Source organism: Streptomyces sp. P1-3 (genome assembly GCF_050613155.1).
In the GTDB taxonomy this organism is placed as follows: domain Bacteria; phylum Actinomycetota; class Actinomycetes; order Streptomycetales; family Streptomycetaceae; genus Streptomyces.
In genome coordinates this window covers 5,294,523-5,525,208 of the sequence record NZ_CP192512.1, presented here as the reverse complement: position 1 = coordinate 5,525,208, position 230,686 = coordinate 5,294,523, and the positions used below count along the sequence as shown (strand labels likewise).

The 230,686-nt window shown below is 71.8% G+C and carries 195 protein-coding genes and 5 tRNA genes (2 of these 200 only partly in view); 75 read left to right on the top strand and 125 right to left on the bottom strand.

Translation table 11 applies throughout. The features are described 5' to 3' along the window. Together ppdK and dusB are read right to left on the bottom strand one after the other, a co-directional pair. On the bottom strand, positions 1–2,750 hold the 5' portion of the coding sequence (gene ppdK / locus ACQUSR_RS23395; protein WP_431047790.1) for a pyruvate, phosphate dikinase. 10 nt of this gene lie to the left of the window's left edge; only the first 2,750 of its 2,760 coding nucleotides appear in the window; the start codon lies at positions 2,748–2,750; the stop codon falls past the left edge of the window. A 399-nt stretch (positions 2,751–3,149) separates the two neighbouring features. Beyond that, entirely contained in the window at positions 3,150–4,283 is a 1,134-nt protein-coding gene (dusB, locus tag ACQUSR_RS23390; protein WP_431044563.1) for a tRNA dihydrouridine synthase DusB, read from the bottom strand. Positions 4,284–4,433: 150 nt separating this feature from the next. Here dusB and ACQUSR_RS23385 point away from each other — a divergent pair, with 150 nt between their 5' ends. After that, a complete protein-coding gene (locus ACQUSR_RS23385; protein ID WP_431044562.1) occupies positions 4,434–5,903 on the top strand; it encodes an MFS transporter in 1,470 nt (489 codons plus the stop codon). Here ACQUSR_RS23385 and ACQUSR_RS23380 read toward each other — a convergent pair. After that, entirely contained in the window at positions 5,876–6,766 is an 891-nt protein-coding gene (locus tag ACQUSR_RS23380) for a helix-turn-helix domain-containing protein (RefSeq protein ID WP_431044561.1), read from the bottom strand. The two genes, ACQUSR_RS23385 and ACQUSR_RS23380, sit on opposite strands and share 28 nt — an antisense overlap. 101 nt (positions 6,767–6,867) lie before the next feature. On the opposite strand from ACQUSR_RS23380, the gene ACQUSR_RS23375 reads away from it, so the two are divergent. The 3 genes from ACQUSR_RS23375 (at position 6,868) to ACQUSR_RS23365 (ending at position 10,085) form a co-directional block, all read left to right on the top strand. Beyond that, positions 6,868–8,367 carry an MFS transporter gene (locus ACQUSR_RS23375; protein ID WP_431044560.1) on the top strand — a complete coding sequence of 500 codons (1,500 nt, stop codon included), beginning with the start codon at positions 6,868–6,870 and terminating at the stop codon, positions 8,365–8,367. 121 nt (positions 8,368–8,488) lie between these two features. Next, on the top strand, positions 8,489–9,496 hold the full coding sequence (locus ACQUSR_RS23370) for an aldo/keto reductase (protein WP_431044559.1): 1,008 nt from the start codon (positions 8,489–8,491) through the stop codon (positions 9,494–9,496). Between the two features lie 7 nt (positions 9,497–9,503). Beyond that, complete coding sequence (locus tag ACQUSR_RS23365) at positions 9,504–10,085, top strand: TetR family transcriptional regulator (RefSeq protein WP_431044558.1); 582 nt, start codon at positions 9,504–9,506, stop codon at positions 10,083–10,085. Between the two features lie 56 nt (positions 10,086–10,141). Here ACQUSR_RS23365 and ACQUSR_RS23360 read toward each other — a convergent pair whose 3' ends face one another. Together ACQUSR_RS23360 and ACQUSR_RS23355 are read right to left on the bottom strand one after the other, a co-directional pair. Continuing rightward, entirely contained in the window at positions 10,142–10,786 is a 645-nt protein-coding gene (locus tag ACQUSR_RS23360; RefSeq protein WP_431044557.1) for a response regulator transcription factor, read from the bottom strand. Then, entirely contained in the window at positions 10,774–12,003 is a 1,230-nt protein-coding gene (locus ACQUSR_RS23355) for a sensor histidine kinase (RefSeq protein ID WP_431044556.1), read from the bottom strand. The genes ACQUSR_RS23360 and ACQUSR_RS23355 overlap by 13 nt, the downstream gene beginning before the upstream one ends. Positions 12,004–12,280: 277 nt before the next feature. Between ACQUSR_RS23355 and ACQUSR_RS23350 the strand changes: the two genes are divergently transcribed. Further along, a complete protein-coding gene (locus ACQUSR_RS23350; RefSeq protein WP_431044555.1) occupies positions 12,281–12,652 on the top strand; it encodes a hypothetical protein in 372 nt (123 codons plus the stop codon). On the opposite strand, the gene ACQUSR_RS23345 is transcribed toward ACQUSR_RS23350, so the two are convergent. Next, on the bottom strand, positions 12,639–14,021 hold the full coding sequence (locus ACQUSR_RS23345) for a glycine--tRNA ligase (protein WP_431044554.1): 1,383 nt from the start codon (positions 14,019–14,021) through the stop codon (positions 12,639–12,641). The two genes, ACQUSR_RS23350 and ACQUSR_RS23345, sit on opposite strands and share 14 nt — an antisense overlap. A 141-nt stretch (positions 14,022–14,162) precedes the next feature. Between ACQUSR_RS23345 and ACQUSR_RS23340 the strand changes: the two genes are divergently transcribed. From ACQUSR_RS23340 to ACQUSR_RS23325, 4 genes are all read left to right on the top strand, one after another. Then, positions 14,163–15,167, top strand: a complete 1,005-nt coding sequence (locus tag ACQUSR_RS23340; protein WP_431044553.1) for a metal ABC transporter substrate-binding protein — start codon at positions 14,163–14,165, stop codon at positions 15,165–15,167. A gap of 84 nt (positions 15,168–15,251) precedes the next feature. Beyond that, the gene (locus ACQUSR_RS23335) at positions 15,252–16,019 is read left to right on the top strand and encodes a metal ABC transporter ATP-binding protein (RefSeq protein ID WP_431044552.1); all 768 of its coding nucleotides are present in this window, start codon (positions 15,252–15,254) and stop codon (positions 16,017–16,019) included. Next, entirely contained in the window at positions 16,019–16,921 is a 903-nt protein-coding gene (locus tag ACQUSR_RS23330; protein ID WP_431044551.1) for a metal ABC transporter permease, read from the top strand. The genes ACQUSR_RS23335 and ACQUSR_RS23330 overlap by 1 nt, the downstream gene beginning before the upstream one ends. Before the next feature lie 216 nt (positions 16,922–17,137). Further along, positions 17,138–17,557: a Fur family transcriptional regulator gene (locus tag ACQUSR_RS23325; protein ID WP_304461630.1), complete on the top strand. Its 420-nt coding sequence runs from the start codon at positions 17,138–17,140 to the stop codon at positions 17,555–17,557. 80 nt (positions 17,558–17,637) lie between these two features. Here ACQUSR_RS23325 and ACQUSR_RS23320 read toward each other — a convergent pair whose 3' ends face one another. The 6 genes from ACQUSR_RS23320 to ACQUSR_RS23295 all read right to left on the bottom strand — a co-directional run bounded on the left by ACQUSR_RS23320 (position 17,638) and on the right by ACQUSR_RS23295 (position 22,009). Continuing rightward, the gene (locus ACQUSR_RS23320) at positions 17,638–18,480 is read right to left on the bottom strand and encodes an isoprenyl transferase (RefSeq protein WP_431044550.1); all 843 of its coding nucleotides are present in this window, start codon (positions 18,478–18,480) and stop codon (positions 17,638–17,640) included. 101 nt (positions 18,481–18,581) lie between these two features. Beyond that, the gene (recO, locus tag ACQUSR_RS23315) at positions 18,582–19,328 is read right to left on the bottom strand and encodes a DNA repair protein RecO (RefSeq protein ID WP_431044549.1); all 747 of its coding nucleotides are present in this window, start codon (positions 19,326–19,328) and stop codon (positions 18,582–18,584) included. 86 nt (positions 19,329–19,414) lie between these two features. Next, entirely contained in the window at positions 19,415–20,116 is a 702-nt protein-coding gene (locus ACQUSR_RS23310) for a bleomycin resistance protein (protein WP_431044548.1), read from the bottom strand. Between the two features lie 77 nt (positions 20,117–20,193). After that, positions 20,194–20,757, bottom strand: coding sequence for a hypothetical protein (locus tag ACQUSR_RS23305; RefSeq protein WP_431044547.1), 564 nt, complete (start codon positions 20,755–20,757; stop codon positions 20,194–20,196). A 117-nt stretch (positions 20,758–20,874) separates the two neighbouring features. Further along, complete coding sequence (locus ACQUSR_RS23300; protein WP_431044546.1) at positions 20,875–21,147, bottom strand: DUF397 domain-containing protein; 273 nt, start codon at positions 21,145–21,147, stop codon at positions 20,875–20,877. Positions 21,148–21,157: 10 nt separating this feature from the next. Next, positions 21,158–22,009: a helix-turn-helix domain-containing protein gene (locus tag ACQUSR_RS23295; RefSeq protein WP_431044545.1), complete on the bottom strand. Its 852-nt coding sequence runs from the start codon at positions 22,007–22,009 to the stop codon at positions 21,158–21,160. Positions 22,010–22,175: 166 nt separating this feature from the next. Between ACQUSR_RS23295 and ACQUSR_RS23290 the strand changes: the two genes are divergently transcribed. Further along, the gene (locus ACQUSR_RS23290) at positions 22,176–22,628 is read left to right on the top strand and encodes an ATP-binding protein (protein WP_431044544.1); all 453 of its coding nucleotides are present in this window, start codon (positions 22,176–22,178) and stop codon (positions 22,626–22,628) included. On the opposite strand, the gene ACQUSR_RS23285 is transcribed toward ACQUSR_RS23290, so the two are convergent. Next, positions 22,629–25,610, bottom strand: a complete 2,982-nt coding sequence (locus tag ACQUSR_RS23285; protein ID WP_431044543.1) for an NACHT domain-containing protein — start codon at positions 25,608–25,610, stop codon at positions 22,629–22,631. Positions 25,611–25,738: 128 nt separating this feature from the next. Here ACQUSR_RS23285 and ACQUSR_RS23280 point away from each other — a divergent pair, with 128 nt between their 5' ends. After that, complete coding sequence (locus ACQUSR_RS23280; protein ID WP_431044542.1) at positions 25,739–26,083, top strand: hypothetical protein; 345 nt, start codon at positions 25,739–25,741, stop codon at positions 26,081–26,083. Positions 26,084–26,106: 23 nt separating this feature from the next. Here ACQUSR_RS23280 and ACQUSR_RS23275 read toward each other — a convergent pair whose 3' ends face one another. The 8 genes from ACQUSR_RS23275 to leuA form a co-directional block, all read right to left on the bottom strand. Next, complete coding sequence (locus ACQUSR_RS23275) at positions 26,107–27,795, bottom strand: hypothetical protein (protein WP_431044541.1); 1,689 nt, start codon at positions 27,793–27,795, stop codon at positions 26,107–26,109. 59 nt (positions 27,796–27,854) lie between these two features. Beyond that, on the bottom strand, positions 27,855–28,679 hold the full coding sequence (locus ACQUSR_RS23270; protein WP_431044540.1) for a class I SAM-dependent methyltransferase: 825 nt from the start codon (positions 28,677–28,679) through the stop codon (positions 27,855–27,857). 17 nt (positions 28,680–28,696) lie between these two features. Continuing rightward, the gene (locus tag ACQUSR_RS23265; RefSeq protein WP_431044539.1) at positions 28,697–30,376 is read right to left on the bottom strand and encodes an NAD(P)/FAD-dependent oxidoreductase; all 1,680 of its coding nucleotides are present in this window, start codon (positions 30,374–30,376) and stop codon (positions 28,697–28,699) included. Positions 30,377–30,700: 324 nt separating this feature from the next. Further along, complete coding sequence (locus ACQUSR_RS23260) at positions 30,701–31,450, bottom strand: response regulator (protein ID WP_431044538.1); 750 nt, start codon at positions 31,448–31,450, stop codon at positions 30,701–30,703. After that, the gene (locus ACQUSR_RS23255) at positions 31,447–32,742 is read right to left on the bottom strand and encodes a sensor histidine kinase (protein ID WP_431044537.1); all 1,296 of its coding nucleotides are present in this window, start codon (positions 32,740–32,742) and stop codon (positions 31,447–31,449) included. The genes ACQUSR_RS23260 and ACQUSR_RS23255 overlap by 4 nt, the downstream gene beginning before the upstream one ends. A gap of 182 nt (positions 32,743–32,924) precedes the next feature. Then, entirely contained in the window at positions 32,925–35,153 is a 2,229-nt protein-coding gene (locus ACQUSR_RS23250; protein ID WP_431044536.1) for an MMPL family transporter, read from the bottom strand. Positions 35,154–35,373: 220 nt separating this feature from the next. Continuing rightward, the gene (locus ACQUSR_RS23245; RefSeq protein WP_431044535.1) at positions 35,374–36,099 is read right to left on the bottom strand and encodes a TerB family tellurite resistance protein; all 726 of its coding nucleotides are present in this window, start codon (positions 36,097–36,099) and stop codon (positions 35,374–35,376) included. A 207-nt stretch (positions 36,100–36,306) separates the two neighbouring features. Further along, a complete protein-coding gene (leuA, locus tag ACQUSR_RS23240; protein WP_431044534.1) occupies positions 36,307–38,085 on the bottom strand; it encodes a 2-isopropylmalate synthase in 1,779 nt (592 codons plus the stop codon). 291 nt (positions 38,086–38,376) lie between these two features. Here leuA and ACQUSR_RS23235 point away from each other — a divergent pair, with 291 nt between their 5' ends. Further along, complete coding sequence (locus ACQUSR_RS23235) at positions 38,377–39,441, top strand: M4 family metallopeptidase (protein WP_431044533.1); 1,065 nt, start codon at positions 38,377–38,379, stop codon at positions 39,439–39,441. Positions 39,442–39,487: 46 nt separating this feature from the next. Beyond that, the gene (locus ACQUSR_RS23230; protein WP_431044532.1) at positions 39,488–39,754 is read left to right on the top strand and encodes a protealysin inhibitor emfourin; all 267 of its coding nucleotides are present in this window, start codon (positions 39,488–39,490) and stop codon (positions 39,752–39,754) included. 31 nt (positions 39,755–39,785) lie between these two features. Here ACQUSR_RS23230 and era read toward each other — a convergent pair whose 3' ends face one another. The 3 genes from era to ACQUSR_RS23215 form a co-directional block, all read right to left on the bottom strand. Continuing rightward, complete coding sequence (gene era, locus ACQUSR_RS23225) at positions 39,786–40,763, bottom strand: GTPase Era (RefSeq protein ID WP_431044531.1); 978 nt, start codon at positions 40,761–40,763, stop codon at positions 39,786–39,788. Positions 40,764–40,892: 129 nt separating this feature from the next. Next, positions 40,893–41,243 (bottom strand): cytidine deaminase, encoded by a 351-nt coding sequence (locus ACQUSR_RS23220; RefSeq protein WP_431044530.1) that lies wholly within the window; start codon positions 41,241–41,243, stop codon positions 40,893–40,895. Positions 41,244–41,285: 42 nt separating this feature from the next. Then, positions 41,286–42,107, bottom strand: coding sequence for a helix-turn-helix transcriptional regulator (locus ACQUSR_RS23215; protein ID WP_431047788.1), 822 nt, complete (start codon positions 42,105–42,107; stop codon positions 41,286–41,288). Positions 42,108–42,262: 155 nt separating this feature from the next. Between ACQUSR_RS23215 and ACQUSR_RS23210 the strand changes: the two genes are divergently transcribed. Next, the gene (locus tag ACQUSR_RS23210; RefSeq protein ID WP_431044529.1) at positions 42,263–43,702 is read left to right on the top strand and encodes an MFS transporter; all 1,440 of its coding nucleotides are present in this window, start codon (positions 42,263–42,265) and stop codon (positions 43,700–43,702) included. Between the two features lie 41 nt (positions 43,703–43,743). On the opposite strand, the gene ACQUSR_RS23205 is transcribed toward ACQUSR_RS23210, so the two are convergent. From ACQUSR_RS23205 to ACQUSR_RS23185, 5 genes are all read right to left on the bottom strand, one after another. Continuing rightward, positions 43,744–44,106: an MmcQ/YjbR family DNA-binding protein gene (locus tag ACQUSR_RS23205; protein ID WP_431044528.1), complete on the bottom strand. Its 363-nt coding sequence runs from the start codon at positions 44,104–44,106 to the stop codon at positions 43,744–43,746. Between the two features lie 19 nt (positions 44,107–44,125). Next, on the bottom strand, positions 44,126–45,445 hold the full coding sequence (locus tag ACQUSR_RS23200; protein WP_431044527.1) for a hemolysin family protein: 1,320 nt from the start codon (positions 45,443–45,445) through the stop codon (positions 44,126–44,128). Next, complete coding sequence (ybeY, locus tag ACQUSR_RS23195; protein WP_431044526.1) at positions 45,442–45,939, bottom strand: rRNA maturation RNase YbeY; 498 nt, start codon at positions 45,937–45,939, stop codon at positions 45,442–45,444. Before ybeY ends, ACQUSR_RS23200 begins: the two co-directional genes overlap by 4 nt. Positions 45,940–45,948: 9 nt before the next feature. Further along, positions 45,949–46,956, bottom strand: coding sequence for a PhoH family protein (locus ACQUSR_RS23190; protein ID WP_431044525.1), 1,008 nt, complete (start codon positions 46,954–46,956; stop codon positions 45,949–45,951). A 117-nt stretch (positions 46,957–47,073) separates the two neighbouring features. Next, positions 47,074–48,225 (bottom strand): PfkB family carbohydrate kinase, encoded by a 1,152-nt coding sequence (locus ACQUSR_RS23185; protein ID WP_431044524.1) that lies wholly within the window; start codon positions 48,223–48,225, stop codon positions 47,074–47,076. Positions 48,226–48,388: 163 nt separating this feature from the next. Between ACQUSR_RS23185 and ACQUSR_RS23180 the strand changes: the two genes are divergently transcribed. Continuing rightward, entirely contained in the window at positions 48,389–48,844 is a 456-nt protein-coding gene (locus ACQUSR_RS23180) for an ATP-binding protein (protein ID WP_431044523.1), read from the top strand. On the opposite strand, the gene ACQUSR_RS23175 is transcribed toward ACQUSR_RS23180, so the two are convergent. The 7 genes from ACQUSR_RS23175 to hrcA all read right to left on the bottom strand — a co-directional run bounded on the left by ACQUSR_RS23175 (position 48,789) and on the right by hrcA (position 55,015). Beyond that, a complete protein-coding gene (locus ACQUSR_RS23175) occupies positions 48,789–49,730 on the bottom strand; it encodes a ribonuclease Z (protein WP_431044522.1) in 942 nt (313 codons plus the stop codon). The two genes, ACQUSR_RS23180 and ACQUSR_RS23175, sit on opposite strands and share 56 nt — an antisense overlap. 5 nt (positions 49,731–49,735) lie before the next feature. Beyond that, complete coding sequence (locus ACQUSR_RS23170; RefSeq protein ID WP_431044521.1) at positions 49,736–50,095, bottom strand: histidine triad nucleotide-binding protein; 360 nt, start codon at positions 50,093–50,095, stop codon at positions 49,736–49,738. A gap of 181 nt (positions 50,096–50,276) precedes the next feature. Continuing rightward, complete coding sequence (locus ACQUSR_RS23165; RefSeq protein ID WP_431044520.1) at positions 50,277–50,780, bottom strand: hypothetical protein; 504 nt, start codon at positions 50,778–50,780, stop codon at positions 50,277–50,279. Positions 50,781–50,885: 105 nt separating this feature from the next. Further along, positions 50,886–51,629: a 16S rRNA (uracil(1498)-N(3))-methyltransferase gene (locus ACQUSR_RS23160; protein WP_431044519.1), complete on the bottom strand. Its 744-nt coding sequence runs from the start codon at positions 51,627–51,629 to the stop codon at positions 50,886–50,888. Then, a complete protein-coding gene (locus ACQUSR_RS23155; RefSeq protein WP_431044518.1) occupies positions 51,626–52,714 on the bottom strand; it encodes a nitronate monooxygenase in 1,089 nt (362 codons plus the stop codon). The genes ACQUSR_RS23160 and ACQUSR_RS23155 overlap by 4 nt, the downstream gene beginning before the upstream one ends. A 144-nt stretch (positions 52,715–52,858) precedes the next feature. Further along, entirely contained in the window at positions 52,859–53,998 is a 1,140-nt protein-coding gene (dnaJ, locus tag ACQUSR_RS23150) for a molecular chaperone DnaJ (RefSeq protein WP_304461661.1), read from the bottom strand. After that, positions 53,999–55,015 (bottom strand): heat-inducible transcriptional repressor HrcA, encoded by a 1,017-nt coding sequence (gene hrcA, locus ACQUSR_RS23145; protein ID WP_304465540.1) that lies wholly within the window; start codon positions 55,013–55,015, stop codon positions 53,999–54,001. A gap of 225 nt (positions 55,016–55,240) precedes the next feature. On the opposite strand from hrcA, the gene ACQUSR_RS23140 reads away from it, so the two are divergent. Then, on the top strand, positions 55,241–55,963 hold the full coding sequence (locus ACQUSR_RS23140; RefSeq protein WP_431044517.1) for an MBL fold metallo-hydrolase: 723 nt from the start codon (positions 55,241–55,243) through the stop codon (positions 55,961–55,963). Between the two features lie 46 nt (positions 55,964–56,009). After that, positions 56,010–56,834 carry a DUF3097 domain-containing protein gene (locus ACQUSR_RS23135; RefSeq protein ID WP_431044516.1) on the top strand — a complete coding sequence of 275 codons (825 nt, stop codon included), beginning with the start codon at positions 56,010–56,012 and terminating at the stop codon, positions 56,832–56,834. A gap of 127 nt (positions 56,835–56,961) precedes the next feature. Here ACQUSR_RS23135 and hemW read toward each other — a convergent pair whose 3' ends face one another. The 3 genes from hemW to lepA form a co-directional block, all read right to left on the bottom strand. After that, positions 56,962–58,194, bottom strand: a complete 1,233-nt coding sequence (hemW, locus tag ACQUSR_RS23130; protein ID WP_431044515.1) for a radical SAM family heme chaperone HemW — start codon at positions 58,192–58,194, stop codon at positions 56,962–56,964. Positions 58,195–58,292: 98 nt separating this feature from the next. Further along, positions 58,293–60,215 carry an AMP-dependent synthetase/ligase gene (locus ACQUSR_RS23125; protein WP_431044514.1) on the bottom strand — a complete coding sequence of 641 codons (1,923 nt, stop codon included), beginning with the start codon at positions 60,213–60,215 and terminating at the stop codon, positions 58,293–58,295. A 213-nt stretch (positions 60,216–60,428) separates the two neighbouring features. Further along, positions 60,429–62,303, bottom strand: a complete 1,875-nt coding sequence (gene lepA / locus ACQUSR_RS23120) for a translation elongation factor 4 (RefSeq protein ID WP_431044513.1) — start codon at positions 62,301–62,303, stop codon at positions 60,429–60,431. Between the two features lie 198 nt (positions 62,304–62,501). On the opposite strand from lepA, the gene rpsT reads away from it, so the two are divergent. Continuing rightward, a complete protein-coding gene (gene rpsT / locus ACQUSR_RS23115; RefSeq protein WP_431044512.1) occupies positions 62,502–62,768 on the top strand; it encodes a 30S ribosomal protein S20 in 267 nt (88 codons plus the stop codon). A gap of 233 nt (positions 62,769–63,001) precedes the next feature. Then, positions 63,002–63,925, top strand: coding sequence for a hypothetical protein (locus ACQUSR_RS23110; RefSeq protein WP_431044511.1), 924 nt, complete (start codon positions 63,002–63,004; stop codon positions 63,923–63,925). A gap of 82 nt (positions 63,926–64,007) precedes the next feature. On the opposite strand, the gene holA is transcribed toward ACQUSR_RS23110, so the two are convergent. After that, positions 64,008–65,000, bottom strand: a complete 993-nt coding sequence (gene holA / locus ACQUSR_RS23105) for a DNA polymerase III subunit delta (protein WP_431044510.1) — start codon at positions 64,998–65,000, stop codon at positions 64,008–64,010. A gap of 55 nt (positions 65,001–65,055) precedes the next feature. Here holA and ACQUSR_RS23100 point away from each other — a divergent pair, with 55 nt between their 5' ends. Together ACQUSR_RS23100 and ACQUSR_RS23095 are read left to right on the top strand one after the other, a co-directional pair. After that, complete coding sequence (locus tag ACQUSR_RS23100; RefSeq protein ID WP_431044509.1) at positions 65,056–65,304, top strand: hypothetical protein; 249 nt, start codon at positions 65,056–65,058, stop codon at positions 65,302–65,304. A 264-nt stretch (positions 65,305–65,568) separates the two neighbouring features. Further along, on the top strand, positions 65,569–67,059 hold the full coding sequence (locus ACQUSR_RS23095; RefSeq protein ID WP_431044508.1) for a substrate-binding domain-containing protein: 1,491 nt from the start codon (positions 65,569–65,571) through the stop codon (positions 67,057–67,059). On the opposite strand, the gene ACQUSR_RS23090 is transcribed toward ACQUSR_RS23095, so the two are convergent. Both ACQUSR_RS23090 and ACQUSR_RS23085 read right to left on the bottom strand, forming a co-directional pair. Beyond that, on the bottom strand, positions 66,962–69,592 hold the full coding sequence (locus ACQUSR_RS23090) for a ComEC/Rec2 family competence protein (RefSeq protein ID WP_431044507.1): 2,631 nt from the start codon (positions 69,590–69,592) through the stop codon (positions 66,962–66,964). The genes ACQUSR_RS23095 and ACQUSR_RS23090 overlap by 98 nt on opposite strands. A 338-nt stretch (positions 69,593–69,930) precedes the next feature. Next, positions 69,931–70,707 (bottom strand): helix-hairpin-helix domain-containing protein, encoded by a 777-nt coding sequence (locus ACQUSR_RS23085; RefSeq protein WP_431044506.1) that lies wholly within the window; start codon positions 70,705–70,707, stop codon positions 69,931–69,933. 508 nt (positions 70,708–71,215) lie between these two features. On the opposite strand from ACQUSR_RS23085, the gene ACQUSR_RS23080 reads away from it, so the two are divergent. From ACQUSR_RS23080 to ACQUSR_RS23050, 7 genes are all read left to right on the top strand, one after another. Next, positions 71,216–72,844: an MFS transporter gene (locus ACQUSR_RS23080; RefSeq protein ID WP_431044505.1), complete on the top strand. Its 1,629-nt coding sequence runs from the start codon at positions 71,216–71,218 to the stop codon at positions 72,842–72,844. A gap of 106 nt (positions 72,845–72,950) precedes the next feature. Beyond that, complete coding sequence (locus ACQUSR_RS23075) at positions 72,951–73,442, top strand: MarR family winged helix-turn-helix transcriptional regulator (RefSeq protein WP_431044504.1); 492 nt, start codon at positions 72,951–72,953, stop codon at positions 73,440–73,442. Between the two features lie 253 nt (positions 73,443–73,695). After that, positions 73,696–74,754, top strand: coding sequence for an AvrD family protein (locus ACQUSR_RS23070; RefSeq protein ID WP_431044503.1), 1,059 nt, complete (start codon positions 73,696–73,698; stop codon positions 74,752–74,754). Between the two features lie 301 nt (positions 74,755–75,055). Continuing rightward, the gene (locus ACQUSR_RS23065; protein WP_431044502.1) at positions 75,056–75,745 is read left to right on the top strand and encodes a hypothetical protein; all 690 of its coding nucleotides are present in this window, start codon (positions 75,056–75,058) and stop codon (positions 75,743–75,745) included. Next, positions 75,742–75,999 carry a hypothetical protein gene (locus ACQUSR_RS23060; protein WP_431044501.1) on the top strand — a complete coding sequence of 86 codons (258 nt, stop codon included), beginning with the start codon at positions 75,742–75,744 and terminating at the stop codon, positions 75,997–75,999. Before ACQUSR_RS23065 ends, ACQUSR_RS23060 begins: the two co-directional genes overlap by 4 nt. Beyond that, complete coding sequence (gene fabG, locus ACQUSR_RS23055) at positions 75,996–76,706, top strand: 3-oxoacyl-ACP reductase FabG (protein ID WP_431044500.1); 711 nt, start codon at positions 75,996–75,998, stop codon at positions 76,704–76,706. The genes ACQUSR_RS23060 and fabG overlap by 4 nt, the downstream gene beginning before the upstream one ends. 131 nt (positions 76,707–76,837) lie before the next feature. Next, positions 76,838–77,677, top strand: coding sequence for an AAA family ATPase (locus tag ACQUSR_RS23050; RefSeq protein ID WP_431044499.1), 840 nt, complete (start codon positions 76,838–76,840; stop codon positions 77,675–77,677). Between the two features lie 70 nt (positions 77,678–77,747). On the opposite strand, the gene ACQUSR_RS23045 is transcribed toward ACQUSR_RS23050, so the two are convergent. From ACQUSR_RS23045 to ACQUSR_RS22990, 12 genes are all read right to left on the bottom strand, one after another. Next, positions 77,748–78,593: a DegV family protein gene (locus tag ACQUSR_RS23045; protein WP_431044498.1), complete on the bottom strand. Its 846-nt coding sequence runs from the start codon at positions 78,591–78,593 to the stop codon at positions 77,748–77,750. 154 nt (positions 78,594–78,747) lie between these two features. After that, a complete protein-coding gene (locus ACQUSR_RS23040) occupies positions 78,748–79,533 on the bottom strand; it encodes a hypothetical protein (protein ID WP_431044497.1) in 786 nt (261 codons plus the stop codon). A gap of 143 nt (positions 79,534–79,676) precedes the next feature. Then, positions 79,677–82,556: a leucine--tRNA ligase gene (gene leuS / locus ACQUSR_RS23035; protein ID WP_431044496.1), complete on the bottom strand. Its 2,880-nt coding sequence runs from the start codon at positions 82,554–82,556 to the stop codon at positions 79,677–79,679. A gap of 257 nt (positions 82,557–82,813) precedes the next feature. After that, a tRNA-Ala gene (locus tag ACQUSR_RS23030) sits at positions 82,814–82,886 on the bottom strand. 117 nt (positions 82,887–83,003) lie between these two features. After that, positions 83,004–83,237 carry a hypothetical protein gene (locus tag ACQUSR_RS23025; protein ID WP_304461684.1) on the bottom strand — a complete coding sequence of 78 codons (234 nt, stop codon included), beginning with the start codon at positions 83,235–83,237 and terminating at the stop codon, positions 83,004–83,006. Positions 83,238–83,435: 198 nt separating this feature from the next. Then, a tRNA-Ala gene (locus ACQUSR_RS23020) sits at positions 83,436–83,508 on the bottom strand. 87 nt (positions 83,509–83,595) lie between these two features. After that, positions 83,596–84,210 carry a histidine phosphatase family protein gene (locus tag ACQUSR_RS23015; RefSeq protein WP_431044495.1) on the bottom strand — a complete coding sequence of 205 codons (615 nt, stop codon included), beginning with the start codon at positions 84,208–84,210 and terminating at the stop codon, positions 83,596–83,598. Between the two features lie 35 nt (positions 84,211–84,245). Beyond that, positions 84,246–84,680 carry a ribosome silencing factor gene (rsfS, locus tag ACQUSR_RS23010; protein ID WP_431044494.1) on the bottom strand — a complete coding sequence of 145 codons (435 nt, stop codon included), beginning with the start codon at positions 84,678–84,680 and terminating at the stop codon, positions 84,246–84,248. A 151-nt stretch (positions 84,681–84,831) separates the two neighbouring features. Beyond that, a complete protein-coding gene (locus tag ACQUSR_RS23005) occupies positions 84,832–86,643 on the bottom strand; it encodes an LCP family protein (RefSeq protein ID WP_431044493.1) in 1,812 nt (603 codons plus the stop codon). 9 nt (positions 86,644–86,652) lie between these two features. Next, positions 86,653–87,264: a nicotinate-nucleotide adenylyltransferase gene (nadD, locus tag ACQUSR_RS23000; protein ID WP_431044492.1), complete on the bottom strand. Its 612-nt coding sequence runs from the start codon at positions 87,262–87,264 to the stop codon at positions 86,653–86,655. Between the two features lie 67 nt (positions 87,265–87,331). Next, a complete protein-coding gene (locus ACQUSR_RS22995) occupies positions 87,332–87,496 on the bottom strand; it encodes a hypothetical protein (protein ID WP_431044491.1) in 165 nt (54 codons plus the stop codon). Positions 87,497–87,671: 175 nt separating this feature from the next. Next, complete coding sequence (locus tag ACQUSR_RS22990; protein WP_431044490.1) at positions 87,672–87,827, bottom strand: hypothetical protein; 156 nt, start codon at positions 87,825–87,827, stop codon at positions 87,672–87,674. Positions 87,828–87,913: 86 nt separating this feature from the next. Between ACQUSR_RS22990 and ACQUSR_RS22985 the strand changes: the two genes are divergently transcribed. Continuing rightward, positions 87,914–89,095: a M48 family metalloprotease gene (locus ACQUSR_RS22985; RefSeq protein WP_431044489.1), complete on the top strand. Its 1,182-nt coding sequence runs from the start codon at positions 87,914–87,916 to the stop codon at positions 89,093–89,095. A gap of 4 nt (positions 89,096–89,099) precedes the next feature. Here the strand turns inward: ACQUSR_RS22985 and ACQUSR_RS22980 are convergent, their stop codons facing one another. The 5 genes from ACQUSR_RS22980 to proB all read right to left on the bottom strand — a co-directional run bounded on the left by ACQUSR_RS22980 (position 89,100) and on the right by proB (position 94,232). Then, positions 89,100–90,176 carry a hypothetical protein gene (locus ACQUSR_RS22980; protein WP_431044488.1) on the bottom strand — a complete coding sequence of 359 codons (1,077 nt, stop codon included), beginning with the start codon at positions 90,174–90,176 and terminating at the stop codon, positions 89,100–89,102. An 83-nt stretch (positions 90,177–90,259) separates the two neighbouring features. Then, the gene (locus tag ACQUSR_RS22975) at positions 90,260–90,883 is read right to left on the bottom strand and encodes a hypothetical protein (protein ID WP_431044487.1); all 624 of its coding nucleotides are present in this window, start codon (positions 90,881–90,883) and stop codon (positions 90,260–90,262) included. 59 nt (positions 90,884–90,942) lie between these two features. Beyond that, entirely contained in the window at positions 90,943–92,241 is a 1,299-nt protein-coding gene (locus ACQUSR_RS22970; protein WP_431044486.1) for a glutamate-5-semialdehyde dehydrogenase, read from the bottom strand. Positions 92,242–92,381: 140 nt separating this feature from the next. Next, positions 92,382–92,858, bottom strand: coding sequence for a hypothetical protein (locus tag ACQUSR_RS22965; RefSeq protein ID WP_431044485.1), 477 nt, complete (start codon positions 92,856–92,858; stop codon positions 92,382–92,384). 267 nt (positions 92,859–93,125) lie between these two features. Then, positions 93,126–94,232 carry a glutamate 5-kinase gene (proB, locus tag ACQUSR_RS22960; protein WP_431047786.1) on the bottom strand — a complete coding sequence of 369 codons (1,107 nt, stop codon included), beginning with the start codon at positions 94,230–94,232 and terminating at the stop codon, positions 93,126–93,128. Between the two features lie 355 nt (positions 94,233–94,587). Between proB and ACQUSR_RS22955 the strand changes: the two genes are divergently transcribed. Then, complete coding sequence (locus ACQUSR_RS22955; RefSeq protein ID WP_431044484.1) at positions 94,588–96,666, top strand: hypothetical protein; 2,079 nt, start codon at positions 94,588–94,590, stop codon at positions 96,664–96,666. 79 nt (positions 96,667–96,745) lie between these two features. On the opposite strand, the gene obgE is transcribed toward ACQUSR_RS22955, so the two are convergent. The 17 genes from obgE to ACQUSR_RS22870 all read right to left on the bottom strand — a co-directional run bounded on the left by obgE (position 96,746) and on the right by ACQUSR_RS22870 (position 120,892). Continuing rightward, a complete protein-coding gene (gene obgE / locus ACQUSR_RS22950) occupies positions 96,746–98,182 on the bottom strand; it encodes a GTPase ObgE (protein WP_431044483.1) in 1,437 nt (478 codons plus the stop codon). 141 nt (positions 98,183–98,323) lie between these two features. Further along, positions 98,324–98,578, bottom strand: coding sequence for a 50S ribosomal protein L27 (gene rpmA, locus ACQUSR_RS22945; RefSeq protein WP_135337820.1), 255 nt, complete (start codon positions 98,576–98,578; stop codon positions 98,324–98,326). Positions 98,579–98,592: 14 nt separating this feature from the next. Beyond that, positions 98,593–98,913 (bottom strand): 50S ribosomal protein L21, encoded by a 321-nt coding sequence (gene rplU, locus ACQUSR_RS22940; RefSeq protein WP_431044482.1) that lies wholly within the window; start codon positions 98,911–98,913, stop codon positions 98,593–98,595. A gap of 354 nt (positions 98,914–99,267) precedes the next feature. Continuing rightward, complete coding sequence (locus tag ACQUSR_RS22935; RefSeq protein ID WP_431044481.1) at positions 99,268–103,407, bottom strand: Rne/Rng family ribonuclease; 4,140 nt, start codon at positions 103,405–103,407, stop codon at positions 99,268–99,270. Positions 103,408–103,627: 220 nt separating this feature from the next. Next, on the bottom strand, positions 103,628–104,428 hold the full coding sequence (locus ACQUSR_RS22930) for a TIGR03936 family radical SAM-associated protein (protein WP_431044480.1): 801 nt from the start codon (positions 104,426–104,428) through the stop codon (positions 103,628–103,630). Positions 104,429–104,504: 76 nt separating this feature from the next. Further along, positions 104,505–105,377, bottom strand: a complete 873-nt coding sequence (locus ACQUSR_RS22925; protein ID WP_431044479.1) for a hypothetical protein — start codon at positions 105,375–105,377, stop codon at positions 104,505–104,507. Positions 105,378–105,471: 94 nt separating this feature from the next. Further along, entirely contained in the window at positions 105,472–107,394 is a 1,923-nt protein-coding gene (locus ACQUSR_RS22920) for a TIGR03960 family B12-binding radical SAM protein (RefSeq protein ID WP_431044478.1), read from the bottom strand. Between the two features lie 80 nt (positions 107,395–107,474). Next, positions 107,475–109,106 (bottom strand): CHAD domain-containing protein, encoded by a 1,632-nt coding sequence (locus ACQUSR_RS22915; protein ID WP_431044477.1) that lies wholly within the window; start codon positions 109,104–109,106, stop codon positions 107,475–107,477. A 70-nt stretch (positions 109,107–109,176) separates the two neighbouring features. Continuing rightward, positions 109,177–110,376: a rod shape-determining protein RodA gene (gene rodA / locus ACQUSR_RS22910; protein WP_431044476.1), complete on the bottom strand. Its 1,200-nt coding sequence runs from the start codon at positions 110,374–110,376 to the stop codon at positions 109,177–109,179. Next, a complete protein-coding gene (gene mrdA, locus ACQUSR_RS22905) occupies positions 110,373–112,514 on the bottom strand; it encodes a penicillin-binding protein 2 (RefSeq protein ID WP_431044475.1) in 2,142 nt (713 codons plus the stop codon). The genes rodA and mrdA overlap by 4 nt, the downstream gene beginning before the upstream one ends. Then, positions 112,511–113,200 carry a rod shape-determining protein MreD gene (gene mreD / locus ACQUSR_RS22900; RefSeq protein WP_431047784.1) on the bottom strand — a complete coding sequence of 230 codons (690 nt, stop codon included), beginning with the start codon at positions 113,198–113,200 and terminating at the stop codon, positions 112,511–112,513. Before mreD ends, mrdA begins: the two co-directional genes overlap by 4 nt. Positions 113,201–113,206: 6 nt before the next feature. Beyond that, a complete protein-coding gene (gene mreC / locus ACQUSR_RS22895) occupies positions 113,207–114,151 on the bottom strand; it encodes a rod shape-determining protein MreC (protein WP_431044474.1) in 945 nt (314 codons plus the stop codon). Positions 114,152–114,316: 165 nt separating this feature from the next. Next, complete coding sequence (locus ACQUSR_RS22890) at positions 114,317–115,336, bottom strand: rod shape-determining protein (RefSeq protein WP_304465545.1); 1,020 nt, start codon at positions 115,334–115,336, stop codon at positions 114,317–114,319. A 379-nt stretch (positions 115,337–115,715) separates the two neighbouring features. Continuing rightward, a complete protein-coding gene (gene ndk / locus ACQUSR_RS22885) occupies positions 115,716–116,129 on the bottom strand; it encodes a nucleoside-diphosphate kinase (RefSeq protein WP_304461706.1) in 414 nt (137 codons plus the stop codon). A gap of 166 nt (positions 116,130–116,295) precedes the next feature. Further along, positions 116,296–116,634: a DUF4233 domain-containing protein gene (locus ACQUSR_RS22880; RefSeq protein ID WP_431044473.1), complete on the bottom strand. Its 339-nt coding sequence runs from the start codon at positions 116,632–116,634 to the stop codon at positions 116,296–116,298. A 1-nt stretch (position 116,635) separates the two neighbouring features. Further along, a complete protein-coding gene (gene folC, locus ACQUSR_RS22875) occupies positions 116,636–118,150 on the bottom strand; it encodes a bifunctional tetrahydrofolate synthase/dihydrofolate synthase (RefSeq protein WP_431044472.1) in 1,515 nt (504 codons plus the stop codon). Positions 118,151–118,258: 108 nt separating this feature from the next. Then, positions 118,259–120,892: a valine--tRNA ligase gene (locus ACQUSR_RS22870; RefSeq protein ID WP_431044471.1), complete on the bottom strand. Its 2,634-nt coding sequence runs from the start codon at positions 120,890–120,892 to the stop codon at positions 118,259–118,261. Between the two features lie 132 nt (positions 120,893–121,024). On the opposite strand from ACQUSR_RS22870, the gene ACQUSR_RS22865 reads away from it, so the two are divergent. From ACQUSR_RS22865 to ACQUSR_RS22855, 3 genes are read left to right on the top strand one after another with little or no spacing between them, the layout of a single operon-like run. Beyond that, entirely contained in the window at positions 121,025–121,921 is an 897-nt protein-coding gene (locus ACQUSR_RS22865) for a hypothetical protein (protein ID WP_431044470.1), read from the top strand. A 34-nt stretch (positions 121,922–121,955) separates the two neighbouring features. Further along, complete coding sequence (locus ACQUSR_RS22860) at positions 121,956–122,945, top strand: hypothetical protein (protein ID WP_431044469.1); 990 nt, start codon at positions 121,956–121,958, stop codon at positions 122,943–122,945. A gap of 58 nt (positions 122,946–123,003) precedes the next feature. Continuing rightward, positions 123,004–123,888: a hypothetical protein gene (locus ACQUSR_RS22855; protein WP_431044468.1), complete on the top strand. Its 885-nt coding sequence runs from the start codon at positions 123,004–123,006 to the stop codon at positions 123,886–123,888. A gap of 93 nt (positions 123,889–123,981) precedes the next feature. On the opposite strand, the gene clpX is transcribed toward ACQUSR_RS22855, so the two are convergent. The 5 genes from clpX to ACQUSR_RS22830 form a co-directional block, all read right to left on the bottom strand. Beyond that, positions 123,982–125,268, bottom strand: a complete 1,287-nt coding sequence (gene clpX, locus ACQUSR_RS22850) for an ATP-dependent Clp protease ATP-binding subunit ClpX (RefSeq protein WP_431044467.1) — start codon at positions 125,266–125,268, stop codon at positions 123,982–123,984. A gap of 165 nt (positions 125,269–125,433) precedes the next feature. Then, positions 125,434–126,102 carry an ATP-dependent Clp protease proteolytic subunit gene (locus ACQUSR_RS22845; RefSeq protein ID WP_431047782.1) on the bottom strand — a complete coding sequence of 223 codons (669 nt, stop codon included), beginning with the start codon at positions 126,100–126,102 and terminating at the stop codon, positions 125,434–125,436. Positions 126,103–126,161: 59 nt separating this feature from the next. Further along, on the bottom strand, positions 126,162–126,764 hold the full coding sequence (locus ACQUSR_RS22840) for an ATP-dependent Clp protease proteolytic subunit (RefSeq protein ID WP_431047780.1): 603 nt from the start codon (positions 126,762–126,764) through the stop codon (positions 126,162–126,164). A 339-nt stretch (positions 126,765–127,103) separates the two neighbouring features. After that, complete coding sequence (gene tig / locus ACQUSR_RS22835) at positions 127,104–128,495, bottom strand: trigger factor (RefSeq protein WP_431044466.1); 1,392 nt, start codon at positions 128,493–128,495, stop codon at positions 127,104–127,106. A gap of 151 nt (positions 128,496–128,646) precedes the next feature. Then, positions 128,647–128,723 (bottom strand) — tRNA-Pro (locus ACQUSR_RS22830). Between the two features lie 147 nt (positions 128,724–128,870). Here ACQUSR_RS22830 and ACQUSR_RS22825 point away from each other — a divergent pair. Continuing rightward, positions 128,871–128,944, top strand: a tRNA-Gly gene (locus tag ACQUSR_RS22825). A 104-nt stretch (positions 128,945–129,048) separates the two neighbouring features. On the opposite strand, the gene ACQUSR_RS22820 is transcribed toward ACQUSR_RS22825, so the two are convergent. After that, positions 129,049–129,231 (bottom strand): hypothetical protein, encoded by a 183-nt coding sequence (locus tag ACQUSR_RS22820; protein WP_431044465.1) that lies wholly within the window; start codon positions 129,229–129,231, stop codon positions 129,049–129,051. Positions 129,232–129,632: 401 nt separating this feature from the next. Here ACQUSR_RS22820 and ACQUSR_RS22815 point away from each other — a divergent pair, with 401 nt between their 5' ends. Continuing rightward, positions 129,633–130,814 (top strand): acyltransferase family protein, encoded by a 1,182-nt coding sequence (locus tag ACQUSR_RS22815; protein WP_431044464.1) that lies wholly within the window; start codon positions 129,633–129,635, stop codon positions 130,812–130,814. Positions 130,815–130,982: 168 nt separating this feature from the next. Here the strand turns inward: ACQUSR_RS22815 and ACQUSR_RS22810 are convergent, their stop codons facing one another. Beyond that, positions 130,983–132,128 carry a PP2C family protein-serine/threonine phosphatase gene (locus tag ACQUSR_RS22810; RefSeq protein ID WP_431044463.1) on the bottom strand — a complete coding sequence of 382 codons (1,146 nt, stop codon included), beginning with the start codon at positions 132,126–132,128 and terminating at the stop codon, positions 130,983–130,985. A gap of 128 nt (positions 132,129–132,256) precedes the next feature. Here ACQUSR_RS22810 and ACQUSR_RS22805 point away from each other — a divergent pair, with 128 nt between their 5' ends. Continuing rightward, the gene (locus tag ACQUSR_RS22805) at positions 132,257–133,504 is read left to right on the top strand and encodes a GNAT family N-acetyltransferase (RefSeq protein WP_431044462.1); all 1,248 of its coding nucleotides are present in this window, start codon (positions 132,257–132,259) and stop codon (positions 133,502–133,504) included. Here the strand turns inward: ACQUSR_RS22805 and ACQUSR_RS22800 are convergent, their stop codons facing one another. Further along, positions 133,505–134,179 (bottom strand): TetR family transcriptional regulator, encoded by a 675-nt coding sequence (locus ACQUSR_RS22800; protein ID WP_431044461.1) that lies wholly within the window; start codon positions 134,177–134,179, stop codon positions 133,505–133,507. It abuts the gene before it with no gap. A gap of 124 nt (positions 134,180–134,303) precedes the next feature. On the opposite strand from ACQUSR_RS22800, the gene ACQUSR_RS22795 reads away from it, so the two are divergent. After that, complete coding sequence (locus tag ACQUSR_RS22795; RefSeq protein ID WP_431044460.1) at positions 134,304–135,233, top strand: zinc-binding dehydrogenase; 930 nt, start codon at positions 134,304–134,306, stop codon at positions 135,231–135,233. A gap of 25 nt (positions 135,234–135,258) precedes the next feature. Here the strand turns inward: ACQUSR_RS22795 and ACQUSR_RS22790 are convergent, their stop codons facing one another. Together ACQUSR_RS22790 and ACQUSR_RS22785 are read right to left on the bottom strand one after the other, a co-directional pair. Beyond that, the gene (locus tag ACQUSR_RS22790; protein WP_431044459.1) at positions 135,259–136,068 is read right to left on the bottom strand and encodes an Fpg/Nei family DNA glycosylase; all 810 of its coding nucleotides are present in this window, start codon (positions 136,066–136,068) and stop codon (positions 135,259–135,261) included. Further along, the gene (locus ACQUSR_RS22785) at positions 136,068–136,556 is read right to left on the bottom strand and encodes a ribose-5-phosphate isomerase (RefSeq protein WP_431044458.1); all 489 of its coding nucleotides are present in this window, start codon (positions 136,554–136,556) and stop codon (positions 136,068–136,070) included. Before ACQUSR_RS22785 ends, ACQUSR_RS22790 begins: the two co-directional genes overlap by 1 nt. A 229-nt stretch (positions 136,557–136,785) precedes the next feature. Between ACQUSR_RS22785 and ACQUSR_RS22780 the strand changes: the two genes are divergently transcribed. Then, positions 136,786–138,213 (top strand): amino acid permease, encoded by a 1,428-nt coding sequence (locus ACQUSR_RS22780; protein WP_431044457.1) that lies wholly within the window; start codon positions 136,786–136,788, stop codon positions 138,211–138,213. 101 nt (positions 138,214–138,314) lie between these two features. Here the strand turns inward: ACQUSR_RS22780 and ACQUSR_RS22775 are convergent, their stop codons facing one another. Next, entirely contained in the window at positions 138,315–138,914 is a 600-nt protein-coding gene (locus ACQUSR_RS22775; RefSeq protein ID WP_431044456.1) for a biotin transporter BioY, read from the bottom strand. A gap of 284 nt (positions 138,915–139,198) precedes the next feature. On the opposite strand from ACQUSR_RS22775, the gene ACQUSR_RS22770 reads away from it, so the two are divergent. The 3 genes from ACQUSR_RS22770 (at position 139,199) to ACQUSR_RS22760 (ending at position 142,999) form a co-directional block, all read left to right on the top strand. Beyond that, positions 139,199–140,605, top strand: coding sequence for an amino acid permease (locus tag ACQUSR_RS22770; RefSeq protein WP_431044455.1), 1,407 nt, complete (start codon positions 139,199–139,201; stop codon positions 140,603–140,605). A 163-nt stretch (positions 140,606–140,768) separates the two neighbouring features. Next, a complete protein-coding gene (locus ACQUSR_RS22765) occupies positions 140,769–142,193 on the top strand; it encodes an amino acid permease (RefSeq protein WP_431044454.1) in 1,425 nt (474 codons plus the stop codon). 164 nt (positions 142,194–142,357) lie between these two features. Next, a complete protein-coding gene (locus ACQUSR_RS22760; protein WP_431044453.1) occupies positions 142,358–142,999 on the top strand; it encodes a superoxide dismutase in 642 nt (213 codons plus the stop codon). 148 nt (positions 143,000–143,147) lie between these two features. Here the strand turns inward: ACQUSR_RS22760 and ACQUSR_RS22755 are convergent, their stop codons facing one another. Next, a complete protein-coding gene (locus ACQUSR_RS22755; RefSeq protein ID WP_431044452.1) occupies positions 143,148–143,804 on the bottom strand; it encodes a DsbA family protein in 657 nt (218 codons plus the stop codon). A 156-nt stretch (positions 143,805–143,960) separates the two neighbouring features. Between ACQUSR_RS22755 and pepN (ACQUSR_RS22750) the strand changes: the two genes are divergently transcribed. Together pepN (ACQUSR_RS22750) and ACQUSR_RS22745 are read left to right on the top strand one after the other, a co-directional pair. Beyond that, entirely contained in the window at positions 143,961–146,564 is a 2,604-nt protein-coding gene (gene pepN, locus ACQUSR_RS22750; RefSeq protein WP_431044451.1) for an aminopeptidase N, read from the top strand. A 156-nt stretch (positions 146,565–146,720) separates the two neighbouring features. Beyond that, complete coding sequence (locus tag ACQUSR_RS22745; RefSeq protein WP_431044450.1) at positions 146,721–147,767, top strand: hypothetical protein; 1,047 nt, start codon at positions 146,721–146,723, stop codon at positions 147,765–147,767. A 54-nt stretch (positions 147,768–147,821) separates the two neighbouring features. Here ACQUSR_RS22745 and ACQUSR_RS22740 read toward each other — a convergent pair whose 3' ends face one another. Then, positions 147,822–149,561: a TIGR03767 family metallophosphoesterase gene (locus ACQUSR_RS22740; RefSeq protein WP_431044449.1), complete on the bottom strand. Its 1,740-nt coding sequence runs from the start codon at positions 149,559–149,561 to the stop codon at positions 147,822–147,824. Positions 149,562–149,949: 388 nt separating this feature from the next. Here ACQUSR_RS22740 and ACQUSR_RS22735 point away from each other — a divergent pair, with 388 nt between their 5' ends. From ACQUSR_RS22735 to pepN (ACQUSR_RS22725), 3 genes are all read left to right on the top strand, one after another. Beyond that, entirely contained in the window at positions 149,950–153,270 is a 3,321-nt protein-coding gene (locus ACQUSR_RS22735) for a S8 family serine peptidase (RefSeq protein ID WP_431044448.1), read from the top strand. A gap of 156 nt (positions 153,271–153,426) precedes the next feature. Then, the gene (locus ACQUSR_RS22730) at positions 153,427–154,440 is read left to right on the top strand and encodes an aspartate-semialdehyde dehydrogenase (RefSeq protein ID WP_431044447.1); all 1,014 of its coding nucleotides are present in this window, start codon (positions 153,427–153,429) and stop codon (positions 154,438–154,440) included. A 152-nt stretch (positions 154,441–154,592) separates the two neighbouring features. After that, positions 154,593–157,175 (top strand): aminopeptidase N, encoded by a 2,583-nt coding sequence (gene pepN, locus ACQUSR_RS22725; protein WP_431044446.1) that lies wholly within the window; start codon positions 154,593–154,595, stop codon positions 157,173–157,175. Positions 157,176–157,432: 257 nt separating this feature from the next. Here the strand turns inward: pepN (ACQUSR_RS22725) and ACQUSR_RS22720 are convergent, their stop codons facing one another. From ACQUSR_RS22720 to ACQUSR_RS22695, 6 genes are all read right to left on the bottom strand, one after another. Continuing rightward, positions 157,433–158,407 (bottom strand): acyl-ACP desaturase, encoded by a 975-nt coding sequence (locus tag ACQUSR_RS22720; RefSeq protein WP_431044445.1) that lies wholly within the window; start codon positions 158,405–158,407, stop codon positions 157,433–157,435. A 147-nt stretch (positions 158,408–158,554) separates the two neighbouring features. Next, complete coding sequence (gene alc, locus ACQUSR_RS22715) at positions 158,555–159,697, bottom strand: allantoicase (protein WP_431044444.1); 1,143 nt, start codon at positions 159,695–159,697, stop codon at positions 158,555–158,557. A 99-nt stretch (positions 159,698–159,796) separates the two neighbouring features. Further along, positions 159,797–160,744 carry a LysR family transcriptional regulator gene (locus ACQUSR_RS22710; RefSeq protein WP_431044443.1) on the bottom strand — a complete coding sequence of 316 codons (948 nt, stop codon included), beginning with the start codon at positions 160,742–160,744 and terminating at the stop codon, positions 159,797–159,799. A 133-nt stretch (positions 160,745–160,877) separates the two neighbouring features. Next, positions 160,878–161,111: a hypothetical protein gene (locus ACQUSR_RS22705; protein ID WP_431044442.1), complete on the bottom strand. Its 234-nt coding sequence runs from the start codon at positions 161,109–161,111 to the stop codon at positions 160,878–160,880. Positions 161,112–161,293: 182 nt separating this feature from the next. After that, positions 161,294–163,663 (bottom strand): 4-alpha-glucanotransferase, encoded by a 2,370-nt coding sequence (gene malQ / locus ACQUSR_RS22700; protein WP_431044441.1) that lies wholly within the window; start codon positions 163,661–163,663, stop codon positions 161,294–161,296. Between the two features lie 75 nt (positions 163,664–163,738). Further along, positions 163,739–164,059 carry a hypothetical protein gene (locus ACQUSR_RS22695; RefSeq protein WP_431044440.1) on the bottom strand — a complete coding sequence of 107 codons (321 nt, stop codon included), beginning with the start codon at positions 164,057–164,059 and terminating at the stop codon, positions 163,739–163,741. A gap of 362 nt (positions 164,060–164,421) precedes the next feature. Between ACQUSR_RS22695 and ACQUSR_RS22690 the strand changes: the two genes are divergently transcribed. Continuing rightward, complete coding sequence (locus ACQUSR_RS22690; protein WP_431044439.1) at positions 164,422–167,559, top strand: beta-N-acetylglucosaminidase domain-containing protein; 3,138 nt, start codon at positions 164,422–164,424, stop codon at positions 167,557–167,559. Positions 167,560–167,637: 78 nt separating this feature from the next. Here ACQUSR_RS22690 and ACQUSR_RS22685 read toward each other — a convergent pair whose 3' ends face one another. Further along, entirely contained in the window at positions 167,638–168,174 is a 537-nt protein-coding gene (locus ACQUSR_RS22685; RefSeq protein WP_431044438.1) for an HNH endonuclease, read from the bottom strand. A 257-nt stretch (positions 168,175–168,431) separates the two neighbouring features. Here ACQUSR_RS22685 and ACQUSR_RS22680 point away from each other — a divergent pair, with 257 nt between their 5' ends. From ACQUSR_RS22680 to ACQUSR_RS22665, 4 genes are all read left to right on the top strand, one after another. Beyond that, positions 168,432–169,511, top strand: coding sequence for a mechanosensitive ion channel family protein (locus ACQUSR_RS22680; RefSeq protein ID WP_431044437.1), 1,080 nt, complete (start codon positions 168,432–168,434; stop codon positions 169,509–169,511). Between the two features lie 216 nt (positions 169,512–169,727). After that, positions 169,728–170,930: an ROK family transcriptional regulator gene (locus tag ACQUSR_RS22675; RefSeq protein WP_431044436.1), complete on the top strand. Its 1,203-nt coding sequence runs from the start codon at positions 169,728–169,730 to the stop codon at positions 170,928–170,930. A 101-nt stretch (positions 170,931–171,031) separates the two neighbouring features. Next, complete coding sequence (locus ACQUSR_RS22670) at positions 171,032–172,294, top strand: 6-phospho-beta-glucosidase (protein ID WP_431044435.1); 1,263 nt, start codon at positions 171,032–171,034, stop codon at positions 172,292–172,294. Continuing rightward, complete coding sequence (locus ACQUSR_RS22665) at positions 172,285–173,292, top strand: N-acetylglucosamine kinase (RefSeq protein WP_431044434.1); 1,008 nt, start codon at positions 172,285–172,287, stop codon at positions 173,290–173,292. The genes ACQUSR_RS22670 and ACQUSR_RS22665 overlap by 10 nt, the downstream gene beginning before the upstream one ends. 106 nt (positions 173,293–173,398) lie before the next feature. Here the strand turns inward: ACQUSR_RS22665 and ACQUSR_RS22660 are convergent, their stop codons facing one another. The 3 genes from ACQUSR_RS22660 to ACQUSR_RS22650 are packed head-to-tail and all read right to left on the bottom strand — an operon-like array spanning position 173,399 to position 173,951. Beyond that, a complete protein-coding gene (locus ACQUSR_RS22660) occupies positions 173,399–173,572 on the bottom strand; it encodes a hypothetical protein (protein ID WP_431044433.1) in 174 nt (57 codons plus the stop codon). Continuing rightward, positions 173,569–173,811 (bottom strand): hypothetical protein, encoded by a 243-nt coding sequence (locus ACQUSR_RS22655; RefSeq protein ID WP_431044432.1) that lies wholly within the window; start codon positions 173,809–173,811, stop codon positions 173,569–173,571. Before ACQUSR_RS22655 ends, ACQUSR_RS22660 begins: the two co-directional genes overlap by 4 nt. Next, on the bottom strand, positions 173,808–173,951 hold the full coding sequence (locus ACQUSR_RS22650) for a hypothetical protein (RefSeq protein ID WP_431044431.1): 144 nt from the start codon (positions 173,949–173,951) through the stop codon (positions 173,808–173,810). Before ACQUSR_RS22650 ends, ACQUSR_RS22655 begins: the two co-directional genes overlap by 4 nt. Positions 173,952–174,122: 171 nt before the next feature. Here ACQUSR_RS22650 and ACQUSR_RS22645 point away from each other — a divergent pair, with 171 nt between their 5' ends. The 6 genes from ACQUSR_RS22645 (at position 174,123) to ACQUSR_RS22620 (ending at position 178,662) form a co-directional block, all read left to right on the top strand. Continuing rightward, positions 174,123–174,407: a GntR family transcriptional regulator gene (locus tag ACQUSR_RS22645; protein ID WP_431044430.1), complete on the top strand. Its 285-nt coding sequence runs from the start codon at positions 174,123–174,125 to the stop codon at positions 174,405–174,407. A gap of 242 nt (positions 174,408–174,649) precedes the next feature. Further along, complete coding sequence (locus ACQUSR_RS22640; RefSeq protein WP_431044429.1) at positions 174,650–175,879, top strand: helix-turn-helix domain-containing protein; 1,230 nt, start codon at positions 174,650–174,652, stop codon at positions 175,877–175,879. A gap of 55 nt (positions 175,880–175,934) precedes the next feature. Beyond that, positions 175,935–176,390: a hypothetical protein gene (locus ACQUSR_RS22635; protein WP_431044428.1), complete on the top strand. Its 456-nt coding sequence runs from the start codon at positions 175,935–175,937 to the stop codon at positions 176,388–176,390. After that, complete coding sequence (locus tag ACQUSR_RS22630) at positions 176,387–176,887, top strand: hypothetical protein (protein ID WP_431044427.1); 501 nt, start codon at positions 176,387–176,389, stop codon at positions 176,885–176,887. The genes ACQUSR_RS22635 and ACQUSR_RS22630 overlap by 4 nt, the downstream gene beginning before the upstream one ends. A 91-nt stretch (positions 176,888–176,978) precedes the next feature. Then, positions 176,979–178,100: an adenosylhomocysteinase gene (locus tag ACQUSR_RS22625; RefSeq protein ID WP_431044426.1), complete on the top strand. Its 1,122-nt coding sequence runs from the start codon at positions 176,979–176,981 to the stop codon at positions 178,098–178,100. 13 nt (positions 178,101–178,113) lie between these two features. Next, on the top strand, positions 178,114–178,662 hold the full coding sequence (locus ACQUSR_RS22620; RefSeq protein WP_431044425.1) for an NUDIX hydrolase: 549 nt from the start codon (positions 178,114–178,116) through the stop codon (positions 178,660–178,662). Positions 178,663–178,741: 79 nt separating this feature from the next. Here the strand turns inward: ACQUSR_RS22620 and ACQUSR_RS22615 are convergent, their stop codons facing one another. Next, on the bottom strand, positions 178,742–179,146 hold the full coding sequence (locus tag ACQUSR_RS22615) for a hypothetical protein (RefSeq protein ID WP_431044424.1): 405 nt from the start codon (positions 179,144–179,146) through the stop codon (positions 178,742–178,744). A gap of 450 nt (positions 179,147–179,596) precedes the next feature. Here ACQUSR_RS22615 and ACQUSR_RS22610 point away from each other — a divergent pair, with 450 nt between their 5' ends. The 8 genes from ACQUSR_RS22610 to ACQUSR_RS22575 all read left to right on the top strand — a co-directional run bounded on the left by ACQUSR_RS22610 (position 179,597) and on the right by ACQUSR_RS22575 (position 191,440). Continuing rightward, positions 179,597–181,006, top strand: coding sequence for a hypothetical protein (locus tag ACQUSR_RS22610; RefSeq protein ID WP_431044423.1), 1,410 nt, complete (start codon positions 179,597–179,599; stop codon positions 181,004–181,006). Further along, the gene (locus tag ACQUSR_RS22605; protein ID WP_431044422.1) at positions 181,006–182,010 is read left to right on the top strand and encodes a glutamate ABC transporter substrate-binding protein; all 1,005 of its coding nucleotides are present in this window, start codon (positions 181,006–181,008) and stop codon (positions 182,008–182,010) included. Before ACQUSR_RS22610 ends, ACQUSR_RS22605 begins: the two co-directional genes overlap by 1 nt. A 104-nt stretch (positions 182,011–182,114) precedes the next feature. Further along, positions 182,115–183,440 carry a hypothetical protein gene (locus ACQUSR_RS22600; protein ID WP_431044421.1) on the top strand — a complete coding sequence of 442 codons (1,326 nt, stop codon included), beginning with the start codon at positions 182,115–182,117 and terminating at the stop codon, positions 183,438–183,440. Beyond that, positions 183,437–186,328 carry a tetratricopeptide repeat protein gene (locus ACQUSR_RS22595; RefSeq protein WP_431044420.1) on the top strand — a complete coding sequence of 964 codons (2,892 nt, stop codon included), beginning with the start codon at positions 183,437–183,439 and terminating at the stop codon, positions 186,326–186,328. The genes ACQUSR_RS22600 and ACQUSR_RS22595 overlap by 4 nt, the downstream gene beginning before the upstream one ends. A gap of 3 nt (positions 186,329–186,331) precedes the next feature. After that, a complete protein-coding gene (locus ACQUSR_RS22590; RefSeq protein WP_431044419.1) occupies positions 186,332–188,128 on the top strand; it encodes a PP2C family serine/threonine-protein phosphatase in 1,797 nt (598 codons plus the stop codon). A gap of 112 nt (positions 188,129–188,240) precedes the next feature. Continuing rightward, complete coding sequence (locus ACQUSR_RS22585) at positions 188,241–189,557, top strand: vWA domain-containing protein (RefSeq protein WP_431044418.1); 1,317 nt, start codon at positions 188,241–188,243, stop codon at positions 189,555–189,557. Positions 189,558–189,630: 73 nt separating this feature from the next. Further along, positions 189,631–190,890, top strand: a complete 1,260-nt coding sequence (locus ACQUSR_RS22580; protein WP_431044417.1) for an FHA domain-containing protein — start codon at positions 189,631–189,633, stop codon at positions 190,888–190,890. A gap of 145 nt (positions 190,891–191,035) precedes the next feature. Continuing rightward, complete coding sequence (locus ACQUSR_RS22575; protein ID WP_431044416.1) at positions 191,036–191,440, top strand: globin; 405 nt, start codon at positions 191,036–191,038, stop codon at positions 191,438–191,440. Between the two features lie 147 nt (positions 191,441–191,587). On the opposite strand, the gene ACQUSR_RS22570 is transcribed toward ACQUSR_RS22575, so the two are convergent. The 7 genes from ACQUSR_RS22570 to ACQUSR_RS22540 form a co-directional block, all read right to left on the bottom strand. Then, complete coding sequence (locus tag ACQUSR_RS22570) at positions 191,588–192,361, bottom strand: hypothetical protein (protein ID WP_431044415.1); 774 nt, start codon at positions 192,359–192,361, stop codon at positions 191,588–191,590. After that, positions 192,358–192,843 carry an acyl-CoA thioesterase gene (locus ACQUSR_RS22565; RefSeq protein WP_431044414.1) on the bottom strand — a complete coding sequence of 162 codons (486 nt, stop codon included), beginning with the start codon at positions 192,841–192,843 and terminating at the stop codon, positions 192,358–192,360. The genes ACQUSR_RS22570 and ACQUSR_RS22565 overlap by 4 nt, the downstream gene beginning before the upstream one ends. 1 nt (position 192,844) lies before the next feature. Further along, on the bottom strand, positions 192,845–194,509 hold the full coding sequence (gene ettA / locus ACQUSR_RS22560) for an energy-dependent translational throttle protein EttA (RefSeq protein ID WP_431044413.1): 1,665 nt from the start codon (positions 194,507–194,509) through the stop codon (positions 192,845–192,847). 231 nt (positions 194,510–194,740) lie between these two features. Continuing rightward, positions 194,741–196,135, bottom strand: coding sequence for an LAETG motif-containing sortase-dependent surface protein (locus ACQUSR_RS22555; protein ID WP_431044412.1), 1,395 nt, complete (start codon positions 196,133–196,135; stop codon positions 194,741–194,743). Positions 196,136–196,336: 201 nt separating this feature from the next. Continuing rightward, complete coding sequence (locus tag ACQUSR_RS22550; RefSeq protein WP_431044411.1) at positions 196,337–196,891, bottom strand: single-stranded DNA-binding protein; 555 nt, start codon at positions 196,889–196,891, stop codon at positions 196,337–196,339. Between the two features lie 237 nt (positions 196,892–197,128). Further along, entirely contained in the window at positions 197,129–199,237 is a 2,109-nt protein-coding gene (locus ACQUSR_RS22545; protein WP_431044410.1) for a GTPase, read from the bottom strand. 5 nt (positions 199,238–199,242) lie between these two features. Further along, positions 199,243–200,853: a dynamin family protein gene (locus ACQUSR_RS22540; protein ID WP_431047778.1), complete on the bottom strand. Its 1,611-nt coding sequence runs from the start codon at positions 200,851–200,853 to the stop codon at positions 199,243–199,245. 391 nt (positions 200,854–201,244) lie between these two features. On the opposite strand from ACQUSR_RS22540, the gene ACQUSR_RS22535 reads away from it, so the two are divergent. Next, positions 201,245–201,317: transfer RNA gene (locus ACQUSR_RS22535), tRNA-Arg, on the top strand. A 136-nt stretch (positions 201,318–201,453) separates the two neighbouring features. Here ACQUSR_RS22535 and ACQUSR_RS22530 read toward each other — a convergent pair. The 7 genes from ACQUSR_RS22530 to ACQUSR_RS22500 all read right to left on the bottom strand — a co-directional run bounded on the left by ACQUSR_RS22530 (position 201,454) and on the right by ACQUSR_RS22500 (position 207,197). Beyond that, positions 201,454–202,455, bottom strand: a complete 1,002-nt coding sequence (locus tag ACQUSR_RS22530; protein ID WP_431044409.1) for an aldo/keto reductase — start codon at positions 202,453–202,455, stop codon at positions 201,454–201,456. After that, positions 202,452–203,726, bottom strand: coding sequence for an MAB_1171c family putative transporter (locus ACQUSR_RS22525; RefSeq protein ID WP_431044408.1), 1,275 nt, complete (start codon positions 203,724–203,726; stop codon positions 202,452–202,454). The genes ACQUSR_RS22530 and ACQUSR_RS22525 overlap by 4 nt, the downstream gene beginning before the upstream one ends. Before the next feature lie 63 nt (positions 203,727–203,789). Continuing rightward, a complete protein-coding gene (locus ACQUSR_RS22520) occupies positions 203,790–204,410 on the bottom strand; it encodes a toxin (RefSeq protein WP_431044407.1) in 621 nt (206 codons plus the stop codon). Between the two features lie 141 nt (positions 204,411–204,551). Beyond that, positions 204,552–204,965, bottom strand: coding sequence for a lasso peptide biosynthesis B2 protein (locus tag ACQUSR_RS22515; protein WP_431044406.1), 414 nt, complete (start codon positions 204,963–204,965; stop codon positions 204,552–204,554). Further along, positions 204,962–205,246 carry a lasso peptide biosynthesis PqqD family chaperone gene (locus ACQUSR_RS22510; protein ID WP_431044405.1) on the bottom strand — a complete coding sequence of 95 codons (285 nt, stop codon included), beginning with the start codon at positions 205,244–205,246 and terminating at the stop codon, positions 204,962–204,964. The genes ACQUSR_RS22515 and ACQUSR_RS22510 overlap by 4 nt, the downstream gene beginning before the upstream one ends. Next, positions 205,246–207,045: a lasso peptide isopeptide bond-forming cyclase gene (locus ACQUSR_RS22505; RefSeq protein ID WP_431044404.1), complete on the bottom strand. Its 1,800-nt coding sequence runs from the start codon at positions 207,043–207,045 to the stop codon at positions 205,246–205,248. The genes ACQUSR_RS22510 and ACQUSR_RS22505 overlap by 1 nt, the downstream gene beginning before the upstream one ends. A 5-nt stretch (positions 207,046–207,050) precedes the next feature. Beyond that, positions 207,051–207,197 carry a lasso RiPP family leader peptide-containing protein gene (locus ACQUSR_RS22500; RefSeq protein ID WP_431044403.1) on the bottom strand — a complete coding sequence of 49 codons (147 nt, stop codon included), beginning with the start codon at positions 207,195–207,197 and terminating at the stop codon, positions 207,051–207,053. Between the two features lie 547 nt (positions 207,198–207,744). On the opposite strand from ACQUSR_RS22500, the gene ACQUSR_RS22495 reads away from it, so the two are divergent. The 5 genes from ACQUSR_RS22495 (at position 207,745) to crcB (ACQUSR_RS22475) (ending at position 211,304) form a co-directional block, all read left to right on the top strand. Beyond that, entirely contained in the window at positions 207,745–208,590 is an 846-nt protein-coding gene (locus tag ACQUSR_RS22495; RefSeq protein ID WP_431044402.1) for a polyprenyl synthetase family protein, read from the top strand. Positions 208,591–208,859: 269 nt separating this feature from the next. Continuing rightward, on the top strand, positions 208,860–209,930 hold the full coding sequence (locus ACQUSR_RS22490; protein WP_431044401.1) for a polyprenyl synthetase family protein: 1,071 nt from the start codon (positions 208,860–208,862) through the stop codon (positions 209,928–209,930). A 245-nt stretch (positions 209,931–210,175) separates the two neighbouring features. Continuing rightward, a complete protein-coding gene (gene crcB, locus ACQUSR_RS22485; protein ID WP_431044400.1) occupies positions 210,176–210,580 on the top strand; it encodes a fluoride efflux transporter CrcB in 405 nt (134 codons plus the stop codon). Next, a complete protein-coding gene (locus tag ACQUSR_RS22480) occupies positions 210,577–210,933 on the top strand; it encodes a DUF190 domain-containing protein (RefSeq protein WP_431044399.1) in 357 nt (118 codons plus the stop codon). Before crcB (ACQUSR_RS22485) ends, ACQUSR_RS22480 begins: the two co-directional genes overlap by 4 nt. Then, entirely contained in the window at positions 210,930–211,304 is a 375-nt protein-coding gene (crcB, locus tag ACQUSR_RS22475; RefSeq protein WP_431044398.1) for a fluoride efflux transporter CrcB, read from the top strand. Before ACQUSR_RS22480 ends, crcB (ACQUSR_RS22475) begins: the two co-directional genes overlap by 4 nt. 10 nt (positions 211,305–211,314) lie before the next feature. Here the strand turns inward: crcB (ACQUSR_RS22475) and ACQUSR_RS22470 are convergent, their stop codons facing one another. Beyond that, positions 211,315–212,205: a LysR family transcriptional regulator gene (locus ACQUSR_RS22470; protein WP_431044397.1), complete on the bottom strand. Its 891-nt coding sequence runs from the start codon at positions 212,203–212,205 to the stop codon at positions 211,315–211,317. Positions 212,206–212,288: 83 nt separating this feature from the next. On the opposite strand from ACQUSR_RS22470, the gene ACQUSR_RS22465 reads away from it, so the two are divergent. From ACQUSR_RS22465 to ACQUSR_RS22455, 3 genes are read left to right on the top strand one after another with little or no spacing between them, the layout of a single operon-like run. Then, positions 212,289–212,993: a succinate dehydrogenase cytochrome b subunit gene (locus tag ACQUSR_RS22465; RefSeq protein WP_431044396.1), complete on the top strand. Its 705-nt coding sequence runs from the start codon at positions 212,289–212,291 to the stop codon at positions 212,991–212,993. Position 212,994: 1 nt separating this feature from the next. Further along, positions 212,995–214,968, top strand: a complete 1,974-nt coding sequence (locus tag ACQUSR_RS22460) for a fumarate reductase/succinate dehydrogenase flavoprotein subunit (protein WP_431044395.1) — start codon at positions 212,995–212,997, stop codon at positions 214,966–214,968. After that, positions 214,965–215,714, top strand: a complete 750-nt coding sequence (locus tag ACQUSR_RS22455) for a succinate dehydrogenase/fumarate reductase iron-sulfur subunit (protein ID WP_431044394.1) — start codon at positions 214,965–214,967, stop codon at positions 215,712–215,714. Before ACQUSR_RS22460 ends, ACQUSR_RS22455 begins: the two co-directional genes overlap by 4 nt. Before the next feature lie 122 nt (positions 215,715–215,836). On the opposite strand, the gene ACQUSR_RS22450 is transcribed toward ACQUSR_RS22455, so the two are convergent. The 10 genes from ACQUSR_RS22450 to iolC all read right to left on the bottom strand — a co-directional run bounded on the left by ACQUSR_RS22450 (position 215,837) and on the right by iolC (position 229,642). Continuing rightward, entirely contained in the window at positions 215,837–217,903 is a 2,067-nt protein-coding gene (locus tag ACQUSR_RS22450) for an FUSC family protein (RefSeq protein WP_431044393.1), read from the bottom strand. A 102-nt stretch (positions 217,904–218,005) separates the two neighbouring features. After that, a complete protein-coding gene (locus ACQUSR_RS22445) occupies positions 218,006–220,810 on the bottom strand; it encodes an ABC transporter substrate-binding protein (RefSeq protein WP_431044392.1) in 2,805 nt (934 codons plus the stop codon). 226 nt (positions 220,811–221,036) lie between these two features. Next, on the bottom strand, positions 221,037–221,606 hold the full coding sequence (locus ACQUSR_RS22440) for a DinB family protein (RefSeq protein ID WP_431044391.1): 570 nt from the start codon (positions 221,604–221,606) through the stop codon (positions 221,037–221,039). A 226-nt stretch (positions 221,607–221,832) separates the two neighbouring features. Next, the gene (locus ACQUSR_RS22435) at positions 221,833–222,261 is read right to left on the bottom strand and encodes a VOC family protein (RefSeq protein ID WP_431044390.1); all 429 of its coding nucleotides are present in this window, start codon (positions 222,259–222,261) and stop codon (positions 221,833–221,835) included. A 253-nt stretch (positions 222,262–222,514) separates the two neighbouring features. Next, positions 222,515–222,769: a hypothetical protein gene (locus ACQUSR_RS22430; protein WP_431044389.1), complete on the bottom strand. Its 255-nt coding sequence runs from the start codon at positions 222,767–222,769 to the stop codon at positions 222,515–222,517. Between the two features lie 242 nt (positions 222,770–223,011). Next, positions 223,012–224,505 (bottom strand): CoA-acylating methylmalonate-semialdehyde dehydrogenase, encoded by a 1,494-nt coding sequence (locus ACQUSR_RS22425; protein ID WP_431044388.1) that lies wholly within the window; start codon positions 224,503–224,505, stop codon positions 223,012–223,014. A gap of 59 nt (positions 224,506–224,564) precedes the next feature. Beyond that, positions 224,565–226,442, bottom strand: a complete 1,878-nt coding sequence (iolD, locus tag ACQUSR_RS22420) for a 3D-(3,5/4)-trihydroxycyclohexane-1,2-dione acylhydrolase (decyclizing) (RefSeq protein WP_431044387.1) — start codon at positions 226,440–226,442, stop codon at positions 224,565–224,567. After that, a complete protein-coding gene (locus ACQUSR_RS22415) occupies positions 226,439–227,437 on the bottom strand; it encodes a 5-deoxy-glucuronate isomerase (RefSeq protein WP_431047776.1) in 999 nt (332 codons plus the stop codon). The genes iolD and ACQUSR_RS22415 overlap by 4 nt, the downstream gene beginning before the upstream one ends. A gap of 182 nt (positions 227,438–227,619) precedes the next feature. Next, positions 227,620–228,498, bottom strand: coding sequence for a Cgl0159 family (beta/alpha)8-fold protein (locus tag ACQUSR_RS22410; protein WP_431044386.1), 879 nt, complete (start codon positions 228,496–228,498; stop codon positions 227,620–227,622). Between the two features lie 193 nt (positions 228,499–228,691). Beyond that, on the bottom strand, positions 228,692–229,642 hold the full coding sequence (iolC, locus tag ACQUSR_RS22405; RefSeq protein ID WP_431044385.1) for a 5-dehydro-2-deoxygluconokinase: 951 nt from the start codon (positions 229,640–229,642) through the stop codon (positions 228,692–228,694). 283 nt (positions 229,643–229,925) lie between these two features. On the opposite strand from iolC, the gene ACQUSR_RS22400 reads away from it, so the two are divergent. Beyond that, positions 229,926–230,686, top strand: the 5' portion of a protein-coding gene (locus tag ACQUSR_RS22400) for a substrate-binding domain-containing protein (RefSeq protein WP_431044384.1). Its footprint extends 256 nt past the window's final position; 761 of the gene's 1,017 nt are visible here — the first part of the coding sequence; it begins with the start codon at positions 229,926–229,928; the stop codon falls past the right edge of the window.

Below are 230,686 nucleotides of genomic sequence, written 5' to 3'. Positions count from 1 at the left end.
TCGCTGCCCTTGCTCTCGGCCGCCGCCCGGCCCGCCTCCAGCCGCGCCACCGGGATCCGGAACGGCGAGCAGGAGACGTAGTCCAGACCCACCTCGTGGAAGAAGTGGACCGACTCCGGGTCACCGCCGTGCTCGCCGCACACGCCGAGCTTGAGGTCCGGGCGGGTGGCGCGGCCGGCCTGGGCGGCGGAGCGCACCAGCGAGCCGACGCCGTCCCGGTCGATGGTCTCGAACGGGCTGACCCCGAAGATGCCCTTCTCCAGGTAGGCGGTGAAGAAGCTCGCCTCGACGTCGTCGCGGGAGAAGCCCCACACGGTCTGGGTGAGGTCGTTGGTGCCGAAGGAGAAGAAGTCGGCGGACTCGGCGATCTGACCGGCGGTCAGTGCGGCGCGCGGCAGCTCGATCATGGTGCCGAGGGTCAGCTTGAGGCTGACCCCGCGGGCGGCCTCGACCTCGGCGATGACCTGCTCGGCCTCCTCGCGGACGATCTCGAGCTCCTGCACCGTGCCGACGAGCGGGATCATGATCTCCGCGCGGGGGTCGCCCTTGGCGTCCAGCCGATCGGCCGCGGCCTCGGCGATGGCCCGTACCTGCATGGTGAACAGGCCGGGGATGACCAGGCCGAGCCGGACGCCGCGCAGACCCAGCATCGGGTTCTGCTCGTGCAGCCGGTGCACGGCCTGGAGCAGCCGCAGCTCGTTCTCGTGCGACTCGTGGCGGGCCTCGGCGAGCGCCACCCGCACCGAGAGCTCGGTGATGTCGGGCAGGAACTCGTGCAGCGGCGGGTCCAGCAGCCGCACGGTGACCGGCAGCCCGTCCATGGCCTCGAAGAGCTCGACGAAGTCGCCCTTCTGGAGCGGCAGCAGGGCGTCCAGCGCCTCGCCGCGCTCGTCGTCGGTGTGGGCCAGGATGAGCCGCTCGACCAGCTCGCGCCGCTCGCCGAGGAACATGTGCTCGGTGCGGCACAGGCCGATGCCCTGGGCGCCGAAGCGGCGGGCGCGGGCGGCGTCCTCGGCGTTGTCGGCGTTGGCCCGTACTCGCAGCCGGCGGACCCGGTCCGCGTAGGCCATGACCCGGTGCACGGCCTTGACCAGCTCGTCGGCGTCGTCGGCGCCGGCGTGCATCCGGCCTTCGAAGTACTCCACGACGGGGGAGGGCACGACCGGCACCTCGCCGCGGTAGACCTTGCCGGAGGAGCCGTCGATGGAGACGACGTCGCCCTCTTCGATGACCGTGCCGTCGGCGGTGGTCATCCGGCGGCGCTTGGTGTCGACCTCCAGCTCCTCGGCGCCGCAGACACAGGTCTTGCCCATGCCGCGGGCGACGACGGCCGCGTGCGAGGTCTTGCCGCCGCGCGAGGTGAGGATGCCCTCGGCCGCGATCATGCCGTCGAGGTCGTCGGGGTTGGTCTCGCGGCGGATGAGGATGACCCTCTCCCCCGAGCGCGACCACTTCACGGCGGTGTACGAGTCGAAGACGGCCTTGCCGACCGCGGCACCCGGCGAGGCGGCGATGCCGCGGCCGATCTTCTCCGTGGTCGCGTTCTCGTCGAAGCGCGGGAACATCAGCTGCGCGAGCTGGGCGCCGGTGACGCGCTGGAGCGCCTCCGCCTCGTCGATCAGACCCTGGTCGACCAGCTGGGTGGCGATCCGGAAGGCGGCGCCGGCGGTGCGCTTGCCGACCCGGGTCTGGAGCATCCACAGCTTGCCGCGCTCGATCGTGAACTCGATGTCGCACAGGTCCTTGTAGTGCGTCTCCAGCGTCTCCATGATCTCCATGAGCTGGTCGTACGACGCCTTGTCGATGCCCTCCAGGTCGGCGAGCGGGACGGTGTTGCGGATGCCCGCCACCACGTCCTCGCCCTGTGCGTTCTGCAGGTAGTCGCCATACACGCCCTGGTGGCCGCTGGCCGGGTCGCGGGTGAAGGCGACGCCGGTGCCGGAGTCGGGGCCGAGGTTGCCGAAGACCATGGAGCAGATGTTGACCGCGGTGCCCAGGTCGCCGGGGATGCGCTCCTGGCGGCGGTAGAGCTTGGCGCGGTCGCCGTTCCACGAGTCGAAGACGGCCCGGACGGCGAGGTCCATCTGCTCGCGCGGAGCCTGCGGGAAGTCCCGGCCGGTCTCCTTGGCGACGATGTCCTTGAAGCGGGACACGAGCTGCTGGAGGTCGGTGGCGTCGAGGTCGACGTCCACGGTGACGCCCTTGGCGCGCTTGGCCTCCTCCAGGGCGTCCTCGAAGAGTTCGCCGTCGACGCCGAGCACGGTCTTGCCGAACATCTGGATGAGGCGGCGGTAGGAGTCCCAGGCGAAGCGATCGTCGCCGGCCTGCGCGGCGAGCCCCGTGACGGACTCGTCGGAGAGCCCGATGTTGAGGACGGTGTCCATCATGCCGGGCATGGAGAACTTCGCGCCGGAGCGGACGGACACCAGCAGCGGGTCGTCGGCCTGGCCGAGCTTCTTGCCCATCTTCGCTTCGAGGGCCTCGAGGTGCGCGGTCACCTCGTCACGGAGTGCCGCGGGCTCCTCACCGCTGTCCAGGTAGACCCGGCACGCGTCGGTGGTGATGGTGAAGCCCGGAGGGACGGGAAGGCCCAGATTGGTCATTTCGGCGAGGTTGGCACCCTTCCCGCCGAGCAGGTCCTTCAGGTCCTTGTTGCCCTCGGTGAAGTCGTAAACGAACTTCTGCTGACTTTGTGTTTCCGACACGGGAATCGAACTCCTCCGGACGGCTGCCCTGACGGCGAGGAACATACCCAGATCGAAGGTGTCTGGGTACGTCCACTCGGCCGTCATACGGGCGTAACCACTCGTCCGCCGCTAGATCGAAAGTCCTCTACCCCTACGCAGGAATCAGGCCAGTTCTTCAAGAGTCGAACGGACAGGCACATTATGTCACCTCGGAGTCGGAAAATCTATACGGAGAGTGACAAGCGGATGGGTGATTCGAAAGACGTAAGGGTGGCACGCAGTGCCACCCTTACGAAAGATGCACCCGCCCTCGAAGCGCTCATATGAGCCGCCCATGCATCAGGCGTGGCGAGAATCACGCGGCGCGGGATGGCCGGATCCCAGCATCCGGACCCGAAACGGCCACGTAACGGAGCCGTCATCCACCCGAGCCGTCCGGCTCGGCCGCCTGAGCTGCCCGACTCAGCCGCCCGAGGTGTCCAGCTCCGCGTCCGCGCCGACCACAGCGCAGTCGTACGGATCGGCCAGCCAGCCGTCCGGCAGGACGACGCGGTTCCTGCCGGAGGTGCGGCCCCGCGGGCCGTCCGCGCCGACCGGCCATTTCTGGTCGAGTTCGAGCTCGCTCATCAGAGCGTCCAATTCATCCAGAGATGAGGCGATCGCGAGGCGTTTGCGCATCTCGGAGCCGACCGAGAAGCCCTTGGTGTACCAGGCGACGTGCTTGCGGAAGTCGATGACGCCCCGCTCCTCGTCCTCCAGCCATTCGGCGAGCAGCTCCGCGTGGCGCCGCATCACCGCGGTGACCTCCCGCAGGGTGGGCGCCGCGGCCGGACCCGTGCCCTCGAACGCGGCGACCAGGTCGCCGAAGAGCCAGGGCCGCCCCAGGCAGCCGCGCCCGACGACCACCCCGTCGCAGCCGGTCTCGCGCATCATCCGCACCGCGTCGTCGGCCGACCAGATGTCGCCGTTCCCCAGCACCGGGACCTCCGGCACGGCCTCCTTCAGCCTCGCGATGGCCTCCCAGTCGGCCGTGCCCCCGTAGTGCTGCGCCGCCGTACGCCCGTGCAGGGCGATGGCGGTCACCCCCTCCTCGACCGCGATCCGGCCCGCGTCGAGGTACGTGAGGTGGTCGTCGTCGATGCCCTTGCGCATCTTCATCGTCACCGGCAGCTCCCCCGCCCCGGTCACGGCCTCGCGCAGGATCGCCCGCAGCAGGTTCCGCTTGTACGGCAGCGCGGAGCCGCCGCCCTTGCGGGTCACCTTGGGCACCGGGCAGCCGAAGTTCAGATCGATGTGGTCGGCCAGGTCCTCGTCCACGATCATGCGGACCGCCTTGCCGACGGTGCCCGGGTCCACCCCGTACAGCTGGATGGACCGCGGCTTCTCCGACCCGTCGAAGTGGATCAGCCGCATGGTCTTGGCGTCCCGCTCGACCAGAGCCCGCGTGGTGATCATCTCGCTGACGAACAGCCCCTTCCCGCCACTGAACTCACGGCAAAGGGTGCGGAACGGCGCGTTCGTGATCCCGGCCATCGGCGCGAGCACGACCGGTGGCTGGACCGTGTGCGGTCCGATCTGCAGCGGCGTCAGGGTCATGGAGTCGGCTTCCTCGGGTGCGTACCGGCTACGTACGGACGTGTCCGCGTGTACGTGGCGGATGGACGGCGGGCGGACCTCCCATTGTCCCGCACCCGGCGCCGGGCCCGCCCCGGGCCGGGGCGGGCGGGATCGCTGTAGCGTTCAGCCATGCCGGAACCGAGCCGTCGGCGGCGCCTGCTGGTGCTCGCCATCTGCTGTACGAGCCTGCTGCTGGTCAGCCTCGACAACACCGTGCTCAACATCGCGCTGCCGACCATGCGACGGGACCTGGACACCTCCGTCTCCGGCATGCAGTGGACCATCGACGCCTACACGCTGGTGCTCGCCTCCCTGCTGATGCTCGCGGGCTCCACCGCCGACCGGATCGGGCGGCGGCGCACCTTCCAGGCGGGCCTGGTGGTCTTCACCCTCGGCTCCGCGCTGTGCAGCATGGCGCCGAGCCTGGAGGCCCTGGTCGCCTTCCGGATGGTGCAGGCGGTCGGCGGTTCGATGCTCAACCCGGTGGCGATGTCGATCATCGCCAACACCTTCACCGACCCGCGCGAGCGGGCCCGTGCCATCGGTGTGTGGGGCGGGGTCGTCGGCATCAGCATGGCGGCCGGACCGCTGATCGGCGGGCTGCTGGTGGAGTCGGTCGGCTGGCGCGCGATCTTCTGGATCAACCTGCCGGTGGGTCTCGCGGCGCTGGCGCTCACCGCGCGGTACGTGCCCGAGTCGCGCGCCCCGCGCCCGCGCCGTCCCGACCCGGTCGGTCAACTGCTGGTGATCGCGCTGCTGGGCTCGGTGACGTACGCGATCATCGAGGCCCCGGGCGCGGGCGGGGGCTCGTCGGTGCTCCCGGTGTGCGCGGGTGTCGCCGTGGCCGCCTTCCTCGGGCTGCTCCGGTACGAGCGCCGTCGGCCGGAACCGCTGATCGAGCTGCGGTTCTTCCGCTCGGCTCCGTTCAGCGGGGCCACGGTCGCGGCGGTGTGCGCCTTCGCCGCGCTCGGCGGCTTCCTGTTCGTCAACGCCCTGTATCTGCAGGACGTACGGGGGCTGTCCGCGCTGCGCGCCGGGCTGTGGATGCTGCCGATGGCGGCGATGTGCCTGGTCTTCGCCCCGCTGTCCGGGCGGCTGGTGGCCGCGCGGGGCCCCCGGCTGCCGCTGCTGGCGGCCGGGGCGGCGATGGGGGCGAGCGGGGTGCTGTTCGCCGGGTTCGACGCCCAGTCCCACGATGGACGGCTGATCGCCGGGTATGTGCTCTTCGGCATCGGCTTCGGGCTGGTCAACGCCCCCATCACCGACACGGCCGTGTCGGGGATGCCGCGCGCCCAGGCCGGGGTGGCGGCGGCGATCTCCTCCACCAGCCGCCAGGTCGGCACGTCGCTGGGCGTCGCGGTCATCGGCGCGGTGCTGGCCGCCGGGGTCTCCGTCGGCGGCGCCGACGGCGGCGGGACCTCGGCGAGCGCCTTCGCGGACGCCGCCCGCCCCGCGTGGTGGATCATCGCCGGCTGCGGCGCCACGGTGACCGTGCTCGGCGCGCTGACCACGGGCACGTGGGCGGAGGCCACCGCACGGCGCACCGCCGCCCGACTCGCGACCGAGCGGCCTCAGCCCTCCGCGAGTGCCAGGGCCTGAAGCCTCTCGAGGCGCAGCCGCGACTCGTCGTCCATCGGGACGTACGTCACCAGTCGCGGACCGGCGGCCGGGCCGAGCCACAGGTTGGTGTGCTCCACATACAGCAGCCCCACCTGCGCGTTGCGGATGTACTTCGTCCGTGCGACATGGGACACCACCTCATGGCGTGCCCACACCTCGCGGAACTCCTCGGACGCCGCTTCGAGGCGGGTCAGCAGCGCCTTCCACGCGGGCTCGGCGAGATGCTCCGCCATCGACGCGCGGAACTTCGCCGCGATCGTGCGGTGCACCTCCGGCAGATCCACCGCGGCCGCCCGCCAGTCGGCGTTGGTGAAGGCCAGCCACATGGCGTTGTGGTCCTCGGGGGGCAGGGCGTCGAGGTCGCACAGCAGCCGCCCGTAGGTGCGGTTGTAGGCGAGGATGTCGTACCGGCTGTTCTGAATGTAGGCGGGCACCGGCTCCAGCTGCTCCAGCAGCGCCCGCAGCGCGGGCGTCGCCGCCGGGCACTGCGTCTCGGGGGCCGGGTCGGCCGTCCCCGCGAGCGCGAACAGATGGGCGCGTTCGCTGGGATCGAGCAGCAGGGCGCGGGCGAGCGCGTCGAGGACCTGCGCGGAGACATGGATGTCCCTGCCCTGCTCCAGCCACGTGTACCAGGTGACGCCGACGGCGGAGAGCTGGGCGACCTCCTCGCGCCGCAGGCCGGGCGTACGGCGCCGTCTGCCACGCGGCAGGCCGACCTGCTCGGGGGTGATGCGCTCACGGCGGCTGCGGAGAAAGGCGGCGAGTTCGGCGCGCCGTACGTCGACGGCGGCGCGCCGTACGTCGACCGCGTCGGGGCGGGCCGGGCGGACTGCGGTGGTCATGATGCCAGCGTGCCGGAGCACTCAGCCTGTTGCCAGGTATTCCTACTACCAGGATAAGGAGACTCTGGTACCCGTTTGAACGGTCCGGGATCGTCAATGCCGTGAGTGATACCCGAGTGCCTACCCGATCCGTGCCATCCGTTCCGTCCGCTCCGTCCGTTGGATCCGCTACCGCTGGATCCGCTGCCACTCGATCTGGTCCGCCGGTCTCCGCGGCGGCGGGGGGACTCACCCCGCTGGGGCTGGCCACCGTGCTGCTCGGCGCCGCCCTCCCCATGATCGACTTCTTCATCGTCAATGTCGCGCTGCCCGCCATGGGCCGGGACCTGCATGCGAGCCCGGCCGTGCTGGAGCTGGTCGTGGCCGGGTACGGCGTCGCGTACGCCGTACTGCTGGTGCTGGGCGGCCGGCTGGGCGACACCTTCGGCCGCCGCCGGCTGTTCCTCGTGGGCATGGCGGCCTTCGGGATCACCTCGCTGGCCTGCGGGCTCGCCCCCGACGCGTGGACTCTGGTGGCGGCGCGGGTGGCGCAGGGGGCGGCGGCCGCGCTGCTGCTGCCCCAGGTGCTGGCCACCATCCAGGCCACGACGAGCGGACCGGGCCGGGCGCGAGCGCTGAGCATGTACGGCGCGACCGCCGGTCTGGCCATGGTCGTCGGGCAGATCCTGGGCGGGCTGCTGGTCGCCGCGGACCTGGCCGGGACCGGCTGGCGCGCGGTCTTCCTGGTGAACGTTCCGGTGGCGCTGCTCGGGTTGGTGCTGGCGGCGCGTACGGTCCCGGAGACCCGGTCGGAGCGGCCGGCGCCGGTCGACATCCCCGGCACGCTGCTGCTGGCGGTGTCCCTGGTCGCGCTGCTGCTGCCGCTGACCGAGGGGCGGGCGGCGGGCTGGCCGGTGTGGACGTGGGTGTCGCTGGGAGCCTTCCCGCTCGCGGCGGCGGCGTTCTTCGCCGTGGAGCGGCGGGCGGACCGGGCGGGCAGGATCCCGCTGGTGCCGCCGAGCCTGTTCGCCCTGCCGGGGCTGCGGCGCGGTCTGGCGCTGGTGGTGCCGTTCTCCACCGGCTTCGGCGGCTTCATGTTCGTCGTGGCGGTGGCGCTCCAGCAGGGGCTGCGGTTCGGTCCGGTCGCGGCAGGGCTGGCGCTGGTTCCGATGGCGCTGGCGTTCTTCGTGGTGTCGCTGGCGGGGCCGCGGCTGGTGAACCGGTTCGGCAGCTCGGTGGTCACCGTCGGCGGGCTGATCCAGGGCGCCGGTCTGGCGCTGCTGGCCGTGACGGTGCTGCGCGACTGGCCCGACCTGGGGTTCTGGGAGCTGCTGCCGGGGCTGGCGATCGCCGGGCTCGGGCAGGGGCTTCAGCTTCCGGTGCTGTTCCGGATCGTGCTGGCGGACGTGCCTGCCGAGCGGGCCGGCGTGGGCAGCGGGGTGATGGTGACCACCCAGCAGTCGTCGCTGGCGCTGGGGGTGGCGACGCTCGGCACGCTCTTCCTGGCACTGGAGTCGTCGGTGGGGATGCGGAACGCGCTGGTGACCACGCTGGCCGTGCAGGTGGCGGCGGTCGTGGTGACGGTGGGGCTGAGCCTGCGGCTGCCGCGTGGCGTGGCGTAGTTCCGTCACCGCCCGACACCCATGGACTGACAGATATTGAAATCTGTCAGTCCATGGGTCATTCTGGAGGAGCCCGACGAAGGGCACCTCCCTGTCCCACACCCTTTTGCGAGGAGCTCCCGTGCTGCACCGCACACTCGGCACCACCGGCCCCCAGGTCTCCGCCCTCGGCCTCGGCTGCATGGGCATGTCCGCCCTGTACGGCGACGCCGACCGGGCCGAGTCCATCGCCACCCTCCACGCCGCCCTCGACGCGGGCGTCACACTGCTGGACACCGGCGACTTCTACGGCATGGGCCACAACGAGATCCTCATCGGCGAGGCCCTGCGCAGCGCCCCCGCGCACGCCCGCGAACAGGCGCTGACCAGCGTGAAGTTCGGCGCCCTGCGCGACCCGGACGGCGGCTGGTCCGGCTACGACGGCCGCCCGGCGGCGGTGAAGAACTTCGCGGCCTACTCCCTCCAGCGGCTCGGCACCGACCACATCGACGTCTACCGCATCGCCCGGGTTGACCCGGACGTGCCCATCGAGGAGACCGTGGGCGCCATCGCCGAGCTGGTCGAGGCCGGGCATGTGCGGCACATCGGCCTGTCCGAGGTGAGCGCCGAAACCCTCCGCCGTGCCGCCGCCGTCGCCCCCATCACCGACCTCCAGATCGAGTACTCGCTGATCTCGCGCGGCATCGAGGACGAGATCCTGCCCGCCGCCCGCGAACTGGGCATCGCCACCACGGCGTACGGCGTGCTGTCCCGCGGCCTGATCAGCGGCCACTGGAGCCGGGACCGCAAGCCCGGCGCGAACGACTTCCGCGGCTTGAGCCCGCGGTTCAACGGCGACAACCTCGCGCGCAATCTCGCCCTCGTCGACGCCCTGCGCAAGGTCGCCGACGGCAAGGGCGTCTCCGTCGCGCAGATCGCCATCGCCTGGGTGCTGGCCCAGGGCGCGGACATCATCCCGCTGGTCGGCGCCCGCCGCCGGGACCGGCTGGCCGAAGCGCTCGGCGCGCTTGAGGTTACTCTCGACGCGGACGATCTGACCGCCATCGAGGAGGCCGTACCGGCGGGCGCCGCCGCGGGCGAGCGCTACCCGGCCGCGCAGATGGCACACCTCGACAGCGAGAGGAAGTAACGACCCGATGCCGCCCGAGGCCCTGACCCCTGAACGCGTCCTCGAAGCCACCGAGGAGGTGCTGCGCCGCTACGGCCCGGCGAAGGCCACCGTGGTGGACGTGGCACGGGCGCTGGGGGTCAGCCACGGCAGCGTCTACCGCCACTTCCGCACCAAGGCCGCGCTGCGCGAGGCGGTCACCGAACGCTGGCTGGACCAGGCACACGACGAGCTGTCCGGCATAGCGGCCGCCGAGGGACCGGCGCCGGAGCGCCTCCGGCGCTGGCTGGCCGCCCTGTTCGCGGCCAAGCGCCGCAAGGCGGGCGACGACCCGGAGCTGTTCGCCACGTATATGGCCCTGGTCGGCGAGAACAGCGGCACGGTGGCCCGCCACATCGACACGATGGTCGACCAGATCGCGGCGATCGTGGAGAGCGGCGTCGCCCGGGGCGAGTTCGCGGCGTCGGATCCGGCACGGGCGGCCCGCGCCATCTGGGACGCGACGGGCCGGTTCCACGACCCGGTGTACGCGGCGGAGTGGTCGGCGCCGGGCATCGACACCGCGTTCACATCGGTCTGCGACCTGATCCTGCGGGGGCTCCGCGGCTGAGCCGGAGCCCGCGTACGCAGACCCCAACCACGGCCATCTAGGTCTACCCCCCGGGGCTAACCCACCCCCAGGAAGCGCAGCACGGCCAGCACCCGCCGGTGATCGGCTTCGGCCGTCGGCAGATCGAGTTTGGTGAAGATACTGCTGATGTGCTTGGCGACCGCGCTCTCGCTCACCACCAGCGCCTCTGCGATCCCCGCATTGGACCTCCCCTCCGCCATCAGTTTCAGAACGTCTCTCTCGCGTGCCGTCAGCCGGTCGAGCGGATCGCTGTGGCGACGCACGAGCAACTGCGCCACCACCTGCGGATCCAGAGCCGTGCCACCGCCCGCCACCCGGTGCAGCGCGCCTATGAACTCCTCAACGTCCGCCACGCGTTGCTTGAGCAGATAGCCGATCCCGCTGGTGTTGGCGGACAGCAGATCCGCCGCGTACCGCTCCTCCACGTACTGCGAAAGCAGCAGCACCGCCGTCTTGGGCCACTGCTGCCGGATGAGCAGCGCGGCACGCACCCCCTCGTCGGCGAAGCCCGGCGGCATCCGCACGTCTGCCAGCGCGAGGTCCGGTTGATGCTCCTCCACCGCCGCCAGCAGACCGTCGGCGTCGCCGGTCTCCGCCATCACCTCGAAGCCCGCGGTCTGCAGGACCTTGACCAGACCGATCCGCAGCAGGACCGAGTCCTCGGCGATCACAGCACGCACGGCAACTCCACAGCAATCACGGTCGGGCCCCCGACTGGGCTGCTGACCTCGAATGTCCCATCCACGGACCCCACTCGTCCCGCAAGGCCGATCAAGCCGCTGCCCTCGCCCAGGTCAGCACCGCCCACCCCGTCGTCGGAGACGGTCACCCGCAGGGTGTCTCCCGTCCGCACGACCGTCACGTCCGCCTTCGTCGCCCGCGCATGCTTGGCGATGTTGGCCAGGGCCTCACAGACGACGAAGTAGGCGACGGCCTCCACGGTGGGCGCGGCCCGCTCCGGTGTATGGACGTGCAGGCGCACCGGCACTGTGGCACGTGCGGCGACACCGGACAGCGCGGCGTCCAGACCGCGCTCATCCAAGACGGCCGGGTGCAGCCCGCGCACCAGATTACTCAACTCATCGATGGCTTCCTTGGCCTCCCGGTGTGCCTCGTCGATCACCTTGCGGGCATCGTCCGGCAGGTCCTTGAGCGTGGCCTTGGCGAGCCCCAGGTTGACCGCCATGGACACCAGCCGCTGCTGGGCGCCGTCGTGGAGATCGCGCTCGATCCGTCGGCGCTCGGCGTCGGCCGCCTCCACCGCGCCCGCGCGGCTGTCGAGCAGATTCTCCACCCGACGTTCCAAGGCCGTGGCCGGGTCGGGGCCCAGGAACATGGTGGCGGCACGAGTGTCGAGACGGACGAGGGTGCCCAGGAGCCAGACGGCGAGCGCTGTCAGCGCCAGCCCGCCGGCAGTGACATATGCGGCCTGCGTCGAGTAACCGTAGTGCTCCACGCGCCAGGTCACCGGCAGAGCCCAAATCCATATGTACACGGTCGCGGCCACCAGCCCGACCGCTCCCAGGACGAAGGCCAGCGCCGCACCGAAGGCCGCGGCCGGTCCCGTCAACAGGTGATAGAGCAACTGACGCCGCCAGGGGCCGCCCAGCGGTATGTCCACGTCCAGCAGCGCCTTGAACCTGCGTCGCTGCACGACCGTGAGCACGGGCGCGGCGATGGCCGGGACGACCAGCGGGAGCATGACGTTGAGCAGGATGCCCGGCACGGCGTTCGCGTTGTACACCAGCCAGGGCATCGCCAGCGCCAGCAGCAGCGGGAACTGCACGGTTATGGCAGCAGCGCCCACCAGCGCGTTTCGCCGCGCTCGAGCGAGCTCCGGTGAACGCCGGGCGTGGCCGAGCGCACGCCACAGGAAGGCGGGGAGTTGCGATTGCATGCGATGAGCGTAGATCTTCGCGAGTCGGCGGCACGCTGGAGCCAGTATCCGGATCGGGGGTGCAATTAACTCCACCCCAAGACGGCAACAGGCACTAACGACTGGGGCCTTCGCGGCGAGGAGGCTGATGGACGTGCCCGATCAGCCGACTCGGAAGGATGTCAGCACCATGACCACGCTTCTCCCGCCTGCCCGTTGTTCCTACTCCCGCCCGCGCCGCACACGTACACGCGGATCCCGGACGGGCTGGCGGCGCGCGCTTCCCCGCCCTGACACGGTGCTTCTCGCGTCCGGCGCGGCGCTCGTCCCGTGGATGTTCGTGCTGGCGACGACCTTGCCCGCCACCACCGAGGTCGTCCACTGGAACATAGCGTGGGTGGGCCTGGACGCCCTGCTCTCCCTCGGCCTGCTCTCCACCGGGCTGCTGCGCCGCCGCCGTGATGACCGCTGGCGCCTCACCGCGGCGGCCACCGCCGCACTCCTGGTCGTCGACGCCTGGTTCGACACGACGACGGCCGCGACCAGCGAAGAGCTGGCCACGGCCGTCGTGATGGCGCTCTGTGCGGAGCTGCCGCTGGCGGCGGCGTGCGCGGGGCTCGCGCTCCGCGCCTCGCGGCCGCCGCGAATAGGCGACGTCAGCAGCCGATGAGGCGGCCGCCCAGGTACGCCTGGATCTGGTCCAGGGACACGCGCTCCTGCTTCATCGTGTCGCGCTCGCGCACCGTGACCGCGTTGTCCTCAAGCGTGTCGAAGTCGACGGTGACGCAGAACGGCGTGCCGATCTCGTCCTGGCGGCGGTAGCGGCGGCCGATGGCGCCCGCGTCGTCGAACTCGATGTTCCACAGCTTGCGCAGGTCCGTGGCGAGCCCCTTGGCCTTCGGGGACAGCTCGGGGTTACGGGACAGCGGCAGCACCGCGACCTTGACCGGGGCCAGTCGGGGGTCGAGGCGCATCACGGTGCGCTTCTCCATCTTGCCCTTGGCGTTCGGCGCCTCGTCCTCGACGTACGCGTCGAGCATGAAGGCGAGCATCGCCCGGCCCACACCGGCCGCCGGCTCGATGACGTACGGCGTCCAGCGCTCGCCGGCCTCCTGGTCGAAGTACGACAGGTCCTGGCCGGACGCGGCGGAGTGCGCCTTGAGGTCGTAGTCGGTGCGGTTGGCCACACCCTCCAGCTCGCCCCACTCCGAGCCGCCGAAGCTGAAGCGGTACTCGATGTCGGCGGTGCGCTTGGAGTAGTGGGACAGCTTCTCCTTCGGGTGCTCGTACCAGCGGATGTTCTCCTCCCGCAGGCCGAGGTCCCGGTACCAGTTCCAGCGCTGGTCCATCCAGTACTGCTGCCAGTGCTCGTCCTCACCCGGCTTGCAGAAGAACTCCATCTCCATCTGCTCGAACTCACGGGTACGGAAAATGAAGTTGCCCGGCGTGATCTCGTTCCGGAAGGACTTGCCGATCTGGGCGATACCGAACGGCGGCTTGCGGCGCGAGGTCTGCTGGACCTGCATGAAGTTGGTGAAGATGCCCTGGGCCGTCTCCGGGCGCAGGTAGGCGACCGAACCGGAGTCCTGGGTCGGGCCGAGGTGCGTGGAGAGCAGACCGGAGAACTGCTTGGGCTCGGTGAAACCGCCCTTGTTGCCGCAGTTCGGGCAGTTGACGTCGGCGAGACCGTTGGCCGGGGCCTTGCCGTGCTTGGCCTCGTACGCCTCCTCAAGGTGGTCCGCGCGGAACCGCTTGTGGCAAGAGGTGCACTCGGTCAGCGGGTCGGTGAAGGTGGCCACGTGGCCGGAGGCCTCCCAGACCTCGCGGGCCAGGATCACCGAGGAGTCGAGGCCGACGACATCGTCACGCGAGGTGACCATGGAGCGCCACCACTGCCGCTTGATGTTCTCCTTCAGCTCCACACCGAGCGGGCCGTAGTCCCAGGCGGCACGCTGTCCACCGTAGATCTCGCTGCAGGGGTAGACGAAGCCACGGCGCTTGCTCAGGCTGACGATGGTGTCGATCTTGTCGGCGGCCACGGTGCTCTCTTCATTGATGACGACGAAGCGAATGCTTCAGGTTACCGGCGCGGCCACCCCTCGGATCAAATCGAATGGAGAGAACAAGCCCGGCGACCCCCTTGTTGACAATGGTTTCCAGTTTTGTTGAAAATGGGAGTCATGAACGTACGCCGCCTCATACCCGCCGCCGCTGTCACCGGAGCCATAGCCCTCGGCCTAACCACCCTCACCGCCTGCTCCGACGCCGGCTCGGGGAAGACCAAAGACGGCAAGCTCAAGGTCATGGCGTCGTTCTACCCCATGCAGTTCCTGGCCGAGCGGATCGGCGGCGACCACGTCTCCGTCACCGGTCTGACCAAGCCGGGCGTCGAGCCGCACGACCTGGAGATCAGCCCCAAGCAGGCTGCGGCGCTGACCGAGGCCGGGCTCGTCGTCTACCTCAAGGGCGTCCAGCCCTCCGTCGACGAGGCCATCGACCAGGCGGACCCGAAGAATGTGGCCGAAGCCACCTCGTTCACCACGCTGGAGAACCACGGCACCGCCGTCCACGGCCATGACCACGGCGGCAAGGAAGAGCACGGCGAGGAAGAGCACGGCCACGACGAGCACGGCCACGAGGAAGCTGGCCACGACGAGGATGCCGCCGCCGACCCGCACGTCTGGCTGGACCCGGTGAGGTACGCCGAGGTCGCCAAGGGCGTCGCCAAGGCTCTGGAGAAGGCCGACCCCGACCACGCCGCCGACTACAAGAAGAACGCCACGGCCCTGGTCAAGGAGCTCGGCTCACTCGACAAGGACTTCAAGGACGGGCTGAAGAAGCGCACGTCGGACACCTTCATCACCACTCACGCGGCCTTCGGCTACCTCGCCGAGCGGTACGGCCTGGAGCAGGAGGCCATTTCGGGCCTCGACCCCGAGGCCGAGCCCAGCCCGGCCCGGATCCGGGAACTGCACGACGTCGCGAAGAAGGACAAGGTCGACACCGTCTTCTTCGAGACGCTGGCCAGCGACAAGACCGCCAAGACCCTGGCGGGCGACCTCCATCTGAAGACTGATGTACTCGATCCCATCGAGGGCATCAGCGACAAGTCCAAGGGCGACGACTACTTCGGCGTCCAGCGGGCGAACCTGAAGGCCCTGCAGCAGGCGCTCGGCGCGAAGTAGCGGGGGAAGCGCCGGGCACACCAGGCGCCAGGCAGCGCCGGAAGCGGCGACCAGCGACACCGGAAGACGACGGAGGCGGCAAGCATGAAGGAGCCGGTCATATCCCTGAGCGGGGCGACGGCCTCGCTGGGATCACGGCCCGTGCTGCGAGGAGTTGATCTCACCGTTCGGAAGGGCGAGGTGGTCGCGCTGCTCGGAGCGAACGGCTCCGGGAAGTCCACCGCCGTCCGCGCGGTCGTCGGCCGGGTCCCGCTCACCAGCGGCACGCTGGAACTGTTCGGCGTCCCGCGCCGCCGCTTCCGGGACTGGTCCCGTATCGGGTACGTACCGCAGCGCACCACCGCCGCCAGCGGCGTGCCCGCGACCGTCCGCGAGGTGGTCTCCGCGGGCCGGCTGGCCCGCACCAGGCTGGGGCTGCCCCGCAAGCCGGACCGGGCCGCGGTCGACCGTGCTCTGGAGCTGGTCGGCATGACCGACCGCGCCAAGGACTCGGTCAACGCGCTCTCCGGCGGCCAGCACCAGCGCGTGCTGATCGCCCGCGCGCTGGCCGTCGAACCCGAGCTGCTGATCATGGACGAGCCGATGGCGGGCGTGGACCACGAGAGCCAGCAGGTGCTCGCGGACACTCTGCGCGCCCAGGTCGCGGGCGGCTCCACGGTGCTGCTGGTGCTGCACGAACTCGGCCCGCTGGAGCCACTGATCGACCGCGCCGTGGTGCTGCGCGAGGGCTGCGTCGTGCATGACGGCCCGCCGCCGAAGGCGGTCGGCCAGCACGCCCTGCCCGGCCACGACCACGTACACCCGCACGAGGGCCTCGACGCCCACCCGATCCGGACAGGGCTGCTGAGCTGATGGAGATCCTCAACTACGCCTTCATGCAGCGGGCCCTGATCGCCGCCGTCCTGGTCGGCATCACCGCCCCCGCCGTCGGCATCTACCTCGTCCAGCGCCGCCAGGCGATCATGGGCGACGGAATCGGCCATGTCGCGCTGACCGGTGTCGCGCTCGGCTTCCTCACCGGCACCAATCCGGTGTGGACCGCCGTCGCCGTCGCCTCCCTCGGCGCGATCGTGATGGAGCTGATCCGCTCCTACGGCAAGACCCGCGGCGACCTCGCCCTGGCGATGCTCTTCTACGGCGGCATGGCCGGCGGCGTGCTGCTGATCAATCTCTCGCCGACCGGTTCCAACGCCAACCTCACCACCTATCTCTTCGGCTCGATCACCACCGTCTCGCCGGAGGACGTCACCGCGATCAGCATCCTCGCGGGCTTCGTGATGCTGATCACCTTGGGGCTGCGGCGGCAGCTGTTCGCCGTCTGCCAGGACGAGGAGTTCGCCCGGGTCACCGGCCTGCCGGTGCTGCTGCTCAACCTGCTGCTGGCCGTCACCGCCGCCGTCACCGTCACCGTCGCCATGCGCGTCGTCGGCCTGCTGCTGGTCAGCGCCCTGATGGTGGTCCCGGTCGCTGCCGCCCAGCAGGTCACCCGGGGCTTCGCGATGACCCTGGTGCTGTCGATCGCCATCGGCGTCACCGTCGCCCTCTCCGGGACGGTGTTCTCCTTCTACGAGGACGTCCCGCCCGGCGCCAGCATCGTCGTCCTGGCCATCGGCGTCTTCGCGGTGCTCACCGCGATCGCCACGCCCCTGGCCAGAAAACGCGCGCGAAAGACCGCCGCGCCCGACGCGTCGTGCACCCTGGACTCGGTGGCCCTTCCCGGCAGCCGGTCCACCGAGGACGACGTAAAGGTCTAGCCGGGCCCACGGGTCGGCCCCGGCCCACGGGTCCGGTCCCTGCCCACGGGTCGGCCCCTGTGCCCACAGGTCGGTCCCGGGCCCCGAGTCCATCGGTCCCGGGCCCCGAGTCCAACCGTGTGCGCCCGCGCCTCAAGTGCCACCTGGCACAATGGCCGGGCAAACCGGAACGGTGACGGGACGGTTACCGAGCGGGCGAGCTTTAAGGAGGCAACTGTGGCGACCGCGAATCCCCCAGTACGCGGCCGGTCCACCAGGCAGCGCGCGGCAGTATCCGCCGCGCTGGACGAGGTGGACGAGTTCCGCAGTGCGCAAGAGCTCCACGACATGCTCAAACACCGAGGTGACTCGGTCGGTCTGACCACGGTCTACCGCACCCTCCAGTCGCTGGCGGACGCGGGCGAGGTCGACGTCCTGCGCACCACCGACGGCGAGGCCGTCTACCGCCGGTGCAGCAGCGGCGACCACCACCATCACCTCGTCTGCCGGTCCTGCGGCAAGGCCGTCGAGGTCGAGGGCCCGGCCGTGGAGCGGTGGGCCGACTCGATCGCCGCCGATCACGGCTTCGTGGACGTGGCGCACACCATTGAGATCTTCGGTACGTGTGGCGACTGCGCGGCGGCGGACAAGGCATAGCCGGACCACGTACGTGACGGGCCGCGACCGTCCGCGCCTCGGGGGCGTGGCGGCCGCGGCCCGTGACTCTTTGCGCGCGCTCAGCCCGACGTGGCGGGCGTGCCGTCCTTCTTCAGCAGTTCCTCGTTCGGGATCGCGCCGCCGAAGCGGCGGTCACGCGAGGCGTATTCCAGACACGCCCGCCACAGGTCCCGGCGGTCGAAATCCGGCCACAGCACGTCCTGGAAGACCATCTCGGCGTAGGCGCTCTGCCATATCAGGTAGTTCGAGGTGCGCTGCTCCCCCGACGGCCGCACGAACAGGTCCACGTCCGGCATGTCGGGGTAGTACAGGTACTTGGCCAGGGTCTTCTCGTTGACCTTCGACGGGTCCAGCCGGCCCGCGGCCACGTCCCGCGCCACCGCCTGCGCCGCGTCCGCGATCTCCGCCCGGCCGCCGTAGTTCACGCAGAAGTACAGCGTCATGGCGTCGTTGCCCTTGGTCTGCTCCTGCGCCACCTGGAGCTCCTGCACCACGGACTTCCACAGCTTGGGCATGCGGCCCGTCCACCGGATGCGGATGCCCAGTTCGTCCATCTCGTCGCGGCGGCGGCGGATGACGTCACGGTTGAAGTTCATCAGGAAGCGGACCTCTTCCGGGGACCGCTTCCAGTTCTCGGTGGAGAAGGCGTAGAGGGACAGGTTCTTGACGCCCATCTCCAGGCAGCCCTTGAGCACGTCGAGGACGACGCCCTCGCCGACCCTGTGCCCCTCGGTGCGCGGCAGCCCGCGCTGCTTCGCCCAGCGGCCGTTTCCGTCCATGACGATCGCCACGTGCTTGGGGACCAGCTCGCCGGGGATCTTCGGCGGCTGGGCACCGGACGGGTGCGGGTCAGGGGTCCGGTACTCGCGGCGCTGACGGCCCAGTATTCCGCGTACTGCCATGCGGGTGTCTCGTCTCCTTGATCGGTGACGTCGCGATCGGTCACGCCGTGATCAGTGCGATCGGTGCGATCGGTGTGATCCGTGACGTCTCCACGTCGTCGTTACTTCTCTACGTACCGGAGGGACCGCAGTCCCCGCTCCAGGTGCCAGTGCAGATACGCGGTCACGAGCCCACTGCCCTCCCGGGCGTGCCGGGGCTCGCACGCGTCCGCCGTCTCCCAGTCCCCGGTGAGCAGCGCGCCGAGCAGCGTCAGCGACTCCGCCGAGGGTACGACGCTACCGGGCACCCGGCACTCCCCGCAGACCACACCGCCCGCTCCGACCGAGAAGAATCGGTTCGGACCAGGCATGCCGCACTTCGCGCAGTCGCGGAAACTCGGCGCGTAGCCGTTGACGGCGAGGGAGCGGAGGAGGAACGCGTCCAGCACGAGGTGCGGCTCGTGCTCCCCGGCGGCGAGCGTGCGCAGCCCCCCGACGAGGAGCAGATACTGCTGCACCGCGGGCTCGCCCTCGTGGTCGGTGAACCGCTCGGCCGTCTCCAGCATGGCGGTGCCGGCGGTGTAGCGGGCGTAGTCGGCGACGATGCGGCTGCCGTACGGAGCGATGGTCTCGCTCTGCGTGCACAGCGGCAGACCGCGCCCGACGAGGTCGCTGCCGCGGGCGAAGAACTGCACGTCGACGTGGCTGAAGGGTTCGAGCCGGGCCCCGAACTTCGACTTGGTGCGCCGCACCCCGCGGGCCACGGCGCGGACGCGGCCGTGGCCGCGGGTGAGCATCGTGATGATCCGGTCCGCCTCGCCGAGCTTCTGGGTGCGCAGCACGATGCCGTCGTCGCGGAACAGGGTCATGGGGACATTGTCCCGTACGGCTCCCGTGTCTCTCGCGCCGCGTGCCCGTGCCCGTGCCCCTCCCCTCGTCGACGACCCGCCGATCCCTAGCCCCGCAGCTCCTCAAGACGCTCAAGGTCGTCGCGTACGGACTCCCGCTCCGCCGAGGTGAGGTGGACCGCGGCGGCCTTGGCGAGCGCGGACGTCGCGGTCCCCTCGTCATCGAGGCGCCCGGCGACATCCGCCCGCAGCACGAGGAGGCGAAGCAGTTGCACAGGCGTGGGCCGCTCGTCCGGAAGGCGCAGCACCCGGTCGATGATCTTCGCAGCCCCCGCCAGGTCCTCCTTGGAGTCCGCGAGAAGGGAGGCGTGGTGCAGGGCCCGGGAGAAGGTCTCTTCGGGCGCGGGCCGGTGGCGCTGGTCGTCGCTCGTCTGCTGTCCGATGCGGATGCAGTTGCCGCCAGGATCGGTCATGAGGAACTGCCGCATGCCGTATGACGTGTCCTTCAGCGGCCCGATGCGCGGCAGTCCGCGGGTCGGGATCCTCCCGTACGCCGCCTTGAGCCGGGCCCGAAATGCCTCGTGCAACGCATCGACGTCATCGGTCACGACATAGCACGTACTGAACGATTCAGCCGGCTCGTAGTGCTTCATCCCGAAGAACTGGAGCTGTATGCCGCCGCGCTGGACGGCCGCGTAGGGGTTGGGACTCTTCTGCTGGAAGGTCACCTCGAACCCGAGGGCCGTGTAGAAGTCGAGAACGGGCTGGATGGTCCGGCACGGCAGGATCGGAATCGTCTTCTCAGCCATAGCGCCACCCTAGCCCAGGGTAGTCAAAGTTGACTACCCGCTGAGAGGCATGGCGCAGATGGCCCGTCGGACAGTCCTTAGGCGTCCTGACGGCCGTAGCGCGCTCTGTTCCATGCCACTGACTCGGCACTCACCGATGAAGAGATGGCATACACGTCACCGACACGTTCATCGCCGCGCCGACGCTCGCCCCACTCATGGGCCCGGAACGCCATGACGGACACGTGGGAAGCAGGCTGCCAGTGCAGGCTGAAGGCCGGAGCGTTGGCGTCCGGGACGTCCTCCATGCGCACGCCGCGCTTCGCCAGCAGCCGCTCCAGTTTGTCGAAGCGGAGATGGCGGTCGAAGCGGCCGTACCGGTCGCGAATCGCCCTGTTGACAATGCTCCCGCCCCAGCAGGCGAGGCGATGCACCTGCAAGGTGAAGTGGTGGCCCTCCCACGGGTGGTCCGGCGATGTCCGGCCCCAGAAGAACTCGACCATTCCGTAGTCGCGCCACATGCTGTGGTCGTCAAAGGAGTTCTCGGCGAAGTCGGAGCCCAGGATGGCGGTGACCCGGTCGGGACCGTCCGCCGGCTTGGCGCCGAGCACCGTTCCGGACGCGACCACGTCCACGTAGAACGCGAGGGAATGCGGAGTCAACGGGTCTTTCCTTGAGTGGGCTGAGGTGGCCGGAGTGGCCGCCTCAGCATAGGTGGCCGGGACGCCGCGAAGCTCCGGCGGACAGGCCCTTGGGGGCGCCCCCGTTGGGCGGCTCCGTCACGGGTGCCGGGCGACGGCGTCGAAGGCCCCGGCCTTGGCGGCCCGGAGGAAGCCGCGCAGGGGGGCGGGGCCGGTGGCGATGATCTGCTGCGGGTCGTCGCTCTCGCGGAGGAGCACGGCGGGGCCCGCGGTGCGGGCGAGCTCCACGCAGTGGTTGTCCTCGCCGTCCGCCGAGTACGACGACTTCTGCCACCCGCAGGCGAGCTCTATGCAGTGGTTGTCCTCCCCCCCCTCCGAGTAGGAAGACTTCCGCCAGCGCATCTCGTCCATGTCTCAGCCCTCACAGGTGTTTGGCGATGGCGCGAATGAAATCGCGCGTCTTCTCTGGCGTGAGGCACTTCGCCTCGGTCCGCTCCAGGACTCGCCGATAGTTGGCGAGATGCACCTCGGCGTCCAGGAGAGTTGAGCCCGTCGAGCCATCGAGCTGCACGGTGTCCAGCTGCGAGACTTGGCCATACAGGTACAGAGTGGAGTTCCCCGCGTTCGGGAACCCGCCAGCGGAGAACGGGATGACCCGGACAGTTACGTTATCCCGCTCGGTCGCGTCCACGACGTGTTCGAGCTGCTCCCGAGCCACCTCCGGGCCGCCGAACTCCATCCTCAGCGCGGCCTCGTGGACGAGGAACGTGCACTGCGGCGGGTCATTCCGGTCCAACACGTCGCGGCGCTTCAACCGGTAGGACAGACGGCGTCGAAGCTGGGCGGGCGTGGGTTCGGGCTCGGTGCCAGCGAACAGCGCCTTCGCGTATGCCTCCGTCTGAAGAAGCCCCGGAATGTGCATGATCTGCACGGCCCGCATGGCCACCGCGTGATGCTCAAGCTCGGCCAGATCCAGCGCCCCGACCGCGACCTGCCCCCGATACTCCTCCCACCAGCCGCGCGTTCGCTGGGCAGCCATGGCTGCGAGTGCGTCGATATAGGAGTGATCCACACACGAGTAGATGTCGGCGAGCGTCCGGATGCGCTCTTCGCTGACACCGAGGCGCCCGGCCTCGATGTTGCTGATGTGCGTTCGATCGACGCCCAAATGCTCGCCAGCCAACGCCACACCCATGCCCGCGCGCTCGCGCATCTTCCGCAGCTCCACACCCAGGCGCCGTTGCCGGGCGCTCGGAGCCGGCTTCGATGACATGTGCCCCCTCCTCGTTCCGTAGCACAGTGTCGCGGCGACACTACACAGGCGTCCAATCAACGCACTCGTTAGAGGGAACCGACTGCACATGTGCAGTCAGCTGTCCTATCGTCGGAGACGCACAGCGCAGCGAACCCACTACGCACCGCGTTGGAGAGGCACAGCCATGCCCGAAACCGAAACCGCCAACATCCCCCCGCTCTTCCGATTCAGCGCCCCCAACCACCCCACCAGCCCCCGCGTCTGTCGTGACGCGATCGCCGCCCTGCTCCATGCCAAAGGCGAGGCAGAGGAGTTGACGGAGACGGCGCGGCTCCTCGTGTCCGAGGCCGTGAGCAATGTGCACCGGCACGCCACCGCGACCCGCATGATCCACATCACCGTGCTCGCGCAGGCGGGCGCCGCCCTGATCACCGTCAAGGACAACGAGCCGAGCCGGCATCCGTTGCCGCGCCAGGCGACGGCCGGCGACGAGGCAGGGCGCGGCCTGGTCCTCATGCAGAGGCTTGCCTACAAGTGGGGCGTCCGTTTACTCGGCAGCCCTGAGCCCACCCGTAAGCAGATCTGGTTCGAGGTGCGCGCGCCGCAGGCGGACCTGGCCCCGGAGAAGGACGAGTGATCACGCGCGGACCAGCACGATCATCTCCGGCTTCGGCATCGTGCCGTCGGCGCGCCCGCACCGCACCACGACGCCTCTGGCGGTCTGCCGGTACCCATAGCCCGCTTCGGGGACGTTCAGCAAGTGATCCGCCACCGCGGCCAACGTCAGTGCGGTGAGGCGGAGGTACGGGGCCTCGGCCGGATCCGGCGCCTCGGGCGGCATCAGCGCCTCGACAAGGCGGTCGGCCAACTGGCCCACGGCACCAGGGAGGTTGGGCGAGATATCGGCCAGGTCCGGCAGCGCGCGGCCGTCGCGCCAGAGGAATACCGTCGCCCATTTCGCCATGTCACCCACATCTGCGGGGTCAGGGTCGATGACGCCTCGGTCCGAGAACGAGACCGCCCGCAGGACGCCCGCCAAGGTCCAGTCCTTACGTGCGGCGACGATGCGGAGGAGAGCGACCAGTCTGGTCGCCTCCGCGAGTTGGTCGACGCGCTCATCGACGTCCGGAGGAAGGCGGAGATCGACGTCGCGGCCGAAGTCGAGAACGCCGACCAGGTTCATGAGGCGGTGGAGACCAGGCGACGGGTCGGCCGCACCCGCGCGTTCTCTGGCGCGCTCAGGGTCGGGGACGATGTCACGCACCAGGTCCGCGTCGAGGGCCATGCTCAGGACGCGGGCAGCGGCACGGGAGGCCTGGGCGTCACGACGCGCCTGAGATGCGACGGTGACGCCGGTCCCGCGAGTGGCGACGACACGTCCGGGAGGTGGAGAGGCGGCGAGGCCCGAGCTGTAGGCGAAGTCGCGTACGAGAGCCAGGCCGCGGCTCCCCAGTTCCAGGACGCGCTCATCCCCGTCATCACGGCCCAGCCAGTCCTGGGACTCCGGGTCCATGGGGACCGACCACGGGTGTTCCGCCCCCTCCGGCACCCACAGCCGGGTCTGCGCGTCCGGGGCGTACCAGACCGGGCTATCCGCTGCCACCATGCGGAACCCCTCGTCCGCGACCTCCGCCTCCGTGGGCAGCCGGTAGCGCGGGCCGTCGGGCAGCAGCTCGTTCACCCATTGGGTGAACGCCGCCGCTTCGCGTCCGGTCATGCCCGTCGCGGTCCCGTGGCCCGCTCGCGGCTCCCCGGTGAAGAGCCCGTACAGCTCCTCAGAGACCGGGCTCGCGCAGACCAGTGTGTCCTGCCCCAGTCGCACCGTCTGCCGCAGCGCACGCGTCACCGTCACCGCCGTCATCAGCCGCCCCATCGGCATGTCCGGCCCCGTCCGCAGCGCGTCGGTGCGCAGGCCCTCCAGTAGCCTCCTCGTCTCCGGGGCGAACTCCGCCGCCTCCTCCTCGCAGTCGAAGGCGAGGGCGATGGCCGTGACGGTGCCGGAGTCGACGCACGCCTCGACGATCGGCGCCGGGTCCACCCGCGCCGCGTACAGCAGCGTCGTCTCGCGCCACCAGTCGTCCTGGACACCGGCGACGAGGGTCTCCGCCAGGCCCCGGTGCTGGATGTGCAGCGCCGCCAGATGTTCCTGGAGCGTGAGGTGGGCGAACGCGTACAGCCCGCGCTCCCGTTCCACCAGCATCCCGCTGGCGACGATCCCGGCCAGGAAGTCCTCCACCGGGACCGTCGCCGCGCCGACGCGGAACAGGACCGGGCCCAGGATCTCCGCCGCGCGGACGGAGTCGATGTCGCGCTGCCGGTCGCACATCATCACGTACGCCAGCTCCCGCAGCACCGCCTCCTTCTTCGCGCCGGTCAGCTCGTCCGGCAGCGCCGCCACGTTCCCCTTCGCCTCCTGGCGGCGCCACAGCAGCACCTCGCAGATCTCGGCGTACAGCCCGGCGCGGCTGCCCGGCAGGGCGCCCCGGTAGCGGTGGACGTTGGCGATCATGGTCAGCAGGAGCGGGTTCGCCGCGAGGTCGTAGAGGACCGGACGGGCGCGGAGGCGGCTCAGGAGGTCCTCCGCCTCTTCCGCCGCCCGGTCCGCGACCGCCGTGTCGTCCGCGCCCGTGCTCAGCCGCTCGATCGCCCGGTACCAGCCCTGTACGAAACGGGTGATCTGCTCCCCCGTGAAGCGACGCGCCTGGAGCACGCGGGCGCGGTTGACCGGTGCGGTCCGGTAGCCGTGGGGGCGGGAGGTGAGCACGAAGTCGTTGGTCTCGTAGCTCTCGATCTGCTCCTCGACCCACTTCGAGACGTTGCGCCGGTCTTCCTCCCTCGCCACCTCGTCCAGGCCGTCCAGCAGCACCACGCAGCGCCCCGCCTGGAGTTGCCGGTCGAACCAGCCGGGCGGCTCGTCCTCGCGCAGGCGCCGCAGGGACGCGCCGATGGCCTCCGGGAGGGTGATCCCGGGGTTCTCCGCGATCGCCGCCGCGTGGTCGCGGAGGAAGAGCAGGATCGGGAGGTCGCGGGAGCCGCGCTTTCCCGGCTCGCGCGCCAGCCGCAGCGCCAGGTGCTTGAGCAGGGTCGTCTTGCCGGTGCCCGGGGCGCCGATGACCGCGAGCGCCGTGCCGTCGGATCCGCCCAGGAAGTCGTGGATCGACTGGCGTACGGAGGCGTCGGCCACGGGGACCGTACCGGCGAGGGACTCCTGCGACGCCGCGTGCGGGGGCCTCGGCACCAGGCTGACGTCGACGAACACCTCTTCAAGACCGGGGGTGAAGTCGCCACGGGTGGCCAGGCCCTTGAGGTCGATGAAGCGGTGGTGGCTCAGGACGTACGCCCGGTAGCCCCGCTCGAAGCGGGAGATCCGCCAGCGCAGCCTTCGGTCGACCCCGTCGGCCGCCCGCTTGACCCAGCGGTCCGCGACGTTCGCGTACACCTTCACGCAGAAGCCGACCGCGGCGATCAGGACCGCGTAGGCGAGGAGCAACAGCAGGGCGCCGACCGGGTGTTCGCGCACCGACGGCCAGAACCGGGCGCCGAGCACCGCCGGGGGCACCACGCTCACCGCCGCGAGGCCGACCCTGGCCAGTAACTCCCCGCTTTTGCCGTCCGCCACCGCTGCCCTCCGACTCCCCTCGCGGGCGTCCTGTATAGCGGAATCGGGGGCGGTTGTAAGGTCCGCGCATGACCGGAACCCACCGAAGATTCAGAGCCCTTGGGCCTCTCATAGGCCCCGGAGCGGGCGTGGCCGTGGCCACGACCGCCGTCGCCGCTCTGGTGCTCACCGCCTGCGCCGGCGAAAGCTCACCGGATACCGCCGACCGCCCCGGCACCACGACCGCAAGCCCCAGCCCGGCCGTCTCCAGCCCGGCCGTGGTGATTCCCAGCTCCCGCTTCACCTTTCACGGAACCATCGGCCCCGGCGACGTCGCGGAAGGCGAGTCCTGCGACTTCGAGGGCGGCATTCATGTGGACCACGACAAAGCCGTCACGTATGTCTGCGAGAACGGGCGCTGGACGTTTCTGATCAACGGCGACGGTCGCTCGGGCCCACCCGCGTCCCCACACGTCCCGCCGACGCCGGGGTAACTCAGACCGCGGGGCGCGGGGCCTCACACCGGCTCGGCGGTCAGCCCCTCGCCGGCGAGTGCGTCGAGCAGTCGGGTCGCGCGGTGTACCGCCGTGCCGGGGTCCGCTCCGGTGGCCGCGATCATTCCCCAGCGTTCCGGTACGCAGGCGACGGCCCGCATCAGACCGCCGGCCGGGGACAGGGCGCCCGCGACGTCCTCCAAGCGCCGCAGGGTGGCCCGGGCGGCGGGGCGGAACACCCGGGTGGTCGCATAGCGTTCGCGGATGCCGAGGCGGGACGCCTCGTCCTGGAAGGTCCGTACGTACTCGGCGCCGTGCGAGGAGAGGTTGAAGTCGATGGCGCCGACGACGAGCCGGTCGCCGAAGCGGCCGCCGAGCCGGCCGACGGCGAAGTCGACTCCCCCGGTGGCCAGGCCCTGATAGCTGCCGTCCCGCCGGGCCTGCGGGCTGAGGAAGGCGGCGCGAATGGCGTCGAGTGACGCACGGATCGTCCGGTAGGCGTCGTCCGGCAGGCCTAGCCCTGTCCAGGCGGCCTCGTCGAGGTAGGTGTTCCCGATCCACGAATAGCCGTTGAGGGCCTGGAGGGTGACGCCGTCGGCCACCTGCCCGTAACGGAAGTGACCGGACGGCACCACCGGAAGGGCGCTTCCGTCCAGCGGCACCGACAGGAAGGTGGTCCAGGCTTCCAGCAGATAGTCGTCGCCCATCGGGTAGGCGTCCTCGGCCGCCGCCACGAGACGGTCGGCGTCGGCGAGGTCGAGGTTTCCGACGATCCGGGCTCCGTCGCCCGCCTCGCTCGGCTTCAGCGCGGCGGTGGTGAGGCCGTAGCGGGTCCGCAGCAGCTCCGCGGCGTGCAGCACGTCGGCGACGAAGGCGTCCCGTCCGGTGTTGGCCCGCGGCACCAGGTACCCGGGGAGCACCGGGATGGTCAGGCCCAGCCGCTCGTGTGCCTCGCTGAGCCGTTGCTCGGCGGCGAGGAGTTCGTCCACGGACAGTGCGTCCGCGTCCAGCCGCGCGGCGGCGGCGACGGCGGGGTGGACATGGCGCTTGCGGTTCCACCTGGTGGCCACGGCAGGGCTGTTCGCGTCCGTGACCAGCCGGAGCGGGCCCGCTACCCGGCGCAGCCACAGCAGGAAGATCTGCGTCTCCAGGTCCAGGGCGTACAGCCGGATCACGGCGTCGGGGCGGTCGCGCAGCCAGTCGATGATCCGGCCCAGCGGTGTCTTCTTGCCCCGCTCGTGCTCGTCGGCCATGACCAGCAGCGCATGGCTCAGGTAGTAGTGCTCGCGGTCCCCGATGTCGACGGCGGGCACTCCCCTGACCTCGACGGCCTCGGCCCACGGCGCGGTACGGCCGACCGACAGGTCCGCCGCGGTGCCGAGGAAGGCCGAGCGCGCCTCCACGTAGGTGGCCACGTCATGGGGGCTCCGGCCGGCCACCAGGTCGGCGACATCGCCGTCGAAGGCGCGCAGGGTCGACGTGGTCGAGTGCAGCAGCAGCGCGGGCGGGTGGTCGCCGGGGCCCGCGTAATAGGGCGACAGTTCACGCTCGGCCGCGGCGGGCACGAGGGAGCAGTCGATGCCGAGCAGTCGGTCGGCGAAAGCGGCCACCTCCCGCTCGTCGAGGACCCGGTGCCCGGTGAAGAAGCCCGCCCAGCGGACCTCTCCGCCGCTCGGCAGCCGGACGTCGGACGGAGGGACGGGAACGAGCACGGCGGCCCCTTTTCTGAGCTCTGAGCGGGGTGGTGCGACCGGCGTGCCGGGGCCGGAGACTACTCCGCCCTGACCGACCGGAATACGACTGTTACATAGGGTAGTTGAAATTCCTCTCGACCCGCCAGATCGGGGTGGGTCGCGGCGAGTTTCCGGATCTGCTCCTCCAGCTCGGCCTGCCTCTCCGGGCCGGCCGTCAGATAATACGATCGCGATGCGATGAGTTCGGTGAGTGTTTCTACGGTATGGGTCGCCGAATTCGGAAAGAATTCGCGCTCAATGGCACCGAACCGCGGTCCGAACGAGGGGTTCTTCAGCCATCCGGACAGCTGGCTTCCGGCATCTCCGCGCAGCGCGGCCAGTGCGCCGTGGAGCATGATCGCGGCAGGCGTCCGCGGGTCCGTCCCGGTGTCCTCGTCGCGGAGGATGCGGGACAGCTCCGCCGACCAGGGTACGTCCTCGTCGCGGAGGTTCCACAGGGCGGCGAGCACCCCGCCGGGCCGCAGCACCCTGGCCATCTCGGCATGGGCCGGCTCGGGGTCGAACCAGTGGTACGCCTGGCCCACCAGGACCGCGTCGACGCTCGCGTCGGGCAGCGGGATGGACTCGGCGCCGCCGGCGAGCACGGTGGCGGCGGGCGCGACCTCCGCGATCCGGGCGCGCATGGCGTCGTCCGGCTCCACGGCGGTGACGCGATGGCCGCAGGCGAGGAGGGTGCGGGCGAGGATCCCGGTGCCGGCGCCGAGGTCGAGCACCGAAAGCGGCCGGTCTCCCAATATCCACTCGACGCTCTGCGGGCGGTAGCCGGGCCGGGTGCGGTCATAACTCTCGACCCCACGCCCGAACGACGTTCCGCGCTGCTGCCAGGACTGTGCTCGTGTCATGCGGAATTACCTCGCATTCATCGATGCCGATAGAACAGGCGAAGGCGGTCGGGGTGATAGCGGACATGCATCGGATGAGCCTGACCGGCCAGGGCGTCGGCCACCGCCTGGGCGACCGCCGGAGCCTGCGCGAAGCCGCCGGTGTTGTGCCCTCCGGTCACGACGAGGAGTCCGCCGGCGGCGTTCGCTATTTCCAGGACGGGCAGACTCGATGCCGTCCACGGCCGGACGCAGTGCTTTCTGTTCTCCTTTGCCAGCCCCGCGTCGCGGGCTTCCTCGAAGGGGCCCGGAAAGAATCTCGCCGCGGTGTCCTCGATCGCGCCGTAGAGGGCGTCGAGCTCACCGGGGTCGATGTTCTCCGGATCAGATCCGGTCCAGCCGTAACCGGACCCGACCACCAGGCGGGACTCCCCGTTCGGAGCGGTCACCACGGTGACGTTGGCGTCCTCGGCGATGTGCCCGGAAAAGCTGATCTTCAGGGAGTTCTCGAGTCGCGGAGCCGGATTCGGCAGGCTGAGCCACGCCCCCAACACCCCGTGGATCAGTCCCTGGGAGACGGTGCCGCGCAGCAACTGCCCTCCGTATGCCCCGGGGGACAGCACGTAATGGTCGGCGCGCACTCTTCCGCCGGCGCGGATCAGCCCGTCGGGCAGGCCGTGCGCATCCCTGCTCAGCCCGGTGACCGGGCAGTCCCAGTGCAGCCGCGCACCGGCCTGCTCCAGCAGATCGGCCAGGGCCGCGAGGAACCTGTGCACCTGGACCGTGAAACCGACGACCTCGATGCCTCCGGCCAAGGCACGCGCCGCGCAGGCATCGCGGAGAGCCGGGTAGCGCTCGGCCACCTCATCCGGGGACAGCACCGCCCGCGCGGCCCCCAGCCGGCGCTGCCGGGCGACCTGGGCCCGCAGCCTGTTCGGGTCGGTGTAGAGCCGCAGTATTCCCTCGCGCAGCCCGACGTCGTCGAAGAGCGCCGGTTCACGCCACGCCAGTTCTCGCCACAGGTCGCGCGCCACCTGATTGAAGAGCAGGACGTCCTCGGTATAGGACCGGGCGAGCCAGGGCGGGATGCCCGCGCTGTCCTCCGCCCAGTCCAGATCCTGTGCGGACAGCGTGGCGGGAGTCGCGATCCGCCAGCCGGACTCCTTCACCGGCCTGTGAAAGGGAACGGGCCCCGATCCCGGCGGCCAGTGGTAGCCGTCGGCCTCGGTGAGGGTGAACATCCGCGCGTCGCCGCCGCCCCTGCTGCAACCGTAGGCCGTCCAGGGGGCGGCGTTCCGCGGATCCGGCGAAGCGTCGTAGACGGCCACCTCGTAGCCGTCCCGCAGCAGCCGGAGGGCGGTGATCAGGTTGACCACGCCCGCGCCGACCAGCGCGACCGACCTGCCCCGGGCGCGGACCCCGGCCAGCCGCCCGGCCAGTGCCGGACCGGCCACGGCCGTCAACCACGTGCGCTCCGCCAGGGCCAGCGCGCTCTGGTACAGCTCGCGGTCGGGTTCGGCGCCGGCCACGACCCGGCGGTAGACCAGGCCCGTATCGGCGGTCGCGGCGGCGGTGGACTCGGCGCCTGGGGATGCGCAGGATTCCCCGGCGCGGTCGGCCTTCCGCGTCCCGATCACGATGACCACCAGCGGCCCGCTGCCCGCCGACGAACGCCATTTCCGCGCCTCGTTGTGATCGAGTTCCGATCGGGTGATCAAGACGTCCGGGCGGTACCGGGCCAGCGCGACCCCGCGTTCGCTCCCCGCCGACCCGGACAATTCGCGCCGATATCTGATGCCGGGAACGGAAACCAGGGACTGAGTATCAGCCGGAACCGGGTGGTCCAGCAAGATCAGCACTTGTGTCCCTGTCGATTCGCGGGCACCGCGGCCCACTCGTCCAAGGCGTTCCGCCATGAACTGGTAATCGCCCACACCTCCCCGGAATCGTCAACCCGCGGAATGCTCTGGAGAAACGATCCAGATCAAATTGGTTCAGCGACAGAGACTTTCAAGCCAGGAATGCCCGCCCGGCAACACATGTCACGAAATGGACGACTGGTCTTCCGTCGGCCCCGCCGACGCCGGGGTCACCAGTCCCGACTCGTAGGCCGCCACCACCAGTTGGGCGCGGTCCCGGGCGGCGAGCTTGCCCATGATGCGGCTGACGTGCGTCTTCGCGGTCAGCGGGCTCAGGCTCAGCGCCTCGCCGATCTCCGCGTTGTTCAGGCCGCGGCCGACCAGGGTGAGGACCTGACGTTCGCGTTCGGACAGGGTGGCGAGGGCGGTGGCCGGCGGGGCCGACAGGGGTGGGGCGGCGGGCAGGCGCAGAACGCGGGCGATGAGGCGGGCGGTGGGGCCGGGGGACAGCAGGGCCTCGCCGGCTGCCACGGTGCGGATGGCGTCCAGGAGTTCGGCCGGGCGGGTGTCCTTGACCAGGAAGCCGGAGGCGCCCGCGCGCAGCGCCTCCACGATGTGTTCGTCGGTGTCGTACGTGGTCAGGGCCAGGACCCGGACGTCCGCGAGGTCGGGGTCCCGGGCTATGCGGCGGGTGGCCTCGATGCCGTCCAGGTCGGGCATACGGATGTCCATGATGACGAGGTCGGGGCGGGTGGCACGCGTCTGTGCCACGGCCTCGCGCCCCGTGCCCGCCTCGGCCACCACCGTCATGTCCTTGGCCGAGTCCACGAGCATGGCGAACGCGGCGCGGACGAGGGTCTGGTCGTCCGCCAGCAGGACCTTGATCGGTGCGCCCTCCGGCCGCGTGTGCCGCGTGAGCCCCGTGGTGGTCATGGCTTCTCCTCGTGATGCGAGCCGGCGTCCAGTGGGAGCAGCGCGGTGACCTGGAAGCCTCCGGTCTCGTGCGGCCCGGCGTCCAGGGTGCCACCCACGCTGCGGGCGCGCTCCCGCATCCCCGCGATGCCGAAGCCGCCGCCGGTGGGCTGCTCGGCCGGTCCGTGGCCCGGGCCGGTGTCGGTGACCGTGACGCGCAAGGCGCCGGGCGGCAGGGTCCGTTCGACCCGCACCCGTATCCGTACGTCGGGGCCCGCGTGCCGTACCGCGTTGGTGAGGGACTCCTGGACGATGCGGTACGTGGCGGCGCCGACCGCGGCGGGTACGGGGGCGGGCTCCGGGTCGCCGGGGAGGACCGCCAGGTCGACCTCCGCGCCGGCCGCCCGCGCGGTGGTGGCCAGGTCCGGCAGGCCGTCGAGGTGGGGCAGCGGGTCCCGGCCGTCGCCGCCGGGGGCGTCCCCGGCTCTCAGCACCCGCAGGGTCGTGCGCAGTTCGGCGCGCGCGTCGCGGCAGGTGTCGGCGATGCCGTCGAGTGCCGTGGCGAGCGCGGCGCGGTCGAGCCGCTCCGGATCGGCGATCAGCACGTGGGCGGCGACGGAGGTCTGGACGCCGATGAGGGTGATGCTGTGCGCGAGCAGGTCGTGCAGGTCGCGCGCGATCCGCAGCCGTTCCTCGGCGACCCGCCGGGCCGCCTCCTCCTCGCGGGTGCGCTCGGCGCGCTCGGCGCGCTCCACGATGGCGGCGATGTACCGGCGGTGGATACGGACCGCGTCCCCGAGGACCACCACCGCCAGTACCCAGCCGGAGCTGCGCAGCATGTCCACGCCCGCGTGCGGTGTCTCACCCGTCGCCATGGTCGTGACCATGATCCCGATGACGGTGCCGACGGTGAGGTACGCGCGCAGCGGCGGCCCGATGACGGCGAGGGTGAAGACGGCGACCATCCCGGCGGGGACGACGGCGAGGTGCACGTTGTCCATGGCGTGGTACGGGCCGACGAGCAGGACGACGGCGACGGTGACGAGCATGGGACTGCGGCGGCGTTCGACCAGCGCCGTGGCGCTGGCCACGAGCAGCAGCCAGCCCAGGATTCCGGGGCGGTGCCCCTCACTCTCCGGGAGGACCGACGCCAGGACGCACTGGAGGGTGAGCACGGCGGCGGCGAGCACGGCGTCGGTCCGCGTACGCGCGTGCGCGCCGCCGCGGGAGCTGCCGTGCAGGACCCGGAGGGCCCTGTCCAGCGCCCCGCGCGGCCAGGACGGTGCGGATTCGGTCGTGGGCTGGGCGGTCACCGCCCCATCCTCCGCGACGGCACCGGGCCCGCGCCATGCGCCCCTACGCCCGTCAGCCTCCGGTCCCGCCCCTGTACACGCGTCAGTCCGCGTGTGCCCATCGGCCCGCGTGCGCGCACCGCCGCCCGTACGCGCACCGGAGCCGGTGAGCGTACGGGTCGGCGGGGCGTCAGGACGGTCCCTCACCGGGCTCCGGTCCGGTCGGCCACCGGGCGCGGGCCGGTCGCGGTCGCGGGTTCGCCCGGGGCCGCGGTCGCGGCTTCGCCAGGCGCCGCATCAACCTCGGTCGCGGGTTCGCCCGGCGCCGCGTCAGCCTCGGCCGCGCGGACCCCCGTACCGCGCGCACCGGCGCCGCGGAACAGCGCGCCCGGCCACCACACCCACCGCCGCAGCAGCAGGCTCGCCGACGTCACCAGATAGGTCCGTACGAGGAACGTGTCCAGCAGCACGCCCACCGCGATGACGAAGCCCATCTCGACCATCATCACCAGCGGCAGCGTCCCCAGGACCGCGAAGGTCGCGGCCAGCACCACGCCCGCGGAGGCGATGACCCCGCCGGTGGTGCGCAGCGCGGTGACCGCCGCCTCCGGGACGTCGGCGCCGCGCAGCGACTCCTCGCGCATCCGGTGCATCAGGAAGATGCCGTAGTCGACGCCGAGCGCGACCAGGAAGACGAAGGCCAGCAGCGGCAGCCCGGAGTCCATGCCGGGGAAGCCGAAGACCGGTTCGAACACCATGCCGCCCAGCCCCAGCGCCGCGCCCCACACGGCGACGACGGCGGCGACCAGCATCAGCGGGGCGACCAGAGAGCGCAGCAGCAGGACGAGGATGAGCAGGACGGCGGCCAGCACGAGGGGGACGACCACGGCCCGGTCGCGGGAGTTGGTCTCCGCCAGGTCGAGCTTCTGCGCGCTGGGGCCGCCGACCAGCGCCTCGGCCCCGTCGATCCGGTCGAGTCCGGTGCGCAGCCTGCGGATCGTGTCCAGTTCGGCCGCCGTCTCGGGGGCGTCCGCGGCGACCACGGAGATCTCGGTCCAGCCGCCGCCGCTTCGGCCGCGCTCCGCCCCCGCGACCCCGTCCGTCGTACGGGCCCGTCGCAGCGCCTCGTCGGCGTGGTCGGTGCGGGCGAGTACGTCGATCGGCTGGCTGCCGCGCTCGGGGTAGGCGTCGGCGAGGGTCTCCATCGCGGACACGGACTCGGGCTTCTTGGTGAAGGTGTCCTCGTCCTTCAGGTCGCCCGGCAGGTTGAGGACGCCGAGCGAGAGGGCGCCCAGGAGCACCGCGCCGCCGGCCAGGACCGCGCCCGGCCGCCGCCCGGCGGAGTTCCCCATGGCGGCGAACAGGCTGCGCCGGGTGCGCGGTTCGCTGCCGTACGCGGGGATCAGCGGCCAGAACACGCGTCGGCCGCACAGCACCAGCACGGCGGGCAGCAGCGTCGTCATGGCGGCGAGCGCGCAGACGACGCCCACCGCGCCTACCGGCCCGAGTCCGGCGCTGCTGTTGAGGTCGGCGGCCAGCAGGCACAGCAGACCGGCGGTCACGGTGCCCGCGGAGGCGAGAACGGCGGGGCCGCAGCCGCGCACGGCGGCGCTCATCGCGTCGTACGGGCGCGGGTGGCGGCGCAGTTCCTCGCGGTACCGGGCGACGAGCAGCAGCGCGTAGTCGGTGCCCGCGCCGAAGACCAGGACGGTCATGATCGACGCGCTCTGGGTGGTGACGGTGAGGTCGAAGCCCTGGACGAGGGCGTAGACGACGGCCCGCGCGGTGAGGGCGGCCACGCCGACGACCAGCAGCGGAACGAGCCACAGGAACGGGCTGCGGTAGGTGAGGATGAGCAGCACCGCGACGACGGCGACGGTGGCGATCATGAGCGTGCCGTCTATGGACTCGAAGACCTCCTTGGCGTCCGAGCCGAGCGCGCCGGGGCCGCCGACCTCGACGCTCAGCCCGTCCGGGTGCCGGTCGACCGCGGCCCGGATGTCGTCGACGGCCTCGGTGCGCTGGTCCTCCTCGGGCAGCCCGGTCAGCGACAGCGGGTACATCAGCGTCGCGCCGTCCTTGGCCGGGATGCCGCGCGGACGGCCGTCTCCGGCCGGGCCGGCCAGCTCGTAGGTGCCGGCGATGCGGTCGGTCTGCTCGCGGGCGGTCTGCCGGTCGGCGGCGGTCAGCCCGCCGTCGCGGTGGTAGACGATGACCAGGTCGGTGGACTCGCCACCGGGCAGGGCCTCCTGGACCTTCGCGACCTGGGTGGAGTCGGCACCGGCCGGGAGGTAGTCGACGGCCTTGTCGCGCTGGACATCGGCGAGCTTTCCGGCGAAGGGCAGGGCGAGGGCCAGCACGGCGATCCACAGGGCGAGGAACGCCCAGGGCACGGTGGTGGCCCGTCTGCTGGGCGCGCTGGGTGTCTTCATGCGCACCAGACTTCCGGGCGGCGGGACGCGGATCGTCGGGCCGGCGAGGGAGATCGCCGCTACTGCCCCGGATGCCCGGCGGGACCGGTTACTCCCCGGGGAGTACGCCCGGCCGCGGGCGCGGCACGGTCGCGGGCGGCCGCGACCGGTCCACGCGTCCCGCGCGGCCGACCGCCGTCCCGTGACCCCGTGGCCCCGTCGCCCCGTGGCCTCCTGGTCCTTACGACGGCGTGCGGATGGCCGCCAGCAGCCGTTCCGTGTCGTCGGGGCAGATCGACAGCGCCCGGCCCACCGTCTCCAGCACCGCGCGCTCGGCGGGCCGGTACGGTCCGTCGGCGACGGCGATCCGCGCGCCCTGGAGCAGGATGCTCTCCCGCCCGGCCGGGGCCAGATGCGGCGCCAGCGGCTCCAGGGCCTCGTGGAGCTCTATGGCCAGCGCGGTGCCGCACGGGTCGAGGGGCCCGGCTCCGACCCCGGGGTTCTGGGCGCACATACCGGGCAGCCGGCCGGTGTCGGCGGCGAGCGCCTCGATGAGGGCGAGCAGCTGCTCCTCGCTGCAGTCGGCGAAGCCCGCGGCGCGCACCGCGCCGACGGCGGCCTGCCGCACCGGGCGGGCGTCGGTGCCGCCCGCGGCGAGCACGGCGAGCGCCACGGTGTGCACGGCGTCCCGCAGCATCGCGGAGAACCGGGTGGTGGTGGGGTGGTCGAGGGCCTCGGTGCCGAACCGGCTCCGGCACGAGGTGCACTCCACGACCGGCGCGACCTGGCCGCGCGGCAGCAGCGGGATGCCGAGGACCACGATGCGGCGGCGGCCGGTCCGGCGGCGGTAGTTGCGGTCACCACCGCATCCGGTGCAGAAGAACTCGCCGTCGCCGACGGTCCTCCAGAGCGTGCGGACACCCACGACGCACAGGTCGCGGGTGTGCCGGCTTTCCGCGTGCACCACGTCGCACCTCCATCACGATTCGGCAACGTCGCCGCGTTGACGTGATGTTAGCCACATCGTTGTTGTGCCGTCAGTACCCCGTACGGAGACAACAGGCCAAACGCCGGGCCCCTGCTCGCCGGACGCGGCGGGCAGGAGCCCCGTACGAGTGAACGCCGGTCGGCGCACCGGGTTAACGGAGCGGACCCTCGGCCGGCGTCGCGGGCGTCAGCGCTCCGACCGGTTGACCGCCGACACGACGGCCTTGAGCGAGGCGCGCGTGGTGTTGGCGTCGATGCCCATGCCCCACAGCACCTTGCCGTCGATCGCGCACTCGATGTACGAGGCGGCCTGGGCGCTGGCGCCCTCGCTCATCGTGTGCTCCTGGTAGTCCAGCAGCCGGGCGTCGACGCCGATGGCGGCCAGCGCGTCGAAGAACGCGGAGATCGGACCGTTGCCGGAGCCGGTCAGCACCGTCGGGACGCCGTCCACGACGGCCTCGACGGTCAGCGTGTCCGTGCCGTCGGTGTCCGTGGTGGTCTGCCCGGTCCGCAGCTGGATGCGGCCCCATCGGGCCTCGGCGTTGTCCGGGTTCGGCAGGTACTCGTCCTGGAAGATGTCCCAGATCTGGGCCGGGGTGATCTCGCCGCCCTCGGCGTCGGTCTTGGCCTGAATCGTCTTGGAGAACTCGATCTGCATCCGGCGCGGCAGGTCCAGCTTGTGGTCGTTCTTCAGGACGTAGGCGATACCGCCCTTGCCGGACTGCGAGTTGACCCGGATGACCGCCTCGTAGGACCGGCCCACGTCCTTGGGGTCGATCGGCAGATAGGGGACGGCCCACTCGATCTCGTCGACCGTCCTGCCCTGCTTCTTCGCCGAGGCCTCCATGGCCTCGAAGCCCTTCTTGATGGCGTCCTGGTGGGAGCCGGAGAAGGCGGTGTAGACCAGGTCGCCCGCGTAGGGGTGGCGCGGGTGGATCTCCATCTGGTTGCAGTACTCGGCGGTACGGCGGATCTCGTCGATCTGCGAGAAGTCGATCTGCGGGTCGACGCCCTGGCTGAACAGGTTCATGCCCAGGGTGACCAGGTCGACGTTGCCGGTCCGCTCGCCCTGCCCGAACAGGCAGCCCTCGATCCGGTCGGCGCCCGCCATGACGGCCAGCTCGGCGGCGGCGACGGCCGTGCCCCGGTCGTTGTGCGGGTGGACCGACAGGCAGATGTGCTCGCGCCGCGACAGGCGGCGCGACATCCACTCGAAGCGGTCGGCGTGCGTCGACGGGGTGGAGCGCTCCACGGTGGCGGGCAGGTTGAGGATGATCTCGCGCCCCTCCTCCGGCTGCCAGACGTCCATGACGCCCTCGCAGACCTCCAGCGCGAAGTCCAGCTCGGTGTCGGTGAAGATCTCCGGGCTGTACTGGTAGCCGAAGGCGGTCTCGTCACCCAGCAGCTTGTCGGCGTACTCCATGACCAGCCGGGTGCCGTCGACCGCGATCTGCTTGACCTGCTCGCGGGAGCCGCGGAAGACCACGCGGCGGAAGACCGGGGCGGTGGCGTTGTACAGGTGGACCGTCGCCCGGTGCGCACCGCGCAGGGATTCGACGGTCCGCTCGATCAGTTCCTCGCGCGCCTGGGTCAGGACGGAGATCGTCACGTCCTCGGGGATCGCGCCCTCTTCGATGATCGACCGTACGAAGTCGAAGTCGGTCTGGCCCGATGAGGGGAAGCCGACCTCGATCTCCTTGTAGCCCATCCGTACGAGCAGGTCGAACATCTCGCGCTTGCGGGCCGGGGACATCGGGTCGATCAGCGCCTGGTTGCCGTCGCGCAGGTCGGTGGAGAGCCAGCGGGGGGCGGCGGTGATGCGCTTGTCCGGCCAGGTGCGGTCGGGGATGTCGACGGCCTCGTACCGGCCGTACTTGTGGATCGGCATCCCGGACGGCCGCTGAGTGACGGTCACGGCGGTGACGGGCGTGGGGCGGCCGACGGTGTTCTCAGGCGTGGAGGTCATGATCTGCGCGGGCTCCTGTCGAAAGGGCTTCGACGGCCGACGGTGGGCAACACCGGACTCCGCGGGGAGGGGGTCGGCCTCTGACTACAGGCCCTCGCCGCGGCAGCTAAGGAGAAGCAGCCCGAAACGCATGATGTGCAGCACGATAGCCGAGTGCGCCGAGGGATGGTCATCGCGTTTCAGTATGCGGGATGGCTGTCGGTTACGGCTCAAAAGTGATGGACCACTCGAATTCAGGAATCCCTGATGTGAGCAGTGACACTCCGGTCACGCGATGCCACATTGCGTCGTATGGATGACACCGACGCCACATGCAATCCGGTCTTCTGCACGATCGTCCCGCCGCACGTGCTGGACAAGCTGTCGCAGGCCGACGACCCCGTCCTGCACGAGCCCGCCCGCCGCACCCTGGAGCGGGACGCGGTGCACCGCACCCGCCGCCGTACCACCGTGCTCGCCGACCACGGGCCCTTCGCGACCGCGCCCGCCGACGGGCCGAAGCGCACCGTCTACGACGCCCAGCACACCGAGAACCTGCCCGGGAAGAAGGTGCGCGGCGAGGGCGACGACGCCTCCGGCGACGAGACCGTCAACCGCGCGTACACCGGGCTGGGCGCCACGTTCGAACTGTTCCTGTCCGGGTACGGGCGCCACTCCATCGACAACGCCGGGCTGCCGCTGGACGCCACCGTCCACTACGGCGAGAACTACGGCAACGCCTTCTGGGACGGCCAGCAGATGGTCTTCGGCGACGGTGACGGGGAGATCTTCCTCGACTTCACCATCCCGGTCGACGTCATCGGCCACGAGCTGACGCACGGCGTCACCCAGCACACCGCCAACCTGGAGTACTCCGGCCAGTCCGGCGCGCTCAACGAGTCGATGTCCGATGTCTTCGGCTCGCTGGTCAAGCAGCACGCGCTCGGCCAGACCGCCGCCGAGGCGGACTGGCTGATCGGGGCCGGGCTGCTCGCCCCGCGCGTCAACGGCAAGGCCCTGCGGTCGATGAAGGAGCCGGGCACGGCGTACGACGACGACGTGCTGGGCAAGGACCCGCAGCCCGGCCACATGGACGACTTCGTGGACACGAGCGAGGACAACGGCGGGGTGCACATCAACTCCGGCATCCCCAACCACGCCTTCTACCTGCTCGCCGACGCCCTCGGCGGCCACGCGTGGGAGCGCGCCGGACAGATCTGGTACGACGTGCTGACCGGCGGCGAGCTGGCCGCGAACGCCGAGTTCACCGACTTCGCCCAGCTCACGGTGGCCGCCGCCGCGGCCCGCTACGGCGAGGGCGACGAGCAGCGGGCGGTGCTCGAGGCGTGGCGCGCGGTGGGCGTTCCGGCCGAGTAGGCACGTACGAGCGGCGGGGGCGCCGGGACGGAGTGAGGATGGAGCCATGCGAATCACCGTGATCCGTTCCGGCGGCTTCGCCGGCATCACGCGCCGGGCCGAGCTGGACACCACCGGCCGGCCCGACGCCCGCCATGTGGAGGCCCTGGCGCACCAGGCCCTGGAGACCGACCAGGGCGCGTCGCCGCGCGGCGTTCCCGACGGCTTCCGTTACGAGATCACCGTGGACGGCCGTACGGCGCACTGCGCCGACCCGCGCCTGAGCGAGGCCCAGCGCGAGCTGGTCCGTACGGTGCTCAAGGAAGGCGCGTGACCCCGGGCCGGAACGCGGGCCGGAACGCGGGCTAGAAGCCCAGCTTGCGCAGCTGCTTGGGGTCGCGCTGCCAGTCCTTGGCGACCTTCACGTGCAGGTCGAGGAAGACGGGGGTGCCCAGCAGCGCCTCAATGTGCTTGCGCGACTTGGTCCCGACCTCCTTCAGGCGCCGGCCCTTGGGGCCGATGATGATGCCCTTCTGGCTGGGGCGCTCGATGTACACGTTCGCGTGGATGTCGAGCAGCGGGCGGTCGGCGGGGCGGTCCTCGCGCGGCAGCATCTCCTCGACCACCACGGCGATGGAGTGCGGGAGCTCGTCCCGTACGCCCTCCAGCGCCGCCTCCCGGATCAGTTCGGCCACCATGACCTGCTCGGGCTCGTCGGTCAGGTCGCCCTCGGGGTAGAGCGCCGGGCTCTCCGGCAGCATCGGGACCAGGAGGTCGGCCAGCAGGCCCACCTGGTTGTCGCCGACCGCCGAGACCGGGACGATCTGCGCCCACTCGATGCCCAGCTCCTGGCCGAGCCGGTCGATGGCGATCAGCTGCTCGGCGAGCCGCTTGGAGTCCACCAGGTCGGTCTTGGTGACGATCGCGACCTTCGGGGTCTTCTTGATCCCGGCCAGCTCGGTGGCGATGTAGCGGTCGCCGGGACCGAGCTTCTGGTCGGCGGGCAGGCAGAAGCCGATCACGTCGACCTCGGCCCACGTGGTCCGCACGACGTCGTTGAGGCGCTCGCCGAGCAGCGTGCGGGGCTTGTGCAGCCCGGGGGTGTCGACCAGGACGAGCTGGGCGTCGGGGCGGTGCACGATGCCGCGCACGGTGTGCCGGGTGGTCTGCGGCCGGTTGGAGGTGATGGCGACCTTGGTGCCGACCAGAGCGTTCGTGAGGGTGGACTTGCCCGCGTTGGGGCGGCCCACGAAGCAGGCGAATCCCGCGCGGTGCGGGGCGTCGGTGCCACCGGGTGCGGCGGACTCGGAGGATTGCGGGGTACGAGCGCTCATGGCGCCCATTGTCCCTGATCCACGGCGGGCTCCCTCCCCCATGGCCTGAACGGCATGGGAGGTGCCCCCACGCTCGCGCCCGGGCGGGGTCCGCTCACGCCCGGGCAGTGCCCCCACCCGTGCCCGGGCGGGGTCCGCTCACGCCTGGACGGTGCCGCGCAGCGCGCCGTCCGGGCCCGCCAGCAGCACGGGCGTGCCGGGGCCGCCCAGGTCCCGTACGGCGGCGCGGTCCTCGTCGGAGACGGACTCGGCGGCGGAGACCACGGCGGCGGCCTCCAGGGAGGTGGCCCCGCTGGCGACGGCCATCGCGACGGCGGTGCGCAGGGCGCTCAGCCGCAGCGAGTCCAGCGCGACGGTGCCGGCGACGTAGGTGCGTCCGGTCTCGTCGCGCACCGCCGCGCCCTCGGGGACGCCGTTGCGGGCGCGCGTGGCACGGGCGAGCGTGATGATCTTGAGGTCTTCCGCGTCCAGCGGGGCAGCTTCGCTCATGGGGATGAGGATATGCGGGCGCGCCGACGGCCGCGGAGGCGGTCAGCCCGCCACCGAGTACATGCGGTCGCGCCGCCCTTCGGGCGAGGTGAGCCGCTCCAGCTTGGCCGCGGTGTCCGTGTCCGGCATGGGGTTGTGCAGCACGATCGTCAGGTCCGGGCGGGCCGGGACGCGCAACTGCGTGCTCTCGAAGAACATCGCGCCGACCCTGGGGTGCTCCAGCTCCTTGGGCAGCTGGCCACCGGCCTGTACGTCTCCGCGCGCCCACAGCACGGCGAACTCCTCGCTCAGCTCGGCGGCTTCGGCGATCACCGCCGCGAAGCCCTCGTCGTCCGGGTGCTCGGAGCAGGCGGCGCGGAACTGGGCGACGACCACCGGCGCGATCCGCTCCCAGGTCTTGGCACGCGCCCGGTAGACGGGGTCCGCGAAGAAGGTGACCAGGCAGTTCTGCGGCATCTCGGGCCGGAAGCCGAGGACCAGCGTCGCCGCCTCGTTGTACGCGACCACGTTCCAGTACCGGTCCATGATGTGCGCCGGGAACGGCATCCAGCCGTCGATCAGCCGGTGCAGCCCGTCGCACAGGTAGTCGGTGTCGTACTCGGACTCCGGCTGCGGCGGGTTCAGCCCGGCCAGGACGTACAGATGGCGGCGCTCGGTGCCGTCGAGCCGCAGGACGCGGGCCACGGCGTCCAGCACCTGCGGCGAGACCGTGATGTCCCGGCCCTGCTCCAACCACTGGTACCAGGAGGCGCCGACACCGGCGAGGACGGCGACCTCCTCACGGCGCAGGCCCGGGGTGCGGCGCCGGGCCCCGCCGTCGGGCAGGCCCGCGTCGGTGGGGCTGACCCGTGCGCGGCGGCTCATGAGGAACTCCCGCAGTTCCTGCCTGCGCCGTGACTTCGCGCTCGTGGCGACGGTCTCTGCCACTCTCTCCCCTTCTTCCGCGCTGACTGGTGGTGCGGCCACCAGGATAAGTTCCCGCTCCCCACACCCTTTTCGGTCGTCAGAACCTGTGGAGCATGGCGATCGATTCCCCTGCTGTTCCCGACACGGGCCCCGCACCGGCCCCTTCCCCCTCCGACTCCCCCGCCCCCGTGCGGATGTCCGCGCGGGCCAAGCTGATCCTGATGGTGCTGTGCGCCGCGCAGTTCATCGTCGCGCTGGACTTCTCGATCCTGAACGTGGCGCTGCCCGCGCTCGGCGCCGACCTGGGCATGGGGCAGACCGACCTCCAGTGGGCCGTCACCGCGTTCGCGCTCCCGTCCGGCGGCTTCCTGCTGCTGTTCGGCCGGATCGGCGACCTGTACGGGCGGCGCAAGCTGTTCCTCGCCGGGCTGGCGCTGTTCGCGCTGTCCTCGGTGCTGGCCACGTTCGCCTGGAACCCGGCGGCATTCCTGGCCGGGCGGGCGCTCCAGGGGCTGGGCGCGGCAGTGATCGTGCCGACCGGCATGTCGCTGCTGACCACGACGTTCGCCGAAGGCCCGGAGCGCGAGCGGGCGCTGGGCATCAGCGGCACGCTCATGTCCCTGGGCTTCACCGTCGGCATGGTGCTGGGCGGCGGGATGACCGACACCCTCGGCTGGCGCTCCACGATGGGGCTGCTGGCGGTGGCCGCCGTGCTCATACTGGCGCTGGCGCCGGGTCTGCTGCCGGAGTCCCGGACCCCGGACCGGCCGCGGCTGGACCTGCCCGGCGCGGTCACCGTCACCGGCGGTCTGCTCGCCCTGATCTACGCCCTGTCGACAGCGGGCGAACGCGGCTTCGGCGACGCCGACGTGCTGGTGACGCTGGTGCTGGGCATCGCGCTGCTGGTCGCGTTCGTGATCGTGGAGTCCCGTACGGAGCAGCCGCTGGTCTCGCTGCCCATGCTGCGGCGGCGCACGGTGGCGTGGGGCAACGTCGGCGGCCTGGTGACCATCTCGATGATGACCACGGTGGTCTTCGTGCTGACGCTGTACCTCCAGGAGGTGCTGGAGCTGTCGTCGTTCGAGACCGGTCTGGTCTTCGGTGTGCAGGGGGTGGCCTCGGCCGTGGCGGGCTCGTACGCGCCGAAGGTGATCGGCCGCTTCGGCGCCCACCGCACCCTGGTCGGCGGGCTGCTGGGCCAGGGCCTGTTCGGGGCGGCGCTGCTGGGCGCGGGCTCCGCGAGCTGGTCGGTGTGGCCGGCGACGGCCGCGCTGTCGCTGGCGAGCATGTTCCATCTGTGCGCGATCGTCGCCTACGGGGTGACCGTCACCTCCGGTGTCCGGAACGAGGAGCAGGGGCTGGCGACAGGGCTGGTCACCAGTACGCAGCAGGTGGGCATCACCATCGGCATCCCGCTGCTGGGCGTGCTCGCGACCACGGGCGACAGCCTGCTGTCGGGCGTGCGTCTGGTGCTGGGGGTGGACGCGGCGATCGTGGTGGTCGCGGCGCTGCTGATCGGCGCGGGCCTGCGCCGCCGCTCCGACTCCGCGTGACCGCCCGTACGGGGGCGTCCGGACGCCCCCGTACGGCTCGCCTACGCGCGGTCCAGGCGCAGCCGTTCCGCCTTCGGCAGGCCCGCCACCACCAGGTCGTACGAGTCCTCGATCAGCTCGCGCACCATCCGGTCCGGCAGGGTGCCGTCCACCGTCACCGTGTTCCAGTGCCGCTTGTTGAGGTGGTAGCCCGGGGCGATCGCCGCGTGCGCCGCGCGCAGCCGGATCGCCTCGTCCGGGTCGCACTTCAGGGCCACCCGCAGGGGTTCCTCGTCCAGCGCGCAGAAGGCGAAGATCTTGCCGCCGACCTTGAAGGTCGACAGCTCGGGCGCGCCCGGGAACGGGAAGTCCTCGACGGCGCCGTTCTGGTCGAGGCAGTACGCCTTCAGTTCCTGCGGTGTCACGCTCGCCCCTCCTGCCGTGTCACGCTGCCGAGTCCTCCCCCTGCTCGACGGCGTGCGGCACCGGCTCCACCAGCACCGTGACGATCTTGTTGCGGCGGCCCGCCGGGGACTCCGCGGTCAGCCGGAGCGCCGCCAGCTCCGGGTGCGGGTTCTCCTCGGTCAGCGGGACCTCGGCGGTGGCGCCCGCGATCGGCACCCGGCCGAGGAACTTGGCCAGCAGTCCGCCGACGGTCTCCACGTCCTCGTCGTCCAGCTCCAGCCCGTACAGCTCGCCGAGGTCGCCGACGTCCAGCCGGGCCGTCACCCGGTACCGGTCCTCGCCCAGTTCCTCCACCGGCGGCAGCTCCCTGTCGTACTCGTCGGTGATCTCGCCGACGATCTCCTCCAGGATGTCCTCGATGGTGACGATGCCCGCCGTGCCGCCGTACTCGTCGATGACGACGGCGACGTGGTTGCGCTCCTGCTGCATCTCGCGCAGCAGGTCGCCCGCGTTCTTGGTGTCGGGGACGAAGGTCGCCGGCCGCATCGCCGTGGAGACCAGCTCCGCCTCGGCGTCCCGGCTGATGTGGGTCTTGCGGACCAGGTCCTTGAGGTAGACGACGCCGACCACGTCGTCCTCGTTCTCGCCGGTCACCGGTATCCGGGAGAAGCCGGAGCGCAGCGCGAGGGTGAGGGCCTGGCGGATGGTCTTGTAGCGCTCGATGACCACCAGGTCGGTGCGCGGCACCATCACCTCGCGCACGAGCGTGTCGCCGAGTTCGAAGACCGAGTGCACCATCCGGCGCTCCTCGTCCTCGATCAGCGACTCCTTCTCCGCGAGGTCGACCAGCGCGCGCAGCTCCGCCTCGGAGGCGAACGGCCCCTTGCGGAAGCCCTTTCCGGGGGTGAACGCGTTGCCGAGGAGGATCAGCAGCTGCGGAATCGGGCCCATGATGCGGGCCAGCGGCAGCAGGACGTACGCGGCGGCGGTCGCGGTGTTCAGCGGGTGCTGGGCGCCGATGGTGCGCGGGGAGACCCCGACGGCGACATAGCTGACCAGCACCATCACGCCGATCGCGATGGCCAGCGCCTCCCAGGTCACGTCGAAGGCGCGGACGCAGGCGTAGGTGACGAAGGCGCCCGCCGCCATCTCGCAGGCCACGCGGACCAGTAGGGCGACGTTGAGGTAGCGGGTGGGGTCCTCGGCGACCGCCATCAGCTTGGCGCTGCCGCGCCGTCCGGACCGTACCGCCTCCTCGGCGCGGAAGCGGGTGGTGCGGGCCAGGCCGGCCTCGGCGCAGGCGGCCAGCCAGGCGACGACCACCAGCAGGACGGCCGCCGCGATCAGTTGGCCGGTCATCGCGTGGTGGGGGCCGGAGAGGGGCCTTCGATGCCGCGCTCGGCGCGCCAGCCGTCGATGATGGCGGCCTGGAGGCCGAACATCTCGGCCCGCTCGCCCGGCTCCTCGTGGTCGTAGCCGAGCAGGTGGAGGACGCCGTGCACGGTCAGCAGCTGGAGTTCCTCGTCCATGGAGTGGCCGGTCGGCGCCTCCTCGCCCTGCCGCTTGGCGACCTCCGGGCAGAGCACGATGTCGCCGAGGAGCCCCTGCGGGGGCTCCTCGTCGTCCTTGGCCGGCGGACGCAGCTCGTCCATCGGGAAGGACATGACATCGGTCGGACCCGGCAGGTCCATCCACTGGATGTGCAGCTGCTCCATGGCGTCGGCGTCGACGACGATCACCGAGAGCTCCGAGAGCGGGTGGATCCGCATCCGGGCCAGGGCGTAGCGGGCGACGTCCAGGATCGCCCGCTCGTCGATGTCCGTACCGGATTCGTTGTTGACGTCGATCGCCATGGTGCTGTGCTACTGCTTCCCGTTGCGGCTGTCGTACTGCTCGTACGCGTCGACAATACGGCCGACCAGCTTGTGCCTGACGACATCGGAGCTGGTGAGCATGGAGAAGTGCACGTCCGGGACGCCGTCCAGGATCTCCCGCACCTGTCGCAGTCCGCTCTTCGTACCGCCGGGGAGGTCGATCTGGGTGACGTCTCCGGTGATCACGATCTTGGAGTCGAAGCCGAGCCGGGTGAGGAACATCTTCATCTGCTCGGGGTTCGTGTTCTGCGCCTCGTCGAGGATGATGAACGCGTCGTTGAGCGTCCGGCCGCGCATGTACGCCAGCGGCGCGACCTCGATCGTCCCGGCGGCCATCAGCCGCGGGATGGAGTCGGGGTCGAGCATGTCGTGCAGCGCGTCGTACAGCGGCCGCAGATACGGGTCGATCTTCTCGTAGAGCGTGCCGGGCAGGAAGCCGAGACGCTCGCCCGCCTCGACCGCGGGCCGGGTCAGGATGATCCGGTTGACCTGCTTGGACTGCAGGGCCTGGACCGCCTTGGCCATGGCCAGATAGGTCTTGCCGGTACCGGCGGGGCCGATGCCGAAGACGACCGTGTGCTTGTCGATCGCGTCGACGTACCGCTTCTGGTTGAGGGTCTTGGGGCGGATGGTGCGGCCGCGGTTGGAGAGGATGTTCTGGGTGAGCACCTCGGCGGGGCTCTCCGGGGCGCCCGTCTCGCCGTTCTCCGCTGCTCGCAGCATGGCGATCGAGCGCTCCACCGCGTCCTCCGTCATCGGTTGTCCGGTGCGGAGCACCAGCATCATCTCGTCGAACAGGCGCTGGACCAGAGCGACTTCCTTGGGGTCTCCGGTCGCGCTGACTTCATTGCCCCGTACATGGATATCGGTCGACGGGAACGCCGTCTCTATGACGCGCAGCAGCGAGTCCCCGGAACCAAGGACCGTGACCATGGGGTGCTTGCTCGGGACCGTGAACTGGGCGTGCGACTGCCGTCCTGTGGGTGTCTGCGTCATGGGCCGGCTCTGGGGCCTGCTCAACCTCCTCGCGCAGGTGTCAGCCTGCTCGGCGTCCTTGTAGGTCAAGGGTACGACGGGGCACCGACAAGACCCGAGCGCTTTTCCGGGGTTCCCTCAGGCCTGCCGGAAGCCGATGGTGGGGACCGCCCGGCGCAGCGGCCACGGGCGCGGGGCCGTGGGGACGAGCCCGTCGAGGAAGTCGTAGCGGTGCAGCGCCGACGGGTCCTGGGCGGCCGCCGCGTCCCCCGGGGTGCCCGCGTACGCCTTCATGTGCTGCCACCAGGCCGCGACCTCGGCCCAGCCGGGCGCGGACAGCGAGCCGCCGAACTCCTGCACCGACAGGGCGGCGGTCAGCCCGGCGAAGGCCAGCCGGTCGGCGAGCGGCCAGTCGGCGAGGGTGCCGGTGACGAAGCCGGCCATGAACACGTCCCCGGCGCCGGTGGGGTCCAGCGCCCGCACGGCGATGGCGGGCACCTCGGCGGTCTCGCCGGTGCGCCCGTCCACCGCGTACGCGCCCTCCGCGCCGAGCGTGACCACGGCCAGCGGCACCCGCTCGGCCAGGGCGCGGGCGGCGGCCCGCGGGCAGTCGGTGCGGGTGTAGCGCATCGCCTCGACGGCGTTGGGCAGGAACGCCTCGCAGTGCTCCAGGTCGGCGAGGTCGGCAGGGTCCCAGCGGCCGCTGTCGTCCCAGCCGACGTCGACGAAGATCCGGCTGCCGCGCCGCGCGGCGTGGCCGATCCACTCCTCACGGTGGCCGGGGACCAGGGAGGCCACGCAGGCGCGGGCCGGCGGCGGGCACTCGGGCGCGGCCTCGCCGTCGAAGGCGGACTCCGGCGGCGGCGCCTCGTGCCCGTGCGAGACCATCGTGCGCTCGCCTTCGTACGCCATGGAGACGGTCACCGGGGAGTGCCAGCCGGGCACGGTGCGCGACAGGGTCAGGTCGATGCCCTCGCCCCGGTCGAGGGCGTCGCGGCAGTAGTCGCCGTACATGTCGTCACCGAAGGCCGCGGCGAGGGAGGTGCGCAGGCCCAGCCGGGCCAGCGCGGTGGCCATGTTGGCGACGCCGCCGGGGCTGGAGCCCATCCCGCGCGCCCAGGTCTCGGTGCCGCGGACGGGCGCGGAATCCAGTCCGGTGAAGATGATGTCCAGGAAGACCGTCCCGGTCAGATAGACGTCGCAGGGCGGGTCGGCGGGGGTCCTCAGGGCGGCCAGGGGGTCCAGGAGGGCAGCGTCGGCGGTGGGCTGCTGGCCGTCGTGTGTGGTCACCGTGTGCTCCCCGGTCGTTCCCTGACTCTCATCCTTCATCATCGCGATGCGCCTTGTGTTCAGTGTGACGGCAGCATGTCACCTGTGTCGCTCAACACGCTTGCGCACCAGGGGCTTTGCGGTCCACTCTGGCATCCCCCGAAACACCCCGAAGGGGTTCCCCTTGGCAGAACAGACGGCGCTGAGCTCCTGCGGGCAGCGGGTGAGCGTGACGGCGGTGACCGCGCACCCGGAGGAGATCCAGCACGTGCGGCGGCAGGCGAACGAGCGGCTGCGCCAGTGGGGCCATCCCAAACAGGTACGGCAGGTCGTCGCCCAGGGCATCAGCGAGCTGCTGACCAACGTCCACAAGCACGTGGGCCACGGCGCGCCGTGCACCCTGACCCTCACCGAGCGCCCCGAGGGCGTGCTCGTGGAGGTGCACGACGACAGCCCGCGGATGGCGGTCCCGGCCGAGGTCGCGTGGGACGCCGAGACCGGCCGCGGGCTGATCCTGCTCCAGGCGATGGTGGCCGCGTTGCGCTCGGAGCCCGCGCCCACGGGGAAGGTGGTGTCGTTCCTCGTCACCCGGCTGCCGGAGGAGGAGCCGGACGACGCCTGGGCAGCGGGACCCGCATGAGGTCGCGGGCGACGGTGAGTTCGCCGTCGAAGCCCGCCACGCGCGCCTGGCGCTCGAACTCGGCGGGGTCGCCGTAGCGCTGCGAGAAGTGGGTCAGCACCAGGTGCCGTACGCCCGCCCGCACCGCGACCGAGGCGGCCTGTCCCGCCGTGAGATGGCCGTGCTCGACGGCGAGCGCCTCGTCCTCGTCGAGGAAGGTGGACTCGATGACCAGCAGGTCGCAGTCCTCGGCCAGGGCGTGGACGCCCGCGCAGAGCCGGGTGTCCATCACGAACGCGAACCGCTGGCCGCGCCGCACCTCGCTGACCTCGTCGAGGGTGACCGTGCGCCCGGCCGCCGCCACGGCCCCGGTGCGCTGCAGGCGGCCGACGTCGGGTCCCGAGATGCCGTACGCGGCCAGCGCCTCCGGCAGCATCCGGCGGCCGTCCGGCTCGATCAGCCGGTAGCCGTAGGACTCGACCGGATGGGAGAGCTTGCGGGCTTCGAGGACGTAGCCGGAGGTCTCGGCCAGCGTGCCGTCCTCCGTCACCGGGTGCTCGCCCACGTCGACCGTCTCCCGGTAGGCGGTGGCGTACCGCAGCCGGTGGAAGAACCGCCGCCCGCTGGCCGGGTAGTGGGCGGTCACCGGGTGCGGAACCCGGTCGAGGTTGATGCGCTGGATCACCCCGGCCAGGCCCAGCGAGTGGTCGCCGTGGAAGTGCGTGATGCAGACGCGGTGGATGTCGTGCGCGGCGACGCCGGCCCGCAGCATCTGGCGCTGGGTGCCCTCGCCGGGGTCGAAGAGGATGCCCTGGCCGTCCCAGCGCAGCAGATAGCCGTTGTGGTTGCGGTGCCGGGTGGGGACCTGGCTGGCGGTGCCCAGGACGACCAGTTCTCGTACGGACAACGGACTTACCCGGGCGGCCAGTTGAAGCCGCGGCCGCCGAGGACGTGCGCATGGGCGTGGAAGACGGTCTGGCCCGCGCCCGCACCGGTGTTGAAGATGATCCGGAAGCCGGTGCCGTCGACCTTCTCGTCCGCGGCGACCTCGCCGGCCTCCCGCAGCACGTCCGCCGCGATGGCGGGCTCGGCGGCCGCCAGGGAGGCGGCGTCGGGGTGGTGCACCTTGGGGACCACCAGAACGTGGGTGGGCGCCTGCGGGTTTATGTCGCGGAAGGCGAGGGTGGTCCCGGTCTCGCGGACCACGGTCGCCGGCACCTCTCTGGCCACGATCTTGCAGAACAGGCAGTCGGCCTGCGGTTCTCCCGCCACCGGTTGGCTCCTCGGGTCGTCGGTTCCTACGGTGACGGATGCTACCGGGACGTAGCGGATCATGGCGCGCCACGGCGTGCCCGGGCCGGATCGTGGGCAACGATCGCCGCCCGGACCCCGTCGTGGGCACCCGTCGCCGCCCGGGTCGGCTCGGGACGACCCGGGCGGCGCGGCGGCGCTGTCAGAGGCGCACGGGGTAGGAGGCGTGCTTGGTCGGGCGGCGATCGGTGTCCCGGTCGGGGTCCTTGTCGCAGTCGCCGATGACCTTCGCGTGGAAGACCTGGCGGCCCGCCACTTTCCCCTTGAGGTCGCCCTTTACACACCGGCCTTCGCGCACGAAGGTGACGATGCCGGTGACCCGGATGTCGGCTCTGCGCTTCTTCCCGGCCAGGCCCTCGCAGTCGATGGACACCTCGCGGACCGGGGGCCTGGACTCCCGCTTGCCGGACCTGGGCTTCTTCTCGTCGCCCTTGGCGTCACCGGTGCATCTCATCCAGCGCACGTCGATGCCGCCCTTCTCCAGCGCCTTGGTGGCGACCCGGTCCGTGGTGTACGCGGCGCGGACCGCGCTGAGCCCACGGTCGGAACCGCCTTCGCACGCCGACAGGCCGCCGACGGTCACGACGACCGCCGCGATCACGGGCAGCCGCGCGCCGCGCCGCCGCAGAGTCCTCCATACCCCCATGACGATCAGGCTGCCATCGGCGGTGGCGGCGGGGAAGACCGTCTTCGGCCAGGCTCAGGATGCGGCCAGGCCTAGGTTGCGGCCAGGCCTAGGTTGCGGCCAGGCTCAGGACCAGCGGCCCGTGCGCCCGAGCAGCAGCGCCGTCGCCGCCGTCCCCGCCGTCGAGGTGCGCAGCACGCTCGCCCCCAGCCGGTACGGCTTCGCGCCCGCCTCGGCGAAGAGCGCCAACTCCTCGGGCGAGACCCCGCCTTCGGGCCCCACGACCAGCACGATGTCGCCGTCGGCGGGGAGTTCGGCGGTGGCCAGCGGCGCGCCGCCCGCGGCGCGGTCCTCGTGGAGGACGGCCGCGAAGTCCGCCCGGGCGAGCAGCGCGGCGACCTGCTTGGTGGTCATCGCGTCCGCGACCTCGGGGAACCGCACCCGGCGGGACTGCTTACCCGCCTCACGGGCCGTACTGCGCCACTTGGCCAGCGACTTGGCGCCCCGGTCGCCGCGCCACTGGGTGACGCAGCGGGACGCCGCCCACGGCACGATGGCGTCGACGCCGGTCTCGGTCATCGTCTCCACGGCCAGCTCGCCCCGGTCGCCCTTGGGCAGCGCCTGGACGACGGTGATACGCGGTGCCGGCTCGTCCTCGACGGCCGCGCGGGTCACCTGGACCACCAGCCGGTCCTTGCCCTCGGCGAAGAGCACCACAGCCTCGGCCCAGCCGCCGTGCCCGTCGGTCAGGACGATCTCCTCACCGGGACGCAGCCGGCGCACCGAGACGGCGTGCCGTCCCTCGGGCCCGTCCAGGACGAACTCGCCGTTGCCCGGCACGGTCTCGACGACGAAGACGGGAGCGGTCACGAGACCACACCGCCCCGCGGCTGCGCGACGGTGGCCACCGCCTGGTCCAGTTCGGCGGCCAGCACCTCGACCAGGCGGGCCGCGGGCATCTCGCGGGCCAGCCGGTGGCCCTGCCCCGCCCACAGCGCCATGCCCTGCGGGTCGCCCGCCTTGGCCGCCGCCTTGCGCAGCCCGGAGGTGAGGTGGTGCACCTGGGGGTAGGCGGCGGGCGCGTACGGGCCGTGCTCGCGCATGAAGCGGTTGACCAGGCCGCGGGCCGGGCGGCCCGAGAAGGCGCGGGTCAGTTCGGTCCGGCCGAACAGCGGGTCCGTCATCGCCCGCTTGTGGAGCGCGTGGGCACCGGACTCGGAGCAGACCAGGAAGGCGGTGCCCAGCTGGGCGGCGGTCGCGCCCGCCGCCAGCACGGCGGCGATCTGCGCTCCGCGCATCAGCCCGCCGGCCGCGATGACCGGGATCTGCACGGTCTCGCGGACGGTGGTGAGCAGGGACAGCAGCCCCAGGCCCGCCCCGGTGCAGTCGGCCTGCGGGTCGTCCCGGTGGGTCCCCTGGTGACCGCCCGCCTCGATCCCCTGCACGCAGACGGCGTCCGCGCCGGCCCACTGCGCGGCCTGGGCCTCGGCGGGCGAGGTGACGGTGACGACGGTACGGGTGCCCGCCTTGGCGAACGCGTCGAAGACCGCCCGCGAGGGGCAGCCGAAGGTGAACGAGACCACCGGTACGGGGTCGTCCAGCAGGATGGCGAGCTTGACCTCGTACGCGTCGTCGCCGCCCGAGTCGGGGTCGCCGAGCGGGGTCTCGTACCAGGACGCCTCTCCGGCGAGCTGCTCCTTGTAGACCTCTACGGCGGCGGGGTCGGCGGTGAGCGGCTGCGGCATGAACAGGTTCACGCCGAAGGGGCGGTCGGTGAGCCCGCGGAGCTGTTTGATCTCCTGGTACATCGCCTCCGACGTCTTGTAGCCCGCGGCGAGGAAGCCGAGGCCACCGGCATCGGAGACGGCTGCGGCGAGCTTGGGGCAGGAGGCGCCACCCGCCATGGGGGCCTGCACGATCGGATACCGAAAGAGATCGGTCAGCGCGGAGGACATGAACACATCGTGTCACGTCGGCGGCACCGAGCAGTACCGGCCTCGGGCGCGTCGGCGCCCGGCGGCCGGACAGGCACCGGTTCGCCCTATTCGCCCCCGGACCCGGTCCGGGGGCGGCCAAGCGGAGCCTGGCGGGGAGCCGCGTCAGCGTCCGTTGAAAGCATCCTTCAGGCGCGAGAACAGCCCCTGCTGCCCTGGCTTGAACTCGCCCATGGGGCGCTCCTCGCCCCGGAGCTTCGACAGACGGCGCAGCAGTTCCTCCTGCTCCGGGTCGAGCTTGGTCGGGGTCTGCACCTCGACGTGCACGATCAGGTCGCCCCGGCCGCCGCCGCGCAGATGCGTGACGCCGCGCTGGTGGAGCGGGATCGACTGGCCGGACTGGGTGCCGGGCCGGATGTCGACCTCCTCCAGGCCGTCCAGCGTCTCCAGCGGCACCTTCGTGCCGAGGGCCGCCGCCGTCATCGGGATGGTGACCGTGCAGTGCAGATCGTCGCCGCGGCGCTGGAAGACCGGGTGCGGCAGTTCGTGGATCTCCACGTACAGGTCGCCGGCCGGGCCGCCGCCCGGGCCGACCTCGCCTTCCCCGGCGAGCTGGATCCGGGTGCCGTTGTCGACACCCGCGGGGATCTTGACCGTGAGCGTGCGCCGGGAGCGCACCCGCCCGTCGCCCGCGCACTCCGGGCACGGGGTCGGCACGACGGTGCCGAAGCCCTGGCACTGCGGGCACGGACGGGAGGTCATGACCTGCCCCAGGAAGGACCGCGTCACCTGGGAGACCTCGCCGCGGCCGCGGCACATGTCGCAGGTCTGGGCCGAGGTGCCGGGGGCCGCGCCCTCACCGCTACAGGTCGTGCAGACCACGGCCGTGTCGACCTGGATGTCCTTGGTGGTGCCGAAGGCCGCCTCGTTCAGCTCGACCTCGAGCCGGATCATGGCGTCCTGGCCGCGCCGCGTCCTGGAGCGCGGTCCGCGCTGCGACGCGGTCCCGAAGAACGCGTCCATGATGTCGGAGAAGTTCCCGAAGCCCGCGCCGAAGCCGCCGGCACCCGCGCCCGCGCCGCCCGTGCTGGACAGGGGGTCGCCGCCGAGGTCGTAGACCTGCTTCTTCTGCGGATCCGACAGGACCTCGTAAGCGGCGTTGATCTCCTTGAACCGCTCCTGGGTCTTCGGGTCCGGGTTCACATCCGGGTGCAGCTCGCGCGCCAGCCGCCGGAACGCTTTCTTGATCTCGTCCTGCGAGGCATCGCGCCGCACGCCCAGGACCGCGTAGTAGTCAGTCGCCACTTACGACTCCGCCAGGATCTGTCCGACGTAACGTGCCACTGCGCGTACCGCTCCCATCGTTCCGGGGTAGTCCATGCGGGTCGGTCCGACCACGCCGAGTTTGGCGACCGCCTCGTCGCCAGAACCGTAGCCGACCGCGACGACGGACGTGGAGTTCAGCCCTTCATGGGCGTTCTCGTGCCCGATGCGTACGGTCATGCCCGAATCCTTGGCCTCGCCGAGCAACTTGAGGAGGACGACCTGTTCCTCCAGCGCCTCCAGAACGGGCCGGATGGTGAGAGGAAAGTCATGTCCGAAGCGGGTGAGGTTGGCGGTGCCGCCGATCATCAGCCGCTCTTCGGTCTCCTCGACCAGGGTCTCCAGCAGCGTGGCGAGCACGGCGGAGACCGTGCCCCGGTCGTCTGCCTCGAAGGACTCGGGCAGATCCTGCACCAGCTGCGGAACGTCCGAGAAGCGCCGCCCCACGACCCGGCTGTTCAGCCGGGCCCGCAGATCGGCCAGCGACGTCTCCCCGACGGGGGCCGGGCAGTCCACCATGCGCTGCTCGACCCGGCCGGTGTCCGTGATCAGCACCAGCATGACCCGGGCGGGCGCGAGCGCGAGCAGCTCCACATGCCGCACCGTGGAACGGGTCAGCGACGGATACTGCACGACGGCGACCTGCCGGGTCAGCTGCGCCAGCAGCCGCACCGTGCGGCTCACCACGTCGTCCAGGTCCACCGCGCCGTCCAGGAAGTTCTGGATGGCGCGCCGCTCCGCCGGGGACAGCGGCTTGACGCCCGCAAGCCTGTCCACGAAGAGGCGGTAGCCCTTGTCGGTGGGGATCCGGCCCGCGCTGGTGTGCGGCTGGGCGATGAACCCCTCGTCCTCCAGGGCGGCCATGTCGTTGCGCACGGTGGCCGGTGAGACGCCGAGCCGGTGCCGCTCCGTGAGCGCCTTGGAGCCCACCGGCTCCTCGGTGCCCACGTAGTCCTGGACGATGGCGCGCAGCACCTCAAGTCTGCGTTCACTCAGCATCGCGCGCACCTCCAGTCCGGCCGATTCCCGGGCCTTGTCCCCTGGCACTCAGCTGTCATGAGTGCCAGATCTTCCTGAGCCAGTGTACGGCCGGGTGCCACGGCCTGGGCAAGGCCCGTCCCGGCCCTGTGGACAACCACACCGGACCGGGAGCGGACCCGCCCGGGCACCCTGGGCCGCGCCGCCGCACGCTGGGGTCAGACATCGCGCGCTAGCGTCTGACATATGGACAGCAACGGGGAACCGGCCCGCTGGGAACGGCTGGCGCCGGGCGTCGCCCGGCGGCGGCTGCCGGGCTGGGACGCGACGACCGGCGCGATCGCGGGCGAGCACGGGTTGCTGGTGGTCGACACCGGCGCGACGCTCGCCGAGGGGGCGGAGATCCGCCGCGAGGTCACCGCGCTCTTCGGCCGCCGCCCGACCCACATCGTGCTCACCCATCCGCACTTCGACCATGTGCTGGGCACGGCCGCCTTCTCGGGCTGCGAGGTGTACGGGGCGGTCGGTCTGGACGAGCTGCTGGCGCGCGAGCGGGACGAGCTGCGCTCGGACGCGGTACGGCACGGTGTCGACGCCGAGGACGCGGCCGAGGCCGCGGATCTGCTCGTACGGCCGCGGCACGCGGTCTGCGGGGAGCTCACCGTCGACCTCGGCGGCGGGCGGCGGGTCCTGCTGGCCAACGTCGGCCCCGGCCACAGCGGTCACGATCTCGCGGTGCTGGTCCCCGGTCCGCCCGAGGTGGTCTTCTGCGGCGACCTGGTCGAGGAGTCGGGGGAACCGCAGGCCGGGCGGGACGCAGTCCCCGGCCGGTGGCCCGCCGCGCTGGACCGGCTGCTCGCGCTGGGCGGCGATGAGGCGGTGTACGTGCCGGGGCACGGGGCCGTGGTGGATGCCGGATTCGTCCGGGCCCAGCGCGCGGAGCTGGCGGCGCGTTTCGGCGTGTCGTAGCCCTGCCTCGTAGCCACGACCTGCCATTTCTTCGTATCGTCGGCCGGTGCGCAGCAGAGAGTACAACCCCGATCTCACTCCTCCGTGGAAGCGGAAGGCGCCCGTGCCCGAGGTTCCCGCGGAGCCCGATCTCGTGGTCGAGGAGGTCACCACGGGCTTCTGCGGCGCGGTGATCCGGTGCGAGAAGACCGCGCAGGGCCCGACGGTGACGCTGGAGGACCGGTTCGGCAAGCACCGGGTCTTCCCGATGGAGCCGCGCGGCTTCCTCCTGGAGGGGCGCGTCGTGACCCTCGTCCGCCCGGCGGCTGCGGCCCGCACCGGCCCCCGCTTGACCGCCTCCGGCTCCATCGCGGTCCCCGGCATGCGGGCGCGGGTCGCCCGTGCGGGCCGCATCTATGTGGAGGGCCGCCACGACGCCGAGCTGGTCGAGAAGGTGTGGGGCGACGACCTGCGCGTCGAGGGTGTGGTGGTCGAGTACCTGGAGGGGGTCGACGACCTCCCGGCGATCGTGGACGCGTTCGGCCCCGGTCCGGACGCCCGGCTGGGTGTCCTGGTGGACCACCTCGTACCCGGCTCGAAGGAGTCACGCATCGCGGCGGAGGTGACGGGCGACGACGTGCTGGTGGTCGGCCACCCGTACATCGACGTGTGGGAAGCGGTGAAGCCGTCGTCGGTCGGCATCCCGGCGTGGCCGTCGGTTCCCCGCGGGCAGGACTGGAAGACGGGGGTGTGCCGGGCGCTGAGGTGGCCGGAGAACACGGGTGCGGCCTGGCAGCGGATCCTGGGCTCGGTGGGCAGCTATAAGGACCTGGAGCCCGCGCTGCTGGGGCGGGTGGAGGAGCTGATCGATTTCGTGACGACGCCGGCCTGATCCGCCTCCGGCGGTTCTTTCCCCTACCCGCCCCTTCCCGATTTTGTCCTCAATCGCCGGACGGGCTCGAAAATCGAGCCCGTCCGGCGATTGAGGACCGGGGTCCGGGGCGGAGCCCCGGGAAAGCTCAGTCCACCAGGTCCCGCACCACCGCGTCCGCCAGCAGCCGCCCGCGCAGCGTGAGCACCGCGCGCCCCGCCTCGTACGGGCCCCGCTCCAGCAGGCCCTCGGACAGGGCGCGGCGGGAGGCCGCGAGCCCCGCCGGGGCCAGCAGATCCAGCGGGCAGCCGTCCACCAGGCGCAGCTCCAGCAGGATCCGCTCCACGCGGCGGTCCTCCTGGCCCAGGACCTCGCGGCCCGCGCCCGGTGACCGGCCCTCGCTCAGGGCCTGCGCGTACGCGCCGGGGTGCTTCACGTTCCACCACCGCACGCCGCCGACGTGGCTGTGCGCGCCGGGGCCCGCGCCCCACCAGTCGGCGCCGCGCCAGTACAGCTCGTTGTGGCGGCAGCGCCCGGCCTCCGACGTGGCCCAGTTCGAGACCTCGTACCAGTGGAAGCCCGCCGCCGACAGCGTCTCGTCCGCGATCAGATACCGGTCCGCGTGCACGTCGTCGTCCGTCATCGGCACCTCGCCGCGCCGGATGCGCCGGGCGAGCTGGGTGCCCTCCTCGACGATCAGCGCGTACGCCGAGACGTGGTCCGGGCCCGCGCCGAGCGCCGCGTCCAGGGAGGCCCGCCAGTCGTCGTCGCTCTCGCCCGGCGTGCCGTAGATCAGATCGAGGTTGACGTGGTCGAACCCGGCGGCCCGGGCCTCGGCGACGCAGGCCTCGGGGCGACCGGGGGTGTGGGTGCGGTCCAGCACGCGCAGCACGTGCTGCCGGGCGCTCTGCATGCCGAACGACACCCGGTTGAAGCCGCCCTCCCGCAACTCGGCGAGGTAGCGCGGATCAACCGACTCCGGGTTGGCCTCGGTGGTGATCTCCGCCCCGTCGGCGAGCCCGAACTCGTCCCTGATGGCGGCGAGCATCCGGCCCAGGTCCGCGGCGGGGAGCAGGGTGGGCGTGCCGCCGCCGACGAAGACGGTCTCCACCGGGCGCGGGTCGTCGCCCAGCACCTTGCGGGCCAGGCGGACCTCCTCCACGAGCGTGTCGGCGTAGTTGTCGCGCGAGGCGAGCGCGCCGCCGGAGCCGCGCAGCTCACTGGCCGTATACGTGTTGAAGTCGCAGTAGCCGCAGCGGGTCGCGCAGTAGGGGACGTGCAGATAGAAGCCGAGGGGCCGCCCGGCGGCACCGTCCAGTGCGTGGTGGGGCAGCGCCCCGTCGTCCGGCACGGGCTCACCATCGGGCAGTACGGAAGGCATACGTCCCATTGTCCGGCATCGCCGGAGCGGGCCCGACGGGCTCCGGGGCGGGTACGGGCGGGGCTGAGCGGAGGCCCCGCCCGTACGGCTCGCGGAGGCTAGGCCTCGCGCGCTCCCTGGTACATCTCCTCGATCAGGTCCTTGTACTCCCGCTCCACCACCGGCCGCTTGAGCTTGAGGCTCGGGGTCAGCTCGCCGTGCTCGACGTCCAGGTCACGCGGCAGCAGCCGGAACTTCTTGATCGTCTGCCAGCGCTGGAGCCCCTCGTTGAGGCGCCGCACGTAGCCGTCGATCAGCTCGTTGACCTCGGGGGTGGCCACGACATCGGCGTACGTCGTGGCGGCGAGGCCGTGCTCCTCGGCCCAGCCCATGATCGTCGGCTCGTCGAGGGCGATGAGCGCGGTGCAGTAGTTGCGGTCGGCGCCGTGCACCAGGATGTTGGAGACGAAGGGGCAGACCGCCTTGAACCGCCCCTCGACCTCGGCGGGTGCCACGTACTTGCCGCCGGAGGTCTTGATCAGGTCCTTCTTGCGGTCGGTGATCCGCAGGTAGCCGTCCGGCGACAGTTCGCCGATGTCCCCGGTGTGGAACCAGCCGTCCGGCTCCAGCACCTCCGCCGTCTTCTCCGGCAGACCGTGGTAGCCCTGCATGACGCCCGGGCTGCGCAGCAGGATCTCGCCGTCCTCCGCGATCCGCACCTCCAGGCCGGGCAGCGCCTTGCCGACGGTGCCGGTGCGGTAGTTCTCCGGGTTGAGGAAGCTGGCGGCGCTGGACTCGGTGAGGCCGTACGCCTCCAGGATGTTGATGCCCGCGCCCGCGAAGAAGTAGCCGATGTCGGGGGCGAGCGCGGCCGAGCCGGAGACGGTGGCGCGCAGCCTGCCGCCGAACGCCTCGCGCAGCTTGGCGTAGACGAGCTTGTCGGCGACGGCGTGCTTGGCCTTGAGGCCGAAGGGGACGTCCGCGCGGCCGGTGCGGCGGAAGGTGTCCTGCGAGACCTTGGCGTGTTCGCGGGCCACGTCGGCGGCCCACAGGAAGATCTTGTACTTGGCGGCGCCGCCCTCGCGGGCCTTGGCCGCCACACCGTTGTAGACCTTCTCGAAGATGCGCGGTACGGCGCACATGTAGGTGGGCCGGACGATCGGCAGGTTCTCGATGATCTTGTCGACCCGGCCGTCCACGGCCGTGGCGTGGCCGAGCGCGATCTGCTGCGCGGTCAACACCTTGCCGAAGACGTGCGACAGCGGCAGCCACAAGTACTGCATGTCGTCGCTGCGGACCAGGCCGGTGCCCTGGATCGCGCGGGCCATGTAGGACCAGGCGTCGTGCGGGAGCCGGACGCCCTTGGGCCGGCCGGTGGTGCCGGAAGTGTAGATCAACGTCGCGAGCTGGTCGGAGCGGAGCGCGTCCATGCGCTCCCGTACGGAGTCGGGGTGCTCGGCCAGGTACGCCGCACCGCGCTTCTCCAGCTCGTCGAGGGAGAGCACCCAGCCGTCGGGGTCCCCCTCGGCGGGCACCGCGTCCTCGGCCTTGATCACCACGACATGGCGGAGCTCGGGCAGCTCGGCGCGCTTCTCTCGCGCCTTGGCGAGTTGGGCCGCGTCCTCGGCGATCAGGGCCCGGCTGCCGGAGTCGGCGAGGATGAACGCCGTCTCCTCGGCGTTGGTGCTCGGGTAGACGGTGGTCGTGGCCGCCCCCGCGCACAGCACACCGAGGTCGGCGAGGATCCATTCGACGCGGGTGCTGCAGGCCAGCGCCACCCGCTCTTCGGGGTGGAGCCCGAGGTCGACGAGTCCGGCGGCGATGGCGAAGACCCGGTCGGCGGTCTGCCCCCAGGTCAGCGAGCGCCAGTCGTCGGGGCCCGTTCCGGTGGGGGCACCTCCCTGCTCGAGCGAAGCCCGCTTGGGGGAAGACGGCACCGGGTAGCGGTACGCCTCGGTGTCCGGTGTCTCTTCGACGCGTTCGAGGAAGAGCGTCGCCAGGGACGCCGGCCGGGTGTCGAGCAGCTTCTGTGTGTCGGTCACGGCATCCTCCGCAGGGCCCGCCTCAGCCCTTGTTGACTCACGAGTAACCTTCGAGCGAGATCAGGGTAAGGGCCGGACACCTGCTTGATAAGGGTCTGGCCGGACGTTGTTGAAAGCGTAATCGATCGACTACGTACCGCTATGTTCCGCAGGCGAACGTAACGGCCCGGCACGAGACGCGCCGGGCCGTACGGGGGCGTATGCGACCGGGGCCTACTTCTTGCCCTTGCCCTGGCCACCGGACTCGTCGCTGGACAGCACCGCGATGAACGCCTCCTGCGGGACCTCCACCGAGCCGACCATCTTCATCCGCTTCTTGCCCTCCTTCTGCTTCTCCAGCAGCTTCCGCTTACGGGAGATGTCGCCGCCGTAGCACTTGGCGAGGACGTCCTTGCGGATGGCGCGGATGGTCTCGCGGGCGATGACCCGGGAGCCGATCGCGGCCTGGACCGGCACCTCGAACGCCTGCCGGGGGATGAGCTCCCTCAGCTTGGCGACGAGCCGTACGCCATACGCGTACGCCGCGTCCTTGTGCGTGATGGCGGAGAAGGCGTCGACCTTGTCGCCATGCAGCAGGATGTCGACCTTGACCAGGCTGGACGCCTGCTCGCCGGTGGGCTCGTAGTCGAGCGAGGCGTAGCCGCGGGTCTTGGACTTCAGCTGGTCGAAGAAGTCGAAGACGATCTCGGCCAGCGGCAGCGTGTAGCGGATCTCGACGCGGTCCTCGGAGAGGTAGTCCATGCCGAGGAGCGTGCCGCGACGGGTCTGGCACAGCTCCATGATCGAGCCGATGAACTCGCTCGGGGCCAGGATCGTGGCGCGCACGACCGGCTCGTAGACCTCGCCGATCTTGCCCTCGGGGAACTCGCTCGGGTTGGTGACCGTGTGCTCGCTGCCGTCCTCCATGAGCACGCGGTAGACCACGTTGGGGGCGGTGGCGATCAGGTCGAGGCCGAACTCCCGCTCCAGGCGCTCGCGGATCACGTCGAGGTGGAGCAGGCCGAGGAAGCCGACGCGGAAGCCGAAGCCGAGCGCCGCGGAGGTCTCCGGCTCGTAGACCAGGGCCGCGTCGTTGAGCTGGAGCTTGTCCAGGGCCTCGCGGAGGTCCGGGTAGTCGGAGCCGTCCAGCGGGTAGAGGCCGGAGAACACCATCGGCTTGGGATCCTTGTAGCCGCCCAGCGCCTCGGTGGCACCGCCCGACTGCTGGGTGATGGTGTCACCGACCTTGGACTGGCGGACGTCCTTCACACCGGTGATCAGGTAGCCCACCTCGCCGACGCCGAGGCCGTCGGCGGACAGCATCTCCGGGGAGTTGGTGCCGATCTCCAGCAGCTCGTGGGTGGCGCCGGTGGACATCATCCGGATGCGCTCACGCTTGGACAGCTGGCCGTCCACCACCCGGACGTAGGTGACGACGCCACGGTAGGAGTCGTAGACCGAGTCGAAGATCATCGCGCGGGCGGGGGCGTCGGCGACGCCGACCGGGGCCGGGATCCGCTCCACGACGCGGTCCAGCAGCGCGTCCACGCCGACGCCGGTCTTCGCGGAGACCTTGAGGACGTCCTCGGGATCGCAGCCGATGAGACCGGCCAGCTCCTCGGAGAACTTCTCCGGCTGGGCGGCCGGGAGGTCGATCTTGTTGAGGACCGGGATGATCGTGAGGTCGTTCTCCATCGCCAGGTAGAGGTTGGCGAGGGTCTGGGCCTCGATGCCCTGGGCCGCGTCGACCAGCAGGACGGTGCCCTCACAGGCCGCGAGGGAACGCGAGACCTCGTACGTGAAGTCCACGTGGCCCGGCGTGTCGATCATGTTGAGGATGTGGGTGCTGCCCGCGGCCTCGCCCTGCGTGGGCGCCCAGGGCAGCCGGACCGCCTGGGACTTGATCGTGATGCCGCGCTCGCGCTCGATGTCCATGCGATCGAGGTACTGCGCGCGCATCTGCCGCTGCTCGACCACGCCGGTCAGCTGGAGCATCCGGTCGGCGAGCGTCGACTTGCCGTGGTCGATGTGCGCGATGATGCAGAAGTTGCGGATGAGCGCCGGGTCGGTACGGCTTGGCTCCGGCACATGGGTAGGGGTCGCGGGCACGCAGCGTCCTGTGTCTAGGCGGGACTCGGTGTATTTCCCTCTATGGTCCCATGACTGGGCGCCGCCCTTCGGTTTGGGACGCGATAGGGCCTGCTGGTAGCCTGGACCACTGTGTCTCGTGCCCTCTCAGTCCGAGGCGCACAGCTGTCGAACAGCTGATCAAGAAGCAATTCCAATCGAACCTGAAAAGGCTCATTCGTGGCGAACATCAAGTCCCAGATCAAGCGGAACAAGACCAACGAGAAGGCGCGCCTGCGCAACAAGGCCGTCAAGTCCTCGGTCAAGACCGCGATCCGCAAGACCCGTGAGGCCGTGGCCGCCGGTGACGTCGAGAAGGCCGCCGTCGCCCTGGGCGAGGCCACCAAGAAGCTCGACAAGGCCGCGAGCAAGGGCGTGATCCACAAGAACGCCGCCGCCAACAAGAAGTCGGCGCTGGCGCAGCAGGTCGCCTCCCTCAAGGGCTGACCGCAACCCCGGGGCGTCAGCGCCCCTCGCCGGGACGGGCACACAGCGGTCCCTCTCACCCGCTCCGACCGGCGGCCCGCAGGAGCCTCCTGCACAGCAGCATCGCGCCGCACGCGGCCTGCGTTCGCCACGCGGGTGCGGCGCACCACAGCTTCACCACGAGGCCCGATGCCGTCCTTCCCCAGGACGGCGTCGGGCCTCGCGTCATGTACACGCTCCGGTACGCTTCGTGCATGTCGATACCGGGGGATCAGCCCAACCCATACGCCCAGCAGCCGTACGGCCCACCGCAGCCGCAACATGGGCAGCCGAACCCGTACGCCTCGCAGGTGCCGCCGCAGCAGCCCGTGGCCAAGCCCGGCGCGCCCGGTCCGTACGCGCAGCCGACGCTGCCGGGGACGCCGCTCCCCGCGCCCGGCGGTTTCGGCTCCGCCACCCCGCCCCCCGCGGCGCCGCCGACCGGCGCCGGTCGGAGCAAGGGCTGGCTCTGGGGCCTCGGCGGGGCGGTCGTCGCCTCGGCGGTCTGGGCGGGCGTGCTCTTCGCCACCGGCGCCTTCGACGGCGAGGAGAAGGCCGACCTGGCGGGCTACCGGTATACCGACGACCTGTGCGCGGCCACCGAGCTCAAGCCGTTCAAGGACAGGGGCTTCGAAGTCGAGGAGCCGGAGGAGGACGAGGAGAACCCCGAGTCCAGCGGGGGCGAGCGGCCCGCGCTCGCCTCGATGCAATGCAGCGTCAACCTGAAGTCGCAGTCCTCCTCCGACTCCGACTACTCCAACGTCTGGACCAGCAGCTCGGCGCGCCTGCACAAGAAGACGGACCCGGCTCCGGAGTTCGAGGCGAGCTACCGGGAGTACGCGGACCAGGGGACCTCGAAGACCAGCTACGCGGTCAAGGCGGTCACGGGGATCGGTGACGAGGCCTATCTCGTGACCCAGTCGGAGAAGGGCGAGGACGGCGAGAACCGCAACGACGGCGAGTACCTGATCCTCGGTGTGCGGGACGGCTGGATGACGTACTCCATCACCTGGTCGCAGTACGTGGGCACCTCGTCGACCGAGACGCCGGTGTCCGTCGAGGACGCCGAGAAGATGATCACGGAGAGCGCCAGGGGGACGCTGGCGAAGCTCCGCTCCGGCGAGTCGGCTGACGGCTGACGGCTGACGGCTGACGGCTGATACCCGCTGACGGTTGACGGCGGACCCGCTGACGGTTGACGACTAGACGGGCGCGCGGCGGTCAGCGGGTGCGGCCCGCGCGGGCTGCCCGGGCGATGGTGACCACGGCCTTCTCCAGGGCGTACTCCGGGTCGTCCCCGCCGCCCTTGACGCCCGCGTCCGCCTCGGCCACCGCGCGCAGCGCGACCGCCACTCCGTCCGCCGACCAGCCGCGCATCTGCTGCCGCACCCGGTCGATCTTCCACGGCGGCATGCCCAGGTCGCGGGCCAGGTCGGCGGGCCGTGCCCCGCGCGGGGCGGAGGCCAGTTTGCCGATGGCCCGCACACCCTGGGCGAGCGCGCTGGTGATCAGCACCGGTGCCACGCCGGTCGCCATCGCCCAGCGGAGCGCTTCGAGCGCCTCGGCCGTGCGGCCCTCGACGGCCCGGTCGGCGACGGTGAAGCTCGACGCCTCGGCCCGGCCCGTGTAGTAGCGGGCGACGACGGCTTCGTCGATGGTGCCCTCGATGTCGGCGACCAGTTGGGCGCAGGCGCTGGCCAGCTCCCGCAGGTCGCTACCGATGGCGTCGACGAGGGCCTGGCACGCCTCCGGGGTCGCGGACCGGCCGATGGCCCGGAACTCCGACCGCACGAACGCCAGCCGGTCGGCGGGCTTGGTCATCTTCGGGCACGCGACCTCACGCGCCCCCGCCTTGCGCGCCGCGTCCAGCAGCCCCTTGCCCTTGGCCCCCCCGGCGTGCAGCAGGACCAGGGTGATCTCCTCGGCGGGCGCGCCGAGGTAGCCCTTGACGTCCTTGATCGTGTCCGCGGAGAGGTCCTGGGCGTTGCGGACCACCACCACCTTCCGCTCCGCGAACAGCGAAGGGCTGGTCAGCTCCGCGAGCGTGCCGGGCTGCAGCGCGTCGGGGGTGAGGTCGCGCACATCGGTGTCGGGGTCGGCGGCTCGGGCCGCCCTGACGACCTGCTGCACGGCGCGGTCGAGGAGGAGGTCCTCCTGTCCCACGGCGAGGGTCACGGGGGCGAGCGGGTCGTCGGTCGTACTCTTCCTGGCCATCACCGACCAGCATCCCACGGGCCACTGACACTCCCGGCTGTCGGACAATGATCCGGTGAACGAACGACACGTCCTGGTGCTCCCCGACCGCGATGCCGCCGAAGAACTGGCCGAAAACCTGGCCGAGCACTTCGAGCTGGAGGAGGAGCCGCGGCTGGTACGGGATGCGCTGGCGGGCGAGGACGACGCCGAGGACGCGCAGTGGCTGGTGGTCGTGGAGGACGCGGCGGGACGTCTGGACGCGGGGAAGCTGCACGAGCTGGCCGAGGAGTACGAGGGGTGGCTGGAGGACCACGCGGTCTGAGGCCGACAAGGTCTGACGCCGGCGCGGTCTGAGGCCGGCGCGGCTGGGGCCGGCACGGTCTGAGGCCGGCACGGTGGCCCGCTGACTCCGCGCGCCTCCTCCTCGTCTGCACCGAGGTGCTCGCGGCAGGCGACCGACGCCGCGGTCCGGGGGCCGGGGACCGGTAGATGAACCTCTGGTGACGGGCCGCCCAAGCGCGACCGGAGGGCGCGCGTCCTCCATAGATTTCTGGCGTCCGTAAACGACCATGTGTGCGAGGTGGCCGTGGCCCTTCCTGACACCGAGACCATCCTGGCCGCCGCCGGACTGGTGGCCACCGGCGCGGTCTGGGCGGTGGAGCGCTTCCTCCCGGGGCGGAAGCGCATCGGCTACCGGGTGCAGATGGACACCGCGATCGGTATGAACCCCCAAGCGGCCCACACCATCGTGCAGTTGCGGCTGCTGCGGGAGAACCAGGAGGTCGCCGACGCGACGCTGGCGCTGCTGCGCGTGGAGAACGACGGCAGCAAGGACATCGTCCGGCACGACTACCAGGAGCCGCTGACCGTCGCCTTCCCCGGCCGGACGGTCGTCGGGGTCGAGGTGCCGGACGCCAACCCGCCGACCCTCCAGGCGATGCTGACCCGCAACAACGGGCTTCGGCCCGACGGCAGCAGGCTCGTCGTCCCCAAGGTGCCGCTCAACCGGCGGGACCACTTCAAGCTGCTCGTCCTGCTCTCCGGACCCGGCGACCAGGTCACTGTGGACGGCTTCATCAGCGGCGGCCGTATCAGACGCAACGCCCAGCGCCGCGGTCCGAGCACCCCGCATCTCGCCCTCGGCGGGGTCTTCATCATCCTGGTCGGCCTGCTCTGCGGGCTGTTGCTGAGCCGCCCCGGGCGCACGGTCGACGCCACCGCCTGTGCCTCCGGCCGGCTGACCATCGACGGCTCCACCGCCTTCGCGCCGCCCATGGCCGAGATAGGCAAGGCGTACGAGAAGCAGTGCCCGGGCGCCGAGATCACCGTGCACCGCAACGGCAGCCTGGCAGGCCTGGGGAATCTGGACCGCGCCGGGCGGGCGGCACGCGGCGGCAGCCCCGGTTTCATCGCCATGTCGGACGTCCCCGCCCCGGCGTCGTACCGCGACCTGGACGGTCGGCAGCCGGTCGGCGTCGTCCTGCTCAGCCTGGTGGCCAACCGGCGCAACGGCGTCGACAACCTCACGCTCGCCCAGGTGCGCAAGATCTACGACGGCACGTACACCGACTGGCGGCAACTGGGCGGCACCGACCAGCCGATACGCCTGGTCAGCCGCGACAGCCGGTCCGGCACCCGCAGAACCTTCGAGACGAGGGTGCTGGACCGCTCGGAGACCGCCGTGGTCTCCTCCTTCGACTGCGCCACGAGGGACCGGGACCGGCGGGCACGCGTCACCCGCTGCGAGGTCAACAGCACCGGCGATCTGCTCGACACCGTCAACCGGGTGCCGGGCGCGATCGGTTACACCGAGACGTACGCGGCGACCAAGCACCACGACGTCGTCACCGTCCGGCTGGACGGCCACGAACCGGACATCGAGTGGGGCAGGCAACGCGATTATCCCTTCTGGGCGGTCGAGTACCTCTACACTTACGGGCGGCCGGAGGACGGCTCCCTCACAGCCAAGTTCCTGGCCTTCATGAACAGCGACACCGCGAAGAACCTGATGCGGATGTACAAGCACGTGCCCTGCGCCGACCGGCGGAGCGTGGCGGACTCCGCCTGCCGCCCCTGACCGCCGCCCGCAGCCCGGCCCCCGAGCCGACGACGGCGACCGCGCCGTCGGTGTCGGTACGGACCACGGCCGCTCCCGCGTCCCGCAGCACGGCGACCGTGCGGGGCGACGGATGCCCGTAGGGGTTCCGCGCGCCGCAGGAGATGACGGCCAGGCTCGGGCTCAGACGGCGTATCAGCTCCGGGTCCTGATAGGCCGAACCATGATGGGCGACCTTGACGACGTCGACCTGTGACAGCCCGGGATGGGCGGCCAGCAGCCCCTGCTGGGCAGGGGGTTCGAGGTCGCCGAGAAGCAGCAGGGTCAGCCCGGCGCTACGGACCAGGAGGGCCACACTCGCGTCGTTCGGCCCCTCCACCGGGAGCCGCGCGGCCGCCCCGGGCGGCCACAGCACCTCCCAGGACAGCGGGCCGACCCGGCGCCGCTCCCCCGGGACCGCGGTGATCAGCGGGATCCGGGCGGCGCCGGCCAGCCGGCGCACCGACTCGGCCTGGCCGCGCGGTTCCCGCAAGGCGGTCGTCTCGATGGCTCCGACGGCACGGCCCCGCAACGCCCCCGCCAGCCCAGCGACATGGTCCGCGTGGAAGTGGGTCAGCACCAGCAAGGGGATACGGTCGACCCCGAGGGCGCGCAGGCACCGGTCGACCGCGCGCGGCTCGGGCCCGGTGTCCACGACCACGGCCGAACGGTCCCCGGCGGACAGCACCAGGGCATCTCCCTGGCCCACGTCACAGGCCACCATCCGCCAGCCGGGCGGCGGCCAGCCGGTGACGAACCGGGTCAGCGGAGGCGGGCGCAGCAACACGACCAGCAGCAGGAGCGCGCAGGCGACAGAGGCCCATCGACGGGCGGGCAGCCGGCGCCCCACCGGCACGGCCACGCCAATTACCGCGGCCAGCAGCAGCGCGCCGCACCAGCCCCCCGGCCAGTCGGCCTCCGCGCCGGGCAGTGCCGCCCCGGTGCGGGCCACGGCCGCGATCCACTCCACCGGCCAGGCCGCCAGCCACGCCAGCGCCCGGGCCACGGGGAGCGCGAACGGCGCGGCGGCGAGTGCGGCGAAGCCGAGGACCGTGGCGGGTCCGATCGCGAACTCGGCGAGCAGATTGCAGGGGACGGCCACCAGGCTCACCCTGGCCGCCAGCACCACGACCACCGGCGCGCACACCGCCTGGGCGGCCGCCGCGGCCGCCAGGACCTGCGCCAGGCGAGGCGGCCACCCGCGACGGCACAGGGCGGCTGTCCAGCGGGGCGCGAGGGTCAGTAAGGCACCGGTGGCCAGCACGGACAGCAGGAACCCGTAACTGCGGGCGAGCCACGGATCGTAGAGCACGAGGACGAGTACGGCGGCGGCGAGCGCGGGGAGCAGGGAACGGCTGCGTCCGGTACCGATCGCCAGGAGCGTGATGAGCCCGCAGGCCGCCGCCCGCAGCACGCTCGGCTCCGGCCGGCACACCACGACGAACGCGAGGGTGAGCCCGCCCCCGACCAGGGCAGTCGTACGCAGCGGGACACCCAGCCGGGCGGCGAGGCCGCGCCGCTCGGCGCGCCCCGCGAGCCGCGGTGGGCCGATGAGCAGGGCGAGCACCAAGGTCAGATTGCTGCCGCTGACCGCCAGGAGGTGCGTCAGATCCGTGGCCCGGAACGCCTCTTCCAGCTCCGATGGCACCCGCGAGGTGTCCCCGACCACCAGTCCCGGCAGCAGCGCCCGCGCGTCCGCGTCGAGCCCGTCCGTGGCGGTGCGCAGCCCGGCCCGCAGCCGACCCGCGACGCGCTGTGCGGCGGTGGGCGCACCGGTGACGCGTGGCGGGCCCCCGTCCACGACGCGGATGACGGCGCCGGCCTTGTCCGCGGTCCGCACGGGCGGGGCCAGCCGTCCGGAGACCCGCAGGCGGGTGGACGGCAGCAGGGCGAGCCACGCGTCCTGGGCTCCGCCGCGTGGATGGACCGTGACCATGACGGGCACCCGCCCCGTGGTGACCGTGCCGTCGAGTGCCGTGACGCGGGTGGCCTCGGCCGCGAACACCACCGTCGCCGGAGCTTGGGCGGCACCGCGAACATGGGGCCGGGCGCGGCGCGGATCGCCGGTCACCGTCACCTGCACGGTGGCCTCGCCGTACCGCCGAGCCAGTTCGGGCACCGGTCCCCGATGCGACTCGGCCGCCCGCAGCCCGGCCACAGCTCCGGCAGCGGCGGCGCAGAGCAACGCCATGGCGATGGCGACGAGGACACCGCCGTTCCGCCCCGGCATCCGGGCCGCCACGCGTCGGGGGCCGCCCTCGCGTCGCCGCGTCGCGCCCCGGCGGCCGGCCGCCCAGAGCAGTACGCCCACCGCCGGCACCGCCCCGGCGCAGGCCGCGGCCACCACCGGGCCGGGGGCGTCCAAGGCGAGGGCCGCCGCGGCCCACGCGGCCAAGGCGGGTGGCACCAGGCGCAGGTCGGCCGGGCCCTCCTGCCGGGGGTTCGCGGCGCCGCGCGGCGAGGCCGCCGCCGCGTGGACCAGGGCTCGGGTCCGCGCAGAGTCCGCGTCCGGCACGGCACCGTGGACCCCAGCCCGCCCCAAGTCCCCGTCCAGCACAGCACCGCGTGCCCCAGCCCGCGCGACGTCCACGTCCAGCACAGCACCGTGGACCCCAGCCCGCCCCAAGTCCGCATCCAGCACAGCACCGCGTGCCCCAGCCCGCGCGACGTCCGCGTCCAGCACAGCACCATGGCCCCTAGCCCGCCCCGAGTCCGCATCCGGCACAGCACCATCAACCCGAACCCGCGAAGGGCCCGCGTCCGGCACGGCACCATCAACCCGAGCCCGCGAAGAACCCGCGTCCGGCACGGCACCGGCGGCCCGAGCCCGCGACGTGTCCGTGTCCGTGTCCGTCATGGCCGGACCAGGGGGCGGAGGTCGGCGAAGCGGCGGGGGCCGATGCCGGTGACCTGCCGCAGTTCGTCGACGGAGCGGAAACCGCCGTGCTGGGCGCGGTAGTCCAGGATGTGCTGGACGAGGACCGGGCCGACTCCGGGGAGGGTGTCGAGTTGCTCCGCCGTGGCGGAGTTCAGGCTCACCGGTCCGGCCGGTGCCGACGCCCCGCCACCTGTCCCGGTGGGGGAGCCGGCCGGCGGTCCACCACCCGTCCCGGCAGCCGAGGCGCCCGGGACGCCGCCGCCCGGGGCGGGGCCCGGTGGCGCGCCGACGACGAGTTGCTCTCCGTCCACCAGCACCCGGGCGCGGTTCAGGCCGCTGACGTCGGTGCCCGGCCGCACTCCCCCGGCTGCTTTGAGCGCGTCGCCGACCCGTGCCCCCAGCGGCAGCCGACGTACCCCCGGATCCCGGACCTTGCCCGTCACGTCGACGACGACGGTGCGGCCGCCGCCCGCCGACGGCGCGGGAGGCACGCCGGCCGCCGTCGGAGCGGCCCCGGCCGCAGCGCTCCCGTCGGCCGACGGCTGGGCCGACGCCGCCCGGAGCGGCTCGGGGGCCGGAGCCCGTACGGTCTGCGGCCGCCCGGCCCAGAAGTGATAGACGGCGAAGCCCGCAGCCACGAGCAGCACGATCGCGACCGCCGCGACCGCGCGTGGCTCGACACCGCATCTGGTCTGCCACCACAGTGGCAACCGCTCTTGGACGGCGAGCCGCAGCCGTTCCCGTCGCGACACGGCGCCCCGACCGGAGCCGCCGTCAGAGCGATCACCACCCTCGACGCCGCCGTCGTCACGCGTCCCGCTGCCATGCCTTCCCTCAAGCTCGCGGTCGCGCCCCGTACCAGATGAGACGTCAGGCACAGCATCGTCCGACACGGCATCAGCCGGGGCACCGGCACCCGCACCCGCACCAGACGCCGAACCGGCCTCGCCCAATAACTCCGCCGCGCGCCCATGCGCCGACCGTGCGCCAGCCGAGGCCGAGGCCAAGGCCGTAGGCGGCGCCGAGCTGGTGACGTTCCGTGATCGCACTCCCATATGCCGACGGTAGACAGACCGCCGCCGCCCTGCCGGTCCCCCCTCAATCCCTGGGGACTACCGGTGACTTGTGGACAACTTGGCCACCCACACGAGGGACTGCACGCAATCTCACATCATCGGCGCCTCACATGATACGGTCTCAAATAATCTGCGATTCCGATGATTTGCCAAATAGATCGATCATGCAGAACCGGGGGAGACCATGCCCGAGCAATCCGAGCAAACCGACAGGGAAGCCAGGAACACGGGCCGCGGCTGGACACTCGCCGCCGTCTGCGTCGCGACGTTCATGCTGATGCTCGACCTGACCGTGGTGAACGTCGCGCTGCCCGACATGCGCACGGACTTCGACGCCTCGTTCTCCGAACTCCAGTGGGTCCTGGACGCCTACGCCCTGGGCCTGGCGGTGTTCCTGCTGACCGCGGGTTCGCTGGCGGACCGGCTCGGCCGCAAGAGGGTCTTCAACGCGGGATTCGTGATCTTCGTGCTCGCCTCCCTCGCCTGCGGCATCGCTCCGGACGCGCTCTTCCTGTCCGTCGCCCGCGGCGTTCAGGGCATCGGCGGGGCCGTGCTGTTCGCCATCGGACCCGCGCTGATCGGGCACGAGTACCGGGGCAAGGACCGCGGGTGGGCCTTCGGCGTCTTCGGAGGCGTGGTCGGACTCGCCATCGCGTTCGGTCCACTCATCGGCGGCGCCCTCACCGAGGGCCTCACCTGGCGCTGGATCTTCCTGGTCAACGTTCCGATCGGACTGGCGGCACTGCTGATGGGCGCGCTCCGGATGCGCGAGTCGCGCGACCCGCTGGCCCAGCGCGTCGACTGGTGGGGACTGTCCACGTTCTCCGGCGCGCTCGGCCTGCTGGTACTGGGCTTCCTGCGCGGCGAGGCCGAAGGCTGGGGCAGCACCCCGATCGTGGCCATGTTCACCTTCTCCGCAGTGCTCTTCGCCGTCTTCTGGCTGATCGAGCGGCGGCTCGGCGAACGGGCGATGCTCCAGCTCGCGCTGTTCCGCAACGTGACGTTCAACGGCATCTCGATCGTCACCCTGCTGTGCGCGGCGGCGACGATGTCGGCGATCTTCCTGCAGATCTCCTACGTCCAGAACGTGCTCGGCTTCTCGGCCTGGGAGACCGGCGTGCGCTTCCTGCCGCTGACCCTGACCCTCTTCGTCGCGGCGGCCGTCGCGGGCAGTCTGACGACCCGTATGCCCCAGCGGGTGCTCGTGGGGCTGTCCCTGGCCTCCATCGCCGTCGGCCTGGCGCTGGTCACCATGGTGGACGCCGACAGCGCGTGGACGGCCCTGCTGCCGAGCATGTTCGGAATCGGCCTGGGCATGGGGCTGTTCAACCCGCCCCGCGCCTCCCTCTCCATCGCCGTCGTGGAGCCGTCGAAGGCGGGTATGGCCTCCGGCATCGGGGAGACGTTCCAGCAGGTCGGCGTCGCGGTGGGCATCGCCGCCTTCGGCGCCCTGTTCCAGGCGCGCGTCACCCACCTGTTCGTGGACTCCGCGGCCGGACAGGCGCTGGGGGGCCGGGCCGAGGAGTTCGGCGAGGCGGTCGCGGCGGGGGGCGGCACGGAGGCGGCCGCCGGCATCCGGCAGCCGGAGCTGGCCGCGCAGTTGGATCAGGCGGCACGCACCGCCTTCACAGACGGGCTCAACGACGTCATGCTCGTGTGCGCCGCGCTGGCCGCACTCGGCGCGCTCATCGCCTTCGCGTTCATCCGTACGCAGGACCTGCACGAGAGCGCCCTCGCCGCACATGACGACACTTCCGGCGCGGACAGCCACCAGGAGAGCGCCATCGCACCGGACGCGGCACCAGTGCACTGACCTCCGGTCACGGACAGGCCCAGCGCGCCACCCCGCGCTGGGCCTCAAGTCGTACACCCAGCGATAATGAGCGCCCCCACCCCCTACCGCCCCGGATCGGCCCGCCATGTCACGTAGCTCAGCATCCGCCCGCCAGGGCGCCGCGACGTTCGACTTCCCGCTGGTCCGCAGAACCGGCTACCTCCTCCACAAAGCGGGGATCCTGCTGCTGCACGAGGCGGACCAGGCGCTGGAGGCGCAGGGGCTGCGCATGCGCTACTACTTCGTACTCGCCGCGCTCGAAGGCGGACACGCCCTGTCCCAGCAGGATCTGAGCAGACTGCTGAACCTGGATCCGACGACCATGGTCGCGCTGGTGGACGAGATGGAGGACAACGGCCACGTCGAGCGACGGCGCAACCCCGCCGACCGCCGGCGCTACATCCTCCATCTGACCAACGAGGGACGGCGGGTGGTCGCCACCGCCGCCGAGGCGGTGGACCGAGTGGAGCGCGCGTTCCTCGCCTCCGTGCCGGAGGAGGACCAGGAGCGGCTGCGGGAGATCCTCGGCGGGGTGCTCGCGGATCACTGGCCCCGCGTCGTCGCGTGCGAAGAATGATCGACACAAAAGATCGAACACGTTTCAGCACCCAGGAATTCACCGAATTCACCCCACGGAATCCGAGAATCCGGATTCCGTGACCCCCTGGCACATCGAATGAAACATTCCGCGATTTCCGTTACCCGCCCGTAGAAAAATGAAACACATCACACCCGTGTGGATCTTTCCTTTGTGCTAGCCTGCTCGCAGCACGCATTACCGTCCTGTCCATACGTGCGGATTACCGCAGCGCAGGAAGGACCACGGGGGAATGTCTGAAGATCTCTTACTGTTCGATTCACTCGACGCCTGTCTCGGCCCACAGGAATCGCGTTTCTTCGGTGCCGGTTACAAGCGCGTCGGCCAGTATCTGCGGCACATCGTGGCCGACGGCTCCACCGCACCGGGTGCGGAGGTCAACGCATGGGCCTCGCTCAGCTATCCACGGGACTGGTCCCGTAAATCGTCCGCGCGGGAGCTGCGCCCGCATGTCAGCAGCATCGACGTTCTGGTGCTCGCCGCATCACTGGCCGAGGTGCACCTGAACACCGGGCACCGGCTCACTCCCGAGCAGCAGCGCCGCACCTGGCTGCGGTCGGTCGACATCCGGGCGAGCAACCGCCCGCACGAGGACCTGACCGACTTCCCGGTCCGCGCCCGCCTGGTGGCGACCGAGTCCGAGGGAGCGGGCGCCGGCCTGCTGCGGAGCACGTACGACTGCCGTGTCGGAGGGCTCAAGGCAAGGTGCGCCTTCGTCCATGAACCCGGCGCGCGCACCGCCGACGGCGATCCGGCCTGCCATGTCTTCAACTCCGTCGCGGACGCGCTCGGCCCGGCACAGGTCCGCGTCTACGGCGAGGGCTACAAGGCCCACCGGCAGACCGCCCGCGACGTCGCGGTCGACCTGGCCGGACAGCGGGTGCACGCCCGGCAGCAGCTCGCGCTCCATCCCGACGATCGGATGGAACCGGCTGGACAGGGTCGGCCGGGCGCCCGGCGCGGCGCCGAGGCGGCCTACGCGCCGTCAGTGTCCATGGTCGACGCGCTGGTCAGCATCGCCCAGCTCGCCCAGGCGCTGCTGTACGCGCAGGACGACCTGGCCCGCGGCCGCAGCGACACGCTGTGGATGCGGCGCATGGTCATCGAGGCGGACACCCCGACGCGCCCCGCCGACGCGCCGTTCGACGCCGCCGCGTACACCACCAAGAACCGGCTGATCAGCCTCGACGGCGAGCTGTGGCGGGCCACCGATCTCAGAGTCGACGACTTCTGCGGCATTCACGGCTGGTGCTCGATAGCGCACCGACTGCCCGCCCACAGCGCGGCCTGAACAAGATCCCGTCGACACCTGAGAAAGATCCCGTCGACAGCGATACGCCGACGACAACACGGCGACGGCGGCACGGCGGCCGACAGCACGGCGCCGGCCTTACGTCTTCCCCAACCCCCCACGCATTTTCACTCGCGTACGCGAGTATGCGTCCGCAGGGATTTCCGCACACAGCTCGGTTCGCGATATGCGCGGGCCGCGGTTCGCTTACTTCCTGCGGAAATCACATGCACGGCGACATGAGTCGGTATGCCTGCCGCATGTCGTCGCACTCGAAAAGAAACTCGGGGGAAACAGCGAAATGACATCGACACCGGCGATGCGCTTCGGTGAAGTGCTCGTCGTATTCGAAGGCCCGGCACGGATCATCTGGCACGACGCGGGCGGCGGCACCTGGATCCCGCAGGGCCTCTGGCCGCAGGAAGTGCACCGGGCCGAGCTCCGCAAGCACCTGGACGGCCGCGGTCCCGTACTCGTCGTCCTCGACGGCGCCGGGGACACCGTTCCTCTGCTGCGTGAGGAGTGGGAACGGGCTCCGCAGGCGCTGCGTACCGCCCTGCGGGGCTTGCGGGAGGTTCCGGAGCCCCAGGAGGCCCCGGAGCTACTGGAGTTCACACTTCCGTTCCTGGACTGGTTGCCCGAGCTCCATCGCGGGCGCGGTACGGCCTTCCTCACCCGGACCAGGGAGGTGCTCTCCCGGGTCCCGCTGGCCCTGCTCCCTCCCCTCCTCCTCGACGAGGAGGAGCAGCCGCCGGAGGGCCCCCGGATCCGGTTCGCGCGGCGGCTGCTGCCCGGCGCGCTGCCGCCCGCTCGCATGGCCGCCGCCGTGCGCCACATCTTCGACTCCTGCCATGCAGGGGCAGGCCATGCCGCGATGTGCCCGGCGGCCCTGGGCGCATCGGCGGTGTCGACGGCCTCGGCGGCTGCCGCGACCGTGGTGCCCGCGGTGTCGGCAGCCCCGCGCATCACGCGGACGGGGGCCGAGCGGTGACCCCGGACCCGCCCCGCCCCGGAGACCGGCCCGGAGACCGGTCCGGGGTACGGACCAGGGCACGGGCCGGGGCGGCGGGTCCGGCCGTCGCCCTGCCGACCCAGGTCGAGCTGCTCACCGAGATCGCCGCCGCCGTCACCATCGGCCTGTCCCACAACCGGCCCCTGCCCCCGCACCCGGCCGACGACGCGCAGGGCACCGACGACGCGAGGAGTGCCACGGCGCTCACGTCTGAGCACGGGAGGGCCGCATGACCCCCCGGACCGTGCTCGTGACCGGCGGCAATCGCGGTATCGGGCTCGCCGTGGCGCGCGCTCTGCGGTCCGACGGCCATCGGGTCGCCGTGACCTATCGCGGCGTCGAACCGCCCGACGACCGGCTGTTCCCCGTACGTGCCGAGATGACCGACGCGGCCAGCATCGACGCGGCCTACGCGCGGATCGAGGCGGAACTCGGCGCGGTGGAGGTCCTGGTGGCGAACGCCGGCATCACCCGCGACGCGCTCCTGCTGCGCATGGGCGAGAAGGACTTCGTGGACGTCGTGGACACCAACCTCAACGGCGCGTTCCGTACGGTCCGACGTGCGGCGCCACGCATGATCCGCGCCCGCTGGGGCCGCATCGTCCTGATCTCCTCGATGGTCTCCGCCTACGGCGCGGCGGGCCAGGCCAACTACGCGGCGTCCAAGGCCGGGTTGCTCGGCTTCGCCCGTTCCCTCGCCTGGGAGCTGGGTTCCCGGGGCATCACCGTCAACGTCGTCGCGCCCGGCCTCATCGAGACGGACATGAGCCGGAAGATCACCGACCGCCGCCGCGCGGAGCTGTTGCGCATCACGCCGCTGGGCCGCTCCGGGAGCGTCGAGGACGTCGCCGAGGCGGTGCGCTATCTGGCCGGGGACTCCGGCCGCTACGTCACCGGCGCGATGCTGCCGGTGAGCGGCGGCCTGGGGCTGGGCGGATGAGCCTGCCGCCGCGTCCAGAGCCCGCGCCTCCCGAGCCCACGCCCCCGGAGCCCTCAATTCCGGCCCCGTCGGCGCTGCCCGGGCCCGCCCACCACCACACAGACGCACACTCACACCAGAAGGACACGGGGATGAAGAACAGCACGCACGAACCGCCGCTCCTCCGGGCGGCCGCACCGCCCGCCGCCCCCACTCCGCCGCCGAGCGAGCGCGTGATCCGCCTCGCCATCTCCGGCACCTACTCCAGCGGCAAGAGCACCACCACCGAGGCGGTGTCGGTCGCGACCGGCATCCGGCGCACCCACGCCATGACCGCGCGGGAGATCCTGCTCGACCTGGTGCCCGGCAAGCAGTTGGAGGAGCTGTCCGCGAACGAGCTGCTGATGCTGGGCCTCCGGCGGCTGGAGGAACGCATCCACCACGAGGCGCTGCCCGGCTCGTTCGTCTCCGACGGCTCGGTGATCCACGAGTGGATCTACGGCGAGGCCCGGATGCGGGCGGGCATCAACCCGGGCGCGAACATCCTCCTCCGGGCAGTCAAGAAGGCCGCGGGCCTGCCCGCCAAGCCCTTCTACCGGCAGTACATGCACGCCTACGGGGAGATCGCCAAGGCGCGCGCCAAGCGGATCTACGACGGGTACGTCCACCTCCCGGTGGAGTTCACGATGCGGGCCGACGGACACCGGCCGGTGTCCGAGCCGTTCCGGAAGCTGTCGGACGACCTGCTGATCGAGACGCTGGAGGAGATGGAGATCCCGTATCACGTGGTCGGCGGCACGGTACGGGAGCGGGTGGCACGCATCGTCGAACTCTTCGACCTGCCGCTGGTGATGCCGCTGGACGACGCGATCACCATCGCCCAGGAACGCGTCCGCAAGGCCACCGAGGTACTGGAGAACGACGCGCGCTTCCACAGCGCGCAGCGTGCCAAGTCCTGGCGGCGCCGCATCGCCTACGCCATGCGCTACTGATCCCGGGCCCTCGCCTGATCCCGGGCCCTCGCCGCCGGACGGGTTGGAAAGCCCGTCCGGCGACCGAGGACTACTTCGGTGCCACCACCGCGCCCAGCAGCCCCGGTCCGGTGTGTGCCCCGATCACCGCGCCGACCTCGCTGACGTACAGTTCGGCAAGGCCCGGCACCCGCTCCCGCAGCCGCTCCGCAAGGGCCGTCGCGCGCTCCTCCGCCGCCAGATGGTGCACCGCGATGTCCACGGCGCCGACGCCGGCCCGCTCCACGACGATCTCCTCCAGCCGTGCGATGGCCTTCGACGCGGTGCGGACCTTCTCCCGCAACTCGATCCGCCCGCCGTCCAGTTGCAGCAGTGGCTTGACCGCCAGGGCCGATCCGAACAGGGCCTGCGCGGCCCCGATCCGGCCGCCGCGCCGCAGATAGTCGAGGGTGTCGACGTAGAAGTACGCGGAGGTGCCCTCGGCGCGCTTCTCGGCCGCGGCGACCGTCTCGTCCAGATCCCCGCCGCTGTCCGCCGCCTCGGCCGCCGCCAGTGCGCAGAAGCCGAGCGCCATGGCGACCATGCCGCTGTCCACCACGCGCACCGGCACCGGAGCGTCCTTGGCGGCCAGCACCGCCGCGTCGTAGGTCCCGGAGAACTCGGCGGACAGATGCAGGGACACGATCCCCTCCGCCCCCGCCGCGGCCGCGGCGCGATAGGCGGCGGCGAACATCTCCGGGGCCGGGCGGGACGTCGTGACCGACTTGCGCTTCTGCAGCGCCTGCGCGACGGAGCGGGCCGAGATCTCGGTGCCCTCTTCCAGCGCCTGGCTGCCGAGGACCACGGTGAGCGGAACGGAGACGATGCGATGCCGCTCCATCGCCTGCGGGGGAAGATAGGCCGTGGAATCGGTCACGATGGCGACATGGCGGGACATGACTGGAGGTTATCGGGGGACGTCCGGGGCCGACAGCGCGGGCCCTCCGCCCGGAGGGCGGGCGTCCGCTTCGCTGCCCACCGTACCGCTCAGACGCATGTCCCGGCCATGGCCCTCACGCTCAGCCGCGTGCCCGTTCCGGAGGGCATGCCGCTCAGCCGCGGCCTTCGGGACGGGTGGCCTTGCGCCAGGGTTCCCGCCATGCCGCGCCCGACTGCCAGGGCTGCTCCGGCGTCGCATCAATCGCGGGCGGCTCCCCCGCCCCGGCGCCCGCCCCGGCCTGCGCCCCCGCTCGCGGACCGTCCTGCGCACCCGCACCCGCACCCGACCCCGCTCCCGCCTGCGCCCCGTGTCCCGGGACCGGTTCCGCCGGTTCCCGCGCGGGGCCGTCGGAGGCCGGCGCCCAGTGCCGCAGCGCCCCCGCCTCCATCTCGATCTGCCGCCCCAGATCCGCCAGGTCGTCCTCGGCGAACCGCCGCCCCCGCTCCTGCACCGCCCAGCGCAGCGAGTCGGCCGCGTGCCTGATCCGCTCCGTGCGCTCGCGCAGCTCCGGCAGCACGGCCGCGAGCCGCCCCTTGTCCGGCTCCCGCTCCGCCCGCTTCAGCTCCTCGTCCAGCTCCCGCTCGTGCAGGCTGAGCCGCTCGAAGAGCGCGAGCGACTCCTTGAGCGAGGCGTCCTCCGCCGCACCCGCGTCCAGCGCCTCCCGCGTGGCCCGCATCGACGTGCGCAAGGCCAGCCGCAACTGCGCCAGCTCCCCCGCCGGCCCCGGCTGGCCGTAGCTCTTGGCCCGCAGAGTGGTCTCCTCGACCGTGCGCCGCGCCTGCGTGATCGTACGGTCGACACCGCGCTTGGCCGCGCGGACGGCCTTGACGCCCACGTACACCCCCAGTGCCATCAGCGCCACGAAGAAGAGCACCAGGATCAGGATCGCGGTTCCCATGGAGGTCCCCTCGCAGTCGGCGTACGTGTCCCCACGGTAAACGGCGACGGGCGGGTCGCGAGTTCCGCAGAACCCGCGCCCCGCCCGGAAACCAGCCCCTGAGGGAGCGGCCTACCCCGTCACGCCGTCACGCCGGGACGCCGTCACGCCGGGACGATGTTGACCAGCTTCGGCGCCCGCACGATCACCTTGCGGATGCCCGCGCCGCCCAGTGCCGCCACCACCGCCGGGTCGGCCAGTGCCAGCTTCTCCAGCTCCTCGTCCGTGATCGACGGGGCGACCTCCAGCCGCGCCTTGACCTTGCCCTTGATCTGGACGACGCAGGTCACGGTCTCGTCCACCACGTACGCCGGATCGGCGACCGGGAACTCCTGGTGCACCACCGAGCCCTGGTGCCCCAGCCGCCGCCACAGCTCCTCCGCGATGTGCGGGGCCAGCGGCGCGACCAGCAGCACCATCTGCTCGGCGACCGAACGCGGCACCTCACGCACCTTGGTGACGTGGTTGTTCAGCTCGGTGACCTTGGCGATGGCGGTGTTGAAGCGCAGCCCCGCCATGTCCTGCCGGACGCCGTCGATCGCCTTGTGCAGGGCGCGCAGCGTAGCCTCGTCCGGCTCGGTGTCGACGACGGTGACCTCGCCGGTGTTCTCGTCCACGACGTTGCGCCACAGCCGCTGCAGCAGCCGGTACTGGCCGACGACCGCGCGGGTGTCCCACGGCCGCGACACGTCCAGCGGACCCATCGCCATCTCGTACAGGCGCAGCGTGTCGGCCCCGTACTCGGCGCAGATCTCGTCCGGGGTGACCGAGTTCTTCAGGGACTTGCCCATCTTGCCCAGCAGACGGGTGACCTTCTCGCCCTCGTAGAAGTAGCCGCCGTCGCGCTCCTCGACCTCGGCGGCCGGGACCGGAATGCCGCGGCTGTCCCGGTAGACGTACGCCTGGATCATGCCCTGGTTGTACAGCTTGTGGAACGGCTCGGCCGAGGAGACGTGCCCCAGGTCGAACAGCACCTTGGACCAGAAGCGGGCGTACAGCAGGTGCAGCACAGCGTGCTCGGCACCGCCCACGTACAGGTCGACGCCGCCGTGCGGCTGCCCCTCGCGCGGGCCCATCCAGTAGCGCTCGGTCTCCGGGGCGACCAGCCGCTCGCTGTTGTGCGGGTCCAGGTAGCGCAGTTCGTACCAGCAGGAGCCGGCCCAGTTGGGCATGGTGTTGGTCTCGCGGCGGTAGCGCTTCACGCCGTCGCCCAGGTCCAGCTCGACGTTGACCCAGTCCTCGTTCCGGGACAGCGGGGTCTCCGGGGAGGTGTCGGCGTCGTCCGGGTCGAAGGTGCGCGGAGAGTAGTCCTCGACCTCGGGCAGCTCCAGCGGCAGCATCGACTCCGGCAGCGCGTGGGCGACGCCGTCCTCGTCGTACACGATCGGGAAGGGCTCGCCCCAGTAGCGCTGGCGGCTGAACAGCCAGTCGCGCAGCCGGAAGTTGACCGTGCCCTCGCCGATGCCCTCCGCCGCCAGCCAGGCGGTGATCTTCGCCTTGGCGTCGGGGACCAGCAGGCCGTCCAGCGAGATCGTGTCGTCGGAGGAGTTGATGATCTTCGCCTCGTACGAGTCGAAGGCGTCCTCCCACGTCGACGGGTCGGTGCCACGCTCGTCGGCGGGTTCCACGACGCAGCGCATCGGCAGCTCGAAGGCGCGCGCGAAGGCGAAGTCACGGCTGTCGTGCGCCGGGACGGCCATGATCGCGCCGGTGCCGTAGCCCATCAGGACGTAGTCGGCGATGAAGACCGGCACCGGCGCGCCGCTGACCGGGTTGACGGCGAAGGCGCCGGTGAAGACGCCGGTCTTCTCCTTGGCGTCGGCCTGCCGCTCGACGTCGGACTTGGCGGCCGCGAACTTGCGGTACTCGGCGATGGCGTCGGCCGGGGTGGCGTGCCCGCCGGTCCACACCTCGTGGGTGCCCTCGGGCCACGCCTCGGGGGCGATGGTGTCGACCAGCTCGTGCTCGGGGGCCAGCACCATGTAGGTGGCGCCGAACAGGGTGTCCTGGCGGGTGGTGAAGATCGTGATCTTCTTGTCGCCCTCGCCGTGGGCGCCGTGGACGGGGAAGTCGACGCGCGCGCCCTCGCTGCGGCCGATCCAGTTGCGCTGCTGCAGCTTGATGGCCTCCGGCCAGTCCAGCGCGTCCAGGTCCGCCAGCAGACGCTCCGCGTACGCGGTGATGCGCATGTTCCACTGCCGCAGATTGGCCTTGAAGACCGGGTAGTTGCCGCGCTCGGAGCGGCCTTCGGCGGTGACCTCCTCGTTGGCCAGGACGGTGCCCAGGCCGGGGCACCAGTTGACCGGCGCGTCGGAGGCGTACGCCAGGCGGTAGCCGCCCAGCACGTCGGAGCGCTCGGCGGCGGTCAGCTCGCCCCACGGGCGGCTGTCGGGGGTGGCCCGCGCACCGGAGGCGAACTGCTCGATCAGCTCGTCGATCGGCCGGGCCTTGTCCGCCGTCTCGTCGTACCAGCTGTTGAAGATCTGCAGGAAGATCCACTGGGTCCACTTGTAGTAGTCCGGCTCGATCGTGGCGAACGAGCGGCGCTTGTCGTGGCCCAGGCCCAGCCGGCGCAGCTGGGCCTTCATGTTCACGATGTTGGCCTCGGTGGAGACCCGCGGATGCGTGCCGGTCTGGACGGCGTACTGCTCGGCGGGCAGGCCGAAGGCGTCGAAGCCCAGGGTGTGCAGGACGTTGTGGCCGGTCATGCGGTGGAAGCGGGCGTAGACATCGGTGGCGATGTAGCCCAGCGGGTGGCCGACGTGCAGTCCCGCGCCCGAGGGGTACGGGAACATGTCCATGATGAACTTCTTGGGCCGTGCGACGACGTCGGGGTCGCCCGCCAGGTCGCCGCTCGGGTTGGGTGCCTCGTACGTGCCGTCCGCGTCCCACGCGTCCTGCCAGCGGGCCTCGATGTCGGCGGCCAGCGCGGCCGTGTAGCGGTGCGGCGCGGCCACCTCGGCAGCAGTGTTGGTCTCGCTCATCGTCCTCTAAGCTCCATCGATCGTCTCTGTCAGCGGTGGAAACGAAAAATCCCCTCGCACAGGAGGGGACGCCGCGCCGATGCCGACCTGGTGTGTCACCGGTCGGTACTGATCAGCGCGGCCCGCTAAGCAGAAGGCGTACGGCACGCATGGGGTCAGGTTACCGCAGCGGGTGAAGCGGCGGCGTGCATCTGGGGGCGCCTGTGGACAACGAGAAGCGGGCCGTCCGTATCGGACGACCCGCTGTCTGCTGGGAGTGGAGCTAAGGAGAATTGAACTCCTGACCTCTTGCATGCCATGCAAGCGCTCTACCAACTGAGCTATAGCCCCAGGTTGTGCACCGCTCGTTTCCCCGGTTTTTCCGGTTCCCCGCGGCGGCATCGCCTACATTACACGGAGAGCCCCGCCTTCTGCCAAATCGGTTCCGCGCCGGCCGCCCGACGGCGGTCATGCCGTCGCGAAGGAGTAGAACCGTTTGAGTGTGCAGTGCTCGTCGAGCAGGCGGCCGTAGATCGGCTCGCCCTCCAGTTCGCGGTAGGTCTCGATCGGGTCGCCCTTTATGATCAGCGCCCGCGCGCACTCCGCGCACCAGTACTGGTACTCGGGGTTGACCGGCTCCATGTCCCGGACGATCGGCGTGCCGCTGCCGCACCAGTCGCACTTGCGGCTGTGTGCCCCCATTACCGCGCTCCTGAGGTGGTCGTGGACTGGCGGAGACGATTCTGCCACGGGAAGCGGCACAGGTCAGCGGGACGAGTCGGGCCTGACGGCGCGCCAGCGGCCGGGTGGCCGGACCGAGTTGGCCGGGCCGGCGGTGCATGCCGGGCCAACGCAACGATCCCGCTCCCCCACGGAAGGGGAACGGGATCGTCCGGGCTGTGGAGCTAAGGAGAATTGAACTCCTGACCTCTTGCATGCCATGCAAGCGCTCTACCAACTGAGCTATAGCCCCGCTGTTCTCAGTCCGGCCGGGGTTTTCCCCGCCGCCCTGCGAACAAGAAGAACCTTAGCCTGTGACCTGCCCGAATGGGAAATCGGCTCAGTCGTCGTCGCCGAGCACCGGCTCCGGGAGGGTCCCGGCGTTGTGCTCCAGCAGCCGCCAGCCGCGCGCGCCCTCGCCCAGCACCGACCAGCAGCAGTTGGACAGGCCGCCGAGCGCCTCCCAGGACCGGGACTCCAGCCCGAGCAGCCGCCCGATCGTGGTGCGGATCGTGCCGCCGTGGCTGACCACCACGAGAGTGCCGCCGTCCGGCAGCTTGTCGGCGTGTCCCAGCACCACCGGCGCCGCCCGTTCGGCGACCTCGGTCTCCAGCTCGCCGCCGCCGCGCCGCACCGGCTCACCACGCTTCCACGCGGCGTACTGCTCGCCGAACCGCTCGATGATCTCCTCGTGCGTGAGGCCCTGCCACTGACCGGCGTAGGTCTCCCGCAGGCCCGCGTCATGCGCGACCTCCAGCCCGGTGACCGCGGACAGCTCGGCGGCGGTCGTCGCGGCCCGCTTCAGGTCGGAGGCGATGATCGCGTCCGGCTTGAGCGCGGCCAGCAACCGGGCGGCGCGGCGCGCCTGCGCCAAGCCGGTCTCGGTCAGGACGATGTCGGTCGAACCCTGGAAGCGGCGCTCCACGTTCCAGGCCGTCTGGCCGTGCCGCCACATGACTATGCGGCGGCCACGGCCCGTCTTGGAGCCGTTCAGCTGAGTTCACCGTCCCCGGACGCGGACTGTGCGGCCGCGTACTCGGCGGCCTTGCCGCGGGTGGCGACGGCGTCGGCGGGCAGCTCCAGCTGCGGGCAGTCCTTCCACAGCCGCTCCAGCGCGTAGAAGACGCGCTCCTCGCTGTGCTGGACGTGCACGACGATGTCCACGTAGTCCAGCAGCACCCAGCGGGCCTCGCGGTCGCCTTCGCGGCGCACCGGCTTGGCGCCCAGTTCCTTGGTCAGCCGCTCCTCGATCTCGTCGACGATCGACTTCACCTGGCGGTCGTTGGGCGCCGAGGCCAGCAGGAAGGCGTCGGTGATCGACAGCACGTCGCTGACGTCGTACGCGATGATGTCGTGCGCGAGCTTGTCCGCGGCCGCCTGGGCGGCGGCGTTGATGAGCTCGATGGAGCGGTCCGTGGCGGTCACAGGCGGAACTTTCCGGTCGGGGTCAGGATCATCTGCGTCATCCGAGGTCCCCACACGACAGCAGCCTGGGTCGGGGACGTGACACCTCAAGGGTCTCACGCCCCACCGACACCTCCGCCAGGAGTTTTGGCCAGGCCCTCCGACCGGCCCGTCAGCCCACCGAGCCCTTGTAGTCCCGGCCCAGGACGACGGTCACGTCCGCGTTGAACGCGCCCTTGCCCTTGCGCACCGCGCTCGTCGGCAGGCCCAGCGTCTTGGCGACCTCCTCGGCCTGCGCCGCGTGCCGGTCGTCGGCGTAGGTCACCCGGGACGTGGCCTGTGCGGTGCGCTCAGCGCTGGCGCCGACCACCGTGAAGCCGCCGTTCACCAGGGTGACCTGCGCGGCGCCCGCCGCGCTCTCCTCACCGGAGGCGTTGCGCAGGCTGATCCGCGTCGCCCCGCCCTGGTCGGTGTTCTTCACCGTGCCGCCGAGGATGTCCTTCACCACGCGCTCGGTGGCGCGCTCGCTGAGCGTGCCGTCCTGCTGCACGGGCAGCAGCGTGGTGTCGTACGCACCGGTCTTGGCCTGCTCGGCGAGGTCGGCCAGCGACGAGCCGAGGTCCCGTTCGCTGAGCGAGGGGTCCGGGATCTGGACGAGCGCCTCGACGGTCCTGGTCGCGTCGTCCGCGTCGCTGGGCATCTTGTTCAGCACGGCCCGCATGACCTGGCCGAACCGGGCCAGCTGCTTGGTCTGGGCCTCGGCGGGAGCCCGGTAGGTGGCGTACGCGACGGCCGCCTGACCGCTCAGGGTCTGCTCCTTGCCCCGCTTGACCAGCTCTTCCTCGCCCTTCTTCGCGGGCACGGTCACATCGGTGTCGACGGTGATGCCGCCGACCAGTTCGACCAGGTTCTCCAGGTAGGGCGTGTCCAGCCGCCAGGTGCCCTCGATCTTCGAGCCCAGCAGGGTGCCGAGCGCGTCGCGGGTGGCGTCCGAGCTCTCGCCCTCCACCAGCTTGCCGAGCGTGGTGGGGCCGCCTTCCTCGCTGGCGACGGCGAGCGCGTTGGGCAGCAGGACGGTGGTGCCCTTCTTGGTGGTCTCGTTGTCGACCAGGAGCGCCGTGGAGCTGTCGCCGCCGCGCGTCTCGCGCAGATGCACCACGATCACGTCGCGCTGCTGCGGGCCGCCGGATTGCGCCTGCTCCTCAGCGCTGCCCGACATCCCGGGCAGCTTGCCGGCGTGCCAGAGGTAGCCGACGCCGCCCGCGGCGGCGAGCACCAGCACCACGGCCAGCGCGATCAGGCGGTTGCGGGTCCTGCGGCGCCGCTCGTCGCGCCGTTCGGTGCGGGTCTCGGCGAACTTCAGCCAGTCGATGACGTCCTCGGAGTCCTCGTCGGGCTCCTCGACGAAGGAGAACTGCTCCGTGCGGTACTGGCCGTCCTGCGGCTCCTCGCCGCGCTCCGGTGCGGGCCGGCGCTGCGGCCGCGCCGGTGCCGTCCCGGCCTGTTCGCGCTCGCGCTGCGGAGGCACGAGGCGCTGCGCGCCGGGGTCGCCGTGCTGCGCGCCGGGGTCGCCGTGCTGCGCGCCGGGGCCGCCGTGCTGGGCATCGGTGTCGTCGTACGCGGCGTAGTCCTGCTGGTGCGGTACGTGCCGCATCGGCTGCTGGGGCCGGCCCTGGGGCTGCTGGAGGCCTGTCTGCTGGGCTTGCTGCTGAGCGGCATACGGGTCGTACACGGGCTGCGTTCCGGTCGGCTGCTGCTGACCGTAGAGGTCGTACCCCGTGTCCTGCTGCTGACCGTACGTGTCGTATGGCTGCTGCTGGGCCGGGGGCGCCTGCTGCCCGTACGGGTCGTAGGCGTAGCCGTACTCGTCGTGCTGCACCGCCTGCGGCTGCTGGTACACCGGGCGGCCGTAGGCGTCGTAGCCGTACACCTGCGGCTGCGGGTCATACGGATCCTGCGTGTACGGGTCCTGTCCGTCGTTCACGCGTACCCCTTAGCAGTCGTGCCGGTACAGGTCGCGCTTGTCGATGTAGCGCACGACACCGTCCGGCACCAGATACCAGACCGGCTCGCCCGCCGCGACCCGCGCCCGGCAGTCCGACGAGGAGATCGCCAGTGCCGGTACCTCCACCAGGGAGACCCCTCCTTCGGGGAACCCGGGGTCCTCCAGTATGTGGCCGGGCCTGGTCACGCCGATGAAGTGGGCGAGGGAGAACAGCTCCTCGGTGTCCCGCCAGGTGAGGATCTGGCTGAGGGCGTCGGCGCCGGTGATGAAGAACAGCTCCGTGTCGGCGTTGAGCGCGCGCAGCTCGCGCAGCGTATCGGTGGTGTACGTGGGACCGCCGCGGTCGATGTCGATGCGGCTGACCGAGAACTGGGGGTTGGAGGCGGTGGCGATGACCGTCATCAGGTAGCGGTCCTCGGCCGCGGACACCTTCCGGTGGCTCTTCTGCCACGGCTCCCCGGTCGGTACGAACACCACCTCGTCCAGGTGGAACTGCGCGGCCACCTCGCTGGCGGCGACCAGGTGACCGTGGTGGATCGGGTCGAAGGTCCCGCCCATCACGCCGAGCCGCCGCTTCGCGGACGGTTTCTGCTCTCCCATGCGTGCAGACCCTACTGCGCCGGGTCGAACACCGGGGCCCTAGGTGTGCCCGACGTGCCGTCGGGGGTCAGCGGTCGCGGTTGAAGCGCGTGGTGACCCACAGGAGCAGCAGGAGGATGAAGAGGGCCGCACCACCGGTCATGTACGGGCTGATGCTCTCGTGGTTGCCGCCGTGCTCGCCGCCCTCGGAGGCGAGGGTGGCCAAGGTGTGCGCGGTGCTGTAAGCGGTCATCGTCGCCAGGACCTATCCGGGATGTGAGCGGGCCGATTCGTCAGCGACATCGTATGCGGGGTGATCCTCGACGCGCCGCCGGGGCGCGGTTCGGACCGGGCACGGCCGCGGTTCGGACTGGGTACGGCTGCGGTTCGGACCCGCCGCGGTCGGCGTCCGGACCCGTGCGGACCCCTCAGTCCTGTCCGCCGTAGCCGCGCAGCAGGAACCAGGCGAGCAGTACGGCTCCCACTACGCCGACGACGATGATGGTGCGCAGCAGCACGCCCGGTCCGTCGTGCTTGGCGTTGGCGGCGAGCAGTTCGGTGGTCAGGCCAGTCATATGGGGCATGTCTCCACCGTAGCCACCCCGATCCGAGGACCTAGGCTGGGGGCTGTCCGGGGGACGGGCATGACCAGCACCACGAGGGGGTCTCGATGAGTGACAGCACGAACCTGGGTGGCGAGAGGCCGCCGGAGCGGTCGCGGCGCCGGTTCGCCGGCATCTCGTCGCGCGCGTACGAACACCCCGCGGACCGCTCCGCGTTGGTGGCGCTGCGCAAGCTGAGCGGATTCGACACCGTCTTCAAGGCGCTCAGCGGACTGCTGCCCGAGCGCAGTCTGCGGCTGCTGTACCTGTCGGACTCGGTGCGGGTGAGCGACCGGCAGTTCGCGCATCTCCACGAGATGCTGCGGGACGCCTGCTACATCCTGGACCTGGAGCGGGTCCCGGCGATGTACGTCACCCAGGACCCGAAGCCCACCGCGATGTGCGTCGGCCTGGACGAGCCGATCATCGTGCTGTCCACCGGGCTCGTGGAGCTGCTGGACGAGGAGGAGATGCGCGCGGTCATCGGCCATGAGGTCGGCCACGCGCTGTCCGGGCACTCCGTCTACCGCACGGTGCTGCTGTTCCTCACCAATTTCGCCCTGAAGGTCGCCTGGATCCCGCTGGGCAACATCGCGGTGACGGCGATCGTGACGGCGCTGCGCGAGTGGTTCCGCAAGTCGGAGCTGTCCGCCGACCGGGCCGGGCTGCTGGTGGGACAGGACCTCCAGGCGTCGATGCGCGGCCTGATGAAGCTGGCGGGCGGCCACCATCTGCACGAGATGAACGTGGACGCGTTCCTGGAGCAGGCCGAGGAGTACGAGAGCTCCGGCGACCTGCGGGACTCCGTACTGAAGATCATGAACGTGCTGCCGCGCAGCCACCCGTTCACCACGGTGCGGGCCGCCGAGCTGAGGAAGTGGGCCGCCGGGCGCGACTACCAGCGGATCATGGACGGCCACTATCCCCGGCGCGCGGACGACCCGGAGACGTCGGTGTCGGAGTCGTTCAAGGAGTCCGCGTCGCATTACGCCGCGACGGTGCGCGGCAGCAAGGACCCGCTGATGGCGTTCGTGCGGGATGTCGCGGGCGGAGCGGGGGACCTGGGCGGTCGGCTGCGGGACAGGTTCACCGGGGGCGGGCGCGGCGCGAACCCGCCGGGGGCGGACGCCCCTCCGACGGAGACCCCACCCAAGGACACCTCACCGACGGAGACCTCACCCAAGGACACCCCGTCGACGGAGACCCCGCCCAAGGACACCCCTCCCGGGGACGGCACCGAGGCGCCCTGAGCGCTTACTCGGGCGGGCTCGGCTGGGCGTCCGGGGCCAGTACGCCGCAGACCGCGGCGTCCGCCGGGCCGGAGGCGTACGGGTCGGTGGCCGCAGGGCCGTCGCCCTTCGCGCTCTGCCCCGCCAGCAGCGGCCGCAGGTAGCCCGACGTGTCGGCCGCGCACGCCTGCGGCCCGGCCCGCACGGCGCTGTGTACCAGCGCCACGCGGTGATCGCGCAGGTCCTCGCGGTCGAGGTGGAACCGCACCTCGCGCCGGACGGTGAACAGCGAGGCGTCGTCCGCGCCCTTCTCGCCGGCCGCCCGCACCGCGTACACGTACGTGTGGTCGGCGGTGACCTCCAGCGTGCCCGAGGTGCGCTCCACGACGTCCAGCGTGCCGCGCACGCGTACCGGTTCGTCGGCGAGCGCGACCCGGGCCGGGTCGAAGCGGATCAGCCAGCCCGTGGCCAGGTGCCGGCCGTCCGAGGCCGGGCGGCTGAGGCTGCGGTCGTACTGGTCGAACTGCCCCGGGTCGAGCAGCAGCCGTACCCGCTTGGTGTCGTCACCGGACAGCACCGCGCGGTCCATGCCCGAGGCGACGAGATAGTCCTTGGCGGTGGTGAGGGCGGACATCACCTGGCTCTCGGAGAAGTTCTCGGTGCGCCCGGCGCCGGGCAGGGTGACGCCGTCGGCGCCGACGCCGTACTCCGCCGCCGGGCTGTGCCGCAAAAGGTCCGCGGCCTGCCCCCCGGGGACCGGGCCGGTCGGGGCGAGCGGGACCACCGTGCTGCGCAGCGGCTCGGCGACGGGCTGCGGGGGCTGCTGGTACGGATGCTGGATGCCCATGTAGACGGCGGCCGCGAAGGCGAAGGCGATCAGCGCGACGAGGACGACGGCCTGCCGGGAGGGGCTGCTGCGCGACCAGGCGTGGCGGCTGCGGACCGCGGGCGCGTGGTCGCCCATCCGCTCCTGTGCCGAGAATTCCTGGAGGCGGGCAGCACGCACGAACGATTCGTCGAAGACGACGGATCGGAGTTCGTCGTCACCACCTCCCGGGACGCCCTCGGGGGTCCCCTCGGGTGGGTCTCCAGGCCCGGCCATACCTCAAGGGTAGGTCTGGAACGGCCCCGGTAAACGCGGAGATGCGCGACGCGTTCCAGCGGTCGGCGGGCCCTCGCCGGCCGTCACCGGGACTGCGGGGCGCCTGAGGCGGCCGGGGTGCGGGAGGCCGTCGGGGAACCGGCAGGGGCGGAGGGCAGGGGGTTCTCGCGGTCCCCTTCGCGGCCGCTGTCCAGGCCGGTGGTGGCGGGCGGCGGAGCGGGGTCCTGGCGGCCGCCGGAGGCGCCGCGGTAGACGGCGGTGAAGGCGAGCGCGACCACGCCTATGCCCATCAGTACGGCCAGCAGCCAGGCGACCGGGCGGTGCCAGCGGACGTGGCCCCGGTAGGGGCGCCCGGCGCTGCCGTAGCGGCCGTAGGGACCGAAGTCCTGGTCATGGACGGAGCCGAACCGCTCGTCCGGGTCGCGGTCGTCCTCCGGGTCGTACCCGAACTCGCCGTCCGGGCCGTAACCGTCCTCGTAGAACTCGTCCTCGGCGGCGCCGCCGCGCCGGCGCGACGCCTCCGCGTCGGCGCGCGCCTGGGCGGCGGCCAGCATCCGCTCGGTGGCGGTGGGTTCGTGGATCTCGGCCGACCGCACGAACTCCTCGTCGAACACCACGGCGGCGAAGGCGTCCTCCGCGTCCCCGTGGCTGCGCTCGTCGGGCTCGTCGCCGTCCGGGAACGGCCTGCCCCCCACGTCGTCCGGCACCCCATCAGCGTAGACCGGAGCGGTCGGTTTGGGCAGGGCGGAAGGAAACCCGGGGGCGGTCAGCGGGTGTGGCCGTCGCCGGTGACGATGTACTTGGTGGAGGTCATCTCGGGCAGCCCCATGGGGCCGCGGGCGTGCAGTTTCTGGGTCGAGATGCCGATCTCCGCGCCGAAGCCGAACTGGCCGCCGTCGGTGAACCGCGTCGAGGCGTTCACGGCCACCGTGGTGGAGTCCACCAACTGGGTGAACCGGCGGGCCGCGGCCTGCGAGCCGGTGACGATCGCCTCGGTGTGGCCGGAAGACCACAGCCGGATGTGCGCCACCGCGGCGTCCAACGACTCCACGACCGCCGCCGCGATGTCGTAGCTGAGGTACTCGGTCTCCCAGTCCTCGACCGCGGCCGGGACGACGGTCGCCGTGGAGCCCTCGGCCAGCGCCAGCACCCGCTCGTCGCCGTGCACGGTCACCCCCGCGTCGGCCAGCGCCTGGAGCGCGCGCGGCAGGAACCGGTCGGCGATGTCCTGATGGACCAGCAGCGTCTCCGCGGCGTTGCACACACTCGGCCGCTGCGCCTTGGAGTTGACCAGGATCTCGACGGCCATGTCGAGGTCGGCGTGCGCGTCCACGTACACATGGCAGTTTCCGGTGCCGGTCTCGATGACCGGAACGGTGGACTCCTCCACGACCGTACGGATCAGCGAGGCGCCGCCACGAGGGATCAGCACGTCCACCAGGCCGCGGGCGCGCATCAGCTCACGCACCGACTCGCGGCTCTCACCGGGCACCAACTGCACGGCGTCGGCGGGCAGTCCGGCTCCGCCGACGGCGTCGCGGATCACCTTCACCAGCGCGCTGTTGGAGGAGTACGCGGACGAAGAGCCGCGCAGCAGCACGGCGTTGCCGGACTTCAGGCAGAGCGCGGCGGCGTCCACGGTGACGTTGGGCCGGGCCTCGTAGATGATGCCGACGACGCCGAGCGGGACCCGGACCTGGCGCAGGTCGATGCCGTTGGGCAGGGTGGAGCCGCGCACCACCTCGCCGACCGGGTCGGGCAGCGCGACCACGTGGCGCACGTCCGCGGCGATGGCCCGCACCCGCTCGGGGGTGAGGGTGAGCCGGTCGACGATCGCCTCGCTGGTGCCGGCGGCGCGTGCGCGCTCCACGTCGGCGGCGTTGGCCGCGACGATCTCCTTGGTGCGCACCTCCAGCGCGTCGGCGATGGCCAGCAGGGCGTCGTCCTTGGCGGCGCGCGGCAGCGGGGCCAGGTCGGTGGCCGCGGCGCGGGCCCGGTAGGCGGCCTGGAGAACCGGAGACTTGGGCCAGGGGTTGGCCAGAGGCGAGGTCGGTGCGCTGGTCATGTCAGCAGCCTACTGAGCCGGTGGCGCCGTACCATCCGGTATTCCGCGTTTCGAGACGCGCCGACCGGCATACGGAAACGCGCTGTCGCCATGCGGAACGCACACGCGCCATGCCGGACGCGCACACCATCGCACAGCCGTCAGAAGGGGTGGGCTCCGACCGGGGACGCGGGCGCCGGGCCGTACCCCTCAGCTATCCGCTGGTGGTACGTCTCCCGGTCGATGACCTCAAGGCCGACGATCTCCCACGGCGGCAACTGTGCGGTGGACCGGTGCTCGCCCCACAGCCGCAGCGCGACCGCCGCCGCGTCGTGCAGGTCGCGCGCCTCCTCCCAGTAGCGGATCTCCGCGTGGTCGTTGGCATACCGGCTGGTCAGCAGGAACGGGTGGTCGTGGGCCAGCTGCTCCAGCGCACGCCTGACCTCCTTCAGCGGCGCCTCGGGCCCGGACAGGCTGAGCGTGACGTGCCACAGCCGGGAGACCTCGCGGCGCACGCCACCGGTGTCGTCACCCGTCCCGACGCTGGTCAGCGTGGGTTCCCCCGCCCCGGCCTTCGTCCTGCGGACACGGGCGGTGCCCCCGGTCCGGGGCAGCGCCTCTGGACGCCCTCGTCTCACCGGCGGCCTCCTGATCACGTGGTGCCTCTGCCACGGCGGAACCGCCTCACGTGCGGCACCGCCGCAACAAAGTTGACCAGCCCGCGGGCTGCCGCGGGGCGGTTTTCCGGAAGGTCTTCCGGCACGACCGGCCGCGGCGTGCGGGAATCGCGGGACTTGTGGGTTTTCTCTGGTGACCGTGACGGCTTGGTGACGGCCGTCAGTGGTGCGGCAGGAGACCGTCGCGATGACCGCCAGTCGTGCCGCACGAGCCCGAGGCGACGGCCGTCAGTGGTGCAGCACGACCAGATCGTCACGGTGCACGATCTCGCGCTCGTAGGCCGAGCCGAGCTCGCGCGCCAGGTCGCGGGTGGACCGCCCGAGCAGCCTGGGGATCTCCTTGGCATCGAAGTTGACCAGCCCGCGCGCGACGGCCCGCCCGGCGGCGTCCCGCAGTTCGACGGGGTCGCCCGCGGTGAAGTCGCCCTCCACGGCTGCGACGCCCGCCGGGAGCAGCGAGGTGCGCCGCTCGACCACGGCGTGGACCGCGCCGTCGTCCAGCACGAGGGCGCCCTGCGGGGCGGAGGCGTGCGCGAGCCACAGCAGACGGCCGCGGGAGCGGCGGCCGGTGCGGTGGAAGTACGTCCCCGTGTCGCGGCCCTGGAGGGCGTCGGCGGCGTGGCTGGCGGCGGTGAGGACGACGGGGATGCCCGCGGCCGCGGCGATCCGGGCCGCCTCGACCTTGGTGACCATGCCTCCGGTGCCGACCCCGGCCCGGCCGACGCTGCCGATCGACACGCCGTCGAGGTCCGCCGGGCCCCGCACCTCGGCGATCCGCGAGGTGCCGGGGGTGCTCGGGTCGCCGTCGTAGAGCCCGTCGACGTCCGAGAGCAGCACCAGCAGATCGGCCTTGACCAGGTGGGCGACCAGGGCGGCGAGCCGGTCGTTGTCGCCGAACCGGATCTCGTCGGTGGCGACCGTGTCGTTCTCGTTGACCACCGGCACCGCGCCCATGGCCAGCAGCTGGTCCAGGGTGCGGTAGGCGTTGCGGTAGTGGGCGCGGCGGCTGGTGTCGTCCGTGGTCAGCAGCACCTGCCCGACCCGGCGGCCGTAGCGGGCGAAGGAGGCGGTGTAGCGGGCCACCAGCAGCCCCTGGCCGACACTGGCGGCCGCCTGCTGGCGGGCGAGGTCGCGCGGGCGCCGCTCCAGCCCGAGCGGGGCCAGTCCGGCGGCGATGGCGCCGGAGGAGACCAGCACGATCTCCCTGTCGCCTGGGTCGAGCACCTTGGCCAGGACGTCGACCAGGGCGTCCACCCGGTCCGCGTCCAGGCCGCCCGCCGCGGTGGTGAGCGAGGACGAACCGACCTTGACCACGATCCGGCGGGCCGCGGTCACCTCGTCCCGTGCCTCCCCCAGACTCCCGTCCTGCGCTGCCACGCCCGTTCCCCTGCTTTCACTGCCGCCGCTTGTGCGTTTCGTACACGTCTCGTGCCGTCGTGTGAAATGTACGCCAGCCGTGCGGGCCTTCGCCGCGGCATTCCGACCCGCGAAACTCCGGTACCCTTTTGATCCGGTACGGCGTGATTGGCGTCACCGCAGATTGTCACCGGGCCGCGCGGCGTCATACGGTCAGTGGTCGGCCCGTTCCATAACCTCAGTCGTCCCTCAGGCGTCTGTACGTGGAACAGGTGGCCAACCCCCACACCACAGACCCCTCAATCCGTCGCATCTCCTGCCAGGAGCCCACCCCGTGCCCTCTGCCGGAACCTCCTCCCGCCGAGCCGTACAGCTGGCGGCACTGCTCGCGATGGTGGTGTTCTTCACCACTCAGCTCATCGGTGCCGTCCTGCCCAACGTGCCGCTCCTCGTCGCCGCCTCGGCGGGCGGCCTCGCACTCGACCTCTATCTCCAGCACCAGCAGCCCGGCCTGCTCTCACTGCTGAGCAAGATCCGCTTCGACGTCGTGGTGCGGCAGCTGTTCCGCGACATGTTCATCGTGGTCGGGCTGCTGCGCATAGACGGCATCGACCCGTTGCACGAGCACGCGCCGCTCACCATCGGCCTGCTGCTCTTCTACGTCATGCACTTCGCCTGCCAGGCCGCCGGGGTGATGGTCCGGCGCACCCGCCAGCTGCCGTTCGTGACCCGCAACATCGACGCGTCGGCGCTGCGACTGTCCGACGCGCCGCCGCGGCTCTTCGCCCGCCAGCACGGCCGCCGGCTGCTGCGCCTGGCCGTCCCGGTCACCGCCGGTCTGCTGATCAGCGCGGTCACCGAGAGCGGCTGGTGGGGCGGCGTGGGGATCGGCATCGCCGTGCTCGCCATCACCGCCGGAACGGTCCACCTGGCCACCTGGCTGCTGCCGCGCAAGCGCGTGCTCAGCGAGCAGAAGGCGCTGGAGTGGCTGGACAAGTGGCTGGCGGAGTACCAGCCGACCGTGGGGATGTACTTCTCGGGCGGCACCTCGTCCGCGTACCAGGCGAACATGTGGCTCTCCACGCTCGCCGCGCTGGACGGCAACCCGATCATCGTGCTCCGTGAGCGCTTCATGGTGCAGAAGATCGACGCGACGGACATCCCGATCGTGTGCATCCCGAAGGTCGCCAACCTGATGCGGCTGGAGCACTCGACGCTGAGCGTGCTGCTGCACCCGGCCAACTCCGGCAAGACCTCGCAGGTCCTGCGCATCCCGTCGATCAAGCACGCGTTCACCAACCACGGCGAGAGCGACAAGCTCTCCAGCTGCAACCCGTACGCCAAGGCGTACGACGAGGTGTGGGTGGCCGGACCGGCCGCGCGCGACCGCTACCAGCTCGCCGACATCGGCGTCGACGACCGTGACGTGGTGGAGGTGGGCCGCCCGCAGCTGGCGCCCATCCGTCCGTACTCCGGCGCACCGACCGCCCAGTTCGTGGACGTGCTGTACGCGCCCACCTGGGAGGGCTGGGACGGCAACCCGGGCAACACCTCGGTCATGCTCGCGGGCGAGAACATCGTGCGCGCCCTGCTGGCCGACCCGGCGGTGCGGCTGATCTACAAGCCGCACCCGATGACCGGCTCCGTCGTACCGGCGGCCGGTGCCGCCAACCAGCGCATCATGGCGATGATCACCGAGGCCAACAGCAAGCGCAGTGGCGCCCGGCCGGGCCCGGAGGCGGCGGCCGAGCTCGCCCGCCGTGCCGAGGAGCTCACCGCCCTGACCACCAGCTCCTTCCGGGCCAGCGCGGACGAGATCGAGCGGATGCGGCTGCAGGGCGCCCCGGAGCCGGGCCGCGCCGAGCGGGTCGAGCAGGCGACGACCGCCTGGGAGGCCGCCTTCTGGGCATCGCTGCCGGAGTGGGAGCACCAGATCGTCACCGGCCCGCGCCCGGCGATCTTCAACTGCTTCAACCAGGCCGACCTGCTGATCAGCGATGTGTCGAGCGTCGTCTCGGACTACCTGAGCAGCGAGAAGCCGTACGCCGTGGCGAACACCAGCGGGATGTCGGAGGAGGAGTTCAGGGCCGGCTTCCCGACGGTGCGCGCGGCCACGATCCTCACCCCGGAGGCGACCGGCGTCCCGGAACTGCTCGCGGCGGTCCGGCACCCCGAGCAGGACACGCTCGCCGGTGCCCGCGCCGAGCTGAAGGAGCACCTCCTCGGCCCGTCCGACCCGCCGTCGCTGGTGCGCTTCAACCAGGCCGCGCTGGACCTGTGCGCGGCGGCGGAGCAGCGGCGCGAGCGGATGGAGACGCGCCTGGCCGCGGAGCTGCCGTCGCAGCGTGAGGCGTTCGACGCGGCGGAGGAGATGGAGCAGGAGTCGGGTGCGGAGGAGTCGGTGACGGCGTAGGCGTCGTCACCGGGGCTCCGCCCCGGACCCCAGATGTGGGAAGGCCCCCCGGACAGTATCCGGGGGGCCTTCCCACATCTCAGAACGGGCGGAACTCGTCGTACTCGCGGTCCGCGTCGTCGCGCTCCGCGTCCCGGTCCCGGCGGCGCTGCGCCGCGGGCCGCGGGGCCTCGAGGCGGTGGTCCTCGCCGCGTCGGCCGAGCATCTCCGCGCCCGCCGCCATGGTCGGCTCCCAGTCGAAGACGACCGCGTCGTCCTCGGCTCCGATCGCCACGCCGTCGCCCGCCCGGGCACCGGCCTTCATCAGCTCGTCCTCAACACCGAGGCGGTTGAGCCGGTCGGCCAGGTAGCCCACGGCCTCGTCGTTGTTGAAGTCGGTCTGCCGCACCCAGCGCTCCGGCTTCTCGCCGCGCACCCGGAACAGGCCGTCCTCCTCCCGCGTCACCGTGAAGCCCGCGTCGTCGACGGCCTTGGGCCGGATGACGATCCGGGTCGCCTCCTCCTTCGGCTTCGCGGCGCGCGCCTCGGCCACGATCTTGGCGAGCGCGAACGACAGCTCCTTCAGCCCCGTACGGGCGACGGCCGAGACCTCGAAGATCTGGTAGCCGCGGGCCGCCAGCTCCGGCCGGATGATGTCGGCGAGGTCCTTGCCGTCGGGAATGTCGACCTTGTTGAGGACGACCATCCGCGGCCGGTCCTCCAGGCCGCCGTACTCCGCCAGCTCCGCCTCGATGACGTCCAGGTCGGACAGCGGGTCGCGCTCGGACTCCAGCGTGGCGGTGTCCAGGACGTGCACCAGCACCGAGCAGCGCTCGACGTGGCGGAGGAACTCCAGGCCCAGGCCCCTGCCCTGGCTGGCGCCGGGGATGAGGCCGGGTACGTCGGCGATGGTGTAGACCGTGGAACCGGCCGTGACCACACCGAGATTGGGGACGAGCGTGGTGAACGGATAGTCGGCGATCTTCGGCTTGGCGGCCGAGAGCACCGAGATCAGCGAGGACTTGCCGGCGCTCGGGTAGCCGACGAGGGCCACGTCCGCGACGGTCTTCAGCTCCAGCACGATGTCCCCGGCCTGGCCGGGCTCGCCCAGCAGCGCGAAACCGGGGGCCTTGCGGCGCGCCGAGGCGAGGGCCGCGTTGCCGAGCCCGCCCCGGCCGCCCTGCGCGGCGACGTAGGTGGTGCCCTCGCCGATCAGGTCGGCGAGCACGTTGCCCTGCTTGTCCTGCACGACGGTGCCGTCCGGGACGGGCAGCACCAGGTCCGTACCGTCCTTGCCGGAGCGGTTGCCGCCCTCGCCGGGCTTGCCGTTGGTCGCCTTGCGGTGCGGGCTGTGGTGGTAGTCGAGGAGCGTGGTGACGGACTGGTCGACGACCAGGATCACATCACCGCCGCGGCCGCCGTTGCCGCCGTCGGGGCCGCCGAGCGGCTTGAACTTCTCACGGTGTACGGAGGCGCAGCCGTGGCCTCCGTTACCCGCGGCGACATGCAGCTCGACGCGGTCCACGAAGGTGGTCATTGCTGGAGCCTCCAGTACATCCGGGATTGTCTTAGTACCTAACACGCAGAGGGCGGACCTGCTTCCCGTATTCACGGGAAGGAAGGTCCGCCCTCTGAAATCGCTCTACGGAGCCGAGCTCTCGCGAAGGATCGCGATGAACTAGGCGACCGGAACGATGTTCACGACCTTGCGGCCACGGTGGGTGCCGAACTGCACCGCACCGGCGGCCAGCGCGAACAGCGTGTCGTCGCCGCCACGGCCGACGCCCGTGCCCGGGTGGAAGTGGGTGCCGCGCTGGCGGACCAGGATCTCACCGGCGTTGACGACCTGGCCGCCGAAGCGCTTGACGCCGAGCCGCTGAGCGTTGGAGTCGCGACCGTTCCGGGTGGACGATGCGCCCTTCTTGTGTGCCATCTCTCCTCAGTCCCTTACTTCGCAGCCGCGTCGATCTTGGTGATCTTCAGCGCGGTGTGCAGCTGACGGTGACCGATCCGCTTGCGGTAGCCGGTCTTGTTCTTGTACTTCAGGATGTCGATCTTGGCACCCTTGTGGTGGTCCACAACCTCGGCGTGGACCTTCACACCGGCCAGGACCCACGGGTCGCTGGTGACCGAGTCGCCGTCGACGACGAGCAGGGTCGAGAGCTCGACGGTGTCGCCGACCTTGCTGGTGGAAATACGGTCAACCTCAATGACGTCGCCAACGGACACCTTCTGCTGGCGGCCGCCGGTGCGCACGATCGCGTACACGCGGAACTCTCTCTCGCTCAGAACGGAACCTCTGATGCCAGCCGCTCACAGGACCGTGAGGTCCTGTTTCATCCGTGAGGACGAGCGGCCTCTCCCGAAGAGGAATCGGGAGGGATTTGCTCAGGGGTGTGGCGTACAGACGCCGACGGTCAAGATTACGGGGCGGCGGTCGGGGGGTCAAACCGGGCCGCCGGGCCGCTCCCCGTGGGGCCACTCCGCGCCGCAGGCCCCGCCTCGCCGCATCCGGTGGCCCTTCCCCGCCCCGCCCCTTCCCGTAACGGGGACTCCGCGCCGGAACGCGCGTCGCCCGCCGCGGCACAGGTGCCGAGGCGGGCGACGTGGTGCGAGGCGGGGTCAGTCCTCCGCGGGGGCCGCGGCCGCCGTGGTCTTCTTGGCGGCCGACTTCTTCGCCGTCGACTTCTTCGCCGCCGTCTTCTTGGCCGTCGCCTTCTTCGCCACGGTCTTCTTCGCCGTGGCCTTCTTGGCGGCGGCCTTCTTCGCCGGGGCCTTCTTGGCGGCCTTGCGGGCCGTCTTCTTCGCCGGGACCTCCGCCTCCGGCTCAGCCTCCGGCGCGGGCTCCGCGGCGGCGACCTCCGGCTCCGGCGTCGGCGCCGTGCCGACGACCACCACCGCGGCCTCCTCGGCTCCCGTGGGCGAGCCCGCCGGGGCCGTGGCCTTGCGGGTCACCCGGCGGCGAGCACGCGGGGCCGGCTCGGCGGCCGGTGCCGGGGCCTCAGCCGCGGCCTCGGTCCCAACCGGTGCCGGGGCCTCCGCCGGGGCCGCCTCGGGCGCCCGGCCGTCGGGCAGCGGAGCCTTCGGCTCCTCCGCCGGGACCACGACGACCGGCTCCGCCTTCGCGGCCGCCTTCGGCGAGCCCGCCGGGGCCGAGACCTTGCGGGTCGCCCGGCGGCGCGTACGGCCACGGCCGGCGGCGGCCTCGGCCTCCGCCGCGCTGCTGTACAGCTCCTCGTCCGGCGCGAACGCGGGCTCGGGCAGCGCCTTCGGCTCCGCCACCTCCGCGGCCACCTCGGCCGCCGTCTCCGCCTCGGCGGCGATCTCGGTCGCCGCCTCCACGACCTGCTCGGCCTCGGCCTGCCGCTCGCCGCCCCGCTTCTTCTTGCGCTTGCCGCCACCGCCGACCGCCGACGGCTGGTCCATGTGGACGATCACGCCGCGGCCGTTGCAGTGCACGCACGACTCGGAGAAGGACTCCAGCAGCCCCTGGCCGACCCGCTTACGGGTCATCTGGACCAGACCCAGCGAGGTGACCTCGGCCACCTGGTGCTTCGTACGGTCCCGGCCCAGGCACTCCAGCAGCCGCCGCAGCACCAGGTCCCGGTTGGACTCCAGCACCATGTCGATGAAGTCGATCACGATGATGCCGCCGAGGTCGCGCAGCCGCAGCTGGCGCACGATCTCCTCGGCCGCCTCCAGGTTGTTCCTGGTGACCGTCTCCTCCAGGTTGCCGCCCTGGCCGGTGAACTTGCCGGTGTTGACGTCGACCACGACCATCGCCTCGGTCCGGTCGATGACGAGCGAGCCGCCGCTGGGCAGCCAGACCTTGCGGTCCAGCGCCTTCATCAGCTGCTCGTCGATCCGGTACGTGGCGAAGACGTCGACATCCGAGGTCCACCGCTGCAGGCGGTCGGCGAGGTCCGGCGCGACGTGCGAGACGTACCCGTGGATGGTCTCCCACGCGTCGTCACCGCTCACGATGACCTTGGAGAAGTCCTCGTTGAAGATGTCGCGGACGACCCGGACGGTCATGTCCGGCTCGCCGTACAGCAGCGTCGGGGCGCCGCCGTTCTTCGCCTTCTTCTGGATCTCCTCCCACTGCGCCTGCAGGCGGCTGACGTCACGCGCCAGCTCCTCCTCGCTCGCGCCCTCCGCGGCCGTACGGACGATGACGCCCGCGTCCTCGGGGACGATCTTCTTGAGGATCTGCTTCAGGCGCGCCCGCTCGGTGTCCGGCAGCTTGCGGCTGATGCCGGTCATCGAGCCCTCGGGCACGTACACCAGGTAGCGGCCGGGGAGGGAGACCTGGCTGGTCAGCCGGGCGCCCTTGTGGCCGATCGGGTCCTTGGTGACCTGGACCAGGACGGACTGCCCGGACTTCAGGGCGGTCTCGATCCGCCGCGGCCCGTTGGAGAGCCCCAGCGCCTCGAAGTTCACCTCGCCCGCGTACAGGACGGCGTTGCGGCCCTTGCCGATGTCGACGAACGCGGCCTCCATCGACGGCAGCACGTTCTGGACCTTGCCCAGATAGACGTTGCCGACGTAGCTGGTCGCCTGCTCCTTGTTGACGAAGTGCTCGACGAGGACGTTGTCCTCCAGCACGCCGATCTGGGTGCGCTCGCCGCTCTGGCGCACGACCATCACCCGCTCGACGGCCTCGCGGCGAGCCAGGAACTCCGCCTCGGTGATGATCGGCACCCGGCGGCGGCCCTGCTCACGGCCCTCCCGGCGACGCTGCTTCTTCGCCTCCAGACGGGTCGAGCCCTTGATGGACTGCACCTCGTCCGACGGCTCGGGCTTCGGCCGCGGCTCACGGACCTTGACGACCGTACGGACGCCCTCCTCCTCGGCGGCCTCCGCCTCCAGCGCCTCACCGCTGCGCCGACGGCGGCGGCGACGGCGACGGCTGCTGCTCGAGCCGGCCCCGGCGGGCTCCTCCTCGCCGGACACCTCCTCGGCCTCGGCCTCACCGGCCTCCTCGGCCTCTTCCTCGGCGGGGTACCCCTCGCCCTCGGCCTCTGCCGCCTCGCCACGGCGGCGGCGACGGCCACCACGGCGACGGCGGCGCGACGGGCGCTCGCCCGACTCCTCGTCCCCGGGCTCGGCCTCGACCTCGGCGGCCTCCTCGGTCTCGCCCTCGCCGGGCTCGGCGACCTCCGTGGTCTCCTCGACCTCGGCGCGGTCCTCGACCGGCTCACCGCGCCGGCGGCGCCGGCGACGGCCGCCGGTCGCGGCGGGCCGCAGCGACTCCTCGTCCTCCGGCTCCTCCTCGGCCACGTCCGCCGCCTCGGCGGCGGCAGCGGCGGCCGCGGTCTCCGGCGTCTGGAACATCGGCTCGGTGAACACCGGAGCCTGGAACACGGCGCTCGGCGGCCGCACGGCGCGCCGACGCGTCCGGCCCGGGGCCTGCGGCTCGACGGCCTCGGCCTGGGCCTCGGCTTCGGCGCGACCGGTGGTGCCGGGCGCGGCGGCGGTGTCGGCGGTGTCGGCCGGTCCGGCGGGCTGAACCGCGGACGCCTCGGGCTCCGCGGTCACGGCCGCGGCGGCCTTGCGGGTGGCACGGCGGCGGGTACGGCGCGGAGCGGCCTCCGGCGCGGCGGTCTCGGCCTCGGGCTCCTCGACGACCGCGGTCACGGCCACGGCCTCGGGCTCGGCCTCAGGCGCGGTCTCGGGCGCCTCGGCAGCGGGCGCGGGGGCGCCGGCGGGAGCCGTCACGGCACGCGTGGCCCGACGGCGGGTACGCGCGGGCTTCGCCTCGGCGGCGGGCTCACTCGGCTCGGCCGCGGTGGTCTCGGCGGCGGCCGGCTCGGCGGCGGGCTGCGCGGCCTGGGCCGACTCGGCCTCGTCCGCCGCGCGCGGCGCCCCGACCGGAGCGGTCGCCTTACGGGTCGCGCGACGGCGCGTACGGGCAGGCTTCGCCTCGGCGGCGGGCTCGGCCTCAGCCACCGGCTCAGCGGCGGACTCCGCCTCGACCGCCACCGGCTCGGCGGCGGACTCCTCGGACGCGGGCGCACCAACCGGGGCGGTCGCCTTGCGGGTGGCACGACGGCGCGTACGCGCGGGCTTCGCCTCAGCGGCGGGCTCACTCGGCTCGGCGGCGACCGGCTCGGACGCGGCCGACTCAGACACCTCGGTCTCGGACACCGCCGTCTCCGCGGCGACCGGCTCCGCGGCCGCGGGCGCACCGGCCGGGGCCGTGGCCTTACGGGTGGCACGACGGCGCGTACGCGCGGGCTTCGCCTCAGCGGCGGGCTCACTCGGCTCGGCGGCGACCGGCTCGGACGCGGCCGACTCGGACACCTCGGTCTCGGACACCGCCGTCTCCGCGGCGACCGGCTCCGCGGCCGCGGGCGCACCGGCCGGGGCCGTGGCCTTACGGGTGGCACGACGACGCGTACGCGCGGGCTTCGCCTCAGCGGCGGGCTCGGCCTCGTCCGCCACCTGCTGCGCAGGCGATACGGCCGCGGCCGCCACTGCCTCGGTCTCCTCCTCGGCCTCGGCGACGGCTGCCTCGTCGGCGAGCTGCGCCGTCGGTATGGCCGGGGTCGCGGCCGCGGTCACTTCCGCGGCCTCGCCCCGCACCGTGCCGGCCGGCGGACCGGCCGGACGCGTCGCCGCCCGGCGGCGACGGCGCGGCGGCAGGGTGTCACTGGGGCTGTTGTTCTCAGTTCCGGCGGCGGGGGCGGCAGCGCTGGGCGCGGCCTGCTCCTGCGTTTCCGTCCGGTCCTGAGTCTCGTTGGGCTCAGTTGGTTCGAGCATGCGGGCGGTTCTCCCGTCACGCCCCCGGGCGCCGCGTCCGGTTCCGGTCAGGTACCGCGTGATGACTGCGGTACCGCCGTCCGGGGCGCGGGCGCCGCTCGGGAGCTGTTGTCTCGCTCGCCGACGCCGACTCTTGCGGCACCGGCGAAAGTCTCCTGGTCAGTGCGCCTGCCGGACCCGGGTGGCTCCCTGGTGCTTCGGCGGCGCGTCGACGACGGCCCTACGCGGAACCTTCCGGCGCTCCTCCGCGAGTGGGCGGTACGCCCGTCGCGGCGGTCAGGCCGACGGCCATGGGTGGGGCGGCCGGGACTGCCTCGCGGTCGGGTGCGAGCGGGTCGGTCACCGTGCCGGTCTCCTCATCGAGCAGCCCCTGCGCCAGCCTGGTCACCGCTGCGGGGACCGGCGGCGCCAGGTCGGCCGTAGCGCGGAGGCCGGACAGGACGTCGTCGGGTCGCACGGCAGGTGTCACATGCCGTACAACCAGCCGCAGTATCGCACAGGCACCGTCGCCAGGCCTATCGGCCGCGGGGGCCGACGCCTCGAGGCGGGCCACCGCACCGCGGGTGTCGAAGGTCCGCAACCCGTTTTTCGTGCGGCGTTCGACCTCGACGGTCTCGGCCGCGAGGAACGTGACGACGGCCGTCGAAGCCTCGACGGGCTCCACCCCGTCCAGCCGGATCTCCCAGACGGACGCCTGGAGCCGGTCGGCGAGACCCGACGTGCGGGCCTCCACGGCCTCGGTGATGTCGAGACCGGCGGGCAGCGACTCATCGAGGAGCGCACGCAGCGTGTCAGGCTCGCGCGCCTCGGTGAGCTGGATCTCCAGATACTCGGCCTCGCTGCCGGTGCCGGTGGGTGCGGCATTGGCGTACGACACCTTGGGGTGCGGGGTGAAGCCGGCCGAGTACGCCATGGGCACCTCGGCACGACGCAACGCCCGCTCGAAGGCGCGTTGGAAGTCGCGGTGGCTGGTGAACCGGAGGCGGCCGCGCTTGGTGTAGCGCAGTCGGATGCGCTGCACCGCCGGAGCGGGTGGCGGGCCTTCGGGCTGTCGCTTGCCCAGTGTCGTTCAGTCCTTCGTGAGTGCCGTCGTACTGCTACCTAGAGTACGTGTCTCCGGTCGGTCGAGTTCCCGCCGGGCTCCGCCGGTCCTGGTGCCGCCCCGTCGCCGCGCCGGTCACGGACGGTGCCGGCGGCGGCACCGGAGGCGGGGCCTGGCGCGGGGCGCCGAACAGCGCGCGGCGGACCTCCCCGTACACCTGTCGCACGGCGTTCGCGACGGGCCGCCACAGGTAGTCACGGAAGCCGCGCGCGACCGGGCGCACGAGCGTCCGCCAGATCCACCCGAAGGGGATCACGAAGACCCAGCGGAACAGGGTGCTGACGCAGCGCCATACGAAGCGGCTGACATGACCGGCGACCCGCCACGCCGCGCCGAACACCGCCGCGATCCCGCGGACCACCGGCCCCAGCACGTACCGCCACAGCGCGGTCAGCGGCACGACGAGCGTGTAGCGCACGACGAAGGTGACGACGGCCCAGATCCCGCGCGCCACCCAGGCGATGGCGTGCCCGACGGGGGTCAGCACATAGCGGTAGAAGGCGACGATCGGTACGACGAGGAGATACCGGCCCAGCCAGGCCAGGCCGTGCCCGATCGGGGTCAGCAGCACCCGGTAGAGCCACTGCGCCGGCACCACGATCAGGTAGCGGCCCAGCCAGGCGAGCACCGCGCCGACCGCGCGCAGCGGGATGACGACGAAGATCTTCCAGAGCCATGCGAGCGCCCGCCCGAGCGGCGTCAGGATCCAGCGGTACACGGCCTTGGCGCACGCGACCAGAGCGTCCCAGACCAGGCGGATGGGTACGACGACGATCAGCGCCACGATGCGTACCGGGAGGAGGACGGCCCTGGTCAGGCACCCTTCACCAGGGTCGCGGCGTGTTGCGTTTGTCGTGTACCCGCTCATCCGTACAGGGTATCGACCGGCGCCCGGCCGCACGCCGACGGCCCCGGCAGCGGTGCGCTGCCGGGGCCGTCGGGACCGTGCGGGGCCGCTTGAGTCACTTCACCGACAGCGGCAGCAGCTTCTTGCCGGTGGGGCCGATCTGGATGTGGGTGTCCATCTGCGGGCAGACACCGCAGTCGAAGCACGGGGTCCAGCGGCAGTCCTCGACCTCGGTCTCGTCCAGCGCGTCCTGCCAGTCCTCCCAGAGCCAGTCCTTGTCCAGACCGGAGTCCAGGTGGTCCCAGGGCAGGACCTCCTCGTAAGTGCGCTCACGCGTGGTGTACCAGTCGACGTCCAGCCCGAACTCCGGCAGCGTCTTCCCGGCGCACTCCATCCAGCGGTCGTACGAGAAGTGCTCACGCCAGCCGTCGAAGCGGCCGCCGTCCTCGTACACGGCCCGGATGACCGCGCCGATGCGCCGGTCGCCGCGCGAGAGCAGGCCCTCGACGATTCCCGGCTTGCCGTCGTGGTAGCGGAAGCCGATGGAGCGGCCGTACTTCTTGTCGCCGCGGATCTTGTCGCGCAGCTTCTCCAGCCGGGCGTCGGTCTCCTCCGCGGACAGCTGCGGCGCCCACTGGAACGGGGTGTGCGGCTTGGGGACGAAGCCGCCGATCGACACCGTGCAGCGGATGTCGTTGGACCTCGACACCTCGCGGCCCTTGGCGATGACCTTGGTCGCCATGTCGGCGATCTGGAGGACGTCCTCGTCGGTCTCGGTGGGCAGACCGCACATGAAGTACAGCTTCACCTGCCGCCAGCCGTTGCCGTAGGCGGTGGACACGGTCCGGATCAGGTCCTCTTCCGAGACCATCTTGTTGATGACCTTGCGGATGCGCTCGGAGCCGCCCTCGGGAGCGAAGGTGAGCCCGGACCGGCGTCCGTTGCGCGTCAGCTCGTTGGCCAGGTCGATGTTGAACGCGTCGACGCGGGTGGACGGGAGGGACAGGCCGATCTTGTCCTCTTCGTACCGGTCGGCCAGGCCCTTGGCGACGTCACCGATCTCGCTGTGGTCGGCGGAGGACAGCGACAGCAGGCCGACCTCCTCGAAACCGGTGGCCTTGAGACCCTTGTCCACCATCTCGCCGATGCCGGTGATGCTGCGCTCGCGCACCGGGCGGGTGATCATGCCCGCCTGGCAGAAGCGGCAGCCGCGGGTGCAGCCGCGGAAGATCTCGACGGACATCCGCTCGTGGACGGTCTCCGCGAGCGGGACGAGGGGCTGCTTCGGGTACGGCCACTCGTCGAGGTCCATGACGGTGTGCTTGGACACGCGCCACGGGACGCCGGAGCGGTTCGGTACGACGCGGCCGATACGGCCGTCGGGCAGGTACTCGACGTCGTAGAGGCCGGGGATGTACACCGAGCCGGTCTTCGCGAGGCGGAGGAGCAGCTCCTCGCGGCCGCCCGGCCTGCCCTCGGCCTTCCAGGCGCGGATGATCTCGGTGATCTCCAGCACGGCCTGCTCGCCGTCGCCGAGGACCGCCGCGTCGATGAAGTCCGCGATCGGCTCGGGGTTGAAGGCGGCGTGACCGCCCGCGAGGACGATCGGGTCGTCGACGGTGCGGTCCGCCGCGTTGAGCGGGATGCCCGCCAGGTCCAGAGCCGTGAGCATGTTGGTGTAGCCGAGCTCGGTGGAGAAGCTCAGGCCGAGGACGTCGAAAGCACGCACCGGCCGGTGCGAGTCCACGGTGAACTGCGGCACGCCGTGCTCGCGCATGAGCGCCTCAAGGTCCGGCCAGACGCTGTAGGTGCGCTCGGCGAGCACGCCCTCGCGCTCGTTGAGGACCTCGTACAGGATCATGACGCCCTGGTTGGGAAGGCCGACCTCGTAGGCGTCGGGGTACATGAGCGCCCAGCGGACGTCGCAGGACTCCCACGGCTTGACCGTGGAATTGAGCTCGCCGCCGACGTACTGGATCGGCTTCTGCACATGCGGGAGCAGGGCCTCAAGCTGTGGGAAGACCGACTCGACAGGCATCGGAGAGTTACCTTCGTGAGCTGACAGGGGTGACCCTCAAGCGTACCCGGCTCCGGGCGACACCCCGCACGGCGATCAGCTCAGGCGCCCAGCGCCTTGCGCAGCTTCGGCCTGGACGCGGCCGCCCACGCCTCCGGCAGTTCGCCTTCGCGGGCCGCGGCGCGGGCCTCCTCGCGCCCGTACAGCACTCCGTATGTGAAGGCGCTCTCCCCCGCGGCCTGCGCCTGCGCGGCCAGGTTGGTCAGCGTCTCACGGGCGACGACGCTGTCCTGGTGGTCGCCGAGCAGGTCCTGGAGGTCCTTGCCGCGGCGGGCGAAGCGCTTGGCGGGCTTGCCGAGCACGGGGCGGGCGACCTCGGCGGCGTACCGGGCGCGTTTGGCCGCCTTGCGGGCGTCGTGGAAGGCCGGGTCGCGATCGGGCCCTGGCGGGGCGTCGAGGGCGGTGGCGATCCGGCCGGCCAGCCGCTCGTGCTCGCGCAGCACCGTCTTGCGGATCACCTTCCGCGGCTTCCGGGCGGCGGCGGGCAGCAGCGGCGGGTCGGCGGCCAGCGCGTCGAGGGTGTCGAGCAGGGCGCGGTAGCGGTCGCTGTCCAGGACGGCGGCGATCGACTGCCGGGAGCCGCTGCGGCGGGCCCGCGACCAGGTCTCGATCCGTTCGGGTACGGGGCCGACGCGCAGGGTGTCCGGCAGCTCCGCCAGCCGCTCGGCCAGCCGCTCGGTGAGCACCTCCCGGTCGCGGTCCACGCCCAGCTCCGCGGCGAGCCACTTCAGCTCCTCGCCGACCGGGTCGGTGGCGGCCCGGTCCAGGACGGTGCGGTAGGAGCGGAAGGCGCTGCGGAGTCGGCGGGTGGCCACCCGCATCTGGTGGACGGAGTCGGGTGCGTCGAGGCGCACGGCCGGGTCGAGGGCGACGATGGCGGCGATCTGACGGCGGGCGTAGGCCAGCACGGTGTCACCGGCCGTGCCGGGCGCGGCCCGCTTCTCCCCCCGCTTGGTGCCGGGCTTCTCCCCCTGCTTCGCCCGCTTCGGGCCGGGCTTCTTCCCCTCCTCGGCCCGCTCCGTGGCGCCCTTCTTCTCGCGCTTGCCCCGCGCGTTCCGCGGAGCGGTCGCGGCCAGCGCGTGGGCGAGCTTGGACGCGCTGCCTGCGCGCCGCAGCCCGGCCGTGGTCAGCCGCTCCTCGATCGCGTCGAGGAGCGCGGCGTCGCGCCCCGGCGCCAGCTCCACCTCGATCTCCGACCACAGGACCGGCTCACCGGCACCGGGTTCGCCGTCTTCCGGCAGGCGGCTCGCGGTGACCTGGTCGGTCGACACCTCGGCGATCAGCGCGCCGTCGGGGTCCACCAGGTGGGTGACGGCACGCTCGGACAGCATCCGCACCACCGGGACGAGGCCGGTACCGCGGGTGCGGGAGCGGACCAGTGCCAGCAGTTCGGGGGGCGGGACGTCGGACAGGGGTGCGCGGATCTCGTCGCGGGTGTCCGGGCCGACCGGCAGTTTCAGATGCCACCCGGCGTCGCCGCCTCCGGTGCGGCGGCGCAGTGTGACGCCGTCGGCCGCCAGCCGGTGTGCGGGGGTGTCGTAGTACGTGGCGTCCAGGATGGTGACGCCCTGGTCCACCACGGCCGCGGCTCCGGCCACTCCGGTCAGGCCGGGGAGCGCGGCGCCGTCGGTGGCCTCGTACTTCCGCTCGATCTCCCGCACGGTGTCCGCCATGCCTCGAACATAGTGCGCGTCGCGCCTCCCGGGACAGTCCCCCGGGAGGCGCGCGGGCGGACTCGACCGCTCAGGCCGCTATGGGCTTCTGCGCCCGGATCGACTGGAGCAGCCCCACCGCTATCCACACGGCGAACATCGACGAGCCGCCGTAGGAGACGAAGGGCAGCGGGAGCCCGGCCACCGGCATGATGCCGAGCGTCATCCCGATGTTCTCGAACGCCTGGAAGGCGAACCAGGCGATGATCCCGGCGGCGACGATGGTGCCGTACAGCTCGGTGGTGTCGCGGGCGATGCGGCACGCGCGCCACATCACGACGCCGATGAGCACGAGGATCAGGCCCGCGCCGAGGAAGCCCAGCTCCTCGCCCGCGACCGTGAAGACGAAGTCGGTCTGCTGCTCGGGCACGAACTGACCGGTGGTCTGGGTGCCTTCGAACAGGCCCTTGCCGGTGAGGCCGCCGGAGCCGATGGCGATCCGCGCCTGGTTGGTGTTGTAGCCGACTCCGGCCGGGTCCAGGGCGGGGTTCGCGAAGGCCGCGAACCGGTCGATCTGGTACTGGTCGAGTATCCCGAGCTGCCAGACGAGGACGGCGCCGAGCACGGCGGTGCCGATCAGGCCGGCGACCCAGCGGTTGGACGCGCCGGAGGCGAGCAGCACGGCGAGCACGATCACCGCCATGACCATCACGGAGCCCAGGTCGGGCATCATCAGCACGATCGCGATGGGCAGCGCGGCCAGGCCCAGGGCCTGGACGACGGTCCGGTGGTCGGGGAAGGCCCGGTCGCCCGCGTCCACCCGCGCGGCCAGCAGCATCGCCATCCCCAGAATGATGGTGATCTTGGCGAACTCGGAGGGCTGGAGGGAGAATCCGCCGCCGATCACGATCCAGGCGTGGGCGCCGTTGATGGTCGAGCCGAGCGGGGTGAGCACGGCAAGCACCAGCAGCACCGACAGCCCGTACAGGACCGGCACGACGCCGCGCAGGGTGCGGTGGCCGAGCCAGATCGTGGCGACCATCAGCGCCAGCCCGATGCCGGTGTTCAGCACGTGCCGGAAGAGGAAGTAGTACGGGTCACCCTGGTTGAGCTCGGTGCGGTTGCGGGTGGCGGAGTAGACCAGGGCCGAACCGACCGCGGACAGCGCGAGGGCGGACAGCAGCAGTATCCAGTCCAGCCGCCGCACGACGGAGTCGCGCGCCATGAGCTTGCCCAGCATGCCGCGCTCGGGCGTGTACCGGCGGACGTATCCGGGGCTGGAGGCGCTCATTGGTCCTCCCGCCGTCCGCCGAGCCCGACCGCGACGTACGGCTTGCCGACCGGCTGGGCGTCGATGGTGCCGTCGGCCTCGATCTTGGGGAGCTTGGCCTGCGGCGTGTACAGCAAGGCCTTCTTCTTGTCGATCTTGCCGTCCTTGTCGATGCCGTACAGCGCGTTGTAGATGTTCCGGACGGCGGGTCCGGAGGCGCCGGAGCCGGTGCCGCCCTGCGCGATCGTCATCACGATCGCGTAGTCCTTGGTGTACGTCGCGAACCACGAGGTGGTCTGCTTGCCGTAGACCTCGGCCGTACCGGTCTTGGCGTGCATCGGGATCTTGTCCTGCGGCCAGCCGCCGAACCGCCAGGCCGCGGTGCCCCGGGTGGCGACGCCCGCCAGCGCATCGTCTATCAGCTTCCTGGTCTTGACGTCCATGGGCAGCTTGCCGTGGGACTTGGGCTTGATCGCCTCGACCTTCTTGCCGTCGGAGCTGACGATGGCCTTGCCGACGGTCGGGTCGTAGAGGGTGCCGCCGTTGCTGATGGCCGCGTAGATGGTGGCCATCTGGATCGGGGTGACGAGGGTGTCGCCCTGGCCGATGGAGTAGTTGACGGCGTCACCGGCGCGCATCTTCATGCCTTCGAGGCAGTTCTCATAGGCGATGCGCTCGGCGTAGTCGCCGTCCTTCTTGCCGTCCTTGCACCACGCCTTCTCGTTGGCCTTCCAGTAGTCCTTCTTCCACTGGCGGTCCGGGACGCGGCCGGTGACCTCGTTGGGGAGGTCGATGCCGGTCTCCTTGCCGAGGCCGAACTGGTGGGCGGTCTTGTAGAACCAGTCCGCCGGGTTCTTCTTGGGGTCGATCCCGCCGTCCTTCTGCCACTGCTTGTGCGCCAGGCCGTAGTAGACGGTGTCGCAGGAGACCTCGAGCGCCTGGCCGAGGCTGATGCTGCCGTGCCCCTTGGACTCGAAGTTCTTGAAGACCTGGCCGCCGATGCTGTACGAGCTGGGGCACGGGTAGCTGCCGTTGAACGGGTAGCCCGCGTTGACCGCGGCGGCCGTCGGGATCACCTTGAAGATCGAGCCGGGGGCGGCCTGCCCCTGGATGGCCCGGTTCAGCAGCGGGAAGTTGGAGTCCTTGCCGGTGAGCCTCTTGTAGTCCTTGGCGGAGATGCCGCCGACCCAGGCATTGGGGTCGTAGGTCGGGTTGGACGCCATGGCGACGACCCGGCCGGTCTTGGCCTCCATCACCACGACCGCGCCCGCGTCGGCCTTGTAGTTGGTGCCCGTGTTCTTGTCGTGCACTTTACGGGCCTCCTTCATCGCCAGGTGAAGCTCCTTCTCGGCGACGGCCTGGACCCGGGAGTCGATGCTGGTGACCAGGTTGGCACCCGGCTGCGCCTTGTCGCTCTCCCGCTGGCCGATGACCCGGCCGAGGTTGTCGACCTCGTAGCGGGTGACGCCGGCCTTGCCGCGCAGCTGCGCGTCGTAGGCGCGCTCCAGGCCGGAGCGGCCGACCTGGTCGGAGCGCAGCAGCGGCGACTCGCTGTCCTCGGCTTCCTTGATCTCGTCGTCGGTGACGGGCGAGAGGTAGCCCAGCACCTGGGCGGCGTTGGACTCGGCGGGCGCGGCGTAGCGGCGCACCGGCGTGGGCTCGGCGCTGACACCGGGGAAGTCCTCGGCGCGCTCGCGGATCTGGAGGGCCTGCTGGGTGGTGGCCTCGTCCGTGATCGGGATGGGCTGGTACGGGGAGCCGTTCCAGCAGGGCTGCGGGGTCTTGGAGTCGCACAACCGGACCTTGTCCATGACCTCCTTGGGGGTCATGTCGAGGACGCCGGCCAGCCGGGTGAGGACGGCCTTGCCGTCGTCCTTCATCTTCATCAGGTCGGTGCGGCTGGCGGAGACCACCAGGCGGGTCTCGTTGTCGGCGAGCGGGATGCCGCGCGCGTCCAGTATCGAGCCGCGGGTGGCGGGCTGGATGACCTGCTGGACGTGATTGCTGGCGGCTTCGTCGCTGTACTCGTCGCCGTTGCGGATCTGGAGGTACCAGAGGCGTCCGCCGAGGGTGAGGAGGAGGGAGAAGACGAGGATCTGGATGGCGACGAGGCGGACGGTGACCCGGGTGGTCCGCCCGGTCTCGGGGATGTTACTCACAGGCGCTTCACCCCTTTGACGCTCTTGACGCCCTTGACTCCCTTGACGCGTCCGGCCTTCTGGGTTCCGATCCGGGCGGCCTTGCTCAGCCGACCGGGGCGGAGCGAGGTCCCGCCGGAGCTGATCCAGCCGTACGAGGTGTCGCCGCCGCCTCCGGAGCCGCCGGAGGCGTCCACGACCGGATCGTGGTCGGTGCGGCGGGCGAGCGCCATGATCAGCGGCACGGTGAAGGGCGCCAGCAGCAGGTCGTACAGGGCGGCGGTGACGAGCAGCTTGACGAGCCCGGGGTGGCCGGCGGCGTCGTCGCCGACGAGGGAGCCGACGCCCGCGTACAGCAGGGCGGAGCCGATCGCGCCCGCCACGACCACGAGCATGGGGCCGGTGGCGGAGCGGAGCTGGCCGGTCTCGGGTTTGGCCAGGCCCGCGAGGTAGCCGATGACGCACAGCACCAGGGCGTACCGCCCGGCGGCGTGGTCGGCGGGCGGGGCGAAGTCGGCGAGCAGGCCCGCGCCGAAGCCGATCAGCGCGCCGCTGGTGTGCCCGTAGACCAGAGCGAGCGCGAGGACGACGAGCAGCAGCAGATCGGGGACGGCACCCGGGAGGTTGAGCCGGGCCAGGACGCACACCTGGGCGAGGAGCGCGACGAGGACGAGGAGGGTGGAGAGCAGGATCCGGTTGAGGCGCAGCATCGGTCAGCTCCTGGTGGCGACGTCGGTGCCGTCACTCGCGGGCGGGGTGGCCGTGACGGTGACCGTGGGGGTCGGCTTGGGCTTCTCCGGCTTGGGTGGCAGGACGGAGTCGCGCGGGTTCTCGCGCGGCGGCCGGGTGACGACACCGACGATGTCGAGTTTGGTGAAGCCGACGAACGGGCGGACCTGGACGGTGCGGGTGAGACCGCCGTCGGAGGGGTCGACGCGGACCACTTCGCCGACGGGCACGCCGGGGACGAACGGGCGGTCGGCGCGGGAGCCGAAGGTGACCAGCCGGTCGCCCTTCTTGACCTTCGCCTTGCCGTTGAGGAGCTGGACGCGCAGCGGGCGGTCGCCCTGACCGGACGCGAACCCGATCTCCCCGGTCTTCTCCATCCGGGTGCCGACGGTGAAGTCCGGGTCGCTGGCGAGCAGCACGGTGGCGGTGGAGTGGCCGACGGTGGTGACCCGGCCGACCAGGCCGTCGCCGTTGATGACCGTCATGTCGCGGCGGATGCCGTCCTTGGCTCCGACGTCGATGGTGACGGTCCAGGAGAAGCCCTGGGTGTTGCCGATGGCGATGACCTCGGCGCCGGTGACGCCGTAGCGGCCGGCTCCCGCGGTCTTCATGAGCCGGTCGAACTCGATGAGGCGGGCGCGGTTGCGGACGTCCGAGCCGAGCCGCTGTTTGAGTTCGGCGTTCTCGCGTTCAAGGGCGCTGATGCGGTCGTGCCGCTTGTCGGAGTCCCGTACGGCGGCGATGGCGTTGCCGACCGGGTCGACCATCCCGGCGACGCTGTTCTCCACCGGGCCGAAGACGTCGGCCGCGGTCTCCCGGGCACCGTCGAGGGGCGAGTCGTCGCCGCCTCGGATGTCCACCGTGATCAGCGCGAACGCGATGGCGACCAGCAGCACCAGCAGCAGCCGGCTCTCTCGTGTGTCCCTCACGTGCGGCGACGAGCCTTCCTCGTAGGAGTCGGACCTTATGGGGGTATATCAGCGTTCCGGCGGCGGATGTCACCGGCACCCGGCGGCGGAACGAGGGCTGACGCCGGGTCAGTTTCGCCGGGCCATCTGTTTCCTGGTCATCTGCTTCGGGTCAGCCGCTCGGGGTCATCTGCGGGGCTGGGCGTCCAGCACCTGCTGCAGCGCCTCGAACTCCTCGACGCACTTGCCGGAGCCCAGCGCGACGGAGTCGAGCGGGTCCTCGGCGATGTGGATCGGCATGCCGGTCTCCCGGCGCAGCCGTTCGTCCAGGCCGCGGAGCAGCGCGCCGCCGCCGGTGAGGACGATGCCCCGGTCCATGACGTCGCCGGAGAGCTCGGGCGGGCACTTGTCGAGGGTGGTCTTGACCGCGTCCACGATGGAGTTGACGGGCTCCTCCATGGCCTTGCGGACCTCGGCGGCGGAGATCACCACGGTCTTGGGGAGGCCGCTGACCAGGTCGCGGCCGCGGATCTCGGTGTGCTCCTCGTCCTCGCTCTCGTACGCGGAGCCGATGGTGATCTTGATGTTCTCGGCGGTGCGCTCGCCCAGCAGGAGGCTGTACTCCTTCTTGACGTGCTGGATGATCGCGTTGTCCAGCTCGTCGCCGGCCACCCGGATGGACTGTGCTGTGACGATTCCGCCGAGGGAGATGACGGCGACCTCGGTGGTGCCGCCGCCGATGTCCACGACCATGTTGCCGGTGGCCTCGTGGACGGGCAGGCCGGAGCCGATCGCGGCGGCCATCGGCTCCTCGATGATGTGCACCTGGCGGGCGCCCGCCTGGGTGGACGCCTCGATGACGGCGCGGCGCTCGACGCCGGTGATGCCGGACGGCACGCAGACGACAACCCGGGGGCGGGCGAGGTAGCGCCGCTTGTGGATCTTGAGAATGAAGTAGCGGAGCATCCGCTCGGTGATCTCGAAGTCGGCGATCACACCGTCCTTGAGCGGGCGGACGGCGACGATGTTGCCAGGAGTCCGGCCGATCATCTTCTTCGCCTCGGCGCCCACGGCGAGGATCCCGCCCGTGTTGGTGTTGATGGCGACGACTGACGGCTCGTTGAGGACGATCCCGCGGCCCCTGACGTACACCAGCGTGTTGGCGGTGCCGAGGTCGACAGCCATGTCACGGCCGATGAACGACATGTTGTTCCCCATGAGGATACGTCTGGCCTTCCCAACTGGAGCGAATGCTTACTTGAGGTCGGCAGGATGGGTGCGCTGCGCGCGCGGAAGCTTTCATCGTAGTCTCGGTCGCTCGGTGACGACGCGAGGGTCCTCCGCCATTGTCAGCAGAACACGTCCCCGCCCCCGACCATGGTGACGTCGTGTCGGGGTGTCGCGTTCCCCCGATCGGCCCGCACATGCCGGGGGCAGCCGGAAAAATACGGCCACCCCCGGTCGGAGGGGGTCTTTGTATGACAGAGCGTCAGGCAGGCTCGGGGCGCGTCAGGCAAACCCGGAAGTGTCAAACAAATCGGAAGTGCCCGGCAAACCCGGAAGTGTCAGGCAAGGCCCGAAGACGTCAGGCGAGACCCGGGAAGAAGATCTTGATCTCGCGCTGCGCGGACTCCTCCGAGTCCGAGGCGTGGACCAGGTTCTCCCGGGTGATGGTGCCGAAGTCCCCGCGGATGGTGCCGCTGGGCGCCTGGATCGGGTCGGTCGGACCGGCCAGCACCCGCACGCCCTCGATCACCCGTTCACCCTCGACGACCAGCGCGACGACGGGACCGGAGGCCATGAACTCCATCAGCGGCTCGTAGAACGGGCGCCCGACGTGCTCGGCGTAGTGCTGCTCCAGCGTGCCGCGGTCGAGGGTACGCAGTTCCAGCGCGGTGATGGACCAGTTCGCCTTGCGCTCGATCCGGCCGACGATCTCGCCGACCAAGCCCCGCCTGACCGCGTCGGGCTTGAGAAGGACGAGGGTGCGCTGGGTCATGGTGCGGCTCCTTGGAGGCATGAGGGCAGTCGGGGGCTGCGCGCCCGAGGCTCACAAGCGGTCGGGTGCAGTGCGCCCGAGGCTACATGGGCCCTGAGCGGGCCCCGAATCCGGCACCGCCATCATCAGGCGCCGGTCATGGCGCCTCGGCGACGTCCCGTTTACGTTACGACGACGCCTGGGCTGCGAACCGTGCCTTCGCCTCGTCGATCTTCCGGCCGAAGTGCACCGAGGCCCACCACAGACCGGCGAAGACCGCGCCCAGGACGAACATCGCGGGCACCACGAAACCGCTGAGGATCAGCGCGATCTGCAGCGCCCAGCCCACCTGTATCGCCCCCGGCCGGGACAGCACACCGCACAGCAGCACACACAGCAGCATGGCGACGCCGCTGACCGCCCACACCGTCCCCGTCGACAGATCGGAGGTGTTCATCGCGACCAGCCCGGCGAAGCCGATCACCAGCACCTCGCCGATCAGCGTGCTCGCACACAGCGTCCGCATCTCAGCCCCTCCCCAGCAGCAGCCGCGCCTCGCCGACCGTGATCACCGAGCCGGTGACCAGCACGCCCGCCCCGGCGAACTCGCCTTCCTCCTCCGCCAGCGTGATCGCCGCCTCCAGGGCGTCGTCCAGCCGCGGCTCGACCTGGACCCGCTCCGCGCCGAAGATGTCCACCGCGAGGGCGGCCAGCTCGTCCACGTTCATCGCCCGGTAGGTGGAGTTCTGCGTGACGACCACCTCGGTGAGGACCGGCTCGAACGCCTCCAGCAGCCCGCGCACGTCCTTGCCCTCGCTGGTCCCCACGACCCCGATCAGCCGGCTGAAGCCGAACGCCTCGGTGACCCCCTCGGCCGCCACCAGGGCGCCCGCCGGGTTGTGGGCGGCGTCCAGCACCACGGTCGGGCTGCGGCGCACGACCTCCAGCCGACCCGGCGAGGTGACGGCGGCGAACGCGGAGCGGACCGTGTCCATGTCGAGCGTGCGGGCGTGCCGCGAGCCGATGCCGAAGAACGCCTCGACGGCCGCCAGCGCCACCGCCGCGTTGTGCGCCTGATGCGCACCGTGCAGCGGCAGGAACAGCTCCGGATACTCCCCGCCGAGACCGCGCAGTGTCATCAGCTGCCCGCCGACGGCGACCTCGCGGTTGAGGACCCCGAACTCCAGCCCCTCCCGCGCGACCGTGGCGTCCACCTCGACCGCCCGCTTGAGCAGCACCGACGCGGCGTCCACCGGCTGCTGGGCCAGCACCACGGTGGCGTCCTTCTTGATGATCCCGGCCTTCTCGGCCGCGATGTCCTCCGGAGTGGTGCCCAGCCGGTCGGTGTGGTCCAGCGCGATCGGAGTCACCACGGCGACGTCCGCGTCGATCACGTTGGTGGCGTCCCAGGTGCCGCCCATGCCGACCTCGACGACGGCGATGTCCACCGGCGCGTCGGCGAACGCCGCGTACGCCATGGCCGTGAGCACCTCGAAGAAGGACAGCCGGTAGTCCTGCTGGGCGTCGACCATCTCCACGTACGGCTTGATGTCCTGGTACGTCTCGATGAACCGCTCGGCGGACACCGGCGCCCCGTCCAGGCTGATCCGCTCGGTCACCGTCTGCACGTGCGGGCTGGTGTAACGGCCGGTGCGCAGGTCGAAGGCGGTCAGCAGCGCCTCGATCATGCGGGCCGTGCTGGTCTTGCCGTTCGTACCGGTGATGTGGATCGACGGGTACGCGCGCTGCGGCGAGCCGAGGACGTCCATCAGGGCGGCGATGCGCTGCACCGACGGGTCCAACTTCGTCTCACCCCAGCGGCCCGCGAGCTCCGTCTCGACCTCGCGCAGCGCCCGGTCGACCTCCGGGTCCTCCGGACGGCCGGGGACGTCCGCCTGCGGAGGCCCGGCCTGGGTGCGCAGCGTTCGACTGCCGGCCTCGATGACGGCGAGGTCGGGGTCGCGGGTGGTCTCCTCCTCCATCATCTCCTCGAACGGGTCGGGGACGGAGTCGGGGGCGTCGTTTCGTGGGGGCTCGCTCACGCCGTCAAGTCTACGAGCCCCTACTGACAACGCCGGACAGGCTGGGGGTTCCAGTCTGTCCGGCGCTTCGGAACAAGCTCCCGGGCCAAGCCCGGTGAGCCTGTGGCGTCAGCCCTGCGGCAGAGCCGCCAGCTGGGCGGAGATCCGCTCGATGTCCGCCTCGGCGGCGGCCTTCCGGGTGCGGATCTTCTCCACCACGTGGTCGGGGGCCTTGGCCAGGAACGCCTCGTTGCCGAGCTTCGCCGTGGTCTGCGCCAGGTCCTTCTCGGCGGCGGCGAGGTCCTTGGCCAACCGCTTGCGCTCGGCCGCCACGTCGATCGCGCCGGACAGGTCCAGCGCGACCGTCGCCCCCCCGACCGGCAGCGACGCGGTAGCCGTGAAGCCGTCCCCCGCGGGCTGCAGACGCAGCAGCGAACGCATCGCGTCCTCGTGCGGCGCCAGCGCGGTGCCGGTGAGGTCGAGCCGGGCCGGGACCCGCTGGCCCGGCTGGAGGCCCTGGTCGGAGCGGAACCGGCGGACCTCGGTGACCACCTGCTGGACCGTCTCGATCTCCCGCTCGGCGGCCGGGTCGCGGAAGCCGCTGTCGGTGGGCCACGCGGCGATGACGACCGACTCCTGGCCGGTCAGCGAGGTCCACAGGGTGTCGGTGACGAACGGGACCACCGGGTGCAGCAGCCGCAGCGTGACGTCCAGCACCTCACCGAGGACCCGGCGCGAGGCGTCGGCCGCCGCGCCGCCCTTGGCGAAGGTGGTCTTGGACAGCTCGACGTACCAGTCGAAGACCTCGTCCCACGCGAAGTGGAACAGCGTGTCGGACAGCTTCGCGAACTGGTAGTCCTCGTAGTACGCGTCGACCTCGGCGACGACCGAGTTCAGCCGGGACAGGATCCAGCGGTCCTCGGCGCGCAGCTGCTCGGCGGGCGGCAGTTCGCCCTCGACCGTGGCGCCGTTCATCAGCGCGAAGCGCGTGGCGTTCCAGATCTTGTTGGCGAAGTTGCGGGAGCCCTGGACCCAGTCCTCGCCGATCGGCACGTCGACACCGGGGTTGGCGCCGCGGGCCAGGGTGAAGCGCAGGGCGTCGGAGCCGTACTTGTCCATCCAGTCCAGCGGGTTGACCGCGTTGCCGAAGGACTTCGACATCTTCTTGCCGAACTGGTCGCGGACCATGCCGTGCAGGGCGATGGTGTGGAACGGCGGGGTGCCGTCCATCGCGTACAGGCCGAACATCATCATCCGGACGACCCAGAAGAACAGGATGTCGTAGCCGGTGACCAGGACGGCGTTCGGGTAGAACTTCTCGACGCTCTCGGTCCGCTCGGGCCAGCCCAGGGTGGAGAAGGGCCACAGGCCGGAGGAGAACCAGGTGTCCAGCACATCGCTGTCCTGCGTCCAGCCCTCGCCGCTCGGCGGCTCCTCGTCCGGTCCGACGCAGACGACCTCGCCGTCCGGCCCGTACCAGATCGGGATGCGGTGGCCCCACCACAGCTGGCGCGAGATGCACCAGTCGTGCATGTTGTCCACCCAGTCGAAGTAGCGCTTCGACATGTCCTCCGGGTGGATCTTCACCCGGCCGTCGCGAACCGCGTCCCCTGCGGCCTTGGCCAGCGGGCCGGTCCTGACCCACCACTGGAGGGACAGCCGCGGCTCGATCGTCGTCTTGCAGCGCGAGCAGTGGCCCACGGAGTGGGTGTACGGGCGCTTCTCGGCGACGATGCGGCCCTCGGCGCGCAGCGCGCCCACGATGGCGCTGCGCGCCTCCAGCCGGTCCAGCCCCTGGAACGGGCCGTGCACGGTGAGCACCGCGTGCTCGTCCATGATCGTGAGGTTCGGCAGGCCGTGGCGCTGGCCGATCTCGAAGTCGTTGGGGTCGTGGGCCGGGGTGACCTTGACCGCGCCGGTGCCGAACTCGGGGTCGACGTGCTCGTCGGCGACGACCGGGATCCGGCGGCCGGTGAGCGGCAGCTCGATCTCGGTGCCGACCAGGTGCCGGTAGCGCTCGTCGTCGGGGTGGACGGCGACCGCCGTGTCACCGAGCATCGTCTCGGCGCGCGTGGTGGCGACCACGATGGAGCTGTCGCCGTCGCCGTACCGGATGGAGACCAACTCGCCGTCGTCGTCCTGATACTCCACCTCGATGTCGGAGATGGCGGTCAGACAGCGCGGGCACCAGTTGATGATGCGCTCGGCGCGGTAGATCAGCTCGTCGTCGTAGAGCTTCTTGAAGATGGTCTGGACGGCCTTGGACAGGCCCTCGTCCATAGTGAAGCGCTCGCGCGACCAGGCGACGCCGTCGCCCAGCCGGCGCATCTGGCCGGAGATCTGCCCGCCGGACTCGGCCTTCCACTGCCAGACGCGCTCGACGAACGCCTCCCGGCCCAGGTCGTGGCGGGACTTGCCCTCCTTGGCCAGCTCGCGCTCGACGACGTTCTGGGTGGCGATGCCCGCGTGGTCCATGCCGGGCTGCCACAGCGTCTCGAAGCCCTGCATCCGCTTCCTGCGGGTGAGGGCGTCGATCAGGGTGTGCTCGAAGGCGTGGCCCAGGTGGAGGGAGCCGGTGACGTTCGGCGGCGGGATGACGACGGTGAAGGGCGCCTTGTCGCTCTTGGCGTCGGCCTCGAAGTAACCGCGCTCTACCCAGCGCTCGTACAGCTGCCCCTCTACGTCGGCCGGAGTGTACTGGGTCGGCAGTTCGGGGTGGCTGTTCGGCCCGCTCGCGGGGCTCTGCTGAGTGTTCTCGGTCACGACGGTCAGTCTACGGGCCCCGGCCACTCCGTTACGAACCCGTTGCCCTCCCGGGGTGAGGGGACCCCAGCACGTCCGGAAGGATGTTGCGAACATGCCGCGCGCAACGAAGACGCATCGAAGAGAGGCACCATGAGCTACCAGCAGCCGCCGCCGCAGCCCGGCCCCTACGGGGGACAGCCGGGGCCGTACGGCGCGGGCCAGCAGCCACAGGTGCCGAATCCTTACGCCCAGCAGCCGGGTTACGGCTACCCCTCGCAGCAGACGGGGTACGGCCACCCGCAGCAGGGCAACCCCTACGCTCAGCCCGGTCCCTACGGACAGCCCGGCGGCTACGGGCAGCCCCAGCAGCCCGGCCCCGGCTTCCCCGGCCCCTACGGACAGCAGCCCCCGCCCCGCCCCGGCAAGGGCAGGAAGATCGGCATAGCCATCGGCGCGGTGGCCGCGGTGGCGGCGGCGGTCACCACCCTCGTACTGGTCATGGGCGGCGGGGACAGCCGGTACAAGCTGACCACGCCCAAGACGGTCGCCGAGAAGTACGAGCGGCAGGGCGAGGGCACCGACGACAAGGATCTGTCCGACTCCGGCAAGGGCCAGTTGCAGAAGGTGCCCGTCGTCAAGGACGCGCATCTGGTGACGGCCGACTACCAGACGTCGGGCAAGGAGATGATGAAACTCACCGGGGTCTGGGGCGAAGTCACCGACCCGCGGCGGGGGGCGGATCTGGCACTCGCCGTCCTCATCAAGTCGCTGGAGGACGGGGGCAACGCCGAGTCCCAGGGCACCGCCGAGGAGTTCACTCCGGGGAACTTCGACGGCGATGTGCTGAAGTGCCAGAGCATGAAGTTCACCACGCCGCAGGGATCCGCGGACGCGCCCATCTGCGTCTGGGGCGATGAGGACACCCTCGGTGTCCTCGTGATGGCGGACCCGGCCGCAGCGGTGCTGGGCTCCGGGATGTCCCTTCCGGATGCGGCGGAACTCACGGCCAAGGTCCGCAACGACGCCCGCGTCGAGATCGACCAGTAGCAGCCGGCACAAAGAACAGAGAACGAGGACTGAGATGAGCTACAACCAGCCGGGCCCCTACGGTCAGCCGCAGCAGCCCAATCCCTACGGCCAGGGCGGCGCGGCCGGCCAGCCGGGGTACGGCTACCCGCCGCCGCAGCCGAATCCGTACGCCCAGCCGCAGCAGCCCCCGCAGCAGCAGCCGGGCTACGGCTTCCCGCAGCAGCCGGGCCAGCCGGACCCGTACGGCCAGCAGCCGGGCCAGCCCGGTCCCTACGGCCAGCCGATGCCGCCGGTGCCGGTGCCGCCGAACGGCGGCAACAAGAACAAGACGATAGCCCTCGTGGTCGGCTCCCTGGTCGTCATAGGCGCGATCATCGGCGGCGTGCTGCTGTTCACCGGCGGCGACGATGACGGCAAGAAGGGCGCCAAGGGCAAGAAGAACGGCCCGAAGGTCACCGTGCCCGGCGCGAGCGGCGGCAACAGCGGGGCGCCCAGCCAGTCGCCCACGCCCGACAACCAGAAGTACAAGGTGACGACCCCACTCACCCTGGCCGGGACCTGGAACCGTGATGGCGCTCCCAAGCAGACCGGCGGGGGAACGCTTCCGGGCATGACCGAATCGCACCCGGTGGGCGCGGACTACGAGGGCTCCGGCAGCGATTCCGGCGCGAAGCTCAGGTTCACCGGCTCGTACGGGGAGGTGTCGTCCCCCGAGACCACCGTAGACGCGGTGTTCTCCGAGGAGGCCAGGCGGATGCAGCAGCAGTCCGCGACCGGGAAGGTCAAGTTCAAGCCCGTGGGCTCCCCCGAGAAGGTCACCCCCGACGGGTTCGACGGCACGCTGATGAAGTGCCAGATCTTCAAGGTCGAGGCGGGCTCCAGCGCCGGTCAGATCCCGATCTGCGTCTGGGGTGACTCCACCACGGCGGGTGAGGTGACGATCTTCGCTGCGACTCCAGAGAAGAGCAACGCCCTGACGATCGAGAGCGTCGCCGCGCTGACCACCAAGATCCGCCAAGAGGCCCGCGTACCCGCCTCGTAACGGCACCGAGCAGCGCAGGCAGCCCAGCCACCCGACCCCGGCGACCCGAGAGGGACCCATGAGCTACAACCAGCCGCCGCCTCAGCCCGGTCCGTACGGGGGCGGTCAGCCCAACCCGTACGGCGGAGCGCAGCAGCCTCCGGCGGACACCCCCAACCCGTATGCGCAGCAGCCGGGTTACGGCTATCCGCAGCAGTCGCCGCCGCAGCCGGGCTACGGGTACCCGCAGCAGCCGACTCAGCCGGGCTACGGATACCCGCAAGCGCAGCCCGGTGGCTACGCGCAGCCGGGCCAGCCCGGTCAGCCGCCGGTCCCGCCGGCGGCACCGGGGGGCCGGAAGGACCGCACCAAGGTGATCGCGATCGCGTCCGCCGGTGTGGTGGTCGTCGGCGCGATCGTCGTCGGCGCGGTCTTCCTGACCGGCGGGGGCGAGGAGGACGTGAAGGCGATGAAGCTGGTCACGCCCAAGGAGCTGGACAAGGGCACCTACAAGCTGGACAAGGGCACCGAGGACCTCAAGAAGGACGGCAAGAGCGTTCAGGACGGCCTGCCGGAGGGTGCCACCTCGGTTCTGGCCAGCTACAAGCAGGCGGACGACGAGAACTCCGGTCTGTCGTTCTCCGGCGTGTACGGGGAGTTCAGCGACCCGAAGAAGGTCCAGGACGAGATGTTCAAGGCCTACGCGGGCGCCGACAAGAACACGAAGGTCGAGAAGCAGCGGAAGTCCTACCAGCCCAACGGCTCTGACGGCCCGTCACTGGAGTGCGAGGTCGTCAAGATGTTCGACCAGTACTACGCGCCGCTGTGCTCGTGGGCGGAGAAGTCCGACGCCGCGATGGTGCTGGACCTGAACGCGGACCACATCGACGTGAGCGACGTCGATGTGGACGCCTTTGCCAAGGTGGTCGCCGGCATCTACAAGGACACCCGCAAGCCCGCGTAAAGCGCGGTGCTTCCGCCACTCACGGAGCGTTCCCACACGGAAGGGGGCGCCCGGCCTGCCGCCGGGCGCCCCCTTCCGTGTGTCAGCGGCGTGTCACGCGCTCTTCTCGTGCCGCTCCCCCGGCTCGCCACCGCGCGTGCGGGGCACCAGCGTCGGGTTGACGTTGGAGTGGACGACGTCGGCGGTGATGACGACGCGGGCGACGTCCTTGCGGGACGGCACCTCGTACATCACCGACATCAGGACCTCTTCCATAATGGCGCGCAGGCCGCGGGCTCCGGTGCCGCGCAGGATCGCCTGGTCGGCGATGGCCTCCAGGGCCGGGCGGTCGAAGTCCAGCTCCACGCCGTCGAGTTCGAACAGCCGCTGGTACTGCTTGACCAGTGCGTTCCGCGGCTCGACCAGGATCTGGAGGAGGGCCTCGCGGTCGAGGTTGTGCACGGAGGTGATGACGGGCAGTCGGCCGATGAACTCCGGGATCATCCCGAACTTCACCAGGTCCTCCGGCATGACCTCCTGGAACTGGTCGCTGGCCTCGATCTCGCGCTTGGAGCGGATGGTGGCGCCGAAGCCGATTCCCTTGGCGCCGGCCCGCGACTCGATGATCTTCTCCAGACCGGCGAACGCGCCGCCCACGATGAACAGCACGTTCGTGGTGTCGATCTGGATGAACTCCTGGTGCGGGTGCTTGCGGCCGCCCTGCGGCGGAACGGAGGCGGTGGTGCCCTCCAGGATCTTCAGCAGCGCCTGCTGGACGCCCTCGCCCGAGACGTCACGGGTGATCGACGGGTTCTCACTCTTACGGGCGACCTTGTCGATCTCGTCGATGTAGATGATGCCGGTCTCGGCCTTCTTGACGTCGTAGTCGGCGGCCTGGATCAGCTTGAGGAGGATGTTCTCCACGTCCTCGCCCACGTATCCCGCCTCGGTGAGGGCGGTGGCGTCGGCGATGGCGAAGGGGACGTTGAGCATCCGGGCGAGGGTCTGGGCGAGCAGGGTCTTGCCGGAGCCGGTGGGACCGAGCAGCAGGATGTTGGACTTGGCCAGCTCGATGCCGTCGTCGCGGTTGTGGCCGCCGTTCTCGCCCGCCTGGACCCGCTTGTAGTGGTTGTAGACGGCCACGGAGAGAGCCTTCTTCGCAGCCTCCTGGCCGACCACATAGCCCTCGAGGAACTCGTAGATCTCGCGGGGCTTGGGCAGCTCCTCCCAACGCACCTCGGAGGTCTCGGCGAGCTCCTCCTCGATGATCTCGTTGCAGAGGTCGATGCACTCGTCGCAGATGTAGACACCGGGACCTGCGATGAGCTTCTTCACCTGCTTCTGACTCTTTCCGCAGAACGAGCACTTGAGCAGGTCGCCGCCGTCACCGATGCGTGCCACGAGGTGCTTCCCCTTCGCCTGGGATCCGCTTTGCTCCGCGGACCCGGGTGCTTGCGCTGCGCTTCACGGGGGCCAGGCCCCCAGCCCTATGACGGTACCCTGCCGGGCCCGGTGTGCGGGCCCCCCTTGGACCGACTCGGTCCAAGGGGGTACGTCAAAGGCGTGTCACCCCAGGCCCACAGAGGTCTTACGCGTCGACACGATCTGGTCGACCAGGCCGTACGCCAGGGACTCCTCGGCGGTGAGGATCTTGTCCCGCTCGATGTCGTCGCGGATCTTCTCGATCGGCGTGGTGGAGTGCTTGGCCAGCATCTCCTCCAGCTGCGAGCGCATCCGCAGGATCTCGTTGGCCGCGATCTCCAGGTCGGAGACCTGGCCGCGCCCGGTCTCGCTGTACGGCTGGTGGATCAGCACACGGGCGTTGGGCAGCGCCATCCGCTTACCGGGCGTACCGGCGGCGAGCAGCACGGCGGCGGCGGACGCCGCCTGCCCCATGCAGACCGTCTGGATGTCGGGCTTCACGAACTGCATCGTGTCGTAGATGGCGGTCAGCGCGGTGAACGAGCCGCCGGGCGAGTTGATGTAGATCGAGATGTCGCGGTCGGGGTCCATCGACTCCAGGCACAGCAGCTGCGCCATGACGTCGTTGGCGGAGGCGTCGTCGATCTGGACGCCGAGGAAGATCACACGCTCTTCGAAGAGCTTCGCGTACGGGTCGTACTCGCGGACGCCCTGGGAGGTGCGCTCCACGAAGCGCGGCACGACGTAGCGCGACTCGGCGGTGGGGCCGGTGTAGAGGCCGCCACCGGAGAGGGAGCCGGGGATGTTGTTCATGTGGGTGTTCACCGTCCTGGTCATGAGCAGTGGGCTGGAGGGCAGCTGTGCGGCGGGGCTCAGGCCCCGGTGCCGCCCCCGCCCGGAACGCCGGCGGCCGTGTGCATGACGTCGTCGATCAGGCCGTAATCCCTGGCCTCCTCGGCGGAGAACCAGCGGTCGCGGTCGGAGTCCTTGGTGATCTGCTCGACGGTCTGGCCGGTGTGGAGGGCGGTGAGCTCCGCCATCCGCTTCTTGGTGTGCAGCAGCCGCTCCGCGTGGATCTTGATGTCCGAGGCGGAGCCCGCCAGGCCCGCCGAGGGCTGGTGGATCAGGATCTCGGCGTTCGGCAGTGCGAAGCGCTTGCCCGGGGTGCCCGCGCTGAGCAGGAACTGGCCCATCGACGCGGCCAGGCCCATGCCGATGGTGATCACGTCGTTCTTGATGTACTGCATGGTGTCGTAGATCGCCATGCCGGCCGTGATCGAGCCACCGGGGCTGTTGATGTAGAGGTAGATGTCCTTGTCCGGGTCCGCGGCAAGGAGCAGCAGCTGCGCGGTGATCTTGTTGGCGATGTCGTCGTCGACCGGCTGACCGAGGAAGATGATCCGCTCGTTGAGAAGTCGGTTGTAGACCTGGTCGCCGAGGCCACCGAGGTTGGTCTCGCTGGCGGCGGAAGGCATCGGAATCGTCACGTGTCCACCTGCTCGTCTCTGACGGCGACGCGCCGTCTCAGCATCTTCGTCGGGTTCTACCGCGGGGCTTACGGGGACACCCTGCACTTACGGGGACTCCCCTGCCCTCGTATCTACGGACCCTAACGCGCTGGTGGGCGGGCGCCATCCCGCATCAGGAACTGTTCGCTCTGAGCGCAGGTTCACCACTGGGAGCGCCTCCACCGGAGGGCCGGGGCGGCCCCGGGACCGCGAACGGGCCCGAACGCGTGATGGCGTCCGGACCCGTTCGTACGAGCCACGGGGGCGTGCCCTGCCGGCGCGCCGGCAGGGCGGGGAGGGCTGGGGTCAGCTCTCGGACTTCTCCGCGGACTCCTGCTCGGTGCCCTCAGCGGCCTCGACGGTCTCCACGGCGGCCTCGACCTCGTCCTCCTCGTCCAGGTCGACGACCTCGCCGTTGCTGTCCTTGACGGTGGCAGCCTCGACGACGACCGCGAGAGCCTTGCCGCGGGCGACCTCGCCGACGAGCATCGGCACCTGGCCGCCCTCGACGACGGCCTGGGCGAACTGGTCGGGGCTCATGCCGGAGGACTGCGCGCGGCGCATGAGGTGCTCGGTGAGCTCCTCCTGGCTGACGGACAGCTTCTCCCTGTTGACGAGCTCGTCCAGGACGAACTGCGTCTTGATGCCCTTCTCGGCCTGCTGCTGGAGCTCGGCGTCGAACTCCTCGGCGGTCTTCTCCTGGATCTTCAGGTAGGCCTCCAGGGTCAGACCCATCTGGCCGAGCTGGTGGTGCTCCAGGTTGTGCTTGCGGGTGCGGACCTCCTCTTCGAGGAGCTTCTCGGGGAGGGGCACCTCGACCAGCTCCAGGAGGGCGTCGAGCACCTTCTCCTGCGCCTGGGTGGCCTGCTCGAACGCGCGGGACCGCTCCAGCCGCTTGCGGCTGTCGGCCTTCAGCTCGTCCAGGGTGTCGAACTCGCTCGCCAGCTGGGCGAAGTCGTCGTCCAGCTCCGGCAGCTCGCGCGCCTTGACCTCGGTGACGTCGACCTTGACCTCGGCCTCCTTGCCCTGGGCGGAGCCGCCCTTGAGCTCGGAGGTGAAGGTGGCGGTGCCGCCGGCCTCCAGGCCGGTGACGGCCTCGTCGATGCCCTCCAGCAGCTCGCCGGAGCCGATGGTGTAGTTGACGCCCTGGGCGACGCCGTCCTCCAGGACCTCGCCGTCGACCTTGGCCTCCAGGTCGACCGTCACGATGTCACCCTCGGCGGCGGCGCGCTCGACGGCGGAGGTGGTGGCGAAGCGCTCACGCAGCTGCTCGACCGACTTCTCGACGTCCTCGTCCGAGACCTCGACGGCGTCCACGGTGACCTCGATGCCGGAGTAGTCCGGGATCTCGACGGTCGGACGGATGTCGACCTCGGCGGTGAAGGTCAGGGACTCGTTGTCCTTGAGCTCGGTGATGTCGACCTCAGGCTGGCCGAGCGGGTTGAGCTCCCCCTCGTTGACAGCCTCGGTGTAGAACTTCGGGAGCGCGTCGTTGACGGCCTCCTCCAGCACGGCGCCGCGACCGAACCGCTGGTCGATGACGCGGGCCGGGATCTTGCCCTTACGGAAGCCCGGCACGGTGACCTGCTGGTTGATCTTCTTGTACGCCGCGTCGAGGCTGGGCTTGAGCTCCTCGAAGGGCACCTCGACAGTGAGCCGAACCCGAGTCGGGTTCAGGGTCTCCACGGCGCTCTTCACGGTTCGGTCTCCTTGGGGGCTGACGTCTCGGTCGGTGCTGCCGCTGAGGTCCAGCGGATCAGCAATCGCGCCCGGTAGAGAGACACAGACGCGCAGCTTGCATAGTAACCGGACGCGGGATGAGCCCCACAACGCGATCTTGCGGTGGTGATGGTCGGGGTGGCCGGATTCGAACCGACGACCTTCCGCTCCCAAAGCGGACGCGCTACCAAGCTGCGCCACACCCCGTCAGTGCGACACGTAGAGTACATGGCCGGAGGCACCCTGGCCGCCGCTTTTCCGCTGGCGGGCGGGGGTGTGCGGGAGACGGGTCAGACCCGCTACGATGCACTTCGTGCCGACGCGCCGCCTCTTCGGGGGCGGTCGATGGCGCGCGCGGGCGTAGCTCAATGGTAGAGCCCCAGTCTTCCAAACTGGCTACGCGGGTTCGATTCCCGTCGCCCGCTCCACTGCACCGGCTACGGCCCGGATCGCGGGATTCCTCCCCGGCCGGGCCGTTTCCTTTTCCCCGTCTTCCGCGCCGCCGCCGCAGGCCGTCGGAAGCGGCACGTCGTCAGAGGTCGATTTCGGTGATCTCGCGGGCGAGGTGGTCGAGTATGTCCTGGACTCCGGGAGCCATCTTCGAAGAGGCGAGCAGGAACCCGAAGAGTGCGGAGACGAGCGCCCCGCCCAGCCGGAGCGAGCCCCTCCGGATCAGCAGCCCGGCCCAGATCCCCACCAGCAGAACCAACGACACGGAAATGATCACGGCTCAATCACGCACCCTCGGTCGCCACACGTGTCACCACCCCCGGGAGGGACGCTGTCCCGCAACCCCCCACGCGGCATCCATCGTGCCATCAACCCGCACCCGAATTGGTCCCTGATCGTGAATCTCGGACGGAATTCTGAATTTATCGCGAGACCATCCCGCGATCATACAAAAGGCCATTGATTCGGACATTTCACCCTGGCCTCCCGTGGGGCATATGCCCCGTTTAAAGGGATGAGACCAGCGGAAACGGAGAAGCGGAACGAGGTTTTACGCAATACAGGTTTGAGCGCTATCGTGCCTCAGATGTTCCACGCTGCCCCCATCCCCGTAAGCGCAGTGCGGCGGTCCCAAGTCCTTGCCCCCGGTTCTTGGTGGGAGGGGCTGTGACGAACTCCCTGCATCCACACGGCTTCCAGCGGTCCCCCCTCCCGCCGGCCCAGGAACCCGCGCCGGAGAGCCGCACCGCACGCCACGACACCGCCAAGGACCGGCCCGCCCAGCCCGCCCCGCAGGGCGGACAGCGGCCGAAGCAGCGTGACGCGTTCTTCGACAACGCGAAGTACCTCGCGATCGTGCTGGTCGCGATGGGGCACTCCTGGGAACCGCTCACCGACCACAGCCGGACCGCCGAAGCGCTGTACATGACCGTGTACACCTTCCACATGCCGGCGTTCATCCTGATCTCCGGCTACTTCTCGCGCAGTTTCGACATGCGGCCGGACCGGCTGAAACGGCTGATCACCGGCGTCGCCGTGCCGTATGTGCTCTTCGAGACGGCGTACACGTTCTTCAAGCGGTGGGCGGACGACGATCCGACCTACGATTTCAGCCTGCTGGACCCCTGGTATCTCACCTGGTTCCTCGTCGCGCTGTTCGTATGGCGCATGACCACCCCGATCTGGAAGCTCGTACGCTGGCCCGTCCCGCTCTCCCTGGCCATCGCCACGCTCGCCGCGGTCTCCCCCGACATCGGTGACGACCTGGACCTCCAGCGGGTGCTCCAGTTCCTGCCGTTCTTCGTGATCGGCCTGCACATGAAGCCGGAGCACTTCCAGATGGTGCGGCGGCGCTCGGTGCGCATCCTGTCGGTGCCGGTCTTCGCGTGTGCCCTGCTGGTCGGGTATTGGGCGGGTCCGCGGATGAACTCCGCCTGGTTCTACCACCGCGACAGCGTCCAGGAGCTGGGCGCTCCCCCGTGGACCGGCCCGCTGATGACAGCGGCCCTCTTCAGCTGCTCGATGGTTCTCGTCGCCTGCTTCTTCGCCTGGGTGCCCCGGCGGCACATGTGGTTCACCGCGCTGGGCGCCGGAACGCTGTACGGCTACCTGCTGCACGGTTTCCTCGCCAAGGGCTCCCGCTTCTGGGGCTGGTTCGACGCGTACCCCTGGCTGCACGAGCCGCTCGGCGAGATCACGGTCACGGTCATCGCAGCTGTCGTGGTCACCGCCCTGTGCACGCCGCCCGTGCAGCGGGCGTTCCGCTGGTCGATGGAGCCGAAGATGGCCTGGGCGTTCCGCAAGGACCCGGCGGAGCAGGACCGCCGCCACCGCGCCGTCAGGGCATAGCAGGCGCTCCGCCCCGCCACGATGAGTGAGTCCCCCGGGATACCCGGGGGACTCACTCATGTATGGAGGCGGCTGTGCCGACGGCCACGGTGGCGGCGGGTCCGGGGCGACCACGGGTCCGGGGCGACCTCGGGGCGGCTGAAATCGGTCATTCCCAGCCGCGGCGGATCAGCTCCAGTCGCGGCCGATCAGGAGCAGTGCCCGGTCGTCGTTGACGTCCCTCGCGACCGCCTCGATCAGGTGCCAGGCCGCCCCGGAGAAGCCGGACGCCACGTACCGGTCGGCCTCGCCCGTCAGCCGGTCCATGCCCTCGCTGATATCGCGTTCGGAGGTCTCCACCAGCCCGTCGGTGAACAGCATCAGGACGTCGCCGGGCCGCAGGGTGCCCTTCACCGGGTCGAACTGCGCCCCGTCGTACACGCCCAGCAGCGGGCCGTCCGCCGCCTTCTCCTCCCACTTGCCGCTGCCCGCGTGCAGCTGGAGCGCGGGAAGATGCCCCGCCGACAGCAGCTCGTAGTCGCCGCTGTCCAGGTCGAGGACGAGATGGACGGAGGTGGCGAAGCCCTCGTCCCAGTCCTGGCGGAGCAGATAGCCGTTGGCCGCCGGGAGGAAGCCGTGCGGCGGCAGCGAGCCGAGCAGCCCGCCGAAGGCACCGGAGAGCAGCAGGGCGCGGGAGGCGGCGTCCATGCCCTTGCCGGAGACGTCGGTGAGGACGACCTCCAGGGTGCGCCCGCCGTTCGTACGGGCGGCGACGACGAAGTCCCCGGAGAAGGACTGGCCGCCGGCCGGACGCAGCGCCATCTCCCGGTGCCAGCCGCGCGGCAGCCGCGGCAGCTTGCTCTGGACTCTGATGCGTTCGCGCAGGTCGAAGAGCATCGTGCCGCCGCGCCGCCAGGGCACTCCGACCCGGCTGCGGAACTGCGCGATCAGCAGCCCGAAGAAGCCGACGGCGGCCACCACCAGGATGGTGCCGGGCGTGACCCGGTCCGGTCCGTCCGGGTACGGGCCAAGGACCGCGGACTCCACGATGAGCGCCGCGGCCGCCGCCGCGTACAGGGCCAGCAGGCTCGCGGGCCGCAGCAGCAGCCCGCCCGCCACGATCGGCAGGACGAGCGCGGCGGGCGCGCACCAGTCGGGCTGGGCGATGGTGCCCAGGGCGATGGCCGGTACGGCGAGCAGCAGGGTGGCCAGCGCCAGCCAGTCGGAGCCGTCGCCGCGGAAGTAGTCGACCCCGGCTTTGCGCAGGGCTGTGCGGACCCGGTGCAGTGCCTTGCGCACCCGGGCCGTCAGCGTGTCTGCTCCGCCGCCAGTCATTGCACCGGGACCCTACCCACCCGTTCGGACGCGCGTCGATTCGCGGCCCCTCGAACCCCCTTCAAGGGCTCGTAAACGGAAGCGAAATACGGTCGCTTGTCCTAGGGGCCGCTGGTAGGCATGGGCGTATGACGACTGAGCTGCGGCCGCTGCGCCCGGGCGACTGGGACGAGTGGTACGGGAATCTGGAGCTCGCGTTCGGAGGCGTGGCGGAGGCTCCCGAGGAGCGCGCGCTGTGGCGGGAGCTGACCGAGCCGGAGCGGTCGCTCGCCGCCTGGGACGGCAACCGGATGGTCGGGAGCGCGGGTGCGTTCTCGTTCCGGATCACGGTGCCGGGCGGGGCGCTGGTGCCGGCCGCCGGGGTGACCATGGTCGGGGTGCTGCCCACCCACCGGCGGCGCGGGGTGCTGCGCGCCATGATGCGGCGGCAGCTGGCGGAGGTCCGGGCACTCGGCGAGCCGCTCGCCGTGCTGACCGCCTCGGAGCCGGAGATCTACGGCCGCTTCGGCTACGGCATCGCGACACATGATCTCTTCGCCGAGATCGACACGGACCGGGTGCGGCTGGACACCCCCGAGGGCACCGACGCCGTCCGGCTGCGGATCGCCCGCCCCGCGGAGTCGGCGGAGGCGCTCGCGGCGTGTGAGGCGGTGTACGCGGCACGGGTCGCCTCCCGGCCCGGGATGCTGGCGCGCGCGCCCGGCTGGGAGCGGCTGGCGCCGCTGGACCCGCCGGCGGAGCGTGCGGGGGCCTCTCCGATGCAGTGCGTCCTCGCCGAGTCGGACGGCGGCGAGGTGCTGGGGTACGCGCGGTACGCCGTGCGCCCGGACTGGGACATGGCCGGGCCGAGGGGCACGGTCATCCTGCGCGACATGGAGGCGCTGGCCCCCGACGCGTACGCCGCGCTGTGGCGGTTCCTGTTCGAAATCGATCTGACCTCGACGGTCAAGGTGCGCAGTTGTCCGGTCGACGCCCCGTGGCAGCACATGGTCTCGGACATACGGCGCTGCCGGGTGCGGGTGCGCGACGCGCTGCACGTGCGGCTGGTCGAGGTCGGCGCGGCGCTTGAAGCGCGCACGTACGCCGCCCCGGTGGATCTCGTCCTCGATGTGCGGGACGCGTTCTGTCCCTGGAACGAGGGACGCTGGCGGCTGACGGGCGACGCCCAGAGGGCCACATGTGTCCGTACGGACGACGGCGCACCGGCGGATCTGCGGCTGGGCGTCCGGGACCTGGGCGCCGCCTACCTGGGTGGTGTCACGCTGACGGCGCTGGCGGGAGCCGGACGGGTGGCGGAGCTGCGGCCGGGCGCGCTGGCGCAGGCGTCGGCGGCGTTCCGCAGCGACGCGGCCCCGTGGCTGCCGCACGGCTTCTGATCACCCTTCGGCGCGCAGCTCCGCGCTCAGGGTGAGGCTGCCGGGTACGGCCGCACACGCCTCGCGCAGCCGGTCGGCGAGGTCGTCGCGGGTCGGGTGGCCCGGCGTGGCGGCCCAGCGCTCCAGCGCGCAGTGGAACGCGGCGACGAGCAGGTCGAGGGCGAGCCTCGGCCGGAGGTCCGCGGGGTCGGCGAGATCGAGCCGGCGGTGCAGCGTGGAGAGTGCGGCCCGCGTGGTGCGGTCGCAGAAGTGCAGTCCGTGCGCGTCCATCGACGGGGTCTCGGCGGCCAGTCGTCTACTGAGCCGCACCCGCTCCGCCCAGCCCTCGTCGGTCATCGCGCGGATCGCGGCGAGCAGCGCGTCCCGCAGCATGTCCGCGACGGGGCCGCCGCCCGGATCACGGGTCTCGAGGTCATCGAGGAAGGCCGCCCACATGTCCTGGGTGGGCGCCATCGCCACGTCTTCCTTGCTGGTGAAGGTGCGGAAGAAGGTGCGCTTGGACACTTCGACCGCGTCGCACAGCTGGTCGAGTGTCGTGCCGTCGAAGCCCTGCTCGGTGAAGAGCCGCAGGGCGGTGTCGATCAGCGCCTGGCGGGTGCGCAGCTTCTTGCGGACCCGCAGCGGCAGCCGCTGGTCCGAGCTGGAGGACGGGGACTGCGGGGGCACGGGGCTCATTCGCCGGAGTGTAGCGCGGGCGCACATGCCTCTTGTACGTTTATGCCACTCAGTGGCACTAGCCCCTGAGGAGCTTCATGCCGCGCTGAATGCGCACCACGAACCGCCGAAAGGGCCCTGACCCATGCGTGCTCTGCTTGTCGACCGTTCCGCTCCCGGCGGGCTGCGCCTCGGCGCCGCCCCCGACCCCGAGCCCACCGCTCACCAGGCGCTGATCCGCGTGACCGCGACGTCCCTGAACTACGGCGAGGTCAGGTTCGGGATCGCGGACGCCCCCCAGGGGACCGTGCTGGGCTGGGACGCGGCAGGGGTGGTGGAGCGGGCCGCCGCCGACGGCTCGGGGCCCGCCGTCGGTACCCCGGTGGTGACGCTGGGTGCCGACGGCGCCTGGGCCGAGCTCCGCGCCGTCGACACCGAGCTGATCGGCCGCGTCCCGGACGGCGCCGATCCCGGCGCGGTCAGCACGGTGCCGGTGGCGGGCGCGAGCGCGCTGCGCGCCCTGCACCGGCTCGGCCCGATCCTGGGCAGGCGGGTGCTGGTCACCGGGGCCACGGGTGGCGTCGGCCGGTACGCCGTCCAGCTCGCGCGGCTCGGCGGCGCCCACGTGATCGCTTCCACCGGGGCCCCGGAGGCACACGGTGACGGCTTGCGCGCACTGGGCGCGCACGAGGTCGTCAAGGGGCCGGAAGAGGTCGGCGCGCCGGTGGACGGCGTGCTCGACATGGTCGGCGGCGGGCAGCTGGTGGCGGCGTACGAAAGGCTCGCCGAGCGGGGCACGCTGGTGGCCGTGGGCCACGCCACGGGAGAGGGCGAGCACTTCCCGTACGGCACGTTCTTCGGCGATCAGGGCCGCCACGACCGCTCGGTCGCCACCTTCTTCCTGCTCGCCTGTACGGGGCTCGCACCGGACCTGACCTGGCTGGCGGAGCGGGTGGCCGCCGGTGAGCTGGATCCGCAGATCGCCTGGCGAGGCGGCTGGGACGCGGCGGCCGAGGCGGTGGATTCCCTGCTCGGGCGGCGCCTGCACGGCAAGGCGGTCCTGGACCTGGCCTGACGGATCCGGCCCGGGGCGGGGCGGGCTAGCCGGGCTGGCAGCCCGGGCACCAGAAGAGGTTGCGGGCGGCGAGACCGGCGGTGCGGATCTCGCCGCCGCAGACATGGCACGGCTGCCGGGCGCGCCGATAGACGTAGACCTCGCCGCCGTGGTCGTCCACCCGGGGCGGACGGCCCATCGCCTCCGGCGTGTGCTCGGGTCGGACGGTGTCGATCCGGTTGTTCACCACGCCCTCGCGCATGAGCTCCACCAGATCGGCCCAGATGGCGTCCCATTCCGCGCGGGTCAGCTCGCGGCCCGGGCGGTACGGGTCGACGCCGTGCCGGAAGAGCACCTCGGCACGGTAGACGTTGCCGACGCCCGCGATCACCTTCTGGTCCATCAGCAGCGCGGCGATGGTCGTACGGCTGCGGGAGATCCGGTCCCAGGCGCCCTCGCCGTCGTCGCCGCCGCGCAGCGGGTCGGGGCCGAGGCGGTCGTGTATCGCCAGCTTCTCGGGGTGGGTGATCAGCGCGCAGGTCGTCGGGCCGCGCAGGTCGACGTACGCGTCGTCGTGCGCGATCCGCAGCCGGACCGTGTCGGTGGGCGGCGGCGCCGGTGCGTCGCCGAAGCCGACCTTGCCGAACAGTCCGAGGTGGATATGGACCCAGTCCAGCCCCTCGAAGCCCAGGAACAGGTGCTTGCCGTGCGCGTCCACACCGTCGAGGACCGTGCCGTCGAGGAGCGCCGCGGCGTCGGCGAACTTGCCCTGCGGGCTGCTCACCCGCACCGGCCGGCCGCCGAACGTCCGCAGATAGTCCTGGGCCAGCCGGTGGATGGTGTGCCCCTCCGGCATCAGTCCTGCTGCGGGTGGTGGGCCGGGATCGGCGGCAGCTCGCCGGTGGTCTCGTAGGCGCTGAGCATCTCGATCCGGCGGGTGTGCCGGTCCTCGCCCGAGTACGGGGTCTTCAGGAAGATCTCGACGAACTTGGTCGCCTCTTCGGTGGTGTGCATCCGGCCGCCGATGCTGATCACGTTGGCATTGTTGTGCTCGCGGCCGAGCGCGGCGGTCTGCTCGCTCCACGCCAGCGCGGCGCGTACGCCCTTGACCTTGTTGGCGGCGATCTGCTCGCCGTTGCCGGAGCCGCCGATCACGATGCCGAGGCCATCCGGGTCGGCGGCGGTCTTCTCGGCCGCGCGGAGGCAGAACGGCGGGTAGTCGTCCTGGGCGTCGTAGATGTGGGGGCCGCAGTCGACGGGGTCGTGGCCGTTGGCCTTGAGCCACTCGACGAGGTGGTTCTTCAGGTCGAAACCGGCATGGTCGGAACCGAGGTACACGCGCATGGTCCGAGTGTGACACGGCGGGGGCGACCGGGACGCGCGGGGTAGACACCGGGCCGACTCCGCCCGGACCGTGAGTGGTTCGCAATGGCGAAGCGTTTTCTTCACGGGCCAGCAATGCCAAGGAACCTCATGGAAACCTCAAGTAACGATCCGGATTCAAAGGTTCATCTATCCGTTCTCCTGGGTTTCACTGGCCTGGCTCGACACCCCAGTGCAAAGGATCGCGCACATGAGCGCACAGCCCGTGACCACCCCGCCGGGCACGTCGTCCGGCGGCTCCGGCACACCGGAGTCCTCCGACGGCCTCAAGGCCGGACTCAAGAACCGCCATCTGTCGATGATCGCCATCGGCGGTGTCATCGGCGCCGGCCTCTTCGTCGGCTCCGGTGCCGGTATCGCCAAGGCGGGCCCGGCCATTCTGCTGTCGTACGCCCTTGTGGGCGCGATGGTCGTGTTCGTCATGCGGATGCTCGGCGAGATGGCCGCGGCCAACCCGACCTCCGGTTCCTTCTCCGCCTACGCGGACCGGGCGCTGGGCCGCTGGGCCGGGTTCTCGATCGGCTGGCTCTACTGGTTCTTCTGGGTCGTGGTGCTCGCCGTCGAGGCGACCGCGGGCGCGGAGATCCTCGAGGGCTGGGTGCCGTCGGTGCCGCAGTGGGCCTGGGCGCTGATCGTCATGGTGGTGCTCACCGCGACCAACCTGGCGTCGGTCTCCTCCTACGGCGAGTTCGAGTTCTGGTTCGCCGGGATCAAGGTCGTCGCGATCGGCGCGTTCGTCGTGGTCGGCGGACTCGCGGTGTTCGGGCTGCTGCCCGGCTCGGACAACGAGGGCGCGGGCCTGGCCCACCTCACCGACACCGGCGGCTTCCTGCCCAACGGCTGGGGCGCGATCCTCACCGGCGTGCTGATGGTCGTCTTCTCCTTCATGGGCAGCGAGATCGTCACCCTCGCGGCCGGTGAGTCCGAGGACCCGCAGCGCGCGGTCACCAAGGCCACCAACAGCGTGATCTGGCGGATCGGCGTCTTCTACCTGGGCTCCATCTTCGTGGTGCTGACGCTGCTGCCGTGGGACTCCAAGGCGATCACCGAGGACGGCTCCTACGTCGCCGCGCTGAACTCCATCGGCATCCCGCACGCCGGCAACGTCATGGACGTCATCGTGCTGACGGCCGTGCTGTCGTGTCTGAACTCCGGTCTGTACACCGCCTCCCGGATGGCCTTCTCGCTCGGCCAGCGCGGTGACGCGCCCAAGGCGTTCGCGAAGACCACGGCGCGGGGCGTCCCGCAGGCGGCCATCCTCGGCTCGGTGGTCTTCGGCTTCATCGCCGTCTGGTTCAACTACCAGTGGAAGGACACCGTCTTCCAGTTCCTGCTGAACTCCTCGGGTGCGATCGCGCTCTTCGTCTGGCTGGTGATCTGCTTCACCCAGCTGCGGATGCGCAAGATCATCGAGCGCGAGAACCCGGAGAAGCTGATCGTCCGGATGTGGCTGTTCCCGTATCTGACGTGGGCGACCGCCGCGATGATCGTGTTCGTGGTCGGCTACATGTTCTACGACGACGCCAACCGCGAGGTCGTGAGCCTGTCGCTGCTGGTGGCGGCCGTGGTGCTCACCGTGGCGGTGGTCCGCGACCGGCTGGCCAAGCGCGCGGCCTGACGGCCGCACACCGGCGCCGTACGACGGACGGGCCGGGACGCCGCACCAGGGAAGGGGGTGCGGGTCCCGGCCCGTCCGCGTGGGCCCGGAGGTACGGGGGATCAGTGCTCGCGGCCGCCCAGCAGCTTCCACGCGGTGGGCAGCGCGCCCATCGCCAGGGCCGCCTTGAGGGCGTCCCCGAGCAGGAACGGGGTGAGTCCGGCGGCGACCGCCGCGCTGAGCGAGAGATCCGCGGCCACCGCCAGGTACGGCACGCCGACCGCATAGATGACCGCGGAGCCGAGCACCATCGTCCCGGCCGTGCTCAGCACGCCGCGGTCACCGCCGCGGCGGGCCAGCGCGCCCACGACGGTCGCGGCCAGCAGCATGCCCAGGACGTAACCGAAGGACGGGGCGACCGCACCGGAGGTGCCCTCGGCGAACCACGGCATCCCGGCCATGCCGGCAAGCGTGTACAGCGCCAGGGAGAGGAAGCCGCGGCCGGCCCCCAGCGAGGTGCCGACCAGCAGCGCCGCGAAGGTCTGCCCGGTCACGGGGACCGGGGAGCCGGGCACCGGCACGGATATCTGGGCGGCCAGGCCGGTGAGCACGGCGCCGCCCACGACGAGCGCCGCGTCACGGGCGAGGACTTGGCGGGCGGGGAACAGGGCGTCCGCGAGGACCGTACGGGTCCCGGCGGCGGAGACGGAGGCGGAGCTCATCGGTATCTCCCCGAGGTGAGATCAGTGAAGGACACCGTGACGTTAGCCCAGCACTGATCGTCGATCACCGTCGACGGGCGACAAAGGCGGCGGCGCCGCCTTGGCCGGTCCCGTGCACGACCCGGCTCCGTGAATCACCCCGTTCCAGCAGGTCACGTGATGCTCGTCACCATGACCCGGGGTACCGGGAAACGGTTTTGCGCCGGGCGGGCAGGCATGGGGACACTGTGGAGTCCCACCAAAGCGCCGCCGTCCGGGCGCTGAGCCGAGAGTGATCCCGCACCATGCACCAGGCCCCGCCCGCCGACGAGCTCGCGGCCGCGCCCGCCGAACCGGCCGCACCCGCCGAACCCCTCGCGGGCGGACTCAAACAACGCCACCTGACGATGCTCGGCCTGGGCGGAGTCATCGGCGCGGGGCTGTTCGTGGGCTCCGGCGCGGGGATCGCCGTCGCCGGGCCCGGCATCGTCGTCTCGTACCTGCTCGCGGGCGCGCTCGCGATGCTGGTGATGCGCATGCTCGGCGAGATGTCGGCGGCGATGCCCGCGTCGGGCGCCTTCTCGGTGCACGCGGAGCGGGCGCTCGGCCGCTGGGCGGGCTTCACCGTCGGCTGGCTGTACTGGTTCCTGCTGGTGGTCGTGCTCGCCGTGGAGGCGACGGCGGCGGCCGGGATCGCGCACGGCTGGGTGCCGTCGGTGCCGCAGTGGGCCTGGGTCCTGCTGTTCATGGTGGTCTTCACCGCCGCCAACCTGGCCGCCGTGAAGAACTTCGGCGAGTTCGAGTTCTGGTTCGCGACGCTGAAGGTCGGCGCGATCGTGCTCTTCCTCGCCCTCGGCCTGCTCGCGGCCTTCGGGGCGCTGCCGGACACCGACCCGGTGGGCCTGACCAACCTCACCGGGCAGGGCGGTTTCCTGCCGAACGGCTGGAGCGGCGTGGTCTCCGGGGTGCTGGCCGTCCTCTTCGCCTTCGGTGGCCTGGAAGTCGTCACGATCGCGGCGGCGGAGTCCGACGACCCGGCGCGGGCGGTCGGCCGCGCCGTACGCAGCGCCATGTGGCGCATCCTCTTCTTCTATGTCGGCTCGATGCTGGTCATCGTCACGGTGCTGCCGTGGACCTCGATGGCGCCCGGGCAGAGCCCGTACGTGGCCGTGCTGGACCACATCGGGGTGCCGAAGGCCGGGCAGATCATGAACATCGTGGTGTTCGTGGCGCTGCTGTCCGCGCTCAACGCCAATCTCTACGGCTCCTCCCGGATGGTGTTCTCGCTGGCCGAGCGCGGGGAGGCGCCGCGGTCGCTGCTGGCCATGTCGCCGGGCGGGGTGCCGCGCCGCGCGGTGCTGGCCTCGGTGGCGTTCGGATTCCTTTCGGTCCTGCTCAATCTCAAGTGGCCGGATTCGATCTTCCAGTACATGCTCAACGCCGTCGGTGCCGTACTGCTGTTCGTATGGGCACTGATCGCCGCCTCCCAACTGCGGCTGCGCCGCCGTATCGAGCGGGAGACGTCGGAGCCGCCAGCCCTGCGCATGTGGGCGTTCCCCTGGCTGACCTGGGCTTCCCTGATCGCGATGGCCGGCGTTCTGGTGCTGATGCTGACGGATGATCAGGCACGCCCGCAGCTTCTGTGGTCGGCGGGTGCGACGGGCGCGGTACTGGCGGTGGCCGGACTGCGGGAGCTGCGGGCCCGCGGCTGACCGGCGCCACCCTTCCGAACTGACGATCGGTCGGCTACGTACGGTCATACCGGTGTCCGATATTCAGACATCACTGACGCAAGTGTTGTCCTCAGCGGACACGGACCACACACTGAGGGCGCTCAGCACCCCTCCACCCACACGTAATGGACACCAAAAGCCAATGAACCGGACACCCGCGTCCGCCGCGCCGGAGCGCGCTGCCGAGAACACCGGCACGACCGCTCAGGGCAACGGCACTCCCCTGTCCCATGGCCTGAAGCAGCGCCATCTGTCGATGATCGCCCTGGGTGGCGTGATCGGCGCGGGACTGTTCGTGAGTTCTGGTCTCGGTATCGCGGCGGCCGGTCCCTCCATCGTCCTGGCGTACGCGCTGTCCGGCCTCCTGGTGATGCTGGTCATGCGGATGCTCGGTGAGATGTCCGCCGCCAACCCCGCCTCCGGTTCCTTCTCGGTGTACGCGGAGCGGGCGCTCGGCCCCTGGGCGGGCTTCACGGCCGGCTGGATGTACTGGACGCTGCTGACCTTCGCGGTCGGCGTCGAGGGGCTCGGCGCGGCCGGGATCATGACCGGCTGGTTCCCCTCGACCGAGTCCTGGATGTGGGTCCTGGCCTTCATGGTCGTCTTCCTCGGCGCCAACCTGGCCTCGGTGAAGAACTTCGGTGAGTTCGAGTTCTGGTTCGCCGCCTTGAAGGTGGCCGCGATCGGGCTGTTCCTGGTGCTGGGCGCGCTCGCCATCTTCGGCGTCCTGCCGGGCACGGATGCGCCGGGCACCGACAACCTCACCGGCCACGACGGCTTCATGCCCAACGGCGTCGACGGCCTCGTGGTCGGCCTGGTCGCGTCGGTCATCGCCTACGGCGGTCTGGAGACCGTGACCATCGCCGCCGCCGAGTCCGAGAACCCGGTCAAGGGCGTCGCGAACGCCGTGCGCACCGCCATGTGGCGGATCGCGCTGTTCTACATCGGCTCGATGTTCGTCATCGTGATGCTGATCCCGTGGAACGACCCGAAGGTCGTCGGCGACGGCCCGTACGTCGCGGTGCTGAACGTCCTGGACGTCCCGGCGGCCGGGGAGATCATGAAGTTCGTGGTGCTGGCCGCGCTGCTGTCCGCGATGAACGCCAACATCTACGGCTCCTCCCGGATGGCGTACTCGCTGGTGGCGCGCGGCCAGGGTCCCGCCTTCCTGGGCAAGGTCAGTGGAGGCGTGCCCCGGCTGGCGGTGGCCGCGTCCTGCGTCTTCGGCTTCGTCACCGTGCTGCTGAACTACTGGTCTCCGGACAAGGTGTTCGTCTGGGTGGCGAACATGATCGGCGCGGTCGTGCTCATCGTGTGGGGCTTCATCGCGGTCTCCCAGCTCCAGATGCGGCGGCGGCTGGAGCGTGAGGCGCCCGAGAAGCTCGTGGTGCGGATGTGGCTCTTCCCCTATCTCACCTGGGTGGCGCTGGCCGGTGTGGTGACCTTCCTGGCCCTGATGGCCCGCCAGGACGACACCCGTGAGCAGCTGTACTACTCGACGGGTCTGGCGGTGGCGCTGACCATCGTCGGCCTCATACGGCAGAAGGCGAACGCCAAGCAGCGCTGACCGCTCGAAGCGTTCCCCGTGAGGCGGGGTGGGTCCTTAAGTCCAAGGACCCACCCCGCCTTACTTCTTTGGACCGAGCCGCCCCCCTCCGCCCCGGGATGGCGCACTCCTGCTGGTAGCGTGCACTTGCAAGTTAATTGCAATAAGCGGTCGGAGGGCTCGGCATGGCCATCTACACACTTCCTGAACTTCCGTACGACTACTCGGCGCTGGCGCCCGTCATCAGCCCCGAGATCATCGAGCTGCACCACGACAAGCACCACGCGGCGTACGTCAAGGGCGCGAACGACACCCTTGAGCAGCTCGCGGAGGCCCGGGACAAGGACCAGTGGGGCGCCATCAACGGCCTGGAGAAGAACCTGGCCTTCCACCTGTCCGGCCACATCCTGCACAGCATCTACTGGCACAACATGACCGGCGACGGCGGCGGTGAGCCGCTGGAGAAGGACGGTGTCGGCGAGCTCGCCGACGCCATCGCGGAGAGCTTCGGCTCGTATGCGAAGTTCAAGGCGCAGCTGTCCAAGGCGTCCGCCACCACACAGGGGTCGGGCTGGGGCGTGCTGGCGTACGAGCCGGTGAGCGGCCGTCTGATCGTGGAGCAGGTCTACGACCACCAGGGCAACGTCGGCCAGGGCTCCGTCCCGATCCTGGTCTTCGACGCCTGGGAGCACGCCTTCTACCTTCAGTACAAGAACCAGAAGGTGGACTTCATCGAGGCGATGTGGAACGTCGTCAACTGGCAGGACGTGGCGAAGCGGTACGCCGCCGCGAAGGAGCGCGCGAACAACCTGCTGCTCGCTCCGTAAGAGGAAGATTTTTCCCTTCTGGGGGGCTCTCCCCCAGACCCCCGACGTCCTGCTCGTGATCGTCTTCTCACCCTTCACGTGGCAGGCGGAATAGCGGAGGGCCCCCGCGAGGACATGACTCGCGGGGGCCCTCCTCTCTGCTTCGCCGTCACTCGAAGATCGGGCCGGTCGTCCGGGTGCGCTTGATCTCGTAGAAGCCGGGGACGGAGGCGACCATCAGGGTGCCGTCCCACAGGCGGGCCGCCTCCTCACCCTTGGGCGCCGGGGTGACGACCGGGCCGAAGAAGGCGATCCGGTCGCCCTCAGCGCCGGGTACGGCGATCACCGGGGTGCCGACGTCCTCGCCGACCAGGCCGATGCCCTCCTGGTGGGAGGCGCGCAGTTCGGCGTCGTAGGCGTCGGTGCGGGCGGCGTCCGCCAGCTCGACGGGCAGGCCCGCCTCCTCCAGGGCCGCGACGATCGTGTCGTGGTCGGGCGCCAGGCCCTGGTGGTGGATGCGGGTGCCGAGCGCCGTGTAGAGCGGGCCCAGGACCTCGCTCCCGTGCTTCTTCTCGGCGGCTATGCAGACCCGCACCGGGCCCCAGGCCGTGGTGCGCAGCATCTCCCGGTACTCCTCGGGGACCTGGTCCAGCTTGTCCTCGTTCAGCACGGCGAGGCTCATCACATGCCAGCGCACCTCGACCGGGCGGACCTTCTCCACCTCCAGCATCCAGCGAGAGGTCATCCAGGCCCACGGGCACAACGGGTCGAACCAGAAATCGGCGGGCGTGGCGGGGGTGGCGGTCGCGGCGTCTGTCGCGGTCACGGATGCTCCTCGAAGGAATGGCTTGGGTACGCGTTCTTCAGGTAACGCGGTTATCCACAGGTTCCATTCCTCGATTCCCGCCTCGGACGGCCCGTGTCATGATGCGCGGTGTCCGATATTCGAGAAGCGTGTGACACAAGACGAGGGAGTCGTGTCGTGCCCGGTGAGAATCTGTCCCGTGACGAGGCCCAGGAGCGGGCCCGGCTGCTGACCGTGGACGCCTACGACGTGGCGCTCGATCTGCGGTCCGCGGTGGATCCCGCCGAGGGTGCCGGGCCCCGCACCTTCCGCTCGACGACGACGATCCGCTTCCGTGCCGCCGAGCCGGGCGCGTCGACCTTCGCCGACCTGGTCGCGCCGAGCGTCAGCTCAGTGGTGCTGAACGGACGTGAGCTGGACCCGGCCGCCGTGTTCGACGGCGCGCGGATCGCGCTGGACGACCTGGCCGCGGAGAACGTCCTGGTGGTGGACGCCCAGTGCGCCTACAGCCGGACCGGGGAGGGCATGCACCGCTTCGAGGACCCGGAGGACGGCCAGGTCTATCTCTATACGCAGTACGAACCGGCCGACGCGCGCCGGGTGTTCGCCGACTTCGAACAGCCGGATCTGAAGGCGTCGTTCACCTTCTCCGTGACCGCTCCCGCGGACTGGACCGTGCTGAGCAACGGCGAGCGGGAGGGTGACCCGGTCCTCGCCGGGGACGCCGCGGCGACCTGGCGCTTCGTACCGACCAAGCCGATCTCGACGTACATCACGGCGGTCGTCGCCGGGCCGTATCACGTGGTGCGGGACCACTACCGCCGCGCGCTGCCGGAGGGCGAGGTGCTGGAGATCCCGCTGGGGGCGCTCTGCCGCGCCTCGCTCGCCAAGCACTTCGACGCGGACGACATCTTCACCGTCACCAAGCAGGGCCTGGACTTCTTCCACGACCACTTCGACTACCCGTACCCGTTCGGCAAGTACGACCAGGCGTTCGTGCCGGAGTACAACATCGGCGCGATGGAGAACCCGGGCTGTGTGACCTTCCGCGAGGAGTTCGTCTTCCGCGGCAAGGTGACCCAGGCGTCGTACGAGCACCGGGCGAACGTCATCCTGCACGAGATGGCGCACATGTGGTTCGGCGACCTGGTCACCATGGAGTGGTGGGACGACCTGTGGCTCAAGGAGTCCTTCGCGGACTTCATGGGCGCCTTTTCGCTGGTGGAGGCCACCCGGTTCACCGACGGCTGGATCACCTTCGCCAACCGGCGCAAGTCCTGGGCGTACCGCGCCGACCAGCTGCCGTCCACCCACCCGGTCACGGCCGACATCCATGACCTGGAGGACGCCAAGCTCAACTTCGACGGCATCACCTACGCCAAGGGCGCGAGTGTGCTCAAGCAGCTCGTGGCGTACGTCGGCCGGGACGCGTTCCTGGAGGGCGCCCGGCGCTACTTCAAGCGGCACGCGTACGGCAACACCCGGCTGGCGGATCTGCTGTCGGTGCTGGAGGAGACCTCGGGGCGGGACATGACCGCCTGGTCGCGGGCCTGGCTGCAGACGGCCGGGGTCAACGTGCTCACCCCGCAGGCGACGTACGACGCGGCCGACCGGATCACGGAGCTGTCCATCCTCCAGGAGGCGGGCGGGGGCCACCCGACGCTGCGGCCGCACCGGGTGGCCGTGGGCCTGTACCGGCGCCGCGACGCCGACGGCGCGCTGGTGCGGTACGCCCGGGTGGAGGTCGACGTCACCGGGCCGCGCACCGAGGTGCCCGAGCTGGCGGGCGCCGAGCGGCCCGAGCTGATCCTGGTCAACGACGACGACCTCACGTACTGCAAGGTGCGGTTCGACGCGGACTCGCTCGCCACCCTGCGCCGGCACCTGGGTGACCTCACCGACCCGCTGGCCCGCGCGCTGTGCTGGTCGGCGCTGTGGAACCTGACCCGCGACGGGCTGATGCCCGCCCGCGACTACCTGGACCTGGTGCGGCGGTTCGCCGGTGCCGAGACGGACATCGGCGTGCTGCAGATGGTCCAGTCCTGGGCCGGCAGCGCGCTGACGCACTACAGCGCGCCCGACAACCGGGAGCAGGCGGGCGACGAGGTGGCCGAGAGCGCGCTGCGCGAGCTTCGGCTCGCCGAGCCCGGCAGCGGCCACCAGCTGGCGTGGGCACGGTTCTTCGCTCAGAACGCCGACTCCGACTGCGAACTGAGGCTGCTGCGCGGGCTGCTGGACGGTACGGCGCGGATCGACGGACTCGATGTCGACCAGGAGCTGCGGTGGACGTTCCTGGAACCGCTCGCCGCGCACGGCGTGGCGGACGAGTCGCTGATCGCCGCGGAGCTGGCCAGGGACGACACCGCGTCCGGAAAGCGGCACCAGATCCGCTGCCTGGCGGCCCGGCCTTCGGCGGAGGTCAAGGCCGCGGTGTGGGCGTCGGTGGTGGAGTCGGACCGGCTGTCCAACGCGCTGGTGGAGGCCACCATCGCCGGGTTCTGCCAGGCGGGCCAGCGGGAGCTGCTCGCGCCGTACGCGAAGCGGTACTTCGCGGCGCTGGAGAGCGTGTGGCGGGAGCGGTCGATCGAGATCGGCATGGCGATCGTGCGCGGGCTCTTCCCGGCGCTCCAGGACGACCCCGGCACGTTGGAGGCGACGGACGCGTGGCTGGCGGAGCACGCGGACGCGGCGCCCGCGCTGCGCCGTCTGGTCAGCGAGGCGCGGGACGACCTGGCCCGGGCGCTGCGCGCCCAGGAGTGCGACGCGCGGGCCGCCCGCTGACGCGGCGCACCACCCAGGCGCGCCGTACGGGCCCGCCAGATGGCGCACCGCCCTTCGGCGCTCGAACGTCCGTACTTTAGGACGGTGTTGTCCTGATTCGTCGACGAACGTGTAACAGCGGTTAGGGAGCGGCGAGAGCGCGGGAATGGCCGGGGCATGAACCACACTTCCCCCGGCGGGGAGATCCCCACCCCGCTCTCCCCGCTCCCCCTGCGGCACCTCTCCGACGTACGGCGCCTGGTTCTGACCACACGCCAGCTCCGTGCGCACGGTGTGACCGCCGCGACCGTCGCCGAGCGCAGCCGCGCCGGCGGGCCGTGGCGGCAGCTGCTGCCGGGCGTCCACCTGCTCCACCCCGGCCCGCCGACCGGCGAGGAGCTGCTGCACGCCGCCCTGCTCTACACCGTCGGCCGTACGCCCGCGCGGACCGGCGCCACCGCGGGGCCGGAGCCCGTGATGATCACCGGGCTGGCCGCGCTCGCCCTGCACCACTTCTCCGCCGCTCCCCCGCTGCTCTCCCTCGACCACGTCGACGTCCTGGTGCCGCGCACCCGGCGCACGCGTTCCACCGGCTATGTGCGTGTCGTACGCGGGCACCCGCTGCCCGAACCGGTGGACATCGCCGGAGTGCCGACCGCCCCCGTCGCCCGGGCGCTGGCGGACGCGGTGGCCAGGCTCCGGGACGCGACGTCGGTGCGCCGGCTGCTGGTCGAGGCGGTGCGCGGCGCACACTGCGAGGCGACCGCGATCGTGCGGGAGCTGACCGCGGCGCGGCTGCTGACCCGGCCGCACGTGGCGGACGCCGTGGACGCCCTGCTCGCCGAGGCCCGCTGCGCCGCCGAGGGCCAGCTGTACGCCATGGTGCGCGGCCACGGGCTGCCCGAGCCGGTGTGGAACGTCGAGCTGCGGATGCCGGGTGGCCCGCGACTGGGCGGTGTGGACGCCTACTGGCCGGACCAGGCCGTGGCCCTGGTGCTGGACGCGCGGCTGCCGCAGTACGAGAAGCCGGCGCCGGCCACCGGGGACCGGAGCGAGGAGACGACGCTGCGGGAGCGGCTGGAGCGGCTGGGCATCACGGTGGTGTACGCCACGCCGCACCGGCTGCGCCACGCCCCGGGGGACCAGGCCGCCGTGGTCCGCACCGCCCTGATGGCCGCGGCCGACCGCGACCCGGCCGCCTACGTCCTCGTACTGCCGCGGTGAGGATGCCGCGGTGAGGACGGGCGGGTATGGATCGCCTCGCGCGCTCCACCGGGATCAGCGCTTGCGCAGCAGCAGTTCGGTGTTCCGGTCGTCGGGCTGCCCGGCGAGCGTCCCGCGGGAGCCGGGGGCGTTGAAGGACAGTTCGCGGTAGAGCGCGGCGAGGCCGGTCTGGGACAGGTCGGCGTAGTCGGTGCGGTGCGGGGCGGCGGACTCCACCAGGGTGGTGAACAGCGAGATCGTGCCGTCGTGGTTGTCGGTGACCTCGACGACCCGGGCCAGCTGCGGGAAGTCGATGTGCGAGGCCGTGGTGACCTCCCAGAAGGTGCCGCGGGCGGTGATCTCGTTCTTGTGGCTGTGGCCGTTGATCCAGGCAAGCACCTGCGGGTGGCGCTTGAAGAGCGCGACGAGCTCGTCACCGCCGTGCCGGGCCTCGTGGGGGCGCGCCGGGTCGCGGTTGAAGTTCTTCATGCTCCGGCTGTAGTGGTGGCTGAAGACCAGGATGTGGTCGTCCTTGTGCGCCTTCAGGGTCCGCTCCAGCCACCGCAGTTGGGCGGTGCCGACGGACCCGGTGTAGTGGCCGCCGGGGTCTGTGGAGTCCAGGCTGATGCCGATGACGTCGTCGGAGATCCGGAACGTGTAGTACAGCGTCCCCTTCTCCAGGTTCTCCCGCGTGTAGCCGTGCCCCACGGGGCCGGCACCGGCGTGTCCAGGGGCCAGGTGCGCGGTCAGGTAGTCGTGGACCGTGACCGGCGCGCGACGCTCGTCCGGGGTGACCGAGCGCATCTCGCGGGCGTGCCTGCGCAGCACGTCCTTCATGAGCGTGCCCTTGGGGTCGGCGCCCTCCCGCTCACCCTCGTAGATCTTCTCCGCTTCCGCGGCCGGGATGATCTCCAGCTTGCGGCCGCCGGTGGCGAGTTCGGTGAGGTAGCCGCGATCGAACGCGTAGACGCCGCCGGACAGGCTGTCGTGGTTGCCGATGGTGGAGTACCAGGGCAGGTTCAGGCCGGGGCTGTTGACCGTACGCAGCGCCGCTTCGAGGAATCCGTCGATGCGCGGGAAGCCGACCCGCTTGTCGTTGTCGCGCAGCGCGCTTCCGGGGTGCCAGAAGTGCTTGATCCCACTGTCCTGGACGCCCTCGTAGTGGCGCGGGTCGCCGGTGTTGGGGGTGATCCGGCCGCCGCTCATCGCGGTCAGGAACCAGTCCAGCTCGATCCGCGAGTTGTTGTCCGTGTTGTCCCCGGTGGTCATCGCGAAGGAGAGCGGGGCCCCGGTCACCGGTCCGCCGCGCAGCCGGTTGACGCGCTCGATCAGGGAGACCACGCCGGCCACCGAGAGCGCCTCGTGCGGCCGCCAGGCGCCCACCCGCCCCGAACGCAGGAACTCGTAGCGCAGCGGGTGCTGGACGTCGGTCAGGTGCAGGTCGGTGAGTTGCACGAACGAGGCGAGCGCGGTGCGCCGGCGCTCCCGGCCGCCCTTGGCCGGGGCGAGTTCGGTGCGTACGACACGGGCCCAGCCCGGGCCGTCGGCGAGCCGCCGGTAGCCACTGCTGCCGCGCGGGGCGGCGACCGTCCGCAGCGTGGTGCCGGCCGTGGTCGGCGCGAGGGGGGCGGTGGCGACCCGCTGGGCGGCCACGGAGCCGTGCGCGGAGCCGTGCGGCGCGGCCGACGAGGCGGTGGCGGAACCTGAGGCGGGCCCGAGGGCGACCCCCAGGCCCGTGGCCGCTCCGGCGGCGCCCACGGCGGTGAGCAGCGTACGGCGGTCGAGAGCGTGGGCGGCGGACCGTATGCGGGACATGCGCTCGTCTCCCCGAGTGGAAACCGTATGGCGGCGGGCGGAGAACCGCCCTGTCACTGGGGATGGTTGGCAGCGGGGATGGCCGATGCGTGAACGCCGTGGCAACGCATGCCACCGAGATCCGCACATCGGTCCGTCGCGGGCGGATCCGGGGCGAATCGCCATCCGGGCTACGGCTGCCGGCCCGCCGGCGCTCATATGGAGTTCACCCGAACGGGTAGCCGGGGGCGAGGCTCCCGGTTGACGACATGAGTACCGCTTTGTCCTCGATGGCGTATGGCGGGAATGTGCCATCGGTGGAATCAGGGTCGGGCAACTCTCCCCAAACGTCAGTCACTTCCACAAAGGTGAACGGACCGACGGCACCGTATTCCGAACAAGGATGCCCATGTCCCCATCACCTGAAGCGAGACCCGCACGCGGCGTGAGACGCACGGCCCGCATAGCGATAGGCGCGGGCCTGGTGGCCGCCCTCGCGGCCGCAGGCCCCGCCCCCGCCGTCGCCGCCACCCACGGCGACGAGCCGACGGCCTCCAGCCAGCCGGAGAGCCGGCCGAAGTCCGCCTCCGACAAGCTCGGCGCCGCGGACGCCGGTCTGCTCGCCGAGGCCAAGGCGGACGGCGACAAGCACGTCACGATGATGATCGCCACCGCACCGGGCGCGACCGAGCAGGTCGCCGACCAGCTCGACGCGGTCAAGGGCGCCTCGGTGGGGCGCACCTACGACAAGCTCGGCTACGTCCGCGCCACCGTCCCCACCGGCAAGGCCGACGCCGCCATCGCCAAGGCGGAGAAGCTCTCCTCCGTCCACGGCATCGACCTCCGCCAGGAGATCCGGCTGCCGGACCCGACCCCCCGCGCGGACCGCGCCGAGGGCGCGAAGACCGCGCAGGCGGGCAGCTACCCGGCGCCCGGCAAGGACACCCCGGCCAAGAACCCGTACCAGCCGTCGTTCGAGACCGGAGCCGTCGACTTCGTCAAGAACCACCCCAAGGCCGACGGCCGGGGCGTGACGATCGGCATCCTCGACTCCGGCGTGGACCTCGGCCACCCGGCGCTGCAGAAGACCACCACCGGCGAGCGCAAGATCGTCGACTGGGTGACGGCCACCGACCCGATCGTGGACCAGGACGGCACCTGGCGGCCGATGGTGACCACCGTCTCCGGTCCCAGCTTCAGCTACAACGGCCGCACCTACACCGCCCCGGCCGGCTCCTACGGCGTCAGCGTCTTCAAGGAGAGCGCGACGGCCGGCGGCGACATGAAGGGCGACCTCAACCGGGACGGGGACACCACCGACTCCTGGGGCGTGCTCTACGACGCCGCCAAGGGCACCGTCCGGGTCGACCTCGACAACGACGGCGACTTCGGCGACGACGAGGTCATGCAGCCGTACCGGGACGGCTTCCAGGTCGGCTACTTCGGCAAGGACGACCCGGCCACCCCGGTCGCCGAGCGGATCCCGTTCGTCGTGGAGATCCGCAAGGACGTCCCGATGGACCCGCTGGGCGGCAGCTGGGTGGGCAAGAAGTCCGACTTCGTCAACATCGGCGTCATCGAGTCCGAGCACGGCACCCACGTGGCCGGCATCACCGCCGCCAAGGGCCTCTTCGGCGGCAAGATGAACGGCGCGGCGCCCGGCGCCAAGCTGGTCTCGTCCCGGGCCTGCACCTGGACCGGCGGCTGCACCAACGTCGCGCTCACCGAGGGCATGATCGACCTCGTGGTCAACCGCCACGTCGACATCGTCAACATGTCGATCGGCGGCCTGCCCGCGCTCAACGACGGCAACAACGCCCGCGCCGAGCTGTACACGCGCCTGATCGACACCTACGGCGTGCAGCTGGTGATCTCCGCGGGCAACAGCGGCCCCGGCACGAACACCATCGGCGACCCGGCCCTGGCCGACAAGGTCGTCAGCGTCGGCGCGAGCGTCTCCAAGGAGACCTGGGCCGCGAACTACGGCTCGGTGGTCACCAAAAAGTACGACATGATGCCGTTCTCCTCCCGCGGCCCGCGCGAGGACGGCGGCTTCACCCCGACGCTCTCCGCCCCGGGTGCCTCCATCAACACCACCCAGACCTGGCTGCCCGGCGGCCCGGTCAAGGAGGCCGGGTACGAGCTGCCGCCCGGCTACAGCATGCTGCAGGGCACGTCGATGGCCTCCCCGCAGGCCACGGGTGCCACGGCACTGCTGCTGTCGGCCGCCAAGCAGGAGGACATCGACCTGCCGCCGGCGGAGCTGCGCACCGCGCTGACCAGCACCGCCAAGCACATCCCCGGTGTGCAGGCGTATGTGGAGGGCTCCGGCCTGATCGACGTCATCGGCGCGTGGGACGCGATCCGCGACAACGCCACCGCCCATGAGTACACGGTCAAGGCACCGGTGAAGACCGCGCTGTCGGACCACCTGAAGACCCCGGGCTTCGGCGCCGGCATCTACGACCGCGAGGGCGGCCTGAAGACCGGCGAGTCCCGGACGTACGACGTCACGATCACCCGGACCACCGGCCCGGACAGCGACGTGCGGCACGAGCTGGCGCTGCGGAACAACGACGGCACCTTCGACCTGGCCGAGGACTCGGTCAGCCTGCCGCTGGACAAGCCGGTCACCGTCAAGGTCACGGCGAAGACCCGCGCCGCCGGCATCCACACCGCGATCCTCGACGTGAACGACCCGGGCACCGAGGGCGTCGACAAGCAGATCCTGTCCACGGTCGTCGTGGCCAAGCCGCTGGTCAAGCCGCACCACGCGTACGGGGCCTCCGGCTCGGTGCAGCGCAACGGCACCAAGTCCTACTTCGTGACCGTTCCGAAGGGCGCCAAGTCCCTGGAGGTCAAGACCAACGGCCTGGGTACGGGCAGCCAGACGCGCTGGATCGCCATCAACCCGTACGGCGTCCCGGCCGACCCGACGTCGACGATCAACTGCTACCCGAACTACAGCAACCCGGCCAACACCTGCCGCCCGGACCTGCGCTCCTACGCCAACCCGATTCCGGGCGTGTGGGAGATCGAGGTCGAGTCGCGCCGTACCTCGCCGCTGCTCGACAACCCGTACACGGTCACCGCGACCGCGCTGGGCACCACCTTCGAGCCGGAGACCCAGACCGTGCCCGAGGCCAAGGTCGGCACGCCCGCGCCGGTCGAGTGGAAGGTCACCAACGGTTACGCCGCGATCGACGGCAAGCTGAAGGGCGGCGGGCTGGGCTCGTCCAAGACCACCCGCCCGACGATCAAGGAAGGTGAGACCCACACCACGGAGGTCACCCTCGGTGAGGGCGTCTCGCGCCTCGACGTGGCGATCGGCGGGGTCTCGGACACCAAGGCCGACCTTGACCTGAACGTCCTGCTGGACGGCAAGGTCGTCGGTTCCTCGGCGGACGGCGACTCGGACGAGGCGGTCAGCCTGGCCAAGCCGAAGGCCGGGAAGTACACCATCGAGGTGGTCGGATACGGGGTGCCGGCGGGCAGCACCGAGTACGACTACCGCGACGTGTACTTCGCCCCCTCGCTCGGCACCGTCAAGGTGGACGACGCGGCGGCGGTGAAGCTGGCGAACGGCGCGTCCGCCCAGGTCGCAGCCAAGGTCGAGGTGGCGGGCGCGGCTCCTGAGGGCCGCTCCTTCTTCGGCGAGGTGCAGCTGCTCAACGCCTCCGGGACGGTGACCGGCGGCGGCAGCGTGAAGATCGAGAAGGTCACGCCGTAACCGGTCCGGTACGGCATGGGGCGGGTGCTCTCCCGGGCACCCGCCCCTTCTCGTGCCCGGGCCTCGAATAATGGAATGGATTGGACAAGACGACCGGGGACATACGCATCATGGGCGGCGGCACCCGCCTCGCCAGCAACGCACGAAGGAGACACCGTGAAGGTCGGAATCGTCGGAGCCACCGGTCAGGTCGGCACGGTCATGCGCAAGATCCTCGCCGAGCGGAACTTTCCGGTGACCGAGCTCCGGCTGTTCGCCTCCGCCCGCTCGGCCGGCACGGTCATCGACGGTGTCACGGTCGAGGACGCCTCCACGGCCGACTACACCGGCCTCGACATCGTCCTGTTCTCCGCCGGCGGCGCGACCTCCCGGGCGCTCGCGGAGAAGGTCGCCGCGGCGGGCGCCGTGGTGATCGACAACTCCTCGGCCTGGCGGCTCGACCCCGAGGTCCCTCTGGTGGTCTCCGAGGTCAACCCGCACGCGGTGAAGGACCGCCCCAAGGGCATCATCGCCAACCCGAACTGCACCACCATGGCGGCCATGCCGGTGCTCAAGCCGCTGCACCTGGAGGCGGAGCTGACCGCCCTGGTCGCCACCACCTACCAGGCCGTGTCCGGCTCCGGCCTGGCCGGCGTCGCCGAGTTGCACGGCCAGACGTGCAAGGTCGCCGAGCGGGCGGACCAGCTCGCCTTCGACGGGGAGGCGGTGGAGTTCCCCGAGCCGGGTGTCTACAAGCGCCCCATCGCCTTCAACGTGCTGCCGCTGGCGGGCAACCTCGTCGACGACGGCTCCTTCGAGACCGACGAGGAGCAGAAGCTGCGCAACGAGTCCCGCAAGATCCTGGAGATCCCCGGGCTCAAGGTCTCCGGCACCTGCGTGCGCGTCCCGGTCTTCTCCGGCCACTCCCTCCAGGTCAACGCGCGCTTCGCGCGTCCGCTGAGCGTGGCGCGCGCCTATGAGCTGCTCAAGGACGCGCCCGGTGTCGAACTGTCGGAGATCCCCACGCCGCTCCAGGCCGCGGGCAAGGACGCCAGTTACGTGGGCCGGATCCGGGTGGACGAGACCGTGGACAACGGCCTGGCGCTGTTCCTGTCCAACGACAACCTCCGCAAGGGCGCGGCGCTCAACGCGGTGCAGATCGCGGAGCTGGTCGCCGCCGAGCTGGGATAAGTCATACCGGCGGGGGCGGTCTGTGGAAAACGCCCCCGCCCGGTGACGGCGGGCGTGGGAAGATCGGCTCGGACGGGCCCCGAAGGCCATGTGACAGGCGGCCGGGGCGTGGAAGGATGGCGAAAAACGTCACATACCGAGGAGATGCCCACGTGCCTGGCACGAATCTGACCCGCGAAGAGGCGCAGCGGCGGGCGCGCCTGCTCACCGTGGACGCGTACGAGATCGATCTCGACCTGAGCGGCGCGCAGGAGGGCGGGACGTTCCGCTCCGTGACCACCGTGCGGTTCGACAGCGCCGAAGGCGGGGCGGAGACCTTCATCGACCTGATCGCGCCCGAGGTGCACGAGGTCGTGCTCAACGGCGAGGCGCTGGATCCGGCGGCGGTCTTCGCCGACTCGCGGATCGCGCTGCCGGGGCTGCTGGCGGGGCCCAACGAGCTGAAGGTCGTCGCGGACTGCGCGTACACCAACACCGGTGAGGGTCTGCACCGCTTCGTGGACCCGGTGGACGACCAGGCCTACCTGTACACACAGTTCGAGGTGCCGGACGCGCGTCGGGTGTTCGCCTCCTTCGAGCAGCCGGATCTGAAGGCGACGTTCCAGTTCACCGTGACGGCGCCCGAGGGCTGGACGGTGATCTCCAACTCGCCGACGCCGGAGCCGAAGGACAACGTCTGGCACTTCGAGCCGACGCCGCGGATCTCCAGCTACATCACGGCGCTGATCGTGGGCCCGTACCACAGCGTGCACAGCAGTTGGGAGGGCGACGGCCGGTCGGTGCCGCTGGGCATCTACTGCCGCCCGTCGCTGGCCGAGTTCCTCGACGCGGACGCGATCTTCGAGGTGACCCGGCAGGGCTTCGACTGGTTCCAGGAGAAGTTCGACTACGAGTACCCGTTCGCCAAGTACGACCAGCTCTTCGTGCCGGAGTTCAACGCGGGCGCGATGGAGAACGCGGGCGCGGTGACCATCCGCGACCAGTACGTGTTCCGGTCGAAGGTGACGGACGCCTCGTACGAGCTGCGCGCGGAGACCATCCTCCACGAGCTGGCCCACATGTGGTTCGGCGACCTGGTCACCATGGAGTGGTGGAACGACCTGTGGCTGAACGAGTCGTTCGCCACGTACACCTCCGTCGCCTGCCAGGCGTACGCGCCGGGGTCGCGGTGGCCACACTCGTGGACCACGTTCGCCAACTCCATGAAGACCTGGGCCTACCGGCAGGACCAGCTGCCGTCCACGCACCCGATCATGGCGGAGATCCGGGACCTGGACGACGTTCTGGTCAACTTCGACGGCATCACGTACGCCAAGGGCGCCAGCGTGCTCAAGCAGCTCGTGGCGTATGTCGGCATGGACGCGTTCTTCAAGGGCGTGCAGGCGTACTTCAAGCGGCACGCGTACGGCAACACCCGGCTGTCGGACCTGCTGGGCGCGCTGGAGGAGACCAGCGGCCGCGACCTGAAGACGTGGTCGAAGAAGTGGCTGGAGACGGCGGGGATCAATGTGCTCCGCCCGGAGATCGTCACCGACGCCTCGGGAGTCATCACCGCCTTCGCGGTGCGGCAGGAGGCCCCGGCGCTCCCGGCGGGTGCCAAGGGCGAGCCTGTGCTGCGGCCGCACCGGATCGCGATCGGGCTCTACGACCACCAGGACGGCAAGCTGGTCCGCACCGACCGCATCGAGCTGGACGTCGACGGTGAGCTGACCGAGGTGGACGCCCTGGTGGGGCGGAAGCGCCCGGCGGTCGTGCTGCTCAACGACGACGACCTGAGCTACGCGAAGGTGCGGCTGGACGAGCAGTCGCTGTGGACGGTCCAGCGGCACCTGGGCTACTTCACGGAGTCCCTGCCGCGTGCCCTGTGCTGGGCGTCGGCGTGGGACATGACCCGCGACGGTGAACTGGCCACCCGCGACTACCTGGAGCTGGTGCTCTCCGGTATCGCCGGGGAGTCGGACATCGGCGTCGTGCAGTCGCTGCACCGCCAGGTGAAGCTGGCGCTGGACCTGTACGCGGACCCGCAGTGGCGCGAGACGGGGCTGGCGGCGTGGACCGGGGCCACCCTGGAGCACCTGCGCGCCGCGGAGCCCGGCAGCGACCACCAGCTGGCCTGGGCCCGTGCCTTCGCCGCGACCGCGCGGACGGCCGAGCAGCTCGATCTCCTCGCCGGGCTGCTGGCCGGCACCGAGTCCATCGAGGGCCTGGTCGTGGACACCGAGCTGCGCTGGTCGCTGCTGCAGCGGCTCGCGGCGACCGGCAGCGCCGACGAGGACGCCATCGCGGGCGAGTACGAGCGGGACAAGACGGCGGCGGGCGAGCGGCACGCGGCGACGGCGCGAGCGGCGCGGCCGACGGCCGAGGCCAAGGCGGAGGCATGGGCGTCGGTCGTGGAGTCCGACAAGCTGCCGAACGCGATGCAGGAGGCCGTCATCAACGGCTTCGTGCAGGCCGACCAGCGCGAGCTGCTGGCCTCGTACGCGGAGAAGTTCTTCGCGGTGGTCAAGGACGTCTGGGGCACACGCAGCCACGAGATGGCGCAGCAGATCGCGGTGGGTCTGTACCCGTCGCTCCAGGTGGAGCGGGCGACGCTGGAGACCACGGACGCCTGGCTGGCCACGTCCGAGCCGAACGCGGCGCTGCGGCGGCTGATCTCGGAGTCGCGCTCGGGCGTCGAGCGGGCGCTTAAGGCACAGGCCGCGGACGCGGCTGCCGCGGACTCGGCTACCGCCTGAGGTATCGCGTACGGGGCACCCCGCGCCCCGCGGTGACCGCGCCCGCGGCGCGACGCCCGCGGTGCGGGGTCTCCCCCGGCCCGCCCGTCCTCCTCGGGTCGGGCGGGCAAGGTACGGCCGCGTGCGATGCCCCGGCGCGGGTGCGGCCGTCAGCCCCGCGCCGGGGCTTGGGCCGGGCGCGGGGCTGACGGAGAGCGCAGACCGCTGGCGGAGGGGTCAGATCGCTGACGGAGGGAATCAGACCGCCAGCGGAGGGATCAGGCCTTGGCGGCGCGGGCGGCGCGGCGGGCCAGGAGGGCCGCACGGCGTTCGTCGAACTTGGTGGCCTGCTCATCCAGTCCGCCCAGGAACAGCCCCAGTTCCTCCTGCGCCTGGCGGCCCTCGGCGCGCAGCCCGCCCAGCTCCAGGGTCTTGAGGAAGCGCAGCACGGGCTGCAGCACGTCGTCATGGTGGATCCGCAGGTTGTAGATCCCGCCAATGGCCATCTGGGCGGCGGCCCGCTCGAAGCCGGGCATGCCGTGCCCTGGCATGCGGAAGTTCACCACCACATCGCGGACGGCGGCCATGGTCCGGTCGGGAGCCAGCTCGAACGCCTTGGCCAGCAGGTTCCGGTAGAAGACCATGTGCAGGTTCTCGTCGGTCGCGATACGGGCCAGCATCCGGTCGCACACCGGGTCGCCGGAGTGGTGGCCGGTGTTGCGGTGCGAGATGCGGGTGGCCAGTTCCTGGAAGGCGACGTACGCGATCGAGTGCAGCATGCTGTGCCGGTTGTCGGACTCGAAGCCCTCCGACATGTGCGCCATGCGGAACCGCTCCAGCGCGACCGGGTCGACGGCCCGCGAGGTGAGCAGGTAGTCACGCATGACGATGCCGTGCCGGCCCTCTTCGGCGGTCCAGCGGTGCACCCACGTCCCCCAGGCGCCGTCGCGGCCGAAGAGCGTGGCGATCTCGTGGTGGTAGCTGGGCAGGTTGTCCTCGGTCAGGAGGTTGACCACCAGCGCGGTACGGCCGATGTCGGAGACCTTGGACTGCTCCGGTGCCCAGGGCTCGCCGCCCATGACGCCGTCGAAGTTGCGGCCGTCGCTCCAGGGCACGTACTCGTGCGGCATCCACTCCTTGGCGACCTTCAGGTGCCGGTTGAGCTCGGTCTCGACGGCCTCTTCGAGCGCGTACAGGAGCTTGCGGTCACTCCACTCCGACTGGCTGGGAATGAGGGGCGGGGCGGTGGTCACGGGCGAGCTCCTGGGGACGTAGAGCGGCAGGGTTCGGCTACGGCCCCGTAGGTTACGCCACCGTAAGTTAAAGCGAAAATAAGGAGGCCGTCGACGAAGCCCGGCCCGAGTCGGCCGACCGCCCAACCGGCCCCGGCGGCAGGGCGGTCAGGAGGCCGGGCGCGCGTGGCGGGAGCGCAGTTCCGCGATGCCCCGCGCGGTGAGGCTGCCGTGCAGGCGCAGTCGGGCGACGCCACCGTCGGGGTAGGTGTTGAGCCGCACATGCGTCACGGCGGCGGACGTCGGGAGCGCGAAGCGGTGCGGGGTGTCGGGCTCCAGCCGCACGGCCGGCAGGAGCCGCGTCCAGGCGGCCGGATCCCCCGGGTCCGCGGTGGTCGCGTCACAGCCCTCGAGAGCGGCCCAGCCCGCCGCGTTGCCCTTGTAGTAGCCGGTGTCTATCTCCACGGCCCGGATCTCGCCGTGCCCGGCGAGCCGGAAGCGCGTCCAGTCATGACCCCGATCGCGTCGGCGGCGGCTCTCCCAGCCGTCCTCCATCTTCCGCGACAGATCGGGGAGGATCATGTTGACGGGCGGGGAGTAGAACCAGTCGGAGGCGTCCTCGACCGCACCGCCGTACAGGACGGACACCAGGTCGATGGTGCCGAGGAGAGCCAGCCACCCCGGGTCGGGCACGACCTCGCCGTACGCGCGGAACCGGGCGATGCCGCCGTCGGGGTGCTGGTTGAGCCGCAGATGCGTCCAGCGGCGCCGGTCGGTGACGGTGAAGCCGTTGGCGGCGTGGCCGCGTACGGGCGTCGGCGGGACGATCTCCTCCCACCTCACGTCGGCGGACATCAGCCGCTCGGGGCTCGGCGAACCGTCGACGGCTGCGGCCTCGACGCTGATCCGCTGCGGGTAGTTGCCCCGGAAGTGCGCGGTGTCCACGACCACGCCGCGGAGCACGCCGGGGGCGCCCAGCCGGATCAGCGCCCAGTCGTGGTCCTCGTCGGCTGGGAAGGGGTGGTCGGCGTCGGCGCCACGGCGGCGGCGGGTCTCCCAGCCGTCCATGACCTTGCCCTTGTGGCCGAAGGCCTGCGGGTCGAAGACGGCCCGCTCGGGGACGAGCAGGTTCTCGCGCTCGGCGAAGAACTCGTCGTTGGCGGCGACGACCCCGGCGCCGAGGCGGCGGTCGGCGAGGTCGACGAGGCCGGTGAAGGGGAAGGCGCCGGAGCGGTAGTCGGCGTACGGATCGCCGCCGGCGTAGGGGGCGGCGTCGTTGGCGTGGGGGTCGTGGGCGTGCGGGTCGGTCATGTTCGCCTCTCTGTGCGGGACGGCGGCGGTGGTGCCGCCGCCACCGACTGTCACAGAGGACGAACAGTCAGGTCCATCGAAACTTTTTGATGATTCCTTTCAGTTCAACTGAACGGAATCGGGGTTGCGGGCCCGCGCCGCCCCGCGCAGCGCGTCCAGCACCGTGGCCGCACCCGGCGCCTCCTCCGCACCGCGCCGCACCGCCGCCACCACATGCCGGCGCGGTGCGTCCTCGGGCAGCGCCCGCACCGCGATCCGCCCGTCCCGCTCCCCCTCCCCGGGCGCCACCACCGCCATGGCCATCCGGGGCACCAGCGCCACGCCCATGCCCGCCGCGACCATGGCGAGGATCGCGTGCCAGTCGGCCGCCGCGTGGGCCTGCTCGGGGACGAATCCGGCCGCCTCGCACGCCGTCGTGGTGATCCGCGACCACGGCCCGCTGCTGCCGAAGATCCACGGCTCGCCCGCGAGGTCGGCCAGCCGCAGACCGGGCGCACCGGCGAGCCGGTGCCCGGCGGGCAGCGCCACGTCCAGCGGGTCGGCCAGCAGCGGTACCCGGGTGAATCGCGGGTCGCGGGCCGTGGGAGCGTGCGCGGCAAGCGACAGGGCCAGATCGACGGCTCCGTCGGCCAGCAGCTCGCATGCTTCGGCGGCCTCGGCCTCCGTCACGTCCACCGCCAGGCCGGGGCGGGTGCGCCGCAGCTCCATGACGGCGGGCACCACCAGCGCCGGGATGGCTGTACTGAACGCGCCGACCCGGACCCGGCCGGCCTCGCCCCGCAGATATCCGGCCAGCTCGGCATCGGCCCGCTCGAGCTGCGCGAACACCGCGTCGGCGTGCCGCAGCACCAGCTCGGCGGCGGCGGTGAGCCGCACCCGCCTGCCCTGCGCCTCCAGCAGCGGGACGCCGAGCTGCTTGGCCAGCCCGGACAGCTGCTGCGAGACGGCGGACGGGGTCAGCCGCAGCGCCTCGGCGGTGGCGGTGACGGTGCCCAGCTCGCCGAGCGTACGCAGTACCCGGAGTTTTCTGATGTCCCAGTCGGCCATGCGCGAACGCTATCCAGCGGAGCGGCACGGACGTGGAGCGCGCTCGGCGGGAGACGCGGCGGGAGGCGACGGGACGCGACGAGGGCGCCCACCGGCTCGTACAGCCGATGGGCGCCCTCGTGAGGAAGTCTCGTCAGCCGCTCTGCTTGCGCGACTTGTCGCCGATCATGACCAGCCCGGTGATCACCAGGAAGGAGACAATCGGGAGCGCGACGTAGAGGCCGAGCGTCGCGGCGACACTCAGACCCGGACCCGGGTCGTCGCCGTCGTCGCGCACGAGCGCGGACGCGGGGGACGACATCAGCAGCATCATCAGCGTCGTTCCGGCGGACACGGCACCGGCGCGCAGGGCGTTCTTGTTGACCACGCTCCCAAACTAGCGAACCCCGGAACGCACCGCGCGGCCGGGGTGCCCGTACGGGGCCCGCGCGGCGCGGCCGCGGACACGCCCGGCCGCCCGCGGCGGGCGGCAGGCGCCCCGGCACCGGGCGGCGCCGTGTCGATGCGCGGCTCCGTGCCGGGGTCCGTCGCGGGGTCCGCCGCGGGCGGTCACCGGCCCGCCAGGCCCGCGCGGACCTCCTCCATCAACGCGTGCAGCCGGGGGGACGCGGCCAGTTCCTCCAGGGTGATCGGGCGCCCTCGCGCGTCGGCGATCGGCAGCCGCCAGTTCGGGTACTGCTCGCCCCACGTCCCGGGGAGGTTCTGCGGTCTGCGGTCGCCGACCGCGTCGGGCAGCCACACGCCCACCATCCGGGCCGGGGTGCGCACCAGGAACCGGTGCACCGCCTTGACCGCGCCCTCCTCGTCGCCCGGGCCCTCCGGAAGCAGGCCCAGCCGCCCCAGCAGCGCCAGCCACTCGGCCGCCTCCGCCGTGTCCTCTGCCTGTTCCTGGGCGAGCGGCCGGGTCAGCAGCCCCAGCCGGTGCCGCAGCTCGACATGCTCTCCGGTGAGGCGGGCGGCGGTGCTGGGCAGGTCGTGCGTGGTGGCGGTGGCCAGGCAGTCCGCCCGCCACGCCTCGGGCGGCAGCGGGCGGGCCCGTACGGCCACGGGGGCGGAAGCGGAGGCGGATTCGTCGGCGACGGGGACGGGTTCGCCGTCGGCGGGGGCGGGTTCGCCATCGGCGACCGCGGCGCCGTTCCCTGCGGGCGCGGCCACTGCGCCGATGTTCCCCGCGGGCGCGGCCACCGCCTCAACGTCCTCCACCGCCTCGACGTTCTCCGCGGGCTCCGCGGGCTCCGCCACCGCACCGTAGTCCCGCTCGAACCACAGCACCGACGTGCCCAGCACGCCGCGCCCGGCCAGGGCCTCCCGGACCCCCGGCTCGACGGTGCCCAGGTCCTCCCCTATCACCACCGCCCCCGCGCGGTGCGCCTCCAGCGCCAGGACGCCGAGCATCGCCTCCGCGTCGTAGCGGACGTAAGCGCCCTCGGTCGGCTCCCGGCCCTCCGGCACCCACCACAGCCGGAACAGGCCCATCACATGGTCGATACGCAACGCTCCCGCGTGCCGCAGCAGGCCGCGCAGCAGATCGCGGTACGGGGCGTAGCCCGTCGCGGCCAGCGCGTCCGGGCGCCAGGGCGGCAGTCCCCAGTCCTGGCCGCGGGCGTTGAACGCGTCCGGCGGGGCGCCGATCGACATGCCCGAGGCGAAGGCGTCCTGCTGCGACCAGGTGTCGGCGCCCGTGGGATGCACCCCGACCGCCAGGTCGTGGACGAGCCCGACGGCCATGCCCGCCTCGCGCGCGGTGCGCTGGGCGGCGGCGAGCTGGGAGTCCATCAGCCAGGCCAGCCAGCAGTGGAAGTCGACGCGTTCCAGGTGCTCGCCGCGGGCGCGGGCGGTGCGGGCGGAGCGCGGATCGCGCAGCCCCGTCGGCCAGCGACGCCAGTCGGACCCGTGCACCTCGGCGAGGGCGGACCACGTGGCGTGGTCGTCCAGGGCCTGGCCGCGGGCGGCGAGGAAGTCGCAGTAGGCGGCACGGCGGCCGGGGCTCATCGGTGCGGCCCGCACCAGCCGCAGCGCCTCGCTCTTGAGGGCCCACACCGCGTCCCGGTCGATCAACGCGCCCTGGTCCAGCACGGCCGCCCGCAGCGTGGCGGCCTGGGCGAGGAGGTCGTCGGCGCGCTCGCGGGCCGGGCCGCGCAGCTGGGCGTACTCGGGCACGTCCTCGACCCGCAGATAGACGGGGTCGGGGAAGCGGCGCGAGGAAGGGCGGTACGGGGACGGATCGGTGGGGGTGCCGGGGACGGCGGCGTGCAGCGGATTGATCTGGATGAACCCGGTGCCGAGCGCCCGCCCGGACCAGGCCGCCAGGTCCGCCAGGTCGCCGAGGTCGCCCATGCCCCACGAACGGGCGGACAGCAGGGAGTACAGCTGGACCATGAACCCGTGGGTACGGGCCGGGGGCGCGGGCATCCGGTCCGGGGCGACCACCAGGGTGGCGATCCCCGAGCGCCCGTCGGGGGCGTGCGCGCGCAGCGTGTGCCAACCCAGAGGTAACGCGGCGGCGGGGTCCGACGCGCCGCCGCCGGGCACCTCCAGGCCCCAAGCGCCACCGGGCGCCCCCAGACTCCGAGCACCGCCCGGCGCCTCCAGGCTCCGAGCGCGGCTGTCGGGCGCCTCCAGACCCCAGGCGCGGGTCTCGCCGTCCTCGGTCTCCACACGCAGCGCGGTGCCCGCGGGCAGGTGGAGCCGGGGCGGCCGGCCGGGGCGTACGACCACGCAGGGCGGCAGCAGCCGGGTGGCCTCGCCGTGCGCGTGCCGCTCCAGGGCGGCGCGCACCGCGCGGGGAGTCGACGCGTCGACTCCCAGGGCGGCGAGCACGGCCACCACGGTGTCATCGGGCACCTGGACGGTCCGGCCCGGTTCGGGCTCGTGGGACGTGGCGACACCGTGCAGTTCGGCGAGCCGCGCTCTGCCCATCAGATCTCCTCAGATCTCCTCAGATCTCCTCAGGTCACCCCAGATCTCCCGGGAGCTCGGCACTCCGTCGGAAGCTCAGAACTCCGTCGAGGTCATACCCGTTCCCGCGCCCAGGCCGACGGCGGTCGGCTCGCTGGTCAGCGGCAGCTCCGTGGCGAGCGGCGGTTCGCTGGTCAGGGGGGCGGCGTCGGCCAGCGGAGGTTCGCTGGTCAGCGGCGGCTCCACGGCACCGGCGGAGTCCGCCCCGTCCAGTCCGGAGTCCGGATCGGAGACTCCGGCGAACAGGTCCGGGGCATGGCCGGCGCGGTCGTCGCCGTCGGCGCGGTCCACGCTGTCGTCGAGGGGGCGCGCCGGTTTGGACAGCGCGGCGAGCAGAAGCTGGGCGGATGCGGCCACAAGGGCCTCCGTGGGGGTCTCGGCAGTGGGATACGTCCAGCCCTACCCACTGGGGGCGGAGGCAGACGTCACCAATCCGGGAACGTGCCCCAGGTCACATCCGTCGCCCGCGGGCGATTTCGCGGCCATCCCGGACCGGCGACACAGAGCGTACGGGCGAAACGGACATCCCAGCGGCAGACTTGCGGGGGCGGACACCACGGCCCGCCTCCCGCCCGCAACGCAATACCGGCACTTCGGTCAGCGCCGTTGACACTCTCACCGGCCGGGTGGTGGGCTCGTCGCCTATCGGCTGTCAGCGGCGCGTTCACGCGGCCAGAACCACCCGACTGGGACGGACCGACAGGGACAAGGAGTGTGCCGTGCAGTTCCCGGGGATCCGGTCGAACAAGCCGAGGACCACGGGAGCCACCGCGCTCGCCGCCGCGGTCATCGGCGGGCTGCTCGGCGGTGCGCCGGGCGCCGTCGCCGCGCCCGCCCAGCCGGAACCCGGCGCCGGAGGCGCGACCGCGACGGACCGGGTCGACGCGACCGGGCTGCCACCGGTCTGGCCGCGCCCCCAGTCGCTCCAGGCCCAGGGCGGTCAGGTGCCGGTGGGCGAGGCCGTCACGCTCGTCGCCGACGGGGACGCCGATCCGTACGCGCTCGACGTGCTGCGCGCGCTCCTGCGGGACGCGGGCGCCCGCTCCGTCACCGAGATCACGGACGAACCCGCGAGCGCCGGCCGCCCGGGTGCGGGCGGTCCTCCCTCAGACTCCGTCCGGGAGGTGCCCCCAGGCGCGGCCCCGGCCGGCACACCGGCAGGCGGTCTGGTCGTACGCGTACAGGGCCGGCAGGCGGAGGAGGCACTGCGCGCGCTGCGGGCCCCCGCGCGCGGCGATCTGCCCGGCGGCGGCTACCGGCTGGCGGTCGGCACGGTGCAGGGAGCTCCCACGGTCGCGCTGGCCGGAGTGGGCGAGGACGGCCTGTTCCACGCGGTCCAGACGCTGCGGCAGCTGCTGGTGCGGCAGGGCGGCTCGTACGGCTTCCCCGCGGTGTCGGTCCGCGACTGGCCCAGCGCGGCCGTACGCGGCACCACCGAAGGGTTCTACGGCGACCCGTGGAGCCGTCAGCAGCGGCTGGACCACCTGGACTTCATGGGGCGGACCAAGCAGAACCGGTATCTGTACGCGGCGGGCGACGACCCGTACCGGCAGGCCCGCTGGCGCGATCCGTACCCCGCCGAGCGGCGCGACGAGTTCCGCGCGCTCGCCGACCGGGCACGCCGCAACCACGTCACGATGGCCTGGGCCGTGGCGCCCGATCAGAACTTCTGCTTCTCCTCCGACAAGGATGTCAAGGCGCTCACCCGCAAGATCGACGCGATGTGGGCGCTGGGGATGCGCGGCTTCCAGCTCCAGTTCCAGGACATCAGTTACACCGAGTGGCACTGCCTGAACGACCGCTCGGTGTACGGGTCGGGTCCCAGGGCCGCGGCCGAGGCCCAGGCGCGGGTGGCCAACGTTGTCGCCGCCCATCTGGCCGACCGGTACGCCGGGGCCGCCCCGTTGTCGCTGCTGCCGACGGAGTACTACCAGGACGGGGCGACCGACTTCCGGCGCGCGCTGGCGGAGCGGCTCGACGACCGGGTCGAGGTGGCCTGGACCGGCGTCGGTGTGGTGCCGCGGACCATCACCGGCGGTGAACTGGCCGGTGCCCGCGAGGCCTTCGGCCATCCACTGCTGACCATGGACAACTACCCGGTCAACGACTACGCACAGGACCGGATCTTCCTGGGCCCGTACACCGGCCGCGACCCGGCCGTGGCCACCGGCTCCACCGCGCTGCTCGCCAACGCCATGGAGCAGCCGAAGGTCTCCCGCATCCCGCTCTTCACCGCCGCCGACTTCGCCTGGAACCCGCGCGGGTATCGGCCGCACGCCTCCTGGCTGGCGGCCATCGACGATCTGGCCGGGCCGGACGAGGGCACCCGCGCGGCGCTCCGCGCGCTCGCCGGGAACGACGCCTCCTCGGTGCTGAGCGACAAGGAGTCCGCGTATCTGGCGCCCCGGATCGACGCGTTGTGGGCCGCGCTGGACGGCACGGGCGCGCAGGACGGCACCGCCGTGTCCCCGGAGCGCGCCGCCGCCCGGCTGAAGGACTCCTTCCGCACCATGCGGGACGCGCCGGAGCGGCTGAAGACCGCGTTCGGCGACGAGGCGGGCCCCTGGCTGGAGCAGTTGGGCCGGTACGGCGAGGGCGGGCTGCACGCGGTGGACATGCTGCTCGCGCAGGAGCGCGGCGACGGCGCCGCGGCCTGGCGGCACCGGCTGGAGCTGCACCGTCTGCGCAAGGAGATCGCCGCCAGCCCGGCCACCGTCGGCAAGGGCGTGCTCACCCCGTTCCTGGCCACGGCCCTGGCGCGGTCCGACGCCTGGGCGGGCGTGGACGAGACGGCCGAGAAGCCGCCGCGGACCGAGCCGGGCCAGCGGACGGCGGCGGACGGCGACCCGGTCACCGCGCTGAGCTCCTCCGAGCCGGTGGTGCTGAGCTTCGGCCGCACCCGGCCGCTCAGTGCCGTCACCGCGCTCACCGGCCGCGGCCCCGAGGAACTCGGCGCCCTGGAGGCGCATGTGCCGGGCCGTGGCTGGCGGCGGCTGAGCGCCGTCTCGGGCACCGGCTGGACGCAGGCGCCGGGCAGGGGCATGCGGGCCGACGCGATACGGCTGGTGTGGTCCGGTGGCGGCGAGCCGCCCGCCGTGCACGAGATCACCCCCTGGTTCACCGACACCCCGGCGGCCGAGCTGCGGCTGTCGCAGAACGTGGTGGACGCGGAGATCGGCGGCGGCCCCACCACCGTCGCGGTCCGGCTCGCCACCCGCCGCCCCGGTGACGTCCACGGCGATCTGACCGTCAAGGCGCCGGCGGGCGTCAGGGTCAGCGCCCCCGCCGAGGTCACGGCCCCGCGCGGCGAGGTGGCCACGGCCCGGATCCAGCTGTCCGTTCCGGCGGGCGGCACGGCGCGCACGTACCGGGTCCCGGTCCACTTCGGCTCCGAAGAGGCCGTGCTGACCGTACGGGCCTATCCGCCCACCGGCGGTCCGGACCTGGCCCGCGGTCACGGCGTACGGGCCACGTCCTCCGGCGACGAGTCCGCCGACTTCCCGGCGTCCGCCGCGATCGACGGCAACCCGGCCACCCGCTGGTCCTCCGCCGCCGAGGACGGGGCCTGGTTCCAGCTGGAGCTGCCCCGCCCGGTTCGGCTCGGCCGGCTGGACCTGCACTGGCAGGACGCCCATCCGTCGCGCTACCGGGTGCAGGTGTCGGCGGACGGCCGCACCTGGCGCACGGCGGCGACCGTGGCGGACGGGCACGGCGGCAGGGAGACGGTGCGGATGGACGCTCCGCAGACCCGGTTCGTCCGGATCCAGAGCGTCCAGCGCGCGACCCGGTTCGGTGTTTCGCTGTGGTCGGTCGAGGCGTACGCGGTGACCGGCGGCCCGGCGCCGGCGGGTCCCTGACAGCACCGCTCGGAGCGTATCCGGGTGCTGTCCGGGAGCACCCCCGGCCAGCACCCGGATACGACAATGGCCCGGTTCTCAGGCGGAAACGCCGTCGATCCGGGCCATCGCGTCCTCCGCGCCGTACGGCTGCAGGTATGGCAGCCAGCGCGGGTCCCTATGCCCGGTGCCGATGATGCGCCAGGCCAGGCCGGACGGCGGGGCGGGTTGATGCCGCAGCCGCCAGCCGATCTCCGCGACATGGCGGTCGGCCTTGACGTGGTTGCAGCGGCGGCAGGCCGCCACCACGTTCTCCCAGGTGTGCTGGCCTCCGCGGCTGCGCGGGATGACGTGGTCGACGCTGGTTGCGACGCCACCGCAGTACGCGCAGCGTCCGCCGTCGCGGGCGAACAGGGCACGGCGGGTCAGGGGGACGGGGCCGCGAAAGGGCACCCGCACGAAGCGCTTGAGTCGGACGACGCTCGGGGCGGGTATGACGTGGGTCGCGCTGTGCATGAGGGCGCCTGAGTCCTCAAGGCTGATGGCCTTGTCGTTGAGGACGAGTACGAGCGCGCGGCGGAGCGGTACGACGCCGAGCGGCTCGTACGACGCGTTGAGGACCAGGACGTGTGGCACGGTACTGCCTCCTAATACGCCGGCGGCGCGTGGCTCGCGCCGGGACGATCTCCCCATAGTGTCGCCGTATCCCTGGTGGACGCGCCACCATCACCGGGTAACGGCCTGGGAGTGTTTTCAACCACAGTCCGTTCATCCCCCGCGGATACGCGGTTATCTCTCGAACAGAGCAGCGGGGCATCGCCTGTGCCCCGTTAGTGTGGTGAGTCTGCCCGTGCCTTCTCGGCGCGGGTGTGTCACACGAAGGGTTACTCTCTGTGTTCTGGTCCGCTGCCCTGGCCGCAGACTCGACGCCCCGCCCCACCACCCTCGACGAGGCGCAGCAGAACGCCAGCAGCGCCGCCGGCTGGGTCGAGGAGAACTGGTCCACCTGGCTCGGTATCGGGCTGCGCATCCTGCTGATCCTGGTGATCGCGTTCGTCCTGCGGACGATCGTGCGCCGCGCCATCACCAAGCTGATCGAGCGGATGAACCGCACGGCCCAGGCCGTGGACGGCACGGCCTTCGGAAGCCTGCTGGTCAACGCCGAGCGGCGGCGGCAGCGCTCCGCGGCGATCGGTTCGGTGCTGCGCAGCGTGGCGTCGTTCCTGATCATGGGCACGGCCGGACTGATGATCCTGTCCGTCCTGAAGATCAATCTCGCGCCGCTGCTCGCCAGCGCGGGGGTCGCGGGCGTGGCCATCGGTTTCGGCGCGCGGAACCTGGTCACCGACTTCCTCTCCGGCGTCTTCATGATCCTCGAGGACCAGTACGGGGTCGGCGACTCCATCGACGCGGGCGTCGCCTCCGGCGAGGTGATCGAGGTCGGACTGCGGGTGACCAAGCTGCGCGGCGCGGACGGCGAGATCTGGTACGTACGCAACGGCGAGGTCAAGCGGATCGGCAACCTCAGCCAGGGCTGGGCCACCGCCACCGTCGACGTCCAGGTCCGCTCCGACGAGGATCTGGACCGGGTGCGCTCGGTGATCACGGCGGCCGGCGAGGACATGGCCAAGGACGAGCCGTGGAACGAGCGGCTGTGGGAGCCGGTCGAGGTCCTGGGGCTGGACGCCGTCTATCTGGACTCGATGATCATCAAGGTCTCGGCCAAGACCATGCCGGGCAAGGCGCTCGGCGTCCAGCGGGAGCTGCGCTGGCGGCTCAAGCGGGCCCTGGACGCGGCGGGCATCCGCCAGGTCGGCCGCCCGCCGGAGCCGGATCTGGAGGCCGAGGAGGCACCGGACCCGACGGCGAACGTCGCCGCGCCGTCCGCACTGGCCGACCCGTTGTCGCCCCGGGCCCAGGCGGCGAGCCCGCTGATACCGCCGCAGGCTCCCTCCGCTCCGCCGCAGAAGTGACCGATCCACCTCAGAAGTGACCGAAACGCACGACGCGGGCCCGCGCCGCCGATCATGGTGGCGCGGGCCCGCTGCCATTGGCGGGGCTCGCTGCCGTTGACGGGGCCGGCTGCCATTGGAGGGGCGCGCGGCCCTTGACCCGTGCGCCCCGCCCCCGTAGCGTCCTGCCCACCAATAGGAAAGTTTATTAACAGAGTGGGGCGGGGGCGAGAAGCGATGACCGGTGCCGCCGGGACACCCGGTACACCACGGGTGCTGCGGGCCATGAACGACCGGGCCGCGCTGGAACTGCTGGTCGCGCACGGGCCGCTCACCCGGACCCGGCTGGGCGAGCTGACCGGGCTGTCCAAGCCGACCGCGTCGCAGCTGCTGGGGCGGCTGGCGGCCGCGGGTCTCGTGCGCGTGACCGGGACCGCCGCCGGGCGGCCGGGGCCCAATGCCCAGTTGTACGAGATCAATCCGGCCGCGGCGCATGTCCTCGCCCTCGCGGTGGACCACGACGGGGTCACCGCGGCCGTCGCCGACATCACCGGGGCGGTGCTGGGTGAGTACCGGGTGGCCGCGACCACCGGCACGGACGCGCGCGACCGGACCACCGGGATCGTCACCGAAGCCGCCGACGGCGCGCTGGCGGCGGCGGGGCTGCGGACCGGGGACGTACACCAGGCCGTCGTCGGGACCCCCGGCGCGCTGGACCCGCGCTCCGGTGAGCTGCGGTACGCGCCTCATCTGCCCGGATGGCAATCCCGCACGCTCCGGGACGACCTCGCGGCGGCCCTCGGCACGCCGGTGGTGATCGAGAACGACGTCAACCTCGCCGCCGTCGCCGAGCAGCACCTCGGCACCGCCCAGGACTTCGACGACTTCGTGCTGGTCTGGGTCGACGAGGGCATCGGCGCCGCCGTCGTCCTCGGCGGCCGGCCGCTGCGCGGCGCGACCGGCGGGGCGGGCGAGATCGGGTACATGCCGCTGCCGGGCGCCCCGCTGGCACGCGGCGGGCCGGACGCCGCCGCCCGGCCCGACGCCGGCGGCGGCTTCCAGAAGCTGGTGAGCTCGCCCGCCATCGTCGAACTCGCCCGCGACCACGGCATCGTCGCCCCCACCGCCGCCAAGGCACTCGCCCAGGCGCTGCGCACCCCCGGCGCCGGTGAGGCGGTCCTCACCGAGCTGGCGCGGCGGCTCGTCAGCGGTCTCGCCTCGGTCGTCGCGGTGGTCGACCCGGAGCTGGTGGTGCTCTCCGGGAAGGTCCCGCAGGCCGGCGGGACGCGGCTGCTGGAGCTGGTCGAGGCCGAGTTCACCGGTCTCGCGCTGCCCCGGCCGCAACTGCGGCTGAGCACCGTCGAGGAGTCCCCGATCCTCATCGGCGCACTGCGCACCGCCCTCGCCGCGGCCCGCGACGCCGTGTTCGACACCGCCTGAGCCTGTGCCGGCCGGTTCGGCTGGTTCGGCCGGTTCGGCCGGTTTCAGGACTGCCCGCACTGTCAACGGAAACCTGAACGGTCGAAGACAGGAGTCAAGGGTTGAAGCTCGCAGTCGTGGGTGGCGGCTCCACCTATACGCCGGAACTCGTCGACGGATTCGCGCGGCTGCGCGACATCCTGCCCCTTGCGGAACTCGTCCTGGTCGACCCCGCCACGGACCGGCTGGAGCTGATCGGCGGCCTCGCCCGGCGGATCTTCGCCAAGCAGGGCCATCCCGGGCGGATCTCCTGGACCGCCGATCTGGACGCGGGGGTGGACGGCGCCGACGCGGTGCTGCTGCAACTGCGCGTGGGCGGGCAGGCGGCGCGCGACCAGGACGAGACCTGGCCGCTGGAGTGCGGCTGCGTCGGGCAGGAGACGACCGGAGCGGGCGGGCTGGCGAAGGCGCTGCGCACGGTCCCGGTGGTGCTGGACATCGCCGAACGGGTCCGCCGCCGCAGCCCGGACGCGTGGATCGTGGACTTCACCAACCCGGTGGGCATCGTGACCCGCGCGTTGCTGACCGCCGGGCACCGGGCCGTCGGGCTGTGCAACGTGGCGATCGGCTTCCAGCGCAGGTTCGCCGCGCTGCTGGGCACCGCGCCGGAGGAGATCGCGCTGGACCATGTGGGGCTCAACCACCTCACGTGGGAGCGCGGGGTGCGGCTCGGTGGCCCGGACGGCACGGACGTGCTGCCGAAGCTGCTCGCCGAGCACGGCGACGCCATCGCGGCTCAGGTGCGGATGCCGCGCGCGCTGCTGGACCGCCTCGGCGTCGTCCCCTCCTACTACCTGCGCTACTACTACCACCACGACGAGGTCGTACGAGAACTCAAGGCGAAGCCGTCGCGGGCGGCGGAGGTGGCCGCCATCGAACGGCGGCTGATGGAGCTGTACGCGGACCCGGCGCTGGACCGCAAGCCGGACCTGCTGGGCAAGCGCGGCGGCGCCTTCTACTCCGAGGCGGCGGTCGCCCTCACCTCCTCCCTGCTGACCGGCACCGGCGACGTGCAGGTGGCCAACGTCCTCAACAACGGCACGCTGCCCTTCCTTCCCGACGACGCGGTGATCGAGGTCCCGGCGGCGGTGGACGCGCGGGGCGCCCGACCGCTGCCGCAGGCCCCGTTGGAACCGCTGTACGCCGGGCTGGTCGCGGGCGTCACCGCGTACGAACACCTGGCGCTGGAGGCGGCGTTGAAGGGCGGCCGGGAGCGGGTCTTCCGGGCACTGCTGTCCCATCCGCTGGTCGGCCAGCTGGAGCAGGCGGAGACCTTGACCGACGCACTGCTGGCGCACAACAGGGAGCACCTCGCGTGGGCCTGAACCCGGCGGTGCCGCAGAGCGCCGTACTGGCGATCGACGCGGGCAACAGCAAGACCGATGTCGCGCTGGTGGGCGTGGACGGCACCGTCCTCGCCACGGCCCGCGGCGGCGGCTTCCACCCGCACCTGGTGGGCGCCGAACGCGCGGTCGCCACACTGGCACCGCTGGTGGCCGAGACCGCGGCGCGGGCGGGCGGGGACGGACCGACGCGGGTGCGGCACGTGTCCGCGTGCCTGGCCAACGCCGACCTGCCGGCGGAGGAGCAGCGTCTGACAGAACAACTCACCGCCCGCGCCTGGGGCGAGACGGCCACCGTCGCCAACGACACCTTCGCGCTGCTGCGCGCCGGGCTCGGCGACGGCCGCGAGCCGGTGGGCGTCGCCGTGGTGTGCGGCGCGGGCATCAACTGCGCGGGGCTGGCCCCCGGCGGGCGTACGGCCCGCTTCCCCGCCGTCGGACGGATCTCCGGCGACTGGGGCGGCGGGGCGTTCCTGGCGGACGAGGCGCTGTGGTGGGCGGCGCGCGCGGCGGACGGGCGCGGCGAGCCGACGGCGCTGGCGGCCGCGCTGCCCGCGCGCTTCGGGCTGGCCGGGATGTACGAGCTGATCGAGGCGCTGCACCTGGGCCGGATCCCCGGAGAGCGCCGCCACGACATGGCCCCGGTGCTGTTCTCGGTGGCCGAGGCGGGCGACCGGATCGCGCGCCGCATCGTCGCCCGGCAGGCCGACGAGGTCGTCGCGCTCGCGGTGACCGCCCTGGCGCGGCTGGAACTGCTGGAGGAGGAGACGCCCGTGGTTCTGGGCGGCGGGGTACTGGCGGCCCGCCACCCCCTGCTGGACGACCGGATCCGCACACTCCTGGCGGCCCGCGCCCCCAAGGCCGTCCCCCGCCTCGTCACGGCCCCACCGGTCCTCGGCGCGGCCCTGCTGGCCCTGGACCACGCGGGGGCGCCACCGTCCTCTTACGTACGGCTGCGCGCGCAGTACGGGGTGGCGTAACGGGGCGCCGCCCAGACCCCGGCCCCGTTGCCCCCCTTGAGCTGGGGTGTTGCGACGACCACGAGAACTCAAGCGGCTCCGGACGGGGCAAGGCGTCGGCAGCGAGTCAGCCGCGCGTCGGCGGGGCGGTCTCTGCGGGAAGGGGACCAGGGGTCAGGTGGGGCGCGCAGTCGGGGCAGGCGTACAGCGTCACGCCGGAGCCGCTCGCCCGCTCGACGTAGCGCACCGCCACCGGGGCGACCGTCATCCGCTCGCAGCGGCAGCAGGCGACGCCGGTCACGCTCCCACCGCCACCCGGACCGTACGGGCGCCCGCCTGGACGTGCACCCCGTGAATCACGGTCGGCCCCACGTTGATACCGCGCAGCGCCATCTCCAGCGCCCAGCGCTGTTCAGCCTGCGCCCGCCGCTTGGCGTCGTCCGGGAGCCTGCGCGGCGGCGTGAGCGCGTAGGGGCGTACCGGGTTGAGCGCGTCCTCGAACGGCCGCCGCTCAGCCGCCTCGCGGGCGTACAGACTCATGTGTTCCGGCAGCGGGCGCCGGGCTGCGGGTCCGGGGCGAGCGCCGGTTCCGACGCGGGGGCGGCGCGGTGCTTTCCGTTGTCGGGGAACAGCACCGCGCACAGCAGGCGCGCCACGATGCGCGCGATAAGGTCGGCCACGTTCGTCAGCTCCTTCACAGCTGATGGGCTTCCGCCCCGGTGACGACCTAGCCCGTCGTTGCCGGGGCTTTCTCGTAGACGAAGCTATACCAGTGGTCTCTAGTCGTACAGTCCAGAGACTGGACGTATAGAGCGGGGCAGCTTGGAAGCTAGCGCCCTACCCTCTGTGCCATGAGCGATTACGGGCCGGATGACGAGATCGTCCACGGCGGGCCAGTGCCGGTATACGTGCAGATCGCCGGGGTACTGCGCGCCCGCATCAAGCGCGGCGACTGGCAGCCGCTACGCCCCCTGCCGGGTGAGCAGCGCCTCGCCGACGAATTCGGCGTCGCCCGCATGACCGCCCGCAAAGCCGTCCGTGTGCTGGCCGACGAGGGGACCGTGTTCGTCGTCCCGCAGCGCGGCGCGTTCGTCTCCGCCCCCGGACAGCCCTCGACCACGGTCGAGAACACATAACCAAGCACCCACCTGCACTCGTCACGTGATCGGCGAGTACCTTGCCCCGAGCAGCGCCCCGCCCGGCATCGCGCCGGTGCGGGGCCCCTTTGTCGTCTCCGGGGCACTTCCTGAACCCGTAGCCCTCCACGCGTACCGTGTGCGCTCTGTACCGTCATGGACATAGGTCCGACGGATGGAGCACGGATGCCTCGCCGAATGCTTGTAAGCCGCCGGCCCCTCACCGTAAGGGGGGCGCACTAATGTTGGAGGAAGCCGAGGAAATCGGCCGCCGCGCGCGGCGCGCACGACTCCGGCTTGGGATGCCGCAGGCAGACCTCGCCGTCGCCCTGGGGAAGTCGCAGGGGTGGGTGTCGAAGATGGAACGCGGCCTCATCGAGCTTGACCGCGTCGGCTTGCTCAACCAGGTTGCCGCCGAGCTGCACGTGCACCCCAACGACCTGATCGGCCGCCCGTACAACAGCTCACCCAACGAGAACCAGTGGCAGGTTGCCGCAGCGTCCATCCTGCGCGAGATGCGGCGGTACGACCTCGCCCCCGTGTTCGAGGGAACCCCCCGGCCGTCGGGGCAACTCTGGCAGGAGACAACCCGGCTTCACCGCCTGCGCGACGCTGCCGCGAACGTAGCGATCATGCAGGTACTTCCCGACCTGTTCCGGGAAGCTCGCGCCCTCGCCGAGGTCTCCACCGGCCATGAACGCGAGGAAGCGTTCGCCATCTACGCCGTGTGCTGCAAGTTCGCGCACACCGCTGCGCACGCCCTCGGACACCCCGAGTTGGTCGCCATGTCTTGCGAACGCGCCGCCTGGTCGGCCCGCCTGTCCGGCGACTCCGTCATGCCAGCCGTGGCGGACTGGATGCGAGTATGGGACATGTGGGCCACTGCGGACTGGACGGACGCAGTCGCCCTTTCGGATCGAGCCATCGGCAGCGTTCAGCAGGGATACGACCAGGGCGAGCCGCTCGCCGTGCGCGCGTGGGGATCTCTCCAGCTTCGCGCGGCCGTGTCCGCAGCGCGGGGCGGACGCACGGCGGAAGCCGAGGACCGTATCGGCTACGCGCGGACGGCCGCCGACCGGTTGGGCGAGCATATCGGCCCGCCGATCTACGACCGGCATTCGCTCACGTTCTCCCCCGGCAACGTCCAGATCCACGCAATCAGCGTCGCACTGGAGATGCGCGAGCAGCGCAAGGCCCTGGCCATAAACCGGCGCACCCCCCAGGACCTGGTCGCCGCGCTCCCCAACTCCCGGCAGGGGCACCATCACATGGACCTCGCCCGAGCGTGGCTGTGGGACGGGAACCGCGACAAGGCGTTGACGGAACTGGAGACCGCCGAGCGCATCGCGCCGCAGCTCATCCGCAACCATCCCATCGCCCGGTCAACCCTTCGCAGCATCGTCTACGCCGAACGATCGGCCACCCGCGAGAAGCTGCGCCGCATGTCAGACCGCTTTCACCTCGACGGATAAGGGTGATATTCCTCCGGTTCATATTCGGCCCGTAGCCCGCTCCTAGCTTCGAAGCATGGCCGAACACACCTCGAAGCAACTCCCCATATGTGGCGTCGAGTTAGGCGCAGGCTCCCCCTTTCACCCCCGGCTCGGCGACCTCGCCCTCGACCTCGCCAAGGGCGGGCAGATCGGGGTCGTGGTCGACCTGCCGAGCGACAGCGCGAAGTCGTACCACCTGCGGTTGCCCGGGGGCGGGGGTGACTGGCGCGCGAGAGCGGACGGCACCACTCTGCGCCCCGTGGCCGTACCGGTCAGGCACGTCACGCCCCAACGGCGCGACGTGGTGTACGACGCCCGGGCGCAGCAGAGCGCCCTACCCGTCACCATCCACCATGAGGACGGGGGCACCTCGGAAGCGGTGCTCATCCTCACCCCGTCGGAAGTTGAGCTGCTTCACCTGCAACTCGCACAGCTCATCGAGCGCAGGGAGAAGGCCCGGCAACGCGAGCCGGGGGCGGGGCCCTCATGAGGTACCGCCCGCCGGTCGCCGCACTCCCCCTCAAACACGCCGCCGTCGCCTTCCGCTGTGAGGTGACCGCCTACGGTCTGAGCGGTTCCCGCGAGATCGTCCTCGCCTACTACCGAGCCGCGTCCCCGCGTCTCGCCGCACGATGGATGCGCGCCGAGGCGCAGCGCCTCGCCCGCCTGCTCGCCCCTGAGCCGACCGCGCCGCACCTTCGGTCGGTACTGCTCGTTGCCGCGGGCCCCACCTGTCCCCGGCCTGATGACGACCTGCTCGCATGGGCCAGTAGCGACAAGCGGTACGAGCACGTCTTGCGTGTCCTCAGGTCCGGCAACACCTTCGCCCTCGGCGTCACGGACTACGACGCCCGGTACTCCGTGCGCGCCTACGCCCTGCCCACTCGCAGGCCGTCGCAGTCTCCCACTTCCGCCGGATATCGCACCTACGCCCCGGCGGAAGCGGGACACCACCGGAAGCCCCGCCGCTGGCGCTTCCCCCGATGAACCCCGCCCCCGCATCGACAACGGTTCCCCCGGACGCGGGGACGGTCACCACCTGTCCAGAACCACCGCCCCAACCAAGGGAAGTGAGTCCATGGAACAGTTCGAGCGCGCCCGCCTCGACTCCTATTTCGCGCGCGTCGCCGACGACTTCGCCTCGACCGAGCGCCCGTCGTCCTTCCTGATCACGCACCTACTGCCCGAACGCCCTTCGTTCGTCGGGGCCGTAGGGAAGAGCAGCAACCTGCGCGCGGTGCTGCCCAAGCCGAAGTCCATCGACGCCACCGCCCGACGTGCGGTCGAGAAGGCGACCCCGTGCGACACCCTGACGCGCGAGATGTTCGAAGACGACGACACCGCGCTCGACTACATCGAGGCACGCGCCCCCGGCGAGGCCGTCGTACTGCTCGACGTCGGCGGCTACTTCGCCCCCTCCCTCGACGCCCTGTGTGACCGATACTCCGGGCGCATCCTTGGCGTTGTCGAGGACACCGAGAACGGCCACAAACGCTACGCCGACCGCGACAAGTTGCCCTGCCCTGTCGTCTCCGTCGCTCGCTCCCCGCTCAAGGACCCCGAGGATTTCCTCGTTGGGCAGTCGGTCGTGTTCTCCGCCGAGGCCCTCATGCGCAACCGCGGCGACATCCTTCACGGCCGCCCCGCACTCGTGATCGGATTCGGCAAGCTCGGGTCCAGCATCGCCCGACTACTGCACGCCAAGGGCGTACAGGTCACCGTGCACGACGTCGACCCCGTCCGGCAGGCACAGGCCCTCTCGCAGGGTTTCGCAGTAGCCCGGGACCGTGACGCCGCCCTGCACGGCGCTGGACTGGTCCTGTGCGCGACCGGCGCCGTGTCGCTCCGCGGCGAGGACTTTTCGAGCCTGCGGAACGGCGCCTACGTCGCCACTGTCACGAGCAGTGAGGACGAACTCGACCTCGACGCCCTGCCCGGGGTCTACCAGCGCACCCCGAACGGTGAGCACGTCACGCGGTACGCGACGACAGGCCATTACTTCTATCTGCTCAACGGAGGGAACGCCGTCAACTTCCTGCACGGTGCGTCCGTTGGACCGTTCATCTTCCTCGTACAGGCCGAGATACTCGCCGGAATCCGGATGCTCACCCGCGGCGACCTCGGACACGGTATGCACGAGGTGGACACCGTCGACCGGAAGACCATCGCGGCAACGTGGCTCAACTACTTCAACCGCTAGGAGACAGGACCTCATGCCGATCACGGCACAGCATGTGCGCGAGACCCTCGACGCCTACCTCGCCGACCACCCGGACGAGAAAGACGCCCTGTCGGTGCTCTCCGAAGTGCTCGACGAGGCCGGCGACTCGATCGCCTCGCGCAAGGAGTACCGCGGACACGTCACAGCCGGGGCCGCCCTGCTCCGCCCCGACGGCCGCGTACTGACCATCGAACACCGCGCGCTTCGCAAGTGGCTGCTGCCCGGCGGTCACGTTGAGACGAGCGATGCAACCCTGCTCGACGCCGCTCTTCGGGAACTGGAGGAAGAGACCGGCATCAGCCGGGACCGGGTCGAGCCCGTCAGCGGTGTGCCGCTCCACATCGACGCCCACCCGATCCCGGCCAACCCCGACAAAGGCGAGGACGCACACCAGCACTTCGACTTTCGGTACCTCTTCCGGACCACGGCCGAGATCGTCGACCTGCAAGAGGAAGAGGTCACGGCCTACTCGTGGCAGTTCGCCGACATGTTGACGGCCGAGCCCCTGCGCTCCCACGTAATGGCCGCCGCCCGCCCGTAGGGCCCGAATACCCCGTCAGACGGGCGCCGGGGCCGCCGTATGGCGGCCGGCGGTTCGCCCCTGGGTTCGCCACGGCTGGCTAGTTGAGCGCGCGGCGCAGCGTCGCCAGCACGTCGATGCCCGGAAACGTCCGGGGAATCTCGGCGTGCGCCTGTTCGAGCAGGTCGTCGAGCAGGCACGGCGCTGCGCCGTACAGCGCCTCTCGCAGGTACGGCACCAGCTCAGCCTCCGTCGCGGGAAGTGCGAGCTTCGCGACCAGCGGGGCACCATCGCTCTTGTACCTGGCTGCGGGTAGCCCGACCTTGTCCGGGTGGACACAGACCGGTACGCCGTTTGAGTCGTATCGATGCCCGTCGGCAGGATTGAACGGGCACTCTTTGGTCGGGCGCTCGTACACGTCGAACTCGCCGACGGGAAGTCGGCGGGATGGGCAGATGCCACACGCGAGATGGTGCGCATCACCGCTGACGAAAGGCTCAGCCATGGGCTGAGCCTAGCCCCCACAATCGACCCCGCCTGTCTGCCTTTCCGCCGGGAACGACGCCCCCCGGCCCGGCCCGTCCCCGGAACACACGTACGGGAACCGAACGGCCCGCGAGTGCGTGATGGCTGGCAGGAGGTCGGCCCGCCCGTCGGCGAAGATCGCGATCCGAACAAGATCCGGGCAATACCGGTGAGATTGCCAGGAGCTGCGGCCATACTGCTGCCCGGTACTCGTCCCTTGCCGCGCCGGGCGACGGGCCATCGCCAGCGACCGAGGGGGAGAGGTCTCGTGTCACAGCCGCCGACCACGGGCGGAGCCGGACTGCCCGGGAACGGGCCGACCGCGGCGGCGCAGCCCGCGCTGCCCGGACCGCGTCCACCGGCACCGGGTGCACCACCGGGCGCACCGGTGACACCGGATGCGGGAGCGGGACCCGGGTCGGCGCCAGGTGTGCCGGGGGGCCCTGGCGTATCCCCCTCCCCATCGGCGCCGGGCACCGATCCCGGTACCGGCCCGCGCCAGACCGCCTGGCGCGAGGGCGTCGACCGGCTGCGCGCCGCCGCCGTCACCGAGCCCGGTCGGCTGCGCATCATCGGCGCGGTGCTGGCGGGCCTGGTGCTGCTGTTCGGCGCGGCGACCGCATGGCAGGTCTCGGACCGGCAGGCGTCCGCCGACGCGGTGGTCGAGCGGAGCCAGCCGCTGAGCGCGGACGCCGCCCGTATCTACCGTTCGCTCGCCGACGCCGACACCACCGCGGCGAGCGGCTTCCTGGCCGGCGGGCAGGAGCCGCGGGAGGTGCGCGAACGCTACGAGGCGGACATCGCGGAGGCCTCGCAGCGGCTGGCGGAGGCGGCGGCCAACACCGACGGGTCGGCGGCTGCCCGCCGCCAGATCGCCGCGCTGAACGAGAAGCTCCCGGTGTACACGGGCCTGATCGAGGCGGCCCGCGCCAACAACCGGCAGGGGCTGCCGCTGGGCGGCGCGTATCTGCGGTACGCCAACGACACCATGACCCGTTCCCTGCTGCCCGCCGCCCGCGCGCTGTACGAGACCGAGTCCGCCCGGCTCGGCGAGGACTACGAGGACGCGAAGGCATGGCCGTGGGTGGCGCTGGCCACCGGAGTCCTGGCGCTGGGCGCCCTGGGCTGGGCGCAGCGCCGCAACTACCTGCGGACGAACCGGGTGTTCAACCACGGGATGCTGGGCGCCTCCGCCGCCTGCACGGTGGCCCTGCTGTGGCTGGTGGTGGGGCACAGCGTCGCCGCCGTCCAGCTCGGCGACTCCGACGAACACGGCGCGCGGTCGCTCCGGGTGCTCAACGAGGCGCAGATCAGCGCGTTGCAGGCGCGCGGTGACGAGAACCTGACGCTGGTGGCCCGCGGCGCGGTGACGGCGGGGAAGAACGGGGACAAGGACGCGTACGAGGTCAGCTACACGGAGCAGATGAAGCGGCTGGTCGGCGAGGACGGCGGCGGCGCCGCCCACCGCAGCAGCCTGCTCGGTCGGGCCGACGCGCTGGCGGACGACAGCGAGGGCGGCGCACCGGTGGCGCGGGCGCTGGAAAACGTCCGGGAGTGGCAGAGCCGGCATGCGGTCGCCCGGGCGGCCGACGACAAGGGCGACTACGAGGACGCGCTGCAGAAGGTGATCGGCGGCAAGGGCAGCACGGGTGAGGCGTTCGACAAGGTGGACAAGGCGCTGACGCGCGCGCTCGCCCACGAGCAGCGGGAGTTCAGGCAGGCGGCCGACGACGGGCGCGGAGCGTTCACCGGACTGGCCGTCGGCGCCGGGGTACTGGCCGTCCTGGGCGCCGTCGGCGCGCTGCTGGGCATCGGCCGCAGGCTGTCGGAGTACCGGTGATGGGGGGCATGAGGATGCGAGGGTTCCGGTCCGGCGCGGTGGCGGCTTCCGTCGCGCTGACGGCGGCAGCGGCGTTCCTGGTGCCCGCCGCCCTGTCCGATGGGGACGGCGGACGCGGCGGCGACGGCGGCGGGACGCGCGGCGCGGGCCACCGGGAGCTGACCGCGGCGGACGAGTCGCAGGCGGCCGCGGACACCTGCGACACCCCCGAGGCGAGCCTGCGGCCGTCCGGCGCGAGCGGCGCCGCCATCGAACGGATCAAGAAGAACGGGCGGCTGATCGCGGGCGTCGACCAGAACAGCTTCCGCTGGGGTTACCGCGATCCGGCCACCCGGCGGCTGACCGGCTTCGACATCGACCTGGTGCGGGCCATCGCGGCCGACGTCCTCGGCGACCCCGACGCGGTGACGTACCGCGCGATCCCCACCAACCAGCGGATTCCGGCGCTGAAAGAGGGCAAGGTCGACGTCGTCGTACGCACCATGACGATCAACTGCAAGCGGATCGAGGACGTCGCGTTCTCCACCGCCTACTTCCAGGCCGGGCAGCAGGTGCTGGCTCCCAAGGAGTCGCCGGTCACCGGATACGACGACACCCTGCGCGGCCGCAAGGTCTGCACGGCCAAGGGCTCGACCGCCGAGGCGGCGCTGAAGGAGGACAGCCACGGCGCGACGGTTGTGCCCCCGCTGCCCAACCAGCTCGACTGCCTGGTGAGGCTCCAGCTCGGCGAGGTGGACGCGGTGATCACGGACAACGCGCTCGCCGCCGGCCAGGCCGCCCAGGACCCGGCCGTCGAGCTCAAGGGCAAGCCGTTCACCACCGAGCTGTACGGCGTGGCGATGAACAAGAGCGACGAGGACCTGGTACGCCGGGTCAACAAGGTGCTGGACGACTACCGCAGGGGCGGGAAGGGCAGCCGCTGGATGCGGGCGTACGACAAGTGGCTCGCCAAGGACCTCGGCGAGGAGAATCCGACCCTGCCCGACCCCAAGTACCGGGACTGATCACACACATAGGGACCGACCACGTACAACTGACCACGCAAGCCACACAGGCAAGGACCGACCACGTACCTCGGGTACGCCACACGCACGCGGAGAGGTGATCGATGGGGGCCGCGGGACCCTTCCCCAGCGCCGCGGGGAAACCTCAGGGAACGGCCATGAGCCGTGAGGAGGTGGACCGCGCGCTGGCGCGCCTGGGGGCGGAGCACGAGGCCATCGAGACCTCGCTGTTCGCCCTGCAGGACCACGCCGGCCGCCGGCTCCTCGAAGGCGCCGAGCTGACCGGGGTCACCCGGGACCGCTGGGCCACCACCGAGCAGGCCATCTCCTTGCTGTGGACGTACTTCGACGCGTACACCGACGCGCTGAACACCGCCCGCGAGCTGCGCGCCCGGCACCGCTGGCCCACCCCCGGCGAGCTGGCGGAGCTCGGTGAGCTGCTGGGCGGTGCCGCCGTCACCCTGCCCAGCAGCGGCACGCTCACCGGAACGCCGCTGCTCAGCGAGGAGTTGGCGCTGGACGAGCTGGTCACGCGGATGAACCGGTGGTACGCCGAGGCGCTGGACGTGATCGTCACCGCCGACGCCGTGTGGTCCGCGCTGCCCGCCCGGATCGACATGCTCGCCGCGGAGCTGAGACGCACCCGCTCCCTCGCGCACTCCGTCGGGGTGCGGCCCGGCGAGCACCCGTCCGGCGACGACCTGGAGCGGATCACCGCCGAACTCACCGCGCTGCGCGACGAGGTGGTCCGCGACCCGCTGGCCTTCTGGGCCCCGGCGACGGGGAGTTCCGCGCCCGGCGGCGGCCGTCCGGACACCGGGCGCTACGACAGCGCGGCCCGCGCCCTGGATGACGTACGGCGCGAGATCGAGGCGGTGCTGGACGTACGGCAGGACGCCGAGACCCGGCTGATGCGGCTGCGCGACGTGCTGTCGCGGGCGGACCGTACGCTCACCGAGGCGCGGCAGGCGCGCGGCGAGGTGCTGGCGAAGATCGCGGCGTCGGAGGTGCCCGCCGTCAGCGGTCCGGCGACGGCGCTGCACGAGCAGCTGGCGGCGGCGGCCGAGTACCGCAGGCGCGCCCAGTGGCACCGGCTGTCCCCGCTGCTGGAGAGCCTGGAGCAGCGGGCCGAGGACGAACTGCTGCGGGCCCGCGAGTCGTTGACCGCGGTCACGGCGCCGCTGGCGGTCCGCGCGGAGCTGCGCGGCCGGCTCGACGCGTACAAGGCGAAGGTCGCGCGGCACGGTCTCGCGGAGGATCCGCTGCTGATCGAGCGGTACGACGTGGCACGCCGCATGCTGTGGAGCGCGCCGTGCGACCTGCGGGCCGCCGAACAGGCCGTGGTGCGCTACCAGCGGGCGGCGGCCGAGGCCGTCGAGGCGCGCCGGACCGAGCCGAGTGAGCCGAGCGACCGGGGGGAACGTTCATGAGCGGCGCCGACCAGGGGTGCCAGCGGCCGGGCTGCGGCGGCGCGTACGAGGACGTGGGCGGCGGCGAGCTGTACTGCGACACCTGCGGTCTTGCGCCGGTGGTGTCGCACAACCGGATGGTCGGTTCGCCGCCCACCGGGGTGACCGCCCAGGGCGGCGGCGGGTCGGGGCGCGGTGCTGGTTCGGGGCGCGGTGGTTCGGGGCGCGGCAGCGGGTCGTCCTCGCACGGCTCGTCCCGTGGCTCCTCCCGGGGTTCGGCGCGTTCGCAGAGTTCCCGGTCCTCGCGGCGCTCGGTGTCCGGGCGGCTGTCGCGGTCGGTGTCGGGCCGGACGTCCTCGCGGTCGGTGTCGGTGCGCAGCTCGCGCTCGACCACCTCCGCCTCGGGGCGCAACCGGCTGGGCGCGGGCCTGGTCAGCGTGCCCGACGTGCCGCGCCCCGACCCGCGTACGGCGGTGCTGGCGAACCCCGAAGTGCCGGAGCGGAAGCGGTTCTGCAGCCGGAGCGACTGCGGGGCGCCGGTGGGCCGGGCCCGTGGCGGCCGACCGGGCCGCACCGAGGGCTTCTGCACCAAGTGCGGCCACCCGTACTCGTTCGTCCCCAAGCTGAACCCGGGCGACATCGTGCACGGGCAGTACGAGGTGGCGGGCTGTCTGGCGCACGGCGGTCTGGGCTGGATCTACCTGGCCATAGACCGTGCGGTGTCGGACCGCTGGGTGGTGCTCAAGGGCCTGCTGGACACCGGTGACGAGGACGCGCTGTCGGCGGCCGTCTCGGAGCGGCGCTTCCTCGCCGAGATCGAGCACTCCAACATCGTGCGCATCTACAACTTCGTCGAGCACCTCGACCAGCGCACCGGCAGCCTCGACGGCTACATCGTCATGGAGTACGTCGGCGGCAAGTCGCTGAAGGAGATCGCCAACGAGCGGCGCGCCGCGGACGGCAAGCGCGATCCGCTGCCGGTGGAGCAGGCGTGCGCGTACGGCATCGAGGCGCTGGAGGCGCTCGGCCATCTGCACAGCCGGAACCTGCTGTACTGCGACTTCAAGGTCGACAACGCCATCCAGCAGCAGGACCAGCTGAAGCTGATCGACATGGGCGCGGTCCGGCGGATGGACGACGAGGACAGCGCGATCTACGGCACGGTCGGCTACCAGGCGCCGGAGGTCGCCGAGACGGGCCCGTCGGTCGCCTCCGACCTGTACACGGTGGCGCGGACGCTGGCGGTGCTCACCTTCGACTTCCAGGGCTACACGAACGTCTTCGTGGACAGCCTGCCCGACCCGGACAACATCGAGGTCTTCAGGAACTACGAGTCGTTCTACCGGCTGCTGGTTCGGGCCACCGACCCTGATCCGGGGCGCAGGTTCGCCTCCGCGCAGGAGATGTCCGACCAGTTGACGGGGGTGCTCCGGGAGGTCGTGGCGCTCCAGTCCGGACGCCCGCGACCGGCGCTGTCCACGTTGTTCGGGCCGGAGCTGCGGGTGGTGGACACGGAGCTGTTCGCCGAGCCGACCGGGGATCCGTCGGCGCTGGGCGCACGGGGCGCCGGCGGCGGGCGAAGCGGCCGGGGTACGCGCAGTGGCCGGGGCGGGCTGCTCGGCCGTGGGCGGAAGGAGCCGCGGGCGACGGCTGCGGCCGCGTTCGGGGCGGCGGGCACCGCCGGCACGCCGGACGGGCCGGCGGCCGGGGATGCGGCCCGGACCGGGGCCGGGACGGCGGTCGGGACGGCGGTCGGTGCGGTCGCTGGGGCGGCCCGGACACCGGCGGGGCCGAGCGGCGCGGTCGCGGGGCCGAGTGGCGCGCTCGCCGGGCCGAGTGGCGCGGTCGCCGGGACGAGCGGCGCGGTCGCCGGGGCGCCTCAGCCGTTGCCTGGGCCGGGCACGAAGGGACTGCCCGCTGTCCGGCCGTTCGACGCCCGGCTCACCGCGCTGGCACTGCCGGTGCCACGGGTCGACCCCGCGGACCCCAACGCCGGTTTCCTGGCGGGCCTGCTGGCCACCTCGGCCCCCGCCGAGCTGCACGCGGCGCTCCAGGCCGCACCGGCCGACTCCGCCGAGCTGCGCCTGCGGCGGGTCCGCGCGCACCTCGAACTCGGCGAGGAGCGGGCGGCGGCCGGTGAACTGGCCGCGCTGGAGGCGGCGTACCCGGAGGACTGGCGCATCGTCTGGTACCGGGGACTGCACGCGCTGACCACGGGCGACCACGAGATGGCGGCCGCCTCCTTCGACGCCGTGTACGACGCGTTCCCCGGCGAGGCCCCGCCGAAGCTGGCGCTCGGCGTGTGCGCGGAGATCCTCGGGCAGTTGGACAACGCCGCCGAGTACTACCGGCTGGTGTGGGCGACCGACCCCGCCTATGTCAGTGCGGCCTTCGGGCTCGCCCGGGTGCGGCTGTGCTCGGGCGACCGTACGGGCGCCGTGCGGGCTCTGGAGTCCGTACCGGAGTCGTCGATCCACTACACGGCGGCCCGGGTCGCGGCCGTGCGCGCCCGGCTGCGGCCGGGGTCCGCCGAGGCCGAGGGCCGGTGGGGCGGCGCCCCCGGGACGTTCCTCGGCGACCTGACGGCAGCGGCGCTCCAGGTGGAACGGCTGCGGGACTTCGGGCTCGACGCGGTACGGCGCGAGCGGCTGTGCGCGGAGGTACTGGGCAGCGCGCTGGACTGGGTCCTGTCGGGCGGCGACTGCGCGCCACCGGCCGCCGCGCCCGGCCCGACCGGCGGCACCGCCCCCACGGGGGTGGTCCTGCTCGGCAGCAGCCTGGACGAGCGTGGGCTGCGCTTCGGTCTCGAACGCTCGTACCGCATGCTCGCCCGGCTCACGCAGCGGGGCGAGGAGAGGATCGAACTGGTGGAGCGGGCCAACCGCTTCCGCCCCAGGACGTGGGTGTGATCGATGTCCCAGATGCCGCAGCTGCCCCAGCTGTCCGCCTGCCCGAGCTGTGCCGAGCCGCTGGAATCGGGTGACAACTTCTGTGGCGGCTGCGGCGCCGACCTGTCGGCGCCGCCCCCGGCGGCCATGACCGGCGACGACCCGCACCCGACGCTCTCCCTGAACGGCCTCTCGCGCGCCGCGAGCCAGGCGGCCGGCGGACGGGCACCGGCGGGCGAGGCCGGGGAGACACCGGGAGCGGCCGCCCAGGCGGCCGGAGAGCCGGCGCCCGTCGCCGGAGAGCCGGTGCCCGCGGCCGGGTTCGGCGAGCCCGCGGCCGAGGCAGGCGCCGCCGCCCAACCACCGGCCGGAGCCGAACCGCCGGCCGGAGCCGGTGGCTCCGTGGCCCGAGCCGGAGCGGCGGGAGACGGGCCGGTGCATGGAAGCAGCCCCACTGCCGGGGCGGCAGCGGCCGGGAGCGGCTCCACCGCAGGGGCACCCGCGCCCGGCAACAGCCCCATCGCCGGGGCACCCGCCCCCGCAAGCAGCCCCGTTGCCGGGGCGGCGGCGGTCGGGAGCGGCCCCGCCGTCGACGGGCCGGTGCAGGCCGCCGGGGCGGCTGCGGGTATCCCAGCCGCCACCCAGGCTGGGCCCGCTGACGACTACGCGCTGCCAGCGCCCGCACCGGCACCCGCGACGGCCCTCTCCGCCGCCGGAGTCGGCCCCGTCGGGCCCGGCGGCCCCATCGGCACCCCCGAGGCCGCGTCGGCCCCGGTACCGGCCCCCGCGCCCGCCCAAGCCCCCGTCGCCGATCCGCGCACCGCGCTCGGGGCCCCGGCATCAGCGGACGCGGCCGCGCCCCCATCGGCGTCCGCCACGGCTGGTACCGGCGCCCCGACGGGCGGCGGTAGGGCGTGCGCGGCGTGCCGGGCGGGCGTTATCGACAAGGACGGCTACTGCGAGCACTGCGGGCACGCCCAGCCCCGAGAACGGGACCACATGGAGCACGAGACGACCGGCGTCGCGGCGGCCACCGACCGGGGGCTGCGGCACCACCGCAACGAGGACGCGTTCAGCGTGTCCACCACGGCGCTGCCCGACGGCTCACCGGCCGTCGTCGCGGTCGTGTGCGACGGCGTGTCCTCCGCGACCCGGCCCGACGACGCCTCCGAGGCGGCGGCGAACGCCGCCAGGGAGGCGCTGGTCACCGCCCTCCCGCGGGGTACGCACCCGCAGCACGCCATGCACGAGGCGATCATGGCCGCCGCCGAGGCGGTCAACGCGCTGGCCCTGGAGCCCCCGTCCGTACCGGAGCACCACCGCCAGGAGAACGCCCCGGCCTGCACCATCGTCAGTGCCGTGGTCGCGGGCGGCATCCTCACCGTGGGCTGGGTCGGCGACAGCCGGGCGTACTGGGTACCCGACGACCGCACGGCCCCCACGGCCCGCCTCACCGAGGACGACTCCTGGGCGGCGCAGATGGTGGCGGCGGGCCTGATGTCGGAGGCGGAGGCGTACGCGGACGAGCGCGCCCACGCCATCACCGGCTGGCTCGGCGCGGACGCGTACGAACTGGAACCGCACACCGCCTCGTTCAAGCCGGACCGGCCCGGCGTGGTGGTGGTCTGCACCGACGGGCTGTGGAACTACGCCGAGTCCGCGGACGAGATGGCCGCGGCGATCCCGGCCGACGCCCGGTCGCGGCCGCTGGACAGCGCCCGGACGCTGGTCGACCACGCGCTCGACGGCGGCGGCCACGACAACGTAACAGTGGCGGTCCTCCCGTTCCCGGCTCCGCCGGGGCGGGCAGGATCGGCCTGAGGCCCGAGGGGGGGCGGTGCGCGCGTGCCCGACGGCACGGAGCGCACGCGGGGCACGCGTCTGTGCGCCCGTTCATGGTTAAGTCCACGCGGAGTGCCAAGGAGCGCGACAGATGGCCAACTTCTCCAAGTCGACCGGTCCTCGGTTCTCGGTCGACGTCTACCAGAACGAGTACCTCCCCGACGGGGGCCGGGAGGTGAACGCGATCGTCACGGTCACCGCCACCGGTGGCGGTACGACGGGCCGGCTGCCCGCTCCCACCGCCGCCGTGGTGATCATGGTCGACTGCTCCGGCTCCATGGACTACCCGCCGACGAAGATGCGCAACGCGCGGGAGGCCACGGCCGCCGCGATCGACACCGTCCGCGACGGGGTCGCCTTCGCCGTCGTGGCGGGCACGCACAAAGCGGTGGAGATCTTCCCCGGGGAGGGCCGGCCGGTGCCCGCCGACCCGGCGAGCCGGGCCCGGGCCAAGGACGCCCTGCGCAGGCTCAGCCCGGGCGGCGGTACGGCGATCGGGACCTGGCTGCGGCTGGCGGACCGGTTGCTGGCCTCCTCCGACGTCGCGATCCGGCACGGCATCCTGCTCACCGACGGCCGCAACGAGCACGAGACGCCCGAGGAACTGCGGGCGGCGCTGGACGCGTGCGCGGGCCGCTTCACGTGTGACGCGCGGGGAGTCGGCACCGACTGGGAGGTCAAGGAGGTCACCGGGATCGCTTCCGCGCTGCTGGGCACGGCCGACATCGTGGCCGATCCGTCCGAGCTCACCGCGGACTTCACGCGGATGATGGAGCACGCGATGGGCAAGGAGGTCGCGGACGTCGCGCTGCGGCTGTGGACGCCGCAGGGCGCCGAGGTGCGGTTCGTCAAGCAGGTCGCTCCGACGGTGGAGGACCTGACCGACCGGCGGGTGGCGGCGGGGCCGCGCGCCGGGGACTATCCGACGGGCTCGTGGGGGGACGAGTCCCGGGACTACCACGTGTGCGTACGGGTGCCCGCGGCGGGCATCGGACAGGAGATGCTGGCGGCCCGCGTGGGCCTGGTGCTTCCGGACTCCGGCGAGGGCTCCCCGGCGCCGCTGCGCCCGGGGCTGGTCCGGGCCGTGTGGACCGACGACATGGCCGCCTCGACGGCGATCAACCCGCAGGTCGCGCACTACACGGGCCAGGCCGAGCTGGCGCAGGTGATCCAGCAGGGGCTTGACGCGCGTAAAGCGGGCGACTGGAGCGGTGCGACGGCGAAACTCGGCCGTGCCGTCCAGCTCGCCAGCGCATCGGGGAACGAGGATACGGCGAAACTCCTTTCGAAGGTGGTGGACGTCGTGGACGCGCGGACAGGTACTGTGCGACTGAAGGCGAAGGTCGCGGAGGCGGACGAGATGACCCTCGAAACCCGCTCCACCAAGACGGTTCGTGTGAAGAAGTAGCAGGACAGCCGCAGCGGACAGCGCTGCGCGCACAGCAAAGCCAGCAGACAGTAAAAGAGGGGGAATCTCCGACATGGCGACCTGCCCGAACGGCCACCAGTCGGCGGCTGACGACTGGTGCGAGGTGTGCGGCCACCGGATGTCGGGGACGCCCATGCCTCCCGGTGCCCCGCCGCCACCGCCGCCCATGATGGGCGCGCCACCGCCGGGCGGCCCCGGAGTGCCGGGCGCGCCGCCGGGTGGCTACGGCTACCCCGCCCCGCAGCCGAAGCACGCGTTCCAGGCCGAGCTGTGCCCGCAGTGCCGTACGCCACGGGAGGCGCAGACGCCGTTCTGCGAGGAGTGCCGGTACAACTTCCTGACGCACTCCGCGACGCCGTACTCCCCGCCGCCGCCACCGGCGCCGGGCGGCTTCCAGCCCCCGTCGCTCACCCCTCAGCAGCCGCAGGGCACGCAGGGCGGCGGGTTCCCCGGGGCGGGGCCGGCGCACATGAACCACCCGGCTGAGCCGTTCGCGGCTTCCCCGGCCGCCGGGACGCCGCTGCCCGGGCAGTTGCCGGGCCAGATACCGGGGCAGACGCCCGGCCAGGCGCCGGCGGCTGCGGGGGTTCCGGGCCACGCTCCCGGCCAGGCCCCGGGCCAGGGGTTCGGTTCCGACGACGACTGGACGCTGCCCCCTCCGGGCGGACCCGCGCCCACGGCTCCCCCGGCGGGCGCGCAGGCCCCGTTCGCGCCGCCCGCGCACCCCGCGCCGGGGCCTGGCGCTCCGGGCCTGGGCGCGCCGGGGCCGGGCCCTGGCCCGATGCCGTACCCGCCGCAGGCACCCGTCGGACCGCCGTTCGGGAACGACGACTTCCCCAGCACCGCCGTGCCGCACCCGCAGCCGGTGCAGCCCGCGCAGTACCCGGCCGGCCCGGCGCCCGCGCCCGCGGGCTGGGTCGCGGTGATCGCGCCGGACCGCGAGTACTTCATGGCGATGATGCACCGCAGCGGCCCCGAGGCCGCCGGGCTGAACCTCCCGGCGTACTCCCCCGAGCAGCAACTGCCGCTCACCGGCCACCAGGTCACCATCGGCCGCCGCCGGCACAGCACGGGCGAGTCCCCCGACATCGATCTGTCCCGCCCGCCGGAGGACCCGGGCGTCTCGCACCAGCACGCCGTCCTGGTGCAGCAGCCGGACGGCACCTGGGCGGTCGTGGACCAGAACTCCACCAACGGCACGACGATCAACGGCTCCGAGGAGCCGATCCAGCCCTATGTGCCGGTGCCGCTCCAGGACGGCGACCGGGTGCACGTCGGCGCCTGGACGACGATCACGGTGCGCCGCGGCTGACGGTGCCGTGGTGCGGAGAGCGGCCGCGTGCGTCAACGAGCACGCGGCCGCCGTGCTGTCTGCCGACGGCGACCCTGGGTGCCCGCGGCCGGGGCCGCCGCCCTACGTCTGCGGTCCTCGTCCGGGCATCTGAGACCATGGGTGGGTGATGGAGATTCCGCGCGGCACCCTTCAGGAGCAGACGTTCTACGAGCAGGTGGGCGGCGAGGAGACCTTCCGACGCCTGGTGCACCGCTTCTACCAGGGAGTCGCGGAGGACCCGCTGCTGCGGCCGATGTACCCGGAGGAGGACCTGGGCCCGGCCGAGGAACGGCTGGCCCTGTTCCTGATGCAGTACTGGGGCGGTCCGCGTACGTACAGCGACGGCCGCGGCCACCCCAGGCTGCGGATGCGCCACGCGCCGTTCACGGTGGACCGGGCGGCCCACGACGCGTGGCTGCGCCACATGCGCGACGCGGTCGATGAGCTCGGTCTGGCGCCGGAGCACGAGACGCAGCTGTGGAACTACCTCACCTACGCCGCAGCCAGCATGATCAACACCCCGGACTGAGCCGGGACCGACGAAGGCGGCCGGTGACCCGGGCGCCGAGCAGGTCGCCCCGGGCGCTGAGCCCGTGACACCCACCGGGCCCCGTGACACCCACCGAGCATGGGGCGCGCGCCCCGGTAGCGCGCCCTGACGGACGGGGCGGCCGGGTCAGGCCGGAGTGACCGACAGGGCGGACAGCCCGCCGGTACGGACCGCGATGGATCCGTACGGGGTACGCAGCCGCAGCCAGCCGGCCGCTGCCAGCAGCGCGATGGGCTCTTCCGCGACCGCCGTCGCCCCGGCCGCGGCGCGCGCCGGAGCCGGTGCCCCGGCCGGCACTGCCGGGGTCGCGGGCCTGACCCCTACCGGCCGCAGGAAGCCCAGCGACTGCGCCGCGTGGACGGCGCGCAGCGGCAGCCCGGTCTCGCCGAGGGTGCGGGACCAGATCTCGCGGCCGATGCGATCGCGCTCGGCGCGGGTGCGCCGCTCCGCGGGCAGCGCCTCGTCCCGCGCCCGGAACTCCGCCACGGCGGCGGCCACCGCCGTACGCATCTCCTCCTGGCCGGGGACGCCTTCGACGCGCCGCCAGCCGCCGCGCGGCGGCAGCACCCCGGCCCACGGCGGGCCGGTGACGGCCTCGGGCACGGCGACGGTCCGCCCGCCGGGCGCACTCTCCCGGTCGGATGCCGGCGCCGCGTCCAGCGCGTCGGCGAGTTGCCCGGCGGAGACGGTGACGTCCAGCCGGGACGGGCCGTCGGCGAGCCGCGCGGTACGGATCGCGAGCACCTCGAAGGACGGCGGACGGCCGAAGACCGCGAGCACTCCGCCGCCCGCCTGGAGCCGCACGGCCGCCGCACGGTCGTAATGGAGCAGCCGGGCCAGGAAGGCGGCAATGTCCGCCGCCTCCCGGTCGTCGGCGAAGTGGAGCGCGGGCACCGTCATACGGCGACGGCCCCTTCCGGCTCCGGGTCCGGCCTGGCGCCGCCGGAGCCGCCGGCCGGCCCGCCGCGCGACGGTCCGGCCTCCAGGTACTGCCGCAGGAAGCTCTCCTCCTCGCGCGTGACGCGGCGCGGACGGCCCGCCGCCAAGTCGTACGGCACGAGGACGGTGGAGGCGCGCACGTACACGGCCTCCTCGTCCTTGATCTCGTACGCGAGCGTGAGGTAGGCCACGCTGATCTTCGTCACCCAGGTCTCGATCGTCACCGGCGAGTGCCGGTGGACGAGCGGCTTGAGGTAGTCGATCTCATGCCGGGACACGACGACGCCGCCGGTGAACGCGTCACTGCCGTCCCCCGGCGCGAGCCGCCACATGAAGTCGACGCGCGCCTCCTCCAGGTAGCGGAGGAAGACCACGTTGTTGACGTGGCCGAACGCGTCCATGTCGGACCAGCGCAGGGGGCAGGAGTAGAGGTGGCGGGCCACGTCAGCCCCGGGTGAGCTTCTTGTAGGTGGCACGGTGCGGACGGGCGGCGTCCGGGCCGAGCCGCTCGATCTTGTTCTTCTCGTACGACTCGAAGTTGCCCTCGAACCAGAACCACTTGGAGTCGCCCTCGTACGCGAGGATGTGGGTCGCGACGCGGTCGAGGAACCAGCGGTCGTGGGAGACGACCACGGCCGCGCCCGGGAAGTCGAGCAGCGCGTTCTCCAGGGAGGACAGGGTCTCCACGTCGAGGTCGTTGGTCGGCTCGTCGAGGAGCAGCAGGTTGCCGCCCTGCTTGAGGGTGAGCGCCAGGTTGAGGCGGTTGCGCTCACCGCCGGAGAGCACACCGGCGGGCTTCTGCTGGTCCGGGCCCTTGAAGCCGAACGCGGAGACGTAGGCCCGCGAGGGCATCTCGACCTGGCCGACGTTGATGTAGTCCAGCTCGTCGGAGACGACGGCCCACAGCGTCTTCTTCGGGTCGATGTTGGCGCGGGACTGGTCGACGTAGGAGATCTTGACGGTCTCGCCGACCTTGATCTCACCGGCGTCCGGGTGCTCCAGGCCCTGGATCATCTTGAACAGGGTCGTCTTACCGGCACCATTGGGGCCGATGACGCCGACGATGCCGTTGCGCGGCAGGGTGAAGGACAGGTCGTCGATGAGGACCTTCTCGCCGAACGCCTTGGAGAGGTTGTTGACCTCGACCACGACGCTGCCCAGGCGCGGGCCCGGCGGGATCTGGATCTCCTCGAAGTCCAGCTTCCGGGTCTTCTCGGCCTCGGCGGCCATCTCCTCGTACCGGGCCAGACGGGCCTTGGACTTGGCCTGCCGTCCCTTGGCGTTGGAGCGGACCCACTCCAGCTCTTCCTTGAGCCGCTTCTGGCGCTTGGCGTCCTTCTGGCCCTCGACCTTGAGGCGGGCGGCCTTGTTCTCCAGGTACGTGGAGTAGTTGCCCTCGTACGGGTGGGCGCGGCCGCGGTCGAGCTCGAGGATCCACTCGGCGACGTTGTCCAGGAAGTACCGGTCGTGGGTGATCGCGACGACGGTGCCCGCGTACTTGGCCAGGTGCTGCTCCAGCCACTGCACGGACTCGGCGTCCAGGTGGTTGGTGGGCTCGTCCAGCAGCAGCAGGTCGGGGGCCTCCAGCAGCAGCTTGCACAGCGCGACGCGGCGCTTCTCACCACCGGAGAGGTTGGTCACGGGCCAGTCGCCGGGCGGGCAGCCCAGGGCGTCCATGGCCTGCTCCAGCTGGGCGTCCAGGTCCCAGGCGTTGGCGTGGTCCAGGTCCTCCTGGAGCTTGCCCATCTCCTCCAGCAGCGCGTCGGAGTAGTCGGTCGCCATCAGTTCGGCGATCTCGTTGAACCGGTTGAGCTTGCCCTTGACCTCGGCGACGCCGTCCTCGACGTTCTCCAGAACGGTCTTGGACTCGTCCAGCGGCGGCTCCTGGAGCAGGATGCCCACGGAGTAGCCGGGCGAAAGGAACGCGTCACCGTTCGACGGCTGCTCAAGACCGGCCATGATCTTCAGCACCGTGGACTTACCGGCGCCGTTGGGGCCCACGACACCGATCTTGGCGCCGGGCAGGAAGCTCAGCGTCACGTCGTCGAGGATCACCTTGTCACCGTGCGCCTTGCGCGTCTTGCGCATGGTGTAGATGTACTCAGCCAAGAGAAACCGTCCGGCATCTATAGGTGTCGATACGCGGCCGAGCCAACCGGGCCGCGTGCGGGCAGATACACCCCATCTTGCCGCACGACAAGGCCGCGGCGGAAACCCAGTCGGTGGCCGTCAGCGCGGCGGGCCTCCGGCGCGCCGCGGCCGGTGGCACGGCGGCCCCGGTGCGCCGATGGCGCCCCCGGGGCCGCGAGAGGCTCACCGTCTCAGACGGTCACCTCGCCCTCACTCAGCGGCGCCGGACTTCTTCTTGCGGAGGAAGAAGACCGCTCCGCCGCCGATGGCGACCAGCGCGACCGCGATGCCCGCGATCATCGGGGTGTTGCTGCTGCTGCCGGTCTCGGCGAGGTCGCCGCCGGTGGTCTCACCACCGGTGGTGCCGCCGGCCGAGGCCGGGCTCGGCTTGCTGGAGGGGGTGTCCTGGCCGCCCCCGCTGCCCGCCGTCTTGCAGTCGAGGACGCCGGAGAACGTCTTCTCGAAGCCGTTCGGACCGGTGATGGTGAACTTGTAGGCCTGGTCCTCCCGCACCGGGACGGTGATCGTCTCGGACTTGCCCGCCTCGACGGTGTGCTCCTTGCCCGCGAGCTCGAAGGTGAACGGCTCGTCGCCCTTGTTCGCCGCGGTGACGTCCACGCCGCCCTTGGCGCAGTTCTTCTCGGCGGACAGCGCCGGTATCGGGCCCTTCTTGGCCCAGGTGGCGGTGGCGGTGGCGGAGACGGTGCTCTCGCTGGAACCGGCCAGGATCTGGGTCTGGCTCTTGCTCTCGCTGGCGAACGCGCGGCCGACGGGGACCTTCGTCGCGGCCTGGGCGGTCAACGTGGTGGAGCCGTCGGCGGCGCCGGCGGGGATGTCGACGTACAGCCGGCTTCCGTTGGCGGCGCTGGTGACCGGCTTCCCGTTCTTGTCGACGACCTTGACACCGGCGGGGGCCCCGGCGGCCGGGGTGACCGCGACCCGGGCGGCGTTGGTGTGCACGGTGATCGGGCCGAGCCGCTCGCCGGACTTGCCGGAGACCGCCGGCGGGTCCAGGGTCAGCGACGCCTTGGGCTCCTCCAGCCCCTGCGCGCTCTTCTCCAGGTAGTCGGCGAGCTTCTCCGCGGCCGGGTCGACGGCCTCGACGTCGGCCTTGTCGGAGAAGCGCCAGATGGCGACCTGGGTACCGGCGGCGGCGGTCTTCTCGGTGAGGGCACCGGAGCCGGCCTTGGCCGCGAGCGCCGACAGGTCGTTCACCTGCGGATAGGAGTTCTGCAGGATCCAGCGGATCTTGCCGGCGTCGGGGTTGTTGTGCAGCGAGGTCGCGTCCCAGGGCTTCTCCTGGTACCGCGCCTTCTGCTGCGTCGGGTTGTGGATGTCGATGCAGTACGTCTGAATCGTGCCGCCGTTGTCGACCGTCATCTCGAACAGGCCGGCGCCGACTTCCTGATCCTCGCCGTTCCCGTGGATGACCGCCTGGTCGAAGACTCTGAGGCCGGTGAGCGTGGCGGTCGCGCCGCCCTGGCCGGAGGTCGCGTCATCCGCAACAGCGGGGCCCGCGACGGCTATCGCGCCGACCGCGGCCAGGCCGGAGGCCAGGACAGCGGCGGCAAGGCGGGCAGCACCGCGCCTCTTTGCAGAGATCATGATTTCCCCTTCGGGCGAGCACAGGTCATCGAGGGGCGTCTCGCCGGCGAACTCAAAACTCAGGAAACCCCCGTGGGCACGGATCCTAAGGAGCTCGGCTCACCCCGGTCCCCTTGAATGTGCACGGCTAAGCGATCCGAATCGGAATCGTTATCGCCAGGACCGATCCGTGACCTGGCGATATCGATAAATCTCCGGTCTTCATGGGGCTGTTGCCCCGGTCAGCTGCGGTTTGGCCTGGGAGACCCGCCTGAACGCCGCGGTGCCGCGGGCCAGATCGTGCCCCACCGCCAGCGCGTCGATCTCCACCGAGACCCGCCGATCGCTCTCGTGGCCCCGGCCCCGGCCGCCCTCGGCGCCACCGGCACCCATGTGTCCGGGCCCCGCGTCCAGGGTTTCCTGAACCCCCCTCGGGTCCAGCACAGCCCTCGGGTCCCGGGCGTCCCTCGGGTCCTGGGCGCCCCCTGGTTGCGGAGTGTCTCCCAGGTCCCGCCACTCCTCCCTGACCCGCAACCTCCCCTGCACGACCACCGGTTCTCCGATGGTCACCGACGCGGCCACGTTCGCCGCGAGCGATCGCCACGCCCACACCGTGTAGAAGCTCGTGTGCGCGTCCTGCCACACCTCGCGCGCCCGGTCCCAGCGCCGTGCCGTCACCGCCAGCCGGAACCGGGTCACGGGCACCCCCGACGCCGTCTCCCGGAACTCCGGCCGTGTCGCCACGTTCCCCACCAAGGTCACCAAGGTCTCGTTCATTCGGACCAGCCTCCCCCGCTGCCGCTCATCTCTCGTGCCGTGTCCTCATGCTGCCCCGGCCGGCCGAAATCCGCTGAGGCGTGTGGACAAGCACCGGCCTGTGGACAACCCGGTCACCCGATCGGGGCGCGTGGTCGACGTGACGACTCCTCCCGGCCTACGTGACGACTCCTCCCGATCTACGTGACGGCTCCTCCTGGCCGACGTGACGGCTCCCCTGACCGAAGTGACGGCTCCTCAACCGGACCCGCCGGCCGCGACCGCGTACTTCTCCCGCACCTCGCGGTACCGCGTCAGTTCAGCCGCCACCGGCTCCAGCACCCGGGTCCGTCCGCACCCCGCGGCCGCCTCCCGCATGCGCCGCTCCACCGTCTGCCCGTACGCCCGGGCCGGTCCGTGCGACACCAGCACACAGCCCCACGCCAGTGCCGGGCCGCTGAGCACCCCGCCGGCCAGGAGCAGCGCGGGCTTCCACCACTCGTAGTCGAGCCGGCCCACCACCGCGCCGACCAGCCACCCCATGGCCACCATCTGCAGGACCAGCAGCGCCAGTTGGGCCACCGCCACGGCCGACCACCACGGCGGCCGGGGCGGGCCTCCGTACGGGGCCACCGCGGCCACCGCCTCGTCCATCGCTTCCGGCAGCCCCTTGGCACCCCGCCGCGCCGTCTCGCGAACCGCCTGCGCCCACGGCGCCGGCAGTCCCACCGCGCCCTCGTCCGCCACGATCCGTACCGCCTCGTCGACCGCCGGGCGCGCCGTCACCGGCTCCGCCGCCATGGGTCCGCCCGCCTCCTGTACACCGCCGCGGCCGAGCCGCCCCCACGGCGTCCCGCACGCCCGGCTCGCCTCGCGCACCCACATCCGCTCGGCCGCCTGTCCGACGGCCTCCGCTCCCGCCGCGTCCGCCAGCCGGTCCTCGAAGTCCGTGCACGATTCCTTGGCCAGGCCGGCACCCCCGCCGTCCCCCACGTACGCCGGACGCAGCCGCTCGGTGGCGCCGTCGACGTCCGCGGACAGCCGCCGCTCGGCGGCGCCGCACTCGCCCACGAACCGGCCCAGTGCCTTCCGAAGTTCGCCGACGCCCTGGCCGGTCAGCGCGGACACCGACATCACGGTCGCGCCCGGCTCGCCGTGCTCGCCCAGCGCCAGTCCGTCCTCGTCCAGCAGCCGCCGCAGGTCGTCCAGCACCTGGTCGGCCGCCTCGCCCGGCAGCCGGTCCACCTGGTTGAGCACGACGAAGGTCACCTCCGCGTAGCCCGCCAGCGGCCGCAGATAGCGCTCGTGCAGCACGGCGTCCCCGTACTTCTCCGGATCCACCACCCACACCACCGCATCGACCAGTCCGAGCAGCCGGTCGACCCGCTCCCGGTGGCCCGTGGCCGCCGAGTCGTGGTCGGGCAGGTCCAGCAGGACGAGCCCGCGCAGGACCCCGTCGTAGGGGTCCACCGGCCGGTGGCGGGCCTGCGGTGCGATGTCCAACCGGTCCAGCAGCCCGTCGGCGTGATCGGTCCAGGCGCAGGCGGCCGGTTCGGCGGTGGTCGGCCGCCGCACCCCTGCCCTGGAGAGCTCGGTGCCCGCGAGGGAGTTGAAGAGAGTGGACTTGCCGCTTCCGGTGGCTCCGGCGAGTGCGACGACGGTGTGCCCGAGGGAGTGGCGCCCGCGCGCCGCGGCCTCGTCCAGCACCCGGCCGGCCTCGGCGAGCGCGCGCCGGTCCAGTCGGTTGCGGGACAGCCCGACCAGGTCCCGCAGCGCGTCCAGGCGCGGGCGCAGGGTGCGCGGGGCCCCGCCTCGGGGGTACGGGCAGTCGGCGCCGCGGTCGGGGGACGCCGCCCAGGAGCCGCGTCCGGCGCCGGAGTCCCGCCCGGCACCGGATCCTGCACCGGATACGGACCCGTGCCGCGAAGCGCTTCCGGAACCGCGCCATCCGTTGTCGGCCGGAGCGCCGACGGTCCCGTACGGGTGCGACGCGTCCCCGCTCCGCGGAGGTGCGGTGCCCGCGAAGCTCGCCGTACCCGTCGTACGCGCCGTATGCGCCATGCCTGGCGCAGGAGCCGTACCCGGCGTGGGCGCCGTACCCGGAAGAGGAGCCGTACCCGGCAGGGGCGCCGTACCCAGGAGAAGCGCCGTGCGTGCCGTCTCCGTTCCGCCGCCGCGACTGTTCGGCGGTGCCGCCGGCGTGCGGTCCGGGGCGCCCGCTCTCCCGGCCGGGTGCTCGCCTGCCCACTCGCCGTCGTACCGCTGCGCCCTGCCATACCGCTCGCCGTCGTACCGCTCACCGTCGTACCGCTCGCCCGCGTACCGCTCCCTGCCGTACCGCTCCCCCTCGTGTCCCGTCGCCGTCACCGCGGTCACCTCTCCTTCTGCAGTACGGACAGCGCCGCGATCAGCTGGACCTGGTGGTCGGGGGCGACGTCGAGCGCGTCGAGCGGGGCGAGCCTGCGATCCCGCTCGGCCTCCAGCGCCCGCTCGACGTAGGTGCCCAGGAGTCGCCCGCCCCGGTCCTGTAGGCCCAGGACCCCGTGCGCGCCGAGCGTCTCGGCGAGGGTCTCGCCCGCGGACCTGGCCCGGCGGCCGCCCAACAGCGCCGTGACCAGCAGCGCCGCGACGGCTTCCGGGTCCGGGCCGCCGCCGCGCTCGGTGACGTGCAGCCCTCGCACCTCCTCCTCCGTCAGCTCCTCGACATGGCGCCGCCAGCGGCGGGCCGCCACGCCCATGCGTTCGCCCGCGCCGCCCGCGTCGCGCGGGGCGAGCCCGACCCGGGCGGCCGGTTCCCGTTCGGCGCCGGCGGCGATCTCCTCGTCGGCGGCGGCGGCCGCGCCGCGCAGCAGGGTGGCGAGGGAGTCCGTGAGGGCGGTGAGCAGTTCGGCGGGGGTGCTGTCGGCCGGGTATCCGTGCCAGTGGGTGAGCGCGCCGCCCGCGAGCGCCGCGCCCGCGGCGATCTCCCTCCGTACCCGCTCGATGGCGCCCTGGTACGCGTCCTCCACCCGCTGGACGAGCCGTACCGCGGCGGCGTGCTGCGCGGCGGCGGCTCCGGCCAGCGCGGGCATCCGGGAGCGCATCGAGGCGAGGACGCCGGCGGCGGTGCGCTGCGCGGCGGCGGCCCGGGTCTCGGGGTCCCGCGCGCACTGGATGAGCCAGTCGCGCAGCGCGGCGACGGCGGTGGCGGGCAGCAGCCCGCTGCCGCCGCCCGCGGACTCGGGCAGTTCGGGGATGGTGAAGCGGGGCACCTGCCCGAGTCCGGCGGCGGTGAGCAGCGCGCCGTACTGGCGTGAGACGTCGGCGGCGAACTGGTGGGGCACCCGGTCCAAAACGGTGACCATGGTGGCGTCGTACTCCTTGGCGGTGCGCAGCAGGTGCCAGGGCACGGCGTCGGCGTAGCGGGTGGCGGTGGTGACGAGCACCCAGATGTCGGCGGCGCAGATGAGCTCGGCGGCCAGGTCGCGGTTGCGTGTGATGAGGGAGTCGATGTCGGGTGCGTCGAGGAGCGCGAGCCCGGGCTCCAGCGCCGGGTCGCTCTCGATCCGCAGGTGGACGACCCCGTCATCCGCCGTCTCGTCGTCCTCGGGGTCCTGGTCGGTGTCGCCCTGCGGGGGCACCCACACGCGGGTGAGCTGCGGCAGGACGCGCTGTCCCGCGAACCAGGGGTGGTCGCTGGGGTGGCAGACCAGTACGGGCGTACGGGTGGTGGGCCGCAGCACCCCGGCCTCGGTGACCCGCCGCCCGACGAGTGAGTTGACGAGCGTGGACTTGCCCGCGCCGGTGGAGCCGCCGATGACGGCGAGCAGCGGCGCTTCGGGGTTGCGCAGGCGGGGCACGAGGTAGTCGTCGAGCTGGGCGAGAAGCTCGGCACGGTTTCTGCGGGCGCGGGCGGCGCCGGGGAGAGGCAGCGGAAAACGTGCGGCGTCGACACTGCCGCGCAGTGCGGACAGCGTGTCGAGCAGTCGGGGCCGTACGTCCATGATCGCCACGGGTGCAGAATGCACAATTTTGTCCGCTTTTTGAAGCGTATGGCCGGGCACACGCGACGATCAGACCCACCCGGATCACCCCAGATGGGGCATGGAGCGGTGATCGCGACGGAGACTCAGGCATAACGAGTACACAACACCCGCCCCTTGGGACGTGAAAAACGGTGCAGGATTCGTACCTGCCTGCGATTATCAGGACCGCTTCACCGAACCTCCACAACGTGCCACGGAGGTGAAGCAACCGGGACGAGGTGTACGGACCCCTATTCTTGTCCCCGGCAAGGTCACGGATCCGCCCGAAGCCCGGCCACCGGCAACACGGCCCGTACGGTCGGTACCGCAGGCAACCGGGGCGTCGCGGCGGTCATGGCCACCACCACCGGCCCCCGTAGCTCAGTGGATAGAGCAGGTGCCTTCTAAGCACTTGGCCGCAGGTTCGAGTCCTGCCGGGGGCGCTCCACGCATGACCCTCCTACGGGAGGGTCTTTTTGCTGGTCAGGAGCGGTTTCGAGGGACTGGCGGACCGTTCGGGCGCAGGGGGCGCGGCGGCCGGATTCCGGCCGGCGCTCAGTGCCGGATTCCGGTCGGCGCTCAGTGGCCCAGCCGCTCCAGGGCCTGTGCCGGGTACCGCTCGCCCGCCACCGCCTTCTCGGGCACGGCCTGGCGCAGCAGTTCGCGGTCGGTCTCGGTCAGGGTCAGTGCCACTGCGGCGGCGTTCTCCTCCAGGTAGCGGCGGCGCTTGGTGCCGGGGATGGGCACGATGTCCTCACCCTGGGCGAGCAGCCAGGCCAGCGCGGCCTGAGCCGGCGAGCAGCCGATCCGCTCGGCGACGTCCCGTACGGCCTGTACGAGCGCCAGGTTGTGCTGGATGTTCTCGTCGGCGAACCGCGGCCAGCGCCGGCGGTTGTCCTGGGGGACCAGGTCGTCGCGAGAGGAGACCGCTCCGGTGAGCATCCCGCGCCCGAGCGGGGAGTAGGCCACGACGGCGATGCCCAGTTCGCGGCAGGTGGCGAGCAGTTCGCCCTCCACCACGCCGCGGGTGAACAGGGAGTACTCCACCTGGATCGCGCTGACCGGGTGGACGGCATGGGCCTTGCGCAGTGTGGCGGGGCTGACCTCGCTGAGTCCGATGTGGCGGACCAGCCCGGCCTCCACCAGCCGGGACATGGCCCCGACCGTCTCCTCGACGGGCGTGGCGGGGTCGCGGCGATGCGCGTAGTAGAGGTCGATGTACTCAACACCCAAGCGGCGCAGTGAGGCCCGGCAGGCGAGGGGAACGTAGTCGGCGGAGGTGTCGACGTCGCCGACCCGGCCCGTCGCCGCGTCATGGCGGAGCCCGAACTTGGTCGCCACGACGACCCGGTCCCGCTCGTGAGCGTGCCGGCGCAGCCAGCGGCCGACCAACTCCTCGTTGTCACCCCGCCCGTAGGCGTCGGCGGTGTCCAGCAGCGTGACGCCCATCTCGAGGGCGCGGTCCAGCGTGTGCTGGGACTCCTCCTCGTCCGGAACGCCGTATGCGATCGACATGCCCATGCAGCCCAGGCCGATCGCGGACACCTCGGGGCCGTTGTCGCCCAGCTTGCGGTACTTCATCGAACGTTCCTCTCAGTGGACCGAAGATCAGTAGGCCGAAGAGCGGTGGGCCGAAGATCAGTAGGGCGAAGAGCGGTGTAGGCGCGGGCGACGTGCAGCAGCCACGCGACTTCTTCGGTGTAGCCCGGCTCGGCCTGTGCGGTGCGGCCCCCCTTGGCGGCCTCCGGGACGAGCACCGTGGACGTCCGGACGGGCGGACGGTTGTCGTGCTTCGCGCGCAGCGCCGACTCCAGCGATCTGGCCTGCACCACGGCGTGCAGCCGGTCGCCCGACAGCCCTGCCTCCTCGGCCGCCTTCCGGGCGCCGGCGGCCACGGCCGGGTCCATGTACGGCCGGAGCGCGAGCAGCCCGTCCTGGATCTCGATGACACTGCGGTAGAGGCGATAGCTGATGTCGCCGGGCAGGAAGCGGGCGAGGCGGCCGGTGCGGCGCGGGTTGAGCGCGATGTCCGGAACGGCCGCGTACAGCGCGCTCCACAGGGGATGCAGCCGCTGGTAGGTGACGAAGTTGCGGACCAGGCGCCGCCGCTTGGAGACACCCGGTCCCCAGGAGGGCATGGTGAGCCCTGCCACCAGGAAGAAGATGCCGGTCCCATTGGCCACCGGCGTCAGCAGTTCCCATTCCAGCGGGTCCAGTCCGCACTGCACCGCGATCAGCGAGGCCAGGCGGTTGAGGCAGTAGACCAGGCACGCGCTCGCGCCGATCGCCGTGCTGTACAGGCCCCTTCGCAGCCACTGCCGCCCGGCCACCCGCCCGTAGCGCCGGCACAGCCGGATGATCTCGATCATTCCGGCGCCGAACGCGCTGACGTAGAGCAGCAGATAGGCGGCCACCAGCGGGCGGTGCGCGTTCTGCAGCAGATAGTGCGCGCTGCGCTGCTGTGCGCCCGTTCCCGCCGCCGCCCACAGGGTGAGCATGGCGACCGCGCACAGGGCCGCGATGAGCAGCCGGACGACGGCGTGCCGCCGGGCGGTCTCGGGCGGGTACACCCAGTAGACGATCGCCGTGAGGAAGGCGGCGCTGGACGCGACGCCGCCGAAGAGGTGGATGCCGAGCGCACCGAGGTCGGCCACTCCCAGGCGGGCGTCCACGGCCTGTGAGACGGAGGGCGTGGAGAGCGTGAAGGAGATCCCCTTGCAGAAGAACGCGACGAGCAGCGCGAGCAGTGCCGGATCGTTTCTCTGATGGCGCAGGTCGCGCAGCTTGTAGAGCAGAGCGAGTACGCAGAGGGCGGCGCACGCGGGGAAGACGACGGCCTTCACGCCGGTCATGAGACGTCCACACCAGTCATGAGACGTCCCGTCGGCCCGTGGGCCGACGACGCACGACGACACCTACCGCGCATGGGATCCCGGCCCCGGGTTGAGCCCCAGGTTGGACCCCGGGATGAGCCCCGGATTGAGCGAGCTCTCGATACGCGCGACCGTCTCGGCGTCAGCGGACGGAACACACCACACCGACTCCACCGGAGGCCGGGTGACGCGTTCCAGGATGAGGGAGGCGACGGTCTCCGCCTCCTGTTCCTCCTCGGTGGAGTAGCCGGTGCGTCCCATCATCTCCCGCACCCGCCGTGGATCGAGATTCGGCAGCAGGCTCCCCATCACCGCCTCGTCGAATCCCGCCGAGTCGCGGTGGTCGCACAGCATGTGCGCGAGCTCATGGGCGATGATGTGGTCCTGGTGCAGACGGCTGGTGTCCGCCTCGACGACGATGACGTCGAAGGTGTCCGTCGCCAGCCACATACCGCAGGGGGCCTTCGCGCCCAGAGGGAGCGACACGAGCTGGATCGGGCGGCCTCGGTCCGCACTGAGTCGCTCCATCAGCGCGGCGATGTCGCATCCGTCGGGCAGGTCCAGGCGTGTCAGCACCGCTTCCGAAGCCCGCCGCAGATGTTTGAGATCCTTCTTCAGGTCCTTCTTGCGGGGCTGCTTGTGCGCCCTGGAGGTCAAGGCCACGGCCGACGTCGCTCCTTCCCCGGTGTCCGGCGGCCGTCGTCGACGGCCGTGGCCCAAGGTACGCGATGAAGGCGGAAGGCGGCCCCTGGCTCACATCCTCCGGGACCGCCTCGCTACCCGGCCGCAGACCGCCCGCTTCCGTCAGACGGGCGGGACCGTGAGGAGAGGGTGGTAATGGCCCTTGGGAAAGGGCTCGCCGACAGGGCGGCCCTCGGCCTCGACCCAGGCGTGGGCGGCGAAGGGATTGACACGGACGCCGGTGTGCCAGGTGGGCCAGGTTCCACGGGCGCGGCACAGGAGCGCGATGGCGATGGAACGTTGCAGGCAGGCCTGGCCGGCACAGCGGAGGCTTACCGAGATCACGGCCTGCCGGGCGGCACTCGTCCGATCGAAGGTGGCACTGGTGGCGCCGCGGCGCATGAGTTCGAGGACCTTGCGGAGGCGGACCGGCGGAAGCTTGGCGAGGACGCGGGCGACGGCCACGGCGCACAGGGGAACGAGGCGCCGGTGGAGGGGAAGGCGGCGCCGTTCGGTCAGGGCGGCCGGAGTGCTCATGACGGCATCCTCAGCAGCCGGGCGGAGGTCAGTCCCTCGATCAGGCGCGTCACGTCGCCGTGAGCCGCATCGGTGTCGATCTGGTGACGGGTGGCGAGTTCGGCGGCGATGCGCTCGGCGGGCCAGCCTTCGGTCAGGCGGCGCAGCACCTGGACGCCGGTGCGGTTGAGTTGCCAGTAACGACCGGTGCGCTGATGGAGAAGCACCGCGCCGTCGTCGGTTTCGGCGAGGGAGACATCCGGGTCCAGGGCGGGCACGGCAGGGGGCGGGGGCACAGGCATCAGTTCTCCCACGGGATGCGGATCGAACGGGCGGCACGGAGCCAGGTCTCACAGCCGAGCAGCTGCTCGAGCGCGATGTCCCTGGTCAGATCCGCCTGAGGTGCGAGGAGCCGGGTGCGCAGCACGTCCCGGTCGATCAGGCCCAGTTCGGCGATGGCCGAATCGGCGAACATGTCCAGGAGGGCGGGAAGGTTGCGTCGTCGGCCGACACGTAGGTCCTGGCTGAAGTCGCCCTTGGTCGTCCGGCTCAGGATCAGGTCCGGGACGAGGCCGGTCATGGACTCGGCCAGCAGTGGCTTGTAGCGCCAGGGGGTGGCGCGCTCGTGCAGCCGTACGGAGAGGGCGGCTTCCACGACGTGATCGTCGAGGTAGGGCTGGTGCAGCCGGACCCCGTGCGCCGCGAAGATCCGGGCCAGTTGGCGGTAGGCCGGTGCGGTGGTGCGCAGCGCCATCAGGGTCTGGTGCTGTCCCCGGTCCTCCGCGAGCGGGCCGTGCTCTCCCGCTGCCCCGCGCAGGGCGGCCCGGGTGGCGTCCAGGGCCTTCCCGGTGACCCAGGGCTGGGCGTGGACGGGGAGCACGCCCCAGCCGACAGGGGGGATCCGGCCACGGGACGGGGGTGTGGTGAGCCGGTCCGCCTGCGCGCGCCACCAGGCGGCGGCGGTGTCAGCGGCCAGCAGCTGCGCCAGGGTCGCGGCCAACGGCCAGCGCCTGAGGGCGCGGTGGCCGCGCAGATGGCGGATCGCCGTCAGTGGGCGGCGGCGCATCAGCCGGTGCAGATAGCCGGGGAAGCCGGTGAAGAGCTCGTCCCCGCCGTGTCCGGCGAGATGCCGCCGCGACCCGTGCTCGGCGAGGATCTCGGCGGTACGGCGCATACGGGCGAGGGTGCGGGTGAAGAGGTACGGCTGCTCGGCGTCGGACCGCGCCGCCGGGTCCGCGAAGATCTCCGGCAGCCGGCTTTGCGGTACGACCAGGTGCTGGGCCCGGTCGAGCGCCTGCGCCGCGTGCCGCGCGTAGAAAGCGTCGTCGTTGCCGGCTTCCGCCTCCTCCCATCGGAAGGTGAGCAGGGCGGGGTCGTCGCGGGAGGCGAGGAAGCAGAGCGCCGTGGAGTCCATGCCGCCGGACAGGTCCGTGCTCAACCGGCCTCCCGATGTGCGGGCGCCGGTCATGGCGGAGAGCAGGGCGTCCCGTACGCCGGCCGCGCCGGGCGCGAGGGGCTGACTCGGCGCCGGCGGGTCCCAGCGCCTGGCCTCGTGCGTCCGGTCGCCGTCGATGATCAGACTGTGGTCGGGCGGGACCGCCGACACCCCGGTCCACATGCTCCGCTCGCTCAGCGGAGGGGGGAGCGCGCCGCCGCACGCGACGCGCGCGGCCAGGGCCTGTTCGTCCACGGACGCCGCTGTCAGGCCCGCCAGCAGATCGGCCCGGTCCCCGGCGACGGGCAGGCCGTCCAGCCGGGTGTGGAAGACCTGGCGCAATCCCGTGAGGGTGCCCTGGATCCTGAGCCGGCCGTGCGCCCACAGGACGAGGTGGAAGCTGCCCGGCAGCGCGCGGGCCAGGACGTCGGCGTCCGCGATCGTGCGCACCTGACGGGTCAGTTCCGTCAGCCGGGCGGCGGTGACCCGGCAGAACCCGATCACCGCCACCCGCACCGGTCCCGCGTCCGCCTGCACCAGCTCGTCCGAGGGCCAACTGCCCACGATCCACGGCCGCCCCGACCGGTGTGATACGGCGCATGGCGCCTGGACGGGGAGGAGGGATGCCTCCGGCAGGTCAGGCAGGACGAGGAAGCCGGTGGTCATTCACCTCATCCCCAGCCCTGCTCGCCGAGGACGTCGGTGTAACGGCTGCCGAACCCGAGTGTGTCCTCGGAGAACTCGCCCACCTCGAGCAGCATCGGGGGCTCGTAGATCTCCGTCTCGATGGGCCTGGCAGTGGATTCGCGGTCGGTCATCTCTGTTCCTTCCTTTCGTCGCACTTGCATTCCCTTCGCCGGCTGCTCCGTCGTGCGCGGAACGTCCGGCGTTCCCTGGCCGGGGGGGGGGCGGCGCAGGGAGCCTTGGGTGTTCAGGAGCCCGTCGGCTCCGGCGGAGTTTCCTGCCTGCTCACGGCCGCGTCGTGGGGTACGGGCACATCCGCGTACTCCATCGCGGTCGAGCCGGTCGGCGAACGGGACCGGCAGCAAGCTGCCACGCGAGGAGGGGTGAACGACGAGTGCCCGGCCGATCACGCGGCCGGTGCCGTGGGCGGCGCCGGGAAGGCGATGGCACCTTCCTGCCAGAATGTATGGCCCACGGTTTGCTTTTCCTTTAACGTCCCGTCTCATGGTCTCCTTCGCAAAACCCGCGCACAGGGACTCACTGACGACGGAACTCGCCCTCAGCGATCCTGATCTCGAGGCCCGTCTCGCACACGGTCTGGAAGCGTCCGAGAGACGACTGCGGGACTGTGCCACCGAGCTCCGGGACCCCTGTGTCGCACAGGCCGCGAGACGTCTCCTCATGCCGGCGGACGGAACGCGCCTTCACCCGCTGCTGGCACTGATCGGCGCGGAGTTCGGCGACTGCGACACCGAAAGCGCGGTCAAGGCCGCGGCATTGGCGGAGCTGCTGCATGTCGCCTCGCCCTTCCACGACTACGTGATGGCCGGGGCCGGCACCTGGGCCGACGCACCGCGCGTGCCCCACGCCCGTGCACGAGACGAGGAGACGGCGCGCGCGTACGCCGGCGAACGGCTGCTGATGAAAGCCGCCTCGGTGGCGGCCGAACTCGGACCCGAGGTGGTGCGGTTGCGGGACCGGACCGCCGACCGGCTGGCGGTGGGCCAGATGCGGGAGCTGGTCGGCCCGATGGACGGCGAGGACCTCCTGTCGCACTACACGGAGGTGACGGCCGGGAAGTCCGCGGCTCTGACCTCGATGGCGCTGCAGCTGTGCGCGGTACGGTCGGGCTCGACCGGCTCCGGTACGCGCGCCGCGCTCGCGGAGTACGGCGAGCAGCTCGGCCTCGCGCTCCGGATGTCCGACGACCTCGTCGACGCGGCCTTGGGGACGCCGACCGGGGCCGCCGGGCTTCCGGCCGTGATCGCGCTTGCGGACCGGCGCCGGGAGACCGAGGAGCTCCGTGCGCTGCTGTCGGGCCCGCGGGGTACGGCCGGACCGGCCGGGCCCCGGGACGTCACCCGGATCCTGGACCTGCTGTACGGCACGGGGGCGGTGGCCGAGGCGCGGGCGATGACGTACGCGCGGCTGGCGCGGGCGCGGGCGGCCCTGGAGGGCCTGCCGGAGGGGCCGGCGACCTGTGCGCTGCACGCCCTGTGCGACCTCGTGGCCCGGCGCGACCACTGAGGTCGTTCGGGGCGGCCCCTGAGCCCTCCCGGCACGACCACCGAGCCCCCCGCTGGTCGGGAGACGTGACGGCGGCCGGGCCGGGACGTCGTGCGGGAGCATGTGCCGGGACGTACGTCGTACGGAGCCCTGTACGCGGGCGTCGTGAGGCGCCGGCCGCGGGGGCGGAATCCTGGCTGGATCCGGGGACCCACGGCGGACCGCCTATTGTCGAGGCCATCACCACCGCCGTCGAGGACCTCGTCCTCGCCATGCCAGGGAGCCCCGCAGTGACTGTCACCGAGCACCCGCCGGCCGCCGCCCCGGCGGCCGCACCGCGCGAGCTGCGCACCGCCATGCTGGCGCGCGTGGAAGAGCGGCTGACCGGGTTCCTCGCCGAGGAGCGGCGTGCCTGGGCCGGGCTGAACCCCGACGCGGTGGAGCTCGTGGACATCGTCGCGGAGATGGTCGCCAGTGGCGGCAAGCGGTTGCGGCCGTCCTTCTGCGTCACCGCGTACCTCGCGGCGGGCGGTGCCCCCTGCTCGTCGGAGGCGGTCGAGGCGGCCGCGGCCCTGGAGCTGCTGCACACCTCCGCGCTGCTGCACGACGACGTCTTCGACGCCTCGGAGCTGCGCCGGGGCGAGCCGACCGCGCACATACGGCAGGCCGCGCTGCACGGCGAGCGCGGCTGGCACGGCGACGCCCAGCGCTACGGCGAGAGCGTGGCCGTGCTCGCCGGTGATCTCGCCCTGGTGTACGCGGAGCGGCTGATGTCGGCGTGCTCGGCGGAGGGCCGCCGGACGTGGGGCGAGTTGTGCACCGAGCTGATGGTGGGGCAGTTCCTCGACGTCCGGGCCGCCGCCCGGTTCCGGCCGGACGCGGGCCTGGCCCGCTGGATCGCGCTGTTCAAGTCCGGGCGCTACACCGTCTCCCGCCCGCTGGCGGTCGGCGGAAGCCTGGCGCAGGCGCCCGCGGAGCTGCTGGCGGCGTTCGAGGAGTACGGCCTGGCGCTGGGCGAGGCGTTCCAGCTGCGGGACGACCTGCTGGACGCGTTCGGCAGCTCCGAGGTCACGGGCAAGCCGGTCCGGCTGGACTTCAAGCAGCACAAGATGACGCTGCTGATGTCGTTCGCGCTCGGCGACGAGCCCGAGGTACGCGCCCTGGTCGGCGACGACCTCCCGGGCACCGACCCCGACGCCCTGCACGCCCTGCTCATCCGTACCGGGATACGGGACCGGGTGGAGGCGGTCATCGAGGAGCGGCTGAAGGTGGCCAAGGAGGCGGTGAGCGCGGCGCTGCCCGAGGAGTGGGCGGCGGAGCTGCACGCGATGGCCGAGGCCGCGGTCCACCGCGACAGGTAGCAGGCGCGCCCGCCGTGGGCGGCGGGCGCCCCAGCGCGGGCGCCGCTCTCGTAGGGCTGGGGGGCCGCGCGACCGGCCCCCGCCGCCGCGTACGGCTGAAGGCCGCGCCCCGGGAGGCCGGGGCGCCGCCCTCGCACGACTGGGACGCGGCCCTGGAAAACCGGAGGGGGCGCCGCCTCGTACGGCCGTACGGACCGGTCGGCGCTAGCCTGAGACCGCGGAACGGAACGAGGCGTGGCGAGGGCATGGAAACGGCACAGGGTCGGATCGTCGGCGCCGTGGCGCTCGGTGGCGGGGCCGGCGCGGCGGCGCGGTACGGCGCCTCGCGGCTGTGGCCCACCGCGGCGGACGCCTTCCCGTGGACCACCCTCGCCGTCAACGCCGCCGGCTGCGCCGCGATCGGCGTCCTGCTGGTGCTGATCTCCGAGGTGCGCACGGCGCATCCGCTGGTCCGCCCGTTCCTGGGCACCGGCGTGCTCGGTGGCTTCACCACCTTCTCCACGTACGCCGTGGACGTGACCGGGCTGGTGGACCGGGGCCGGGCCGGGACCGCCGTGCTCTATCTGGCGGCCACGCCGGCGGCTGCGCTGGCCGCCGTGTGGCTCGCGGCGACGGCGACGCGGCGGGTCCTGATGGGGAGGCCGGCATGAGACGGGGCGCGGACGCGCTGCGGATGACGGTGTTCCTGGGCGAGGGCGACACCTGGCACCACAAGCCGCTGTACACCGAGATCGTGCACCGCGCGCACCGCGCCGGGCTCGCGGGCGCCAGCGTCTTCCACGGCGTCGAGGGCTTCGGGGCGTCGTCGCGTGTCCACACCGCCAGGCTGCTGTCGCTGAGCGAGGATCTGCCGGTCGCCGTGGTGATCGTGGACACCGAGGAGCGGGTACGGGCGTTCCTCCCCGAGCTGGACGAGGTCCTCGGCGACGGGCTGGTGGTGCTCGACCCGGTCGAGACGTTGCTTTACGCGCGTCGCGATCGCGCATCGCGAGGCGATCGGTGAACTGGTTCCTCGTCGTCGTCGGCGGCATGATCGGCGCGCCGCTGCGCTATCTCACCGACCGCGCGGTACAGCGCCGCCACGACTCCGTCTTCCCCTGGGGAACCTTCACCGTCAATGTCGTGGGCTGCCTGGTCCTGGGGTTGCTCACCGGTGCGGCGAACGCGGGGGCGGCCCCTGACCGGCTCCAGGCGCTGCTCGGCACCGGCCTGTGCGGTGCGCTGACCACGTACTCCACCTTCTCCTACGAGACCCTGCGGCTGGCCGAGAACAACGCCCGGCTCTTCGCGTTCGCGAACACCGTGGGGAGTGTGGCGGCCGGCCTGGGCGCGGCGTTCGCCGGGGTCGCGCTGGGCGAGGCGGTGTGGGGCTGACCGGCCCCGCTCAGCCCTGCGGACCCAGGTGCTCCAGCAGCACCCGCCGCAGCTCCCGCGCCGCCCGCGTCGGCGCCACGTCCTTGCGGTGCGCCACCGCGATGGTCCGCCGCATCCCCTCCCCCGCCGCGAACCGGGTGACCCGCAGCCCGGAGCGCGCCGCCACCATTCCGGGAACGACGGCGAGCCCGAGCCCGGCCCGTACGAAGCCCAGTACCGCGTCCATCTCGCCGCCCTGCACGGTGAAGGCGGGTTCGAAGCCCGCCGCGTGACAGGCGGCGGTGGTGAACTCGCGCAGGTCGTAGCCCCGCCGGAACATCACCATCGGCCGGTCCCGCAGGTCCGCGACCCGGATCCGGCGACTCACGGGCGCGGGCGCGCTCGGCGCGGAGACCACCACCAGGTCCTCCCCCAGCAGTTCGGTGGTGGCCAGCGCCGGGGCGTCGCCGGTCAGCGGGGTGATGATCAGGGCCAGGTCGAGTCCGCCCGCGGCCAGCGTGCGCACCAGGTCCTTCGAGCCGCCCTCGTCGATGAACAGCTCGATGCCCGGATAGCGCGCGTGGAAGGCGCGCAGCACGTCGGGGACGAGGCTGGCGCACAGGCTGGGCGGCGCCCCGAGCCGGACCCGGCCGCGCCGCAGCTGGGCGACCTCCTGCACCTCGCGGTGCGCGGTCTCGGTGTCGGCGAGGATCTGCCTGGCGAGCGGCAGCAGCGCCTCCCCGGCGTCGGTGAGCGTGATGTTGCCGCGGGCGCGGTGGAACAGGTCGGCGCCCAGCTCCCGTTCGAGGGCCCGGATCTGCTGGGAGAGGGAGGGCTGGGCGACGTGCAGCAGATCGGCGGCGCGGGTGAAGTGCCGGGTGTCGGCGACGGCGGCGAAATAGCGGAGCTGTTGCAGTTGCACGCACCTATGATAGTGAGTGCCTATCGAAACGAGCTGCTTCATGTCTTGGACGGATTGCCACGGCAGTCCTTAGCGTCGTGCCCATGGCATTGGCGACGCGGCCGGACCGGCGGCCGTCCCTCATCGGCTACGTCTGGCGGTCGACCGTCGGCAAGAAGGCGGTCATGGCCGTCACCGGCCTGATCATGCTCGCGTACCTGGTCGCCCATCTTCTGGGCAACCTCAAGGTCTTCTTCGGTCCCGAGGAGTTCAACGCGTACGGGCGGTGGCTGCGCACCATCGGTGAACCGTTCCTGCACCACGAGTGGTTCCTGTGGCTGGCGCGCGTGGCGCTGGTGACCGCGGTGGTGCTGCACGGCACCGCCGCGTACCAGCTCAGCCGCCGCGACCTGGCCGCACGCCCGCAGGGTTACGTCCACCAGCGGCGGCGCGCGAGCTACGCCACCCGCACCATGCGCTGGGGCGGGGTGATCCTCGGCCTGTTCATCGTCTGGCACATCCTGGACCTGACGACGCTGACGGTGAACGAGCACGCCGAGCCCGGCCATCCGTACGAGAACCTCGTGGCGACCTTCTCCACCTGGTACGGCAACACCATCTACATCACCGCCATGGTCGCCCTCGGGTTCCACGTACGGCACGGGTTCTGGAGCGCCGCCCAGACCCTGGGCGCGGGCAGCCCGCGCCGCGACCGGGCGCTCAAGGCCGTGGCCAACGGCCTGGCCGCCGTGCTGACCTGCGGCTTCATCTCCATACCCGTCGGCGTGATGACCGGAGTCGTGAGCTGAGATGACCACCCGTACCGAACCCACCGAACCCACCGGTTACAGCGACTACACCACTGGTGCGCCCGTCACCGACACCAAGGCGCCCGACGGCCCCATCGAGGAGCGCTGGGACCGCCGCCGCTTCGAGGCGAAGCTGGTCAACCCGGCCAACCGCCGCAAGTACACCGTGATCGTGGTCGGCACCGGCCTGGCGGGCGGCGCCGCGGGCGCCACCCTCGCCGAACAGGGCTACCACGTCGTCCAGTTCTGCTACCAGGATTCCCCGCGCCGCGCCCACTCCATCGCCGCGCAGGGCGGCATCAACGCCGCGAAGAACTACCGCAACGACGGCGACTCGATCCGGCGGCTGTTCTACGACACCGTCAAGGGCGGCGACTTCCGCGCCCGCGAGTCCAACGTGCACCGGCTCGCGCAGGTCTCGGTGGAGATCATCGACCAGTGCGTGGCGCAGGGCGTGCCGTTCGCCCGGGAGTACGGCGGGCTGCTGGACACCCGCTCCTTCGGCGGCGTGCAGGTCTCCCGTACCTTCTACGCCCGCGGCCAGACCGGTCAGCAGCTGCTGCTCGGCGCCTACCAGGCACTGTCCCGGCAGATCGCCGCGGGCAACGTCGAGATGCACGCGCGCACCGAGATGCTGGACCTGCTCGTCGTCGACGGCCGGGCCCGCGGCATCGTCGCCCGCGATCTGGTCACCGGCGAGATCGGCACGTACGTCGCCGACGCCGTGGTCCTGGCCTCCGGCGGCTACGGCAACGTCTTCTATCTGTCGACGAACGCCAAGAACTCCAACGCCACCGCCGTCTGGCGGGCGCACCGGCGCGGCGCGTACTTCGCCAACCCCTGCTTCACCCAGATCCACCCGACGTGCATCCCGCGCTCCGGCGACCACCAGTCGAAGCTGACGCTGATGAGCGAGTCGCTGCGCAACGACGGCCGGATCTGGGTGCCCAAGGCCAAGGGCGACACCCGGCCGCCGGGCCGGATCCCCGAGGACGAGCGCGACTACTACCTGGAGCGGATCTATCCGTCCTTCGGCAACCTGGTGCCGCGCGACATCGCCTCGCGGGCCGCGAAGAACGTCTGCGACGAGGGCCGGGGGGTCGGCCCCGGCGGGCAGGGCGTCTATCTGGACTTCGCCGACGCCATCCGGCGGATGGGCCGGGAGAAGGTCGCGGAGAAGTACGGCAACCTCTTCGAGATGTACGAGCGCATCACCGCCGAGGACCCGTACGAGGTGCCGATGCGCATCTACCCCGCCATCCACTACACGATGGGCGGCCTGTGGGTCGACTACGACCTCCAGACCACCGTTCCCGGGCTGTTCGCGATCGGTGAGGCGAACTTCTCCGACCACGGCGCCAACCGGCTCGGCGCCTCCGCGCTGATGCAGGGCCTGGCCGACGGCTACTTCGTGCTGCCGTCCACCATCAACGACTACCTGGCCCGGCACCCGCACGACGAGGTCGACCCCGGCCATCCGGCGGTGTCGGAGGCGGTGTCGGAGGTGACGGACCGGCTGCACCGGCTCCTGGCCAACGACGGCGACCGCACCCCGGACTCCTTCCACCGCGAGGTCGGCGAACTGCTCTGGGACCACTGCGGCATGGCCCGCGACGAGGCCGGTCTGCGCAAGGCGCTGGAGCGCATCCCCGCGCTGCGCGAGGAGTTCTGGCGCCGCATCAAGGTGCCGGGCTCCGGCGAGGAGCTCAACCAGTCCCTGGAGAAGGCCAATCGCATCGTCGACTATCTGGAGCTGGCCGAGCTGATGTGCCTCGACGCGCTGCACCGCGCGGAGTCCTGCGGCGGGCACTTCCGGGAGGAGAGCCAGACCGACGACGGCGAGGCGGCCCGCCGCGACGAGGAGTTCGCATACGCGGCGGCCTGGGAGTTCACGGGTACGGGAGCGGCCCCCGTCCTCCACAAGGAGCCGCTGACCTTCGAGTACGTCCACCCCACCCAGCGGAGTTACGCATGAGGCTCACCCTGCGGATCTGGCGCCAGCGCGGACCTGAGGAGCCCGGCGCCATGACCCTGTACACCGTCGACGGCATCTCCCCGGACATGTCCTTCCTGGAGATGCTGGACACGCTCAACGAAGAACTCATCCTGCGCGGCGATGAGCCGGTGGCCTTCGACCACGACTGCCGCGAGGGCATCTGCGGCGCGTGCGGCATGGTCATCAACGGGCGGGCGCACGGGCCCGAGCGCACCACCACCTGCCAGCTGCACATGCGGCACTTCGAGGACGGCGACACCATCGACGTCGAGCCGTGGCGGGCCGCGGCGTTCCCGGTGGTGAAGGACCTGGTGGTGGACCGGTCGGCGTTCGACCGGATCATCGGGTCGGGCGGCTACGTCTCGGTGCCGACCGGCAGCGCGCCGGAGGCGCACGCCACGCCGGTGCCGAAGCCGGTCGCCGACACCGCTTTCGAGCACGCCGAGTGCATCGGCTGCGGGGCCTGCGTCGCGGCGTGCCCCAACGGTTCGGCGATGCTGTTCACCTCGGCCAAGGTGGTCCACCTGAACGTACTGCCGCAGGGCGCGCCCGAGCGGGAGTCGCGGGTGCTGGACATGGTCGGCACGATGGACGCGGAGGGCTTCGGCGGCTGTACGAACACCGGTGAGTGCGCGGTCGCCTGCCCCAAGGGCATTCCGCTCCAGTCCATCTCCACGATGAACCGGGAGTACATGCGGGCCACGCTGCGCGGCGGCAGGCCGTAAGTCCACGGGGGAGGGACGGGGGAGACCGGTCCGGGGGGCCGGTCTGGGGGAGCCGGTTGGGGGGACCGGTCTGAGGGAGGCCGGTCTGGGGAGACCGGTCCGGGGGGGGCGGCGCGGCCCGGTCAGAGCGCGGCCGCCGCCTCCCCCAGCGCCTCCGCCAGGAGTTCCGCCCCGCGGACCGCGACCCCGGGCCGCTCCCCCGCCCGCTCCTGCCACCGTTCCAGCGCCTCGTCCACCGGCCCCCAATCCAGCGGCCGAGCCTCGCGTACCGCGTCCGCCGCCGGCGGCAGCGCCGTACGCAACGCCGCGGCGAAGTCCGCGGCCTCCGGCGACGGCGCGGCGTCCCGGTCCGGCAGGTGCGCCTCCAGCAGCATGGTGACCCGCCCCAGCGCGCCGACCGCGGTGCCCGCCGCCTCGGCCGCCTCGCGGGTCAGCTCGGGAACCGTCACCGGCTCCTGCTGGGCGCGTGCCAGTGTCTCCTCCCAGGCGACGCGCGCCGCGCGGGCGTCCAGCAGCGCCTCGCGCACCTGGCGGGGACGCCGCTCGGCGGGCCGGGCGTGGGCTTCGAGTACGGCGACCGCGTAGCGGCCGTTCGCCGCCAGCCAGTCGGCCAGCCGGTCCCGCAGCACCGGGGTCTCCCAGGCGGGGAAGACGGCGTACGCGGCCAGGGCCAGCAGCCCGCCGAGCAGGGTCAGCGCCACCCGCGCGGCCACGGTCTGCGACCAGCCCTCGCCCGCGATGCCGAGCAGGAAGATGACGTACCCGCTGATGCAGGCGGAGGCGACCGCGTATCCGGTGCGCAGCAGCAGATACAGCAGTCCGACGCAGAGCACGGCCAGCACCGCGCTGACCTGCTCGCCCGGGTGGGCGAGCGCCATGGCCGCGCCGGCGAGCGCCACCCCGCCGAGGGTGCCCGCGAACCGGGCGACCCCGCGCGCGTACGTCTGCCCGAAGTCCGGCCGCATCACCATGACGGAGGTCAGGGGCGCCCAGTAGCCGTGGCCCCAGGGCAGCGCGGCGCCCGCCAGATACCCGCAGACGGCGACGGCCGTGACCCGTACGGCATGCCGCAGGACGGGCGAGGACCAGCGGGCCTCGCGGTGCAGGGTGCGCAGCACTTCGGGGACGAGGCCGGGCACGGTGGGGCGCGGCAGATGCCGGTAGTCCTTCCGGCCCTCGGCGGTGACCGCCTCCACCGGGCCCTCGGTGGCCTCCACCACGTCGCCGACCAGCGCCATCAGACGCAGCGCCGCGCGGCGGGCGGCGCCGTCGAGCATCGGCCCGGCGGCGGGCACCTCCAGTACCGCCATGGCCTCCGGCGGCAGCCGGACCGGCTCGCCCTTGCGGACGGCGTGCGCGACGGCGTCCAGGACGGAGGCGGTGGCGGCCAGCAGATCGCGGACGCGCTCGCGCTGGGGCCCGGTCTCCGGGGCGCCGACGACGGGATCGGCCAGGGAGGCCAGGACCGGCCGGATGCGCTCGGCCAGCCCCCGGAAGCCGCGCAGCTGGCCGGGCCTGCGCCGGGCCTGCCGGGGGGTCAGGGCGGCGGCGCTGCGGGCGTCCATCAGCGGCAGCGGATCGAACGGCGCGACCGGGTCGTGGCGCAGTCGGCGCGCGTAGTCGGCGACCCCGGCGAGGGCGTCGGCGAGCGCGTCCCGCTGAACGCCCCAGGGCCGTACGGGGAACAGCACGATGAGCGCCGCCTGGACGACACCGCCGAAGGCGATCAGCGCGGTGTGCTCCAGCGCGCCGACCACCGAGGTCGGCAGGGTGACGGTGATCAGCATGACCGCGACCATCTGGGTGGCGACCAGCCCGGAGACCGGGCCGACGGCCCAGGCCATGCCGGTCAGCAGCGTCCACACCGCCAGCAGCACGGCGAACAGGACGGTGTTCGCGGCGGCGAGGTAGCCGAGGAAAGTGCTCACCGCGAGCGCCGCGGCGGCGGCGAGCGCCAGCGCGGGCCGGGGCCGCCAGCTGCGCTGGAAGGTGGCCAGGCCCGAGGAGAACGCGCCGAAGGCGGAGGAGACGGCGAGCGCGGGCGAACCGAGCCAGAGCGTGAGCCCGATGACGATCGCGACGCCGCACGCGCCCCGGAGCGCCACGACCGGTTCGAGCCGGGTGCGGTCGATGCGCTCGATGGTCAGCCCGGCCCGCGTGGCCTCCTTCAACGCCCGTGACCAGCTCATACGGAGGAGCCTACGGGGTCGGCCAGGGGAACCCGGGGCGGCGGCCGCCGCAACGCGCGCCCCCGAGCCGTCAGCTGTCCCGGGGACAGGCGAACACCCCCGTCAGCTGTCCCTGGGGCAGGCGAACTCCCCGCCCGGGCCCCACTTCGTGATCCGGCCGGTGTTCTGCGCGAACGCCCCGCAGTAGAGCACCGGCTCCGAGCCGCGCCCGGTGTGGTGCACGATGACCAGCGGTTTGTCGCGGGAGACGGTGCGCCCGCCCTGCCCGAAGTCGAGGTAGCCGCTGGCGCCTTCCTTGCGGATGCCGTTGTAGAGGCTGGACTGGACGTTGGAGCGGCTCACGTCCCGGCCGTCCGTGCCCGCGTACGCCTTGTTGGCGGCGGCCGCGATCAGCTGCATCGCGTCGAAGGCCAGAGCCGCGTGCCCGTCGTCGCGCCACAGGTCGTTCTTCCCGAACTGGCGGGCGTAGATGTCGGTGAACTCCTTGGCGGTGTCGCTGCTGCGCGGGTGTCCGGCGGGCAGTACGTGGGCCGAGTGGTAGAGCCGCAGCCACGAACGCGGCCACAGGCGGTCCTGGTACTCCCCGGAGAGGGCGGCGTTGGTCAGCTCGTTGCCGCCGAGCACGGTCAGCTTCCGGCCCTCGCAAGAAGTGTTGTCGCCGAAGTCGTTGAGGAAGGCGGTGAACTCGCGGGCGCGGGCGGCCCAGAAGACGACGGTGCGGGGCCGCTGTGTGATCCGCTCGCACACCGCTTCCGCGACGTCCCGGATGGTCTCCTTGCGCGAGACGCGATCGGTGTCCGGTCCGTTGCCGCTCCCGCCGCCGCTGCCGTCCGGGGCGTCGGGCGAGTACCACAGCTTGTGCCACCTGTCCCGGCCGAAGGTCTCGGCGAACCCGTCCCCGAGCCCCTTGCTGTAGACATCGAGCGGATCCTGGATCACCACCGCCGCCTCGGCGGGCGCGCAGCCGCCCGACGCGTCCTCCATGATCCGCGCCCGGTGCGCGAACTCGCCCTCGATCCGGGTCTCGCGGCTGTTGCTCGGCGCCATCGGCCGGTAGTAGCGGCTGACCTGCATCTGGTCGGCAGTGGCCGTGGTGCCGACCATGGGGATGCCCGCGTCGCCCAGCACCCGTACGGCTTCCTGGGTCACCGTGCGGCTCTCGGCGAAGCCCACCACGCCGATGGTGTTCGGGTTCCGCTCGGCCTGGCGCACGATGCCCTCGGCGACGTCGACGGCGTCCTTGAAACGCTCGCCCGCGTCGCGGTGTTCGACGCGCAACCACACCTTCTGGTGGTCGCTCAGCGCCTCGTTGTTCAGCTCGCGCTGCGCCAGCACGATGCCGCGCAGCTCCGGGATCGCGCCGTCGAACCGCTCCTCCTCCCGGTTCCCGGCCACCGACGCCCCCACGTGGATGACCGTCCGGAACGTCCCGTGCCGTCGCCGCGCCACCCTCGCGTTCTCGCTGTCGATCATCCGCATGAGCTTGTCGTACTGCTCCTTGGGCGACGGGGCCCGGGGCGGCCGGGCGGCCGGGGCCGAGCCGCCGGTCGCACCGCCCAGGCACGCGGCACTGCCGCCACCACCTCCGAGCCCCATCGGGAGCAGCAGCCCGGCCAGGAGCGCCACGCAGACAACGCCCTCCATCAGCAGCTCGGTGGCCGGGCCGATCCGGAACGTCCGCGGCGCGACCGGACTGACCCGCCGCCCGCCGGACGGAGTCGATGGCACGGACCCGGGCAGCGGGGCCAGCAGCGGCTCCGGAGTGCTGTCGGGCATCCCGGCCGCGTGGTCCAGCCGGGACGCCGCGTCGGCCGGTCCGGAGCAGCGCTCTCCGGCGGGTGCGCTGTCCGCGGACCCGCCGGACCCCACGGACCCCACGGGTCCTACGGCCACGACGACGACGGCGGCACATCCGGTCTCCTCGACGGCCGGACCGTACTCCGCGAGAAACCGCTTCCCGGCACCGGCGGCCCGGCCATCGGGCAGTTCGAGCAGGACGGCGAAGCGGGTGCGCCGCCGGCGCCGCCAGGGGGAGAGCCGCCCGGGGCGGGCCGCGGCCTTCAGATCCACCAGCAGCGCCCGCAGCAGCAGCAGCTCGAACTCCACGGCCGCGGCCTCCGGCTCCAGCGGGCCGACGGACTCCAACCACTGCGCGACATCGTCGAAGAACTCCACGGAGCGGCGCCCGTGCCCGATGTCCCGCCAGTCGGCGTACCAGCCGCGCTTCTTGGACCACAGCAGCCGCCGGGTGCGCCTGCGCCCCCACCACCAGCGCGGCAGGAGCTGCGTCAGCGGCCGTACGACCATCTGGAGCGCGAGCGTGACCCGCCCGGACGCCTGCACCTGCCCGCCGCCGCCGTCGCCGCCCGCCCCGCCTTCCCCGCCTGGTCGACCGTCGCCGCCCGGTCCACCGAGCGCCCACAGGGTCCGCAGCACCCGCCCGCGCAGCCGGCGCTTTCCGTAGCAGTGGTCGCGCAGCGCCTCCCCGGTGAGCGGCGCCGCCGGGCCGCCGAGCCCCAGCTCCACGACGTCCCGCATCAGCCAGAAGTCCGGCAGCCGCAGCCGCCCGGTGCGTCGCGGTACGTCGTTCGTCAACCCCGCCCCGACGGCGAGGGCCAGCGGCCGCCCCGCGCCCGCCGCGGTCCGCATGTCGCCGGCCCCGACCCGCGCGTACGGCACCAGCTTCGCCCCGCGCCCGCGCAGGCACCACTCCAGCCCCCGCACGACCCGCCCCGCCCGCTCCGCCGCGTCGTCCCCTTCGACGAGCAGCACGACGGGCGGCAGCACATCACGCCCTTTGGCCCGCGGATCCTCCGGCACCACGGCCCGCTTGAACGCCGCGACGAACTCCTGCACCCCGTCCCCCGGCAGGAACCCCCCATCCAGCCCCCGCCCTCTCTCCGGCATCACCGGAACCCCCCAACTCGCCTGCGATCTCAGTCCACTTGGGATCCCCGACGCACGGGTCGCACAAACCCCCGCAGGCCCCTCTCAGCGTGTGCGCCCGCCCCCCTGCTGGAGAGCATCCGCGTCCCACGACGGGAGAAGGGCCGCCCGCGTTGCCGCCCAAGGGGTTCCGAGGCATCGCCACGAGATACGGCAAGACCGTCAGGCAACGGACCGAACCGGCTGGTCAGCCCATGCTTTTGGCACCGTCCAGGGACTCGCGGATGATGTCGCCATGGCCCGCGTGCTGGGCGGTCTCGCCGATGATGTGCATCAGCACCCGGCGGGCCGACCACCGCACGCCGGGCTCGCACCACGGGGCCTTCGGCAGCGGCTGGGTCGCGTCCAGATCGGGCAGGGTGGCGACCAGCTCGTCAGTACGGCGGGCCGCCTCAGCGTAGTCGGCCAGCACACCGGCCAGCGTCTCGCCTGGCAGCAGTCGGAACTCGTCGGCCCGCCGGGCCCAGTCAGCCTCGGTCATGGCGGTGAAGTCGCCCATCGCCGACGGGCCGCCCAGGATGAAGGCCACCCAGGTCCGCTCGACCACCGTGACGTGCTTGATCAGACCGCCCAGGCACAGTTCGCTGGCGGTGGTCCGCCGCCCGGCCTGCTCGTCGGTGAGGTCGCGGGTGGTGAAGCGCAGGTAGTGCCGGTGCCCGGCCAGCGCCGCCAGCAGGTCGGCCCGCTCACCCGGGGCGGTCGGCGCGTCGGCCAGGGCGCGGGTGGTCAGCTCGTTGATGTTCGTCGTCTCGCTCATCGTCTCCGCCTTCGGTTGCTGCTGTTCCGTCGGTCAAGCGCCACGCTAGAGGCGAAAGCGGTCATATTCTGACCTAAATGAGGGAGGATCAGCCGCAGCACGGCTCACGCCGGGCCGGGCCGGGGGCGCTGCCCGTGCCCCCCACACGCGGACGCGGGGGGGGGCACGACGCCGCTGGAGAGGCACGTGCCGAGGAGGGCTCGACGGAGCGCCGCCAGGCGGCCCGCTAAGGGCGGACGTAGGGCCGGGTCATGATCTCCATGTTGTGACCGTCCGGGTCGTCGAAGTACGCCCCGCGGCCGCCGAACAGCCGGTTGATCTGGCCGGGTTCGGTGTGACTTGGATCGGCGTAGTAGGTGACCCCGACCGCTTCCAGGCGGCCGATCATGGCGTCGAACTGCGCTTCCGGCACGAGGAACGCGTAGTGCTGCGACTGAATCGGCTCGTCCCTCTTCTCGTAGTAGTCGAGCGTTACGCCGTTGCCGAGGTCGACGGGCACGAACGGCCCGAACGGAGCGCCGACCTTCAACCCCAGGATCGTGGCGATGAACTCGGCCGACAGGTGCCGGTCGCTGGCGTAGACGGCGGTGTGGTTCAGCTGGACGGCGGTCGTCGGCAGCTCGGATTCGTGCGGGTGCAGCTGGTTGTTTGGCATGAGAGGTGTGTCTCCGGGTCTTTGGATTTGCTGGAATGAGGACGCCACGCAAGGGCGCCGGAAGCAAAGACACGGAGAAGGGGGCGGGCCTCGTGCCCGCCTCGCGCTCACGCCGAGGCCGGGAACCTCACTCGTGCATGGCCCATGGCCGACCCGGCAGTCACCCGACCGATCTTAGTGACCATAAACATCTGGGACAATGCGTACCAGCCAGATGAGAACGGAGCCTTCGCAGGAGGTCAGGGCACGACGTTCATTCGGAGCCCCTGGCGAACTGGCGCCGGATTCCCGCCAGCGGATGGGCCGTCATCGCGGCCGGAGCGGCGACCGCCACCCCCACAGCCGCCAGGACGCCGACCGTCCAAGGCACGTCGAAGGCCGGCATCGGGCCATTGCCCACTGCCACGGCAAGGGGGACCAGGCAGGTCAGCGCGGTGAGAGCCGCCAGGGTCACGCCGACCACGGCCGCGCCCAGGGCCTCGTACAGGACGCAGCAGCGTGCAGGCACCCACTCCCGCCGGTGACGGCGCAGGCCAGGGCGGCCGCCGTCACCCGCCCCGGATAGGCCCGCACTTCGGCGCCGAAGAGCCTGCGCATACCGGTCGCGCCGGCAAGCACGTGCATGCCCAACTCCCCTCCCCTGAGCCGTCGATGGACCGGCTCGACGGACACGGTCGCGATCGACGCTACCGGCCCTCCCTCGGGCGGGCTCGATTTCGGGCCCGCCCGAGGGCTGAGGAGGCAAGCGACTCAGTGGTTGCTGGGGAAGCCCAGGTTGATGCCGCTCTCGCTCGGGTCCGGCCAGCGGGTGGTGACGACCTTGCCGCGGGTGTAGAAGTGCACGCCGTCGTTGCCGTAGATGTGGTGGTCGCCGAAGAGGGAGTCCTTCCAGCCCCCGAAGGAGTGGTAGCCGACGGGGACCGGGATCGGGACGTTGACGCCGACCATGCCCGCCTCGACCTCCAGCTGGAAGCGGCGTGCCGCGCCGCCGTCGCGGGTGAAGATGGCGGTGCCGTTGCCCCACTTGGAGCTGTTGATCAGCTCGATGGCCTCGTCGTAGGTCTCCGCGCGGACCACGCACAGCACCGGGCCGAAGATCTCGTCGCGATAGGCGTCGGCGGTCACCGGGACCTTGTCGAGCAGGGAGACGCCGATGAAGAAGCCGTCCGCGTGGCCTTCGACGGTGTAGCCGGTACCGTCCACGACGACCTCCGCGCCCTGGGCCGCCGCGCCGTGCACGTAACTCGCGACCTTGTCGCGGTGCTCGCGCGTGATGAGCGGGCCCATCTCCGAGGACGGGTCGGTGCCCGGGCCGATCCGCAGCCTGGCGGCGCGGTCGGCGATCTTCTTCACCAGGTCGTCGCCGATGTCGCCGACGGCGACGACGACGGAGACGGCCATGCAGCGCTCGCCCGCCGATCCGTAGGCGGCGTTGATGGCGTTGTCCGCGGCCACGTCCAGGTCGGCGTCGGGCAGCACCAGCATGTGGTTCTTGGCGCCGCCCAGGGCCTGTACGCGCTTGCCGTGCTCGACCGCCTTGGTCTGGATGTACTTCGCGATGGGGGTTGAGCCCACGAAGCTGACGGCCGCCACGTCCGGGTGCTCCAGGAGGCGGTCCACGGCCACCTTGTCACCGTTGACGACGTTGAGGACGCCGTCCGGGACGCCCGCCTCGGCGGCGAGTTCGGCGAGCAGGAAGGACGCGGACGGGTCCTTCTCGCTCGGCTTGAGCACGAAGGTGTTGCCGCAGGCGAGCGCGACCGGGAACATCCACAGCGGCACCATGGCCGGGAAGTTGAACGGGGTGATGCCCGCGACGACGCCCAGTGGCTGGCGGATCGAGGAGACGTCGACGCCGGTGGAGACCTCGGTGGACAGCTCGCCCTTCAGCTTGTGCGGGATGCCGCAGGCCAGCTCCACGATCTCCAGACCGCGGGCGACCTCGCCGAGCGCGTCGGAGTGCACCTTGCCGTGCTCGGCGGTGATCAGCGCGGCGATGTCGTCGCGGCGGGCGTGCAGCAGTTCGCGGTACCGGTACAGGATCGCGGTGCGCCTGGCCAGGGAGGTCTTCCCCCAGGTGCGGTACGCGTCCTTGGCGGCGGCGACGGCGGCGTCCACCTCGGCCACGGAGGCCAGGGCGACGCGGGTCTCCTGGGCGCCGGTCGCCGGGTTGTAGACCGGGCCGTGGTGACCGGACGCGCCCTCGACGGTCTTGCCGCCGATCCAGTGGTCGATGGTCTTCATCTACGGGGCCTTTCTCGAAGGGCTCGAAGGACTCGAAGGGGTGGCGGGGCGCGGCGGTACTACAGGTGGCGGCGGCGGGCGGCGGCCTGCCGGTCGTAGTCCTTGCGGGCCTGGACGGCGGCCGGGCGGGTCGCGGTCTGGGCGACGGGCACATCCCACCACGCCTGTGCGGCGGGCGCGCCCGGCACTGTGTCGGCTGTTTCCGTCTCCACATAGACACATGTGGGGCGGTCGGAGGCGCGCGCGGTGGCGAGCGCGGTCCGCAGTTCGGCCACCGTCGCCGCGCGGATGACCTCCATGCCCAGGCTCGCCGCGTTGGCCGCGAGATCCACCGGCAGCGGGTCGCCGGTGTAGGTGCCGTCGGCGGTGCGGAAGCGGTAGGCGGTGCCGAAGCGCTCGCCTCCAGTCTGCTCCGAGAGGCCGCCGATGGAGGCGTATCCGTGGTTCTGGATGAGGACGATGTTGATGTTGACGCCCTCCTGGACCGCAGTGACGATCTCGGTCGGCATCATCAGGTACGTACCGTCGCCGACCAGCGCCCACACCGGGCGGTCGGGGGCGGCGAGCCGGGCGCCGATCGCGGCCGGGATCTCGTAGCCCATGCAGGAGTAGCCGTACTCCAGGTGGTACTGCCGCCGGGACCGGGCCCGCCACAGCTTGTGCAGGTCGCCGGGGAGGGAGCCGGCGGCGTTGATGACCACGTCGGTGTCGCCGACGACGGCGTCCAGCGCGCCGAGCACCTGGGTCTGACTGGGGCGTACGGTCGCGTCCTCGGCGGCGTACGCGGCGTCCACCCGGCGCTCCCAGCGCTCCTTGCCCGCCTGGTACTCCGCCTCGTAGGACTCCTCGACCCGGTGTCCGGCCAGCGCCTGGGTGAGGGCCTCGAGTCCGGCACGGGCGTCGGCGACCAGGGCGGTGGCGCTGAGCTTGTGCGCGTCGAAGGCGGCGATGTTGAGGTTGACGAAGCGGACGCCGGGCTCGGCGAAGAGGGTGTTCGAGGCGGTGGTGAAGTCGGTGTAGCGGGTGCCGACGCCGATGACCAGGTCGGCGGTGCGGGCGAGGTCGTCGGCGACGGCGGTGCCGGTGTGGCCGATGCCGCCGACGTCGGCCGGGTGGTCGTGGCGCAGCGAGCCCTTGCCCGCCTGGGTGGAGGCGACGGGAATGCCGGTGGTGTCGACGAGCGCGCGCAGCGCCTCCTCCGCCTCGCTGTGGTGGACGCCGCCGCCCGCGACGATCAGCGGCCGGTGGGCGGCGCGGATCTCGTGTACGGCGTGGGCGAGCGCGGCGGTGTCGGGGGCCGGGCGGCGCACGTGCCAGACGCGGTCGGCGAAGAACTCCTCGGGCCAGTCGAAGGCTTCGGCCTGGACGTCCTGCGGGAGGGCCAGGGTGACGGCGCCGGTGTCGACCGGGTCGGCCAGGACGCGCATCGCCTGGAGCGCGGCGGGGATGAGCGCCTCGGGGCGTACGACGCGGTCGAAGTAGCGGGAGACCGGCCGCAGGGCGTCGTTGACGGAGACATCGCCCGCGTAGGGCACTTCGAGCTGCTGGAGGACCGGGTCGGCCGAGCGGGTGGCGAAGGTGTCGCCGGGCAGCAGCAGGACGGGCAGGTGGTTGATGGTGGCGAGGGCGGCGCCGGTGACGAGGTTGGTGGCGCCGGGGCCGATGGAGGTGGTGACGGCCTGCGCGGAGAGCCGGTCGCGCTGCCGGGCGTAGCCGACGGCGGCATGCACCATGGCCTGCTCGTTGCGGCCCTGGAGATACGGCAGGGTGTCCGGCCCCGACTCCAGCAGGGCCTGGCCGAGGCCCGCGACGTTGCCGTGGCCGAAGATGCCCCAGCAGGCGGTGATCAGGCGGTGGCGCCGCCCGTCGCGCTCGGTGTACTGGTGGCCCAGGAACTCGACCAGGGCCTGGGCGACAGTGAGCCGTCGAGTCGTCATCGGGCGTCTCCGGAAGGGGCGGTGGGGGCGTCGTAGAGGGGAAGCCGGGGGTCCACGGGCTGGTCGGGCCAGGTGGCGCGGATCCAGGCGTGCTCGGGGTGGTCGCAGATCAGCCAGGCGCGTTCGGCGCCCGGTCCTGCCATGACGTTGAGGTAGTACATGGTGTGGCCGGGGGCGGCGATGGACGGGCCGTGCCAGCCGTCGGGGATGAGGACGGTGTCGCCGGTGCGGACCTCGGCGAGGACGTCGGTGCCCCTGTACCTTTTCTCCCTCGCTTGCCTCCGGGCGCTCAGACCCGGTGTCGACGGTCCACCGTGCTCGGGCCCTCGTTCCTCGGGCCCTCCGCGCGCTTGCCCTTTCGACACCGGCGCGCCCTTCGGCTCGCTCGGGGGCCCTGACGGTGAGACGCGCTGGTAGCCGACGCCCTCGCTGCCGTGGGCCTCGGCGATCTCGAAGTAGTAGATCTCCTCCAGCTCGCTCTCCTCGCCCGGACGGCACTCGTCGTGCTTGTGCGGCGGGTAGGAGGACCAGTTGCCGCCGGGGGTGAGGACCTCGACGGCGATGAGCCTGTCGCATGCGAAGGCCCCCACCGCGCCGAAGTTGTTGACCTGGCGGGAGCAGCTGCCGGCGCCGCGCAGTTCGACGGGGACGTCGGAGGCCGGCCCGTACCGGGCGGGCAGCCGCCGCTCGCAGCGGGCGCCGGTCAGGGCGAAGCGGCCGCCCGCGCCGCTGCTGATCCGGGCGTCGGTGTCGCGCGGCAGGTACGCGAAGTCGGTGACACCGCTGAAGACATCGGCGCGGCCGTGCAGGTCGAAGGTCTCGCCGTCGGCGGCGACGGTGCAGCCGCCGGCCAGCGGCAGCACGATCCACTCGCTGTCGCCCGTGGCGAAGGCGTGCGTGCCGCCGGGCGGGAGCTCCAGGACGCGCAGCGACGAGTAGCCCCAGTCGGCTCGCGCCGGGTCGATGTCCACGGCGTACGGGCCGGAGGCCGCCATGCCCGCCGGCAGATGGAAGTCGGTGGACTCCGTGGCGCGCCCGGTCGACTCCGCGGTGCCCTCGCCGGTCTTCGCCGTGCTCTCGCTCGACTTCGCGGCGCTCCCGCCGGTCTTCGCCGTGCTCTCGGTGGGCTTCGTGGTGCTTGAGGTCATGGTGTGAGTCTTCCCTGGTCCGGGCTCGATCAGAGCAGGCCGACGGCGGTGTCGACGGCGGTCTCGACGGTGCCCTGCGCCGGGTAGAGCAGCGAGCGCCCGACCACGAGGCCCTGGACGGTGGGCAGCCGCAGCGCCTTGCGCCACTTCTCGTACACCTCGTCCTGGTCGGCGCCGGAGTCGCCGCCGAGGAGCACCGCGGGCAGGGTGGAGGTCTCCATGACGGCCGCCATCTCGTCGGGGTCGTCGGTGACCGGCACCTTCAGCCAGGTGTACGCGGAGGTGCCGCCCAGTCCGGAGGCGATGGCGATGGAGCGGGTGACGGCCTCGGCGCTCAGGTCGTTGGTGACCTTGCCGCCGGCCCTTCGGGAGATGAACGGCTCGACGAAGACGGGCAGCTGGTGCGCGGCCATCTCGTCGATGGCGCGGGCGGTGGCCTCCAGGGTGGTGAGCGAGCCCGGGTCCTGGTAGTCGATGCGCAGCAGCAGTTTGCCCGCGTCGAAGCGGAGCCGGGCGAGGTCCTGGGGGCGGTGACCGGTGAAGCGGTCGTCGAGCTCGAAGGCGGCTCCGGCGAGTCCGCCGCGGTTCATGGAGCCGACGGCGACCTTGTCGTCGAGGGCGCCGAGCAGCAGCAGGTCCTCCAGGATGTCGGCGGTGGCGAGGACGCCGTCGACGCCGGGCCGGGAGAGCGCGCGGCACAGCCGTTCCAGCAGGTCGAACCGGTTGGCCATGGCCAGCCCGCGGTCCCCCACGGCGAGGGCGCCGCGCGCCGGATGGTCGGCGGCGACGATCATCAGCCGGCCGCTGTCGCCGATGAGGGGGCGTCTGACCCGGCGCGCGGCGGCCTCGGCGATGGCCTCGGGGTGCCGGGCGCGCACCGTGACGAGGTCGGAGATGCTGATGCTCAAGGGGTCCTCGCATTCGCGATGTCGTCGGATCCATGGGCCCGCGGCTTCCGGGCGCGGGCCCGGAATCGGGATCAGAGATCCGGGATCCGGAATCCGGGTTCGGAATCGAGATCCGGTATCCGGGATCCGGAAACCGGGTTCGGGTCCGGGGATCGAAGTCCGGGAAGTCGGTGGGGGTCGGAGCGGTGCGGGGTCAGCGGGTGTCCACGAGGAGCTCCTCGACCTCGGCGGCGGTGGGCATCGCGGAGGAGCAGGCCAGACGGGAGGCGACGATGGCGCCCGCCGCGTTGGCGTAGCGCATGGTGCGTTCCAGGTCCCAGCCTGACAGCAGTCCGTGGCACAGGGCGCCGCCGAAGGAGTCGCCCGCGCCGAGTCCGTTGACGACGTCGACGGGCACGGGCGGGACCTCGGCGGTGGTGCCGTCGCGGTGGACGGCGAGTACGCCCTTGGGCCCCTGTTTGACGACGGCGAGTTCGACGCCCGCGTCGAGCAGCGCCTCGGCGCAGGCCGCGGGCTCCCGTACGCCGGTGGCGATCTCACATTCGTCGACGTTGCCGACGGCGACGGTGGCGTGTCGCAACGCCTGGGCGTAGTACGCACGCGCCTGCGCCGGGTCGGCCCAGAACATGGGGCGCCAGTCGAGGTCGAAGACGGTGGTGCCCGCCTTCGCGCGCGCCGCGAGCGCGTCCAGCGTCGCCGTCCTGCTGGGCTCCTCGCACAGCCCCGTACCCGTCATCCAGAAGATCCGGGCGGCGCGGATCGCCCGGAGGTCGAGTTCGTCGCCGCGGATCTCCAGATCAGGCGCCTTGGGCCGGCGGTAGAAGTAGAGGGGGAAGTCGTCGGGCGGGAAGATCTCGCAGAAGGTGACCGGGGTGGGGTACTCCGGTACCGGGGTCACCCAGCGGTCGTCCACGCCGAACTCGCGCAGCGCCTGGTGGAGGTAGTCGCCGAAGGGGTCCGCCCCGGTACGGGTGATCACCGCGGTGCGGCGGCCCAACCGGGCGGCGGCCACCGCGACGTTGGTCGCCGAGCCGCCGAGGAACTTCCCGAACGTCTCGACCTGGGACAGCGGGACACCGGTCTGGAGCGGGTAGATGTCCACCCCGATCCGGCCCATGGTGATCAGGTCGTACGGCTCGCTCATGCTGCCCCTTCGTTCCGTGCTGGATGGCCCGTGCTTCCGTGCTGGACGCCCACCAGATCTAGACCCATGGGCACCCACTGTCAAGCATTTGTCATTACATTCTGACGTCTGGACCGACCACGCTCGGCCGCGTTATCGCGTTGTTACGTCCGGATGAACTGTTGTCATGACAAAGTCTTGACAGCCCGCCGCCCCAGGGAGTTGGCTCCCGGTCAGCAACGGCCGAGTCAGCCCAGGGACATCTGACGAATCAGGCCAGTGACATCTGAGAGGTGCAGTACCGATGGACCTCAGGATCAAGAGACATCACAGAGCGGCCCTCGCCGCCGCGACCGCCGCCGCCGGCCTGCTGCTCGCGGCGGGCTGTAGCAGCCAAGGCGGCAAGAAGGCCCAGGAGGCCGCCGGCGACTTCTCCGCCGGCAAGGCGAACACCCCCCGGATGAAGGTCGCACTGATCACGCACGCGGCCCCCGGCGACACCTTCTGGGACGTCGTGCGCAAGGGCGCCAAGGCCGCCGCCGCCAAGGACAACATCGAGCTGGTGTACTCCAGCGACCCCAACGGCGCCAACCAGGCCAACCTGGTGCAGAACGCCGTCGACCAGAAGGTCGACGGCATCGTGGTCACCCTGGCCAAGCCGGACGCCATGAAGGGCGCGCTGGCCAAGGCGCGCAAGGCCGGGATTCCCGTCACGGGGCTCAACTCCGGACTCGGGGAGTGGAAGGACCAGGGCCTGCTGGAGTTCTTCGGGCAGGACGAGGAGATCGCCGGTGAGGCGCTCGGCGAGCGGCTCACCAAGCTCGGCGCGAAGCACACCATCTGCGTCATCCACGAGCAGGGCAACGTCGGACTCGAAGCCCGGTGCCGGGGCGTGAAGGAGACCTTCGAGGGCAAGACCGACATCCTCTATGTCAACGGCACCGACATGCCCTCGGTGAAGTCCACGATCACCGCCAAGCTCAAGCAGGACTCCGGGATCGACCATGTCGTCACCCTCGGCGCCCCCTTCGCGCTGACGGCCGTCCGGTCCGCCGACGACGCCGG

Bases quoted from the DNA above. Each gene is read 5' to 3' on its own strand.
- ACQUSR_RS23045 (WP_431044498.1), bottom strand. From the start codon at position 78,593: ATGTCCCGCCATGTCGCCATCGTGACCGATTCCACGGCCTATCTTCCC.
- ACQUSR_RS23330 (WP_431044551.1), top strand. From the start codon at position 16,019: ATGGAGATCCTCAACTACGCCTTCATGCAGCGGGCCCTGATCGCCGCC.
- ACQUSR_RS22915 (WP_431044477.1), bottom strand. From the start codon at position 109,106: ATGGCGGACACCGTGCGGGAGATCGAGCGGAAGTACGAGGCCACCGAC.
- ACQUSR_RS22740 (WP_431044449.1), bottom strand. From the start codon at position 149,561: ATGTCCCGCATACGGTCCGCCGCCCACGCTCTCGACCGCCGTACGCTG.
- ACQUSR_RS23290 (WP_431044544.1), top strand. From the start codon at position 22,176: ATGCCCGAAACCGAAACCGCCAACATCCCCCCGCTCTTCCGATTCAGC.
- ACQUSR_RS22845 (WP_431047782.1), bottom strand. From the start codon at position 126,102: ATGAACAACATCCCCGGCTCCCTCTCCGGTGGCGGCCTCTACACCGGC.
- ACQUSR_RS22585 (WP_431044418.1), top strand. From the start codon at position 188,241: ATGGCCAACTTCTCCAAGTCGACCGGTCCTCGGTTCTCGGTCGACGTC.
- obgE (WP_431044483.1), bottom strand. From the start codon at position 98,182: ATGACCACCTTCGTGGACCGCGTCGAGCTGCATGTCGCCGCGGGTAAC.
- ACQUSR_RS22775 (WP_431044456.1), bottom strand. From the start codon at position 138,914: ATGAGCTCCGCCTCCGTCTCCGCCGCCGGGACCCGTACGGTCCTCGCG.
- ACQUSR_RS22510 (WP_431044405.1), bottom strand. From the start codon at position 205,246: ATGCCTGTGCCCCCGCCCCCTGCCGTGCCCGCCCTGGACCCGGATGTC.
- ACQUSR_RS22675 (WP_431044436.1), top strand. From the start codon at position 169,728: ATGACCGGTGCCGCCGGGACACCCGGTACACCACGGGTGCTGCGGGCC.
- ACQUSR_RS22615 (WP_431044424.1), bottom strand. From the start codon at position 179,146: ATGGCTGAGCCTTTCGTCAGCGGTGATGCGCACCATCTCGCGTGTGGC.
- ACQUSR_RS22890 (WP_304465545.1), bottom strand. From the start codon at position 115,336: ATGTCGTTCATCGGCCGTGACATGGCTGTCGACCTCGGCACCGCCAAC.
- ACQUSR_RS23025 (WP_304461684.1), bottom strand. From the start codon at position 83,237: ATGGGGGCACACAGCCGCAAGTGCGACTGGTGCGGCAGCGGCACGCCG.
- ACQUSR_RS22625 (WP_431044426.1), top strand. From the start codon at position 176,979: ATGGAACAGTTCGAGCGCGCCCGCCTCGACTCCTATTTCGCGCGCGTC.
- ACQUSR_RS22505 (WP_431044404.1), bottom strand. From the start codon at position 207,045: ATGACCACCGGCTTCCTCGTCCTGCCTGACCTGCCGGAGGCATCCCTC.
- ACQUSR_RS22635 (WP_431044428.1), top strand. From the start codon at position 175,935: ATGGCCGAACACACCTCGAAGCAACTCCCCATATGTGGCGTCGAGTTA.
- ACQUSR_RS22645 (WP_431044430.1), top strand. From the start codon at position 174,123: ATGAGCGATTACGGGCCGGATGACGAGATCGTCCACGGCGGGCCAGTG.
- ACQUSR_RS22605 (WP_431044422.1), top strand. From the start codon at position 181,006: ATGGGGGGCATGAGGATGCGAGGGTTCCGGTCCGGCGCGGTGGCGGCT.
- ACQUSR_RS22980 (WP_431044488.1), bottom strand. From the start codon at position 90,176: ATGGCCGGGCCTGGAGACCCACCCGAGGGGACCCCCGAGGGCGTCCCG.
- ACQUSR_RS23015 (WP_431044495.1), bottom strand. From the start codon at position 84,210: ATGTGGCGGCACGGCCAGACGGCCTGGAACGTGGAGCGCCGCTTCCAG.
- ACQUSR_RS22995 (WP_431044491.1), bottom strand. From the start codon at position 87,496: ATGACCGCTTACAGCACCGCGCACACCTTGGCCACCCTCGCCTCCGAG.
- leuA (WP_431044534.1), bottom strand. From the start codon at position 38,085: ATGACCTCCACGCCTGAGAACACCGTCGGCCGCCCCACGCCCGTCACC.
- nadD (WP_431044492.1), bottom strand. From the start codon at position 87,264: ATGGGAGAGCAGAAACCGTCCGCGAAGCGGCGGCTCGGCGTGATGGGC.
- ACQUSR_RS22550 (WP_431044411.1), bottom strand. From the start codon at position 196,891: ATGAACGAGACCTTGGTGACCTTGGTGGGGAACGTGGCGACACGGCCG.
- ACQUSR_RS22805 (WP_431044462.1), top strand. From the start codon at position 132,257: ATGACGACTGAGCTGCGGCCGCTGCGCCCGGGCGACTGGGACGAGTGG.
- ACQUSR_RS23080 (WP_431044505.1), top strand. From the start codon at position 71,216: ATGCCCGAGCAATCCGAGCAAACCGACAGGGAAGCCAGGAACACGGGC.
- rpmA (WP_135337820.1), bottom strand. From the start codon at position 98,578: ATGGCACACAAGAAGGGCGCATCGTCCACCCGGAACGGTCGCGACTCC.
- ACQUSR_RS23040 (WP_431044497.1), bottom strand. From the start codon at position 79,533: ATGGGAACCGCGATCCTGATCCTGGTGCTCTTCTTCGTGGCGCTGATG.
- ACQUSR_RS22555 (WP_431044412.1), bottom strand. From the start codon at position 196,135: ATGATCTCTGCAAAGAGGCGCGGTGCTGCCCGCCTTGCCGCCGCTGTC.
- ACQUSR_RS22880 (WP_431044473.1), bottom strand. From the start codon at position 116,634: ATGCGGACGCTGTGTGCGAGCACGCTGATCGGCGAGGTGCTGGTGATC.
- alc (WP_431044444.1), bottom strand. From the start codon at position 159,697: ATGACCGACCCGCACGCCCACGACCCCCACGCCAACGACGCCGCCCCC.
- ACQUSR_RS23070 (WP_431044503.1), top strand. From the start codon at position 73,696: ATGTCTGAAGATCTCTTACTGTTCGATTCACTCGACGCCTGTCTCGGC.
- ACQUSR_RS22580 (WP_431044417.1), top strand. From the start codon at position 189,631: ATGGCGACCTGCCCGAACGGCCACCAGTCGGCGGCTGACGACTGGTGC.
- hemW (WP_431044515.1), bottom strand. From the start codon at position 58,194: ATGCCTTCCGTACTGCCCGATGGTGAGCCCGTGCCGGACGACGGGGCG.
- ACQUSR_RS23380 (WP_431044561.1), bottom strand. From the start codon at position 6,766: ATGACCACCGCAGTCCGCCCGGCCCGCCCCGACGCGGTCGACGTACGG.
- rodA (WP_431044476.1), bottom strand. From the start codon at position 110,376: ATGAGCGCCTCCAGCCCCGGATACGTCCGCCGGTACACGCCCGAGCGC.
- ACQUSR_RS22745 (WP_431044450.1), top strand. From the start codon at position 146,721: ATGAACCACACTTCCCCCGGCGGGGAGATCCCCACCCCGCTCTCCCCG.
- era (WP_431044531.1), bottom strand. From the start codon at position 40,763: ATGGGCGCCATGAGCGCTCGTACCCCGCAATCCTCCGAGTCCGCCGCA.
- ACQUSR_RS22855 (WP_431044468.1), top strand. From the start codon at position 123,004: ATGAGCTACAACCAGCCGCCGCCTCAGCCCGGTCCGTACGGGGGCGGT.
- dusB (WP_431044563.1), bottom strand. From the start codon at position 4,283: ATGACCCTGACGCCGCTGCAGATCGGACCGCACACGGTCCAGCCACCG.
- iolC (WP_431044385.1), bottom strand. From the start codon at position 229,642: ATGAGCGAGCCGTACGACCTGATCACCATGGGCCGGATCGGGGTGGAC.
- ACQUSR_RS23190 (WP_431044525.1), bottom strand. From the start codon at position 46,956: ATGACGCAGACACCCACAGGACGGCAGTCGCACGCCCAGTTCACGGTC.
- ACQUSR_RS22840 (WP_431047780.1), bottom strand. From the start codon at position 126,764: ATGCCTTCCGCCGCCAGCGAGACCAACCTCGGTGGCCTCGGCGACCAG.
- ACQUSR_RS22450 (WP_431044393.1), bottom strand. From the start codon at position 217,903: ATGAGCTGGTCACGGGCGTTGAAGGAGGCCACGCGGGCCGGGCTGACC.
- ACQUSR_RS22785 (WP_431044458.1), bottom strand. From the start codon at position 136,556: ATGCGCGTGTACCTCGGTTCCGACCATGCCGGTTTCGACCTGAAGAAC.
- malQ (WP_431044441.1), bottom strand. From the start codon at position 163,663: ATGGGCAGAGCGCGGCTCGCCGAACTGCACGGTGTCGCCACGTCCCAC.
- ACQUSR_RS23050 (WP_431044499.1), top strand. From the start codon at position 76,838: ATGAAGAACAGCACGCACGAACCGCCGCTCCTCCGGGCGGCCGCACCG.
- ACQUSR_RS23340 (WP_431044553.1), top strand. From the start codon at position 14,163: ATGAACGTACGCCGCCTCATACCCGCCGCCGCTGTCACCGGAGCCATA.
- ACQUSR_RS22760 (WP_431044453.1), top strand. From the start codon at position 142,358: ATGGCCATCTACACACTTCCTGAACTTCCGTACGACTACTCGGCGCTG.
- ACQUSR_RS23385 (WP_431044562.1), top strand. From the start codon at position 4,434: ATGCCGGAACCGAGCCGTCGGCGGCGCCTGCTGGTGCTCGCCATCTGC.
- holA (WP_431044510.1), bottom strand. From the start codon at position 65,000: ATGGCCAGGAAGAGTACGACCGACGACCCGCTCGCCCCCGTGACCCTC.
- ACQUSR_RS22925 (WP_431044479.1), bottom strand. From the start codon at position 105,377: ATGAGCGGGTACACGACAAACGCAACACGCCGCGACCCTGGTGAAGGG.
- ACQUSR_RS22790 (WP_431044459.1), bottom strand. From the start codon at position 136,068: ATGCCGGAGGGGCACACCATCCACCGGCTGGCCCAGGACTATCTGCGG.
- ACQUSR_RS22435 (WP_431044390.1), bottom strand. From the start codon at position 222,261: ATGCCAAACAACCAGCTGCACCCGCACGAATCCGAGCTGCCGACGACC.
- fabG (WP_431044500.1), top strand. From the start codon at position 75,996: ATGACCCCCCGGACCGTGCTCGTGACCGGCGGCAATCGCGGTATCGGG.
- ACQUSR_RS23320 (WP_431044550.1), bottom strand. From the start codon at position 18,480: ATGGCAGTACGCGGAATACTGGGCCGTCAGCGCCGCGAGTACCGGACC.
- ACQUSR_RS22445 (WP_431044392.1), bottom strand. From the start codon at position 220,810: ATGCCGGAGAGAGGGCGGGGGCTGGATGGGGGGTTCCTGCCGGGGGAC.
- ACQUSR_RS23065 (WP_431044502.1), top strand. From the start codon at position 75,056: ATGACATCGACACCGGCGATGCGCTTCGGTGAAGTGCTCGTCGTATTC.
- ACQUSR_RS22415 (WP_431047776.1), bottom strand. From the start codon at position 227,437: ATGGCGGCCTCCGGCCCGTACGCCGTGGACATCGACCCGGCGCGAGCC.
- ACQUSR_RS22525 (WP_431044408.1), bottom strand. From the start codon at position 203,726: ATGACCGGCGTGAAGGCCGTCGTCTTCCCCGCGTGCGCCGCCCTCTGC.
- ACQUSR_RS22800 (WP_431044461.1), bottom strand. From the start codon at position 134,179: ATGAGCCCCGTGCCCCCGCAGTCCCCGTCCTCCAGCTCGGACCAGCGG.
- ACQUSR_RS23140 (WP_431044517.1), top strand. From the start codon at position 55,241: ATGGACAGCAACGGGGAACCGGCCCGCTGGGAACGGCTGGCGCCGGGC.
- hrcA (WP_304465540.1), bottom strand. From the start codon at position 55,015: ATGCTGAGTGAACGCAGACTTGAGGTGCTGCGCGCCATCGTCCAGGAC.
- ACQUSR_RS22935 (WP_431044481.1), bottom strand. From the start codon at position 103,407: ATGCTCGAACCAACTGAGCCCAACGAGACTCAGGACCGGACGGAAACG.
- ACQUSR_RS23230 (WP_431044532.1), top strand. From the start codon at position 39,488: ATGCGAATCACCGTGATCCGTTCCGGCGGCTTCGCCGGCATCACGCGC.
- ACQUSR_RS22810 (WP_431044463.1), bottom strand. From the start codon at position 132,128: ATGACTGGCGGCGGAGCAGACACGCTGACGGCCCGGGTGCGCAAGGCA.
- ACQUSR_RS22990 (WP_431044490.1), bottom strand. From the start codon at position 87,827: ATGCCCCATATGACTGGCCTGACCACCGAACTGCTCGCCGCCAACGCC.
- ybeY (WP_431044526.1), bottom strand. From the start codon at position 45,939: ATGGCGATCGACGTCAACAACGAATCCGGTACGGACATCGACGAGCGG.
- ACQUSR_RS23210 (WP_431044529.1), top strand. From the start codon at position 42,263: ATGGCGATCGATTCCCCTGCTGTTCCCGACACGGGCCCCGCACCGGCC.
- ACQUSR_RS22970 (WP_431044486.1), bottom strand. From the start codon at position 92,241: ATGACCAGCGCACCGACCTCGCCTCTGGCCAACCCCTGGCCCAAGTCT.
- ACQUSR_RS23365 (WP_431044558.1), top strand. From the start codon at position 9,504: ATGCCGCCCGAGGCCCTGACCCCTGAACGCGTCCTCGAAGCCACCGAG.
- crcB (WP_431044400.1), top strand. From the start codon at position 210,176: ATGGAAACGGCACAGGGTCGGATCGTCGGCGCCGTGGCGCTCGGTGGC.
- ACQUSR_RS23220 (WP_431044530.1), bottom strand. From the start codon at position 41,243: ATGAGCGAAGCTGCCCCGCTGGACGCGGAAGACCTCAAGATCATCACG.
- ACQUSR_RS22640 (WP_431044429.1), top strand. From the start codon at position 174,650: ATGTTGGAGGAAGCCGAGGAAATCGGCCGCCGCGCGCGGCGCGCACGA.
- ACQUSR_RS22600 (WP_431044421.1), top strand. From the start codon at position 182,115: ATGGGGGCCGCGGGACCCTTCCCCAGCGCCGCGGGGAAACCTCAGGGA.
- ACQUSR_RS23200 (WP_431044527.1), bottom strand. From the start codon at position 45,445: ATGACCGGCCAACTGATCGCGGCGGCCGTCCTGCTGGTGGTCGTCGCC.
- ACQUSR_RS22920 (WP_431044478.1), bottom strand. From the start codon at position 107,394: ATGCCTGTCGAGTCGGTCTTCCCACAGCTTGAGGCCCTGCTCCCGCAT.
- ACQUSR_RS22865 (WP_431044470.1), top strand. From the start codon at position 121,025: ATGAGCTACCAGCAGCCGCCGCCGCAGCCCGGCCCCTACGGGGGACAG.
- ACQUSR_RS23215 (WP_431047788.1), bottom strand. From the start codon at position 42,107: ATGAGCCGCCGCGCACGGGTCAGCCCCACCGACGCGGGCCTGCCCGAC.
- leuS (WP_431044496.1), bottom strand. From the start codon at position 82,556: ATGAGCGAGACCAACACTGCTGCCGAGGTGGCCGCGCCGCACCGCTAC.
- ACQUSR_RS23260 (WP_431044538.1), bottom strand. From the start codon at position 31,450: ATGACCACCACGGGGCTCACGCGGCACACGCGGCCGGAGGGCGCACCG.
- ACQUSR_RS22985 (WP_431044489.1), top strand. From the start codon at position 87,914: ATGAGTGACAGCACGAACCTGGGTGGCGAGAGGCCGCCGGAGCGGTCG.
- ACQUSR_RS23155 (WP_431044518.1), bottom strand. From the start codon at position 52,714: ATGTCCTCCGCGCTGACCGATCTCTTTCGGTATCCGATCGTGCAGGCC.
- ACQUSR_RS22540 (WP_431047778.1), bottom strand. From the start codon at position 200,853: ATGGACGTACGGCCCCGACTGCTCGACACGCTGTCCGCACTGCGCGGC.
- ACQUSR_RS22500 (WP_431044403.1), bottom strand. From the start codon at position 207,197: ATGACCGACCGCGAATCCACTGCCAGGCCCATCGAGACGGAGATCTAC.
- ACQUSR_RS22770 (WP_431044455.1), top strand. From the start codon at position 139,199: ATGCACCAGGCCCCGCCCGCCGACGAGCTCGCGGCCGCGCCCGCCGAA.
- ACQUSR_RS23075 (WP_431044504.1), top strand. From the start codon at position 72,951: ATGTCACGTAGCTCAGCATCCGCCCGCCAGGGCGCCGCGACGTTCGAC.
- ndk (WP_304461706.1), bottom strand. From the start codon at position 116,129: ATGACCCAGCGCACCCTCGTCCTTCTCAAGCCCGACGCGGTCAGGCGG.
- iolD (WP_431044387.1), bottom strand. From the start codon at position 226,442: ATGACGACTCGACGGCTCACTGTCGCCCAGGCCCTGGTCGAGTTCCTG.
- ACQUSR_RS23335 (WP_431044552.1), top strand. From the start codon at position 15,252: ATGAAGGAGCCGGTCATATCCCTGAGCGGGGCGACGGCCTCGCTGGGA.
- ACQUSR_RS23165 (WP_431044520.1), bottom strand. From the start codon at position 50,780: ATGGGGGTATGGAGGACTCTGCGGCGGCGCGGCGCGCGGCTGCCCGTG.
- ACQUSR_RS23295 (WP_431044545.1), bottom strand. From the start codon at position 22,009: ATGTCATCGAAGCCGGCTCCGAGCGCCCGGCAACGGCGCCTGGGTGTG.
- ACQUSR_RS22780 (WP_431044457.1), top strand. From the start codon at position 136,786: ATGAGCGCACAGCCCGTGACCACCCCGCCGGGCACGTCGTCCGGCGGC.
- ACQUSR_RS22460 (WP_431044395.1), top strand. From the start codon at position 212,995: ATGACCACCCGTACCGAACCCACCGAACCCACCGGTTACAGCGACTAC.
- ACQUSR_RS23300 (WP_431044546.1), bottom strand. From the start codon at position 21,147: ATGGACGAGATGCGCTGGCGGAAGTCTTCCTACTCGGAGGGGGGGGAG.
- ACQUSR_RS22570 (WP_431044415.1), bottom strand. From the start codon at position 192,361: ATGACGGTGCCCGCGCTCCACTTCGCCGACGACCGGGAGGCGGCGGAC.
- ACQUSR_RS23250 (WP_431044536.1), bottom strand. From the start codon at position 35,153: ATGAAGACACCCAGCGCGCCCAGCAGACGGGCCACCACCGTGCCCTGG.
- recO (WP_431044549.1), bottom strand. From the start codon at position 19,328: ATGACCCTGTTCCGCGACGACGGCATCGTGCTGCGCACCCAGAAGCTC.
- ACQUSR_RS22630 (WP_431044427.1), top strand. From the start codon at position 176,387: ATGAGGTACCGCCCGCCGGTCGCCGCACTCCCCCTCAAACACGCCGCC.
- ACQUSR_RS22735 (WP_431044448.1), top strand. From the start codon at position 149,950: ATGTCCCCATCACCTGAAGCGAGACCCGCACGCGGCGTGAGACGCACG.
- ACQUSR_RS23270 (WP_431044540.1), bottom strand. From the start codon at position 28,679: ATGACACGAGCACAGTCCTGGCAGCAGCGCGGAACGTCGTTCGGGCGT.
- ACQUSR_RS23110 (WP_431044511.1), top strand. From the start codon at position 63,002: ATGTCGATACCGGGGGATCAGCCCAACCCATACGCCCAGCAGCCGTAC.
- ACQUSR_RS22455 (WP_431044394.1), top strand. From the start codon at position 214,965: ATGAGGCTCACCCTGCGGATCTGGCGCCAGCGCGGACCTGAGGAGCCC.
- ACQUSR_RS22655 (WP_431044432.1), bottom strand. From the start codon at position 173,811: ATGAGTCTGTACGCCCGCGAGGCGGCTGAGCGGCGGCCGTTCGAGGAC.
- ACQUSR_RS22595 (WP_431044420.1), top strand. From the start codon at position 183,437: ATGAGCGGCGCCGACCAGGGGTGCCAGCGGCCGGGCTGCGGCGGCGCG.
- ACQUSR_RS23235 (WP_431044533.1), top strand. From the start codon at position 38,377: ATGGATGACACCGACGCCACATGCAATCCGGTCTTCTGCACGATCGTC.
- ACQUSR_RS23355 (WP_431044556.1), bottom strand. From the start codon at position 12,003: ATGCAATCGCAACTCCCCGCCTTCCTGTGGCGTGCGCTCGGCCACGCC.
- ACQUSR_RS22480 (WP_431044399.1), top strand. From the start codon at position 210,577: ATGAGACGGGGCGCGGACGCGCTGCGGATGACGGTGTTCCTGGGCGAG.
- ACQUSR_RS22495 (WP_431044402.1), top strand. From the start codon at position 207,745: ATGCCGGCGGACGGAACGCGCCTTCACCCGCTGCTGGCACTGATCGGC.
- ACQUSR_RS22440 (WP_431044391.1), bottom strand. From the start codon at position 221,606: ATGAGCGAGACGACGAACATCAACGAGCTGACCACCCGCGCCCTGGCC.
- ACQUSR_RS22860 (WP_431044469.1), top strand. From the start codon at position 121,956: ATGAGCTACAACCAGCCGGGCCCCTACGGTCAGCCGCAGCAGCCCAAT.
- ACQUSR_RS22425 (WP_431044388.1), bottom strand. From the start codon at position 224,505: ATGAAGACCATCGACCACTGGATCGGCGGCAAGACCGTCGAGGGCGCG.
- ACQUSR_RS22590 (WP_431044419.1), top strand. From the start codon at position 186,332: ATGTCCCAGATGCCGCAGCTGCCCCAGCTGTCCGCCTGCCCGAGCTGT.
- ACQUSR_RS22515 (WP_431044406.1), bottom strand. From the start codon at position 204,965: ATGAGCACTCCGGCCGCCCTGACCGAACGGCGCCGCCTTCCCCTCCAC.
- ACQUSR_RS22710 (WP_431044443.1), bottom strand. From the start codon at position 160,744: ATGGCCGACTGGGACATCAGAAAACTCCGGGTACTGCGTACGCTCGGC.
- ACQUSR_RS22795 (WP_431044460.1), top strand. From the start codon at position 134,304: ATGCGTGCTCTGCTTGTCGACCGTTCCGCTCCCGGCGGGCTGCGCCTC.
- ACQUSR_RS22620 (WP_431044425.1), top strand. From the start codon at position 178,114: ATGCCGATCACGGCACAGCATGTGCGCGAGACCCTCGACGCCTACCTC.
- ACQUSR_RS22465 (WP_431044396.1), top strand. From the start codon at position 212,289: ATGGCATTGGCGACGCGGCCGGACCGGCGGCCGTCCCTCATCGGCTAC.
- ACQUSR_RS23310 (WP_431044548.1), bottom strand. From the start codon at position 20,116: ATGGCTGAGAAGACGATTCCGATCCTGCCGTGCCGGACCATCCAGCCC.
- ACQUSR_RS22530 (WP_431044409.1), bottom strand. From the start codon at position 202,455: ATGAAGTACCGCAAGCTGGGCGACAACGGCCCCGAGGTGTCCGCGATC.
- ACQUSR_RS22765 (WP_431044454.1), top strand. From the start codon at position 140,769: ATGAACCGGACACCCGCGTCCGCCGCGCCGGAGCGCGCTGCCGAGAAC.